General features: G+C 74.3%; 198 protein-coding genes, 1 tRNA gene, 2 pseudogenes and 1 riboswitch (2 of these 202 running past the window's edge). Of the genes and pseudogenes, 135 read left to right on the top strand and 66 right to left on the bottom strand.

Going from position 1 to position 229,769, the window contains the following annotated elements; all coding sequences use genetic code 11:
• Both D7294_RS12410 and nadA read right to left on the bottom strand, forming a co-directional pair.
• A protein-coding gene (locus D7294_RS12410) for a GNAT family N-acetyltransferase (RefSeq protein ID WP_120678814.1) crosses the window boundary here: on the bottom strand, nt 1-724 show its 5' portion. Its footprint begins 155 nt before the window's first position; 724 of the gene's 879 nt are visible here — the first part of the coding sequence; the start codon lies at nt 722-724; the stop codon falls past the left edge of the window.
• Nucleotides 725-808: 84 nt separating this feature from the next.
• Nucleotides 809-2,044, bottom strand: a complete 1,236-nt coding sequence (gene nadA / locus D7294_RS12415; RefSeq protein ID WP_241562309.1) for a quinolinate synthase NadA — start codon at nt 2,042-2,044, stop codon at nt 809-811.
• Nucleotides 2,045-2,284: 240 nt separating this feature from the next.
• Here nadA and D7294_RS12420 point away from each other — a divergent pair, with 240 nt between their 5' ends.
• Complete coding sequence (locus tag D7294_RS12420) at nt 2,285-2,635, top strand: HesB/IscA family protein (RefSeq protein ID WP_120678818.1); 351 nt, start codon at nt 2,285-2,287, stop codon at nt 2,633-2,635.
• Nucleotides 2,636-2,730: 95 nt separating this feature from the next.
• On the opposite strand, the gene D7294_RS12425 is transcribed toward D7294_RS12420, so the two are convergent.
• Nucleotides 2,731-4,431, bottom strand: a complete 1,701-nt coding sequence (locus D7294_RS12425) for a hypothetical protein (RefSeq protein ID WP_147450824.1) — start codon at nt 4,429-4,431, stop codon at nt 2,731-2,733.
• Nucleotides 4,432-4,605: 174 nt separating this feature from the next.
• On the opposite strand from D7294_RS12425, the gene D7294_RS12430 reads away from it, so the two are divergent.
• A complete protein-coding gene (locus D7294_RS12430; RefSeq protein ID WP_120678822.1) occupies nt 4,606-5,580 on the top strand; it encodes a carbohydrate kinase family protein in 975 nt (324 codons plus the stop codon).
• A 39-nt stretch (nt 5,581-5,619) separates the two neighbouring features.
• Here the strand turns inward: D7294_RS12430 and D7294_RS12435 are convergent, their stop codons facing one another.
• Nucleotides 5,620-7,014: a cysteine desulfurase/sulfurtransferase TusA family protein gene (locus tag D7294_RS12435; RefSeq protein WP_120678824.1), complete on the bottom strand. Its 1,395-nt coding sequence runs from the start codon at nt 7,012-7,014 to the stop codon at nt 5,620-5,622.
• Between the two features lie 301 nt (nt 7,015-7,315).
• Between D7294_RS12435 and ctaC the strand changes: the two genes are divergently transcribed.
• The 4 genes from ctaC (at nt 7,316) to D7294_RS12455 (ending at nt 11,820) form a co-directional block, all read left to right on the top strand.
• Nucleotides 7,316-8,281, top strand: a complete 966-nt coding sequence (gene ctaC, locus D7294_RS12440) for an aa3-type cytochrome oxidase subunit II (RefSeq protein WP_120678826.1) — start codon at nt 7,316-7,318, stop codon at nt 8,279-8,281.
• Nucleotides 8,278-10,005 carry an aa3-type cytochrome oxidase subunit I gene (gene ctaD, locus D7294_RS12445; RefSeq protein ID WP_120678828.1) on the top strand — a complete coding sequence of 576 codons (1,728 nt, stop codon included), beginning with the start codon at nt 8,278-8,280 and terminating at the stop codon, nt 10,003-10,005. The genes ctaC and ctaD overlap by 4 nt, the downstream gene beginning before the upstream one ends.
• Complete coding sequence (locus D7294_RS12450; RefSeq protein ID WP_120678830.1) at nt 10,002-10,400, top strand: cytochrome c oxidase subunit 4; 399 nt, start codon at nt 10,002-10,004, stop codon at nt 10,398-10,400. The genes ctaD and D7294_RS12450 overlap by 4 nt, the downstream gene beginning before the upstream one ends.
• 142 nt (nt 10,401-10,542) lie before the next feature.
• A complete protein-coding gene (locus D7294_RS12455; protein ID WP_120678832.1) occupies nt 10,543-11,820 on the top strand; it encodes a L,D-transpeptidase in 1,278 nt (425 codons plus the stop codon).
• A gap of 178 nt (nt 11,821-11,998) precedes the next feature.
• Here the strand turns inward: D7294_RS12455 and D7294_RS12460 are convergent, their stop codons facing one another.
• Complete coding sequence (locus tag D7294_RS12460) at nt 11,999-12,400, bottom strand: hypothetical protein (protein WP_120678834.1); 402 nt, start codon at nt 12,398-12,400, stop codon at nt 11,999-12,001.
• A gap of 145 nt (nt 12,401-12,545) precedes the next feature.
• Between D7294_RS12460 and ctaE the strand changes: the two genes are divergently transcribed.
• The 5 genes from ctaE (at nt 12,546) to trpD (ending at nt 18,030) form a co-directional block, all read left to right on the top strand.
• Nucleotides 12,546-13,166, top strand: coding sequence for an aa3-type cytochrome oxidase subunit III (gene ctaE, locus D7294_RS12465; RefSeq protein ID WP_120678836.1), 621 nt, complete (start codon nt 12,546-12,548; stop codon nt 13,164-13,166).
• Nucleotides 13,167-13,260: 94 nt separating this feature from the next.
• Nucleotides 13,261-14,067, top strand: a complete 807-nt coding sequence (gene qcrC, locus D7294_RS12470; protein ID WP_120678838.1) for a cytochrome bc1 complex diheme cytochrome c subunit — start codon at nt 13,261-13,263, stop codon at nt 14,065-14,067.
• The gene (gene qcrA, locus D7294_RS12475; RefSeq protein WP_120678840.1) at nt 14,064-15,131 is read left to right on the top strand and encodes a cytochrome bc1 complex Rieske iron-sulfur subunit; all 1,068 of its coding nucleotides are present in this window, start codon (nt 14,064-14,066) and stop codon (nt 15,129-15,131) included. The genes qcrC and qcrA overlap by 4 nt, the downstream gene beginning before the upstream one ends.
• Nucleotides 15,128-16,765: a cytochrome bc1 complex cytochrome b subunit gene (gene qcrB / locus D7294_RS12480; RefSeq protein WP_120678842.1), complete on the top strand. Its 1,638-nt coding sequence runs from the start codon at nt 15,128-15,130 to the stop codon at nt 16,763-16,765. The genes qcrA and qcrB overlap by 4 nt, the downstream gene beginning before the upstream one ends.
• 200 nt (nt 16,766-16,965) lie before the next feature.
• Complete coding sequence (trpD, locus tag D7294_RS12485) at nt 16,966-18,030, top strand: anthranilate phosphoribosyltransferase (protein WP_120678844.1); 1,065 nt, start codon at nt 16,966-16,968, stop codon at nt 18,028-18,030.
• Nucleotides 18,031-18,130: 100 nt separating this feature from the next.
• Here trpD and D7294_RS12490 read toward each other — a convergent pair whose 3' ends face one another.
• Nucleotides 18,131-18,412: an Lrp/AsnC family transcriptional regulator gene (locus tag D7294_RS12490; RefSeq protein WP_120678846.1), complete on the bottom strand. Its 282-nt coding sequence runs from the start codon at nt 18,410-18,412 to the stop codon at nt 18,131-18,133.
• Between the two features lie 296 nt (nt 18,413-18,708).
• Between D7294_RS12490 and D7294_RS12495 the strand changes: the two genes are divergently transcribed.
• From D7294_RS12495 to D7294_RS12535, 9 genes are all read left to right on the top strand, one after another.
• Nucleotides 18,709-20,088 carry an NYN domain-containing protein gene (locus D7294_RS12495; RefSeq protein WP_120678848.1) on the top strand — a complete coding sequence of 460 codons (1,380 nt, stop codon included), beginning with the start codon at nt 18,709-18,711 and terminating at the stop codon, nt 20,086-20,088.
• A gap of 541 nt (nt 20,089-20,629) precedes the next feature.
• Entirely contained in the window at nt 20,630-21,676 is a 1,047-nt protein-coding gene (locus D7294_RS12500) for a C40 family peptidase (protein ID WP_120678850.1), read from the top strand.
• 199 nt (nt 21,677-21,875) lie between these two features.
• The gene (locus tag D7294_RS12505; protein ID WP_241562310.1) at nt 21,876-22,922 is read left to right on the top strand and encodes a C40 family peptidase; all 1,047 of its coding nucleotides are present in this window, start codon (nt 21,876-21,878) and stop codon (nt 22,920-22,922) included.
• An 85-nt stretch (nt 22,923-23,007) separates the two neighbouring features.
• Entirely contained in the window at nt 23,008-24,165 is a 1,158-nt protein-coding gene (locus tag D7294_RS12510; RefSeq protein ID WP_120678852.1) for a glycosyltransferase family 4 protein, read from the top strand.
• A 133-nt stretch (nt 24,166-24,298) separates the two neighbouring features.
• On the top strand, nt 24,299-24,748 hold the full coding sequence (locus D7294_RS12515) for an SRPBCC family protein (protein WP_120678854.1): 450 nt from the start codon (nt 24,299-24,301) through the stop codon (nt 24,746-24,748).
• Nucleotides 24,745-25,953 carry an ArsA family ATPase gene (locus D7294_RS12520; protein WP_120678856.1) on the top strand — a complete coding sequence of 403 codons (1,209 nt, stop codon included), beginning with the start codon at nt 24,745-24,747 and terminating at the stop codon, nt 25,951-25,953. The genes D7294_RS12515 and D7294_RS12520 overlap by 4 nt, the downstream gene beginning before the upstream one ends.
• A 110-nt stretch (nt 25,954-26,063) precedes the next feature.
• Complete coding sequence (locus D7294_RS12525; protein ID WP_120678858.1) at nt 26,064-26,696, top strand: DUF5304 family protein; 633 nt, start codon at nt 26,064-26,066, stop codon at nt 26,694-26,696.
• Nucleotides 26,697-26,772: 76 nt separating this feature from the next.
• A complete protein-coding gene (locus D7294_RS12530; protein WP_120678860.1) occupies nt 26,773-27,714 on the top strand; it encodes an ROK family glucokinase in 942 nt (313 codons plus the stop codon).
• 20 nt (nt 27,715-27,734) lie between these two features.
• The gene (locus tag D7294_RS12535) at nt 27,735-28,508 is read left to right on the top strand and encodes an endonuclease/exonuclease/phosphatase family protein (RefSeq protein WP_241562311.1); all 774 of its coding nucleotides are present in this window, start codon (nt 27,735-27,737) and stop codon (nt 28,506-28,508) included.
• A 63-nt stretch (nt 28,509-28,571) separates the two neighbouring features.
• On the opposite strand, the gene D7294_RS12540 is transcribed toward D7294_RS12535, so the two are convergent.
• Both D7294_RS12540 and D7294_RS12545 read right to left on the bottom strand, forming a co-directional pair.
• Entirely contained in the window at nt 28,572-29,066 is a 495-nt protein-coding gene (locus tag D7294_RS12540) for a hypothetical protein (protein WP_120678864.1), read from the bottom strand.
• Nucleotides 29,053-29,823, bottom strand: a complete 771-nt coding sequence (locus D7294_RS12545) for an alpha/beta hydrolase (RefSeq protein ID WP_120679311.1) — start codon at nt 29,821-29,823, stop codon at nt 29,053-29,055. The genes D7294_RS12540 and D7294_RS12545 overlap by 14 nt, the downstream gene beginning before the upstream one ends.
• A 91-nt stretch (nt 29,824-29,914) precedes the next feature.
• On the opposite strand from D7294_RS12545, the gene D7294_RS12550 reads away from it, so the two are divergent.
• On the top strand, nt 29,915-30,697 hold the full coding sequence (locus D7294_RS12550) for a lysophospholipid acyltransferase family protein (protein WP_120678866.1): 783 nt from the start codon (nt 29,915-29,917) through the stop codon (nt 30,695-30,697).
• 240 nt (nt 30,698-30,937) lie between these two features.
• Here D7294_RS12550 and D7294_RS12555 read toward each other — a convergent pair whose 3' ends face one another.
• Both D7294_RS12555 and D7294_RS33940 read right to left on the bottom strand, forming a co-directional pair.
• The gene (locus D7294_RS12555) at nt 30,938-32,956 is read right to left on the bottom strand and encodes an anthranilate synthase family protein (protein WP_120678868.1); all 2,019 of its coding nucleotides are present in this window, start codon (nt 32,954-32,956) and stop codon (nt 30,938-30,940) included.
• Nucleotides 32,957-33,056: 100 nt separating this feature from the next.
• Complete coding sequence (locus D7294_RS33940; RefSeq protein WP_120679313.1) at nt 33,057-33,113, bottom strand: trp operon leader peptide; 57 nt, start codon at nt 33,111-33,113, stop codon at nt 33,057-33,059.
• Nucleotides 33,114-33,225: 112 nt separating this feature from the next.
• Between D7294_RS33940 and D7294_RS12565 the strand changes: the two genes are divergently transcribed.
• Complete coding sequence (locus D7294_RS12565) at nt 33,226-34,584, top strand: class II 3-deoxy-7-phosphoheptulonate synthase (RefSeq protein ID WP_241562312.1); 1,359 nt, start codon at nt 33,226-33,228, stop codon at nt 34,582-34,584.
• An 87-nt stretch (nt 34,585-34,671) separates the two neighbouring features.
• Complete coding sequence (locus D7294_RS12570) at nt 34,672-34,959, top strand: (2Fe-2S)-binding protein (protein ID WP_120678872.1); 288 nt, start codon at nt 34,672-34,674, stop codon at nt 34,957-34,959.
• A 10-nt stretch (nt 34,960-34,969) separates the two neighbouring features.
• Here the strand turns inward: D7294_RS12570 and bfr are convergent, their stop codons facing one another.
• Entirely contained in the window at nt 34,970-35,512 is a 543-nt protein-coding gene (gene bfr / locus D7294_RS12575; protein WP_120678874.1) for a bacterioferritin, read from the bottom strand.
• 230 nt (nt 35,513-35,742) lie between these two features.
• Between bfr and D7294_RS12580 the strand changes: the two genes are divergently transcribed.
• Complete coding sequence (locus tag D7294_RS12580; protein ID WP_120678876.1) at nt 35,743-36,381, top strand: sulfite oxidase-like oxidoreductase; 639 nt, start codon at nt 35,743-35,745, stop codon at nt 36,379-36,381.
• 190 nt (nt 36,382-36,571) lie between these two features.
• On the opposite strand, the gene D7294_RS12585 is transcribed toward D7294_RS12580, so the two are convergent.
• The 6 genes from D7294_RS12585 to thiO all read right to left on the bottom strand — a co-directional run bounded on the left by D7294_RS12585 (nt 36,572) and on the right by thiO (nt 43,219).
• Nucleotides 36,572-37,492: a transglycosylase SLT domain-containing protein gene (locus D7294_RS12585; protein ID WP_120678878.1), complete on the bottom strand. Its 921-nt coding sequence runs from the start codon at nt 37,490-37,492 to the stop codon at nt 36,572-36,574.
• A 328-nt stretch (nt 37,493-37,820) separates the two neighbouring features.
• Nucleotides 37,821-39,875: a Stk1 family PASTA domain-containing Ser/Thr kinase gene (pknB, locus tag D7294_RS12590; RefSeq protein WP_120678880.1), complete on the bottom strand. Its 2,055-nt coding sequence runs from the start codon at nt 39,873-39,875 to the stop codon at nt 37,821-37,823.
• 158 nt (nt 39,876-40,033) lie between these two features.
• The gene (locus D7294_RS12595; RefSeq protein ID WP_120678882.1) at nt 40,034-40,723 is read right to left on the bottom strand and encodes a hypothetical protein; all 690 of its coding nucleotides are present in this window, start codon (nt 40,721-40,723) and stop codon (nt 40,034-40,036) included.
• Between the two features lie 228 nt (nt 40,724-40,951).
• Nucleotides 40,952-41,809: a thiazole synthase gene (locus D7294_RS12600; protein WP_120678884.1), complete on the bottom strand. Its 858-nt coding sequence runs from the start codon at nt 41,807-41,809 to the stop codon at nt 40,952-40,954.
• A 1-nt stretch (nt 41,810) separates the two neighbouring features.
• Nucleotides 41,811-42,011, bottom strand: a complete 201-nt coding sequence (thiS, locus tag D7294_RS12605) for a sulfur carrier protein ThiS (protein WP_120678886.1) — start codon at nt 42,009-42,011, stop codon at nt 41,811-41,813.
• Nucleotides 42,008-43,219, bottom strand: a complete 1,212-nt coding sequence (gene thiO, locus D7294_RS12610) for a glycine oxidase ThiO (RefSeq protein WP_120678889.1) — start codon at nt 43,217-43,219, stop codon at nt 42,008-42,010. The genes thiS and thiO overlap by 4 nt, the downstream gene beginning before the upstream one ends.
• Nucleotides 43,217-43,327: riboswitch (TPP riboswitch) on the bottom strand. Its footprint overlaps the gene before it by 3 nt.
• A gap of 217 nt (nt 43,328-43,544) precedes the next feature.
• Between thiO and D7294_RS12615 the strand changes: the two genes are divergently transcribed.
• The 5 genes from D7294_RS12615 to D7294_RS33125 all read left to right on the top strand — a co-directional run bounded on the left by D7294_RS12615 (nt 43,545) and on the right by D7294_RS33125 (nt 48,372).
• The gene (locus D7294_RS12615) at nt 43,545-44,801 is read left to right on the top strand and encodes an NAD(P)/FAD-dependent oxidoreductase (RefSeq protein WP_422070686.1); all 1,257 of its coding nucleotides are present in this window, start codon (nt 43,545-43,547) and stop codon (nt 44,799-44,801) included.
• Between the two features lie 126 nt (nt 44,802-44,927).
• A complete protein-coding gene (locus D7294_RS12620) occupies nt 44,928-45,293 on the top strand; it encodes an Rv2175c family DNA-binding protein (protein WP_120678893.1) in 366 nt (121 codons plus the stop codon).
• Nucleotides 45,294-45,520: 227 nt separating this feature from the next.
• The gene (gene thiE, locus D7294_RS12625) at nt 45,521-46,156 is read left to right on the top strand and encodes a thiamine phosphate synthase (protein ID WP_120678895.1); all 636 of its coding nucleotides are present in this window, start codon (nt 45,521-45,523) and stop codon (nt 46,154-46,156) included.
• A gap of 127 nt (nt 46,157-46,283) precedes the next feature.
• The gene (gene metF, locus D7294_RS12630; RefSeq protein WP_120678897.1) at nt 46,284-47,210 is read left to right on the top strand and encodes a methylenetetrahydrofolate reductase [NAD(P)H]; all 927 of its coding nucleotides are present in this window, start codon (nt 46,284-46,286) and stop codon (nt 47,208-47,210) included.
• Between the two features lie 22 nt (nt 47,211-47,232).
• The gene (locus D7294_RS33125) at nt 47,233-48,372 is read left to right on the top strand and encodes a chromosomal replication initiator protein DnaA (RefSeq protein ID WP_241562313.1); all 1,140 of its coding nucleotides are present in this window, start codon (nt 47,233-47,235) and stop codon (nt 48,370-48,372) included.
• A 118-nt stretch (nt 48,373-48,490) separates the two neighbouring features.
• Here D7294_RS33125 and D7294_RS12640 read toward each other — a convergent pair whose 3' ends face one another.
• Both D7294_RS12640 and D7294_RS12645 read right to left on the bottom strand, forming a co-directional pair.
• Entirely contained in the window at nt 48,491-49,903 is a 1,413-nt protein-coding gene (locus tag D7294_RS12640) for a phytoene desaturase family protein (RefSeq protein WP_120678899.1), read from the bottom strand.
• 60 nt (nt 49,904-49,963) lie between these two features.
• Nucleotides 49,964-50,581, bottom strand: a complete 618-nt coding sequence (locus D7294_RS12645) for a TetR/AcrR family transcriptional regulator (RefSeq protein WP_120678901.1) — start codon at nt 50,579-50,581, stop codon at nt 49,964-49,966.
• A gap of 235 nt (nt 50,582-50,816) precedes the next feature.
• Between D7294_RS12645 and D7294_RS12650 the strand changes: the two genes are divergently transcribed.
• From D7294_RS12650 to D7294_RS12660, 3 genes are all read left to right on the top strand, one after another.
• The gene (locus D7294_RS12650; RefSeq protein ID WP_120678902.1) at nt 50,817-51,305 is read left to right on the top strand and encodes an SAV_6107 family HEPN domain-containing protein; all 489 of its coding nucleotides are present in this window, start codon (nt 50,817-50,819) and stop codon (nt 51,303-51,305) included.
• A gap of 413 nt (nt 51,306-51,718) precedes the next feature.
• Nucleotides 51,719-52,567, top strand: a complete 849-nt coding sequence (locus D7294_RS12655; protein WP_120678904.1) for a class I SAM-dependent methyltransferase — start codon at nt 51,719-51,721, stop codon at nt 52,565-52,567.
• A gap of 207 nt (nt 52,568-52,774) precedes the next feature.
• The gene (locus D7294_RS12660) at nt 52,775-53,176 is read left to right on the top strand and encodes a DUF3040 domain-containing protein (protein ID WP_120678906.1); all 402 of its coding nucleotides are present in this window, start codon (nt 52,775-52,777) and stop codon (nt 53,174-53,176) included.
• 520 nt (nt 53,177-53,696) lie between these two features.
• Here D7294_RS12660 and D7294_RS12665 read toward each other — a convergent pair.
• From D7294_RS12665 to D7294_RS33130, 4 genes and pseudogenes are all read right to left on the bottom strand, one after another.
• Nucleotides 53,697-56,105 (bottom strand): transglutaminase TgpA family protein, encoded by a 2,409-nt coding sequence (locus D7294_RS12665; RefSeq protein WP_241562314.1) that lies wholly within the window; start codon nt 56,103-56,105, stop codon nt 53,697-53,699.
• Nucleotides 56,102-57,400 (bottom strand): DUF58 domain-containing protein, encoded by a 1,299-nt coding sequence (locus tag D7294_RS12670; RefSeq protein WP_120678909.1) that lies wholly within the window; start codon nt 57,398-57,400, stop codon nt 56,102-56,104. The genes D7294_RS12665 and D7294_RS12670 overlap by 4 nt, the downstream gene beginning before the upstream one ends.
• Nucleotides 57,400-58,392 (bottom strand): AAA family ATPase, encoded by a 993-nt coding sequence (locus D7294_RS12675; protein WP_120678911.1) that lies wholly within the window; start codon nt 58,390-58,392, stop codon nt 57,400-57,402. The genes D7294_RS12670 and D7294_RS12675 overlap by 1 nt, the downstream gene beginning before the upstream one ends.
• Before the next feature lie 135 nt (nt 58,393-58,527).
• A pseudogene (locus D7294_RS33130) lies at nt 58,528-58,665 on the bottom strand (carbonic anhydrase); the annotation flags it as partial.
• Between the two features lie 542 nt (nt 58,666-59,207).
• On the opposite strand from D7294_RS33130, the gene rsmH reads away from it, so the two are divergent.
• From rsmH to D7294_RS12760, 16 genes are all read left to right on the top strand, one after another.
• A complete protein-coding gene (rsmH, locus tag D7294_RS12685; protein WP_120678914.1) occupies nt 59,208-60,242 on the top strand; it encodes a 16S rRNA (cytosine(1402)-N(4))-methyltransferase RsmH in 1,035 nt (344 codons plus the stop codon).
• A 1-nt stretch (nt 60,243) separates the two neighbouring features.
• The gene (gene ftsL, locus D7294_RS12690; RefSeq protein ID WP_120678916.1) at nt 60,244-60,951 is read left to right on the top strand and encodes a cell division protein FtsL; all 708 of its coding nucleotides are present in this window, start codon (nt 60,244-60,246) and stop codon (nt 60,949-60,951) included.
• Nucleotides 60,948-62,903 (top strand): peptidoglycan D,D-transpeptidase FtsI family protein, encoded by a 1,956-nt coding sequence (locus tag D7294_RS12695; RefSeq protein WP_120678918.1) that lies wholly within the window; start codon nt 60,948-60,950, stop codon nt 62,901-62,903. The genes ftsL and D7294_RS12695 overlap by 4 nt, the downstream gene beginning before the upstream one ends.
• 68 nt (nt 62,904-62,971) lie before the next feature.
• Nucleotides 62,972-64,654 (top strand): UDP-N-acetylmuramoyl-L-alanyl-D-glutamate--2,6-diaminopimelate ligase, encoded by a 1,683-nt coding sequence (locus D7294_RS12700; protein ID WP_120678920.1) that lies wholly within the window; start codon nt 62,972-62,974, stop codon nt 64,652-64,654.
• A gap of 1 nt (nt 64,655) precedes the next feature.
• Nucleotides 64,656-66,086, top strand: a complete 1,431-nt coding sequence (locus tag D7294_RS12705) for a UDP-N-acetylmuramoyl-tripeptide--D-alanyl-D-alanine ligase (protein WP_120678922.1) — start codon at nt 64,656-64,658, stop codon at nt 66,084-66,086.
• Nucleotides 66,083-67,147 carry a phospho-N-acetylmuramoyl-pentapeptide-transferase gene (gene mraY / locus D7294_RS12710; protein ID WP_120678924.1) on the top strand — a complete coding sequence of 355 codons (1,065 nt, stop codon included), beginning with the start codon at nt 66,083-66,085 and terminating at the stop codon, nt 67,145-67,147. Before D7294_RS12705 ends, mraY begins: the two co-directional genes overlap by 4 nt.
• Nucleotides 67,148-67,149: 2 nt before the next feature.
• Nucleotides 67,150-68,661, top strand: coding sequence for a UDP-N-acetylmuramoyl-L-alanine--D-glutamate ligase (gene murD / locus D7294_RS12715; RefSeq protein WP_120678926.1), 1,512 nt, complete (start codon nt 67,150-67,152; stop codon nt 68,659-68,661).
• Between the two features lie 402 nt (nt 68,662-69,063).
• Nucleotides 69,064-70,431 carry a putative lipid II flippase FtsW gene (gene ftsW, locus D7294_RS12720; RefSeq protein WP_174248346.1) on the top strand — a complete coding sequence of 456 codons (1,368 nt, stop codon included), beginning with the start codon at nt 69,064-69,066 and terminating at the stop codon, nt 70,429-70,431.
• Between the two features lie 6 nt (nt 70,432-70,437).
• Entirely contained in the window at nt 70,438-71,529 is a 1,092-nt protein-coding gene (gene murG / locus D7294_RS12725; protein ID WP_120678927.1) for an undecaprenyldiphospho-muramoylpentapeptide beta-N-acetylglucosaminyltransferase, read from the top strand.
• Nucleotides 71,530-71,641: 112 nt separating this feature from the next.
• Entirely contained in the window at nt 71,642-72,445 is an 804-nt protein-coding gene (locus tag D7294_RS12730; RefSeq protein ID WP_120678929.1) for a cell division protein FtsQ/DivIB, read from the top strand.
• 288 nt (nt 72,446-72,733) lie between these two features.
• Nucleotides 72,734-73,972, top strand: coding sequence for a cell division protein FtsZ (gene ftsZ / locus D7294_RS12735; RefSeq protein ID WP_120678931.1), 1,239 nt, complete (start codon nt 72,734-72,736; stop codon nt 73,970-73,972).
• 49 nt (nt 73,973-74,021) lie between these two features.
• Nucleotides 74,022-74,753, top strand: a complete 732-nt coding sequence (gene pgeF / locus D7294_RS12740; protein ID WP_120679317.1) for a peptidoglycan editing factor PgeF — start codon at nt 74,022-74,024, stop codon at nt 74,751-74,753.
• The gene (locus D7294_RS12745; protein ID WP_174248335.1) at nt 74,750-75,499 is read left to right on the top strand and encodes a YggS family pyridoxal phosphate-dependent enzyme; all 750 of its coding nucleotides are present in this window, start codon (nt 74,750-74,752) and stop codon (nt 75,497-75,499) included. Before pgeF ends, D7294_RS12745 begins: the two co-directional genes overlap by 4 nt.
• 125 nt (nt 75,500-75,624) lie before the next feature.
• A complete protein-coding gene (locus D7294_RS12750) occupies nt 75,625-76,260 on the top strand; it encodes a cell division protein SepF (protein WP_120679320.1) in 636 nt (211 codons plus the stop codon).
• A gap of 72 nt (nt 76,261-76,332) precedes the next feature.
• Entirely contained in the window at nt 76,333-76,617 is a 285-nt protein-coding gene (locus tag D7294_RS12755; protein ID WP_120678933.1) for a YggT family protein, read from the top strand.
• 49 nt (nt 76,618-76,666) lie between these two features.
• On the top strand, nt 76,667-77,869 hold the full coding sequence (locus D7294_RS12760; protein ID WP_120678935.1) for a DivIVA domain-containing protein: 1,203 nt from the start codon (nt 76,667-76,669) through the stop codon (nt 77,867-77,869).
• 134 nt (nt 77,870-78,003) lie between these two features.
• Here D7294_RS12760 and ileS read toward each other — a convergent pair whose 3' ends face one another.
• Nucleotides 78,004-81,144, bottom strand: a complete 3,141-nt coding sequence (ileS, locus tag D7294_RS12765; protein ID WP_120678938.1) for an isoleucine--tRNA ligase — start codon at nt 81,142-81,144, stop codon at nt 78,004-78,006.
• A 924-nt stretch (nt 81,145-82,068) separates the two neighbouring features.
• On the opposite strand from ileS, the gene D7294_RS12770 reads away from it, so the two are divergent.
• From D7294_RS12770 to D7294_RS12785, 4 genes are read left to right on the top strand one after another with little or no spacing between them, the layout of a single operon-like run.
• Nucleotides 82,069-82,536 carry a TraR/DksA family transcriptional regulator gene (locus D7294_RS12770; protein WP_241562316.1) on the top strand — a complete coding sequence of 156 codons (468 nt, stop codon included), beginning with the start codon at nt 82,069-82,071 and terminating at the stop codon, nt 82,534-82,536.
• A 42-nt stretch (nt 82,537-82,578) separates the two neighbouring features.
• On the top strand, nt 82,579-83,193 hold the full coding sequence (lspA, locus tag D7294_RS12775; protein ID WP_120679321.1) for a signal peptidase II: 615 nt from the start codon (nt 82,579-82,581) through the stop codon (nt 83,191-83,193).
• A 25-nt stretch (nt 83,194-83,218) separates the two neighbouring features.
• On the top strand, nt 83,219-84,169 hold the full coding sequence (locus D7294_RS12780) for an RluA family pseudouridine synthase (RefSeq protein WP_120678940.1): 951 nt from the start codon (nt 83,219-83,221) through the stop codon (nt 84,167-84,169).
• Nucleotides 84,170-84,185: 16 nt separating this feature from the next.
• Nucleotides 84,186-85,781: a Na+/H+ antiporter gene (locus tag D7294_RS12785; protein WP_120678942.1), complete on the top strand. Its 1,596-nt coding sequence runs from the start codon at nt 84,186-84,188 to the stop codon at nt 85,779-85,781.
• A gap of 67 nt (nt 85,782-85,848) precedes the next feature.
• Here the strand turns inward: D7294_RS12785 and D7294_RS12795 are convergent, their stop codons facing one another.
• Nucleotides 85,849-87,141, bottom strand: a complete 1,293-nt coding sequence (locus D7294_RS12795; RefSeq protein ID WP_194117745.1) for a mechanosensitive ion channel family protein — start codon at nt 87,139-87,141, stop codon at nt 85,849-85,851.
• 236 nt (nt 87,142-87,377) lie between these two features.
• Between D7294_RS12795 and D7294_RS12800 the strand changes: the two genes are divergently transcribed.
• Nucleotides 87,378-87,941 (top strand): dienelactone hydrolase family protein, encoded by a 564-nt coding sequence (locus tag D7294_RS12800; protein ID WP_120679323.1) that lies wholly within the window; start codon nt 87,378-87,380, stop codon nt 87,939-87,941.
• A 187-nt stretch (nt 87,942-88,128) separates the two neighbouring features.
• Here the strand turns inward: D7294_RS12800 and D7294_RS12805 are convergent, their stop codons facing one another.
• A complete protein-coding gene (locus D7294_RS12805) occupies nt 88,129-88,965 on the bottom strand; it encodes a DsbA family protein (protein ID WP_120678944.1) in 837 nt (278 codons plus the stop codon).
• A gap of 87 nt (nt 88,966-89,052) precedes the next feature.
• A complete protein-coding gene (locus D7294_RS12810; RefSeq protein ID WP_241562317.1) occupies nt 89,053-89,769 on the bottom strand; it encodes a hypothetical protein in 717 nt (238 codons plus the stop codon).
• 501 nt (nt 89,770-90,270) lie between these two features.
• Here D7294_RS12810 and dnaE point away from each other — a divergent pair.
• Together dnaE and D7294_RS12820 are read left to right on the top strand one after the other, a co-directional pair.
• Nucleotides 90,271-93,810 carry a DNA polymerase III subunit alpha gene (dnaE, locus tag D7294_RS12815; protein ID WP_120678948.1) on the top strand — a complete coding sequence of 1,180 codons (3,540 nt, stop codon included), beginning with the start codon at nt 90,271-90,273 and terminating at the stop codon, nt 93,808-93,810.
• An 81-nt stretch (nt 93,811-93,891) separates the two neighbouring features.
• Entirely contained in the window at nt 93,892-94,137 is a 246-nt protein-coding gene (locus tag D7294_RS12820) for a hypothetical protein (protein WP_120678950.1), read from the top strand.
• A gap of 232 nt (nt 94,138-94,369) precedes the next feature.
• On the opposite strand, the gene D7294_RS33710 is transcribed toward D7294_RS12820, so the two are convergent.
• Nucleotides 94,370-94,498 (bottom strand): hypothetical protein, encoded by a 129-nt coding sequence (locus tag D7294_RS33710; RefSeq protein WP_277751084.1) that lies wholly within the window; start codon nt 94,496-94,498, stop codon nt 94,370-94,372.
• Between the two features lie 209 nt (nt 94,499-94,707).
• On the opposite strand from D7294_RS33710, the gene D7294_RS12825 reads away from it, so the two are divergent.
• Nucleotides 94,708-95,925 carry an NYN domain-containing protein gene (locus D7294_RS12825; RefSeq protein ID WP_120678952.1) on the top strand — a complete coding sequence of 406 codons (1,218 nt, stop codon included), beginning with the start codon at nt 94,708-94,710 and terminating at the stop codon, nt 95,923-95,925.
• A gap of 141 nt (nt 95,926-96,066) precedes the next feature.
• Here D7294_RS12825 and D7294_RS12830 read toward each other — a convergent pair whose 3' ends face one another.
• Complete coding sequence (locus tag D7294_RS12830) at nt 96,067-96,651, bottom strand: hydrolase (protein WP_120678954.1); 585 nt, start codon at nt 96,649-96,651, stop codon at nt 96,067-96,069.
• A gap of 431 nt (nt 96,652-97,082) precedes the next feature.
• On the opposite strand from D7294_RS12830, the gene D7294_RS32465 reads away from it, so the two are divergent.
• The 3 genes from D7294_RS32465 to D7294_RS12845 all read left to right on the top strand — a co-directional run bounded on the left by D7294_RS32465 (nt 97,083) and on the right by D7294_RS12845 (nt 99,738).
• Entirely contained in the window at nt 97,083-98,135 is a 1,053-nt protein-coding gene (locus D7294_RS32465; protein WP_147450825.1) for an ABC transporter ATP-binding protein, read from the top strand.
• Nucleotides 98,132-98,899 (top strand): ABC transporter permease, encoded by a 768-nt coding sequence (locus D7294_RS12840; RefSeq protein ID WP_194117746.1) that lies wholly within the window; start codon nt 98,132-98,134, stop codon nt 98,897-98,899. Before D7294_RS32465 ends, D7294_RS12840 begins: the two co-directional genes overlap by 4 nt.
• Nucleotides 98,900-98,982: 83 nt before the next feature.
• Nucleotides 98,983-99,738 carry an ABC transporter permease gene (locus D7294_RS12845; protein ID WP_194117747.1) on the top strand — a complete coding sequence of 252 codons (756 nt, stop codon included), beginning with the start codon at nt 98,983-98,985 and terminating at the stop codon, nt 99,736-99,738.
• A gap of 33 nt (nt 99,739-99,771) precedes the next feature.
• Here D7294_RS12845 and ybaK read toward each other — a convergent pair whose 3' ends face one another.
• A complete protein-coding gene (ybaK, locus tag D7294_RS12850; protein WP_120678958.1) occupies nt 99,772-100,263 on the bottom strand; it encodes a Cys-tRNA(Pro) deacylase in 492 nt (163 codons plus the stop codon).
• A gap of 164 nt (nt 100,264-100,427) precedes the next feature.
• On the bottom strand, nt 100,428-101,171 hold the full coding sequence (locus tag D7294_RS12855; protein WP_120678960.1) for an LON peptidase substrate-binding domain-containing protein: 744 nt from the start codon (nt 101,169-101,171) through the stop codon (nt 100,428-100,430).
• Nucleotides 101,172-101,275: 104 nt separating this feature from the next.
• On the opposite strand from D7294_RS12855, the gene hisD reads away from it, so the two are divergent.
• The 8 genes from hisD to hisF are packed head-to-tail and all read left to right on the top strand — an operon-like array spanning nt 101,276 to nt 107,159.
• Entirely contained in the window at nt 101,276-102,667 is a 1,392-nt protein-coding gene (gene hisD / locus D7294_RS12860) for a histidinol dehydrogenase (RefSeq protein ID WP_120678962.1), read from the top strand.
• Entirely contained in the window at nt 102,664-103,779 is a 1,116-nt protein-coding gene (locus tag D7294_RS12865) for a histidinol-phosphate transaminase (protein WP_120678964.1), read from the top strand. Before hisD ends, D7294_RS12865 begins: the two co-directional genes overlap by 4 nt.
• Entirely contained in the window at nt 103,776-104,366 is a 591-nt protein-coding gene (hisB, locus tag D7294_RS12870; RefSeq protein WP_120678966.1) for an imidazoleglycerol-phosphate dehydratase HisB, read from the top strand. Before D7294_RS12865 ends, hisB begins: the two co-directional genes overlap by 4 nt.
• 13 nt (nt 104,367-104,379) lie before the next feature.
• Nucleotides 104,380-104,538, top strand: a complete 159-nt coding sequence (locus tag D7294_RS32235; protein ID WP_174248336.1) for a hypothetical protein — start codon at nt 104,380-104,382, stop codon at nt 104,536-104,538.
• A 2-nt stretch (nt 104,539-104,540) separates the two neighbouring features.
• A complete protein-coding gene (gene hisH, locus D7294_RS12875; RefSeq protein WP_120678968.1) occupies nt 104,541-105,251 on the top strand; it encodes an imidazole glycerol phosphate synthase subunit HisH in 711 nt (236 codons plus the stop codon).
• Nucleotides 105,251-106,009, top strand: coding sequence for a bifunctional 1-(5-phosphoribosyl)-5-((5-phosphoribosylamino)methylideneamino)imidazole-4-carboxamide isomerase/phosphoribosylanthranilate isomerase PriA (gene priA / locus D7294_RS12880; protein ID WP_120678970.1), 759 nt, complete (start codon nt 105,251-105,253; stop codon nt 106,007-106,009). The genes hisH and priA overlap by 1 nt, the downstream gene beginning before the upstream one ends.
• A complete protein-coding gene (locus D7294_RS12885; RefSeq protein ID WP_120678972.1) occupies nt 106,006-106,392 on the top strand; it encodes a Rid family hydrolase in 387 nt (128 codons plus the stop codon). Before priA ends, D7294_RS12885 begins: the two co-directional genes overlap by 4 nt.
• Nucleotides 106,389-107,159: an imidazole glycerol phosphate synthase subunit HisF gene (hisF, locus tag D7294_RS12890; RefSeq protein ID WP_120678974.1), complete on the top strand. Its 771-nt coding sequence runs from the start codon at nt 106,389-106,391 to the stop codon at nt 107,157-107,159. Before D7294_RS12885 ends, hisF begins: the two co-directional genes overlap by 4 nt.
• A gap of 104 nt (nt 107,160-107,263) precedes the next feature.
• Here hisF and D7294_RS12895 read toward each other — a convergent pair whose 3' ends face one another.
• Genes D7294_RS12895 through D7294_RS12905 form a run of 3 tightly spaced genes read right to left on the bottom strand, consistent with a single transcriptional unit; the run spans nt 107,264 to nt 110,726 of the window.
• Complete coding sequence (locus D7294_RS12895) at nt 107,264-108,010, bottom strand: succinate dehydrogenase/fumarate reductase iron-sulfur subunit (protein ID WP_120678976.1); 747 nt, start codon at nt 108,008-108,010, stop codon at nt 107,264-107,266.
• A complete protein-coding gene (locus D7294_RS12900; RefSeq protein ID WP_120678978.1) occupies nt 108,007-109,962 on the bottom strand; it encodes a fumarate reductase/succinate dehydrogenase flavoprotein subunit in 1,956 nt (651 codons plus the stop codon). Before D7294_RS12900 ends, D7294_RS12895 begins: the two co-directional genes overlap by 4 nt.
• Nucleotides 109,963-109,979: 17 nt before the next feature.
• Nucleotides 109,980-110,726 (bottom strand): succinate dehydrogenase cytochrome b subunit, encoded by a 747-nt coding sequence (locus D7294_RS12905; protein WP_120678979.1) that lies wholly within the window; start codon nt 110,724-110,726, stop codon nt 109,980-109,982.
• 72 nt (nt 110,727-110,798) lie between these two features.
• Between D7294_RS12905 and D7294_RS12910 the strand changes: the two genes are divergently transcribed.
• Nucleotides 110,799-111,740, top strand: a complete 942-nt coding sequence (locus D7294_RS12910) for a LysR family transcriptional regulator (RefSeq protein ID WP_120678981.1) — start codon at nt 110,799-110,801, stop codon at nt 111,738-111,740.
• A 50-nt stretch (nt 111,741-111,790) separates the two neighbouring features.
• Here the strand turns inward: D7294_RS12910 and D7294_RS12915 are convergent, their stop codons facing one another.
• The 6 genes from D7294_RS12915 to D7294_RS12940 form a co-directional block, all read right to left on the bottom strand.
• Complete coding sequence (locus D7294_RS12915; protein ID WP_120678983.1) at nt 111,791-112,438, bottom strand: hypothetical protein; 648 nt, start codon at nt 112,436-112,438, stop codon at nt 111,791-111,793.
• A gap of 6 nt (nt 112,439-112,444) precedes the next feature.
• Complete coding sequence (locus D7294_RS12920) at nt 112,445-113,362, bottom strand: carbohydrate ABC transporter permease (protein WP_120678985.1); 918 nt, start codon at nt 113,360-113,362, stop codon at nt 112,445-112,447.
• Nucleotides 113,359-114,318, bottom strand: a complete 960-nt coding sequence (locus D7294_RS12925) for a carbohydrate ABC transporter permease (protein ID WP_120678987.1) — start codon at nt 114,316-114,318, stop codon at nt 113,359-113,361. The genes D7294_RS12920 and D7294_RS12925 overlap by 4 nt, the downstream gene beginning before the upstream one ends.
• A gap of 47 nt (nt 114,319-114,365) precedes the next feature.
• Nucleotides 114,366-115,676 (bottom strand): ABC transporter substrate-binding protein, encoded by a 1,311-nt coding sequence (locus tag D7294_RS12930; protein WP_120678989.1) that lies wholly within the window; start codon nt 115,674-115,676, stop codon nt 114,366-114,368.
• A 325-nt stretch (nt 115,677-116,001) separates the two neighbouring features.
• Nucleotides 116,002-117,921: a rhamnogalacturonan lyase gene (locus D7294_RS12935; RefSeq protein ID WP_277751085.1), complete on the bottom strand. Its 1,920-nt coding sequence runs from the start codon at nt 117,919-117,921 to the stop codon at nt 116,002-116,004.
• A gap of 365 nt (nt 117,922-118,286) precedes the next feature.
• Entirely contained in the window at nt 118,287-119,843 is a 1,557-nt protein-coding gene (locus D7294_RS12940) for a GDSL-type esterase/lipase family protein (protein WP_120678991.1), read from the bottom strand.
• A gap of 532 nt (nt 119,844-120,375) precedes the next feature.
• Between D7294_RS12940 and D7294_RS12945 the strand changes: the two genes are divergently transcribed.
• Nucleotides 120,376-121,560, top strand: a complete 1,185-nt coding sequence (locus D7294_RS12945) for an aldose epimerase family protein (protein WP_120678993.1) — start codon at nt 120,376-120,378, stop codon at nt 121,558-121,560.
• Between the two features lie 29 nt (nt 121,561-121,589).
• Here the strand turns inward: D7294_RS12945 and D7294_RS12950 are convergent, their stop codons facing one another.
• A complete protein-coding gene (locus D7294_RS12950; RefSeq protein ID WP_120679329.1) occupies nt 121,590-122,483 on the bottom strand; it encodes an aminoglycoside phosphotransferase family protein in 894 nt (297 codons plus the stop codon).
• 386 nt (nt 122,484-122,869) lie between these two features.
• On the opposite strand from D7294_RS12950, the gene D7294_RS12955 reads away from it, so the two are divergent.
• Nucleotides 122,870-123,355 carry an NUDIX hydrolase gene (locus D7294_RS12955; RefSeq protein ID WP_120678995.1) on the top strand — a complete coding sequence of 162 codons (486 nt, stop codon included), beginning with the start codon at nt 122,870-122,872 and terminating at the stop codon, nt 123,353-123,355.
• A gap of 95 nt (nt 123,356-123,450) precedes the next feature.
• A complete protein-coding gene (locus D7294_RS12960; RefSeq protein ID WP_120679331.1) occupies nt 123,451-124,176 on the top strand; it encodes an aspartate/glutamate racemase family protein in 726 nt (241 codons plus the stop codon).
• 34 nt (nt 124,177-124,210) lie between these two features.
• Here the strand turns inward: D7294_RS12960 and D7294_RS12965 are convergent, their stop codons facing one another.
• Nucleotides 124,211-125,155 carry a DUF389 domain-containing protein gene (locus D7294_RS12965; protein WP_120678997.1) on the bottom strand — a complete coding sequence of 315 codons (945 nt, stop codon included), beginning with the start codon at nt 125,153-125,155 and terminating at the stop codon, nt 124,211-124,213.
• Between the two features lie 54 nt (nt 125,156-125,209).
• Entirely contained in the window at nt 125,210-125,845 is a 636-nt protein-coding gene (locus D7294_RS12970; RefSeq protein ID WP_120678999.1) for a TIGR03085 family metal-binding protein, read from the bottom strand.
• Between the two features lie 256 nt (nt 125,846-126,101).
• Between D7294_RS12970 and hisI the strand changes: the two genes are divergently transcribed.
• The 11 genes from hisI (at nt 126,102) to D7294_RS13020 (ending at nt 135,913) form a co-directional block, all read left to right on the top strand.
• A complete protein-coding gene (gene hisI / locus D7294_RS12975) occupies nt 126,102-126,554 on the top strand; it encodes a phosphoribosyl-AMP cyclohydrolase (RefSeq protein WP_120679001.1) in 453 nt (150 codons plus the stop codon).
• A gap of 11 nt (nt 126,555-126,565) precedes the next feature.
• On the top strand, nt 126,566-128,092 hold the full coding sequence (locus D7294_RS12980; RefSeq protein WP_174248338.1) for an anthranilate synthase component I: 1,527 nt from the start codon (nt 126,566-126,568) through the stop codon (nt 128,090-128,092).
• A complete protein-coding gene (locus tag D7294_RS12985) occupies nt 128,089-128,697 on the top strand; it encodes a TIGR02234 family membrane protein (protein ID WP_120679005.1) in 609 nt (202 codons plus the stop codon). Before D7294_RS12980 ends, D7294_RS12985 begins: the two co-directional genes overlap by 4 nt.
• 109 nt (nt 128,698-128,806) lie before the next feature.
• Nucleotides 128,807-129,127: an HGxxPAAW family protein gene (locus tag D7294_RS33135; RefSeq protein ID WP_241562318.1), complete on the top strand. Its 321-nt coding sequence runs from the start codon at nt 128,807-128,809 to the stop codon at nt 129,125-129,127.
• A gap of 206 nt (nt 129,128-129,333) precedes the next feature.
• Complete coding sequence (locus D7294_RS12995) at nt 129,334-129,861, top strand: DUF2752 domain-containing protein (protein WP_120679007.1); 528 nt, start codon at nt 129,334-129,336, stop codon at nt 129,859-129,861.
• Nucleotides 129,862-130,006: 145 nt separating this feature from the next.
• Nucleotides 130,007-130,813, top strand: a complete 807-nt coding sequence (gene trpC / locus D7294_RS13000; RefSeq protein WP_120679009.1) for an indole-3-glycerol phosphate synthase TrpC — start codon at nt 130,007-130,009, stop codon at nt 130,811-130,813.
• A 1-nt stretch (nt 130,814) separates the two neighbouring features.
• Complete coding sequence (gene trpM / locus D7294_RS32240) at nt 130,815-130,982, top strand: tryptophan biosynthesis modulator TrpM (protein WP_174248339.1); 168 nt, start codon at nt 130,815-130,817, stop codon at nt 130,980-130,982.
• Nucleotides 130,983-131,225: 243 nt separating this feature from the next.
• On the top strand, nt 131,226-132,473 hold the full coding sequence (gene trpB, locus D7294_RS13005) for a tryptophan synthase subunit beta (RefSeq protein ID WP_120679011.1): 1,248 nt from the start codon (nt 131,226-131,228) through the stop codon (nt 132,471-132,473).
• Nucleotides 132,474-132,559: 86 nt separating this feature from the next.
• Nucleotides 132,560-133,378, top strand: a complete 819-nt coding sequence (gene trpA, locus D7294_RS13010) for a tryptophan synthase subunit alpha (RefSeq protein WP_120679333.1) — start codon at nt 132,560-132,562, stop codon at nt 133,376-133,378.
• Between the two features lie 124 nt (nt 133,379-133,502).
• Nucleotides 133,503-134,732, top strand: a complete 1,230-nt coding sequence (locus tag D7294_RS13015) for a DUF1266 domain-containing protein (RefSeq protein ID WP_120679013.1) — start codon at nt 133,503-133,505, stop codon at nt 134,730-134,732.
• Between the two features lie 140 nt (nt 134,733-134,872).
• Nucleotides 134,873-135,913: an NAD-dependent epimerase/dehydratase family protein gene (locus D7294_RS13020; RefSeq protein WP_120679015.1), complete on the top strand. Its 1,041-nt coding sequence runs from the start codon at nt 134,873-134,875 to the stop codon at nt 135,911-135,913.
• A gap of 53 nt (nt 135,914-135,966) precedes the next feature.
• Here D7294_RS13020 and D7294_RS13025 read toward each other — a convergent pair whose 3' ends face one another.
• Together D7294_RS13025 and D7294_RS13030 are read right to left on the bottom strand one after the other, a co-directional pair.
• Nucleotides 135,967-137,088 carry a sensor histidine kinase gene (locus D7294_RS13025; protein WP_241562319.1) on the bottom strand — a complete coding sequence of 374 codons (1,122 nt, stop codon included), beginning with the start codon at nt 137,086-137,088 and terminating at the stop codon, nt 135,967-135,969.
• On the bottom strand, nt 137,088-137,819 hold the full coding sequence (locus tag D7294_RS13030; protein WP_174248340.1) for a response regulator transcription factor: 732 nt from the start codon (nt 137,817-137,819) through the stop codon (nt 137,088-137,090). The genes D7294_RS13025 and D7294_RS13030 overlap by 1 nt, the downstream gene beginning before the upstream one ends.
• Before the next feature lie 113 nt (nt 137,820-137,932).
• Between D7294_RS13030 and D7294_RS13035 the strand changes: the two genes are divergently transcribed.
• From D7294_RS13035 to D7294_RS13045, 3 genes are read left to right on the top strand one after another with little or no spacing between them, the layout of a single operon-like run.
• Nucleotides 137,933-138,598 (top strand): glycosyltransferase family 2 protein, encoded by a 666-nt coding sequence (locus tag D7294_RS13035; protein WP_120679017.1) that lies wholly within the window; start codon nt 137,933-137,935, stop codon nt 138,596-138,598.
• A complete protein-coding gene (locus tag D7294_RS13040) occupies nt 138,595-139,251 on the top strand; it encodes a TIGR04282 family arsenosugar biosynthesis glycosyltransferase (protein ID WP_241562320.1) in 657 nt (218 codons plus the stop codon). Before D7294_RS13035 ends, D7294_RS13040 begins: the two co-directional genes overlap by 4 nt.
• Entirely contained in the window at nt 139,248-139,919 is a 672-nt protein-coding gene (locus D7294_RS13045; RefSeq protein ID WP_120679018.1) for a methyltransferase domain-containing protein, read from the top strand. The genes D7294_RS13040 and D7294_RS13045 overlap by 4 nt, the downstream gene beginning before the upstream one ends.
• Before the next feature lie 28 nt (nt 139,920-139,947).
• On the opposite strand, the gene D7294_RS13050 is transcribed toward D7294_RS13045, so the two are convergent.
• From D7294_RS13050 to D7294_RS13065, 4 genes are all read right to left on the bottom strand, one after another.
• Nucleotides 139,948-141,126 carry an NAD(P)/FAD-dependent oxidoreductase gene (locus D7294_RS13050; protein ID WP_120679020.1) on the bottom strand — a complete coding sequence of 393 codons (1,179 nt, stop codon included), beginning with the start codon at nt 141,124-141,126 and terminating at the stop codon, nt 139,948-139,950.
• 339 nt (nt 141,127-141,465) lie between these two features.
• Nucleotides 141,466-142,101 carry a hypothetical protein gene (locus D7294_RS13055; protein ID WP_120679023.1) on the bottom strand — a complete coding sequence of 212 codons (636 nt, stop codon included), beginning with the start codon at nt 142,099-142,101 and terminating at the stop codon, nt 141,466-141,468.
• A 40-nt stretch (nt 142,102-142,141) separates the two neighbouring features.
• Entirely contained in the window at nt 142,142-143,425 is a 1,284-nt protein-coding gene (locus D7294_RS13060; protein WP_120679025.1) for a molybdopterin-dependent oxidoreductase, read from the bottom strand.
• 34 nt (nt 143,426-143,459) lie between these two features.
• The gene (locus D7294_RS13065) at nt 143,460-144,887 is read right to left on the bottom strand and encodes a hypothetical protein (RefSeq protein WP_241562321.1); all 1,428 of its coding nucleotides are present in this window, start codon (nt 144,885-144,887) and stop codon (nt 143,460-143,462) included.
• A gap of 145 nt (nt 144,888-145,032) precedes the next feature.
• On the opposite strand from D7294_RS13065, the gene D7294_RS13070 reads away from it, so the two are divergent.
• The 8 genes from D7294_RS13070 to D7294_RS13105 all read left to right on the top strand — a co-directional run bounded on the left by D7294_RS13070 (nt 145,033) and on the right by D7294_RS13105 (nt 157,971).
• A complete protein-coding gene (locus D7294_RS13070) occupies nt 145,033-145,818 on the top strand; it encodes a DsbA family protein (protein WP_422070687.1) in 786 nt (261 codons plus the stop codon).
• A gap of 161 nt (nt 145,819-145,979) precedes the next feature.
• The gene (lgt, locus tag D7294_RS13075) at nt 145,980-147,194 is read left to right on the top strand and encodes a prolipoprotein diacylglyceryl transferase (protein ID WP_120679029.1); all 1,215 of its coding nucleotides are present in this window, start codon (nt 145,980-145,982) and stop codon (nt 147,192-147,194) included.
• Between the two features lie 228 nt (nt 147,195-147,422).
• Nucleotides 147,423-148,121 carry a VIT1/CCC1 transporter family protein gene (locus tag D7294_RS13080; protein ID WP_120679031.1) on the top strand — a complete coding sequence of 233 codons (699 nt, stop codon included), beginning with the start codon at nt 147,423-147,425 and terminating at the stop codon, nt 148,119-148,121.
• A 406-nt stretch (nt 148,122-148,527) separates the two neighbouring features.
• The gene (gene gltB / locus D7294_RS13085) at nt 148,528-153,081 is read left to right on the top strand and encodes a glutamate synthase large subunit (RefSeq protein WP_241562322.1); all 4,554 of its coding nucleotides are present in this window, start codon (nt 148,528-148,530) and stop codon (nt 153,079-153,081) included.
• Complete coding sequence (locus D7294_RS13090) at nt 153,074-154,534, top strand: glutamate synthase subunit beta (RefSeq protein ID WP_120679035.1); 1,461 nt, start codon at nt 153,074-153,076, stop codon at nt 154,532-154,534. The genes gltB and D7294_RS13090 overlap by 8 nt, the downstream gene beginning before the upstream one ends.
• Nucleotides 154,535-154,779: 245 nt before the next feature.
• The gene (locus D7294_RS13095; protein ID WP_241562323.1) at nt 154,780-156,078 is read left to right on the top strand and encodes a sugar ABC transporter substrate-binding protein; all 1,299 of its coding nucleotides are present in this window, start codon (nt 154,780-154,782) and stop codon (nt 156,076-156,078) included.
• A gap of 13 nt (nt 156,079-156,091) precedes the next feature.
• Nucleotides 156,092-157,108: a carbohydrate ABC transporter permease gene (locus tag D7294_RS13100; RefSeq protein WP_120679345.1), complete on the top strand. Its 1,017-nt coding sequence runs from the start codon at nt 156,092-156,094 to the stop codon at nt 157,106-157,108.
• The gene (locus D7294_RS13105; RefSeq protein ID WP_120679037.1) at nt 157,105-157,971 is read left to right on the top strand and encodes a carbohydrate ABC transporter permease; all 867 of its coding nucleotides are present in this window, start codon (nt 157,105-157,107) and stop codon (nt 157,969-157,971) included. The genes D7294_RS13100 and D7294_RS13105 overlap by 4 nt, the downstream gene beginning before the upstream one ends.
• A 147-nt stretch (nt 157,972-158,118) precedes the next feature.
• Here the strand turns inward: D7294_RS13105 and D7294_RS33140 are convergent.
• Nucleotides 158,119-158,448: pseudogene (locus tag D7294_RS33140) on the bottom strand (helix-turn-helix domain-containing protein); the annotation flags it as partial.
• Nucleotides 158,449-158,635: 187 nt separating this feature from the next.
• Between D7294_RS33140 and D7294_RS13115 the strand changes: the two are divergent.
• On the top strand, nt 158,636-158,974 hold the full coding sequence (locus D7294_RS13115) for a chorismate mutase (RefSeq protein ID WP_120679039.1): 339 nt from the start codon (nt 158,636-158,638) through the stop codon (nt 158,972-158,974).
• Nucleotides 158,975-159,017: 43 nt separating this feature from the next.
• On the opposite strand, the gene D7294_RS13120 is transcribed toward D7294_RS13115, so the two are convergent.
• Nucleotides 159,018-159,245 (bottom strand): hypothetical protein, encoded by a 228-nt coding sequence (locus D7294_RS13120; RefSeq protein ID WP_174248341.1) that lies wholly within the window; start codon nt 159,243-159,245, stop codon nt 159,018-159,020.
• Between the two features lie 172 nt (nt 159,246-159,417).
• Between D7294_RS13120 and pepN the strand changes: the two genes are divergently transcribed.
• Both pepN and D7294_RS13130 read left to right on the top strand, forming a co-directional pair.
• Nucleotides 159,418-162,018: an aminopeptidase N gene (pepN, locus tag D7294_RS13125; protein ID WP_120679041.1), complete on the top strand. Its 2,601-nt coding sequence runs from the start codon at nt 159,418-159,420 to the stop codon at nt 162,016-162,018.
• A gap of 78 nt (nt 162,019-162,096) precedes the next feature.
• Nucleotides 162,097-162,726 carry a TetR/AcrR family transcriptional regulator gene (locus D7294_RS13130; RefSeq protein ID WP_120679349.1) on the top strand — a complete coding sequence of 210 codons (630 nt, stop codon included), beginning with the start codon at nt 162,097-162,099 and terminating at the stop codon, nt 162,724-162,726.
• Nucleotides 162,727-162,754: 28 nt separating this feature from the next.
• On the opposite strand, the gene D7294_RS13135 is transcribed toward D7294_RS13130, so the two are convergent.
• A complete protein-coding gene (locus D7294_RS13135) occupies nt 162,755-163,471 on the bottom strand; it encodes an NAD(P)-dependent oxidoreductase (RefSeq protein ID WP_120679043.1) in 717 nt (238 codons plus the stop codon).
• A gap of 132 nt (nt 163,472-163,603) precedes the next feature.
• Here D7294_RS13135 and D7294_RS13140 point away from each other — a divergent pair, with 132 nt between their 5' ends.
• The 6 genes from D7294_RS13140 to D7294_RS13165 all read left to right on the top strand — a co-directional run bounded on the left by D7294_RS13140 (nt 163,604) and on the right by D7294_RS13165 (nt 171,160).
• A complete protein-coding gene (locus D7294_RS13140) occupies nt 163,604-164,020 on the top strand; it encodes a winged helix-turn-helix transcriptional regulator (protein ID WP_120679045.1) in 417 nt (138 codons plus the stop codon).
• A gap of 200 nt (nt 164,021-164,220) precedes the next feature.
• Nucleotides 164,221-165,885 (top strand): pyridoxal phosphate-dependent decarboxylase family protein, encoded by a 1,665-nt coding sequence (locus tag D7294_RS13145; protein ID WP_174248342.1) that lies wholly within the window; start codon nt 164,221-164,223, stop codon nt 165,883-165,885.
• Nucleotides 165,872-167,284, top strand: a complete 1,413-nt coding sequence (locus tag D7294_RS13150) for a lysine N(6)-hydroxylase/L-ornithine N(5)-oxygenase family protein (RefSeq protein WP_120679047.1) — start codon at nt 165,872-165,874, stop codon at nt 167,282-167,284. Before D7294_RS13145 ends, D7294_RS13150 begins: the two co-directional genes overlap by 14 nt.
• Nucleotides 167,285-167,446: 162 nt before the next feature.
• On the top strand, nt 167,447-168,880 hold the full coding sequence (pyk, locus tag D7294_RS13155) for a pyruvate kinase (protein ID WP_120679049.1): 1,434 nt from the start codon (nt 167,447-167,449) through the stop codon (nt 168,878-168,880).
• 181 nt (nt 168,881-169,061) lie between these two features.
• The gene (locus D7294_RS13160) at nt 169,062-170,228 is read left to right on the top strand and encodes a Gfo/Idh/MocA family protein (protein ID WP_120679051.1); all 1,167 of its coding nucleotides are present in this window, start codon (nt 169,062-169,064) and stop codon (nt 170,226-170,228) included.
• Entirely contained in the window at nt 170,225-171,160 is a 936-nt protein-coding gene (locus tag D7294_RS13165) for a DUF6807 domain-containing protein (RefSeq protein ID WP_120679053.1), read from the top strand. Before D7294_RS13160 ends, D7294_RS13165 begins: the two co-directional genes overlap by 4 nt.
• Before the next feature lie 230 nt (nt 171,161-171,390).
• Here the strand turns inward: D7294_RS13165 and D7294_RS13170 are convergent.
• Nucleotides 171,391-171,464, bottom strand: a tRNA-Leu gene (locus tag D7294_RS13170).
• A 108-nt stretch (nt 171,465-171,572) separates the two neighbouring features.
• Here D7294_RS13170 and D7294_RS13175 point away from each other — a divergent pair.
• The 6 genes from D7294_RS13175 (at nt 171,573) to D7294_RS13200 (ending at nt 177,854) form a co-directional block, all read left to right on the top strand.
• Nucleotides 171,573-172,265, top strand: a complete 693-nt coding sequence (locus D7294_RS13175) for an ANTAR domain-containing response regulator (protein WP_120679055.1) — start codon at nt 171,573-171,575, stop codon at nt 172,263-172,265.
• Nucleotides 172,266-172,532: 267 nt separating this feature from the next.
• A complete protein-coding gene (locus D7294_RS13180) occupies nt 172,533-173,753 on the top strand; it encodes a branched-chain amino acid ABC transporter substrate-binding protein (RefSeq protein WP_120679057.1) in 1,221 nt (406 codons plus the stop codon).
• Between the two features lie 90 nt (nt 173,754-173,843).
• Nucleotides 173,844-174,767 carry a branched-chain amino acid ABC transporter permease gene (locus D7294_RS13185; RefSeq protein ID WP_120679059.1) on the top strand — a complete coding sequence of 308 codons (924 nt, stop codon included), beginning with the start codon at nt 173,844-173,846 and terminating at the stop codon, nt 174,765-174,767.
• The gene (locus D7294_RS13190; protein ID WP_120679061.1) at nt 174,764-176,134 is read left to right on the top strand and encodes a branched-chain amino acid ABC transporter permease; all 1,371 of its coding nucleotides are present in this window, start codon (nt 174,764-174,766) and stop codon (nt 176,132-176,134) included. Before D7294_RS13185 ends, D7294_RS13190 begins: the two co-directional genes overlap by 4 nt.
• Nucleotides 176,131-177,081, top strand: coding sequence for an ABC transporter ATP-binding protein (locus D7294_RS13195; protein ID WP_120679063.1), 951 nt, complete (start codon nt 176,131-176,133; stop codon nt 177,079-177,081). Before D7294_RS13190 ends, D7294_RS13195 begins: the two co-directional genes overlap by 4 nt.
• Before the next feature lie 23 nt (nt 177,082-177,104).
• Entirely contained in the window at nt 177,105-177,854 is a 750-nt protein-coding gene (locus tag D7294_RS13200) for an ABC transporter ATP-binding protein (RefSeq protein WP_206619503.1), read from the top strand.
• A 39-nt stretch (nt 177,855-177,893) separates the two neighbouring features.
• Here the strand turns inward: D7294_RS13200 and D7294_RS32625 are convergent, their stop codons facing one another.
• Together D7294_RS32625 and D7294_RS13210 are read right to left on the bottom strand one after the other, a co-directional pair.
• Nucleotides 177,894-178,379: a PaaI family thioesterase gene (locus D7294_RS32625; RefSeq protein ID WP_241562325.1), complete on the bottom strand. Its 486-nt coding sequence runs from the start codon at nt 178,377-178,379 to the stop codon at nt 177,894-177,896.
• Between the two features lie 162 nt (nt 178,380-178,541).
• Nucleotides 178,542-180,848, bottom strand: coding sequence for an FdhF/YdeP family oxidoreductase (locus D7294_RS13210; RefSeq protein ID WP_120679067.1), 2,307 nt, complete (start codon nt 180,846-180,848; stop codon nt 178,542-178,544).
• Nucleotides 180,849-181,125: 277 nt separating this feature from the next.
• Between D7294_RS13210 and polA the strand changes: the two genes are divergently transcribed.
• The 6 genes from polA to D7294_RS13240 all read left to right on the top strand — a co-directional run bounded on the left by polA (nt 181,126) and on the right by D7294_RS13240 (nt 190,558).
• Nucleotides 181,126-183,852 carry a DNA polymerase I gene (gene polA / locus D7294_RS13215; protein WP_120679353.1) on the top strand — a complete coding sequence of 909 codons (2,727 nt, stop codon included), beginning with the start codon at nt 181,126-181,128 and terminating at the stop codon, nt 183,850-183,852.
• Nucleotides 183,853-184,459: 607 nt separating this feature from the next.
• Nucleotides 184,460-185,971, top strand: a complete 1,512-nt coding sequence (locus tag D7294_RS13220; protein ID WP_241562326.1) for a lytic transglycosylase domain-containing protein — start codon at nt 184,460-184,462, stop codon at nt 185,969-185,971.
• 532 nt (nt 185,972-186,503) lie between these two features.
• Nucleotides 186,504-188,003: a 30S ribosomal protein S1 gene (gene rpsA, locus D7294_RS13225; RefSeq protein WP_120679069.1), complete on the top strand. Its 1,500-nt coding sequence runs from the start codon at nt 186,504-186,506 to the stop codon at nt 188,001-188,003.
• Between the two features lie 255 nt (nt 188,004-188,258).
• Nucleotides 188,259-189,209, top strand: a complete 951-nt coding sequence (locus D7294_RS13230; RefSeq protein ID WP_120679071.1) for a PAC2 family protein — start codon at nt 188,259-188,261, stop codon at nt 189,207-189,209.
• 28 nt (nt 189,210-189,237) lie between these two features.
• Nucleotides 189,238-189,846, top strand: a complete 609-nt coding sequence (gene coaE, locus D7294_RS13235) for a dephospho-CoA kinase (protein WP_120679073.1) — start codon at nt 189,238-189,240, stop codon at nt 189,844-189,846.
• A 127-nt stretch (nt 189,847-189,973) separates the two neighbouring features.
• A complete protein-coding gene (locus D7294_RS13240; RefSeq protein ID WP_147450826.1) occupies nt 189,974-190,558 on the top strand; it encodes a hypothetical protein in 585 nt (194 codons plus the stop codon).
• 74 nt (nt 190,559-190,632) lie between these two features.
• On the opposite strand, the gene D7294_RS13245 is transcribed toward D7294_RS13240, so the two are convergent.
• Nucleotides 190,633-191,877, bottom strand: coding sequence for an FUSC family protein (locus tag D7294_RS13245; RefSeq protein ID WP_422070688.1), 1,245 nt, complete (start codon nt 191,875-191,877; stop codon nt 190,633-190,635).
• 138 nt (nt 191,878-192,015) lie between these two features.
• On the opposite strand from D7294_RS13245, the gene D7294_RS13250 reads away from it, so the two are divergent.
• On the top strand, nt 192,016-192,657 hold the full coding sequence (locus tag D7294_RS13250) for a nucleoside/nucleotide kinase family protein (protein ID WP_120679079.1): 642 nt from the start codon (nt 192,016-192,018) through the stop codon (nt 192,655-192,657).
• A 101-nt stretch (nt 192,658-192,758) separates the two neighbouring features.
• Here the strand turns inward: D7294_RS13250 and D7294_RS13255 are convergent, their stop codons facing one another.
• A complete protein-coding gene (locus D7294_RS13255) occupies nt 192,759-193,796 on the bottom strand; it encodes a zinc-dependent alcohol dehydrogenase family protein (RefSeq protein ID WP_120679081.1) in 1,038 nt (345 codons plus the stop codon).
• A gap of 88 nt (nt 193,797-193,884) precedes the next feature.
• Here D7294_RS13255 and D7294_RS13260 point away from each other — a divergent pair, with 88 nt between their 5' ends.
• A complete protein-coding gene (locus tag D7294_RS13260) occupies nt 193,885-195,228 on the top strand; it encodes a VWA domain-containing protein (protein WP_120679083.1) in 1,344 nt (447 codons plus the stop codon).
• Entirely contained in the window at nt 195,225-196,073 is an 849-nt protein-coding gene (locus D7294_RS13265; protein ID WP_120679085.1) for a hypothetical protein, read from the top strand. Before D7294_RS13260 ends, D7294_RS13265 begins: the two co-directional genes overlap by 4 nt.
• 70 nt (nt 196,074-196,143) lie before the next feature.
• Here D7294_RS13265 and D7294_RS13270 read toward each other — a convergent pair whose 3' ends face one another.
• Nucleotides 196,144-197,580 carry a WGR domain-containing protein gene (locus D7294_RS13270; protein WP_120679087.1) on the bottom strand — a complete coding sequence of 479 codons (1,437 nt, stop codon included), beginning with the start codon at nt 197,578-197,580 and terminating at the stop codon, nt 196,144-196,146.
• A 116-nt stretch (nt 197,581-197,696) separates the two neighbouring features.
• Here D7294_RS13270 and D7294_RS13275 point away from each other — a divergent pair, with 116 nt between their 5' ends.
• The 4 genes from D7294_RS13275 (at nt 197,697) to D7294_RS13295 (ending at nt 201,310) form a co-directional block, all read left to right on the top strand.
• A complete protein-coding gene (locus D7294_RS13275) occupies nt 197,697-198,164 on the top strand; it encodes a type II toxin-antitoxin system PemK/MazF family toxin (RefSeq protein ID WP_174248344.1) in 468 nt (155 codons plus the stop codon).
• Between the two features lie 94 nt (nt 198,165-198,258).
• Nucleotides 198,259-199,116: an exonuclease domain-containing protein gene (locus D7294_RS13280; protein WP_422070689.1), complete on the top strand. Its 858-nt coding sequence runs from the start codon at nt 198,259-198,261 to the stop codon at nt 199,114-199,116.
• Nucleotides 199,117-199,426: 310 nt separating this feature from the next.
• Nucleotides 199,427-200,143, top strand: a complete 717-nt coding sequence (locus D7294_RS13290; protein ID WP_120679358.1) for a PIG-L deacetylase family protein — start codon at nt 199,427-199,429, stop codon at nt 200,141-200,143.
• A 420-nt stretch (nt 200,144-200,563) separates the two neighbouring features.
• A complete protein-coding gene (locus tag D7294_RS13295; RefSeq protein WP_120679360.1) occupies nt 200,564-201,310 on the top strand; it encodes a M23 family metallopeptidase in 747 nt (248 codons plus the stop codon).
• 132 nt (nt 201,311-201,442) lie between these two features.
• Here D7294_RS13295 and D7294_RS13300 read toward each other — a convergent pair whose 3' ends face one another.
• Together D7294_RS13300 and D7294_RS13305 are read right to left on the bottom strand one after the other, a co-directional pair.
• Entirely contained in the window at nt 201,443-201,985 is a 543-nt protein-coding gene (locus D7294_RS13300) for a methylated-DNA--[protein]-cysteine S-methyltransferase (protein WP_120679091.1), read from the bottom strand.
• Between the two features lie 57 nt (nt 201,986-202,042).
• Entirely contained in the window at nt 202,043-203,029 is a 987-nt protein-coding gene (locus tag D7294_RS13305) for a glycerophosphodiester phosphodiesterase (RefSeq protein ID WP_120679093.1), read from the bottom strand.
• Between the two features lie 276 nt (nt 203,030-203,305).
• Between D7294_RS13305 and uvrB the strand changes: the two genes are divergently transcribed.
• Both uvrB and D7294_RS13315 read left to right on the top strand, forming a co-directional pair.
• Entirely contained in the window at nt 203,306-205,411 is a 2,106-nt protein-coding gene (gene uvrB, locus D7294_RS13310; RefSeq protein ID WP_120679095.1) for an excinuclease ABC subunit UvrB, read from the top strand.
• 126 nt (nt 205,412-205,537) lie between these two features.
• On the top strand, nt 205,538-206,122 hold the full coding sequence (locus tag D7294_RS13315; RefSeq protein ID WP_120679098.1) for a TerD family protein: 585 nt from the start codon (nt 205,538-205,540) through the stop codon (nt 206,120-206,122).
• 57 nt (nt 206,123-206,179) lie between these two features.
• Here the strand turns inward: D7294_RS13315 and D7294_RS13320 are convergent, their stop codons facing one another.
• Together D7294_RS13320 and uvrA are read right to left on the bottom strand one after the other, a co-directional pair.
• Complete coding sequence (locus D7294_RS13320) at nt 206,180-209,464, bottom strand: phosphodiester glycosidase family protein (RefSeq protein ID WP_120679362.1); 3,285 nt, start codon at nt 209,462-209,464, stop codon at nt 206,180-206,182.
• Nucleotides 209,465-209,871: 407 nt separating this feature from the next.
• Entirely contained in the window at nt 209,872-212,802 is a 2,931-nt protein-coding gene (gene uvrA / locus D7294_RS13325; RefSeq protein ID WP_120679100.1) for an excinuclease ABC subunit UvrA, read from the bottom strand.
• Between the two features lie 214 nt (nt 212,803-213,016).
• Between uvrA and D7294_RS13330 the strand changes: the two genes are divergently transcribed.
• From D7294_RS13330 to pgi, 12 genes are all read left to right on the top strand, one after another.
• Entirely contained in the window at nt 213,017-213,739 is a 723-nt protein-coding gene (locus D7294_RS13330) for a maleylpyruvate isomerase family mycothiol-dependent enzyme (protein WP_120679102.1), read from the top strand.
• A gap of 165 nt (nt 213,740-213,904) precedes the next feature.
• Nucleotides 213,905-214,561, top strand: coding sequence for an MBL fold metallo-hydrolase (locus D7294_RS13335; protein WP_120679104.1), 657 nt, complete (start codon nt 213,905-213,907; stop codon nt 214,559-214,561).
• A gap of 90 nt (nt 214,562-214,651) precedes the next feature.
• Nucleotides 214,652-216,646 carry an excinuclease ABC subunit UvrC gene (gene uvrC / locus D7294_RS13340; RefSeq protein ID WP_120679106.1) on the top strand — a complete coding sequence of 665 codons (1,995 nt, stop codon included), beginning with the start codon at nt 214,652-214,654 and terminating at the stop codon, nt 216,644-216,646.
• Between the two features lie 68 nt (nt 216,647-216,714).
• On the top strand, nt 216,715-217,650 hold the full coding sequence (gene rapZ, locus D7294_RS13345) for an RNase adapter RapZ (RefSeq protein WP_422070690.1): 936 nt from the start codon (nt 216,715-216,717) through the stop codon (nt 217,648-217,650).
• Between the two features lie 2 nt (nt 217,651-217,652).
• Nucleotides 217,653-218,738: a gluconeogenesis factor YvcK family protein gene (locus tag D7294_RS13350; RefSeq protein WP_120679108.1), complete on the top strand. Its 1,086-nt coding sequence runs from the start codon at nt 217,653-217,655 to the stop codon at nt 218,736-218,738.
• Nucleotides 218,729-219,706, top strand: coding sequence for a DNA-binding protein WhiA (gene whiA / locus D7294_RS13355; RefSeq protein WP_120679110.1), 978 nt, complete (start codon nt 218,729-218,731; stop codon nt 219,704-219,706). The genes D7294_RS13350 and whiA overlap by 10 nt, the downstream gene beginning before the upstream one ends.
• A 203-nt stretch (nt 219,707-219,909) precedes the next feature.
• Complete coding sequence (gene gap, locus D7294_RS13360) at nt 219,910-220,914, top strand: type I glyceraldehyde-3-phosphate dehydrogenase (RefSeq protein ID WP_120679112.1); 1,005 nt, start codon at nt 219,910-219,912, stop codon at nt 220,912-220,914.
• Nucleotides 220,915-221,028: 114 nt separating this feature from the next.
• Nucleotides 221,029-222,243 (top strand): phosphoglycerate kinase, encoded by a 1,215-nt coding sequence (locus D7294_RS13365; protein ID WP_120679366.1) that lies wholly within the window; start codon nt 221,029-221,031, stop codon nt 222,241-222,243.
• The gene (gene tpiA, locus D7294_RS13370; RefSeq protein WP_120679114.1) at nt 222,240-223,019 is read left to right on the top strand and encodes a triose-phosphate isomerase; all 780 of its coding nucleotides are present in this window, start codon (nt 222,240-222,242) and stop codon (nt 223,017-223,019) included. The genes D7294_RS13365 and tpiA overlap by 4 nt, the downstream gene beginning before the upstream one ends.
• A gap of 144 nt (nt 223,020-223,163) precedes the next feature.
• Nucleotides 223,164-223,394, top strand: coding sequence for a preprotein translocase subunit SecG (gene secG, locus D7294_RS13375; protein ID WP_120679116.1), 231 nt, complete (start codon nt 223,164-223,166; stop codon nt 223,392-223,394).
• 106 nt (nt 223,395-223,500) lie between these two features.
• Nucleotides 223,501-223,836, top strand: a complete 336-nt coding sequence (locus tag D7294_RS13380; protein ID WP_120679118.1) for an RNA polymerase-binding protein RbpA — start codon at nt 223,501-223,503, stop codon at nt 223,834-223,836.
• A gap of 187 nt (nt 223,837-224,023) precedes the next feature.
• Complete coding sequence (gene pgi / locus D7294_RS13385; protein WP_120679368.1) at nt 224,024-225,685, top strand: glucose-6-phosphate isomerase; 1,662 nt, start codon at nt 224,024-224,026, stop codon at nt 225,683-225,685.
• A 37-nt stretch (nt 225,686-225,722) separates the two neighbouring features.
• Here pgi and pgl read toward each other — a convergent pair whose 3' ends face one another.
• The 4 genes in view from pgl to tal are tightly spaced (at most 38 nt apart) and all read right to left on the bottom strand, a layout consistent with a single transcriptional unit that may run on beyond the window.
• Entirely contained in the window at nt 225,723-226,439 is a 717-nt protein-coding gene (gene pgl / locus D7294_RS13390; protein ID WP_241562347.1) for a 6-phosphogluconolactonase, read from the bottom strand.
• A 38-nt stretch (nt 226,440-226,477) separates the two neighbouring features.
• The gene (gene opcA, locus D7294_RS13395; RefSeq protein WP_120679122.1) at nt 226,478-227,491 is read right to left on the bottom strand and encodes a glucose-6-phosphate dehydrogenase assembly protein OpcA; all 1,014 of its coding nucleotides are present in this window, start codon (nt 227,489-227,491) and stop codon (nt 226,478-226,480) included.
• A complete protein-coding gene (zwf, locus tag D7294_RS13400) occupies nt 227,488-229,059 on the bottom strand; it encodes a glucose-6-phosphate dehydrogenase (protein WP_120679125.1) in 1,572 nt (523 codons plus the stop codon). The genes opcA and zwf overlap by 4 nt, the downstream gene beginning before the upstream one ends.
• A gap of 7 nt (nt 229,060-229,066) precedes the next feature.
• Nucleotides 229,067-229,769 carry the 3' portion of a transaldolase gene (gene tal, locus D7294_RS13405; RefSeq protein ID WP_120679127.1) on the bottom strand. Its footprint extends 416 nt past the window's final position, so the window shows 703 of its 1,119 coding nt (coding positions 417-1,119); its start codon lies off the right edge, out of view — the gene reads right to left on this strand; it ends in the stop codon at nt 229,067-229,069.

Raw genomic sequence — 229,769 nt, forward strand, 5'->3', positions numbered from 1 at the left:
CGGGCGGCAGGCTCAGCAGCGCGGAGGTCAGCAGCCTGGCCGCGATCCGCCGCGAGGTGGCGGCCAGCAGCTCCACGCCGCCCGACTCGTCCAGGTAGCAGTAGCCGCTGCCCGCCAGGTCGTCGGCCACCACCACCCGGCAGTGCCGCAGCAGCTCCTCGTGGTCGCGGCCGTGCGCGCCGCCGCGCAGCCTGCGGTCCACGGAGTCCATCAGGTCGCGGTGCGCCCGGCCGCCCTCGATCGCCGGGCCGTCGGGCGTGGCCAGGCGCGAGGCGTCGACGGTGCCGTGCATCCGCATCAGCGGGTGGAGGGTGAAGCCGGCGGCCCTGAGCACCCGGGCCGCCATCGGGTCGGGCGGGGCGCAGACCATGCCGCGCAGGGTGCCCCTGGCGTACGCCATCGCGCGCCGCAGCAGCGTCGTGCCCACGCCCTTGCCGCGGGCCTGCGGGACGACCGCGAGCAGGGCGAGACCCCACAGGCCCTCCCGGCGCGCGGCGAGCGCGGCCCCCACCGGGCGGCCCGCGGCGTCCTCCGCCAGCCAGCAGCCGCCCGGGTCGGTGGCGGCCAGGTGCCGCGTCGTGCGCTGGAAGAGGATGCCGCGCGGCCCGGCCCACTCGCCTTCCCCGCCCGCCGGACCGCCCTCCGCGGCCCCGCCCCCGGCGGCCGCCACCGCCCGCACCGCCTCGGCGTCCGCCCTGGTGTCACGTACCTGACGCAGCAGCATGCCCCCATCGTGGCCGCCGGGCGGCGTCCGGGCCAGCGGCCCGGACCGCGGCGGGGCGGGATTCCGCCGCCCGGCGGCTGGCCCTCAGGGCAGGGCCAGCATCCGGTCGAGCGCGAGGGAGGCGTAGTGGGCGGTCTCCTCCTCCACGTGGATGCGGTTGACGACGGTGCCGCGCACCAGGGATTCCAGCGACCACACCAGGTGCGGCAGGTCGATCCGGTTCATGGTGGAGCAGAAGCACACCGTGCGGTCGAGGAAGACGATCTCCTTGCTCTGCTCGCCCTGGTTCGCGTACCTGCGGGCCAGCCGCCGCACCAGGTTGAGCTCGGTGCCCACGGCCCACTTGCTGCCCGCGGGGGCGGCGTCGAGCAGCTTGATGATGTGCTCCGTGGAGCCGACGTGGTCCGCGGCGGCGACGACCTCGTGCCGGCACTCGGGGTGCACCAGCACGTTGACGCCGGGTATGCGGGCGCGGACCTCCGCCACCGAGTCGAGCGAGAAGCGGCCGTGCACCGAGCAGTGGCCGCGCCACAGGATCATCCGCGCCCGGCGCAGCTGCTCCTCGCTCAGGCCGCCGCCCGGCCGGTGCGGGTTGTAGACGACGCAGTCCTCCAGGGAGAGGCCGAGTTCGCGGACCGCGGTGTTGCGGCCCAGGTGCTGGTCGGGCAGGAAGAGGACCTTGCCGCGGCCCTCCTCGCGCTGCCCGAAGGCCCATTCGAGGGCGCGCCTGGCGTTGGAGGAGGTGCAGACCGTTCCGCCGTGGCGGCCGGTGAACGCCTTGATGTCGGCCGAGGAGTTCATGTACGTGACGGGCACGGTGTCCTGCGCCACCCCGGCGTCCTTCAGCACGTCCCAGGCCTCGGCGACCTGCTCCGCGCTCGCCATGTCCGCCATCGAGCAGCCGGCCGCGAGGTCGGGCAGGATCACCTGCTGGGCGTCGGAGGTGAGGATGTCCGCGGACTCGGCCATGAAGTGGACCCCGCAGAAGACGATGAACTCCGCCTGCGGCCTGGCGGCGGCGTCCCTGGCCAGCTTGAAGGAGTCCCCGGTGACGTCCGCGAACTGGATGATCTCGTCGCGCTGGTAGTGGTGCCCGAGCACGAACGCGCGGTCGCCCAGCTCGGCCAGGGCGGCGCGGGCGCGTTCCACCAGGTCGGGGTCCGAGGGGGCGGGCAGGTCGCCCGGACAGTCGACGCCGCGCTCGCTGGCGGGGTCTGCCTCGCGGCCGAGCAGCAGCAGGGCGAGCGGGGTGGGGCTGACCTGGAGGTCACCGGCGGCGCCGGGGGATGGGGCACCGAGGGATCGGGCGGTGGTCGTCACGGCACGCACCCTTCTTTCTGTTGCAGGTCCGACGCCTTTTCGTCGAACTGACGCAATGGATCATAACGCCTTCGTGTCACTTTGACGATGTCCCTTGCGTCACTGTGACGCATTCCGCGAACCCCCGCGGTGTGCGAGCATGAGGGTGGAAAGAGGGGCGCCGGCGCGGGGAATAAATTCCGGCGGGCGTCAGTTGGAGCTCGCTGCCAGAGCATTCCGTACTACCCGGGAGATACGCAGATGTCCGTAACGGAAAAGACCGTCGAAGACGGCATCATCCTTTCCGACGCGGCGGTGGCGAAGGTCAGGAGCCTGCTCGAGCAGGAAGGGCGAGACGACCTCGCACTCCGCGTGGCGGTCCAGCCCGGCGGGTGCTCCGGTCTGCGCTACCAGCTCTTCTTCGACGAGCGCTCGCTGGACGGCGACGTGGTGAAGGACTACGACGGCGTGCGAGTGGTCACCGACCGGATGAGCGCCCCCTACCTGGGCGGCGCCTCCATCGACTTCGTCGACACCATCGAGAAGCAGGGCTTCACGATCGACAACCCGAACGCCACCGGCTCCTGCGCCTGTGGCGACTCCTTCAGCTGAGCCCTCGGGCCGGGGGCGAAGGCCCCCGGCCGGCGGCAGAAGAACGAAGGCGGCGGCCCCGCGGGACCGCCGCCTTCGCCGTGCTCCGGCGCCCGTCACCGCACCGGAAGCTCCTGGCCGCGCTCGTCGGTCACCGTCCGGCCACCCACCGGACTCTCCAGGGCGACCTCGGCCGTCTGCTCCTCGGCGAGCATGATGCACGCCTCGTCCCGCTCCTGCCCCGCCGACTCGATCCCCACCTCGATCGCATCCCCGGCCTCCTCCGCGGTGGCCGTGTACGTGCTGCACACGCCGCCCCAGAAGTGCACCGTGAGGGTCAGGTCCTCCTCGTCGTAGGGCTCCACGGACATCGCGGCCTCGGCCGGATCGGTGCCCTCGCCGGGATCGGCGGGCTCGGCGGGGCCCACCGCGCCCGGCTCCTCGCCCCGGCCGGGGCCGGCCGGCTCCGCGCCCCCGTCGGCGGGCCCGCCGCCCTCGCCCTGCTCGCGCCCCCGGTCCTCGCCCGAGGCGAACGCGTAGGCCACCGCCGGCTCGGTCACCGTCCAGGAGCCCCCGTCCGCGGTGGCCACGTGGAACAGCCAGGAGGGCACCAGCAGCGGCTCCTCCGCAGAGGAGCCGAACGCGAGCCCGAACTCCGCGGTGGCCGCCGCCGGCGCGCCGGCCTGGCCGCCGGGGGAGCCGCAGGGCCCCTCCTGCGCCGGGGCGTCCCCGGCACCCGCGCCCTCCCGGGCCTGCGCCGCCCCCGCGTCCGGCTCCGCATCCGGTCCCTCCTGCGGCTCGGCAGGCCCCGGCTCGATCGTCGCGCAGGTCACGCTCGCCGCCGCGTCCGAGGCGGCGCGGTCGTTGTACGCGTCCATCGCCTCGCGGGCACCCACCGTCTCCCGCTCCTCGGCCGCGGCCGGCTCGGCGAGCATGCCGTGCGCCGCGGTCAGCCGGCCGTCCCCGGCCACGGAGAACTCCGTCTCGAAACCGAAGGCCGGCAGGCCGCCGAGCAGCGGCGTGGCCCGGACGGTCCGGGTGGCGCCGGCCACCTCGGAGGCGTCCACCTCCGCCGACTCCCCGTCCTCAAGGCCCAGTTCCTCCAGCACGCCGGCCACCGCCGCCAGCGCCTCCGCCTCGCCGGGCGCGCCCGCCTCCACGGGCTCGGGGCCCCCGGTCGTATGGTCGGGCGACGCCCCATCGCCCGACTGCGGTCCGTCCGGGCCGTCCGCGTGCGAGGTGCTCGTGGAGCCGTCCGCGCGCGCCGCGTCGTCCGCGCGCACGGCGGCGTCCGGGCTCTCCGGGTCCGAGGCCCCCTCCTCCAGCGGCTCGGCGTAGAGGCCGCCGCCGTACGACCAGGCGCCCGGCGCCTCCCGCTGCACCGTCAGCAGCGGCGCCTGCGGGTCGCTGCCCCGCACCGTCCAGTACGCGCCGCCGTCCCCGGCCTCGCCGTCGAGGCCGAGCGCCGCGGCCAGCCGGGCCGCGTCCTCCTCGGCGGGCCCCTCGCCGAACCGGTACACCTCCTCGGGCCCCGGCGCGCCGGGCAGCTCGCCCTCGGGCTCCAGCTCGGGGCCTGCCGCCGGGAGCGCCGGGCCGCTCGCGGCGGCCTCGTCGCCGCCCGGCTCGGCCGGCCGCAGCGCGGCGCGGTCCAGCACCAGCGGCTGCTCGCCGCCCTCTCCGGGAGACGCGTCCCCGCCGCCGGTCCACGCGCTCGTCGCGTACGCGCCGCCCGCGATCACCGCGACGGCGGCCACCGCGGCCACCACCACCGTCCGCCTCCTACGGCCCTCGGCCGCCGGGGCCTCGTTGTCAGCCATGGCCAGTCACGCCCTCGTTCCTCGCATGTGCCGGATGGTCGTCCCACGACGTGTGCGATTGCCCTGCACGATGGTCGTCCGGTGTATGCGAGTTGGACGGCGCGCCGGGGCCACCGGTTCCACGGCCGGTAGCCTTGTGCGGCCAGCAGCCCCCTGCCCCAGGAGCAAACCGCCGTGCGTATCGCCGTCTCCGGCTCCATCGCCCACGACCATCTGATGACCTTCCCCGGCCGGTTCGCCGACCAGCTCGTGGGCGACCAGCTGCACACCGTCTCGCTGTCCTTCCTCGTCGACTCCCTGGAGGTCAGGCGCGGCGGCGTCGCCGCCAACATCTGCTTCGGCATGGGCCAGCTCGGCGCCTCGCCGATCCTGGTCGGCGCGGCCGGCGCCGACTTCGAGGAGTACCGCGCCTGGCTGGACCGGCACGGCGTCGACACCGGCTCGGTGCGCATCTCCGAGGTGCTGCACACCGCCCGCTTCGTGTGCACCACCGACGCCGACCACAACCAGATCGGCTCCTTCTACACCGGCGCCATGAGCGAGGCCAGGCTCATCGAGCTCCAGTCGGTCGCCGACCGGGTGGGCGGCCTCGACCTCGTCCACATCGGCGCCGACGACCCCGAGGGGATGCTCAGGCACACCGAGGAGTGCCGCACCAGGAACATCCCGTTCGCCGCCGACTTCTCCCAGCAGCTCGCCCGGATGGGCGGCGAGGAGATCAAGCTGCTGACCGAGGGCGCCGCCTACCTGTTCAGCAACGAGTACGAGAAGGCCCTCATCGAGAGCAAGACCGGCTGGACGGCCGCGCAGGTGCTGGAGCGGGTCGGCATCAGGGTCACCACCCTCGGCCCGCGCGGGGTCCTCATCGAGCAGGCGGGACAGGCCCCGATCGAGGTCCGCTGCCCGGAGGAAGAGCGGAAGGCCGACCCCACCGGCGTCGGCGACGGCTTCCGCGCCGGCTTCCTGGCCGGCCTCGCCTGGGGCGCCTCGCTGGAACGCTCGGCGCAGGTCGGCTGCATGGTGGCCACCCTGGTCATCGAGACCGTCGGCACCCAGGAGTACACCCTCAGCCGCGGCCCGTTCATGGAGCGCTTCCGCAAGACCTACGGGCCCGAGGCGGCCGACGAGGTCATGGCCCACCTGCAGTGAGGGGCGGGCCGGGGGCCGGCGGACCGGCCCCCGGCCGGCTCAGGCCAGGCGCCTGACCCGGTAGGTGTTCCGCTCCGGCTCGCCCAGGTACTCCTGCCCGCGCATGGCGCACCAGGCCGGGATGTCGAGGCGGGCCGCCCCGTCGTCGGCGAGCACGGTCACCACCCCGCCCACCGGCACCCGGCCGATCGCCTTGGCCAGCTCGATCACCGGCAGCGGGCACAGGGTCCCCAGCGCGTCCACCGTCACCTCCTCCTCGCCACTTCCCGCACCCCCCGCGCTCCCGGCCGCCCCGGCGCGCGGGGCGAGCCGCCCGCGCACCGCGTTCACCGCGCCCGGCAGCAGGCCGAGGAAGCGCTCCACCTCCTCGCCCGGCGTCCCCGGCGGCAGCGACACCCGGACGTTGCCCTCGGACAGCACCCCCATCGCCCGCAGCACGTGACTCGGCGTCAGCGTGCTCGACGTGCACGAGGAGCCCGAGGACACCGAGAACCCCGCCTCGTCCAGCCCCTGCAGCAGCGCCTCCCCGTCCACGTACAGGCAGGAGAAGGTGACGATGTGCGGCAGCCGGTGCACCGGGTCCCCGGCCACCTCCACGTCCCGCACCAGCCTGGGCACCCGGTCCCTGATCCGCTCCACCAGCGCCCGCAGCCGCACCGCCTCGCGGGCCGCGTCCTGCCGGAACGCCCGCAGCGAGGCCGCGGCGGCCACCACGGCCGGGATGTTCTCGAAGCCCGCCGCCCGGCCCGACTCCCGCTCGTCCACCGGCGGCCGCGGCGCGAACCGCACGCCCTTGCGCACCGCAAGCAGCCCCACCCCGCCGGGCCCGCCCCACTTGTGCGCGCTCGCCGCCAGCAGCGACCAGCCCTCGGGCGGGGCCTCCCAGCCGAGCGACTGCGCCGCGTCCACCAGCAGCGGAACCCCCGCGGAGCGGCAGACCCCGGCGATCTCCGCCACCGGCTGCACCGTGCCCACCTCGTGGTTGGCCGACTGCACGCACACCAGCGCGGTGCGGCCCGGCGCCGCGCGCAGCGCCTCCCCGACCGCGTCGGCGCTCACCCGGCCGCCGCGGTCCACCCCGATCTCCGCCGAGGTGCCGCCCGCGTCCCGGTGCGCCTCGGCGGCGTGCAGCACCGCCGAGTGCTCCACCGCGGACACCAGCAGGTGCCGCCCCGCCCTGGCGCGGCCCGCGAGCGCGCCGGCGATGCCGGAGTGCAGCGCCCGGGTGCCCGAGGAGGTGAACGTCAACTCGTCGGGGCGGCAGCCGATCGCCTCGGCCGCCGTCTCCCTGGCGGCGTCCAGCAGCATTCTGGCCCGGCGCCCCTCCCGGTGCAGCCGCGCCGGGTCGGCCCAGCCGTCCTCGAAGGCGGCGAGCAGCGCCTGACGGGCGACGGGATGCAGCGGAAGCGAGGAGGCGGCGTCGAAGTAGGACACTGGAGAACGCTAATACCTGGCGGCGACCGCCCCGCCCGGGCCCGGCGCGGCCCCGCCCGGCACTCCCGCCCCGCGCCCCGCGCGCGGCCCGGGCGGCGCGGGCGCCACCCGGGCACCACCCGCGCCCCGCCCGGCCCCGCCACGCCCCCCGGGCGCGTTAGGCACCCTCCCCGCGTGCCGCCCGGGGGCGTCCAGTAGGGTTTGCTCCGCATAAACATCCAAACCCTGCCCGTGTCAGGGCCGGCCCCCGCTCCGTGCGAAGGCAGCCCGGACAGGGGCGAGACTCTCGGGAAGGCGCTACGTGAGTCCCAACGGCTCCGACCGCTCGTCGCGGCGCCCGATGCGGCGGGTCCTGCCGCAGGCGCTGATCGCGGGCCTGGTCCTGGCAACCGCGACAGGTTGCACATCCGAGGACTTTCCCCGCCTCGGCATGCCCACTCCCGTGACGGAGGAGGCGCCGCGGATTCTGTCCCTGTGGCAGGGCTCCTGGGCCGCCGCGTTCGTCACGGGTGCGCTGGTGTGGGGCCTGATCCTGTGGAGTGTGTTCTTCCACCGCAGGTCGCGGACGAAGGTCGAGGTCCCGCCGCAGAACCGGTACAACCTCCCCATCGAGGCCCTGTACACGCTCGTTCCGCTGATCGTCGTCTCGGTCCTCTTCTACTTCACCGCGCGGGACCAGAACGAGCTGCTGAAGACCTCCGACGAGCCCGACCACATCATCAACGTGGTCGGCTACCAGTGGAGCTGGGGCTTCAACTACATCGAGTCCGTGGGCGCCTCGGACAACGACGCGCGCACCGCGCCCGAACTCGACTCGATCCCCGACCGGTACAAGGACCGCTTCCCGGAGAACGCGGACGGCGTCTACGAGGTCGGCACGCCGGGCGAGCGCAACCCGGACACCGGCGACCCGGGCCCGACCCTGTGGCTGCCGGTGGGGGAGACGGTCCAGTTCGTCATCACTTCCCGTGACGTCAACCACTCCTTCTGGGTCGTCCCCTTCCTGATGAAGCAGGACGCCATTCCCGGGCACACCAACTCCTTCGAGGTGACCCCGACCCGCGAGGGCACCTTCCGCGGCAAGTGCGCCGAGCTCTGCGGCGTCGACCACTCCCGCATGCTCTTCAACGTCAAGGTGGTCTCGCCCGAGGAGTACGAGGAGCACCTGCAAGACCTGGCGGAGCAGGGCCAGACCGGCTTCATCCCGGCGGGCATCGAGCAGACCCACGCCGCCACGAACGCCGAGACCAACGAGGGGCACTCGTGAGTATCCTCGAAGAGACCAAGGCGGCCGACGCCGCCGTGACGCCGCCCCCCGTGGCCCGGCGGCGGTCGCCAGGCAGCCAGCTGATCAAGTGGCTGACCACCACGGACCACAAGACGATCGGTTCCCTCTACCTCATCACCTCCTTCGCTTTCTTCATCTTCGGCGGCATCATGGCGCTGATCATGCGGGCGGAGCTGGCGAGGCCGGGCAGCCAGATCGTCTCCAACGAGCAGTACAACCAGCTGTTCACCATGCACGGCACGGTGATGCTGCTGATGTTCGCGACCCCCCTGTTCGCCGGGTTCACGAACTGGATCATGCCGCTGCAGATCGGCGCCCCCGACGTGGCGTTCCCGCGGCTGAACATGTTCGCCTACTGGCTCTACCTCTTCGGCAGCCTGCTTGCGGTCGGCGGCTTCCTCACCCCGCAGGGCGCCGCGGGCTTCGGCTGGTTCGCCTACTCGCCGCTGTCCGACGCGATCCGCTCGCCCGGCATGGGCTCGGACATGTGGATCATGGGCCTGGCCTTCTCCGGCTTCGGCACGATCCTCGGCTCGGTCAACTTCATCACGACGGTCATCTGCATGCGCGCCCCCGGCATGACGATGTTCCGGATGCCGATCTTCACCTGGAACGTGCTGCTGACGGCCGTCCTGGTGCTGCTCGCCTTCCCGGTGCTCGCCGCGGCGCTCTTCGCCCTGGAGGCCGACCGCACCTTCGGCGCACACATCTTCGACGCGGCCAACGGCGGCGCCATCCTGTGGCAGCACCTCTTCTGGTTCTTCGGCCATCCCGAGGTGTACATCATCGCCCTGCCGTTCTTCGGCATCATCTCCGAGATCATCCCGGTCTTCAGCCGCAAGCCGATCTTCGGCTACATCGGCCTGGTGGCCGCCACGATCACGATCGCGGGCCTCTCGGTGACGGTCTGGGCGCACCACATGTACGTCACCGGCGCGGTGCTGCTGCCGTTCTTCTCCTTCATGACCTTCCTCATCGCGGTGCCGACCGGCGTGAAGTTCTTCAACTGGATCGGCACGATGTGGAAGGGATCGCTCAGCTTCGAGACCCCGATGCTGTGGTCGATCGGCTTCCTGGTCACCTTCCTCTTCGGTGGCCTCACCGGCGTCATCCTGGCCTCGCCGCCGCTGGACTTCGCCGTCTCCGACAGCTACTTCGTCGTTGCCCACTTCCACTACGTGGTGTTCGGCACCGTCGTCTTCGCGATGTTCGCCGGCTTCCACTTCTGGTGGCCCAAGTGGACGGGCAAGATGCTCGACGAGCGGCTCGGGAAGATCACCTTCTGGACGCTGTTCATCGGCTTCCACGGCACCTTCCTGGTCCAGCACTGGCTGGGCGCGGAGGGCATGGTGCGCCGCTACGCGGACTACCTGGACGCCGACGGCCTGACCACGCTGAACACCATCTCGACCATCAGCTCCTTCCTGCTCGGCCTGTCGATCCTGCCGTTCTTCTACAACATCTGGAAGACCTGGAAGTACGGCGAGCCGGTCAACGAGGACGACCCCTGGGGCTACGGCCGCTCGCTGGAGTGGGCGACCTCCTCCCCGCCGCCGCGGCACAACTTCCTCAGCCTGCCCAAGATCCGTTCCGAGTCGCCGGCCTTCGACCTGCACCACCCCGAGCTGTCGGCCCTCGACCAGCTCGAGAACGAGGCGCGCCACGAGCTGGCGCACCTGACCGGAAAGGAGGCGGGCGAGTGAGGATTCAGGGCGTTCTCTTCGCCTGGGTGGCGGTCTTCATGCTGGCCGTCGCCATCGTCTACGGCGTCTGGTCGAAGGAACCGGTCGGCACCACGGCCCTCTTCCTCTCCTTCGCGCTGACCGGCATGATCGGCTTCTACCTGGTCTTCACCTCCAGCCGGGTGGACACCGGGGCGCAGGACAACAAGCAGGCGGACGTCGCCGACGACGCCGGCGAGGTCGGGTTCTTCAGCCCGCACAGCTGGGCGCCGCTGGTGCTCGCGCTGGGCGGCCTGGCGGCGTTCTGCGGCCCGGTCTTCGGCTGGTGGCTGCTCTACTTCACGGCCCCGCTGCTCGTGGTCGGCCTGTGGCTGTGGATCTACGAGTACTACCGGGGCGAGAACCAGAACCAGTAGCCCCCCGGGCGCCCCGGCGCCCCCGGACGCCCGGCGGAGGACTCCGCCGGCCCTGGCCCCCGCCCGGCACCGCCGGGCGGGGGCCCACTCGTTCGCACGCGCACCACGCGCCTTTTTTCTGCCTTGTCCATATTTTGTGGCTATGAGTCACACACCTCGGATACGGCTCCGCCTCGCGGCGGCACTGGCGATAGTGACCCCGCTGCTGGCCGGGCTGAGCGCGTGCGAGAGCGGCTCCAAGCCGCTCGCGGGCGGCGAGCCCTACGACGCCGTCGGACAGCTGTCCTTCGGCGCGGCGGGCGAGCAGGACGGCGCGGAGGTCGACCCGGACGCCCCCCTGAAGATCACCACCAGGGGTTCCGGCTCCCGCATCACCGACGTCGTCGCCACCGACTCCGGCGGCCGGCCCCTCGCGGGGGAGCTCGCGGCCGACGGACGCGGCTGGCGCAGCACGGCCCCGCTGGCAGCGGGCACCTCCTACACCGTCCGCGTCAGCACGGAGAACGACAGCGGCTCTCCCGGGCGCGGCGTCCACTCCTTCACGACGCGGGACTCGGGGGGCGAGCGCCTGGACGTCACCTTCGGCCCCGAGGCCGGCACCTACGGGGTCGGCCAGCCGGTGACGGCCAAGCTCAGCCGCAAGATCAGCGATCCCCACGAGCGCTCCCTGGTGGAGGGCGCGCTCTCCGTCGAGTCCGAGCCGGGCGTCGAGGGCTCCTGGTACTGGGTGGACGACGAGGAACTGCACTACCGCCCGCGCGATTACTGGCCGGCGAACGCCACCATCACCGTGACCTCACACCTGTCGGGGCTGCCCATCAGGGACGGGCTGCGCGGCGGCGAGGGCAAGCCGCTCACGCTGCAGACCGGCGACCGCATCGAGGCGATCGCCGACATCGGCTCCCATCAGATGACCGTCCTGCGCAACGGCGAAGAGCTGCGCACCCTCCCCATCACCACCGGCAAGGAGGGCTTCGCCACCAGGAGCGGAAAGAAGGTCATCCTCAGCCGGGAGTCGTATGTGCGGATGACAGGCACGAGCATCGGCATCCCCGCGGGCAGCGCCGACTCCTACGACCTGCCGGTCTACTGGGCGACGCGGCTGACCCTCAGCGGCGAGTACGTGCACGGCGCCCCCTGGTCGGTCGGCTCCCAGGGCTCGGCCAACGTCAGCCACGGCTGCACCGGCCTCAGCACGGAGAACGCCCGCTGGTTCTACGAGCTGGTCAAGCCGGGCGACGTCGTCGAGCACATCAACGGCTTCGGCGAGGAGATGGCCCCGTTCGGCAACGGATACGGCGACTGGAACCTCTCCTGGGACGAGTGGCTCACCGGCAGCGCCGTGCACGGCGGTCAGGACGCCGGGACCGGGGACACGGCGGGCGACGCGCGCGACGCCAGGCTGCGCCCCCTGGTCTGAACCGGGCCGGCCCGGCCGGGCGGCCGGGCCGGTCACGAGGCGGCGGGGGCGAGGAGACCCGGGAGCCGGGGGGATGTGGGGGATGGCGAGGCGAGCGGGGGGGAGGGGCGCGCAAGGCCCCCCGCGGGCGGGCCCGGGAGAGAGCCGGAGAGACCGGAGAGACCGGAAAAGAGGGGCCTCAGGCGAGGGAGGGGAGGCGCTTGCGCAGCAGGGAGGCCAGGGCGGCGGCCAGCTCCGCGGGGTCCACGGGGTGGGCCACGGCGGCCTCCGCCCGGCTCCAGGTGGCCAGCCAGGCGTCGTGCGGGCGGCCGATCAGCAGCAGCACCGGCGGGCAGTCGAAGATCTCGTCCTTGATCTGCCGGCACACGCCCATCCCGCCCACCGGCACGGCCTCGCCGTCCAGCACGCAGAGGTCAACGCCGCCCTCTTCCAGGGTCTTCAGCACCGCGGGCAGCGTGGCGCACTCCAGGTACTCCACGGGGGGAAGGTCGGCCGCCGGGCGCCGGCCGGCGGCGAGCCGCACCTGCTCGCGGGTGTTTGCATCGTCGCTGTAAACCAGCACCGTGGCGGCGCGCTGCATCGTTCCTCCGGATGTCCAGGTGGTTCCGTAGCGGGGATGCTACTCCGTCCCGCACGCCCCCGGCAGGGGCGGAATACCCCCCTCCACCCGAGCTGACACACCGAACCCCACCCCCGGGACAAGCGCCGGAAAAGGGCCCGACATAATGACGGGCGTGGCGACAGCAACAGCAACAGCACCCGGGCACGCGATCCCGTCGGTCAACCGGCCGAACGTCACCAGCGTGGGAACCGTCATCTGGCTGAGTTCCGAGCTGATGTTCTTCGCGGCTCTCTTCGCGATGTACTTCACCCTGCGGTCGGTGATGGGAGCCGACTTCTGGTCGGAGAAGGCAGACGCGCTCAACGTGCCCTTCTCCGCCGGGAACACCACGATCCTGGTGCTCTCCTCGCTGACCTGCCAGCTCGGTGTGTTCGCCGCCGAGCGCGGCGACGTCAAGCGGCTCCGCGGCTGGTTCATCCTCACCTTCATCATGGGCGCCATCTTCATCGGCGGCCAGGTGACGGAGTACACGCAGCTGGTGAAGAAGGACGGCATCTCGCTCTCGTCCGACCCCTACGGCTCCGCGTTCTACCTCACCACCGGGTTCCACGGCCTGCACGTGCTCGGTGGCCTGATGGCCTTCCTCGCGGTGCTGGGCCGGACCTACGCCGCCAAGCGCTTCACGCACGAACAGGCCACCACGGCCATCGTCGTGTCGTACTACTGGCACTTCGTCGACGTCGTGTGGATCGGCCTCTTCGCCACCATCTACCTGATCCAGTAGCCGTCGGTCGCGGCTGTCCGGCACACGCACCCACGCATGCTCGTCATGCCCGTCCCAACGCACCGACGCAGAAGATCCTGACACCGGGGTAACCGTGAAAAAGCTCTCCGCACGACGGCGCCATCCGCTGGCGGCGTTCGTCGTCCTCCTCCTCGCGCTGGCGGCCACAGGGGGGCTGTACGCCACACTTGCTCCCGGCGAGGCCAAGGCCGACAACTCGGCCCAGTCCCTTGCCATCGAGGAGGGCAAGCGGCTCTACGACGTCGGCTGCGCGACCTGCCACGGCAACGGCGGGCAGGGCAGCAGCGACGGGCCCAGCCTGGTGGGCGTGGGCGCCGCCGCCGTCGACTTCCAGGTGGGCACCGGCCGCATGCCGCTCCAGCAGCCGGGCCCGCAGGCGGAGGAGAAGCCCGAGGTCTACTCCCAGGAGGAGATCGACCAGCTCGCGGCGTACATCGCCTCCCTCGGCCCCGGGGCGAGCGTGCCCGAGGAGTCCCTGTACGACCCGGCGGGCGGCGACCCGGCCCAGGGCGGGGAGCTCTTCCGCACCAACTGCTCCCAGTGCCACAACTTCAGCGGCCAGGGTGGCGCCCTCACCCACGGCAAGGAGGCGCCCAACCTCCACGACGTGGACCCCCGGTACATCTACGAGGCGATGCTCACCGGTCCGCAGAACATGCCCTCCTTCCCGAACACCGTGCTGACGGAGGAGGACAAGCAAGACATCATCGCCTATCTGAACGAGGTCAACACCTCAAGCTCCGCGCACCAGGGCGGGCTCTCGCTCGGCGGCTACGGGCCGGTCGGCGAGGGGCTCTTCGCCTGGGTCGCCGGCATCGGCGCCCTCGTCGCCTGCGCCGTGTGGATCGGTGCCCGGAGCACTAAGGCCAGGAAGTCATGAGTAGCCACACCGACGAACCAGAACCGAGCCCGCACGAGGGAGAGCACCTCCCGAGCCAGCGGGACGAGCACTCGGCCGTCCCGGCGGACGACCCCTTCGCCAACCCGGGTCTGCCGCCGCACGAGCCGCGCCGGCAGGACATCGACGAGCAGGCGGCCAAGCGCTCGGAGCGCAGCGTCTCCCTGCTGTTCGCGCTGTCCACCCTGGCCACCGTGGGCTTCATCGCCTGCTACGTCGCCATCCCGATCGACAAGATCGTCTACATCTGGCCCTTCGGGCACGTCAGTGGGCTCAACTTCGGCCTCGGCCTGACCCTGGGCCTGGCGCTCTTCTGCATCGGCGCCGGCGCCATCCACTGGGCCAGGACCCTGATGTCCGACGAGGAGATCGTCGAGGAGCGGCACGCGATCCAGGCCCCGCCCGAGGTCAAGGCGCACGTGCTGGCCGAGTTCCGCAAGGGCGCCGCCGAGTCGCAGATCGGCCGCCGCAGGCTGCTGCGGAACTCGATGCTCGGCGCGCTCTCCGTGGTGCCGCTGGCCGGCCTCGTCCTGCTGCGCGACCTCGGCCCGCTGCCGCACGAGAAGCTGCGCCACACGCGGTGGAAGAAGGGGACGCTCATCGTCAACGAGTCCACCGCCCAGCCGCTGCGGCCCGAGGACATCGTGGTCGGCTCGCTGACCCAGGCCAGGCCGGACGGGCTCGACCCGCACGACGAGAACTTCGCCAACGAGATCGCCAAGGCCGCGGTCATGCTGGTGCGGCTCCAGCCCGAGGACATCAAGGACCAGCGGTCGGCCGAGTGGGGCCACGAGGGCATCCTCTGCTTCTCGAAGATCTGCACCCACATCGGCTGCCCCGCCACGCTCTACGAGCAGCAGACCCACCACGCGCTGTGCCCCTGCCACCAGTCGACCTTCGACCTCTCGGACGGGGCCCGGGTGCTCTTCGGCCCGGCAGGCCACCCCCTGCCGCAGCTGCGTATCACGGTGAACGACGACGGCTACCTCGAGGCGCTCGGCGACTTCGAAGAACCGCCAGGACCGAGCTTCTGGGAGCGCGGATGAGTACGGCAAACGACGCCCCGCAGCGGCGGGGCAAGGCACCCGCCGGCGAGCGACTCGCCGACTGGGCCGACGGCAGGGTGGGCCTCTACGCGCTCGCCAAGGCCAACATGCGGAAGGTGTTCCCCGACCACTGGTCGTTCCTGCTCGGGGAGATCGCCCTCTACAGCTTCATCATCATCATCCTCACCGGCGTGTACCTGACGCTCTTCTTCGAGCCGAGCATGTCGGAGGTCGAGTACGCGGGCTCCTACAAGCCGCTGCAGGGCGTGATGATGAGCGAGGCCTACGCCTCGGCGCTGCACATCACCTTCGACGTCCGCGGTGGCCTGCTGGTGCGGCAGATCCACCACTGGGCGGCGCTGATCTTCGTGGCCGGCATCTTCATCCACATGCTGCGGGTGTTCTTCACCGGCGCCTTCCGCAAGCCGCGCGAGGTCAACTGGCTGTTCGGCTTCCTGCTGCTGGTGCTGGCGATCTTCACCGGCCTCACCGGCTACTCGCTGCCCGACGACCTGATGTCCGGCATCGGCGTCCGCTTCATGGAGGGCGCGATCCTGGCGGTGCCCGTCGTCGGCACCTATCTGCAGATGTTCATCTTCGGCGGCGAGTTCCCCGGGCACGACATCATCCCCAGGTTCTTCGTGGTCCACATCCTGCTCTTGCCCGGCATCATGCTGGGCCTGGTGGTGGCCCACCTGATCCTGATCGTCTACCACAAGCACACCCAGTACGCGGCCCCGGGACGCAGCAACAACGTCGTGGTCGGCCCGCCGCTGCTGCCGGTGTACATGGCCAAGGCCGGCGGCTTCTTCTTCCTGGTGTTCGGCGTGATCACGGCGATCGCCGCCACGGTGACGATCAACCCGATCTGGGCCCTCGGCCCCTATCGCCCGGACAAGGTGTCCACCGACGCCCAGCCCGACTGGTATCTCGGCTTCTCCGAGGGACTGGTGCGCATGATGCCCGGCTGGGAGTGGGTGCTGCCAGGCGGCTACACGCTGAACTTCGGCCTGCTGATCCCGGTGATCGTCTTCCCGCTGCTGCTCGTGGTGATCGGCGTCTACCCCTTCTTCGAGGGCTGGGTCACCGGCGACAAGCGCGAGCACCACGTGGCGGAGCGGCCGCGGAACAACCCGACGCGCACCGCGTTCGGCATGGCCTGGCTCTCCGAGTTCGCCGTGACGATGCTCGCCGGCGGCAACGACGTCTGGGCGGTCAACTTCAACCTGTCCATCAACGCCATCACCTGGTTCTGCCGGATCGGCTTCTTCGTGGTGCCGCCGATCGTCTTCATCATCACGCGGCGGTGGTGCCTCGGCCTCCAGCGCCGGGACCGCGAGAAGGTCCTGCACGGCCGGGAGAGCGGCATCATCAAGCGGCTCCCGCACGGCGAGTTCATCGAGGTGCACGAGCCGCTGCCGCCGGAGAAGCTGTACCAGCTGGTCTCCCACGACCAGAGCGAGCCGTACGAGGTCGGCCCCGAGGTCGACGAGAACGGCGTGCGGCGCAGGATCAGCCCGCTGGAGCGCGCGCGGGCCAGGATCTCCCGCGGCTACTTCGGCGAGAACGCGCAGATCCCGAAGCCGACCAGGGAGGAGTACCAGGAGCTCACCAGCGGCCACGGCCACCACTGACTCCGGTACCCCGCGCCTGAGCGAGGCCCCCGCCCGGAAGACACCGGGCGGGGGCCTCGCCGCGTTCTCCGGCGGGTTCCGGCGGGTTCCGGGGTTTCCGGCGGGCGCGGTGCGCTTCCGGGAAACCCGCCCGGTCACCGCACTAGTAGGCTCGGGCCGACCATCGGCGTAAGCGCCGACCGACGCCAGGAGTGATGCCCATGAGCGCTGTGACCCCCGCCGGAGGCGACCGACTGGCGGCGCACTCCTGGCCCGACGTGCTCGGCGATCTGCTCGCCGGCCGCGACCTGACCGAGGAGCAGGCCGCCTGGGCGATGGACCGGATCATGAGCGGCGAGGCCACGGACGTGCAGATCGCCGGCTTCGCGGTGGCGTTGCGGGCCAAGGGCGAGACGGTCCGCGAGGTCAGCGGCCTGGTCCGCGCGATGTACGCCCACGCGCACCTGATCGAGGTCCCGGGCGAGGCCGTCGACATCGTCGGCACCGGCGGCGACCGGGCGAGGACGGTCAACATCTCGACGATGGCCGCGATCGTCGTGGCCGGCACCGGCGCGAAGGTCGTCAAGCACGGCAACCGCGCCGCGTCCAGCGCCAGCGGGGCAACGGACGTGCTGGAGCACCTCGGGGTCAACCTCGACCTCTCCCCGCAGCGGGTCGCCGAGGTCGCCGAGGAGGCCGGGATCAGCTACTGCGCGGCCCCCCGCTTCCACCCGGCGCTGCGCCACGCCGGCGTGGCCCGCGGCGAGCTCGGCGTGCCCACGACGTTCAACTTCCTCGGCCCGCTGACCAATCCGGCCCGGGTGCGGGCCCAGGCCACCGGCGTGGCCGACGCCAGGATGGCCCCGATCCTCGCCGGGGTGCTCGCCGAACGGGGCAGTTCCGCGCTGGTGTTCCGCGGCGACGACGGCCTGGACGAGCTGACCGTCACGGCCACCTCGACGGTGTGGGTGGTGCGGGGCGGCGAGGTGCGGCAGGAGTCCTTCGACCCGCGCAAGATCGGCTTCGAGCTGGCCCCGGTGGAGTCCCTGCGGGGCGGGGACCCGGCCCACAACGCCGAGGTCGCCAGGCGGGTGCTCGCGGGCGAGGGCGGGCCGGTGCGCGAGGCGGTGCTGCTGAACGCGGCCGCCGCGCTGGCCGCGCTTGAGCCGCGGGAGGTGCCGCTGGCCGACCAGATCGCCTCCGGGGTGGCGCGGGCCGCCGAGTCCATCGACAGCGGGGCGGCCAGGACCGCCCTCGACCGGTGGGTGGCGGCCAGCCGGCTGTAGCGGCGGGGGCGCGGGGCGGCGGTTTTGGCGCGGGGCGGCGGCCTCGCGCCCCCGCCCCGCGGCCGGGAGCCGGGGGCGGGCTCGGACTTCGGGGAGCGGCTCAGGATTCCAGGCCGATGGAGAAGGCCGCCTCCAGGTCGTGGCGCGAGTAGGTGCGGTACGCGATGTGGGTCTCGGTCGACTCGACGCCCGGCACCTTGCTGAGCCGGCCGGGGATGACCTCGGCCAGGTCGTCGTGGTGCGGCACCCGGACGATGGCGATGAGGTCGTGGGGGCCCGTCACCGAGTAGACCTCGCTGACCCCGTCCAGGGCCGCGATCTCCTCCGCGACCTCGGGGACGCGGTCCACGCTGGTCTTGATGAGCACGATCGATGTGATCACGCTGGGGACCCCTCTTCGCCAACTCGCTGCCGTTGTGCCGCCGCGCCCGCCCGCGGACGGTCCGCCGCCCGCCCGCTCCACGCGGGAGCCGGGCGGCGTCGCGGGCCGGGTGCCGGAGGGCGCGCCGTGCCGGGGCGGCCCCGGTGTGGGCCGCGTTCCGGCGCGGTACGCAGACCTCACCTTAGCCCGCGAGGCCCCCGCGACATCAGGCGCGACGACGCGCGGCGGAAGACGGGGCGGCTACCAGGCCGTAGGGTGACAGTGGATGACCGACAGGCAGACGGACGGTGTGAACGGTGGAGGAACACGCGGGCGGCGAGGAGGCGACGGGGCGGCCCGGGGCAGGGGAGGAGTCCCCGGAGCCGGCCGAGACCCTGGACCGCCCGCTGCCCGAACGGGTCCGCCACCGGGTCATCGCGCTCGCGGGGGAGGCGTTCGACGGGCTGACCTTCGCGGAGTTGCCCCTCTCGCTGCGGCAGTACGCCAGGTTCACCGCCTCGCGCCGGGTGCGGTTCGGGGGCAGCGCCATGGCCGCGGCCCTGGAGAGCGACGCGCTGTTCCGCCAGCGGGTGGGCGAGCGGCTGCGCGAGGTGCAGCCCGAGCTGGGGCAGGCGGTGCTGAACGGCAGCCCGCCGCCGGCCGCCGACCCGGTGGAGGTGGCCGCGGCGGCCTTCCTGCTGCGCCCGCCCGGCTGGCCGAAACTGGTCGCCGCGGCCGGCGAGGAGGCGCAGCGCGCCCAGGAGGAGCGCGCGGGTCTTGAGCGGGAGCGGGAGCTCGGCCGGCTGCGCGAGGAGCTGGCGCAGGTGCGGTCCGCCGCCCGGGCGGACGTGGAGCGGCTGCGCGCCGAACTGGAGGCGGCCCGCAAGGAGTCGGACGCCGTGCACCGCAAGCTGCGCAGCGCCCAGAGCGACGTGCGGCGCGGGGAGGCGGCGCTGCGCAAGGCGCGGGCGGAGCTGGAGGAGGCACGGGCCGAGGCCGCCGCGGCCAGGGCGGCGGCGGAGGGCGAGGCGCGGCGGCTGCGCACGCGGCTCGCGGAGGCCGAGGCGGCCCTGGAGGCGGGCCGGAAGGCGGTGCGCGAGGAGCGCGGGATCGAGGAGATGCGGCTGCGGCTGCTGCTGGACACGGTGCTCGACGCGGCCCAGGGCCTGCGCCGCGAACTGGCCCTGCCGCCCGCGGAGTTCAGGCCGGCGCAGACCGTGGACGCGGTGGCGCCCGGGGAGCTGAGCCCGCGGGACGTGGCCCAGCGCGCGTTCGCGGCCGACGATCCCGCGCTGCTCGACCAGCTGCTCGCGCTGCCGCAGGCGCACCTGGTCGTGGACGGGTACAACGTGACCAAGACCGGCTATCCGACGATGCCCCTGGAGAAGCAGCGGCTGCGGCTCCTCGGCGGGCTCGCGGTGCTCGCGGCCCAGACGGGCGCCGAGATGACGTGTGTCTTCGACGGGGCGGAGCTGTCCGCGCCGGTGCCGGTGCCTCAGCCGCGTGGCGTGCGGGTGCTGTTCAGCAGGCCGGGGAAGACGGCAGACGAGCTGATCCGCGAGCTGGTGCGGGCCGAGCCGCCCGGCCGCCCGCTCGTCGTGGTCTCCTCTGACCGCGAGGTGGCCGAGGGGGTGGCGAGGTCGGGGGCCAGGCCCGTCGCCTCGGCGCTGCTGCTGCGGCGGCTGCGGCGTACCTGAACGCGGGGCCGCCACCCGGCGATTGGCCTGACCCGGGAGCGGGGGACAGGGGGCCCGGGGGATCGGGCGGGAACGTGCCGGAAGTGTGCAGAGAACCCGCCGGTTTCCCCCGCGTGCCCGCACACGCGACCGAGTCGCCCCGGGGTCCCCTCGGCTTCCCCCCGGCTTCTCCCGCGTTCCCGCCGATTCGCTCGGTTCTGCTCGTTTTCGATCCGGCCCGATCCGTTTCTCGCGGTTTCCCCGCGGTTCTCTCTGGTTCTCTCTGGTTCATTCGGAATCACTCGGGTTCGCTTGGTATCCGTCGAACTGTGTCGCACTCTCTGTGTGCCGGCGACCGCGCGCGGTGTGAGGTAAGTAAAAAATGCCCGCGAGGATTTGAACCGGGGAACGGCCACTGGCTAGGGTCTGGCGTCGAACCTTCGCGCGGTAGCTCACCCCACCCGGGGTGGCCGTGAGGGACCGCCTACACCGCGGCAGTGCCGCGGGCCGGGGACGAGCCCACACACCCGGTTGGCGGCTGAGGAAGAAGGAGCTCGCCCCAGTGGCGTCCCACCGTCGTCCCAAACAGCCGAGCCGGGCCCGTGTCACCCTCTTCGGCGCCGCAGCTACCGCCGCAGCCACCGTCGGCATCACGGCCGCCTCCGCCTCCACCGCCTCCGCGGACCCCACCCCCACCAAGGACGAGGTCCAGGAGCGGGTTGACGAGCTGTACGAGGAGGCCGAGGAGGTCACCGAGCAGTACAACGGCACCCGCGAGCAGGAGGAGCAGCTCCAGGAGCAGGTGGACGAGATCCAGGACTCCACCGCGCGGGCCCAGGAAGAGCTGAACGAACTGCGCGCCACGCTCGGCTCCTTCGCCTCCGCCCAGTACCGCAACGGCGGGCTCGACCCGTCCGTGCAGCTCTTCCTCGCGAGCGACCCCGACGCCTACCTGGACCAGGCCTCCACGCTGGACCAGGTCAGCGGGCGGCAGGCCGAGACGCTGCGGCTGATCGAGGACAGGCAGCGCACCCTCGACCAGCAGCGCGAGGAGGCCACCGAGATGCTGGCCGAGCTGGAGGACCTGCGCGCGGACCTGTCCGAGCAGAAGGACACCGTCCAGGGCAAGCTGGCCGAGGCCCAGGCCCTCCTCAACCAGCTGACCGAGGAGGAGCAGGCCGCGCTCGCCGCCGAGCAGGCCCAGCAGGCCTCGGAGTCGGCCCGCGCCAGCCGCGGCTCCGGCCACGACGCCACCGGCTCCAGCCGGGGCATCGACGCCCTCAACTACGCGATAGGCAAGCTCGGCTCCCCCTACGTGTGGGGCGCCACCGGGCCCAGCTCCTTCGACTGCTCCGGGCTCACCTCCTGGGCGTACGCCCAGGCCGGGGTCTCGCTGCCCCGCACCTCCCAGGCCCAGGCCTCCGCGGGCACCCAGGTCGGCCGTGACCAACTCGCCCCCGGCGACCTGGTGTTCTACTACAGCGGCCTCACCCACGTCGGGATCTACGCCGGCAACGGGCAGATCATCCACGCCCCCAGGACCGGCTCCGTGGTCAGCTACGCGCCCCTGGACGAGATGCCCTTCCAGTTCGGCGTGCACATCGGCTGAACCGGCGCGCGCCCTGGGCCCGATGGGCTCGTCCGTCCAGGTGATTCGCCCCGGCGGCCGGCCCGCGCCTCCCTCGGCGTGACCTGCGCTTGCGCACCCGGGCGCCGGGGCGCCGGGTGTCGGCCTACGCCAACGGCCGCTTCCCCGAGGCTACATTCTGCTCCGCTTTGGTAACCCACCGAAGGGAGCGCGGCCTCAAGTGGTCTCCCACCCACGACACCGTTCCATCCGCCACCTCCTGGCGGCCCGTGTCACCGTGCTGTCGGCCGCGGCCACCGCGGCGGCCGCGATGACCGCAGTCCCCGTGCTGGCCGAGCCGGGCCAGCCGCCCGCCGACAGCGCGGAGGCGGGCCGCAGGGTGGACCGGCTGCTCGCCGACGCGGAGCGGGCCGTCGAGGCGTACAACGCCACGGCCGAGCGGGTCGAGCGGCTCACGGCGGAACTCGACCGGCAGCGCGACCTGGTGGCCCACGGGCAGCAGCGGGTCAACGAGATGCGGCGGGGCCTCGGGGCGGCCGCCGCCGCCCACTACCGGGCGGGCGGGCTCGACCCGGTGCTCACCCTCATGCTCTCCGGCGACCCCGACACCTACCTGGCCAGGGTCGCCGCCTACGACCGGGCGACCAGCAGGCGCACCGGCGAACTGCACGACCTGCTGGCCGCCCAGCGGGCCCTGGAGCAGCGCCGCGAGGAGGCCGCGGGGAAGCTGGAGCGCCTCACCGGGCAACAGGCCAGGCTGCAGCGGCAGAAACGCACCGCCCAGCGCAAACTCGCCGCCGCGCGCCGGGAGTACGAACGGCTCTCGGAACGGGAGCGCGCCGAACGGGAGCGCGCCTCGCGCTCCGCCCCGCGGCACGGCGCGGCACGCGCGCAACCGGCCGCCGAGGCGCCCCCGGCCTCGGGCCGCGCCGCCCTGGCGGTGGCCGCCGCCCGCGGCGTGGTGGGACGCCCCTACGCCTGGGGACAGGCGGGACCTGACGCGTTCGACTGCTCGGGCCTGGTCCAGTGGGCCTGGGCCCAGGCCGGGGTCTCCCTCCCGCGCACCTCGCAGGCCCAGGCCGGGGCCGGGCGCCGGGTCCCCCTCGGCCAGGCCCGCCCGGGCGACATCGTCGTCTACCGGGCGGACGCCAGCCACGTCGGGATCTACGCGGGCAACGGGCAGGTCGTCCACTCCCCGCACCCCGGGGCCACGGTGCGCTACGACCCGGTCGGCATGATGCCCGTCTCCGCGGTCGTCCGGCCCTGAGGGGAACCCGCGCGGCACCGGTGCCGGCCGGGTCGCCCGCCGCCGGTTGCCCCGGCCGCCGCCCGGGTCGGTATCGTCTCGTCCGATGCGCAAGACCCTGATCGTCACCAACGACTTCCCGCCGCGCCCCGGCGGCATCCAGGCCTTCCTGCACAGCATGGCCCTGCGCCTGCCGCCGGACCGGGTCGTGGTCTACGCCTCCACCTGGCGGCGGGACGAGGAAGCCCGCCGCGCCACCGCGGAGTTCGACGCCGCCCAGCCCTACCCGGTGATCCGCGACCGCACCACCATGCTGCTGCCCAGCCGCCGCGTCACCGCCAGGGCCGCCGGGCTGCTGCGCGAACACGGCTGCTCCGCCGTCTGGTTCGGGGCCGCGGCCCCGCTCGGCCTGATGGCGCCTGCGCTGCGCGCCGCGGGCGCCGAGCGCCTGGTGGCCACCACCCACGGGCACGAGGCGGCCTGGGCCCAGCTGCCGGGGGCGCGGGGGCTGCTGCGGCGCGTGGGGCGGGCCACCGACACCGTCACCTACCTCGGCGAGTACACCAGGACCCGGATCGCCGCCGCGCTCGGCCCGGACGCCGCGGCCCGCATGGTCCACCTGCCGCCCGGGGTCGACGAGAAGACCTTCCACCCGGACTCCGGCGGCGCCGCCGTCAGGCAGGCCCTGGGCCTGGCCGACCGGCCGGTCGTCGTCTGCGTCTCCAGGCTGGTGCCGCGCAAGGGCCAGGACACGCTGATCCGGGCCATGCCCCGCATCCTGGCGGCGGAGCCGGACGCCGTGCTGCTGATCGTGGGCGGCGGCCCCTACCGCGCCGACCTCGGCCGGCTGGCGGAGCGGGAGGGCGTGGCGGCCTCGGTGCGGTTCACCGGCGCCGTGCCCTGGGAGGAACTGCCCGCCCACTACGGGGCCGGCGACGTCTTCGCGATGCCGTGCCGCACCAGGCGCGGGGGGCTGGACGTCGAGGGCCTCGGCATCGTCTACCTGGAGGCATCCGCCACCGGCCTCCCGGTCGTCGCCGGGGACTCGGGGGGCGCGCCCGACGCCGTCCTGGAGGGCGAGACCGGCTGGGTGGTGCGCGGCGGCTCCGAGGGCGCCCCGGCCGAGACCGCCGAGCGGGTCGTCGCCCTGCTGCGGGACCCGGAACTGCGCCGCAGGATGGGGCGGCGCGGCCGGGAGTGGGTGGAGGAGCGCTGGCGCTGGGACCTGCTGGTGGAGCGCCTGCGGGACCAGCTGTCCGCCTGAGCGCCCCCGGCCGCCGGGACCGGCGCCCGCCGGGGACGCGGGCGGGAGGGGCCGCCGCGCGCGATAGCCTTCCCGGTAAGGCGGCGCGCAAGCGGTCGAGGACAGCCGGGAGAAGAGCGAGGAGCCACGGGCGATGGCCGAACACACCAGGTCGAGCATCACCATCGAAGCCACGCCGACCGAGGTCATGGCGGTCATCGCCGACTTCGCGCGCTACCCGGAGTGGACCGGGGAGGTCAAGGAGTCCGAGGTGCTCGCCTCCGACGCGCAGGGCCGCGCCGAGCAGGTCAGGCTGCTGCTCGACGCCGGGGCCATCAAGGACGAGCACACCCTGGCCTACCAGTGGCAGGGGGAGGACGAGGTGCGCTGGTCGCTGGTGAAGTCGAAGATGCTGCGCTCCCTCGACGGCTCCTACCGCCTCGTGCCGGCCGAGGGCGGCAAGCACACCGAGGTCACCTACCAGTTGACGGTCGACGTCAAGATCCCGATGCTCGGCAGCATCAAGCGCAAGGCCGAGAAGGTCATCATCGACCGGGCCCTCACCGGGCTGAAGAAGCGCGTGGAGAACCTGAGCCGGCCGTGACCGAGGGCCGCATCCTGTTCGTCACGGGACCCGGCGGCGACGGCACGAGCACCGTCGCCGCGGCCACCGCGCTGGCCGCCGCCCGCGGCGGGGACGCCGTGGCCACGCTGCTGCTCAGCACCGAGTCCCCCACCCGCCTCGCCGCCCTGCTCGGCGCCGCCCCGCCGGCCTGGCCCGGGCCGCCGGCCGACGTGGTGCCCGGGCTCCAGGCCGCGCGGATCGACTCGGGGCGGGCGTTCCGCGGCGGGATGCTGGCCGCGCAGCGCTGGGCGGGTCCCGCCCTGGACGCGCTGGGCGCGACCGCCCTCGACGACGACGAGCTGACCGAACTGCCGGGCGCCGCCGAACTGGCCGTGCTGCGGGCCCTGCGGGAGGCCGGCCAGGCCGGGCACTGGGACCTGATCGTCGCCGACCTGCCCCCGGCCACCGAGGCGATCCGGCTGCTCGCGCTGCCCGAACAGCTGCGGCGCTACCTGCGCCGGCTCCTGCCGCGGGAACGGCAGACGGCCCGCGCGCTGCGGCCGATGCTCGCCCAGCTGATCGGCGTGCCGCTGCCCGCCCAGAGCCTCTTCGAGGCGGCGGACCGCTGGGACGGCGCGCTCGGCGTGCTCCAGGAGCTGGTGCAGGGGCCAGGGGCCGCGGTCAGGCTGGTGGCGGAGCCGACCGCGCGCGCGGCCGCGATGCTGCGCGCCTCCCTGGCCGGCCTCGCCCTGCACGGCCTCGCCGTGGAGGGCCTGGTCGCCAACCGGCTGCTCCCGGCCGAGGGGGCGGGCCCGTGGGCGGCGGGCCTCGCCGAGCGGCAGCGGGCCGTCCTGGGGGACCTCGCCGCCGCGCGGGAAGAGCTGCCGCCGCTCGCCGAACTGCCCCACCTGGGCCGGGACGTGGACGCGGCCGGGGTGCCGCGGCTGGCCGCCCTGCTGCCGCCGCCTGCCCCGCCCCGCCGGGCCGCGCCCGAGCTGGAGGACCGGCTGCGGGCCGAGGGGCTGCTGCTGTGGCACCTGCCGCTGCCCGGCGCCGTCAGGGAGGAGCTCGGCCTGGTCAGGCGCGGCGACGAACTCCTCGTCACCACGGGCCCGTTCCGCCGGGCCCTGGCCCTGCCCGCGGCCCTGCGCCGCTGCGATGTGACCGGGGCGCGGCTGGACGAGGGCGGCAGGCTCACCGTCCGGTTCACGCCGGACGAGGCACGCTGGCCGGCGCGCTCCTGACCCGGGCCCCCGCGGCACCCGCGCTGCCGCCTCCCCCGTCCCGGCCCCGCGGCCGGATCGCGCGGCGTTCCGGTACCGTCGGTGGGGACGGTCACGTGGAGGAGGCCGCGATGAGCGACAGCAGTTCCCAGGACCAGGCGGACCGCGAGGAGCGGGGGCAGGGCGGCGCCCCGTCCGGCGCGGGCGGGCCCGACCCCGACGCCTGGGCGACGGCCACCGAGGAGGACCTGCGGGCCGAACGCGCCCGCCGCCGCGAGCGCTACGGGCCGCAGCCGGGCGACGCGGCGGAGGAGCTGCGCAGACTCGCCGACACCATCGCGGAACGGCTCGCCGGCCTCGGCCTCGGCCTGGCCACCGGCCCGTTCGCCGCCCAGGCGCGCGCCGCCCTCGAACCGGTGATCGAGCGGAATGCCGAGACCCTGCGGCACCTGGCCAACGCCGGGCAGGAACTGCTCGCCGCCTACCGCTCGGCCGTCCTCTCCCACGAGGAGCGCTGGACCAGGGGCGAGCCGGGCGGCGCCGAGCGGACCACGGGCCCCTCGGCCGCCGCCGCGCGGGAGGCCGGCGCCGGGGAGCCGGGGCCGGACGCCGGCCGGCCGGGGCCTGGCGGCGGCGCCGCAGCCGGGCCGGAAACGGAGCCGAAGGAGCCCGGTGGGGAGGCCGCCGGGGCAGAACCGGGTGAACGGCGTGAACAGGGGGATAGCGGAGGCCCGGGAGGTTCCCAGCGCATCGACCTCGACTGATGCGGGGCAGTGCCCTCTTCCGGCCTCCGGTACCGTGTTGCGGAGGCGGGGATTCACTACATCACTTGAGGGACACATGGCACTGACCATCGGCGTCGACATCGGCGGAACGAAGATCGCGGCCGGCGTGGTCGACGAGGACGGCACGATCCTCGACACCAGCCAGGTGGCGACGCCGCCGACCCCCGAGGGCGTTGTGGAGGCCATCGCCGGCGCGATCAAGGCCGTCGGCGGCGGCACCTCCGTCGAGGCCGTGGGCATCGGCGCGGCCGGGTACGTGGACGACAAGCGGGCCACCGTCCTCTTCGCGCCGAACATCTACTGGCGCCGCGAGGCGCTCAAGGACAAGATCGAGCAGCGGGTCGGCCTCTCCGTGGTCGTGGAGAACGACGCCAACGCCGCGGCCTGGGGCGAGTACCGGTTCGGCGCCGGGGCCGGGCACGACGACGTGGTCTGCGTGACGCTGGGCACCGGCATCGGCGGCGGCATCATCATCGGCGGCAGGCTGCACCGCGGCAGGTTCGGCGTGGCGGGCGAGTTCGGCCACGTCAGGGTGGTGCCCGACGGCCTGCTCTGCGGCTGCGGCAGCCAGGGCTGCTGGGAGCAGTACGCCTCGGGGCGGGCCCTGGTGCGGTACGCCAGGCAGCGGGCCACGGCCACGCCCGAGGCCGCCACCCTCCTGCTCGGCATGGGCGACGGCACCCCCGAGGGCATCGAGGGCAGGCACATCAGCGCGGCGGCACGGCAGGGCGACCCGGTGGCCAGGGACTCCTTCCGGGAGCTGGCCCGCTGGGCGGGCGCGGGCCTGGCGGACCTCGCCTCGCTCTTCGACCCCTCGGCGTTCATCGTCGGCGGCGGCGTCTCCGACGAGGGCGACCTGGTCCTCGACCCGATCCGCAAGTCCTTCAGGCGCTGGCTGGTGGGCGGCAGGTACCGGCCGCACGCCCAGGTCCTGGCGGCCCAGCTCGGCGGCCGGGCCGGGCTGGTGGGCGCGGCCGACCTCGCCCGCCAGGGCTGAAACCCGCGGGGGCGCGGCCGGTGAGCGTGGAGCTGCGCCTCCTCGCCTACAACGTCCGCTCGCTGCGCGACGACCGGGCGGCGCTGGCCGGGGTGATCCGGGCCTGCGCCCCCGACGTCCTCTGCGTGCAGGAGGCCCCCCGCTTCCCCGGCTGGCGCCTGCGCGCCGCCCGGCTCGCCCGGGCCACGGGCCTGGCGTACGTCACCGGGGGCGCGCCGGCCTGCGGCACGATGATCCTGGCCGCCCCGCGGGCCACGGTCGAACGGGCGCAGGACGTGAGGCTGCCGGTCACCCCAGGGCTGCACCGGCGCGGCCTGGCCGGTGCGGTGCTGCGCTTCCCCGGAGCCGCGGGCGGGGCCGGGCTCGCGGTGCTCAGCTGTCACCTCGGGCTGCGGGCCGGGGAACGCCTGCGGCACGCCCCGCTCCTGCGGGAGCGGCTGGCCGCGCTGGCCCGGGAGCCGGACGGGCGGGCGCTGCCCGGGATCGTCGCCGGGGACCTCAACGAGCCGCTGCCCGGGCCCGTCCTCCGGCTGCTGACCGGCGCGGCCGCCCGGGAGCCCGCCGCCGGGGGGCCGGACGGCCCGTTGCGCGACGCCTGGGCCGCCGCCCCCGAGGGCGGCGCGTTCACCTTCCCGGCCGCGGCGCCCGCCCGCCGCATCGACGCCGTCCTGTGCACGCCGGGGATCGAGGTGCTCGGCTGCGGGGTGCCCGAGGGGCTGCCCGGGCTGCGCGCCGCGGACCTGCCCCGCGCCAGCGACCACCTGCCGGTGCTCGCCAGGCTCCGGGTCGGCTGAGCGCCCGCCCCGGCCGCCGCCCCCCGGAAGGGGCCGCCCCGGGACCCCGCGCCGGGACCGGCTTCAGACCACGGCCCCGCTGCCCGGATCGGTCCAGTCGTCGTCCCTGCCGTCCCGCAGCCTGGTGACGAGCGTGGCGAAGCCGCCGAGGAAGCCACCCACGCCCAGGGTGACGATCCACCAGGTCATCTCCCGTTGCAGCAGCACCGCGACGATCAGCAGCAACGGCCCGCCGAGCACCGCGACCCAGGCCAGCTTGGTGGACAGGTCGGTCTCCGGCAGCGGCGGCGGCTCGGGCGGGATGAAGTGGTCCTCCTCCTCGTCCTCCGCGGGCTCCCAGTCACGCGGCCCGGAGTCGAAGGGGAGCGCCGGCTCGGGAGTGGAGACCACGGGCGCCACGCGGTCGACGGTGTCGGTCAGGTCGAGTTCCTCCGCCTTCGGCCAGACCCCGGGCGGGTCCGCCGGCTCCTCGCCGTATCCGGCCACGATCTCGGCCCATGCGGCTTCCTCGTCGATCGGATCGCGGCCGTCGCCGCGCTCCTGGTCACGTTCCGTCACGAGCAGTCTTCCTTGTCGCGAGCCGGGTCATGAAGGCGTCCGTCTCCTGAAAGATACGCTGCGCGTCGTTGTCCAGGGTGGCCACGTGAAAGCTTGCCTCCAGCACGAGCTCCCGCACCTCGGCCGAGCCGACGACGGCGCGCACCAGCGCCGAGTCCCGCGGTGGCACCACGTGATCCACCCGGCTGTGCATCAGCAGCAACGGCTGGGTGACGCGCGGCAGTTCCTCGCGGACCAGGGCGAGCAGGGCCCGCAGCGAGTGGGCCGCGCGCAGCGGCACGCGCGGATAGCCGACCTCTTCGCGCCCCGGCATGGCGATGTCGGAGACCAGGCCCCGGGTGCTGGGCACCAGGTGGCGCAGCACCGAAAGGGCGTACCCCTGGAGCCTGGGGAAGGTGAGCGCGGGGTTGACCAGGGCCAGGCCGACCACCGCCTCGCCGTGTCTCGCGGCGAGCCGCAGGGCCAGGGCCCCGCCCATGGACAGGCCGCAGACGAAGACCCGCTCGCAGCGCCGCCGCAGCGCGCGCAGCTCGCGGTCCACCTCCGCGTACCAGTCCTGCCAGCCGGTGTGCTGCATGTCCTGCCAGCGGGTGCCGTGTCCTGGCAGCAGCGGCAGCCGCACGGTGTGCCCCGCCGCGGCGAGGTGTTCCGCCCAGGGGCGGAGGGACTGCGGGCTGCCGGTGAAACCGTGGCAGAGCAGCACGCCGGTCGCCGAACCGTCGTGCGTGAAGGGGTCGGCCCCGGGAAGTAGCTGCACGTGCACAACCCTACGCGCGGCGTTCTGCGGGGCGCCACGGGTGCGAATCGCCAGTAGGGTCGGACGACGGGGACTCACAGGAGGTCACGGGGTGCTGTACGGCGCGCTGAAGGTGTCACTCGGGGCGGGGCTCAAGCTGGTGTTCCGGCCCTGGGTGGAAGGGCTCGAACACGTGCCGGCCGAGGGGCCGGCGATTCTGGCGAGCAATCACCTCTCCTTCTCCGACTCGTTCTTCCTGCCCGCGGTGCTGGACCGCAAGGTGACGTTCATCGCCAAGGCCGAGTACTTCACCTCGCCCGGGATCAAGGGACGGCTGACCGCCGCCTTCTTCCGCGGGGTCGGTCAGCTGCCGGTGGACAGGTCGGGCGCGAAGGGGGCGGGGGAGGCCGCGATACAGAGCGGGATCGAGGTGATCAGACGGGGCGAGCTCTTCGGGATATACCCCGAGGGCACCCGCTCGCCCGACGGCCGTCTCTACCGCGGCAAGCCGGGCGGCCTGGCCAGGGTGGCGCTGGCCACCGGGGCGCCGGTGCTGCCGGTGGCCATGATCGACACGGAGAAGATCCAGCCGCCGGGCAAGGTGGTGCCCAGGCTGATGCGGCCCGGCATCAGGATCGGGGCGCCGCTGGACTTCAGGCGGTACATGGGCCTGGAGAGCGACCGGTACATCCTGCGCTCGGTGACGGACGAGGTGATGTACGCGATCATGCGGCTCTCCGGTCAGGAGTACGTCGACGTCTACGCCACCGTCGCCAAGCGGCAGCTGGCGGAACAGGCGGCGGGCGGGCCGGCGGGCGGGCCTGGCGGGGGTGCACCGGGCGAGCCCGAAGGCGGCGCGGGCGGCGCGGCGGGCGAGGCGCGGACCGGGGGCTGAGAACCGGGGCGGGCCCGGGGCGGGAGCAGGACCGAGGGCCGGGGGCGGGGCGCGGCGGCGCGCCCCACAGCGTTCGGGAGCGTCCGAGGCGCCCGGGGGCGCGAGGCCCCGGGGCGAGCGACGCCGACTCCGGCCCGCGCCCCACCGGGCGCGGGCCGGGCGGCTTCCCCGGCTTTCCCGCTTCCCCCCGGCGCTCACCGCCGCGTCCGCCGCGTCCGCCGGGTCCCGGCCCTCAGCCGGTCACTCCGGGCGGCCGCCCCCCGGCGCGGGCGCGGCGGCCCCTGCCGCCCCGGCGGCCGTCCGGCGCAGGTGGCCGAGCAGCCCGCCGAGCAGCCGCGGGGCGTCGAGGGTCAGGACGGACTCGGGGTGGAACTGCACCCCGGCGAACCCGGGCCCGCGCAGGGCGTGCACCTCGCCGGTGGCCGCGTCCAGGCTGAGTTCGACGCCCCGCGCGGCCAGGGCGCGCCGCGCGGCGGCGTCGCAACGCGCCGCGTAGGAGCTGTAGAAGCCCACGGTCTCCGTCCCGCCGAAGAAGTCGATCCGTTCCTGGGCCCCCTGCCGCGGCTGCTCCCTGCGGACCACGGGCAGGTCGAGCTCCGCGGCGAGGAGCTCGTGCCCGAGGCAGACGCCGAGCACCCCGTGCGGGTGCCCGCCGAGCAGCGCGGCGGCCAGGGAGCGCAGCGCGCGCATCCTCGGGTCGGCCGCGTCGTTCGGGTCGCCCGGCCCGGGGCCGAGCACCACGGGCCCGGCGTGCGCCAGGGCGCGTTCCGCGGTGCCCGGGGCGTCGTAGCGCGCCACCGTCACGCCGGAGCCGGTGGCCCGCAGCACGTGGGCGAGCATCGCCGTGAACGTGTCCTCGCCGTCGACCACGAGGATGCCGGGGCCCGCCTCGCCAGCCGGGCCCGTCGCCCCCTCCCGGGCGGTGCGCATCCGCAGCCAGAACGGCGCCAGCAGGGCCCGGCGCCCGGCCAGCGCGGCGGCGACCCGCGGGTCGCCGGCGAGCCGGGGGCGGGGACCCGCGCCTCCCGCGGGGCCGTTCCGCACGCCGAGGGCCGTCAGCACGGCCGCCGCCTTGGCGTGCGTCTCGGCCGTCTCGCCCGCCGGGTCGGAGCCGCGGACCAGGGTGGCGCCCACGGGCACCCGCAGGCGCCCGTCCGCCGTCCTGATGTCGGCGGTCCTGATCAGGATCGGCGAGTCCAGGGTCTGCGCCCCGCCGGCGTCCCGGCCGAGCAGGGCCAGCGCGCCGCCGTAGTAGCCCCGGCCGCCGTGCTCGCGGCGGGCGATCACCCGGCAGGCGTTCTCCACGGGGCTGCCGGTGACCGTCGCGGCGAACATCGTCTCGCGCAGCACCTCCCGCACGTCGAGCGAGCTGCGCCCGCGCAACTCGTACTCGATGTGCGCCAGATGGGCCATCTCGCGCAGCCGCGGCCCGACCACGACGCCGCCCTGGTCGCCGACGGCGCACATCATCTTGAGCTCCTCGTCGACGACCATCGACAGCTCCTCGGCCTCCTTCCGGTCGGCGAGGAAGGAGAGCAGCCCGGCCACGCTCGGGCCCCCGGGCGGGTAGCGGTAGGTGCCGCTGATGGGGTTCATCACGACGGTGCCGCCGCTCATCCGCACGTGGACCTCGGGGCTCGCGCCGACCAGCACGCGCCGCCCGGTGTGCACCACGAACGTCCAGTACGCCCCGCGCTCGGCGAGCAGCAGGCGCCGGAACAGGGCCAGGGCCTCGGCCCGGCCGAAGCCCGGGATGTGCCCGGTGAAGGTGCGCTTGATCACGAAGTTGGCGCCCTGACCGGCGCCGATCTCCCGCTCGACCACCTCGGCGACGATCCGCCGGTAGCCCTCGTCGTCCACGTCGAACCCGCCGCCGTGCACGGTGATCTCCCGCTCGGGCAGCGCCGCGGCGACCTCGCCGAGCGGCAGCTCCCACGTCTCGTCCGGCACGAGCACCGACAGGGGCGTGGCGTCGTCGGTGACCTCGAAGCCCCGCTCCCGCAGCTGCCGGAAGGGCACCAGCGCCAGGGCGCGTTCCGGCACCGGGAGGTCGGCCAGGCGCGCCACCTCGGTCACCGGGCCGGTCAGCAGCTCCACCACCCCCTGGTCGTGGCCCGGGGTGCGGCGGCGCAGCAGGGCGAAGGGCGTGGTGCCGGTCAGCAGCTCCCGCAGCAGGCGGCGGGTGGGCGCGCCGGGCCCGGGCGAGCCGGGCTTGGGGGAGTGGCCGGGCGGGTCGTGCCGTTCTTCCTCGCGGTCCATCGGCGGGGTCCCTTCCTGGGAGTCGGAGGGGACGGCCGCCCGCACACGCGCCGAAGGCCGCCCCTCGGGCGGCCTTCGCGAAATCCTGGGGAACGCGCAGTCAGTGGGCCGCCGGGAAAGCGGTCCACCACCAGGAGCTGAGGTGCTGCGCGAACATGGCCCGGACTGTACCCCAGCCCGCACCCGGCCGGCCACCCCGCGTCGGCAGGGCGTCTCACCCACCGGCCGGGGACTGCTGCCGCCGGACGGCACCCCGTAATCTGGAGCGCGTGACCGAGAACGCCCAGCAAGCCGACAGCATCAGCAACGGCAGCGCCGTCTGGGAGAGCCTGCCCGCGGCGCAGCAGCCCGACTACCCGGACCCGGAGGCGCTGCGCGCCGTGACCGAGGACCTCAAGGGCTATCCGCCGCTGGTCTTCGCCGGCGAGTGCGACCAGCTGCGGGAGCGGATGGCCGCGGTGGCCAGGGGCGAGGCGTTCGTGCTCCAGGGCGGCGACTGCGCCGAGGCGTTCGACCAGGTCGGCGCGGACCAGATCAGGGCCAAGCTGAAGACGCTGCTCCAGATGAGCGCGGTGCTGACCTACGCCGCCGCGGTGCCCGTGGTGAAGATCGGCCGGATCGCGGGGCAGTACTCCAAGCCCCGCTCGAAGCCCACCGAGACGCGCAACGGCGTGACGCTGCCCAGCTACCGGGGGGACTCGGTCAACGGCGCGGAGTTCACCGCCGAGGCCAGGGTGCCCGACCCGGAGCGGCTGCGGCGCATGTACCACGCCTCCGCCGCCACGCTGAACCTGGTGCGCGGCTTCACCACCGGCGGCTACGCCGACCTGCACCAGGTCCACGCCTGGAACCAGGACTTCGTGCGCAGCTCCGCCTCCGGGCAGCGCTACGAGGCGCTCGCCCGCGAGATCGACAACGCGCTGCGCTTCATGAAGGCCTGCGGCGCCGATCCGGCCGAGTTCCACGCCGTGGAGTTCTACGCCTCGCACGAGGCGCTGCTGCTCGCCTACGAGAGCGCCCTGACCAGGACCGACTCGCGCAGCGGAAAGCTGTACGACGTCTCGGGGCACATGGTGTGGATCGGGGAGCGCACGCGGCAGCTCGACGGCGCGCACGTCGCCTTTGCCGCCGGCATCCAGAACCCGCTCGGGGTCAAGCTCGGCCCGGCCACCACCCCGGAGGAGGCCCTGGCGCTGATCGAGCGCCTGGACCCGGAACGGCAGCCGGGGCGGCTGACGTTCATCACGCGGATGGGAGCGGACAAGATCCGCGACCGGCTGCCCACGCTGGTGGAGAAGGTCACGGCCTCGGGCGCCCAGGTGGCCTGGGTCTGCGACCCGATGCACGGGAACACCTTCGAGGCCGCCTCGGGGCACAAGACCCGGCGCTTCGACGACGTGCTCGACGAGGTGAAGGGCTTCTTCGAGGTCCACAAGCAGCTGGGCACGCACCCGGGCGGCATCCACGTGGAGCTGACCGGGGACGACGTCACCGAGTGCGTCGGCGGCGGCGACGAGATCTTCGTGGACGACCTGCACCAGCGCTACGAGACGGCCTGCGACCCGCGGCTCAACCGCAGCCAGTCCCTGGACCTGGCCTTCCTGGTGGCGGAGATGTACCGGGCGTGACCCCGGCGCGTGCGTACCCGGTGTGACCCCGACGCGGGAGGCGGGGTAAGGTAAGCCTTACCTTAGTCTGACCGCGGAGGGGTCCACGTGTACGTCTGCTCGTGCTTCGGCATCACGGAGCAGGAGGTGCGCGCGCACGCCGCGGCCGGGGCCTGCACCCCGCGGCAGATCGCGCGGCGGTGCAGCGCGGGCACCGACTGCGGCTCGTGCGTGCGCCGCATCCAGGGCCTGCTCGGCCGCGGCGCGCTGCCGCGCCGCGCGTCCGCGCTGCCCGCGGGCGCCCCCGCCGCCGCGCCCGCCGGGGTTTCCGGCGCCGTGTCCGCGCCGCCCGCTCCCTCGGCCGTCGCCGCGCCGCCCGCCGCCGTGGAGGCGTGAGGCCCGGCGCTCAGTGCCGGCCCTCGCCGTGCTCGCCGCCCTCGTGGTGGCCGCCGTCGGGGCCGTGGTGCCCTTCCGTGGCCGGCTGCCGGATCTGCTGGGCGAGATAGAGCGGCTCGCCCAGCTTCTCGACCAGGTCCAGCTGGGTCTCCAGGTAGTCGATGTGGTGCTCCTCGTCCCTGAGGATCGCCTCGAAGAGCCTGGCCGAGGTGATGTCGTGCTTCGCGCGCATCACCTCGATGCCGCGCCGCAGGCGGTCGATGGCCTCGACCTCCACCTGCCGGTCGGCCTGGAACATCTCGGTCACCGTCTGGCCCACCCGAACGTGGAACAGCCGCTGGTAGTTGGGCAGCCCCTCCAGGAAGAGGAGCCGGTCGGTGAGGATCTCCGCGTGCCGCATCTCGTCGAAGGACTCGGCGCGCGTGTACGCCGCCAGCCGGGACCAGCCGAAGTTCTCCTGCATCTTGGCGTGCAGGAAGTACTGGTTGATGGCGGTCAGCTCGGCGGTCAGCTGCTCGTTCAGCAACTCGATGACCTCGGGGTCGCCCTGCATGGCGCTGCGTTCCTTCCCTGGTGCGGCGGACTCGTCCGCGCATGGTGGCAGGGCGTGCGGCGATTCGTCCAGTAAGTGCACACTTACCCCGAAGGAGGGGAAGAGGGGGGAGAGGGGAGGCGTCGTCCGCTTTCCCGGGAAGTGTTCCCGAAGGTGCGGATGATCCGCCCGCGGGGTGTCGCCCGGTGGCCTGGCGCGAAGCAGTCCCCCGGGTCTGTCACCATGGAGACATGGGTCAGCCGGAAAGCCGCGCAGGGGAAGTGCCCGAGCGGGTGGGCGACCGGCTCCCTCCGGGACAGCGGCTGCAACGCGGCTGGCCGGTGACGCACTACGGCCCGGTCCCGAAGTTCCGTCCCGAACGCTGGGAGTTCCGGGTCTTCGGCGCGACCGCCGACGGGGACAAGCGCTGCTGGAGCCACGAGGAGTTCTCCGCGCTCCCCTACGAGACGGTGGTCGCCGACCTGCACTGCGTCACCAAGTTCAGCATGCTGGACGCCGAGTGGGGCGGGGTGCGGGCCGCGACGCTCCTCTCCCTGGCGCCGCCCGCCCCCGAGGCCACCCACGTCATGGTCTGGGCCGAGTACGGCTACAGCGCCAATCTGCGGCTCGCCGACTTCGCGGACCCGCAGACCCTCTTCGCCACCCACCGCGACGGCGAGCTGCTGACCGCGGAGCACGGCTTCCCGCTGCGCCTGGTCGTTCCCCGGCTGTACGCCTGGAAGGGCCCCAAGTGGGTGCGCGGGGTGGAGTACATGGAGGCCGACCGCCGCGGCTTCTGGGAGGAGCGCGGCTACCACAACATCGGCGACCCCTGGCGCGAGCAGCGCTACTCCTACCAGGAGGAGCCGGACGAGGGCCCGGCGCTGTAGCCGGCCCGCCGGCCGGCGAGCGGGGCCGCCGGCCGGCAACGGGCCGCGGTCCGACGCGGGCCCCGGCCGCGCCTCCTGACGACGCGTCGGTGGCCGCGTCCCCGGCTGGGGGGACGCGGCCACCGCTGCTTCTTTGCCACCGCGACGGGCTTTTCCGGCCCGGTGCGCGGCGCGCCTCAGGCGGCGCCGATCAGTACGGGCCGTTCACGTTGTCGATCGAACCGTACCGGTGCCAGGCGTAGTTGGCCGCCGCGGTGATGTTCGCCACCGGGTCGTAGATGTCCCAGGAGGTGCCCTCGACGTGATAGGTGTCGAAGGTCGGCTGGATCACCTGGAGCAGGCCCTTGGACGGGGTGCCGTTGATCGCGTTGATGTCCCAGTTGTTGATGGCCCAAGGATTGCCGCTGGATTCACGGATGATGTTCCGGTAAAGGCCGTTGTAGCTGCCGGGAATTCCGTGATCCGCCATGACGGCGAGCGATTCCCTGATCCAGCCGTCGAGGTTGTCCGGGTACTCGGGCTCCGCGGCCTCGGCGGGGGCGGACTCGGTCTGGGCGGCCGGCGCGGGGGCGGCCTCCTCCGCGGCGGGCTCCGAGGAGGGCTGTGCCTGGGGCTCCGCGGCGGGCTCGGGGGCGGAGCCGGCCGGCGCGGACTCGGGCGCGGCCTCCTCGGCGGGCGCCGACTCGGGCGCGGCGGCCTGCGCCTGCTCCTCCTCGGCCTCCTCGGGCTGCGCGTCCGCGGTGCCCTCGGTCTCGTCGGTGTCCTCGGTGCCCTCGGTGTCCTGCGTGTCCTCGTCCTGCCGGCCGGACTCGGCGCCGTGGTGCCGGCAGTGGTGGCGGTGCTCGCGCGCCCCGGCCTCCACGGTGCCCTCGTCGGCCTCCTCGGCTCCGGTCGTGGCGTTCTCGGTCAGGCGCTGGGCGGTGACGTCGGCGGCCTTGACGTCCCAGCTGACGGCCCGCGCGTTGGCGGCGCGCACCGCGGGCTCGGCCGCGCCCGCAGAGGCGGGGGCGGCGGTGAGGGCGAGCGCGGCGATTCCGGTCGCCGTCAGCACGGCCGTTGCGGTCTTCCGCAATCGGATCTGGCGCTGGGTGTGGGCAGGGGAGGCAGGCATGACGGGGGTCCTCTTCCTCGCGTGGATTGCGAGGGACCTTGTTAACAGCCCCTAAAAAGACCGCGCAATGAGGCCGGGTACTACGGCGGATAGTGCGCCGGGGGTAATTGCCGGGGGAATGCGCGGGGAATTCCTTTTGTTTCCCGGGAGATGTCCACCGCCGCGGAACACTACCTTTTTTCGTATGTGACCGCGCTCCTATGACGCGCATCACAGGGCTCCGGACTTCGCGAGAGCAAACAAGCGAAGGATGGGCGGGAGTTCCGATTCGGGCGTTTGTGGCCCCGGTGGGCGTTTTCGCCCTCCCGCGGGGCGGCCCGCCCGCGGCTCAGCGCACCCAGATGGTGATCGTGGAGCCGCGCGGGGCCCGGTCGCCGGGGTCCACGGACTGGTTGAAGACCGTGCCGGTGAAGAACAGCCGCCGCACGGTGACCTCGAACCCGGCCTCCTCCAGCGCGTCCCTGGCCTCGTCCTCGTCCATGCCCTCGACATCGGGCACCACGACCTGCTCCGGCCCCCTGGAGAGGGTGAGGGTGATCCGGTCGCCCTCGGCCGCCGAACCCCCGGCCCCCGGGGACTGCGCGGCGACGTGGCCCGCGTCCTCCTCGGAGTACACCCGCTCCTCGTTCACCTTCGGCTCGAAGCCCGCCTCGCGCAGCCGGTCGACGGCCTCCTGGCGCGAGAGCCCGACGACGTCCGGGACCCGGACCTCGCGGCCCTTGCTCACCACCAGGTTCACCTCGGAGTCCGGGCGGCGCTCGGCCCCGGCCTCCGGGTCGGTGCGGAGCACCGAGCCGCGTGGCACCTCGCCGGAGAACTCCCAGTCCACCTCGCCCGCGCTCAGCCCGGCCTCGGCCAGCTGCTCCTCGGCCTCCTCCAGGGGAATCCCCCGCAGGTTGGGCACCTCGGCCACGCGTGGGCCCTGCGAGACGGTGATGGTGACGGTGGCGTTCCTGCGCACCCGGGCGCCGCGCTCCGGGTCGGTGGAGATGACGTGGCCCGGGTCGACCGTGTCCGAGAACTCCTCCGCCACCCGCACCTTCAGCCCGGCGTCTCGCAGCTCCTGCTCGGCCTCCTCCTGGGCGAGGCCGTAGACCCCGGGAGTGCGAAGGAACTGGCCCGAGTTGATGTACCAGATGCCCACCCCGACCCCGAGGGCGAGCAGGGCGCCGAGCACCAGGCTCAGCACCCCGCGCCGCGGCAGCCGCCGTCCCCGGCCCGCGCCGGGCGCGTGGCCCGGCGGCTCGTCGGGCGGCGGCAGCGGCGGCAGCTCGATCCTGGCGGTGCGGCTCACGCCCTCCGTGACCCCGGGGACCCCCGGGGCCCCGGGACCACCTGTGATGCCCCTTGGCGCCTCCTCGCGCGCCGGCGCGCCGGCGTACGCCCTGCCGAACGGCGGTTCCTCGGCCACCGCTCGCGCCGGGCGCACGCCGGGCGGCAGCGGCACGATCCTCGTGCTGTCCTCCGCGCCCGCCGGCGCCCCGGCGCCGGCCCCGGCCTGGCGGGCGGCGGGCGGCACGGCGTCCAGCTGCGCCGGGGAGAGCCCGGCCCGCGCGCCCCGCAGCAGCGAGAGCATCGCGGCGGCGTCCGCGGGCCTGGTCCCGGGCTCCCGGGCGGCCGACCGCGTCACCAGGGCGTCGAGCGCCGCGGGCAGCCCGGGCACGGCCAGCGAGGGCGGGGGCACGTCCTCGTTGACGTGGGCGAAGAGCACCTGGGCCGCCGAGTCCCCGGCGCGCGGCTTGGCGCCGGTCAGCATCTCGTACAGCAGCAGGCCGCAGGCGTAGATGTCGGTGCGGGCGTCGACCTCCCGGCCCTCGATCTGCTCGGGGGCCAGGTAGGACACGGTGCCGAGCAGGGAGCCCGTGGTGGCCGAGGTCTGGCCGTCGGCCCCCCGCACCAGCCCGAAGTCGGCCACCTTCACCCGGCCGTCGTCGCCTATCAGCACGTTCTCCGGCTTGATGTCGCGGTGCACCAGGCCCGCCCGGTGCGCGGCGGCGAGGCCGGCGAGCAGCGGCTCCGCGATGTCGAGCGCGGCGCGCGGCTGGAGCGCCCCGCGGTCCCGCAGCAGGTCGCGCAGCGTGCAGCCCGCCACGTACTCCATGGCGAGGTACACGTAGGGACCGTCGGTGCCCTGGTCGAGCACGCCCACGATGTTCGGGTGGTCGAGACGCGCCACGGACTTGGCCTCGCGGATGAACCTGGCGACGAACGCGGCGTCCTGGGCCAGCGAGGTGTGCATCACCTTCAGCGCGAGCACGCGGTCGAGCCGGGTGTCGAGCCCCCGGTAGACCGTCGCCATGCCGCCGACCGCGATCAGCTCCTCCACGCGGTAACGCCCGTCGAGGAGTTGGCCGATCAGCGGGTCCTGAAGGGTGCCGTCCACAGGGCCAGAGTCTACGAGCCGGGGCGCACGCCTCGGCCGCTCACTACCAGGTCGCGGCAAGACTGCATCAGAACAGTGACGCAAGCCCGGCGCGCCCCGGCGCGCCCGGCTTCACCCGCCCGCGCGCCCCGGCCCGGCGCGCGCCTGGGCCCCCGGCCTCAGCGCGCGGGGTGGGCGCCGCCGGGGGCCGGGGCGGCCATCGCGCGCTCGTGAACCTGGGAGCTGCCGGGCGCCGCGGTCTTGGAGTGGCCGTCGTCCTCGTCGTCCGCGTGCATCACGGCGATCGGGAAGACGACGGACAGCACGACGATCCAGGCCGAGGCGATCGCGACGGCGGCGATCGCCAGGCCCCTGCCCCGCTCGGTCCTCGGGTCGATCCGCACCAGCGAGAGCAGGCCGAGGGCCAGCCCCGCCGGGAAGAGGAAGAAGGAGAGGATCAGACCGGCCACCGCCATGCCGTTCACCGGCGGCGCCGGCTGCGGCCAGGCCGCGGGGAAGCCCTGGCCGTAGGTCTGCCGGGGCGCGCCGGCCGGCCAGCCGCCCTGGGCGGGCTGCGGCGCGGGCTGCGGCCAGGGCGCCGCGGGGAGCGCGGCGGCGGGCGCGGCAGCCGGGGAAGCGCCGGGGGAGGAGCCAGGGGAAGGGAGGGCCCCCGGGGCCTTGTGCAGGTCGACGCCCTGCGGCGGGGCGGCCGGCGAGGCCCCCGCGGACCCGGGGCCGGGGAGCGAGCCCAGAAGAGTGGAGGGCGGCGGCGGGGTGCGCGGCGCCTCGGCCCGCTCCTCCTCGGCCCCTTCCTCCTCTTCGGGCGACGGCCACTCCTCGAGACCGTCGGGCGGCTGCGGTGTCGACATGTGACCCCCAAGGCTGCTGCGGGGTGGGGCTGGTGGCCCCCCGCCGGATGCGTGGATCGTATCTCAGCGGGTGAACGCACCGGCCCCCGGCGGCGGCCGGGCCCCGGCCCGGCCGCCGCCCCCGCGACGTGCCGGCCCGCGGACCGCGAATCGGGACCCGCAGCCCGCAGCCCGCAGCCCGCAGCCCGCAGCCCGCGGACCGCAGCCCGCAGCCCGCGGACCGCGGACCTACGGCGTGGAGAACGCCGGGAGTTCGGGGCCAAGGCGGGCCAGTCCCTCGGCCGGGGAGGAGGCCGTGGCGAAGCGCCGCGGGGGAATCCGGCCGGCGAGGCGGGCGAGGCGCCCGGCCTCCACGGCGCCCCGCATCGCCACGGCCATCGCCTCGGGGCGCGCGGCCCGCGTCACCGCGGAGGCCAGCAGGACGCCGGCACAGCCGAGTTCCATGGCGAGCGCGGCGTCCGAGGCCGTGCCCACGCCCGCGTCCAGGATCACCGGCACCCCGGCCCGCTCGACGATCAGCTCGAAGTTGTGCGGGTTGCGGATGCCGAGCCCCGAGCCGATCGGGGCGCCCAGCGGCATCACGGCCGCGCAGCCCGCGTCCTCCAGGCGGCGGGCGAGCACCGGGTCGTCGTTGGTGTAGGGCAGCACGGTGAAGCCGTCGTCCACCAGCACCTCGGCCGCCTCCAGGGTGGCCACCGGGTCCGGCAGCAGGGTGCGTTCGTCGGCGATGACCTCCAGCTTCACCAGGCCGGTGCCGAGTGCCTCCCTGGCCAGCCGGGCCGTGAGCACCGCCTCGCCCGCGGTGTGGCAGCCCGCGGTGTTCGGCAGCGGCCTGATGCCGAGCTCGTCCAGCACCGAGAGCACCGAGCCGCGGACGCCCGGGTCGAGGCGGCGCATCGCCACCGTCGTCAGCTCGGTGCCCGAGGCCGTCAGCGCCCGGCGCAGCACGGTCAGGCTCGGCGCCCCGCCGGTGCCCATGATCAGCCGGGAGGACAGCCGCAGGTCCCCCAGGACCAGCGGGGAGCCGGCGCCTGGGCCGGCCTCTTCGGCGCGCGTCCCCGCGGGCGTGTCGGTCGTGTCAGCCATCTCAGCCTCCCTGAACGGCGGTCAGCACCTCGACGCGGTCGCCCTCGGCGAGCGCGGTGGCGGGCCACTGCCCGCGCGGGACCACGGTCTCGTTGAGCGCCGCGGCCACCCCGGCGGGGGCGGCGGTCAGCCGGGCGACGAGCAGGTCGAGGGTGAGGCCGGCCGGCACCTGGCACCGCTCGCCGTTGAGCCAGACGTTCATACCGCGGCCTCCCGGTGCGCGTGCTCGAAGCGCCGCGCGTGGAACTCTCGTGCGTATGTGGGCAGTTCGCCGCCGGTCAGCGACTCGGCGAGGGCCTCGCCGGTGAGCGGGGCGAGCAGCACCCCGTTGCGGTGGTGGCCGGTGGCGAGCTGGAGCCCGGGCAGCGCGCTCGGGCCGAGCAGCGGGCCGTTGTCCGGCGTCGCGGGCCGCAGCCCCGAGCCCGTCTCCGCCAGCGGCAGCTCGGTCAGCCCGGGCAGCAGCTCGTGGGCGTCCCGCAGCAGCCGGTAGACGCCGCCCGCGGTGACCCCGGCGTCCCGGCCGTGCTCCTCCACGGTGGCACCCAGGACGAGCTCCCCGCTCGCCCGCGGCACCAGGTACACCTGGCCGCCGCGGACCACGGCGCGCACCGTCCTGGACAGGAAGGGCGCCTGCCCGGGCCGCGCCGCCGGCATCCGCAGCCGCAGGATCTGCCCCTTGACCGGGCGGACCGGGGGCACGGCCGCCGCCGGGATCCCGGCCAACTCGCCGCTGCGCCAGCCGGCCGCCAGCACGCACTGCCCCGCCGCCAGGGCCTCGCCCCCGTCGAGGAGCACCCCGGTGGCCCGGCCCCCCGCCACCGTCAGCGCGCGGGCCCAGGCCCGGTGGAAGAGCACCCCGGCGCGTTCGCAGGCGGCCAGCAGCGCCGCCACGAGCAGCCGCGGATCGGCCTGGTGGTCGCCCTCGACGCGCAGCCCGCCCTGCACGGCCGGGGCCAGCATCGGCTCCAGGGAGCGGCACTCGCGCCCGGTCAGCCACTCGGCGGCCAGGCCGCAGCGCCGCTGCAGGGCGTGCAACTCCCGCAGCTGCGCCCGGTCGTCGGCGTCGAGCGCCACCTGGAGCGTGCCGCACTCCCGGTAGCCGATCCCCAGGCCCGTCGCCTCGGCCAGCTCAGCGGCGAACTCCGGATAGCGCGCGGCCGAGGCCAGGTTGAGCCGCAGCAGCGCCTCCTCGCCGTGGTGCAGCTCGGTGACCGGGGCCAGCATCCCCGCGGCCACCCGGGCGGCGCCGCCTCCGGGATCGGGGTCGACGACCGCGACGCGCAGGCCGCGCCCGGCCGCCCGCCAGGCCGTGACGAGGCCGATCACGCCGCCGCCGACGACCAGCACGTCCGGGGCCCGGCCGCCCGGCGGCGGCCCGGAACCCGAGGGGGAAACGGATGCGGTGCGCATGAGTGTGCGACTCCTCCCTTCGCCGGCATGACCCGGATCAGGTGCGTACGGTCGGAGGCCGCCAGCCTCCCTCTCAGCCCGGTCGTCCGGGCTCCCGTGGGTGTCCTACCGCGCTCAGCCTAGTACCCCGCCGCCCGTCCCTCCCGGCCGCCGGCGGCGTCATGGCGGCGCGGCCGGGCGGCCCCGGCCCCGGCCCGCGTCGTGCGGCGGCGTGCACGGCGGCCGGGGCGCCCGGGGGTGGCCACAGGCGGCCGGGGGGCGCGTCGTCCTAGGCTGGCGCCCGGCCGGCGGGGCGGACCGCGGGCCGCGGAGCCTGGAGTTGCCAGTGAGGGAAACGAAGCGCGAACGCGCCCTGATCGTCGGGGCCGGGCTTGCGGGCGTGCAGACGGCCGCCGAGCTGCGGGCACAGGGCTGGGACGGCCGGGTGACGCTGCTGGGCGCCGAGCCGCACCCGCCCTACGACCGCCCGCCGCTGTCCAAGGAACTGCTCGCGGGCGAGCCGGCCGAGGGCGCGGAACGGGGCGGCGCGCACCTCCTCGACGTGGACTACGCCGCCCTCGGCGTCGAGCTGCTGCTCGGCCGCACGGCCACCGGGCTGGACACCGCCGGGCGCCGGCTGGACACCGACGGCGGCCCGCTGCCCTACGACCACCTGGTGCTCGCCACCGGGGCCGAGGCGGTGCGGCTGCCCGGCACCGGCCGGACGCCGGGCGTGCACGTCCTGCGCACCCTGGACGACGCGCGCGCCCTGCGCGCGGTGCTCGCCGCCCGCGGCAGCCTGGTCGTGATCGGCGCCGGCTGGATCGGCGCCGAGGTGGCCACCGCCGCCGCGGCGGCCGGCTGCCGGGTCACCGTGGTGGAGGCGGCGCCCCGGCCGCTGCCCGGCGCCCTGCCCGCCGAGGTGACGGAGCCGATGCGCCGCTGGTACGCCGAGGCCGGGGTGGAGCTGCGCCTGGGCCTGCGGGTGACCGCGGTCGGCACGGGCCGGGTCGAACTCGCCGACGGCACCGCGCTCGCGGCCGACGCGGTGCTGGCCGGCGTCGGCTCGCGCCCGGCCACCGGCTGGCTGGCCGGCTCCGGCATCGCGCTGGGCGCCGACGGCTCGGTGCGCGCCGACGAGCGGCTGCGCGCCTCGGCGCCCGGCGTGTACGCGGTCGGCGACTGCGCCTCCTACCCCTCGGCGCGCTACGGCGTGCGGCTGCTGATCCACCACTGGGACAACGCGCTCGGCGGGCCGCGCACGGTCGCCGCGGGCATCAGGGGCGAGCGGGCCGTCCACGATCCCGTGCCGTACTTCTGGTCGGAGCAGTTCGGGCGCTACGTCCAGTTCCTGGGGCGCCGGGGCCCGGCCGACCGCCTGGTGTGGCGTGGCGACCCGGAGGCGCCCGAGGCCGAGGGGCCCGGCTGGACGGCCTGCTGGCTGGGGCCGGGTGGGGAGCTGACGGCGCTGCTCGCCGTGGACCGGCCGCGCGACCTGGCGCAGGGGCGCCGCCTGGCCGAGCGCGGCACCCCGCTGGACGAGGCCAGGGTCGCCGACCCGGCGGTGCCGCTGCGGGCCGCCGCCGCGCCGGGGCGGCCCTGAGGCGGGTCGGCGACCCCGGCGGCCCGGCGGCGCCACGGCCCCGGCGGCGGGCGGCCTGGCGGGCCCCCTCCCACGAAAGGCCGCCGCCCCATGACGGCTGTCGGCGGGAGGTGGCACGCTGGACGCGTGACCGAGATTGATGCGAAGACCGACGCTCTCGTCCCCGCCTGGCTCACCGTCCCCGACATCGCGGAAGCGCTCGACGTGGAGGTGACCCGGGTCCGGCAGCTGATCAAGGAAGGCCAGCTGATCGCCGTCCGCCGGGGAGAGAACAGGGTCCTCCAGGTGCCCGCCGCGTTCATCGACGGCGACCGGATCGTGAAGGGGCTGGTCGGCACCCTCACGCTGCTCCGCGACGACGGCTTCACCGACGAGGAGATGCTGGAGTGGCTGTTCACCCCCGATGACACCCTGCCGGGCACCCCGGCCCAGGCGCTGCGGGAGAACCGCGGCACGGAGGTGAAGCGCCGGGCCCAGGCGCTCGCCGTCTGAGCCCGCGCCCCCGGGGCGGCCGCGCGCCTCGGCCGGCCGCCCCGGGGCCGAGCCCGGCGCAGCCCTGCCGAAGAATGACCGCACGCCCGCCGAAGCCGTACGGAAGACACACGAGCCGTGCGGAAGGGGCTGTGCGGAAGCCCTACGAACCGTACGAGCCGTACGAACCATACGAACCGTACGAACCACAGGAATCCACAGGAAAGAGAGAAGGGGGGCGGCCCGGCATGCTCGCCGACGCGCGGCTGTACCTGTGCACCGACGCCAGGAAGCGGCAGGGCGACCTGCCGGAGTTCCTCGACGCCGTCCTGGCCGGCGGGGTCGACATCGTGCAGCTGCGGGAGAAGGGGCTTGAGGCCGGGGAGGAGCTGGAGCTCCTGTCCGTCTTCGCCGCGGCCTGCCGCCGCCACCACAGGCTCCTCGCGGTCAACGACCGGGCCGACGTCGCCCACGCCGCCGACTGTGACGTGCTGCACCTGGGGCAGGGCGACCTGCCGGTGCCCGCGGCCCGGGCCATCCTGGGCCGGAAGGTGCTGATCGGGCGCTCGACCCACGCCGAGGAGCAGGTGGACGCCGCCCTCGGCGACCCGGCGGTGGACTACTTCTGCGTCGGCCCCTGCTGGCCCACCCCGACGAAGCCGGGGCGCCCCGCCCCCGGCCTGCCCCTGGTGCGGTACGCCGCCGAGCGGGCGGGGGACCGGCCCTGGTTCGCCATCGGCGGCATCGACGCGGGCACCCTGGACCGGGTGCTGGACGCCGGCGCCCGCCGGGTGGTCGTGGTCCGCGCCCTCACCGAGGCGGCTGACCCGGGCGCCGCGGCGGCCGAGCTGGCCACGCGGCTGCGCGAGCGGGCCGGCTCCTGAGGCCCCGGCCGAGCGCGGTACCGGGGCCCGGCGCGCACCCGCCGGGCCCGGTGCGCGGCGGGGCCCGCGGGCGTCCGCCGATCGGACGGGTTCCCTGCCCGCGCCGCGAGGTGGGTAGCCTGCGGTCATGGCCCTAGGCACGCCGAGCACCAGGAAGGACCGGGCCCACACGGTGCGCGAGCTGCTCGCCGCCGGTGAGTGCTCCTTCTCCTTCGAGTTCACCCCGCCCAAGACCGAGCAGGGCGAGCGCACGCTGTGGAATGCGATCCGCCGCGTCGAGGCGGTTGGCCCGACCTTCGTCTCCGTGACCTACGGGGCGGGCGGCTCCTCGCGCGAGCGCACCGTGCGGGCCACCGAGCAGATCGCCACCGAGACCACGCTGACCCCGGTCGCCCACCTGACCGCGGTCAACCACTCGGTCGCCGAACTGCGCAACATCGTCGGCCAGTACGCCGCCGCCGGCATCAGGAACATGCTGGCCCTGCGCGGCGACCCGCCCGGCGACCCGATGGGGGAGTGGACCAGGCACCCGGAGGGCGTGACGTACGCGGCGGAGCTGGTTTCGCTGATCAAGGAGGCGGGCGACTTCTGCGTCGGCGTCGCCGCCTTCCCCGAGATGCACCCCAGGTCCACCGACTGGGAGACCGATCTCAGGCACTTCGTGGCCAAGTGCCGGGCCGGGGCCGACTTCGCGATCACGCAGATGTTCTTCGACCCGGCCGACTACCTGCGCCTGCGGGACCGGGTCGCGGCGGCCGGGTGCGAGACGCCGATCATCCCCGAGATCATGCCGATCGCGAACGTCAGGCAGATCGAGCGGTTCAAACAGCTCAGCAACTCGACCTTCCCGCCCGAGCTGGAAAGGCGCATCCTCGCCGTCAAAGACGACCCGTTGGCTGTACGCTCGGTCGGGATCGATTTCGCCACGGAGCTGTGTGCGAGGCTGATGGACGAGGACATCCCCGGGCTGCACTTCGTCACGCTGAACACCACGCTGCACTCCACGGCGACGCTGGACGTCTACAAGAATCTGGGTCTGCATCAGCGGACTTAGATCCCTGCCGAGAGGGGCGTACATGGGCTGGGCGGTCCTCTACATCGCATTCGGATTCGTCGCCCTCTGGCTGCTCGGCGAGGTCCTCCTCCAGTACAAGGCCCGGCTGCGCTGGCGTTTGGTGGCGTTCTGCGGGTTCCTCGGCGTCGTGGCGGGCGTGGTGATGCCCTCGGTGCCGCTGATCGCCGTCGGAGCCGTCGCGTTCGCGACCGGCCAGACCTTCGTGACCCTCTCCTTCCGGCGCGGCTTCTCCACCGGCTGGGCGCTCGGCGGGCGCCCGGGCACCAGCCGCCGCAGGCGCGCCGAGCGGGGCGCCATGCAGCCGCTGGAGCCGCTGCCCGAGGGACGGGAGCAGCCGGGCGGAGCCGCCGACGCCCCGCCGCCGCCCGGCCACCCGCCGGTGGACGGCGTCCCCGCGGCCGCCGAGGGGGACTACCCCACCGGCCGGATCGACCCCTTCGCGGCCGAGGCGGCCCAGCGCGGCGAGGGCGGCGAGGGCGGCCAGGGCGAGGAGATATACGGCAACGCCCCCCCGGACGGCGCCCCCGAGCCGGGCGACTCCTACCGGGACCCCTACCAGGAGCTGTACGGCGGCACGGAGGGCGGCGGCTTCGAGCGGTCCTACGCCGGGAGTCACACGGGCCCCGAGGCCGGCGGCGAGGGCTACGGCTACGGCTCCTACGCCGAGGGGCAGGAGGGTCGGCCGGAAGCGGCGCCCTACGCCGCCCCGTACGCCGGGCAGTACTCCGAGCAGCCCGCCGGCCCGTACGCAGACCCCTACGCCGACCGGTACGCAGACCCCTACGCCGACCAATACGCCGACCAGTACGCCGACCACGGCTCCGGGATGTACCGGCCGGACGTGCCGCCCGAGCACCAGTCCTACCCCGGGGGCTACGGCACCGGCCCGGACTCCGGCCCGCAGACCGGCGGTTACCCGCAGGACTCCGGCTCGGGCGAGTGGCCCGCCGCGGTCCCCTCCTACCAGGAAACCCCGCCCGGCGGCGTCTGGATGCCCCAGCAGCGCGACCCCTCCCCGGCCCCGGTGCCCGGCGAACCCGGCTACGGATACCCCGGGCAGGACCAGGACCCGTACGCGCAGCAGGAGGGCTACGACCCCCAGGGCCAGGGCTACTACTACAACAACGACCAGCGGTACTGAGCCGCCCGCTCCGGCCCGCCCGGGCCGCGCGCCCCAAACCCCTTGCGGAGCCGGCCCGTTCACCGGCCCCGCCCGGCCCCGGGCAGCCGCGGCCGGCGAACGCCGGCCGGCGAGCCGCTCAGGAGGAGCCGCGCCATTCGGGGCCCTCGACGATCAGCCCCGCCGCCAGCGCGCCCGACATCCCCACGGCCGCCAGCCCCCCGCCCGGGTGCGCGAGCGCGCCCACCCGGTAAAGGCCGGTCAGGCGGCCGGTGTTGGGGGCGGCCAGCAGCGCGCCATCCGCCCCGGCGAGCGCCGGGGGCGCCACCACGCCCCCCGGCACCCCGGTGTCCCCCGCCACGTCCGCAGGGGTGCGGGCCTCGTGCCACAACAGCCGTTCCCGCAGGCCGAGACCGGCCGCCTCCGTGGCCGCGAGCAGCCGCTGCGTCCACTCCCGCACCGGGCCGGGCGCCGTCCAGTCCACCTCGCCCTGGGCGGGGGCGGGGGCGGAGACGACCACGGCCTCGTGCCCGGGGCCGGGGACCAGCGTGGGGTCGTCCGGGCGCAGCACCCGCACGGCCGCGCCGGCCTCGGCGCCGTGCAGCAGGGTGCGGTGCGCGGTCCCGGGCGGGCGCGGGCCGCGCAGCGCGAGCAGCAGCGTGAAGCGGCTCAGGCCCCGCGGCGTGGGCGCGCCGGGCGGCGGGGCGCCCCAGACCACCGAGTCGGCCTCGAACGCCTCGCCCCCGGCGAGTTCCACCCCCGCGGCCCTCCCCTCGCGGGAGAGCACGCCGGTGGCCCGCACCCCGAAGCGGAACTCGACCCGGCGCTCGCGGCAGCGCGCGTACACCGCCTCCGCCAGCGCCCGCATCCCGCCCCTCGGGTACCACAGGCCGAAGGACTGCTCCAGGTACGCGAACAGCGCGGCGCCCGGCGGCAGCGCCCCGGGCGGGCAGCCGTACTCCTGCGCCGTGGCGACCAGCAGCGCCGACAGCCGCGGGTCGCGCAGCTCGGCCTCGGCCACCTCGGCCAGCGTCCCCGGCGGGCGGCGGCGCAGCAGGCCGCGGGGGCGGGCCGGGTACGGGTCCCGGGCGAGCGCCGGGGGCGGCGGGCCGGTCAGCGGCTCCTCGACGAGCGGGCGGCGCACGGCCTCCCACACCGCCCCGGCCCGGCCGAGCAGCCCGGCCCACCGTTCCCCCGCGCCCGCCCCGAGGGCCTGGTCCAGGGCCTGCCGCACGCCGCCGAGCGCCGCGGGCAGCCGCACGGCCACGCCGTCCGCGAACCGGTGTTCCGCGGCCGGGTCGACCCGGGCCAGCGGCACCCGCTCGGCGAGTTCCTCGCGGCCGGTCTTGACGAACAGATCCCGCCACACGGCGGGCAGGTACAGCAGCCCGGGACCGGTGTCGAAGGCGAAGCCCTCCCGCGCGAAACGGCCCAGCGCACCCCCCGGCCCTTCGCCGCGCTCCACCACCGTCACCCGGTGCCCGGCCGTCGCCAGCCGGGCCGCCGCCGCCATGGCGCCCATTCCCGCGCCGACCACCACGATTCGAGCCATGGGCCGAGATCCTATGCGGGCCCGCGCGGCCGGAGGCGGCCGGCGAGGAGCCGGGCGGGCTCAGGCCGCGCCGCCTCCGCCGAGCCGCCCGCGCAGCAGGACCGAGAGCGCGGCGTGCACCTCATCCAGGCTGCGCGCGGGGTGGAAGGCGAGCCATTCGAGTGCGCCGAGCGCCACCATGCCCACCAGCGCGCCCCCCGTCAGCTCGATGTCCAGGGCCGGGTCCAACTCGCCGCTCTTGACGCCCTGCTGGAGCACCTCCTCGACCAGGCCGGTCAGCTGGTGCCTGACCTCGGTCAGGGTGGGGTGCCAGGCGCGGTTGGTGCGCCACTGCTCCGCGACGAGCAACCGCGTGAAGTCCGGGTTCGCCGCGATGAAGACCAGGGCGGCACGGGTCATGCCGTCCAGGGCGTCGACCGCCCCGCCGCTGCCGGCGAGGGCCCCCTGCGCCGCCGCCCGCAGCCCCGCGGTCAGCGGCGCCACCCCCTGGCGCAGCAGTTCCTGGAAGAGTTCCGTCTTGCCGCCGAAGTTGTAGTAGACGGTGCCCTTCGCGACGCCGGCACGTTCGGCGATCTGCTCCATGGTGGTTGCGGAGAAACCCTGTTCGGCGATGAGCGTGATCGCCGCCTCGTAGAGCCGCTGCCTGGTCGCACCGCGGCGGGTGCTCGTGCTTGTCATGGGGGTGATTCTGCACCTCACGGGGGCCCTGCCAGGACTCGCCCGCCCGGCGCCCCGGGGCCGGGCGCCAAGGGTGCTCCGCCGCCGTCCGCGCCGCGCGGCCCGCCGCGCGGGCCCGCCGCCGGGCGCCCCGTCGCGATCGGGAACGCCCGCGCGGCGGGGCGGGACCGCGCGTTCCGTCCGTTGTCAGTGCCATGGGTCACCATGTGCGCAGATGGACCGTATGGACCGTTGAATGACGACTGACTGGAGGCTCGTCATGACCGGACTCCCGACCGACGTGCATCCCGTGCCGCGCCGGGCGCCCGCACCGCCCGCCGCGCTCGACCTCCTCGCCCAGGCGCGCCGCGGCCTCGACGAGGCGTCCACGCTCACCGACCCCGGCGAGGCGTACGTCGCCGCCCATCTGGCCGCGCTCCGGGTCGCCGCGGCGGTGCTCGCGGTCCGGGGGCGTCCTGAGACCACCGCCCGCGGCCGCAGCCGTATCCGCCCCGCCTGGGAGGTGCTGCCCGAGACCGCACCCGAACTGGCCGAGTGGGCGGCGCTCTTCGCGGCCAGCGCCACGCGGCGGGCCAGGATAGAGGCGGGCGTCAGGGGCGTGGTCGGGCGCGCCGAGGCCGAGGAGCTGGGCCACGCGGCGGGCTTCTTCCTGCGCCTGGTGGAGGAGATGCTGGTGCGGCAGCCCTCGCTCCCCTTACTTCCCACCGACCGTGCGGCAGGGTAGGCCGCATCGTCCGCGTCGTTCGGATCCTCGCGGGGCCCGCGGCGCCGGCCGGCGGCCCGCCGGGGCGTGCGCGCCGCGGCGGCCGAAGTAGGGTGGTGCCGCCGGCCCGGGGCCTGGCCACGGCCGGTGCCCCGACAGCCGCCGACCCCGCACCGACCACAGCTCTTCCGCGCACCCGCGCACCGCGTCACCCTCGTCGCCCACTTCGGATTTCCCGGTCGCTTTCCCGCCCTTCGGGGCCGGGCGGAAGCCGGGCGGGGGGCGGGATCGGCGCGCACGGGGCGCGCGGCGGCGCCGTGCCACCGGAGGCGGGTCCGCGGCGGCCCCGGCGCCCGTCCGGCACGTCCTCGTGGAGCCACCGCGGGGACGGGACGGCACCACACCGCACCACAGCAGCAAGGGAGCCACCCGCAATGCCGCCAGAGCCGAGGGTCCGCGACGCCGGAGAGCCGACGACGCCAAGGCCGCACGCCGCCCTGCGGACGGGGGTGGTGTGGGACGTACTGCGCGAGGCGCTGGCGCGTCAGGCGCGGGCCGCGGGACGGCAGGTGCTCGACGTGCTCGACACCGGTGGGGGCAGCGGGAGCCTCGCCGTCCCGGTGGCCGGGCTCGGGCACCGCGTCACCGTCGTCGATCCCAGCCCGAACGCCCTGTTCGCGCTGGAGCGCAGGGCCGCCGAGCAGGGCGTGGCCTGGGCCGCGGAGGCCGCCAAAGAGGCCGGGGCCGCCGGGCAGGGCGGCGGCCGGGTGGTGCGCGGCGTGCAGGGCGACACCCAGGACCTGCTCGAGGTGGCCGGGCGCGCCGCCTACGACCTGGTGCTGTGCCACGGGGTGCTGGAGTACGTGGAGGACGCGGCGGCCGGGCTCGGCGCCGTCGTCGGCACCCTGCGCCCGGGGGGCACGCTCAGCCTGCTGGCCGCCGGGGTCGGCGGCGCGGTCCTCTCCCGGGCCCTGGCCGGGCGGTTCGCGGAGGCGCGGCAGGCCCTCGCCGACCCCGGGGGGCGCTGGGGAGAGGCCGACCCGGTGCCGCACCGGTTCACCGTGGCGCAGCTCACGTCCCTGGTCGCCGACGCCGGCCTGAACGCCCGGGAGGTGCACGGCATCCGGGTGTTCGCGGACCTGGTGCCGGGCGCCCTGGTGGACACCGCCCCTGACGCGGTCGCGGAGTTGACCCGGCTGGAGGCGGAGGCGGCGCGGCTGCCCGCCTTCCAGGCCATCGCGGGTCAGCTGCACGTTCTGGCGGAGCTGCCGGGCCGGGAATAGTCCCACTCCTCGTATCATCGACATCAGCTCTCCGGCATGACCCCGGCCCCCAGGGGGAATGAGATTTCCGCCCCCACACCCGGCCTGGCGAGCAGGCCGTCGTGGGCGAAATTGGCGTACAGGGGTGGGTTTCACAGGGAGGCGTCCCTGCCTATCCTTGAAGGGTCGGAACCGGTCGCCACCGCGACCGACGAGTAGGAGGACTCCGTGCCGCTCTCGGACCACGAGCAGCGCATGCTCGAACAAATGGAGCGAGCGCTGTACGCCGAAGATCCCAAATTTGCGACAGCGCTTGAGGGAAACGAGCTGCGCACGCACCCCCGTCGGCGGATCTACCAGGCGGTAGCCGGATTCGTGCTGGGAATCGCCCTCCTCATGGGGGGCATGGTTGCCCACGATCAATGGATCTGGCTGAGCGTGGTGGGGTTCCTGATCATGCTTGGCTGCGCCGTCGTGGTCGTCACCGGCTGGCGCAAGACGCCCTCGCAGGGCGGCGGCCAGCAGGGGCGGGCCCGCGGAGGGCGGGCACGCGGCCAGCGGCAGCGGCGGTCGATGATGACCCGCATCGAAGAGCGCTGGCAGCGACGCCGTGAGGAACGCGACGACTGATCCGGACCGACACAGGTCTTCCTCGGGTCTTCCCCGAGATCCCCCAAGGGGTCCTTCCGGAAGAGCCACCCGAGACCTTGCAAGGGGCCGCCCGGCAGCCGGGCGGCCCCTTTCTCTGCTTCCCCGGGGTTCCCCGGGGTTCCCCGGGCTTCCCCGGCTTTCCCGCCCTTCCCCGGGCTCTCGCCTTATCCGGTTTCCCGGTTTCCCCGGTTTCCGGCTTCGGCGGGTTCCGGCGGCGGACTCCCGCCTATTTCGCCGCCCCCGCTTCCGGCGCCCGGCAACGCCCCGGCGCGCGGCAGTGCCCCGGCACCCGGCCCACCCCGCCGGAGCCTCGGGCCCGCGCCCCCGGGCCCACGCCCCGGGGCCCTCGCGGGGCCCCGGGCCCGCGCGTCTTCGGGGCCCGGCCCCCGGCGGCCCAGGGGAGCCCGCCGCCGCGGGCCCGCCGGGCGGCCCGGAACCGGCGCCGGGCGGGGGACCGAGGGGCCCGCGAGGCCCGCAGCGGCGGGGCCGGAGCGTCCGCTCAGCTCCGGCGCCCCAGGCGCCGCCTGCCGAGCCGCGCCAGCGCGGCGGCGAGCGCGAGGCGGCGCTCCGTCAGCCGGAGCATCACCCGATTGGCGGAACGCGGCAGCAGCAATGCCCGCAGCCTCGCCCACCGCCCGGCTCCGCTGCGCAGTCCCTCGCTCACGGCCCTGACGTCCGCGGCGAGCGGTCCGCGCGGCTCCCGGCCGCCGCCGGCCCCAGGCGGCGCGTACAGCTCGGTCTCCAGCGCGTCCGCGATCCGGTGCGCCGCCGCCGCGGGCCCGGCCGGGAGCGCCCCCACCCGCACGATCCGTTCCGCGGCCTGCCGCGGCGTCTCCGAGGCCGCCGGCGTGATCCCGAAGTCCCACGCGGAGTCCGTCAGTTCGCACCAGGCGCCGAGTGGCCCCGCCCCCTCGGCCAGCCGCCGGGCCCGCATCTGTCTGCGCCACAGCAGCGGCGAGACCAGCAGGCCCGCGGCGAGCAGCAGCCCCACTCCCGCCCAGACCAGCGGCCACAGCGGGAATCCCGGCCCGTCCTCCCCCGCCTCGTGCGTTCCTGCCGGGGCCGGGCAGGCGCCCGGCTCCCGCGCGCAGTCGGAGGGGCTGCTCGGCTGCGGGTCCGGCGTGGGCTCGGCCGAGGGCCGCTCCTGCGGCACGGGCTGGTGCTGCCCGTCGTCCCCGGGGGCCGAGGGCTCGGGGAGGGTGTACGAGGGGCTGCTGCCCTGCCCGGGCGTGGGCTCGAACCGCACCCAGCCCACGCCCTCGAAGTACAGCTCGGGCCAGGCATGCGCGTTGTGGCTGCTCACCTCGTAGTACCCGCCGGGCTTCCGCTCGCCCGGCGTGAAGCCCACCGCCACCTGCGCCGGGATGCCCAGGGTGCGGGCCATCGCCGCCATCGTGAAGGCGAAGTGGACGCAGAAGCCCTCGCGCTGGTCGAGGAAGTTGACGATCGCGTCCGTGCCGCTGCCGGCCTGGACCGAGGTGTCGTAGCGGAAGCCGCCGTCCTGGGTGAACCACTCCTGAAGGGCCACGGCGCGCTCGTAGTCGTTCCGCGCGCCCTCCGTGATCGACAGCGCCGTCCCGTAGACCTCGGCCGGCAGGTTGTCCGGCACGCTCGTGTAGCGCTCGGCGATCTCCCGGGACGGCGGCGGCGCCGAGGCCAGCTGCTCCGCCGTCGGCTCCACCAGCAGGTGGTCCACCTGGTAGGAGAGGGCCTGGCTGGTCAGCTCGCTGTCCCCGGACACCAGCGTCTGGGAGTTCCGGTCGTACCTCCAGCCGCCCGCGGCCTCGATCCACTGCGCCGGGTAGGGCACGGGAAGCGAGAACTGCGCGTAGGACTCGTCGGCCCTGATGACCGTCCGGGCCTGCCGGGCCGGCACCGCCCCGGACAGGCCGGGGACGGGCCAGGGCGCGTCGGGCAGGTCCTCGAGGAACTCGCCGGAGGAACGCCACTCGTCGCCGTCGAACTGGTCGAGCGCGATGAACTGCAGGTACAGGTCGGAGGGCCGGTCGCTGTTCGTCTCGTAGGTGAGGAGCGTCCGGTCCTGCGGCTGGTTCAGCTGGTCCTGCAGGCTGACCACCGGGTTGACCGAGGTGATCGAGCCGCTGCCGCCCCCGCCGGAACCGTGGGGGTCGAGCTCCACCAGGCGCCCGCCGAGCGTCGGCAGCAGCGTCGGCGCCAGCACCGCCGCCCCCATGGCCAGGACGCCGATCCGCCGCCCGCTGCGCACCCGGGGCCCGGCGAGCTGCGCGTGGTCCTGGGCGGTCATCCGGCGCCCGGCCCCGGGCCCGGTCAGGAACCGGCCCCACTTCGTCATCCGGTCCCTGCCCTCGGCCAGGAGCAGCAGCAGGTACCCGGCGGCCGAGACCAGGAAGTACGGCCAGCTGGGGCCGTCCTCGGTGACCCCGGCCGCCACCGAGTACAGGGCGAGCAGCGGCAGCCCCGCGGCCGCCGCGCTGCTCGCGCTCACGGCCAGGAGGTCGACCAGCAGGCCGATCAGCAGCACCCCGCCGAAGACGAGGAGCCTGATGCCGTCGGTCGCGGGCGCGGGCGCCACGTACCTGCCGATGTCGTCCGCGCCCGCCGTGAGCAGCCGGCCGAACTCCTCAAGGGTGCCCGCCGTCGGCAGCGCGCGGGCCATCGCGGTCTCCGGCGCCGTCACCGCGGTCAGCAGCATCAGCCCGAACAGCGCCTGCACGGCGACCGTCACCGGGGCCGGCACCCCGCGCCAGCGGACCAGCATCCCGGCGAGCGTCTGCGCGGCGAGCAGCAGGCCCGCCTGCACCAGCCATTCCGAACCGTCCAGCAGGGGCAGCAGCGTCGCGGCCGAGGCCATGGTGGCCAGCCAGGCCGCGCACGCGATCCGCACCCTGCCGTCTATCAGCCCGGCGAACTCCCCGCCGGCACTCACCACGCCCTCCTGCCATGGGCCGCGAGGTCCTGCGCGGCCTCCTCCCAGGCCCGGGGCAGCCCGGCCCCGGGCCGCAGCCCGCGCGCCACCCAGCCCGCCGCCCGCAGGCCGCGCCGCTGGTACGACTCGAGCCCGGGGTCGGCCTGCCCCGCGGCCGGGAACGCCACGGCGGCGCCCGCCCGCTGCCGCAGCGGCGCGAGGGCCGCCGCCTGCGTGGCGTCCACGGCGCCGAGGAAGGCCAGCAGCAGCGCGCCCTCCACCGCGCGCAGCGCCCGGGGCGAGGGGGCGAGCGTGGTGACCGAGGAGTGGTCGATCACCGCGAGGGCGTCCATGATCAGCGCGACCACCTCGGTCCCGTCCGTGATCTCGGCCTCCGAGCCGGGCACCAGCAGGCCGGTGTCGGTCAGCAGGGTCACCTGGTAGCCGCGCTGCGCCAGGTGCAGGACGGCCGAGGCGGCGCCCGACACCGCGCGCTCGAAGGCCGACTCGGGGCCCGCGCCGAGGTAGCCGGTGCGCCTGGTGTCCAGCAGCACGGTGCAGCGGGCCCGCAGCGGCTGCTCCTCCCGGCGGACCATCAGCGCCCCGCGGTGCGCCGTGGCCCGCCAGTGGACGCGCCGCAGGTCGTCGCCGTGCCGGTACTCGCGGGGGATGACGTCGTCCTCCCCGGCCAGCGCGACCGTGCGCTGCCCGCCCTCCCCGTGCCCGCCGGCCTCGCCGCCGAGGCCCACCGGCGGCAGCGTCTCGATCCTCGGCAGCACGGTCAGCAGGTCCTGGCCGCCGAACGAGCGGCTGATCTCGACCATCCCGAAGGGGTCGGCCAGCCGCACCTGAAGGGGACCCATCGGATAGCGCCCGCGCAGCTCGGAGCGCACCCGGTAGCTCACCTCGCGGCGCCCGCCGGGCTCCACCCGGTCCAGCATGAAGCGGGGGCGCGAGCCGAGCACGTACGGCACCCGGTCCTGGAGCAGCAGCAGGCCGCTGGGCAGCCGGGTGACGTTCTCCACCAGGAGCGTCACCCGTGCCTCCGTGCCCGCCGCGATCGTGGCCGGCGTCAGCCGGCGCCAGGCGGCGACCCGGCTGTGGGTGCGGTGCAGCACCAGCACGCAGGCCACGGGGAGCACCATGAGCAGGACGCCCACCCGCAGCAGGTCGGGCTGGCCGAGCGCATAGGCGCAGCCGCCGGCCGCCGCGCCCGCGGCCACGAAGGACCTGCCCCGGGTGGTCAGCCCGCCGAACGCCGCACGCAGCGGCCCGCGATCGTCCCCGGCGGTGCCCCCCGCCTCGGGCACCGCCATCACAGCCCTCGCAGCCGCTGCGCCGCGTACGGGTCGGGCACCGGGGTGCGGCGCACGATGTCCTGGACGAGCTGCTCGGGGGTGCGGCGGTTCAGCTGGGCCTGCGCGGTCGGCAGCAGCCGGTGGGCGAGCACGGGCACCGCGAGCTGCTGGACGTCGTCGGGCAGCACGAAGGCCCGCCCCGCCAGGGCCGCGGCGGCCTTCGCCGCCCGCAGCAGGTGCAGCGTGGCCCGCGGGGAGGCCCCGAGCCGCAGCTCGGGATGGGTGCGGGTGGCCGCGGACAGGTCCACCGCGTAACGCCGCACCACCTCCGAGACGTGCACCCCGCGCACCGCCTCCACGAGCCGGACGATGTCGGAGGCGTGCGCCGCCGGACGCAGCGTGTCCAGGGGCGAGCCCCCGCCGTGCGACTCCAGCATCCGCAACTCGGCCTCCGCGCTGGGGTAGCCGACCGAGACCCGGGCCATGAAGCGGTCGCGCTGCGCCTCGGGCAGCGGATACGTGCCCTCCATCTCCACCGGGTTCTGCGTGGCGATGACCATGAAGGGGCTCGGCAGCTCGTACGTCCTGCCGTCCGCGGTGACCTGCCGCTCCTCCATGGACTCGAGCAGCGCCGACTGGGTCTTGGGCGAGGCGCGGTTGATCTCGTCGCCGATCACGATCTGCGCGAAGACCGCGCCTGGCTTGAACTCGAACTCCTTGCGCTGCTGGTCGTAGACGCTGACCCCGGTGATGTCGGACGGCAGCAGGTCCGGCGTGAACTGAATCCGCCGCACCGAACAGTCGATCGACTTCGCCAGGGCCTTGGCCAGCATCGTCTTGCCCACTCCCGGCACGTCCTCGAGCAACAGGTGCCCGCCCGCCAGCAGAACGGTCAAGGAGAGCCGCACGACCTCCGGCTTGCCCTCGATCACGCTCTCCACGGCGCGGCGCACCCCCTCCGCCGTGGCGCTCAGATCGGTGGGTGTCGTCTGCTCCTCATAGGTCGTCACCGGCCCTCCTTGACCCCTTCTCCTAGCCCCGGGCCCGGCCGTCGTGCCGCCAGGCCGCCCCGATCACCAGACTCCCGATCCGAGCGGCGCGGTTGCCTCGCCCCCGAACATTCTTCACACAGCGGGGGCGGGACGTCACCGGGCGGTGGGTCCGGCGGGGTCAACCTCTCGGAGCAGGCCGGTTTTCACATCGAACACGAAGCCGCGTACCTCATCAGTGTGCGGGAGAAAAGGCGAGGTGCGCACGCGCTCCATCGACTGCCGGACATCCCGGCCGGGGCGGGGGCCGCCACTCCGCCTCGGGAAGGCCGCAAACCGGGTTGACCGACCGTCAACGACCTGATGACGTCCCGGTGACGGCGGCACGGCGGTGCGTGCCGGCCGGTGTGGTGCGTGAGCGCCCCGGACATGGCGGGACGGCAGCACGCGTGCCCGGCGGCCGGGGCAGGCGCAGGTGAGCCGGCCCGCCCCTGGCGCCGCGCCCGCGTTCGCCCGCCTTCTGCCGAAACGCCGCACGGGACCAACCTCAATGATTGACCGCGGAAACAGGTGGGCTAATGTGACGCGCACCGGCAGGCGCGGGCCCGGGGCCGCCGACGCGCTCTGCCGCCTCGCTCCCGGCGGGCACCCCTCACGGCCCCGTTCTTCGCATGTCCCCATGGTCCTTCACAGTTCTTCCATAGCTCTTCACAGTCCCCCCTCCGTTCCGCGGGGTTCGGTGGCGTCCCAATGTCCCGGCCCCCCGTCCCGATGACCGTCCCGACCCGGCACACGACCCGTTCCCGTCCCCACCGCGAGGCTCCTTCGGAAGGCGCATGACGACCAGCAACGACCGGCCGCCGGAAGCCCGGCACCGCCCCGTCATGCTCAGGCGCTGCCTCGACCTGCTCGCCCCGGCGCTGGGCGGCGGGCAGGCCGAGGACGGGCCCGGGCCCCGGGTCCCGCCCCCCGGCGGCCGCGCGGCGGGCGCGGGCCCCGTCGTCGTCGACTGCACCCTGGGGCTCGGCGGCCACAGCCAGGCCCTGCTCGACGCCTTCCCCGCCGCGCGCCTGGTCGCCCTCGACCGCGACCCGGAGGCGCTGCGCCTGGCCGGCCGGCGGCTGGCGGCCTACGGCGACCGGGCGACCCTGGTGCACGCCGTCTACGACGAACTCCCCGACGCGCTCGCCCGCCTCCGCCTCTCCAAGGTCGCCGCCGTCCTCTTCGACCTCGGCGTCTCCAGCATGCAACTCGACGAGGCCGACCGCGGCTTCGCCTACGCCCAGGACGCGCCCCTCGACATGAGGATGGACCAGTCCACCGGGCCCAGCGCCGCCGACGTCCTCAACACCTACCCGCCGGAGCGCCTGGCCGGCGTGCTGCGCACCTTCGGCGAGGAGCGGTTCGCCCGCCGGATCGCCGAGGCCGTGGTCCGCGAGCGCGCCAGGGCCCCGATCACCGGCAGCGCCCGGCTGGTGGAGCTGATCAGGCAGGCCCTGCCGCAGGCCGCGATGCGCACCGGGGGCAATCCCGCCAAGCGCACCTTCCAGGCCCTGCGCATCGAGGTCAACGGCGAACTCGCCGCGCTCGAACGCGCCCTGCCCGCCGCCCTGGACGCCCTGGAGGTCGGCGGCCGGATCGTCGTCCTCTCCTACCACTCGCTGGAGGACCGGCTGGTCAAGCGGGCCCTGGCCGCGGGCGCGGCGAGCACCGCCCCGCCCGGCCTGCCGGTGGTGCCCGAGCGCTACCAGCCCAGGTTCCGGCTGCTCACCCGCGGGGCGGAGCAGCCGGACGAGGCGGAGCTCGCCGCCAACAGGCGGGCCGCACCCGCCAGGCTGCGCGCGGCCGAACGCATCCGGGAGGCGGTCTGAGGTGCCCCAGGAACGCGAGAGCCCCACGCCCCAGCAGCGGCTGGCCCGGCTGGCCGGCCTCATCCCGCGCGGCTCCTCCACCGCGGCCCGCACCCCCTTCGTCGTGCTCGTGGTGCTGCTCCTCGGCTCCGGCATGCTCGGGCTGCTGCTGCTCAACGCGGCGCTGAACGAGGGCTCCTTCGAGCTGAGCGAACTCCGCAAGGAGACCCAGGAGCTGACCGACGAGCAGCAGGAACTCCAGGCCGAGGTGGACGCGTACGCCGACCCGGAGACCCTCGCCGAGCGCGCCCGGGAACTCGGCATGGTGCCCGCGGGACCGCCCGCGTTCCTCGGCGAGGACGGCGCCCTGCTCGGCGAGACCGACCCCACCCCCGCGCCCAGCCCCACCGGCTCGGGGAACCCGGGGGACGCGGGGGAGTCCGCCGGCTCCGGCGGGCAGAGCGGGGGCGGCACCCCGGGGTCCGGGGCCACCAGCCTGCCGCCGGTGGCCCCCGAGGCGGGGCGCGCCTCGCCCGGCACGGCCCCCACCCCGCCCGGCGCGAGCCCGGCGCCCGCCGCCCCCTCCGCGCGGGACACGCGGTCCCCGCGGCCCTCGCAGTCCGCGGCGCCCCCGCCCGCCTTCGCGCCGCCGGCGGCCGAGGGGCAGGCCGCCGCGTCCCCGTCCCCCGCCCGAACCCCGACCAGCTCCGCCGGAGGGGAGAGCCGATGAGCAGCGACCCGCGCCCACCGCGCCCCCGGCGCCCGGCCAGAAACGGCGGCGAGGCGCCCGAGCCCCCGCGCGCCCGGTGGTCCCGCGCGCCGGGCGGCCCCCGCGCGCAGGGCCCGCGCCCGGGCGAGGGCACGCTGCGGCTCGGCAGCCCCCGGCCCCGGCTGCGCCTCGTCGGCCTCGGCCTGACCCTCGTCATGCTCGCCTTCGGCGTGCGCCTGATCCAGGTGCAGGCCGTCGGCGCCGACTCCTACGCCGCCCAGGCCGCGGTCAACCGCTACGTCACCGTGCCGCTTGCCGCGGAACGCGGCGACATCACCGACCGCAACGGCAACGCCCTGGCCACCACGGTCGACGCCTACGACATCACCGCCGACCCCTCCCTCTTCACGGCCGAGGTGACCGGGGTGGACGACGCCCCGGCCCAGGCGGCGGCCCTGCTCGCCCCGGTGCTCGACCGGGACGAGGAGGAGCTGCGCGACCTGCTGGACGACCCGCAGTCCCGCTACGCCGTCCTCGCCCGCCAGCAGACCCCGCAGACCTGGCGGCAGATCAAGGACCTGCGCGCCAACCTCGCCGAGCAGGCCGAGAAGGGCACCGGCGCCCAGGTGCTCGCCGGCGTCTTCGCCGAGGACCACCCCAAGCGGCTCTACCCGAACGACGACCTCGCCGCGGCCGTGCTCGGCTTCGTCAACAGCGAGGGCCACGGCGGCGCCGGCCTTGAGGCCCAGCTCGACGGGCAACTCTCCGGCGAGGACGGCACGGTCACCTACGCCCAGTCCGGCGGGCGCCGCGTGCCCACCGCCGGCGAGCGCGAGGACCCGGCCGTCCCCGGCATGGACATGGAGCTGACCCTCGACCGCGACATCCAGTGGGCCGCGCAACGCGCCATCGAGGAGCAGGTCGAGCGCTCGGCCGCCGACGGCGGCTACGTCGTGGTGCAGGACACCCGCACCGGCGAGTTGCTCGCCCTGGCGAGCGCCCCCGGCTACGACCCCAACGACATCGCCCACGCCGACCCGGGCAACCTCGGCGAGCCCGCCCTGCAGGACGCGTTCGAGCCCGGCTCCACCAGCAAGGTCATGACGATGGCCGCGATCCTGGAGGAGGGGGCGGCCACCCCCGGGACCCACGTGACCGTGCCCAACCGGCTGCCGCGCGCCGACCGGAACTTCGCCGACCACGTCGAACACGAGACCCTCTACCTCACCCTCGCCGGCGTGCTGGCCGAATCGAGCAACATCGGCACCATCCTCGCCGCGGGCGAACTGGGCGACACCCAGGAAGAGGCCAATCAGGTGCTCTACCGCTACCTGCGGGCGTTCGGCCTCGGGCAGCCCACCGGACTCGGCTTCCCGGGCGAGACCCCGGGCATCCTCGCCGAGCCCGGCGACTGGGACAGCGCGCAGCAGTACACGATCCCCTTCGGCCAGGGCCTGTCCATCAACGCCGTGCAGGCCGCCTCCGTCTACTCGACCATCGCCAACGGCGGCGAGCGCATCACCCCGACCCTGGTCCGCGGCACCACGGGCCCCGACGGCGACTACGAGCCCGCGCCGCCACCCGAACGGACGCGCGTCGTCGGCGAGGACACCGCCCGGCAGCTCACCGAGATGCTGGAGACCGTCGTCGCCAGCGACCAGGGCACCGGCCACTCCGCGCGGATTCCCGGCTACCGCGTCGCCGGCAAGACGGGCACCGCGAACCGGGTGGACCCGGAGACCGGCACGTACCGTGGCTACACACCCTCCTTCGCCGGGTTCGCCCCCGCGGACGAGCCCAGGGTGACCGTGTACTGCGCCCTGCAGAACCCGACGGTGGGCGGGTACACCGGCACCGAGACCTGCGGGCCGGTGTTCAACGAGGTCATGCAGTTCGCCCTGGCGGCCCTGCACGTCGCTCCCACCGGCGAGGAGTTCGCGGGGCTCCCGGTGACCTTCGACCCGGGCGAGTGACGGCCGGGTGACCGAAGCAGACCGAAGAACGACCTGACCGACGAACCGAACGAGCGGAGCACAGGCACGTGAGAACGATCACCGACGGGTCCACCTCGTTTAGCTCCACCCCGGGCACGCCGGGTACGCTCACCGCCGTGCCACACGATCAGACTCCGTCGGCGCCCCGCCCGCGCGAGGTGCGGCCGGTGGCCCTGGCCGAGCTGGCCGCACTGCTCGGCACGCGTCCCGCGGGCCCCGGTGGCACGGCCGGGGGCCAGGACGGGCGGTTGCAGGTCACCGGCATCACCCACGACTCGCGGGCGGTGGTTCCCGGCGACGTGTACGCCGCCCTCCCCGGCGCCCGCTTCCACGGCGCCGACTTCGCGGCCCAGGCCGCGACCCTGGGCGCCGTGGCCGTCCTCACCGACCCGGCCGGGGCCGAGCGCGCGGCGGCCACCGGGCTGCCCGTGTTCACGGTGCCAGAGCCGCGCCGCCGGATGGGCGCCCTCGCCGCCGCGATCTACGGGGAGCCGGGCCGCGACCTGCTGCAGATCGGCGTCACCGGCACCTCGGGCAAGACCTCGACGACCTACCTCGTCGAGGGCGGCCTGCGCCGCTCCGCCGAGACGGCCCCCGCCTCCGGCGCCACCGGCCTGATCGGCGGGGTGGAGACCAGGATCGGCGACGAGCGCCTCGCGTCGCAGCACACCACCCCCGAGGCCACCGACCTGCAGGCGCTGTTCGCCGTCATGCGCGAGCGCGGGGTGCGGGCGGTCGCCATGGAGGTCTCCAGCCACGCCCTCGCCCTCGGCCGCGTCGACGGCTGCGTCTTCGACGTCGCCGTCTTCACCAACCTCAGCCCGGAACACCTGGACTTCCACCCGGACATGGAGGACTACTACCGGACCAAGGCCCAGCTGTTCACCCCGGCCCGCTCCCTGGCCGGGGTGGTCAACCTGGACGACGAGTACGGCCGCCGGCTGGCCCGCGAGGCGACGGTCCCCGTCACCACGTACTCCGCCGAGGGCCACCCCGACGCCCACTGGCGCGCCGAGGACGTCGAGATCGGCAGCCTCGGCTCGACGTTCACCGCCGTGGGCCCCGAGGGCGTGCGGGTCCCTGCCGCCGCCCCGCTGCCCGGCCCCTTCAACGTGGCCAACGCCCTGGCCGCGCTGGTCGCCCTCACCGTGGCCGGGGTCGACCCCAAGACCGCGGCCGAGGGCATCGCGGCCGTGCCCGGGGTGCCCGGCCGCCTGGAGCGCGTCGACGCGGGACAGCCCTACCTGGCGGTCGTGGACTACGCCCACAAGCCGCACGCCGTGGAGTCCGTGCTCCACGCCCTGCGCAAGGTGACCGAGGGACGCCTGCACGCCGTCCTCGGCTGCGGCGGCGACCGCGACCCGCACAAGCGCCCCGCGATGGGCGCCGCGCTCGCCAGGCTGGCCGACACCGCCGTGCTCACCTCGGACAACCCGCGTTCCGAGGACCCGCTCGCCATCCTCGCCGCGATGCTCGCCGGCGCCGCCGAGGTGCCCGCGCACGAGCGCGGAACCGTGCTCGTCGAAGAGGAACGCGCCGCCGCCATCGAGGCCGCCGTGGCGCGCGCGCGGCCGGGGGACACCGTTCTGATCGCGGGCAAGGGGCACGAGCAGGGACAGGACATCGCCGGAGTGATCCGGCCCTTCGACGACCGCGTGGAGCTGCGCGCCGCCATCGAGCGGCACGGCTCGTATGACCCCAAGACCCCAACGCCAGGCGAGGCCCGCTGAAGTGATCCCCCTTCCCGTTGCTGAGCTCATCTCTGTCGTGCGGGGAGAGCCGCACGACATACCGGAGCCGCCACCCCGCGTCACCGGGCCCGTGGTCATCGACTCCAGGCTGGTCGAGGCCGGGTCCCTCTTCGCCGCCCTGCCGGGCGAGCGCGTCGACGGGCACGACTTCGCCGCGCGCGCCGTCGAGGCGGGCGCCGCCGTCGTGCTGGCCACCAGGCCCGTCGGCGTGCCCGCCGTCGTGGTCCCCGACGTCACCGCGGCCCTGGGCGCCCTCGCCCGGCACGTGGTGGGGCTTCTCGGCACCACCGTCGTCGCCCTGACCGGCTCGGCGGGCAAGACGAGCACCAAGGACCTGATCGCCCAGCTGCTGCGCCGCAGCGGCCCCACCGTGTGGACGCCCGACTCGTTCAACAACGAGATCGGCCTGCCGCTGACCGCGCTGCGCGGCGAGGCCGGCACCCGTTACCTCGTGCTGGAGATGGGCGCACGTGGCATCGGCCACATCCGCTACCTCACCTCGCTCACCCCGCCGCGCATCGGCGTCGTCCTGAACGTCGGCACCGCCCACATCGGCGAGTTCGGCGGGAAGGAGGCCATCGCCACCGCCAAGGGCGAGCTGGTGGAGGCCCTGCCGCCGGCGGAGGAGGGCGGCGTGGCCGTGCTGAACGCCGACGATCCGCTGGTGCGGGCCATGGCGGCCCGCACCCGGGCCAGGGTGCTGCTGTTCGGCGAGAGCCCCACCTCGACGGACGCCGCGATCCGCGCCGAGGACGTCCGGCTGTCCCCGCAGGGCACCCCCGCGTTCCGCTTGATCACCCCCACCGGGTGCGCCGATGTGACGATGCGGTTGTACGGTGAGCACCACGTGTCGAACGCGCTTGCCGCTGCGGCCGTTGCGCATGAGGCAGGCATGTCCGCCGAGGCGATCGCCGAAACGCTCGCCACCGCGGGCCCGCTCTCGAAGTGGCGGATGGAGGTCACCGAGCGAGCGGACGGCGTGACGATCGTCAACGACGCCTACAACGCCAATCCCGACTCCATGCGGGCGGCACTGCGCGCTCTCGTGGCCATGGGGCGAGGGCGCCGCACGTGGGCGGTGCTCGGCCCGATGGCCGAGCTCGGCGACGACGCGCTCGCCGAGCACGACGCGGTCGGACGGCTCGCCGTCCGGCTCAACGTCAGCAGGCTCGTGTCCGTCGGCGGCCAGGAGGCCGCCTGGCTGGACATGGGCGCCAAGAACGAGGGTTCGTGGGGTGAGGAGTCGGTGCACGTGTCCGACGCTCAGGCAGCGGTGGAGCTGCTGCGTGGTGAGCTGCGGCCGGGAGATGTGGTGCTGGTGAAGGCGTCCAGGGCGGTGGGCCTGGAGCAGGTCGCCATCGCCCTGGCAAGCGACGCCGACGGCGTCGAGGGCGAGGTCGCCGCCCGATGAGGCAGATCCTCTTCTCCGGCGCGATCGGGCTTTTCCTTACGCTGGTGGGCACGCCGCTGCTCATCAAGCTCCTGGCCCGCAAGGGATACGGGCAGTACATCCGCGACGACGGGCCGCGCGACCACCACAGCAAGCGCGGCACGCCCACCATGGGCGGCATCGCCTTCATCCTCGCCACGCTGATCGCCTACGCGGCCACCAAGATCGCCACCAGCGAGCAGCCGAGCATCACCGGCCTGCTCGTCCTCTTCCTCATGGCGGGCATGGGCCTGGTCGGCTTCCTCGACGACTACATCAAGATCGTGCGGCGGCGCAGCCTGGGCCTGCGGGCGGGCGCCAAGATGCTGGGGCAGTTCATCGTCGGCGTCGCCTTCGCGATCCTCTCGCTCAACTTCGCCGACAAGCGCGACCTGACCCCGGCCTCCACGCACCTGTCCTTCACCCAGGACTTCGCCTGGAGCATCGGCCCCGTGCTCTTCGTGCTCTGGGCCCTGTTCATGGTGCTCGCCATGTCCAACGGCGTGAACCTGACCGACGGCCTCGACGGCCTGGCCACCGGCGCCTCCGTGATGGTCTTCGGCGCCTACGTCTTCATCGGCGTCTGGCAGTACGGCCAGACCTGCGCCGACCGCGCCACCGCGGGCGCCTCCTGCTACGAGGTGCGCGACCCGCTCGAAGGGGCCATCGTGGCCGCCGCGCTGATGGGGGCCCTCTTCGGCTTCCTGTGGTGGAACACCTCGCCCGCCAAGATCTTCATGGGGGACACCGGCTCGCTCGCGCTCGGCGGCGCGCTCGCCGGCCTGGCGATCGTCTCCCGTACCGAACTGCTGCTGGCCATCCTGGGCGGCCTGTTCGTCATCATCACCATGTCCGTGGTGATCCAGGTCGGTTCCTTCCGGCTCACCGGGCGCCGCGTGTTCAAAATGGCCCCGCTCCAGCACCACTTCGAGCTGAAGGGCTGGAGCGAGGTCCTCGTCGTCGTCAGATTCTGGATCATCCAGGGCATCTGCGTCATCGTCGGCATCGGCATCTTCTACGGCACCTGGGTGGCAGACTGGTGACCATGACACCCGGACGAAACGGGCAGAGCGGGCAGGCCGTGCCGGGGGCCCGGCGGCAGGGCACCGGGGAGCGCGCGGGCGCCGAGGCGTTCGCGGGCCTGCGGGTGACCGTGGCCGGGCTCGGCGTCAGCGGCGTCAGCACGGCCCGCGCGCTCGCCCGGCTCGGCGCCCTGGTCACCGTCGTCGACGGCGGCGAGGGCGCACGCCAGCGCTCCGCCGCCGCCGAACTCGCCGCGGAGGGCATCGAGAGCCGGCTGGGCGACGGCGCGACGCTGCCCGAGGGCACCCAATGCGTGGTCACCTCCCCCGGCTGGCGGCCGGACAGCCCGCTGTTCGCCGCCGCCGGGGCCGTGGGCGCCGAGGTGATCGGCGACGTCGAACTCGCCTGGCGGCTGCGCGACCTGGACGGCCGCGCGCCCGCCCCCTGGCTCGCCGTCACCGGGACCAACGGCAAGACCACCACCGTACGCATGCTCGCCGCCATCCTCGGCGCGGCGGGCCTGCGCACCGCCGCGGTGGGCAACATCGGCTCCCCGCTCCTGGACGCCGTGCTCGCCGACCCGCCCTACGACGTGCTCGCCGTCGAGCTCTCCAGCTACCAGCTGCACTGGGCCCCCTCGGTGCGCCCGCACTCCGCCGCGGTGCTCAACCTGGCCCCCGACCACCTCGACTGGCACGGCTCGATGGCCGCCTACGCGGCCGACAAGGGCCGCATCTACGAGGGGAACGAGGTGGCCTGCGTCTACAACGCCGCGGACCCGGCCACCGAGGACCTGGTGCGCAAGGCGGACGTCGTCGAGGGCTGCCGGGCGATCGGCTTCACCCTCGGCCTGCCGCGGCCCTCGGAACTCGGCGTGGTGGACGGCGTCCTGGCCGACCGCGCCTTCGTCGCGGACCGGCGCAACCAGGCCCAGGAGCTGGCCGAGGTCTCCGACATCGACCCGCCCGCCCCGCACAACGTGGCCAACGCCCTGGCCGCCGCCGCCCTGGCCCGCGCCTTCGGCGTGCCGCCGCACGCGGTCCGCGACGGGCTGCGCGCGTTCACCCCCGACGCCCACCGCATCCAGCACGTCGCGCAGGTGGCGGGCGTGGCCTACGTGGACGACTCCAAGGCCACCAACACCCACGCCGCCGAGGCCTCCCTGGCCGCGTACGGGTCGGTGGTCTGGATCGCGGGGGGCCTGGCCAAGGGGGCCTCCTTCGACGACCTGGTGCGCGCGGCCGCCCCGCGGCTGCGCGGCGCCGTCCTCATCGGCGCCGACCGCGCCCTGGTCGCGGCGGCGCTGGCGCGACACGCCCCCGATGTGCCGGTCGTCGACCTCGACCGGACCGACACTGGTGCGATGGCGGCGGCGGTCCACGAGGCGACGCGGCTGGCCCGCCAGGGCGACACCGTTCTGCTGGCCCCGGCCTGCGCCTCGATGGATATGTTCACCAACTACAACGAGCGCGGCGACGCCTTCGCCGCCGCCGTCAGGGCCCTGGCCGCAGACCGGGCCGAGACGAAGCAGTAGCGCCGACGGCCCCGCACCCGGCCGCCGGCCCGGGGCTGAGGAGGGGCACGGCATGACGGCAGCCGCCCGGGCGACGCGACCGCCCGCGCATCGACCGCTCGCACCACCGGCCCCGGCCCAGGCCGGCCCCCCCTCGGCCGCCGCCGGGCCGGCGCGGGCGATCATGGGGGCACCGCCGGGCGCCCGCCGCGCCGCGCCGCCCGCGGGCGCGGGCCCGGCACGGCCGGCGGGCCGGGAGGGGCACAGCGGCGGCGAGGGCCGAAGGGACCGGGCAGGGGGGCAGGAATGAGAGCCGAAGACGGCCGGGCGGCGACCCGGCGCGTGGGGACGTTCCCGTGGGCGCTCCGCGGGCCGATCACCAGCGGGCGGGCCGCGGTGCCCGCCGGAGCGGGAGCCGGAGCGTTGCCCGCCGGCGCGGGGTTCGCGGCGCGCGGGGCGCAACGCGAGCAGGCGCCCCGCCGTTCCGAGCCACGCGCCCCCCGGCGCGGGCCCCTGGCGCGCGGCCCCCTCTCCCGCGACCCGCGCGCGCCGCGCCCGCCCCGGGCCCCGCGGTTCGTCGCCCGCGCCCGCCGCGCCTGGGACCGCCCGCTGACGGCCTATTACGTCATCATGGGCACCACCCTGCTCATCACCCTGCTCGGCCTGGTGATGGTCTTCTCCGCCTCCCAGATCCAGGCCTTGCGCTACGACCTGCCCGCCACGTTCTACTTCAGGAAGCAGCTGCTCGCCGCGGCCATGGGCGCCGTCCTGCTGTTCCTCGCCTCCCGGATGTCGCTGCGGCTGCTGCGCGCCCTCACCTATCCCTTCCTGGCCTGTTCCGTCGTCCTGCTGCTCCTCGTCCAGGTGCCCGGCATCGGCGTCCAGGTCAACGGCAGCACCAACTGGATCTCCCTGGGCGGCTCCTTCCAGCTCCAGCCGAGCGAGTTCGGCAAGCTCGCCCTGCTGCTGTGGGGCGGCGACCTGCTCGCCCGCAAGAGCGAGAAGCGGCTGCTGACCCAGTGGCGGCACCTGCTGATCCCGCTGGTCCCCGGCGCGTTGCTGGTCTGCGGCCTGGTGATGATCGGCGGCGACATGGGCACGGTGGTGATCCTGGTGGCCATCCTCTTCAGCCTGCTGTGGCTGGCCGGGGCGCCCACCCGGCTGTTCGCCACGGTGCTCGGCGCGGGCGCCCTGCTCGGCGCCCTCTTCATCGCCACCAGCCCCCACCGCATGGATCGCCTCGCCTGTGTCGGCGCCACCGACCCGGGCCCCGACGACATCTGCTGGCAGGGCGTGCACGGCATCTACGCCCTCGCCTCGGGCGGCTGGTTCGGCTCCGGGCTCGGGGCGAGCGTGGAGAAATGGGGCGAACTCCCCGAACCCCACACGGACTTCATCTTCGCCATCACCGGGGAGGAGCTCGGCCTGGCGGGGACGCTGTCGGTCCTCGGTCTCTTCGCGGCTCTAGGCTATGCGGGTATCCGCGTGGCCGGACGCACGGAGGACCCCTTCGTGAGGTATGCCGCGGGAGGGGTGACGGCCTGGCTGATGACCCAGACCGTGATCAACATCGGCGCGGTGCTGGGCCTGCTGCCCATCGCCGGTGTGCCCCTGCCGCTGTTCTCCTACGGGGGCTCCGCCCTGCTGCCCACCATGTTCGCCGTCGGGCTGCTCATCGCCTTCGCCCGCAGCGATCCTGCGGCCAGGGCCGCCCTGGCCATGCGGGGACCTCGGCTGAGATGGAAGACGATGAGACGGCGTGCGAAGAAGACGCCGTCCGGAGAGCGGTGAAATTCGGTGCATGTTGTCCTCGCCGGCGGGGGGACCGCCGGCCACATCGAGCCCGCGCTCGCCCTCGCGGACGCCCTGCGCAGGCACGACCCGACCGTGGGCATCACCGCGCTCGGCACGGAACGCGGCCTGGAGACGCGCCTGGTGCCGGAACGCGGCTACGAGCTGGGCCTGATCCCCGCCGTCCCGCTGCCGCGGAAGCCGACGCCCGAACTCTTCACCGTTCCCGGGCGCCTGCGCGGCACCGTGAAGGCCGCCGAGGAGATCATCGAACGCACCAAGGCGGACTGCGTCGTCGGCTTCGGCGGCTACGTCGCGCTGCCCGGCTACTTCGCCGCCCGCCGCCAGCGGATTCCGATCGTCGTCCACGAGGCCAACGCCCGCCCCGGGCTCGCCAACCGCATCGGCGCCCGCTACACGCGCTTCGTGGCCGTCTCGACCCCGGACAGCAAGCTGCGGCACGCCCGTTACGTCGGCATTCCGCTGCGCCGCTCGATCGCGACCCTCGACCGGGCGGCGGTCCGCTACGAGGCGCGCGCCGCCTTCGGGCTCGACGCCAACCTGCCCACGCTCCTGGTCTCCGGCGGCTCCCAGGGGGCGCGGCGGCTGAACGAGGTCATCGCCGCCGTCGTTCCCCTGCTGCAGCGCTCGGGCGTCCAGGTGCTGCACGCCGTCGGCCCGAAAAACGAACTGCCGCAGATCGACACCATGCCGGGCATGCCGCCCTATCTGCCGCTACCGTATGTGGACCGGATGGACCTCGCGTACGCCGCGGCCGACATGATGCTCTGCCGGGCCGGCGCGATGACCGTCGCCGAGCTCTCCGCCGTCGGCCTGCCCGCCGCCTACGTCCCCCTGCCCATCGGCAACGGCGAACAGCGCCTCAACGCCCAGCCGGTGGTGAAGGCCGGGGGCGGCCTGCTGATCGACGACGCGGAGCTCACGCCGGAGTGGGTCAGGGCCAACGTCCTGCCGGTGCTGACCGACCCGGCCCGGCTGCTGGCGATGTCCCGCGCCGCCGCCGAGTTCGGCCGCAGGGACGCCGACGAGCTGCTGCTCGGCATGGTCTACGAGGCGATCTCGGCCCGCCGCGGCTGAGCCCGCCGGGGCGCGGCCCCGGGCCCGGCCCGGGGAAGCCCGGGCCGGCCGCGGGGGGCAGGCGGGAACGAACGGTCCCAGGGACGTCGAAGAACGCGGGAAGTGAGGGAGCGTGGCCGGAGCGACGACCGCACAGCGCGGCACGAGCGACCGCCGGCCGGCCGCCCGGTCCAGGCTCCGCCTGCGGCGCCGGGGCGGCGGCCGGCCGCGGCGGCGGCTGCTGGCCCTGCTGCTGGTGTCGGCCGTGGCCCTGGGCGGATTCGGCGCCTGGGCGCTCTACGGGTCGAGCTGGCTGCGCATCGAGCGGGTCTCGGTCCACTGGACCGGCGGGCCGCACGAGCTGACGGCGGACCAGATCCTCGGCGCGGCCGACGTGCCGCTGAACTCCCCGATGGCCTCGCTGGACAAGGACGCAGTGCGCGACCGGCTGCTGGAGCGGCTGCCGCGCCTGGAGTCGGTCCGGGTGGTCCGGGCCTGGCCGCACGGCGTCTCCCTGAAGGTCACCGAGCGCGAGGCGCAGGCGCTGATCCCGATTCCCGGGGGCTACCGCGAGGTCGACGCGCACGGGGTGGTCTTCGCGGAGGCCGCCGAGGCCCTGCCGGGGGTGCCGCTGCTCGACCTCGACCTGGAGCCGAGTCCCAGCCTGCGCCGATTCGGCGAGGACCGCATTCGCCGCGCGGCCGTGTCCGTGGCCGTCGCGCTGCCCGAAGAGCTCCGCGGCGAGCTGCGCGCCATCAGGGTGGCCTCCTACGACTCCATCACGCTGGAGTTGTCGGGAGACCGCACGGTGCGCTGGGGGAGCGCGGAACGGCCGGAGGCGAAGGTGGCCGCCCTCCTGGCGGTCATGAAAGTGGCCGGGGACGCACGGTACTTCGACGTCAGCGCGCCCACCGCCCCGGCGTCCGCGGAGGGTTGACGGATGAAACCGGGACGCATCGCCGCAGGCCAGGCCCCTGGTTGGCTTCCGCAGGGCGTGATCACATAGGGTGAAAAGAAAAACAGGAGGTTCGGCGTGTTCGTTGAACGCGTACCACTTGTCGACTTAGTGTCCGTTCCGAGGAATCCAAAGAACACGACGCACAGGTAACCCTAAACTGAAGCGTTAGGGTTCGGGGCGGCCTATCACGCGCCCCATCGGCATCAGTCGGCGCACTGCGGCTCACGCGGAGCGGCGACACGTAAATCGAGGCGAGAGGCCTTCGACGTGGCAGCACCGCAGAACTACCTCGCAGTCATCAAGGTCGTCGGTATCGGCGGCGGTGGCGTCAACGCCATCAACCGGATGATCGAGGTCGGTCTCAAGGGCGTCGAGTTCATCGCGATCAACACCGATGCGCAGGCGCTGCTGATGAGCGATGCCGACGTCAAGCTCGATGTCGGCCGCGAGCTCACCCGGGGACTCGGGGCGGGCGCCGACCCCGACGTGGGGCGCAAGGCTGCCGAGGATCACCGGGAGGAGATCGAGGAGGTCCTCAAGGGGGCCGACATGGTCTTCGTCACCGCGGGGGAGGGCGGCGGCACGGGCACCGGCGGCGCCCCGGTCGTCGCGAACATCGCCCGCTCGCTCGGCGCGCTGACCATCGGCGTGGTCACCCGCCCCTTCACCTTCGAGGGCCGCCGGCGGGCCAACCAGGCCGAGGACGGCATCGCCAGGCTCCGCGACGAGGTCGACACCCTCATCGTCATCCCCAACGACCGGCTGCTGTCCATCTCGGACCGCCAGGTCAGCGTGCTCGACGCCTTCAAGTCCGCGGACCAGGTGCTGCTGTCCGGTGTCCAGGGCATCACCGACCTGATCACCACCCCCGGCCTCATCAACCTCGACTTCGCCGACGTCAAGTCCGTGATGTCCGAGGCGGGTTCCGCGCTGATGGGCATCGGCTCCGCCCGCGGCGACGACCGCGCGGTGGCCGCGGCCGAGATGGCGATCTCCTCCCCGCTGCTCGAGGCGTCCATCGACGGCGCCCGCGGCGTGCTGCTCTCCATCTCCGGCGGCTCCGACCTCGGCCTCTTCGAGATCAACGAGGCGGCCCAGCTGGTCAGCGAGGCCGCCCACCCCGAGGCCAACATCATCTTCGGCGCGGTCATCGACGACGCCCTCGGCGACGAGGTGCGGGTCACCGTGATCGCCGCCGGCTTCGACGGCGGCCAGCCGCCCGCCCGCAGCAGGGACAAGGTGCTCGGCGCGTACGGCGCCAAGGAGGAGACCTCCTCCTTCGGGGACCGCGGCGCCCCCGAGCCGGAGCCGGAGCGGAGTTCGTTCGGCGGCCTCGGCACGCTGCCCAGCCGCGACCCGGGTCCGCTCGGGGACCGCGAGGGCGAGGGCGCGCCGGCCGACCCGGCCCGGGAGCCGCTGAAGGGCTCGGGCCCGCAGGTGCCGGGGGCCAGGCCCTACGACGGCGGGCAGATCGAGGAGCTGGACGTCCCCGATTTCCTCAAGTGACCCGGGCCGAGCCCGGGGAACTCCGCGAGACCATTTCCACGTGAGCCACGTGATAGAGCAGCAGCACACCGCAGGCGGCGCGCACTTCGCCTTCACCGACAGGTGGGGCGGGGTGAGCGCCGCTCCTTACGAGACGCTCAACCTGGGGGGCGCGGTCGGCGACCGTTCCGCGGCCGTCCGCGCGAACCGCGAGCTGGCGGCCAAGGAACTGGGCCTCGACCCCACCGACGTGCGCTGGATGCGCCAGGTCCACGGGCGCGAGGTCGTGACCGCCGACGCGCCCTGGACCGGGGACGGCCCGCCCGAGGCGGACGGGGTGGTGACCGCGCGCCCCGGGCTCGCGCTCGCCGTGCTGACCGCCGACTGCACGCCGGTGCTGCTCGCCGACCCGGGGGCCGGGGTCGTGGGCGCGGCCCACGCCGGGCGCCCCGGGCTGCTGGCCGGGGTGGTGCCCGCGACCGTCGAGGCGATGTGCGCCCTGGGGGCGCGCCCCGAGCGCATCCTCGCGCGCACCGGGCCCGCGGTCTGCGGCCGGTGTTACGAGGTGCCGGAGGAGATGCGCGCGGAGGCCGAGCGGACGGTGCCCGGCAGCGGCGCCACCACCGGGCGGGGCACCCCCGCCATCGACATTCCCGCCGGGGTGGCCCGGCAACTCGCCGCGTGCGGCGTGCGGGAGGTGCGGCTCTCCCCGGTGTGCACCCTGGAGTCCGCCGACCACTTCTCCTACCGCAGGGAGCGGGTCACGGGGCGTCAGGCCAGCTACGTCTGGATCGCGCGGTGAGCGGGACGCGCGCCGGGCGCGTGACCGAACTGGCCGCGAATCTCGCCCGGGTGGAGGAGCGCATCTCCCGCGCGTGTGACACGGCGGGGCGCGCGCGCTCCGAGGTCGCGCTGGTGGTGGTCAGCAAGACGTATCCGGCCGAGGACGTGCGGGAACTGGCCGGATTCGGCCTCACGCAGTTCGCGGAGAACCGGGACCAGGAGGCGGGACCGAAGGCCGCGGCCTGCGCGGATCTTCCCCTGAACTGGCACTTTGTGGGGCAGTTGCAAACCAACAAGGTGCGTTCCGTGGTGAGTTACGCGGACTATGTGCACTCCGTCGACCGGCTCAGGCTGGTGTCGGCGCTGTCCTCCGCGGCGACGAGACGGGGGCGCGGGCCCCTGCACTGCCTGATCCAGGTGGCCCTGGAGAAGGAGGGGCGAGCCCCGGGCGCGGCCGGGGATTCCGGCCGGGGCGGCGTGGCCCCCGAGGGGGTCGCGGAGTTGGCCGACGCGGTGGCCGCGGCCCCCGGCCTGCGGCTGGCCGGATTGATGACGGTCGCACCCCTGTCCGGCGCGTACGCCGGTGCGCCGGCCGCCGCTTTCGAACGAATCGGGGAAATCTCAAGGAGCCTGCGCGAGCGGCATCCTGCTGCGAACATGGTGTCGGCGGGTATGAGCGCGGACCTGGAGGAGGCGATCATTGCGGGAGCGACACACGTAAGGGTTGGAAGCGCGGTACTCGGCGTGCGCCCCACGCTCGGGTAACGTCGCCAGGCGGGGGACCACCAGCCGAAAATATGGTCATTCCCGAGGGATTCGGGCAGGTTACGTGGATCATCCGGGGCCGCGACGGCCGGAGCCGATCCACCACAGAGCGGAGGACGCAGTCGATGGCTGGCGCGATGCGCAAGATGGCGGTCTACCTCGGCCTCGTGGAGGACGACGGCTACGACCGCCCGGGGTACGGCCCCGATGACGAGTTCGAACCCGAGCCGGAGCCCGAGCGGGGGCGGCGCCAGCAGGCGCTGGACACCCAGGGGCGGGACCGGCCGGAGGAGCCGGTGCGCGTGGCGCACCCCCCGGCGCAGCGGGAGACGGAGCCCACGCCGGCCCCGATCCTGGCGGAAAGCAGACGGCCGGGGAGGATCGCTCCCGTGTCTTCCATCACATCCGAACGACAGCACGACCGACACAACATGGAGAAGAGCGCGCCCGTGATCATGCCCAAGGTCGTCTCGGAGCGGGAGCCCTACCGGATCACGACGCTGCACCCCAGGACCTACAACGAGGCCCGTACCATCGGGGAACACTTCCGCGAGGGGACCCCGGTGATCATGAATCTGACCGAGATGGATGACACGGATGCAAAGCGACTTGTCGACTTTGCTGCTGGTCTCGTCTTCGGTCTCCATGGCAGCATCGAGCGGGTGACGCAGAAGGTCTTCCTCCTGTCGCCTGCTAACGTCGACGTAACGGCGGAGGACAAGGCCCGCATCGCAGAGGGTGGGTTCTTCAACCAGAGCTGACGGAAACAACAGGACCACGAGGTCCCGGTCCGAGGTCCGGGACGGAGAGCACAGGGGAGAGGGACAGGCAGGATGGGCATCGTTCAGCAGGTGATCCTGATTGCCTTGTACTGTCTGCTGGCCCTGCTGCTCTTCCGGTTGGTGATGGACTACGTCTTCATGTTCGCGAGGTCATGGCAGCCGGGCAAGGCGATGGTCGTGGCCCTGGAGGCGACCTACACTGTCACCGATCCGCCGCTGAAGGCGCTGCGGAGGGTCATCCCTCCCCTGCGTTTCGGGGGTGTGGCGCTTGATCTGTCGTTCTTCGTACTGATGATCATCGTCTACATCCTGATCAACGTCGTGGCCTGGCTGTGAACGAGTACGGTCTTGCCGATATGCCGACGAATTACGTTGAGGTGAAGAGATGCCGTTGACCCCCGAGGACGTGCGGAACAAGCAGTTCACGACCGTCCGTCTCCGAGAAGGCTACGACGAGGACGAGGTCGATGCCTTCCTCGACGAGGTCGAGGCAGAGCTGACCCGGTTGCTCAGGGAGAACGAGGACCTGCGCGCCAAGCTGGCCGCCGCCACCCGGGCCGCTGCCCAGAATCAGCAGAACCTGCGCAAGCCTCCCGAGCAGCAGGAACGCCAGGGCGGACCCATGCCGGCCATATCCGGACCGCAGGGCGGCCCGCAGCAGCAGATGGGCGGCCCGCCGCAGCTGCCCGCAGGCCCCGGCGGACAGCAGGGGCACCCCGGGGGTCCCGGCCCGATGGGCCAGGGCATGGGCCCGGGCGGTCCCGGCCCGATGGGGCAGATGGGCCCCGGCGGCCCCGGGCCCATGGGACAGATGGGGCCGATGGGGCAGGGCCCGATGGGCCAGGGCGGCCCGATGGGTCAGGGGGGTCCGCAGGGTCACCCCGGCGCCCCGGTGCCGATGGGCAACCACGGCCCCGGTCTCGGCGGCCCGCCGCAGATGCAGCAGCCCGGCGGCAACGAGAGCGCCGCGCGCGTGCTGTCGCTGGCGCAGCAGACCGCCGACCAGGCGATCGCGGAGGCCCGTTCCGAGGCGAACAAGATCGTGGGCGAGGCGCGCAGCCGGGCCGAGGGCCTGGAGCGGGACGCCCGTGCCAAGGCCGACGCCCTGGAGCGGGACGCGCAGGAGAAGCACCGCGTGGCGATGGGCTCGCTGGAGTCCGCCCGCGCGACGCTGGAGCGCAAGGTCGAGGACCTGCGCGGCTTCGAGCGCGAGTACCGCACGCGGCTGAAGTCCTACCTGGAGAGCCAGCTGCGTCAGCTGGAGAGCCAGTCCGACGACTCGCTCGCCCCGCCGCGTTCCCCCTCCGCCCCCTCGCTGCCGCCGTCCCCCTCGCCCTCGCTGGCCTCGGCGGGCGCGCCGGCCGGCCCGGGCGGTGGTCACCAGACGATGGGCGGCAACCAGCCCATGGGTGGGCAGCCGATGGGCGGGCACGGCGGCCCGAGCGGCCCGCCCTCCTACGGTGGGCAGCAGCAGATGTCGCCGGCGATGACCCAGCCGATGGCTCCGGTGCGGCCGCAGGGTCCGCAGCCGATGCAGCAGGCGCCCTCCCCGATGCGCGGTTTCCTCATCGACGAGGACGACAACTGAGCGGCGGGGCATAGGCTCCACGGCATATCGAGGGGCGGGGCCCGGACCACCTGGTCCGGGCCCCGCCCCTTTTCCTTGGCCGTTCCGGCCGTTCCTCGTGCCGTTTCCGCTCGCCGCGTTCGGCCGCGGGGGCCTCAGGCCTTGCGGAGCCGGAAGACGGCGCCCAGGGACTCGTCGCCGAAGGGCTCGCCGAACTCGCCCTCGCCCTCTCCCTCGGCGAAGTCGGTGGCCAGCACCTCCGAGCTGATCAGGGCCTGGTGCTCGGCGAGCGCGCGGCCCATCTCCTCGTCCAGCACCCGCCAGCGCACCACGATCCGGTCGACGACCTCCAGGCCGCTGTTCTTGCGGGCGTCCTGGATCAGCCGGATCGCCTCCCGCGCCAGGCCGGCCCGGCGCAGCTCCGGCGTGATCTCCAGGTCGAGCGCCACCGTGGCGCCGGCGTCGGAGGCCACGGACCAGCCCTCGCGCGGGGTCTCGGTGATGACGACCTCCTCCGGGCTCAGCTCCACCCGCTCGCCCTCCACCTCGACGGCGGCGGTGCCGGCCCGCAGCGCGGCGGAGAGCTCGGCGGCGTCCGCCTCGGCGATGGCCTTCGCGACCGGCTGGGTGCGCTTGCCGAAACGGCGGCCCAGGGCGCGGAAGTTGGCCTTGGCCGAGGTGTCGACCAGCGAGCCGCCCATGTCGGAGAGCGACGCCAGGGCCGTCACGTTCAGCTCCTCGGCGATCTGCTCGCGCAGATCGTCGCCGAGCAGCTCGAAGCCCTGGGCGGCGACCAGGGCCCGGGAGAGCGGCTGCCGCGTCTTCACGCCGGACTCGGCGCGGGTGGCGCGGCCCAGCTCCACCAGGCGCCGCACCAGCAGCATGTCCCGGGACAGGTCGGCGTCGACCAGGCTCGGGTCGGCCTCGGGCCAGGCGGCCAGGTGCACCGAGTCCGGCGCCTCGGGGGTCACCGGCACCACGAGGTCCTGCCAGACCCGCTCCGTGATGAACGGGACCAGCGGGGCCATCAGCCGCGTCACCGTCTCCAGCGCCTCGTGCAGGGTGCGCAGCGCCGCCGCGTCGCCCTGCCAGAAACGGCGGCGCGAACGGCGGACGTACCAGTTGGAGAGGTCCTCGACGAAGGTGGAGATCAGCTTCCCCGTGCGCTGGGTGTCGTAGTCCTCCATGGCCTTGGTGACCGTCTCCACCAGGGCGTTCAGCTCGCTGAGCAGCCAGCGGTCGAGCAGCGGCCGGTCGGCCGGCGCCGGATCGTCCGGGCCGGGCGCCCAGCCCGCGGTGCGGGCGTACAGCGCCTGGAAGGCGACCGTGTTCCAGTAGGTGAGGAGGGTCTTGCGGACCACCTCCTGGATGGTGCCGTGCCCCACGCGGCGGGCGGACCAGGGGGAGCCGCCTGCGGCCATGAACCAGCGGACCGCGTCGGCGCCGTGCCGCTCCATCAGCGGGATGGGCTCCAGGATGTTGCCCAGGTGCTTGGACATCTTGCGGCCGTCCTCGGCGAGGATGTGGCCGAGGCAGACCACGTTCTCGTAGGAGGAGCGGCCGAAGACGAGGGTGCCCACGGCCATCAGCGTGTAGAACCAGCCGCGGGTCTGGTCGATCGCCTCGCAGATGTACTGCGCCGGGTAGCGCTTCTCGAACTCCTCGCGGTTGCGGTGCGGGTAGCCCCACTGCGCGAAGGGCATCGCGCCCGAGTCGTACCAGCCGTCGATGACCTCGGGCACGCGGCTCGCCCGGTGCGCACAGCCCTCGGCGGGGCAGGGGAAGACCACCTCGTCGATGTAGGGGCGGTGCGGGTCGAGCCCGGACTGGTCGGCGCCGGTCAGCTCGCTCAGCTCGGCCAGCGAGCCGACGCAGGTGAGGTGGCCGTCCTGGCAGCGCCAGATCGGCAGCGGGGTGCCCCAGTAGCGGTTGCGCGACAGGGCCCAGTCCACGTTGTTGTTCAGCCAGTCGCCGTACCTGCCGTGCTTGACCGAGTCCGGGTGCCAGGTGGTCGCCTCGTTCTCCCGCAGCAGGGCCTCCTTGACCCGGGTGGTGCGGATGTACCAGGAGGGCTGTGCGTAGTAGAGCAGCGGGGTGTGGCAGCGCCAGCAGTGCGGGTAGCTGTGCTCGTAGGCGACGTGGCGCAGCAGCAGGCCGCGCTCGCGCAGGTCCGCGACCAGGGCCTCGTCGGCCTTCTTGAAGAACTGGCCGCCGACCAGCGGCAGCCCCTCCTCGAAGGAGCCGTTGGGGCGGACCGGGTTCACCACGGGCAGGCCGTAGCGACGGCAGGTCTGCAGGTCGTCCTCGCCGAAGGCCGGGGACTGGTGCACCAGGCCGGTGCCGTCCTCCGTGGTGACGTAGTCGGCGGTCACCACGAAGTGCGCGTCGGCGCCGCCGAAGTCGACCAGCTCGAAGGGGCGCCGGTAGGCCCAGCGCTCCATCTCGGCGCCCGTGAAGGACCGGCCGGTTGCCGTCCAGCCCTCGCCGAGGGCCTTGCCGAGGAGCGGCTCGGCGACGACCAGGCGCTCGTGGCCGTCGGTCGCCTCCACGTAGGTCACCTCGGGGTGGGCGGCCACCGCGGTGTTGGAGGGCAGCGTCCAGGGCGTGGTCGTCCACACCAGCAGGGCCGCCTCGCCCGCGAGCGGGCCCGAGGTCAGCGGGAGGCGGACGTATACCGAGGGGTCGACGACGGTCTCGTAGCCCTGGGCCAGCTCGTGGTCGGACAGGCCCGTGCCGCAGCGCGGGCACCAGGGGGCCACCCGGTCGTCCTGGCCGAGCAGGCCGGCCTCGAAGATCTGCTTCAGCGACCACCACACGGACTCGATGTAGTCCGGGCTCATGGTCCAGTAGGCGTTGTCCAGGTCGGTCCAGTAGCCCATGCGGTGGGTCAGGGTGGCGAAGGCGTCGGTGTGCCGGGTGACCGACTCGCGGCACTTCGCGTTGAACTCCGCGATGCCGTACGCCTCGATGTCCTGCTTGCCGGTGAAGCCGAGCTCCTTCTCCACGGCCAGCTCGACCGGCAGGCCGTGGCAGTCCCAGCCGGCCTTGCGCAGCACGTGGTAGCCGCGCATGGTCCGGTAGCGGGGAAAGATGTCCTTGAAGACCCTGGCCTCGATGTGGTGGGCCCCCGGCATTCCGTTGGCCGTGGGCGGGCCCTCGTAGAAGACCCACTCGGGGCGGCCCTCGGTCTGCTCCACGCTGCGCGCGAAGGTCTTGTTCTCCTGCCAGAGGTCGAGCACCGCGTGTTCGAGCGCGGGCAGGTCGACCTGGGCGGGGACGTGGCGGTACTGCGGCATCGGATCGTCCTCCGGCGGACACCAGCTTGTGTTCTCCGACGGAGGGACGAGAGCTCGGCGCTCCCGCGGTACCACCCTCCTTGGCCGGGGACCTGGCTGCGCACAGCCCTGCCCCCCACCCGCTCATTGGGCCGCGAAGCCGGGTCTACTCGCCCGGGCGGCCCGGGGCCCGGCTCCCGGAGGCGCGCGGGGCGAGTCCGGGGGCGGGTGGCCTTGGGTACCGCTGGGCTTTCTTCCGGCGGCTCCGGGGTGATCCTCACGTCGCGCGCGCCCCTGGGCTCACACCAACCCCAGGTCGCTCACGGCCGCCGACGACGCTACCTGTCCCCATCAACGCCTTTCGCTGCCCCACCAGTGTAAGGGGCCCCCGCGGGGGCGGCGACCGGCTTATTCCGGGGCCGGGTGGGGCACAACGCAGGGGTACCGGCGCGTTGTCGTTGCTGCGCGCCCCGAGTCGACTTATCGTTCCGGACACGATTCGCCCGCAAGATCACCACAGGGGAGGGGGCCGTTGCCCGGGGCGGGAGGCAGGGAGCGGCGGGCGCCGGGACGCCTCCGCACCCGCAGGGACCGGCGCCGCGACGGCCCGCCCGCGGTCCTCCGCGGTCCCGCCCGCGGTCCCTGCCGGGCCCCAGCGCCGCGGCGGGCCGTGGCGGGGGCGGCGGAAGGCGGCGCGGAGGCGGCGCGGAGGCGGCGCGGAGGGCAGCACCCGAGCACCACCGAGCAGGACCGGGGCACCACCCGGACAGTACCGGCGCACCATCCGATCGGCCCGCGACGGCAGCGGGCACAACCGAAGACGCACCCGGGCGCGACCGGGGCGGTACCCGGGCACGACCCGGGGCAGCAGGACCGGCCCCCGCGACCACCGCGGGGGCGCAGCACACGGCGGAGCACGTCGGCCGGAAGACAGGAGCCAAGAAGGTGGCAACGAAGAAGAGCGCGACGGGCCAGTCGGCCACCGCGGCCCCGCCGGCCCGGGTGCCGGTCGAACCAGGCGAACTCGCGGTGCGGTCGGGCGAGGACCCGTGGACGCCGGAGGAGGTGGCCCAGGCGCGGGGCGAGCTCACGGCGGAGGCCGACATGCTCCGCGCGGAGATCTCCGCCGCCGAGGAGGCCCTCACCGGCCTCATGCGCGACTCGGGCGACGGCGCAGGCGACGACCAGGCCGACACCGGCACCAAGAACGTCACCAGGGAACACGAGCTGGCCCTGGCCACCAACGCCAGGGAGCGGCTCTACCAGACGGAGCGGGCCCTGGGACGCATCGACGCGGGCACCTACGGCCTGTGCGAGAACTGCGGCAACCCCATCGGCAAGGCCAGGATGCAGGCCTTCCCGCGGGCCACCCTGTGCGTGGACTGCAAGCAGAAGCAGGAGCGGAGGCCGTGACGGGCCGCAGCCCCGCGCACGCCCGTGTCGTACCCTCAACCCGTGAGCGAGGCGGAGCGGATCATCGAGACACCCGACGAGCCCAGGGCCGCCGCTGAGGCGGCCGCGGACGAGCTGCCAGGGCGGGCGGACGAGGGCGGCACCACCGAGGCGGAGCCGCCCGCGCCGCGGGGCCGGCGGCGGATCGCCGTCCTCGTCTGCGTCGCCGCCGTCGCCTACCTGCTCGACCTGGTCAGCAAGATCATGGTGGTCGAGTGGCTGGAGCACGAGGAGCCCGTGGACCTCCTCGGCCGGTGGCTGCGCCTGGAGGCGATCCGCAACGGCGGTGCCGCCTTCGGCATCGGCTCCGCCCTCACCATCGTCTTCACCTGCATCGCCGCCACCGTCATCGTGGTGATCATCCGGCTGGCCAGGCGGCTGCGCAGCCTGCCCTGGGCGATCGCGCTCGGGCTGCTGCTCGGCGGGGCCTTCGGCAACCTGACCGACCGCGTCTTCCGCGCGCCCGGCGCGCTGGAGGGGCACGTGGTGGACTTCATCGCGCCCCGCTACTTCGCGGTCTTCAACCTGGCCGACTCGGCGATCGTCTGCGGCGGAATCCTCATCGTCCTGCTGTCCTTCCGCGGCCTCGACCCCGACGGGACCGTGCACCAGGACTGACGCTCCGTCCGGCATACTCGGTCAGGTGAGCACGCTTCCCGAGACTCCGCAGACCCGCGCACTGCCCGTACCGGAGGGACTTGAGGGGGAGCGGGTGGACGCCGCGCTCGCCCGTCTGCTCGGCTTCTCCAGGACCAAGGCCGCCGAGCTCGCCGCCGCGGGCAAGGTCAGGATCGACGGCGCCGAGGTCGGCAAGTCGGAACGGGTCAGCGGCGGCTCCTGGCTTGAGGTGGAGCTGCCGCCGCCGCCCGTCCCGGTGCAGGTCGAGGCCGAGCCGGTCGAGGGCATGCGGATCGTCCACGACGACGAGGACCTGGTGGTGGTCGACAAGCCGGTCGGCGTGGCCGCCCACCCCAGCCCCGGCTGGAGCGGGCCCACCGTGATCGGCGGCCTGGCCGCCGCCGGCTTCCGAATCGCCACCTCGGGCGCCGCGGAGCGGCAGGGCATCGTGCACCGGCTCGACGTCGGCACCTCGGGCCTGATGGTGGTGGCCAAGTCGGAACTCGCCTACTCGCGGCTGAAGCAGCAGTTCCGCGACCGGACGGTCGACAAGCGGTACCACGCGCTGGTGCAGGGCCACCCCGACCCGCTCAGCGGCACCATCGACGCGCCGGTCGGCCGCCATCCGCAGCACGACTACAAGTGGGCCGTGACCGCCGACGGCAAGCCCGCGGTCACCCACTACGACCTCATCGAGGCGTTCCGGGCCGCCAGCCTGCTCGACATCAAGCTGGAGACGGGGCGCACGCACCAGATCCGGGTGCACATGTCCGCCCACCGGCACCCCTGCGCCGGGGACCTCACCTACGGGGCCGATCCCACGATGGCCAGGCGTCTGGGGCTGAACCGGCAGTGGCTGCACGCGGTCCGCCTCGGCTTCGCCCATCCCGCCGACGGCCGCCGGGTGGAGTTCGTCAGCGAGTATCCGGCCGATCTGGCGGCCGCGCTGGACACGCTCAGGGCCGAGAGCTCCTGAGACCGGCCGGCCCGCCGTGGACCAGCTGACCCTGCTTCTCATCCTGCTGCTCGGCGCCCTGGTCACGGTGCCGCTGGGCGAACGGCTCACGCTGCCGCCGCCGGTGCTGACGACCGTGCTCGGCGGGCTGCTGGCGTTCCTGCCCTTCGTGCCGCGGCTGGAGCTTGACCCCGAGCTGATCCTGCCGCTGGTGCTGCCGCCCGTGCTGTTCGCCGCGGCGCGGCGCACCTCCTGGCGGCAGTTCACGGCGAACCTGCGCCCCATCCTGCTGCTGGCCGTGGCGCTCGTCTTCGTCACCACGGCCGCCGTCGCGGCGGTGACCTGGGCGGCCCTGCCCGGCCTGCCGGTGGCCGCGGCGATCGCGCTCGGCGCGCTGGTCGCGCCGCCCGACCCCATCGCCGCGACCGCGGTGGCCGGGCAGCTGGGGCTGCCGCGGCGGATGGTCTCGGTGCTGGCCGGGGAGGGCCTGTTCAACGACGTCGCCGCGATCACCATGTACAACGTGGCGGTGGAGGCGGTGGTCTCCGGCTCCTTCTCGCTCGGCGAGGCCCTGCTCGACCTGCTGCTCTCGGCGGTCGTGGCGATCGCGGTGGGCCTGGCGCTCGGCTGGGTGACCGCCCGGCTGCGCCCGCTGTTCGGCGAGGTCACCCTGCGCGTCGGCTTCACGCTGGTGCTGCCCTTCGTCGCCTGGACGGTGGCGGAGCAGCTGCACGGCTCCGCGGTGCTCGCGGTCCTCGTCATGGCCCTCTACCTCGGCGAGCAGGCCACCGACCCCGACGACGTGGCCGGCCGGCTGACCGGCGCCAGCTTCTGGGAGGTCGTCGACACCCTGGTGACGGGCGTCGCCTTCGGCCTGATCGGCCTGGAGCTGCACAGCGTGCTCGACACCACGGGGCACCGCTGGGACCGGCTGCTGCCCACCGCGACGCTCGTGCTGGTGGTGGTGCTCGGGGTGCGGCTGCTGTGGCTGCTGCCCGCGGCCTGGCTCACCCAGTGGGTGCGCAAGCGGGCGCACTCCACCGACGACGTGCCGCTGAGCCGGCGCGAGACGGTGGTGATGTGGTGGTCGGGGATGCGGGGGGTGGCCACGGTGGCGCTCGCCCTCGCGCTGCCGCTGCGGGTGGACGACGGGGGCGCGTTCCCCCAGCGGGACGCCCTCATCTTCGTCGCCTTCGTGATCGTCCTGGTCACCCTCGTGGCCCAGGGGCTCACCCTGCCCAGGCTCACGGTCAGGCTCGGGGTGCGGGCGGACCGCGACGTGGAGGAGGCGTTCGGCAACGAGCTGGCGCTGCGGGCCTCCCGGGCGGCCAAGCGGCGGCTCGCCGAGATCGAGCGGCGCCAGGACCTGCCGGAGGAGGTCTCCGAGGCGCTGGTGCGGCGGGCCTACGACATCGGCGTGCGGATCTCCCCCGGGGTGGCGGAGGACCGGATGCGGCAGAGCACCGTCGAACGCACCAGGCGGGTGCGGGAGATCGACGCCCTGTACGCCGAGCTGCTCGCCGCCGCCAGGCGCGAGGTGCTCGAGGTGCGCAGCGAGCCGGGCGCGGACCCGGAACTCGTGGACCGCGCCCTGCGGGAGCTGGACCGCACGAGCCTGCCGCACGGCATCTGAGCGGGCCCTGGGCGGGCCGGGCGGGGCCTGGGCGCGGCCCGGGCGGGCGGCGTGCGCGGGGGCGGGCTCAGGGCCGGTGGCCGCTGCTCTCGCCGGGGCCGGCGGCCTCGCCCGGGTCGCCGGGGTGGCGGGCGGCGCCGTTGCTGTGGGCGGGCTGGTGGCTCTGGTGGGGCGCGTAGGGCTGGTGCCTCTGGTGCGGCGGGGGACCCTGGCGCGCCGGGGCCTGGGGCCGGTCCCCGGGGTCCCGGTGCTCCCGGTACTCCCCGTGCTCCCGGCGCTCCCCGTGCTCGGCGCGGTCCCGGTGGTCCGCGGGGTCCTGGCGGGGGAGCACGGCGGCGGGGGAGGTGGCGACGCGGGGCAGGGCGTAGGGGTGGTGGTCGCGCAGCCAGGCGATCAGCTCCTCGCGCACCGCGCAGCGCAGCGACCAGGCGTCGTCGGCGTTCCGGCAGGACATGGCGGCGCGCAGCTCGATCGTGGTGGGGGTGGTGTCGGTGACCACCAGGTTCCAGCTCCGGCCGTCCCAGTCCTCGCGGCCGAGCAGGAACTCCCGCAGGTGCTCGCGCAGCGCGCCGACCGGGGTCGCGTGGTCGAGGTGGAGGAAGACGGTGCCGGTGATCTGGTGGCCGCCGCGCGACCAGTTCTCGTACGGCTTGCTGTTGAAGTACGACACCGGCATCGTCAGCCGGCGGTCATCCCAGGCGCGGACGGTGAGGAAGGCGAGGGAGAGTTCCTCCACGGTGCCCCACTCGCCGTCCACCACTATCGTGTCGCCGATCTTGACCGAGTCGCCGAAGGCGATCTGCAGGCCCGCGAAGAGGTTGCCGAGCATCGACTGGGCGGCGACACCGGCGATGATGCCGATGACGCCGGCGGAGGCCAGCATGGAGGCGCCGAGCGCCCTCAGGTCGGGGAAGAGCAGCAGGATGGTGACGGCCGTGGCCACGATGGCGAGCACGGTGGTGACCACCCGGCGCAGCATCGTCAGCTGGGTCCTGAACTGCCGTACCCGGGCGAGATCCTGGGTGCGGCGCTCGTACTCGGTCAGCTGGTTCTCGGCGACCGCCCCGGCGGCCCTGATGGTCAGCCAGACCGCCGCGGCGATGGCGACGGTGGCCAGCAGGCTCCGGAAGACGTCGCCGCGCCGCAGCTCCAGGTCGAACACCGCGTAGGCGATCCGCACCGCGGAGGCGGCGAGCAGCAGCTGGAGCGGCAGCTGGCAGCGCCGCAGCAGGGCCCACACCCGGGTGTCGGGGCGCCGCCGGTCCGCGGCGCACAGCGCCCGGTCGATCAGCCAGCCGATGAGCACGGTGAGCACGAGCGTGCCGCCGATCACCAGCAGCGGACGCAGCACGTGTTCCATGGTGCGCTCAGCTCCTCCCTGGCGGCTTCCGCCCCGCGCGGGCCTTCCCGACCGGCCTTTGGTCCTCGCGGACCTCGTCAGGCCAGGCTAACCGGACGCCCCGCTTCCGCGTGGGGCCCGTAGGGCGCGGGGCGAGGGGGGGATGGGCGGGGCAAGACGGGCGCGCTGGCAGGATGGGCCGGGCGGGACGCGGGTTCCCGCGGTACGGAAGGTGACCCCCGACTGTGACCGACGTCATGCTTCTCCACTCCGCCTACGGCCTCAGGCCCGCCGTGCGGGCGGCGGCCGACCTGCTGCGGTCCGCGGGACACCGGGTGCTGCTGCCGGACCTGTACGGGGGACGCACCGCCGACTCGGTGGAGGAGGGCCTCGCGATCCGCGACGAGATCGGCCGCGACGAGCTGCTGCGCCGGGCGATCGCGGCCGCCGCGGAACGCGCCGACGCGGGGCTGGTGTACGCCGGCTTCTCGCTGGGCGGCTCGCTGGCGCAGCGCATCGCCCTCGGCGACGAGCGCGCCAGGGGGCTGCTGTTGCTGCACGGCACCGCGGACCTCGAGGACGACGCCACGGCCCCCGGCCTGCCGGTGCAGCTGCACGTGGCGGACCCCGACCCGTTCGAGACCCACGACTGGCTGACCGCCTGGTACCTGCGGATGCGGCGGGCGGGCGCGGACGTGGAGGTCTTCAGGTACCCGGGCGCCGGGCACCTCTACACCGACCCGGAGCTGCCCGACCACGACGCCGAGGCGGCCCGCCGCACCTGGGAGGCGGCGCTCGGCTTCCTGGCGGAGCTGGACTGATTCCCGGCGGCCCGGCGGCCCGGCGGCACCGGCTGATCCCGGCGAAGCCGGCGGGAGCGGCGATGCGGGCAGGGCCCGCCCGGGGCGGCCGGCCCCGGGCGGGGCCCGGGCGGCCGGGAACGGACGCGGCGGGCGCCGGGGTCCCGGCCGCCGCACGGCCGCCGGGGCGCCCGGCCCGCCCGCCGGGTCACTCGGCCTGGGCGTGCTCCTGGACCATCGCCTGGAAGTCGTCCGCGGTCTGCGGGGTGTCCACGACCTCGCCGTTGAACTTCAGCGTCGGGGTGCCCGTCACGTCGGGATCGGCGTCGAACTTGTCCGACATCTGCAGGGCCCAGACCGCGAAGGTGCTGTCGGTGACCGCGTCGTTGAACTCCTGGTTGTTCTTGAGCTCGGGCACGGACTGGGCGATGTCGATCAGGGTCTGGTCGTCGGCGAAGTCGTCGTTCTGCTCGTCCGGGTGGTACTTCGCCGAGTACAGCGCGTCGTGGTAGGCGACGAACGCCTCGGGGCTGACGTCGAGCGCGGCGCCGAGGGCGTTCAGCGCGTTCTTGGAGCCGGTGCCGCCCAGGTTGCCGTCGAGGAAGGTGCCGAAGACGTACTCGACGTTGTAGGTGCCGTCCGCGACGCCCTGCTGCACCGCCTCGCCCGAGGCCTGCTCGAAGGCCGCGCAGGCCGGGCAGCGCGGGTCCTCGAACAGGGTGAGGGTGTTGGGGGCGTCCTCCTCGCCGATGCGGACCGTGAGGTGGTCGTCGCCGGTGGTGTTGGCCGGTGCGGTGGCCGGGAACTCGCCCTCCCCGCCGCTGTCCACTTGGTCGCGGATGGCGCTCCAGTCGGTGTTGTCCTTGCCGTCGTCCTGGTTGGCGATGAGGACGCCGACGCCGGCCGCGACGGCGAGGACGAGGACGGCGCTGCCGCCGACGAGGAACTGCCGGCGGAGCCTGTTCCTGCGTTCCTCGCGGGCGCGCTCGGCCCGCAGCCTCTCGCGGGCGGCCATCTTCGCCTGGGAGGAGTTGCGCTTGCTCATGGTCTTGGGTCTCCGTGTCCTGGGGGCGCGGCCTGGGCCGCGAGGGTGGGCGCGGCCTGGGCCGCGGTGCTGCCGTGGGCGGGGCGCTCAGTGGGCGAGCGCGGGCACCGGCGGAGGACCGCGCCGCGGCACGGAGTGCGGCAGCAGGAGGAGCGCGAAGGAGGGTTCGCGGCGCCCGGGGCGCGGCGTGGGCGCCGGGGCCGGGCGCCGGAGGGTGCGGGCGGCGCCCAGGGCGCGCAGCAGCGGCCCGAGGGCGACGGCGCCCGCGGTGCGCAGCAGCCGCGCGAGCGCGGCCTCGCCGCCGCGCAGCCAGGCGGCGGCGGCCAGGCCCACCGCCAGGTGGACGGCGAGCAGCAGCCAGGGGCTGGCCTGGGCAGGGCCGTGGACGGCGAGGGCGGACTGGCCCTCGGTGGCCAGCCGCGCCAGCGGGGTGGCGAAGTCGCCGCCGCCGCAGACGAGATCGACGCCGAGCAGCCGCAGCGGGCCGGTGACCGGGCCGCCGCCGGGGCCGTAACAGGCGTCCTGGCCGGTGGTGAAGACGGTGTCGGCGCCGAGCTGGAGGGGCAGCAGCAGGCCGGCGATGGCCCAGTAGCCGCGCTCGTGGCGGCCGGCCAGGCCCAGCGCGAGCAGGAAGACGGAGCCGAGCACCAGGGCGACGGCGGGCAGCGGCACGGGGGTGCCGGACAGCAGCACGTGAGCGCCCGCGGACAGCGTGACGCACAGCGCGGCGAAAACGCCGGCGCGCGCGAGCCGTACCGCGAAGGCCCCCATGGGTCCCGTGGTCCCCGAAGTCGATATGCCCATCGCTGCCGAGTGTGCCACGCGGAGATAAAAGCACGGTATGGACGTGCGATCGTCGGGTCCCGTACGTCGGGAAAGGCGAGGGAAGTCGGGGGAGGCCGGGGAAGCCGGGGAAGCCGGGGAAGGCGAGAAATGCCGGGGAAGCGAAGGAAGGCGGGAAAAGGGGGAAGGCGGCAGGCGCGTAAGGCGCATAAGGCGCGTAAGGCGGAAAGTGTGGGACAGGGCCGGGACGAGACGCGGAAAGGGGAGACGAGGCCGGGCGGCGGGCGGGGAAGGGGGCAAGGCGGGCGGGGGAAGCCGCGGGGGCGGGGCGGGACGGGGACCTGGGGCGGGGGCTCTCCGGCCACCGCGCTGACCTTGGGCGTTGTCCGCCACACCGGCCGTGACCTGGGAAAACGCCGAGCGGACGGCTCGTCGCGGCCGTCGGTCCTGGCGGGGGGCGCGGCGCGGAGTGGGGGTAGGGTGCTGAGCCTGACCCCGACCCCGCTGCGGAAGGCCCGTGGAGTGAGCAAGCCCTTCACACACCTGCATGTTCACACTCAGTATTCGCTTCTTGACGGTGCGGCACGGCTGAAGGACATGTTCAAGGCGTGCCAGGACATGGGCATGTCCCACATCGCGATCACCGACCACGGGAACCTGCACGGCGCCTACGACTTCTTCCAGCAGGCGCGGGCGGCCGACGTGACGCCGATCATCGGCATCGAGGCCTACGTGGCGCCCGAGTCGCGGCGGCACAAGCGACGGGTGCAGTGGGGCCAGCCGCACCAGAAGAAGGACGACGTCTCCGGCTCCGGCGGCTACACGCACAAGACCATCTGGGCGGCGAACAAGACCGGCCTGCACAACCTCTTCCGGCTGTCCTCGGACGCCTACACCGAGGGCTACTTCGTCAAGTGGCCCAGGATGGACAAGGAGACGCTCTCCCAGTACTCCGAGGGCCTCATCGCCTCCACCGGCTGCCCCTCGGGCGAGGTGCAGACCAGGCTGCGGCTCGGCCAGTTCGACCAGGCGCTGAAGGCGGCGGGGGAGTACCAGGACATCTTCGGCAGGGAGCGTTACTTCCTGGAGCTGATGGACCACGGCCTGGAGATCGAGACCAAGGTCAGGGAAGGGCTCCTGGAGATCGGCCGCAAACTCGGCATCCCCCCGCTGGTCACCAACGACAGCCACTACACGCACGCCGAGGAGGCCGGGGCGCACGACGCGCTGCTGTGCGTGCAGACCGGCAAGAACCTCTCCGACCCCGACCGCTTCCGCTTCGACGGCACCGGCTACTACCTGAAGTCGCCCGAGGAGATGTACGCGATCGACTCCTCGGACGCCTGGCAGCAGGGCTGCGCCAACACCCGCCTGGTGGCCGAGCAGGTCGACATCGAGGGCTGGTTCCAGCCGCGCGACCTGATGCCGCGGTTCGACGTGCCCGAGGGGTACACGGAGGTCACCTGGTTCCGCGAGGAGGTGGCCCGCGGCATGGCCCGCCGCTACCCGGGCGGGGTGCCCGAGGACCGGCAGCGGCAGGTCGAGTACGAGATGGACGTCATCGTCCAGATGGGCTTCCCCGGCTACTTCCTCGTGGTCGCCGACTTCATCATGTGGGCCAAGTCCCAGGGCATCGCGGTCGGCCCGGGCCGCGGCTCCGCGGCCGGCTCGATCGTCTCCTACGCGCTGGGCATCACCGACCTCGATCCGCTCGACCACGGCCTGATCTTCGAGCGGTTCCTGAACCCCGAGCGCATCTCGATGCCGGACGTCGACATCGACTTCGACGAGCGCAGGCGCGGCGAGGTCATCAGGTACGTCACGGAGAAGTACGGCGCGGACAAGGTGTCGATGATCGGCACCTACGGCACCATCAAGGCCAAGGCCGCGATCAAGGACGCCTCCCGCGTCCTGGGCTACCCGTACGCGATGGGCGACCGGATCACCAAGGCGATGCCCGCCGACGTGCTGGGCAAGGGCATCCCGCTCTCCGGCATCACCGACAAGGACCACCCCCGCTACAGCGAGGCGGCCGAGGTCCGGGGGATGTACGAGAACGAGCCGGACGTCAGGAAGGTCATCGACACCGCCCGCGGCCTGGAGGGCCTGGTCCGGCAGATGGGCATGCACGCGGCGGGCGTGATCATGTCCAGCGAGCGGCTCGTGGACCACGTGCCGCTGTTCGCCCCGAAGAACGACGGCGTCATCGTCACGCAGTGGGACTACCCCACCTGCGAGTCGCTCGGCCTGCTGAAGATGGACTTCCTCGGGCTGCGCAACCTGACGATCATGGACGACGCCGTCAAGCTCATCAAGCAGAACAAGAACATCGAGGTGAAGCTCCTCGAACTGCCGCTTGACGACCCGAAGACCTTCGAACTCCTCGGCCGCGGCGACACGCTGGGCGTCTTCCAGTTCGACGGCGGGCCGATGCGGTCGCTGCTGCGGATGATGAAGCCCGACGGATTCGAGGACATCTCCGCCGTCGGCGCCCTGTACCGGCCGGGCCCGATGGGCATGAACTCGCACATCAACTACGCCCTGCGCAAGAACGGCCAGCAGGAGATCATCCCGATCCACCCGGAGCTCGAGGAGCCGCTGAAGGAGATCCTCGACATCACCTACGGCCTGATCGTCTACCAGGAGCAGGTGCAGAAGGCCGCCCAGGTGCTCGCCGGGTACTCGCTCGGACAGGCGGACCTGCTCCGCCGGGCCATGGGCAAGAAGAAGAAGGAGATCCTGGAGAAGGAGTTCGTCCCCTTCCAGAAGGGCATGCGGGACAACGGCTATTCGGACGAGGCGATCCAGGCCGTGTGGGACGTGCTGGTCCCGTTCTCCGGATACGCCTTCAACAAGGCCCACTCCTCGGCGTACGGACTCGTCACCTACTGGACGGCCTATCTCAAGGCCAATTACCCGGCCGAGTACATGGCGGCGCTGCTCACCTCGGTGCGGGACGACAAGGACAAGTCGGCCGTCTATCTCAACGAGTGCCGCCGCATGGGCATCAGAGTGCTGCCGCCGGACGTCAACGAGTCGCAGGCGTTCTTCACGCCGCGCGGCGACGACGTCATCGTCTTCGGGCTCACCGCGGTCCGCAACGTCGGGCAGAACGTCGTGGATTCGATCGTGGCCACCAGAAAGGCCAAGGGCACGTACACCTCTTTCCCCGACTTCCTGGACAAGGTCGAGGCCGTGGTCTGCAACAAGCGGACCGTGGAATCACTGATCAAGGCCGGCGCCTTCGACACCCTGAAGCACACCCGCAAGGGCCTCACCGCCCATTTCGAGACGATGATCGACAATGTCGTCCAGGTCAAGCGCAAGGAGGCCGAGGGGCAGTTCGACCTCTTCGGCGGCATGGGGGACGACAACGCGGAGGACGGCCCCGGATTCGGCATGGACGTCGAGTTCTCCGAGGAGGAGTGGGAGAAGTCCTACCTGCTCGCGCAGGAGCGGGAGATGCTCGGGCTCTACGTTTCCGATCACCCCCTCTTCGGCATCGAGCACGTGCTGGACGAGAAGGCGGACGCGGCCATCTCCGCGCTCAACGGCGGGGAATACCCCGACGGGGCCACGGTCACCATCGGCGGCATCATCTCCGGCCTCCAGCGCAAGATGACCAAGCAGGGGAATCCCTGGGCGATCGCGACCGTGGAGGACCTCGGCGGCTCCCTCGACTGCATGTTCTTCCCCGCCACCTACCAGCTGGTCTCCACCCAGCTCGTGGAGGACGCGGTGGTCTTCGTCAAGGGCCGCCTGGACAAGCGGGAGGACGTGCCGCGGCTGGTCGCCATGGAACTCCAGGTGCCCGACCTGTCCGAGGCCGCGGCCGACGCCCCGGTGACCATCACCATTCCCTCGGTCCGGGTGACGCCGCCGCTCGTCGAGCGCCTCGGCGAGGTGCTCGGGCAGCACCGCGGGCCGACGGAGGTCCGGGTGAAACTCCAGGACGCCAGGACCACCAGGGTGCTGAGGCTGGACCGCCACCGGGTGCAGGCCGATCCCGCGCTCTTCGGCGATCTCAAGGCGCTTCTGGGGCCCTCCTGCTTGGCGGGATAATGGCGAGCGCTTTACCCGAATGGGGCATTCCGAGGTCTACCTTCGGTATCGAGCAAATCGCCGCATGAAAGGTGGGTTGCCGTGGATGCCCGGATGGTAGAGAAAGCTGCGTTCTTGCTTCGCGAGGCGCACGTCTCCCGGCAGGAAGCCGTGCACGCCTTGCTGGAGTATTTCCCGGGAACCGCTTTCGAGGATCGCTTGCGCTGCGTGCACGAGGCATACGACATCGTGCATCTCGGTGCGGTGCCCACGTATTCCGTGTCGTCCCAGGTGTCCGACGCGCGCTATTTCGCGGCGGCCCACGAGCGGCACGCGTTCGGTTACTGAGCCGGCCGGGCCCGCCCGCCGACGCGAAAGAGGGGCACCCCGCGTGGGGTGCCCCTCTTTCTTTCCGCCGGTGACGGCTCGCCTCGGGACCGCCGCGCCGGGCCCGCGCCGCCGTGGCGAACGGCCGGTTGCCGGATCGCGGCTCGCACGCGGCCGTACTCGCGCGATCCGGCAACGCCGCCGGCTGCCGCCTCCGGCGGCCCGGGCCCCGCGAAGATCCGAACGGCGCGGCCTAGTTGTGGCCGAAGCGCCGTTCGCGTTTGTTGCGGTTCTTCGGCTGTTCCGCCGGGGCGTCCGCGCGCGGTTCCTCGGGCGGGGGCGCGGGCCGCTGCTGCCGGTTCTGGTTCTTGTTCTTCGCCATGATCGCCTCCTCGACGTCCGCGTTCCGCGGAAGGACGGGACCGCGACCAGATTCGCACGGGGCAACATAGTTCGCATTCCGGGCGCGACGTGCGGTGGATTCGCCACGCCGAAGATCGAGTTGGCGCAGATAACGGGCGTCCGGTCGGGCAGACTCAGGGAAAGGCTCGGGGGGAAGGCTGAGGAACGCCTGAGGAAAGAGGGTGCAACGTGGACCGGTGCGTCGTCCTGGTGGACGCCGGGTATCTGCTGGGCGCCGCCGCCAGCCTGCTGGCCGGGGAGCCGTCCCGGCCGCGCATCACCGTCGATCACGCGGCCCTCATCCAGGCCCTGCGCCAGCGGGCCGAGGCCGACACCGGCCGTCATCTGCTGCGGATCTACTGGTTCGACGGCGCCCCCGACCGCGTGCCGCAGCCCGAGCACCGCAGGTTGCGCGTCATGCCGAGGGTCACCGTCAGGCTCGGCGCGCTGACGCGGAGCGACGGGCGCTGGGCGCAGAAGGGCGTGGACGCCGCGATGCACGCCGAACTCACCGAACTCGCCCGCAACCGCGCCTGCGCCGACATCGTGCTGGTCACCGGCGACGGCGACCTGCTGCCCGGCCTGATGTCGGCCAAGGAGCACGGCGTCGCGGTGCACCTGTGGGCGGTGCAGGCCGCCGACGGCGACTACAACCAGTCCGAGGACCTGGTCGCCGAGGCGGACGAGCGCCGGGTCCTCGACCGGGCGTGGATCACCCGCGCCGTGCGGGTCAACGACGCCCCGGCCGCCGGTGCCCCGCCCGCCGTCACCCGGCCCGAGATCGCCGCGATCCTCTCCGCCCCGCTGCCCGAGGCGCCGGCCGCCGCCGAGCCCGGCCCGCGAGCGCGGGCCGTGGCCGCCAAGAACGGCGCGGCCCCCGCCGACGCCGGCTGCGCCGCCGAGCGCAACGGCGCCCCCGCGGTCAAGGGCGTGCCCACCCCCAAGGACCTGGCCTCCCTGGGGCGTCAGGTGGCCTCGGCCGCGCCCGCGGCGCCCGCCACCGCCACCCTGCGCTGGTCCTCCGACCGGGGCTGGGTCGACCGCGGGCCCGAGGAGTCCACCGAGGCCGCGGCGCTGCCGATGCTCTCGCAGCTGACCACGGCCGAGCAGCGCTGGGCGGACCGGGAGGAGGACATCACGGCCGTCGGCGGGGACCCGTTCGAGGTCGGCCAGGTCTTCGCCAGGCGCTGGGCGGAACGGCTCACCGACCAGGGGCTCCTGCGGCAGCTCTCCGCCGAGTACCCCCGCATCCCGCACCGCATCGACGGTGAACTCCTGCGCTACGCCGCCAGGTTCGGGCTGCTGGCGCACAAGGACGACCAGATCGACGAGCGGGATCGCTACGCGATCCGCGCGGGCTTCTGGCGCGAGGTGGACGGGCGGACGGGCGAGGACCGGGCCTCCTGACGGATCGTTTCCCCAGCGGCCCGGCCACCCGCTCGCCGCCCGGGCGGACTTCCGCCCCGGCCGTGGCGCGCGGCTCCCCGGGCGCGGGTGCCCGCGCCCGGCGTGCCGGGCGGGCCCGTGCTGGGCGGGCCCGTGCCGGGCTCAGGGCCGGGTGCGGGCGAGCAGGTCGAGGATCTCCGCGGTGCCGCCGCTCTCGCCGAGGCGGGGGAAGATCCGGTCCAGGCTGTTGTGGTGCGCCTCGGCGTTCATGTCGGCCATCGCGTCGGTGGCCAGCGTGACGTGGTAGCCGTGGGCGTAGGCGGCCCGCGCGGTGGACTCGACGCCGATGCTGGTGGCGATGCCGCCGAGGACGACCTGGGTGACGCCGCGGCGCCGCAGCTGCACGTCCAGGTCGGTGCCGTGGAAGGCGCCCCAGTTGTGCTTGGTCACCAGGATGTCCCCGGCGTGGCCCGCCAGTTCCTCCACGAGGGTGTCCCAGCCCTCGGGCCTGGCCCCGGCGGCGCCCGCCGCCTCCGTGCGCCCCGGCAGCGCGTCCGAGCCGTCGGCGGCGAAGCTGACCCGCACCAGGACCACCGGCAGGCCGTGCGCGCGGAAGGCGCCGGCCAGTTCCACGGCCCTGGCCACCACCTCGGAGCCGGAGTGGGGGACGGTGGGGGCGGCGGCGATGCCCTTCTGCAGGTCGATGAGGACCAGGGCGGTGCGGGGGTCGAGCGTGGTGAGGGCCATGGGGGTGCGTGCCTTCCTCGGATTGCCGGGACTTCCGGGGGCGGGGCCGGACGGGTTCTGCGGGGCTCTGCGGGGTTCTGCGGGGTTCTTCCGGCCCGGCGGCCGCGCCCCGGCTCGGCTCCTCCGCCACCGGCGACCCACCGTAGATTTTTGCAGGCTGGACTGTCCAGTTCGACTGCTCAGTTTTGCCTGTATTTTCCCTGGGTCTTCCGTGGGCTCCGCCGGCCGCCCCCGGTCCCGGCGGCCCCCGCCCCGCGGCACCTTGCGGCTTCCCGGATTTCCGCGGGAGTGGTTGCGCGGCGCCGCGCGCGTCGGCGTGCGCGCCTCCCGGCATCTCCCCGCGCGCCCCCCGGCGTTCCCGCGCGCCGGGACATGTCGGGTACGTGACCCGGTGTCCTCGCGCGCGGGGGCGCCGCGTAGGCTCGGGAGCCGTGGCCTCTTCCATCGCGCGGGCCGAGCCTGCGACCGCGGCGCCGCGGCGCGCGCCTGCCCAGGCCGCGCTCAGCGTTCGCGGGCTGGTCAAGTCCTACCCGGCACGCCGCGCCCCCCGGCGCCGCGGCCGGGCCACGGCGGCCGGGGCCCGCCCGGTCCTGGCCAACGACGGGATCAGCCTGGAGGTGGCCCGCGGCGAGATCTTCGGCCTGCTCGGGCCGAACGGCGCCGGCAAGTCGACGCTGGTCAGGCAGCTCACCGGCCTGCTGCGGCCGGACGCGGGCGGCATCACGCTGCTCGGCCACGACCTCGTGCGCCACCCGCGGCGGGCCCCGCGGCTGCTGGCCTACCTCGGCCAGGAGTCGACCGCGCTCGACGAGCTGACGGTCGCCCTCGCCGCCGAGACCACCGCGCGGCTGCGGGGCCTGGACACCGCGGCCGCCCGCCGCGAACGCGACGCCGTCCTGGAGGAGCTCGGCCTCACCGCGCTCGCCGGGCGTCCGCTGAAGAAGCTCTCCGGCGGCCAGCGCAGGCTGGCCTGCGTCGCCGCCGCGCTCGCCGGCCGCCGCCAGGTGCTCGTGCTGGACGAGCCCACCACCGGCATGGACCCGGTGGCCAGGCGCGCGGTGTGGGCGGCGATAGACCGCCGCCGCGCCCAGGAGGGCACCACCGTCCTGCTGGTCACCCACAACGTCATCGAGGCCGAGACCGTGCTCGACCGGGTGGCCGTGCTCGACGCGGGCCGCGTCATCGCCTGCGACACCCCGGGCGGGCTGAAGGCCACCGTCGGCTCCGAGGTCCGGGTCGAACTCGTCTGGCGCGGGGAGCCGCCGCGGGACGTCCCCGACATCGAGGCCGCGCGCCGCCTCGCCAGCATCGCCGGGCGGCGCTGGACGCTGCGCCTGCCGCCCGACCTGGCCCGCGCCCTGGTCAGCACCGTGACCCAGGGCCCGGCCTTCGCCGCGCTCGACGACTTCACGCTGGCCACCCCGAGCCTGGAGGACGTCTACCTCGCCCTCGGCGGCCGCGGAGACGGGCTGGTGAGGGCGTGAACCCCGCCCCGCTGGCGCCCGCCGCCCGCCCGTGGCCCGCGCTGCGCACCGTGTACCTGGCCCAGCTCTCCCGCGCGCGGGTCGCCCGGATACCGCTGCTGTTCGTGGCCACCTTCCAGTCCGTCGGGATCATGATCCTCATGCGCGGGGTCGTGGACGGGGGCGACGGGGAGGAGGCGCGGGCCGTGGTCGCCGGGTCGGCGGTGCTGGTGGTCGCCTTCGTGGCCCTGAACCTGCTCGCCCAGTACTTCGGCCAGCTCCGGGCCACCGGCGGCCTCGACCACTACGCGACCCTGCCGGTGCCCGCCGCGGCCGTCGCGCTCGGCACGGCTGCGGCCTACGCCTCGTTCACCGTCCCCGGCGTGCTCGCCACCGCCGTGGCCGGCGGCCTCCTCTACCAGCTGCCGCTGGGCGGCCTGTGGGTGCTGGCGGCCGTGGTGCCGCTGGCCGGGGCGGCGCTCGCCGGGCTCGGCGCCGCCCTGGGGCTGCTCGCGCCGCGCGCCGAACTCGCCACCCTCTGCGGCCAGCTCGGTATGTCGGCCGCCCTGCTGCTCGGGGTGCTGCCGGCCGGGCACCTCCCCGGGCCCGCGCGCCTGCTGCGCGACCTGCTGCCCTCCTCCTACGGGGTGGACGCGCTCGCCGCCGCGCTCGGCCCGGCCCCCGACTGGGGCTCGGTGACCGCCGACCTGGCGGTCTGCGCGGCGGTCGGCGCCGCCGCGCTCGGCCTGGCGACCTGGGCCTACCGCAGAGCCGCCCTCAGGTGAGCCGCGTGGACCCCGGGGCACCGGGGCACCGCACGGGTGTACCCCGGGCCCGAACAGGCGGCCGGACCTGGCAGGATGGCCGGGTGACCGAACCCGAGCCCGCACCGGAAGACCGCCCTGACCGCGAAGGCCGGCACGACCCCTGGGCGGCGCCCCCGGCCGCCGGGCCCGGCCCACGCGCCAGGATCCACTGGTGGCGGGAGATACGCGAGGCCCTCCTCGTGGCGGTGCCCGTGGCCGCGGTCACCGGCGTGGCGCTCGGCCTGCTGTGGCTGTGGCGCGCGCCCCGCATCCCCCTGGTCTCCAACGGCGAGGCGGTGCTGCTCGCCGAGCCGGAGGCCGAGCAGGCCGTGGGCGCGGACGGCTGGTTCCTGCTGCTGGCCCTGGCCATCGGCGCGGTGACCGGCGTCCTGGTCTTCCTGCTGCGCCGGCGCGGGGCGGTGGCCGTCGTCCTTGGCCTGGCGGTGGGCGCGCTGGCCGGCGCGCTGCTCGCCTGGCGGTTCGGGGTCTGGTTCGGCCCGAGCGGCGACATCAGGGCGCACGCCAGGGCGGTCGGCGAGGACGTGGTCTTCGACGCGCCGCTCGACCTCGGCGGCCGGGGGGTGCTGCTCGGGCTGCCCTTCGGCGCCCTCGCCGCGCACCTGCTGTGCACCGCGGGCTGGGGGCCGCGCGAGCCCGCCCCGCCCGCGCCGGAGTACCCGGGCTGGTCCGAGGGGAACGGCGCGAACGGCGGGCCCCGGGAGGACGGCGCGAACGGCGGGCCCGGCGGAAACGGCGGGCCCGGGGAGGGCGGCGAGGAGCGTCCCCCGGACGGCGAGGGGCCGGGGGAACGCGGCTGACCGCCCCTCGCGCCGCGCCGGTGCCCCGCCGCGCTACCGCCTGGCCAGGGGAGCGGTGACCGCGCCGGTCAGGGCCAGCAGGTCGGCGGGGGCGAGTTCGATCTCCAGGCCGCGGCGGCCGGCGGAGACGAACACCGACCCGTGGCCGAGAGCCGACTCGTCCACGACCGTCGGCAGGCGCTTGCGCTGCCCCAGCGGGGAGATCCCCCCGCGCACATAGCCCGTGGTCCGCTCCGCCGCGGCGGGATCGGCCATCGCGGCGCGTTTGCCGCCCACCGCCGCGGCCAGCGCCTTGAGCCCGAGCGAGGCCGTCACCGGCACCAGGGCCACCACCAGGGCCCCGTCCACCTCGGCCACCAGCGTCTTGAACACCCGGCCCGGCTCGGCGCCCAGCGCCTCGGCCGCCTCGGCGCCGTACGAGGGGGCGGCCGGGTCGTGCGCGTACGAGTGGAGCGTGAACGCCACTCCCGCGCGGGTCGCCGCCGCCGTGGCCGGGGTGCCGCCCCCGCCCTGCTTCCTGCCCATCGAGTCCCCTCAACCGTCCGCCCGGCCGACCGCGCGCCGGGGCCGCCGCGCCGGGACGGCGGGCGGTGTGCCGAATCCAGTCCAGCGGCCGGAGGCCGCGCTCCCGGCCCCGGTCCCCGGCCGGCACCCAGGCCCGTGCCGCTCCCGGCGCCGTACGAACACGCCTAGTTGAGGCTCGTGGGGCTGGTGGTGAAGTCGGTGCCGGGCACCGAGGGCAGGCGGCTGATCACGGCGGTCTCCTGCCGGAGTATCCGCAGCTCCTCGGCGAGCCTGCTCGCGGTGTCCCGGGCCTCCAGCAGCCGTTGCTTGTCCGCCACGCACAGCATCGTCGCCGCGGCCACCAGGTAGGAGACCACGGAGGGGTCGTCCGGCAGGTCCTGGCCCGGCGCCAGGGTCCGCTCGTTGGCCCCCGCGAGCACCTTCTGGTAGGAGCGGAACGCCCGCAGCACCCCGGCGGCCAGCGCGCCCGCGCCCTCCCCGGCCACCTCGTCGAGCGGCTCCACCTCGGCCGTCAGGTAGGGGCCCGCCGCGTCCACCGACAGGAGCCGGAACCTGGTGGTGCCGGTCGCCAGCACCTCGTAGCCCTCCTGGGCCGAGCGCGGCCTGATCGTCGAGGCGTCGGCCACGCAGCCCACCCCGTGGAAGGAACGCATCGGGTCGTCCGCCGCGAACCCCGCGCCGGCCTCCGCCTCGGGCCGCTCGGCCTCGGGCAGCCCGACGGCGCTCGGCGCCACCTCGTGCCCGTCCCTGATCGCGACGACGCCGAAGGGCCGCGGGCCGTCCTCCGGCAGCTTCAGCAGGTCGCGCACCAGCGCCCGGTAGCGTGCCTCGAAGACGGTGAGCGGCAGCACCAGACCGGGGAACAGCACGGTATTCAGCGGAAAGAGCGGCAGGCGCGTCGTCGTCACGACCGGCCAGCCTATCGGCTGAGCCAGGGCCTGTGGGCCGGTCCCGCGGCCCGCATGGTGAAACGCGTCACCGGCCGCCACGGGCGGTCTGCGAGACTGGAGCCGTGCTGAACCGAATCGATCTGCGCGAATCTCCGCCCGTGCCGGGCGGGATCGACCGCGACCTGCTGCCCCGCGCCGAGTTCGACGTCGAGGCCGCCCTGGAGAAGGTGCGGCCCATCTGCGAGCACGTGCGGCATCACGGCACCGCGGCGCTGATCGAGTACGCCGAGCGCTTCGAGCAGGTCGCCATCGAGCGCACCAGGGTCCCGGCCGAGGCGCTGCGGCGCGCCCTTGCGGAGCTGGACCCGGCGGTCAGGGCCGGACTCGAGGAGTCGATCAGGCGGGCCCGCCTCGTCCACCGCGACCAGCGGCGCACCGACTCCACGGTGCGCGTCGTGCCCGGCGGCACGGTCACCGAGCGCTGGGTGCCGGTGGAGCGGGTCGGCCTGTACGTGCCGGGCGGCCGGGCCGTCTACCCGTCCTCCGTGGTGATGAACGTGGTGCCGGCCCAGGAGGCCGGCGTCGGCTCGCTCGCCGTGGCCTCGCCCCCGCAGCGGGAGCCGGGCAACGACTGGGGCGCCGGCCTGCCGCACCCCACCATCCTGGCCGCCTGCGCCCTCCTCGGCGTCGAGGAGGTCCACGCGGCCGGCGGCGCCCAGGCCATCGCCATGTTCGCGTACGGCACCGGGGAGTGCGCGCCCGTCAGCCTGGTCACCGGCCCGGGCAACGTCTACGTCGCCGCCGCCAAGCGGCTGCTCAAGGGCCGCGTCGGCATCGACGCGGAGGCGGGCCCCACCGAGATCGCGGTGCTCGCCGACGACAGCGCAGAACCCGGGCTGGTCGCCGCCGACCTGATCAGCCAGGCCGAGCACGACGTGCTGGCCGCCGCCGTGCTGGTCACCCCCTCCGTGGCGCTCGCCGACGCGGTGGACGCCGAGCTGCGCGCCAGGGTGCCCGCCGCCAGGCACCACGGGCGCATCGCCGAGGCCCTCGGCGGGCGGCAGTCGGGGACCGTGCTGGTCAGGGACCTGGAGCACGGGCTGGCCGTCGTCGACGCCTACGCCGCCGAGCACCTGGAGATCATGACCGAGGACGCGGCCCGGGTCGCCGCCCGGGTGCGCAACGCGGGCGCCGTCTTCGTCGGCCCCTACGCCCCGGTCTCGCTCGGCGACTACTGCGCCGGCTCCAACCACGTCCTGCCCACCGGCGGGTGCGCCTGCCACTCCTCGGGCCTGTCCGTGCAGTCCTTCCTGCGCGGCATCCACGTCGTGGACTACGACCGCCAGGCCCTGGCCCAGGTCGCCCACCATGTGACCGCCCTCGCCGAGGCGGAGGACCTGCCCGCCCACGGCGCGGCGGTGCGCGCCCGCTTCGAGGCCACCGCCACCCCCGCCGCCGTGCCCGCGGGCGCGGCCGGGGAGAAGGACGACTGGAAGGTTCCGCAGAGCAAGTGACCCGCATCGACGACCTGCCCCTCAGGGACGAGCTGCGCGGCATGTCCCCCTACGGGGCGCCCCAGCTCGACGTCCCGGTGAGGCTGAACACCAACGAGAACCCCTTCCCGGTGCCCGAGGCCCTGGTCAGGCTCATCGCCGACCGGGTCTCCGACGCCGCCCGCACCCTCAACCGGTACCCGGACCGGGATGCGGTGGTGCTGCGCACCCAGCTGGCCGGCTACCTGACCAGGACCACCGGGTACCAGGTGGGGCCGCACCAGGTCTGGGCGGCCAACGGCTCCAACGAGATCATCCAGCAGCTGCTCCAGGCGTTCGGCGGCCCGGGCCGCACCGCCATCGGCTTCGACCCCTCGTACTCGATGCACAGCCTGATCTCCCGGGGGACCGGCACCGGCTGGATCTCGGGGCCGCGCAACGAGCACTTCGGCATCGACCGGGAGGCCGCGGTCGCCGCCATCCACGAGCACCGGCCCGAGGTGGTCTTCGTCTGCTCGCCCAACAACCCGACGGGCACCGCGGTGGAGGCCGAGACGGTCCTCGCCCTGTACGAGGCGGCGCAGGCCGCCAGGCCGGAGCGCGGCGCCCTGGTCGTCGTGGACGAGGCGTACGCCGAGTTCAGCCACCGGCCCTCGCTGCTGCCGCTGATCGAGGGCCGCCCGACGCTGGTCCTCACCAGGACCATGTCCAAGGCGTTCGGCGCCGCCGGGCTCAGGCTCGGCTACCTCGCCGCCGACCCGGCCGTCGTCGAGGCCGTCCTGCTGGTGCGGCTGCCCTACCACCTGTCCGCGGTCACCCAGGCCACCGCGCACGCCGCCCTGGAGTTCGCCGATACGCTGCTGGGGTACGTGGACGAGCTGAAGGCGGAGCGGGACCGGCTGGTCACCGAGCTGCGGGAGATCGGCTGCGAGGTCACCGAGTCCGACGCGAACTTCGTGCAGTTCGGGCGCTTCGAGGACCCCAAGGACGTCTGGCGGCGCCTGCTCGACCACGGCGTGCTGGTACGGGACAACGGCGTGCCCGGCCGCCTGCGGGTGTCCTGTGGGACCCGGGAGGAGAACGACACCTTCCTCGACGCGGTCCGTGCCGTCATGAAGGAGATCAGCGAATGAGCCGCGTGGGCCGCGTGGAACGCACCACCAAGGAGACCTCGGTGACCGTCGAGATCGATCTCGACGGCACCGGCCGGGTCGACGTGTCGACGGGGGTCGGCTTCTTCGACCACATGCTGGACCAGCTGGGCAGGCACGGCCTGTTCGACCTCAGCGTCAAGACCGAGGGCGACCTGCACATCGACAGCCACCACACGATCGAGGACACCGCGCTCGCCCTCGGCGCCGCCTTCCGGCAGGCCCTGGGCGACAAGCGGGGGATCAGCAGGTTCGGCGACGCCTCGGTCCCGCTGGACGAGTCGCTCGCGCAGGTGACGGTGGACCTGTCGGGGCGCCCCTACCTCGTGCACCGCGAGCCGGAGGGCATGGCCCCGATGATCGGCTCCTACGACACGACGATGACCCGGCACATCCTGGAGTCCTTCGTGGCCCAGGCGCAGATCGCGCTCCACGTGCACGTGCCCTACGGGCGCAACGCGCACCACATCGTGGAGTGCCAGTTCAAGGCCCTGGCCAGGGCGCTGCGCGCGGCGAGCGAGCCGGACCCCAGGCAGCGGGACATCCCCTCCACCAAGGGCGCGCTGTGAGCGGAGACATGCGGTGAACGGAACCTCGACAGTCCTGATCGTCGCCGGGCTCTTCCTGCTCGGCGGCGTCTACTCCTTCGTCAAGCAGGGGCTGCCCAGGGGCGTGGTGGTGCTGCTCGGCCTCAGCAGCGCCCTGTGCCTGGCCACCGGCCTGCTCTCGCTGGGGAGTTGACCGTGGACGCCAAGGACACGAGCCGCGGCGGGACCACCGGCGGGACCACCGACGGGACCACCAAGGGAAAGCGCCCGAGGAAGACCGTCGTCGTCTTCGACTACGGCTTCGGCAACATCAGGTCGGCGGAGCGGGCCGTGGCCAGGGCCGGGGCCCGGGTGGAGGTCACCCGCGACTACGACACCGCGCTGAACGCCGACGGGCTGCTGGTCCCGGGCGTCGGCGCGTTCGCCGCCTGCATGAACGGGCTCAGGCAGGCCAGGGGTGACTGGGTCATCGGCCGCAGGCTGGCCGGGGGGCGGCCGGTGCTCGGCATCTGCGTCGGCATGCAGATCCTCTTCGCCCGCGGCATCGAGCACGGCCACACCAGCGAGGGCCTGGACGAGTGGCCGGGAACGGTCGGCCCGCTGAAGGCCGAGATCGTGCCCCACATGGGGTGGAACACGGTGCGCGCCCCGGCCGGCTCGGCGCTCTTCGCGGGCCTGGGCCCCGAGGAGCGCTACTACTTCGTCCACTCCTACGCGGTCCACGACTGGGAGCTGCCGCCCGGCGGCCCGGCCGGCACCGCACCGCCCCAGGTCACCTGGGCCACCCACGGCGAGCCCTTCGTCGCCGCCGTGGAGAACGGCCCGCTGTGGGCCACCCAGTTCCACCCGGAGAAATCGGGCGACGCCGGGGCGCGCCTCCTCACCAACTGGATCGAGACCCTGTGATGACGAACCCGCCGCGGGTGACGCCCGCCACCCTCGAACTGCTGCCCGCCGTCGACGTGCGCGGGGGGCAGGCCGTCCGCCTGGTGCACGGCGAGTCCGGCACCGAGACCGCCTACGGCGACCCCCTGCAGGCCGCGCTCGCCTGGCAGCGGGCCGGCGCCGGCTGGCTGCACCTGGTCGACCTGGACGCCGCCTTCGGCACCGGGGACAACCGGGAGCAGATCGCGGAGGTGGTGCGCGCCATGGACATCCGCGTCGAGCTCTCCGGCGGCATCCGCGACGACGAGACCCTCGCCGCCGCGCTCGCCACCGGCTGCACCCGGGTCAACCTGGGCACGGCGGCCCTGGAGTCGCCCGACTGGGTGGCCCGGGTCATCGCCGAGCACGGGGACCGGGTCGCCGTCGGGCTCGACGTCCGCGGCACCACGCTGCGCGGCCGCGGCTGGACCAGGGACGGCGGCGACCTCTTCGAGACGCTGGCCCGGCTGAACGCCGAGGGCTGCGCCCGCTACGTCGTCACCGACATCAACAAGGACGGGACGCTGCGCGGCCCGAACCTCGACCTGCTGCGCAGCGTGTGCGCCGCGACCGACCGCCCGGTCGTCGCCTCGGGCGGCGTCTCCTCCCTCGACGACCTGCGGGCGCTGGCGGGCCTGGTGCCGGAAGGTGTGGAGGGGGCCATCGTCGGCAAGGCGCTCTACGCCGGGGCCTTCACCCTGGAAGAGGCGCTGCGGGCGACGGAGGCGGAGACGACGTGAGCATAGAACGGGTGCGGACGGGCGGCGCGTGGGAGCGGGCGCTGGGCTCCTCGCGGGCGGTGGCGGCGGGGGACCTCGTGCTGGTGGCCGGGTCGGCGCCGCCGGCCGCGGGGGCGGACGCCGGGGACCCCTACGAGCAGGCCAGGGCCGCGCTCGCCGGGGCGGTGGCGGCCCTGGAACCCTTCGGCCTGGGCGCCGAGTCCGTGATCCGCACCCGCCTCTACCTCAGCCACGCGCGCGACGCGGAGGACGTGCAGCGCGCGCACCGGGAGGTGTTCGCCTCCGTGGGGCCGGTGGTGACCATGGTCGTGGTCTCCGGCTTCGCGGACTCCCGGGTGCTGGTCGAGGTGGAACTCGAAGCCTACCGAGGAGCCGTGACGTGAGCCTTGCCGTACGAGTGATCCCCTGCCTGGACGTGGACGGGGGCCGGGTCGTGAAGGGCGTCAACTTCCGGAACCTGCGGGATGCGGGCGACCCGGTCGAGATGGCGCGGGTCTACGACGCGGAGGGCGCGGACGAGCTGACGTTCCTCGACATCACCGCCTCCTCGGGCAACCGGGAGACCACCTACGACGTGGTGCGCAGGACCGCGGAGCAGGTGTTCATCCCGCTGACGGTGGGCGGCGGCGTGCGCACCGCCGAGGACGTGGACCGGCTGCTGCGGGCCGGCGCCGACAAGGTCGGCGTCAACACGGCGGCCATCGCGAGGCCCGAGCTGCTGCGGGAGATCGCGGAGCGGTTCGGCCGGCAGGTGCTGGTGCTCTCGGTGGACGCCCGCCGCTGCCCCGAGGGGACGGGCACGCCCTCCGGGTTCGAGGTGACCACGCACGGGGGGCGGCGCGGCACCGGGATCGACGCCGTGGAGTGGGCCCACCGGGCGGCCGAGCTGGGGGCGGGGGAGATCCTGCTCAACTCCATGGACGCCGACGGGACGAAGGACGGCTACGACACGGAGATGATCGCGGCGGTCCGCGCCTGCGTGAGCGTGCCGGTGATCGCCTCGGGCGGGGCGGGGCGCCTCGGGCACTTCGCGCCCGCCATCGCGGCGGGGGCCGACGCGGTGCTGGCCGCCTCGGTGTTCCACTTCGGCGACCTGCGCGTCGGCGCGGTCAAGGAGGCCCTGCGGGAGGCCGGGCACCCCGTGCGGTAGCCGGGGGCCGGGCGGGCGGACGAACGGGGGTGCCCCCCAGCGCGCCGGCCGCGGGCGCGCTGCCGTTCCGGGGGCCGCCCCCGCCGCCGGTCCGCGGCTGTGGCCTACGCGGCGCCCTTGCGCGTGGCGCGCAGGTACTCGCGGTTCAGGGTGGCGATCGAGGCCAGCGGGATGCCCTTGGGGCAGACCGTGGTGCACACGCCGGTGTGGGTGCAGCCGCCGAAGCCCTCCGCGTCCATGGCGTCCACCATGTCGAGCACCCGGCGCTCCCGCTCGGGCCCGCCCTGCGGCAGGGAGTTGAGGTGGACGACCTTGGCGGCGGTGAACAGCATCGCCGAGCCGTTGGGGCAGGCCGCGACGCAGGCGCCGCAGCCGATGCACTCGGCGTTCTCGAAGGCGGTGTCGGCGGCGGCCTTGGGCACCGGCGTGGCGTGCGCCTCGGGGGCGCTGCCCGTCGGGGCCGTGATGTAGCCGCCGGAGCCGATCACCCGGTCGAAGGCGGAGCGGTCCACGACCAGGTCCTTGACGACGGGGAAGGCGGCCGAGCGCCAGGGCTCGACGTCGATCGTGTCGCCGTCCCGGAAGTGCCGCATGTGCAGCTGGCAGGTGGTGGTGCGCTCCGGGCCGTGCGCCTCGCCGTTGATGACCACGCCGCAGGCGCCGCAGATGCCCTCGCGGCAGTCGTGGTCGAAGGCCACCGGCTCCTCGCCGCGCAGGATCAGCTCCTCGTTGAGGGTGTCGAGCATTTCGAGGAAGGACATGTCGGGGGAGACGTCCGCGACCTCGTAGGTGGTCATGGCGCCCGGCTCCTCGGGGCCGCGCTGCCGCCAGATGCGCAGGGTGAGGTTCACGTGTAGCTCCGCTGGGTGGGGTGGACGTATGCGAAGGTCAGCTGCTCCTTGTGCAGCACGGGGGCCTCGCCCGGGGCGGTGAACTCCCAGGCAGCCGCGTAGGAGAACTCCTCGTCGCGGCGCTCCGCCTCGCCCTCGGGGGTCTGGCTCTCCTCCCGGAAGTGGCCGCCGCAGGACTCGGTGCGGTGCAGCGCGTCCAGGCACATCAGCTCGGCCAGCTCCAGGTAGTCGCCGACCCGGTTGGCCTTCTCCAGGGACTGGTTGAGCTCCTGTCCGCTGCCCGGCACCCTGACCCGGCGCCAGAACTCCTCGCGCAGCTCGGGTATCCGCCCCAGGGCCTTGCGCAGGCCGGCCTCGTTGCGGGCCATGCCGCACTCGTCCCACAGCAGTTCGCCGAGCTCGCGGTGGAAGGACTCCGGGGTGCGGTCCCCGTCGGCCGCGAGCAGCCGGCCGAGGCGTTCGGTCACCGCGGAGGTGGCCTCGGCGATGGCCGGGTGGCCGGCGGGCACCTCCTCGTGCGGGTGCCGGGCGAGGTAGTCGGCCAGGGTGGCGGGGAGGATGAAGTAGCCGTCGGCCAGGCCCTGCATCAGCGCGGAGGCGCCCAGCCGGTTGGCGCCGTGGTCGGAGAAGTTGGCCTCCCCGATGGCGAACAGGCCGGGAATGGTGGTCTGCAGGTCGTAGTCGACCCACAGGCCGCCCATCGTGTAGTGGATCGCCGGGTAGATCCGCATCGGGACGCGGTAGGGGTCCTCGGCGGTGATCCGCTCGTACATCTCGAAGAGGTTCCCGTAGCGGGCGGCCACGGCCTCGCGGCCGAGCCGGGCGATGGCGTCGGCGAAGTCGAGGTAGACGCCCTGCCCGCCGGGGCCGACGCCCCGGCCCTCGTCGCAGACGTTCTTCGCGGCCCGGGAGGCGATGTCCCGCGGCACCAGGTTGCCGAACGAGGGGTAGATCCGCTCCAGGTAGTAGTCGCGGTCCTCCTCGGGGATCTCGGCCGGGGGCCGGGTGTCCCCGGGCCGCTTCGGCACCCAGATCCGGCCGTCGTTGCGCAGCGACTCGCTCATCAGCGTCAGCTTCGACTGGTGGTCGCCCGAGCGCGGGATGCAGGTGGGGTGGATCTGCGTGAAGCAGGGGTTGGCGAAGTAGGCGCCGCGCCGGTGGGCGCGCCAGATGGCGGTGGCGTTGGAGTTCTTCGCGTTGGTCGACAGGTGGAAGACGTTGCCGTAGCCGCCGGTGGCCAGCACCACCGCGTCGGCCAGGTAGGTGCCGACGCGCCCGGTGATCAGGTCGCGGGCGACGATGCCGCGGGCCCTGCCGTCGATCACGATCAGGTCGAGCATCTCGGTGCGCGGGTGCATCTCCACGTTGCCCGCGGCGATCTGCCGGGAGAGCGCCTGGTAGGCGCCGAGCAGCAGCTGCTGCCCGGTCTGGCCGCGGGCGTAGAAGGTGCGGGAGACCTGGACCCCGCCGAAGGAGCGGGTGTCGAGCAGGCCGCCGTACTCGCGGGCGAAGGGGACGCCCTGGGCGACGCACTGGTCGATGATCTCCACCGAGACCTCGGCGAGCCGGTGCACGTTGGACTCGCGGGCCCGGAAGTCGCCGCCCTTGACGGTGTCGTAGAACAGCCGCTGCACGGAGTCGCCGTCGTTGCGGTAGTTCTTCGCGGCGTTGATGCCGCCCTGGGCGGCGATGGAGTGGGCGCGGCGCGGGGAGTCCTGGTAGCAGAACTGGACGACGTGGTAGCCCTGTTCGGCCAGGGTGGCGCCGGCGGAGCCGCCGGCCAGGCCGGTGCCCACGACGATGACGGTGTGCTTGCGGCGGTTGGCCGGGTTGACGAGCTTCGCCTCGAAACGGCGGCGCGACCAGCGTTCCGCGATCGGCCCCGTGGGCGCCTTGGTGTCGGCGAGCGGCTCGCCGACGCGGTAGTCGGCGAAGGAGTTCGGGGAGGTCATGGTCGGTCGATCACTCCTTAGTCCACGAGCCCGGTCATGACGCCCACGGGGACGGAGAGGAAGCCGCAGGTGAGGATGAGGGCGAGGCCGTTGGCCGCGAGGGTCCAGGCGCGCTCGCGGCCGCGGCCGCCGGCGCCGAGGGTCCTGGCCGCGCCGGCGAAGCCGTGCCTGAGGTGCAGGCCGACGGCGAGCATGGCGACGATGTAGATCACGTTGCCGTACCAGGTCTGGAAGCTCGCGACGATGTTCTCGTAGGGGTGGCCCGCCTGGCCGCGCGGGTTCACGGTGCCCGTGGTCAGGTCCAGGATGTGCCAGATCACGAACAGGCCGATGATCACGCCGCCCCAGCGCATGGTGTGGGTGGCGTAGCTGCTGCGCCGCCCGCGGTGGGCGTACCCGACCGGGCGGGCCGCGAGGTCGCGGCGGCTGAGCTGGTAGGCGGCGACGGCGTGCGCGACCAGGGCGAGCAGCAGCACCGGGCGCATGATCCACAGGAACCAGCCGTGGTGCAGCGCGGGCTCGCCTATGGTGCGCAGCCAGTGGGCGTACCCGTTCATCTCGTCGGGGCCGAAGAAGACCTTCAGGTTGCCGATCATGTGCGCCACCAGGTACAGCAGCATGATCAGCCCGCTGACGGCCATGACCGCCTTCTTGCCGACCGTCGAGTGCCACAGCCGCCCCGCGGCCGTGGTGGGCCGCCGGCGCGGCGGCCCGGGCGCGGGTGGGGTGGGGGCCTTCGTCGGCGTTCGCGTCGCCAGTGCCATGGCACCGAAGGTAGGGTCGGGCCTCCCGATCAGTCCAAGACATAGAAACGCTGCTTTTGATAGCCTGTTCCTATGCAACTGCAGCAGCTCCGCTACTTCGCGGCGGTCGCCGAGACCCGGCACTTCACGCGGGCCGCCCAGCAGGAACACGTCGCCCAGCCCTCGCTCTCCCAGCAGATCCGGGCGCTGGAAAGGGAGCTGGGCGCCGAGCTGTTCCACCGGGCCCGTGGCCACATCTCGCTGACCGACGCCGGGGCCGCGCTGCTGCCGCTGGCCCGCCGCATCCTGGCCGACACCGAGACGGCCCGCCGGGAGGTGCAGGAGGTGGCCCAGCTGCGCGGGGGCCGGGTCAGGCTCGGGGCGACGCCCAGCCTGTGCGCCGGCCTGGTGCCCGGCGTGCTGCGGACGTTCCGGGACAGCTACCCGGGGGTGGAGCTCTTCGTGCACGAGGACGGCTCGCAGGACCTGGTGCGCATCCTGGCCGACGGCGAACTCGACCTGGCGCTGATCATCACGCCGCTGCCGGGGCAGGCCCCGGCGCTGGCCACCGAGGAGCTGCTGCGCGAGGAGCTGGTCGTCGTCTCCTCGCCCCTGGAGCCGGCGCCGGTCGCGAGCGGGCCCGGCGGGCGGATCAGGATCGAGGACCTGCGCGAGCAGCCGATGGTGATGTTCCGGCACGGCTACGACCTGCGGGAGCTGACCCTCGCCGCCTGTCAGGGGGCCGGATTCCAGCCCGCGTTCAGCGTGGAGGGCGGGGAGATGGACGCCGTGCTGGGCTTCGTGCGGGCGGGGCTCGGCGTGGCGGTGGTGCCCAGCATGGTGGCGGAGCGCTCCGGGCTGCGGGCCACCGCCTTCGCCGCGCCCGGCCTGCAGCGCACCATCTCGGTGGCGCACCGCGGCGACGTCTCGCCCCCGCGGGCGGCGCGGGAGCTGCGGCGCATCCTCATCGAGCGCGGCGGCAGGGCCCGGGGCGGGACCCGCGGGCCGGGGGGCGGCGGGCGGGCCGGAGCCTGAGCGGCCGCCCCTTCGGCGGGGCGAGGCCCCCTCGGCGGGGCGGGCCCCCGTCAGTGATGCGGGAGGGGGCCGGGGGTCCCGGCGTCCTCGGCCGGCTCCGCCAACTCCCCGGTGCGCACCCGGTGGCGCAGGTCGACGGCGACGGCGGCCAGGGCGAGCAGGCCGCCGCCGACCAGCGCCAGCGGCAGCAGCATCCACACGAAGACCCCGCACATCACGCAGGCGGCGGCCAGCAGCGCCGAGCCCGCCGGGTCACGCAGCCCGCGCTCCGCCGCCTCGGCCACCACCTCCCTGGGCCCGCGGTCCGGCCGCCAGACCGCCGCGGTGCGCAGCAGCAGCGCCGCCCAGGCGGCGAGCAGCAGCATCATCACCGCGAGCACGCCGCCCGCGCCCGGCAGCACCCCGGCCTGGGCGAGCGAGAGGTTCCACAGCAGCAGCAGCGCCACCCCGAAGAAGCCGAGCGCGGCCGGCCACTGGGTGCGGCAGGCGGTGGCGAAGTCCCGCAGCAGGTCCCAGGACCTGACGCTCTCGCCGTCGAGGTGGCGCCGCAGGTGCGCGGCTCCCGCCGCGAGCGCGGGCAGCGCGGTGACCAGCGGCAGACAGAGCACCGCAATCAGCACGCCGGTGATGAGGACCTCGCCGAACAGGGCGAAGCCGGTGTTCCACCGCCTGCCCAGCTGGTCGTGCTCCCGCGCCATCGCCGCTCAGCCCCTCAGCCCCTGTGTCGACACGCCCTCGACGATATAGCGCTGGAAGAGGACGAAGAAGACGATGACGGGCGCCAGGGCCAGCAGCGCCGCCGCCATCTGCGCCCCGTAGTCGGAGGTGCTGGTCTGGTCGGCGTACTGCCGCAGCATCATCGGCAGCGGGTACTTGTCCGGGCTGCGCAGGTAGATCAGCGGGCCCATGAAGTCGTTCCAGCTCCAGATGAACGCGAAGATCGACGCGGTGGCCAGCACGGGCCGCATGAGCGGCAGCATGATCGACCAGTAGATCCGCAGGTGACCGGCGCCGTCGATCCTGGCCGACTCGTCGAGGGACTTCGGCACCGTCCGCATGAACTGCGTCATGAGGAAGACGAAGAACGCGTCCGCGGCGAGGAATTTCCCGATGAGCAGCGGCCAGTAGGTGTCCGTCCAGCCGATCTCGTTGAACATGATGAACTGCGGGATGATCAGCACGTGGAACGGCAGCATCAGCGTGCCGATCATGATGGTGAAGAAGAGCCCGCGGCCCGGGAATTCGATGCGCGAGAACGCATAGGCCGTCACCGAACACGAAAGGCAGATGCCGACCGCGGAACCGACCCCCAGATAGACGGAGTTCATGAAGAACGTCCAGAAGGAGACGCCGCCGATTCCCTCGAACACCGTCTTGAAGTTGTCCAGCGTGGTGTCGTCCGGAATGAGGCCGGTCTCGCCGACGATCTGGTTCGAGGGCCGGAAGGCCGAGAGCAGCAGCCACAGACCCGGGTAGAGCATGATGATGCCGAGCACCCAGATCGCGAGGTGGTAGGCGGCGGTGCGGCCGGCCCGGCGCCGCCCGGCGCGGCGGCGGCTCGTGCCGTCCGGCACGCGGGGTGCGGCGGCCGTGGGCGCGGCGCCCTGGCTGATCGTGGTCATCGTCCCTCCCCGTAGAAGACCCAGTAGCGGGACGTCCTGAAGAAGACCAGCGTGATGAGGGCGACGGCGATGACCAGCAGCCAGGCCATCGCGGCGGCGAAGCCGAGCTGGCCCTGCCCGAAGCCGCGCTGGTAGAGGTACACGGTGTAGAAGAGCGTGGAGTTGGCGGGCCCGCCGGTGCCGTTGGAGATGATGAACGCCGAGGCGAAGATCTGGAAGGAGTGGATCGTCTCCAGCACCAGGTTGAAGAACAGCACGGGCGAGAGCATCGGCAGCGTGATCCGCAGGAACCTGCGCACGGCCCCGGCGCCGTCCATCTGGGCCGCCTCGTACAGCTCGTCGGGGATCTGCTTGAGGCCGGCCAGGAAGATCACCATCGGCGCGCCGAACTGCCAGACGGCGAGCATGATCATCATGGGCAGGCTGCGGTCGGGGTTGCCGATCCAGCCGCCCTCGTCCATGCCGAAGATCTGACCGGTCTTGTCCACGATGCCGTCGTCGTTGAACATCGCCCGCCAGACGATGGCGATCGAGACGCTCGCGCCGATCAGCGAGGGGGCGTAGAAGACGGAGCGGTAGGTGCCCTGCCCGCGGCGCCTGTTGTTGAGCAGCATCGCCACCCCGAGGGCCGCGGCGAGCTTGATCGGGGTGCCGATCACGGCGTACTCGAGGGTGAGCTTGACCGAGTCGGCGAACCGCGGGTCGTCGAAGATCCGCGTGTAGTTGTCGAAGCCGATCCAGTCGCCGCCGCGGATCGGGTGGTAGTCGGTGAAGGAGAGGTAGGCGGAGGCCACCATCGGCCCTGCCGTCAGGGCGATGAAGCCGAGCAGCCAGGGGGCGAGGAAGGCGTAACCGGCACGGGTCTCGGCGCCCCGCCGCGACGGCCGCTTGTTCAGCGGCCGTCGCGCGGGGCTGCCGGCCCGCGAGGCCCGGGACGCCGCGTGCGTCACGGTCATGGGGAGCTTCCGTTCGGTGCGGGAGGAGAGTCGTCTCGTGCCGTGGCTCAGTCCGTGACCAGCAGGTTCTCGGACTCACTGAACCACTGGTCGACGAAGTCGTCCACGCTGAGGTCCCCGTAGCCGAACTCGTTGCCCAGCACCTCGACGTACTCGTTCTCCAGGTCGCCGAAGCCCTGCGGCTCCACCGGCAGCGGGTCGCTGACCGCGCCCTGCTCACGGGCCTGGTTCTCGAAGTCGATGACGACCTGGTCGAGGCTGCCCTCCTCGGGCTGGAAGGCGTCGAGCCGGCCCTGCGAGGCGGGAACGCCCAGGTCGGTGCCGATGATCTGGCCCGCCTCCGGGTCGTTGATGAGGAAGTCGATCAGCTCGGCGGCCTCCTCGGGGTGCCCGGTGTTGGCGCCCATGGACAGCAGCATCGTCGGCTTGAAGAACATGTGCTTCTGGCCGTCGGAGCCGGTGGGCACCGGAAGCATCCGGATGTTCTCGTTGTTCAGGTCGTGCGCGTAGCTGTTGATGAAGTTGTCCCAGTTGAACTCCGTGGCGGACTCGCCCGCGCCGAAGCCGGAGACCGGGTCGAGCTGGTCGGCGCGCGCCGTCGGGAACAGCATGCCGTCCTGGCTCCTGAGGTCCTCGGTGGTGTTGAGGAACTCGCGCATGTCGTCCTCGGTGAAGTTCATCTCGCCGTTCTCCGCGAACGGCTCGATGCCCTGCTGGACGAGCCACTGCATGAACATCCACCAGACGGTGGTGTAGTCCCCGTTGCCGTAGACCGCCGGGTCCTGGCCCGCGCCGGCCTCGCTGACCTCGGCGATGAACTGGTTGAGGTCGTCCCAGGTGTAGTCCCAGTCGGGAACCGCTATGCCGAGCTGTTCGAGCAGGTCGGGGTTGTAGTAGAGGGCGAGGGTGTTGGTGCCCGTGGGGATCGCGACCAGCTGGTCGTCGACCTTGCCCGACGCGAGGAGGTTCTCGTCGATCTGGGAGGTGTCCAGCTGATTGCCCTCGAACTCGCTCATGTCGTAGAGCAGGCCCGTCTTGCCGAACTCCTGGATCTGCGACATGTCCATCTGCAGGACGTCGGGGAGGTCGCCCGAGGTGCCGTCGGTGTTGCGCTGCGTCCAGTAGTCGGCGAAGTCGGTGAAGCTCGTCTCCACCTTGATGTCGGGGTGGTCCTGCTCGAAGAGATCGATCGCCTGCTGGTAGCGCTCGGCGCGTTCGTCGGCGCCCCACCAGGTGAACCTGAGCGTGACCTTCCCGTCGCCGCCTCCGTCGCTGTCGGACGAACAGGCGCTGAGTGCCAGCGAACCGACGAGGGCAAGGGCGAGGCCACCGATCGTGGTGGCCTTCTTGATTGACATAAGAGCCTCCCTGCTCTGCCAATGCGTAACGACACTTCAGGGCTTGATCAGCGCGATGAGCTTGGGGGCGGCACCCGAAGTGAATCGTTACAATACCGTCGGGCCCGGTGGGGGCAACCGGACGGCTGGTAACTTTTCGGAAACGCCGCAGGCCCGGACTGGGCCGCGCGTGCGGCGGGACATGCGGCGGATAAAGGCAAAAGTGTCCTGACAAAATGCCGCGGCCGAGGGCCACTCCGGAGTGCGCCGGGTGAGCGGCCGGCCGCGTGGCGCCCGGCCCCCGGCGGCCGTGGGTGGGCCGCCGGGAGCCGCGCGCGGTCAGCGGTCAGCGGTGTGCGGCGTGGGTGTAGCGGATGCGCGGCTGCGGGGGTTCCTGCATGCCGGCGCCGATGAAGTAACCGGTCTGCGGCGGCTGGTTGTAGGCCACGTTCTGCCAGGCGACCGAGAGCCGGTACTGCGGGTCGGACATCAGGGTCCGCAGCCGCAGATCGGTGTCCTCGGTGGTGGTGAACACGCGCAGGGCCGAGTCGTCCTGGGTCCGCAGGACGACCTCCTCCCGCCAGTCCCCGTACAGGTCGGCCTGGAGAACCGGGTTGCCCTTCGTGTAGTTGTCTGAATACGTGCCCTCCGGCTGGAAGATCACGTTCTGCTGCTGCGCCTCGGGGTCCCACTCGGCGATGAAGGGGGTGCCCGCCGGGTCCACGCCCTCGGTGAAGTCGTGGTCGAGGATCTCGCGCAGCGGATCGCCGTCCCACCAGATGGTGAAGTTGGCCGAGGGGATCGAGGTGCTCAGCAGGGTGCCGTCGGCGGCGCGCAGTTGGCCCTCACGCGAGTTCCACGCGCCGGTGGCGGTCACCGCCCAGCCCTCCGCGCCCTCGTGGTTCGGGTCGATGTCGGCGGCGGCCCCGCGCCCGATGTCGCGGCTGCCCGGCATGTCGTACAGGATCTCGCCCGTCGCGGCGTCCCGGAAGGTGGCTCCGCGGTTGCCCGAGGCGCTCATGGACTCGTGCACCGCGAACACCTCCTCGCCGGGGCGGCTCGGGTCCAGGTCGCTCACGTGCAGGGCGTCGCCGTGCCCGAGGCCCGTGTTGTAGAGGGGAGAGCCGTCGTCGTCGATGGCCATGGAGCCGTAGACGATCTCGTCCTTGGCGTCCCCGTCCACGTCGGCGACCGCGAGGTTGTGGTTGCCCTGCCCCTCGTACTCCCCGCCCAGCCGATCGGAGTCGAACATCCAGCGCTGCCGCAGCTGCCCGCCCCGGAAGTCCCAGGCCACGACGGTGGCCCTGGTGTAGTAGCCGCGCGCGAAGAGCACCGAGGGGTGCACCCCGTCGAGGTAGGCCACCCCGGCCAGGAAGCGGTCGGCGCGGTTGCCGTAGCAGTCGCCCCAGTCGCAGACGTTCCCGCGGCCGGGCACGTAGTCCACGGTGTCCACCGCGGCGCCGGTCTCGCCGTCGAAGACGGTGAGGAACTCCGGCCCTTCCAGCACGTAGCCGCTGGAGTTGCGGTAGTCGGCGTCCGCGTCACCGATGACCCGGCCCGTGCCGTCCACCGTGCCGTCGGCGGTCTTCATCGCCACCTCGGCCCTGCCGTCGCCGTCGAGGTCGTAGACCATCAGCTGGGTGTAGTGGGCGCCCGCCCTGATGTTGCGGCCCAGGTCGATGCGCCACAGCTGCTCGCCGTCCAGCGTGTAGGCGTCGACGTAGACGTTTCCGGTGTAGCCCGACTGGGAGTTGTCCTTCGAGTTGGTCGGGTCCCACTTCTCGATGATCTCGTACCGGCCGTCGCCGTCGAGGTCGCCGACGCTCGCGTCGTTGAGGCGGTAGGAGTACGACTGCCCGTCGGGCGTGACCCCGTCCGCCGGCCGGTTCACCGGAATGTCGTGGTACTGCTGCGACCAGACGCCGAACTCGTCGGTCCGCTCGGTGACCCGGCCGTGCCTGACCGCGGCGATGCGGTAGACGGAGTCCTCGGTGCCGTCCGGGTCGGTGTAGGTGGTGGCGCCCGTGAGCGGGCTGCCGGTGATCTTGTGGCCGTCCCGGTAGACGTCGAAGGCGAGGTCCTCGGGGTCGAGGCCGAGCAGGCGCCAGCTGAGGAAGACGCCGTCCTCGGTGCTGACGGCGACCGGGGCCCGGTCGAGGTCCTCCATCTGACGGCGCGGCCCCTGCTCGTCCGCCGCGCCGGCGCCCGCGCTCTCCTGGGCGGCGGCCGTGGCGGCGGGGGCCGCCAGGGTGGCCAGCGAGGCCACGGCGGCGGCGAGCAGCGAGAGGCGGGACGCGCGGCCCCGGGGCCTGCGCGCGGCCGTGGCCCCGCGCGTGCCCCTGCGTGCCCCGGCCCTGCTCCTGGCTCCCGTCCTGTCTCCGAATTCTTCGTGGGGATCTCCGGCTTTCCCCGCGGGGGGAACGGCGGCTCTCCTGCCCATCCGGTGCTCCTTTGCTTGTCGGACCGGGGCTTTTCCGTCGATGACTGATGAGACGGCGGTGCGGTGGACGGCGGCCGCCGCGGGCGTGCGGCGCGCTTATGAATCGATTCATCCGCGGCGGCCGGTCGAGTCTGACAACGTCTGATCGGTTAAGTCAAGATGTGTGTGGAGATGTTGAGTCGGTCGCCCCGTCAGGCCACGCGGCTGAGTTCGAGCCCGTTGAGGTGCCCGGTCTCGGCGTACACCGTGACGTTCAGCTGCCCGTCGGACACCTGCACCAGTGGGAACGTCTGCTCGGTGATCAGGCCGGTGTGGCCGATGACCTGGCCGCGGTCGCTCGCCTCCAGGACGAAGCCGGAACGGGAGTAGCCCGCCGCGTCCCCGACGTAGGCCGTCACGGCGTAGGTGCCGTCCGGCAGGTCGGCCCGGAACTCGTACCTGCAGCCGGCGCAGGCCACGAAGTCCCGGCCGAGGTCGCCGGCGCCCTCGCCCCGGTCGGCCGCGGTCAGGCCGGCCGGGTCGGCGAAGCCGTAGCCGAGTTCCGGCGTGTAGACGGTCTCCGGGCTCACCCCGGTGTAGCCCGCGGCCACCGGGCCGGCGGCCGGGCCGAAGTCGAAGCGCGCGTCGGCCGTCCGCGTGGTGAGCGGGATCGCCCGCGAAGGCGCCGCCTCCCCGCGTCCGTTGACCGCGACCACCCGCACCTCGTACGCCGTGTCCTCGGCCAGCCCGGCGACGTCGGCCAGCGGGATGGCCGAGGCGGCGGCGAGCCGCCAGTGCGCGTGCCGCTCGCCCCGCGGCCGCACCTGGACCCGGTAGTGGTCGGCGCCCGGGACCGCCTCCCAGGTCAGCCGGGCGCCGTCGTGCGAGACGTAGGCGGCCCGGAGGCCCTCGGCCCGCCCCGGCCGGTGGCGCGGGGGAGCGGTGCCGGCGACCTCCGCGGCCAGCGGGACATCCAGCCGCGCCACGTCCTCGGCGATCAGCCGGGCCATCTCGGTGGCGCCGTACTCCTGGAAGTGCGTCTCGTCGATGGTGCCGTCCGGGCGGTTCTCGTAGACGCCGACCGGGACGTGCAGGAACACCGACTCGGCCTCAAGCGGGCCGACGGCGTCGAGGAAGGCCCGGCTGGAGGCGGACAGGTCGACCAGCGGGACGTTCTCCTGCCGCGCCACCTCGATCGCCTTGTCGACATATTCGGGGAACGAGACGTTGAACTTCCCGGTCGTCGGCTCGAAGTCGCGCCGGGACACCGGCGTCACGATGACCGGAATCGCGCCGCGGGCGCGGGCGCCGGCGATGTAGTCCTCGCGCAGGTACTCCTGGTACTGCTCGGGGGTGGTGTAGCGCTCGGGGCGGCTGACGGTGGCGTCGTTGTGGCCGAACTGGACGAAGAGGTAGTCGCCCGGCTGGATCTCGTCGAGGATGTCGTCCAGCCGGCCCTCCTCCACGAAGGAACGCGAACTCCGGCCGCCGATCGCCCGGTTGTCGATCGTCACCTCCTCGGAGAAGAACCGCCCGAGCACCTGGCCCCAGCCGGTCTGCGGCGCGTAGTACGGGTCGTAGGTCTGGGCGGTGGAGTCGCTGGCGATGTAGACGGTGGGGCCGTCCGCCGGGGTTTCGGCGGCGGCGGCCTGGACGGCGCCGGGCAGGGCGAGCGCGGCGGCGGCCGTCGCGGCGCCGAGGAGGGCGGCGAGCCGGGCCCTGCGGCGGCCGGGGCCGCGTGCGGGGGCGGGCGGGCGGGTGTGGTCCATCCCTTGCTCCTTGGTTCTGGGGGGTTCTGCGGTGTGCCGGGAGTGGTTCTGCCGTCGGGGGGCCTGCCGCGTGCGGGCGCCGCCGCATGGCCGACGCATGTAGTGAATCGATTCATCCGACGGCCGAACGGGGTGGGTGAGGGAGGGGTGAGGTGGGTGACGGCGAACGCCGCGATGCGGCAAGCGCTTTCTCTGGTCGGGGAGTTTCCCAACGGGGCGCGTGGGGGTCAAGGGTGTGAACGAGACGTGACGCCCCTTCACCTCTCCGCGGGCTGCGGGGCGGTGGGGTGGTGGCGTGGTGGGGTGGGGGCGTGTCCGGCGGGCGTCCGCCGCGCGGGGCCGGGGGTGGTCGGCCCTCGCGCGTGCGGGCGCCTGCCCCGCGCGCGAGGCATTGACGGGGAGGGGGCGCCGCACTAGGTTCGCGCTGAATTCCGAACAGCGTGCGGTATTTCGAACGTCTCGGGCCCGGGGCCGCCTGCGCAGGTCCCGGGTCGCACAGGTACTCAGGTCACCTTCGAGAAGGAGCCGCCAGATGACCCCTGACAGGCGCACCGTCCTCGGCTCGGCCGCCTCGCTCGCGGCCCTCGCCGCCGGAGCGGCCCACGCCCCCGCCGCCTCCGCCGCCCCGGGAACCGCCTCCGCCGGGCACGAAGCCGGGGAGCGCGGCGGGGAGCCACGCAGCGAGTCCTTCGGGCGGCTGCCCGACGGCACTCAGGTGCAGCGCTGGACCCTGTCCCGCGGCGGGACCCGGCTGGCCGTGCTCAGCTACGGCGGGATCGTGCAGTCCCTTGAGGTGCCCGACCGGCGGGGCAGGACGGCCAACGTCTCGCTCGGCTTCGACGCCCTCGACCCCTATCTGACCGCGACCACCTACTTCGGCGCGCTGATCGGCAGATACGGCAACCGCATAGCCGGCGGCCGCTTCACCCTGGACGGACGGGACTACCAACTGCCCGTCAACGACGGCCCCAACAGCCTGCACGGCGGCGACGCCGGCTTCGACAAGCGCGTGTGGGAGGTCACCCCCTCGGGTCGGGCCGGGCTGACCCTGCGCCGGGTCAGCCCCGACGGGGAGATGGGCTACCCGGGCACGCTCGACGTGCGCGTGGACTACACGCTGACCGCCGACGGCGACCTGCGCCTCGACTACACGGCCACCACCGACGCCCCCACGGTCGTCAACCTCACCAACCACACGTACTTCAACCTCGCCGGGGAGGGCAGCGGCGGCATCCTCGACCACCGCCTGGAGATCGCGGCCTCCCGCTACACGCCCGTGGACGACACCCTCATCCCCACCGGCGAGCTGGCCGCCGTCTCCGGCACGCCCTTCGACTTCCGCCGCGCCAAGCCCGTCGGCGAGGACATCCGCCGCGGCCATCCCCAGCTCCACCACGGACAGGGCTTCGACCACAACTTCGTGCTCGACAAGGGCATCACCGCGGGGCCCCGCCACGCCGCCACCCTGTACGACCCGGCCTCGGGGCGGGTGCTTGAGGTGGCGACCACCGAGCCAGGACTGCAGTTCTACAGCGGCAACTTCCTCGACGGCTCGCTCAACGGCACCACGGGGCGCGCCTACCGGCAGAGCGACGGGCTGTGCCTGGAGACCCAGCACTTCCCCGACTCGCCCAACCGGCCGGACTTCCCCAGCACCGTGCTGCGCCCCGGGCAGACCTACCGCTCCACCACCGTCTACGCCTTCGCCACGCGCTGACGCGAACGCGCCCGCGCCCGCGCCCCGCCTCAGCGGGCGGTGGGCGCGGCGTGTTCGGCGAGGACCTCGGAGATCTGCCGGTGGGTCGCGGCCGCGATGTGCGGGTGGGTGGCCGCGTAGGCGACGTGGGCGCTCAGGCCGGAGCCGAGCGCCCAGCCGAGGCCCCGCGCCCAGGTGGCGTCGTCCACGCCGAGCGCGGCCCGGAACAGGCGCCTGGTCCCGGCGGTGAGCAGGGTGTACGCGATCATCAGGTCCGGGGCCGGGTCGCCCATGCCGAGGCCGCCGAAGTCGATGACCGCGCTCAGGCGGCCGTCGCGGACCAGGAGGTTGCCGGTGTGGAAGTCGCCGTGGTACCACACCGGTTCGCCCGCCCAGGCGGGTGCCGCGAGGGCGGCCTCCCAGATCTCGGTCAGCGCGGCGGCGTCGAAGACGCCGGCCAGCGCGGCGATCGCCTCCCTGGTGCCCGGGTACCGCTCGGCCAGGGGGACCGGGGCGAGTTCGGGGTGCGGCCCGGGCGCCAGCGCGTGCGCCGGGGGCATGGCGCGCAGGCGGCGCAGGAAGTGCGCGAGTTCGATCGCCGTGCGCTCCGGCTCGGCGAAGCCCTCCGGCGTCGCGGCCGATCCCTCCAGCCAGCGGGCGACCGACCAGTGCCAGGGGTAGCCGAAGGCCGGGCGGCCCAGACCCAGCGGCGCCGGGGTGGGCAGCGGCAGTCCGGCCGCGAGCCGCGGCAGCCAGGCGTGTTCCTTCCGCGCCTGCCCCGCCGCCCAGTCGCCCCTGGGCAGCCGCACCGCCATCGTGTCGCCGAGGCGGAAGACGACGTTGTCGGAGCCGGCGGGTTCGAACCGGACCAGCGGCAGTCCGGCCCAGTGCGGGAACTGAGCCTCGATCAGCCGGGCGGCGAGCCCGGCGTCGATCTCCGGCATGGCACCGGTCTCGTGGACAACGGCGTGCTCCACGTACGGACTTCCCTTCCCCCGGCCCGCGGGCGCGGGCGGCAGGCGCACCATCAGACCAGGCGGGGCACGGCTTGTCGACGGAGTTTGCCCTCAGGCGAGGCGGGTTGTGTGCAAGCGCTTGCGTCCGGCAGCCTTCTGCCTTTTAATGAATCGATTCACGCCGCGACTTCGCCGCCCGGCGAGTCGGGCGCGCCACCGCAGGCCGGTCCGGGCGCCCGCGGCCCCCAACACCCAGGGGCGTCCGGACCTCAACTCCCGCCCGGGCCAAGGCGCCTGGACGCCGGGCCCCGCGGGCCCCGCCCGGCCGGGCCGCCGCCCGGGACCACCCGCGGGCGGCTGGTTAGGGTGGGGGCATGGCGGTGGCGGTCGAGGTGGACGACGGGGTGGAGTTCCCCGAGCCGGGGCGCGGGGAGACCTGGGCCGTCGGGGCGGTGATCCTCAACGCGCGCGGCGAGGCGTTCGCGCAGTACCGGGCGCCTGGCCGGCGGCTGTTCCCCGACTGCTGGGACCTGGTCGGCGGCCATGTCGAGGCGGGCGAGACCCTGCTGGACACGCTGGTGCGCGAGGTGGCGGAGGAGACCGGCTGGCGGGTGCGCCGGGTGCGCCGCTTCCTCGGCGTCCTCACCTGGGTCGGCGACGACGGGCGCGGCACCCGGCACGAGGCCGACTACGTCGTCGAGGTCGAGGGCGACCTCGACCGGCCCGCCCTGGAGTGGGACAAGCACCCGCGCTACGCCTGGTTCGGCGCGGCCGACCTCGACCGGCTGCGGGAGAACCGCGCCCCCGAGGACCAGCTCGTCCACGCCGTCGTCGCGCGGGCCCTCGGCGTCGGCGCCTGAGGACGCCCGGGCCGCACGGCACGCGGGAGGCCGCGGGCACCGCACCGGGCGCGGGAAGAGACCACGAGGGAACACCGGGAGGACACGTGGACGGCATGCGGCATCTGGGCATACTCGCGCACAGCTCCGAGGGGGCGGCCCTGTGCTTCCGGGCCTTCTGCCAGGAGGGCTTCCGCGAGCTGGGACCCTACGAACACCCGGACGTCACCCTGGACTTCATCGCGCTCGCCCGCAGCATGCCCTCCTGGGACTCCGGGGCGTACGGCACCGTGCGCGGGACGCTCGCCGAGAGCGTGCGGCGGCTCGCCGCGGCGGGCGCCGAGTTCTTCGTCTGCCCCGACAACACCGCCCACCTCGCCCTGGAACTGCCCGGGGAGGAACTCGCCCTGCCGGGGCTGCACATCGCCGAGGTGGTCGCCGACCGGGCCGCCGCCGACGGCCGCAGGCGGGTCGGCGTGCTCGGCACCTCTTACACGATGGAGGGACAGGTCTACCCCGGTGCGCTCGGCCGCCGCGGGATCGAGGCGGTGGTGCCCGAGGCGGAGGACCGCCGCCTGGTCGACCGGATCATCTTCGAGGAACTGCTCGACGGCGTGTTCACCGAGGAGTCCCGCCGCCGCTACGCCGAGGTGATCGAACGGCTCGCCGCCCGCGGCTGCGACGCGGTCGCCCTGGTCTGCACCGAGATCCCGCTCCTGGTGACCCCGGGCGTCTCCCCGCTGCCCACGCTGGACTCCACCCGCCTGCTCGCCGCGGCCGCCTTCGAGACCGCCGTCGGTCGCCGCCCCTGGCCGGCGTGGCGGGGCGGCCCCGTGGGCTGAGCCGGGCGCCGGGCCGCCCGCGCCGCCCTCGCGTTCAGCCCGCCGCGGCGCGCCGCCGGTGGCCCACCCTGGCCCAGAACAGCCGCTGGGCGAGCAGGGTGAGCGTTCCGGAGAGCAGGATGCCCGCGAGGTTCACGCCGAGCTGGAGCATCGAGCCGGCCGAGTCGGAGACGTGCCCGTAGCTGAGGGCGAGCGCGGCGTGGCCCGCGGCGGGCACGGTGGTCACCGAGATCGCCACCCCCACCAGCGCCGCGGACTTGGCCGAGGTGAGGGAGACCACCCCGGCCACGCCCGCGAGCAGCGCCACCACCAGCGACATGGCGTCCGGCTGCCAGACGAACTCCACCATCGGGTGCGGCCTGGAGAACTTCTCCTCGGAGAAGAGCCCGCACGCGTTCATCAGCAGCGCGAAGGCGCAGGTGGCCAGCATCGCCACGGGGAAGCCGACGAGCAGCGCGAGCAGGGAGCGCAGGCCGAGCCTCGGCGTGCGCCGCACCACGCTCGCGCAGATCCCCGCCAGGGGCCCGAACTCCGGGCCCACCACCATCGCGCCCACGATCAGGATCTCGCTGTCGAGCAGCACCCCACAGGCCGCCAGCATGGTGGCCGCCGTCAGGAAGACCAGGTAGGTGGCGGTCAGCCGCGACTCCTCCTGCGTGACGTCGATCAGCGACTCCCACAGCACGGCGTCCACCCCGGCGCCCGGCGCCTCCCGCTCCGCCTGGGTGGCCCGCCGCGACAGGGAGAGGTGCACGTCGTCGACCGCGATCGAGCCGTCCTCGGCCAGGCCGAGGTCCTTCAGCTCCCGCAGCAGCCCGTCCGCCGCCTCCCGCGCCACGTCGCACAGCACCAGGTCCCCCGGCGGGTCCACCGCCGCCCCCGGCAGCACCGCGAGGTGCGCGGTGCCCACGGTCTCCCGCAGCAGCGACACGACCGCCTCGGTCCGGTCGGCGGGGCTCGTCAGGCGCAGATGCAGCACCCGGGCAGCGTAGCCACCCCCGCCGGGGCGGGGACGGGGAGGGCGGCCGACGGCTCAGCCGATGCCGAGCCGCGCCCGGCCGACCTTGGCCACGGCCGCCTCGTCCCCCTCGGTCTGCACCCGGGCGGCCCGCTGGCGCCCCGAGGCGTAGACGAGCAGCTCGCCCGCGTCGGCCGTCACCGTCACCACGGGCGCGCCCTTGTGCGCCACCACCGTCTGCCCGTTGGGGCGCCGCAGGACCAGGCCCGCGGGGCTGCGCCGGGCCATCATCCGCGCGGCCGTCTCGAGCCGCCGCCACAGCGCGTCCTCGAAGACCGGGTCGAGCGGGCGCGGCGACCAGTCGGGCTGCGCGCGCCTGACGTCCTCGGTGTGCAGGAAGAACTCCACCGTGTTCGCCGCCTCGTCGACCTGCTTCAGCGCGAAGGGCGACACCCGCGGCGGGCCCGTCCTGATCAGGGAGATCAGCTCCTCGTAGGGCCGGGCGGCGAACTCGGCGCGCACCCGCTCACCCCGGGCCGCCAGCTGCTTGATGAGGATGCCGCCCGCCGCGTCGGCGCGCCGTTCCCGCACCACGACGTGCGCGGCCAGATCCCGCGTCGTCCAGCCCTCGCACAGGGTGGGTGCCTCGGGGCCCGCGCTCTCCAACAGGTCGGCCAGGAGCAGACGTTCGCGCTTGGCATGCGTAGACATGCCTCCACCCTAGGTCGTTCCGGCCGTCTCGTCCGGATACTCGCGGAGGGGGACGCGAAGATCCGGACGCCCGCGGCCCGGGCCGGGCCGGCCGTCTCGTCCGCCCCCGGCCCGGCCGCGGCCTCGCCGCCCTCGCGGGTGATCCGGGCGCACGGGCGCGCGGACGGGCGCCCGCGGCGCGGGCGTGAGACGGCGAGGCGGAGGGGCGGGCGGAAAGGGCGGCCGGGCACCGCGGGCGAGACGGCAGAATGGAGCCATGTCCCGCGCCCCCGCACTCGACCCGGCCATCGCCGCCCGCCTCAAGCGCACGCCCGACGGCCTCGTCGCCGCCATCGCCCAGCAGTACGACACGGGCGAGGTGCTGATGCTCGGCTGGATGGACGACGAGGCGCTGCGCCGCACCCTCACCACGGGGCGCTGCACCTACTGGAGCCGCAGCCGCCGCGAGTACTGGGTGAAGGGCGACACCTCCGGCCACGTCCAGTACGTCAAGTCCGTCGCCCTCGACTGCGACGGGGACACCCTGCTGGTCCGGGTCGACCAGGTCGGCGGCGCCTGCCACACCGGGGACCGCACCTGCTTCGACGCCGGGAGCCTGCCGGTGACGGGCGCGGCCGGCCGCCCGGGCGCGGCGGAGCCCGCGTCCCGGCCGGCCGCGGGGCCCGGGGCCGCCGCCGGGCGGGCCGGGGCGGCGGACGGCGGGCACTAGGCTGCCCCGGCATGACGACTGGCATGACGACTGGCATGACGACTGAGGACCTCGACCGCTTCCGGGCGCTGGCCAAGGACCGCCGGGTCATCCCGGTCACCCGTCGCCTGCTCGCCGACGGGGACACGCCCATCGCCCTGTACCGCAAGCTCACCCGCGAGCGGCCCGGCACCTTCCTGCTGGAGTCCGCGGAGAACGGCCGCACCTGGTCGCGCTACTCCTTCATCGGCGTCCGCAGCTCGGCCACCCTCACCGTGCGCGAGGGCCGGGCGCACTGGCTGGGCGCCCCGCCGGTCAGCGTGCCCACCGAGGGCGAGCCGCTGTCCGTGCTGCGCGAGACGCTGCGCGCGCTGCACACCCCGCGCGACCCCGGCCTGCCGCCGTTCACCGGCGGGATGGTGGGCTACCTCGGCTACGACATCGTCCGCCGCCTGGAGTCGGTGGGGGACAGCGCCGAGGACGACCTGCGGCTGCCCGAGCTGACGATGCTGCTCGCCTCCGACCTGGCCGTGGTCGACCACCGCGACGGCACCGTGCTGCTCATCGCCAACGCCATCAACCACAACGACCTGGCCACCGGCGTGGACGAGGCGTACGCCGACGCCGTGGCCAGGCTCGACGCGATGGCCGCCGACCTGAGCCGCCCGGCCGAGGCCATCCCGCCCCAGGCGCTGCCCCCCTCGGAGCTGCCGGCGTTCACCGCCCGCTTCGGCGGGGAGGCGTACCAGGGGGCCGTCGAGCGGGTCAAGGAGTACATCAGGGCGGGGGACGCCTTCCAGGTCGTGCCCTCCCAGCGCTTCGAGACCCCCTGCCGGGCCCGGGCCCTCGACGTCTACCGGGTGCTGCGCGCCACGAACCCGAGCCCGTACATGTACCTGTTCCGCTTCGGCGAGTTCGACGTGGTCGGTTCGAGCCCCGAGGCGCTGGTGAAGGTGGAGGACGGGCGGGCGCTGCTGCATCCGATCGCCGGCACCAGGCCCCGCGGGGCCACCCCGCAGGAGGACGCCGCCCTCGGCGAGGAGCTGCTCGCCGACCCCAAGGAGCGCGCCGAGCACCTGATGCTCGTCGACCTCGGCCGCAACGACCTGGGCCGGGTCTGCGCGCCGGGCAGCGTCGAGGTGGTCGACTTCATGTCCGTCGAGCGCTACAGCCACGTCATGCACATCGTGTCCACCGTCACCGGGCGGCTGGCCGAGGGCAGCACCGCCTTCGACGCGCTGACCGCCTGCTTCCCGGCCGGCACCCTCTCCGGGGCGCCCAAGCCGCGGGCGCTGCAGATCATCGAGGAGCTCGAACCCACCAGGCGCGGCGTCTACGGCGGCTGCGTGGGCTACCTCGACTTCGCGGGCGACGCCGACACCGCCATCGCCATCCGCACCGCCGTGCTGCGCGACGGCGTCGCCTATGTGCAGGCCGGGGCCGGGGTGGTCGCCGACTCCGACCCGGTGGCCGAGGACACCGAGTGCCGGAACAAGGCGGCGGCCGTGCTCAGGGCGGTGGCCGCGGCCGAAAGGCTGCGAGGTAGCGTGGAGGGGTGAAGCGTGACCCCACCACCGGCGGCAGCACCAGCGCGCCGCGCCGTGCGCTCGCCGGCGCACTGCTCAGCGGCGCCGTCGGCGCCGCCGCCGTGCTGATCGCCGCCGGGCAGACCTGGGGCGAGGGCGAGGCGACGGTCGGCGGCTCCCAGCTGCCGGTCAGCGCGAGCGGCAGCTCCGTGTCCGGGCTGCCGAGCGCGCTCGCCCTCGTCGGACTCGCCTCGCTGGTCGCGGTCTTCGCGGTCCGCAGGGCGGGCCGCACGATCGTGGCGGCGGTGCTCGCGCTGAGCGGGGCGGGGGCCGTGGGCGCCGCCCTCCTCGGTTCCGGCGACACCGACGCCCTGGAACGGAACGCGGCGGACGTGATGGGCATCACCCAGGCCGCCGTCACCGGGGTCAGCCACAGCGGCTGGCCCTGGGTCTCCGCGCTCGGCGGCCTGCTGCTGCTGTGTGCCGGGCTCCTGGCGCTCAGCTACGGCCGCCAGTGGCCCGCCATGTCAGGCCGCTACGAGCGCGTCGGGCGGCGCGCCCCCCGGCAGGCGCCGGCCGGCACCGAACGGCCCGAGGACATCTGGCGGGCCCTCGACCGGGGCGAGGACCCGACCTAGCCCCTCACCGCCGGGCCCGGCGGGCCGGCACACCCCGACTGACACAATGGGTTGCGGGCGCAGGAGGCAACGCGCTCACGATTCCTGACCTTTCCGAGGAGCACATCTGATGGCGGAGAAGTACCACCACGGAAACAGCCCGGCCGCCTGGACCGCTGTCGTCATCGTCTTCGTCGGCGTCGCCATCGGCAGCGCGTTCACGGTGCAGGCGCAGCCGCTGGGCGTGCTCGCCGGCGCGGTCGTCGCCCTCCTCGGCGGGGTCGTCGGCCTGCTGATGCGTGCGATGGGCCTCGGCCAGCAGGAGGTGCCCGACCCCCGGCACGAGGAGGCCGCCGAGCCGGCCGGGTCCGCCGAGCCGGTCGTGGCCGTCGCCCGGGCGGCCGAGGACGAGGCGGGCCCCGAGCCGCGGCAGGCCGCGGTCGGCGGCTGACCCCGCGCCTCCCCGCGCCCCTGGCCCCGGGCCCGCCTGGCCCGGGGCTTTCCGCGCCCCGGCCCGGCCCCGTCCGCCACGCGGCCCCTCCGCGCCCGCCCCGGCTCCTGCGAACCGGCCCCCGCGTACGGCCTGCCCGCCGTGGGCCGACCCGCCCGGCCGCCCGCGGGATGCGGGCCTACGGGCGGCCCGGGAGCCTGGGGGACATGCGCACCCTGCCCACGCGCCCTCCCGCACGCCTCCCCGCGCGGCTGTCCGCCCCCGCGCGGGGGCCGCACGCCCGGGGGCGCCCGGCCCGCGCGGACCGCAGCCGCCCCCGCCGCCAGGCGGCGCCGTTCGCCGCCGTGGCCCTCCTCGCCGCCGCGGCCCTGTACGGTCTCGGTGGCGCGGCCGCCCTGGCCGATCTCCCGCTCGCCCCCTGGGCCCCCGGCCGCTGTCCGCCCTGCCCGCTGCGCGCCCTGACCGGGCTGAACTGCCCCGGCTGCGGCGGGCTGCGCTGCGTCCGGGCCCTGCTCGGCGGCGATCCGGCCGCCGCCTTCTGCGCCAACGCCCCGGCCGCCCTCGCCCTGTGCGCCGGTCCGCCCGCCGCGGCGCTCGCCGCGTGCGGGGCGCTGCCGCGTGCCCTCGCCGCCCCGTTGCGGCGTCCTCGGCTGCTCGTGACCGCCCTGGCGGCGGGCACGCTGGCATTCACGCTGGTCAGGAACCTGCCGCTCGGCGCGGCGCTCGCCGTCTGACCGGCTGGTGGCCGCGTCTGTCCGGCATGTGGGACCGGCCCCGGGCGGATGCGCAAGCTCTCCCCACCGCCCGATACCATCGGTGTGTTTGATCCCGCTCTTATCCGACGGGACGAGGGGACCACAGGAGGAAGGGGCCGGTCGCGTGAGTGTGCTCGACGAGATCATCGACGGAGTCCGCGCCGACCTGGCCGAGCGGCAGGCCCGCGTCAGCCTCGACGACCTGAAGGAGGCCGCCGCCCGGGCCCCCCAGGCCAAGGACGGGGTCGCCGCCCTGAAGGGCGAGAGCGTCACGGTCATCTGCGAGGTCAAGCGGTCCAGCCCCTCCAAGGGGGCGCTCGCCGCGATCGCCGACCCGGCGGCGCTGGCCGCCGACTACGAGGCGGGCGGCGCGGCGGCCATCTCCGTGCTGACCGAGCGGCGCCGCTTCGGCGGCTCCCTCGCGGACCTGGCCGCGGTGCGCGCCAGGGTCGACGTGCCGCTGCTGCGCAAGGACTTCGTCGTCACCTCCTACCAGCTCTGGGAGGCCAGGGCGCACGGCGCCGACCTGGTGCTGCTGATCGTGGCCGCCCTGGAGCAGCCGGCCCTGGTCTCGCTGGTGGAGCGCGCGGTGTCCATCGGGCTGACCCCGCTGGTCGAGGCGCACGACGAGGAGGAGGTGCGGCGGGCCGTGGACGCCGGGGCGCGGATCATCGGCGTCAACGCGCGCAACCTCAAGACGCTCCAGGTGGACCGCGGGACCTTCGCCCGCGTCGCCCCGGAGATCCCCGACGGCATCGTCAGGGTGGCCGAGTCCGGCGTGCGTGGCCCGCACGACCTGATCGCCTACGCGAACGACGGCGCCGACGCGGTGCTCGTCGGCGAGTCCCTGGTCACCGGCCGGAACCCGCGGGCGGCCGTGGCCGACCTGGTGGCGGCGGGCGCCCACCCCGCGCTGCGGCAGGGCCGCTGAGATGCGGCCGGGCCAGGGCGACCCGCAGCGCGGCACCAGGCCGCGCGGCTGCCGTGCCCCGGCCAGGCGTGTCCTCGGCCGCCGCGTCCGCTACCACATCGGCTGCGAGCCCGGCCAGATCAACGGCCGCCGATGGCCCACGGCCCCGGCCGCCCGGCCGGCCGTCTGACCGCCCGGCCGCCCCGCCCGGCCGCCCGCCCGGCCGTCCATCCGCGTACCGCCGCCCTCGCCGCATCGGGTGAGACTCGCCGCATCGGGTGAGCATGGCGCCGCTCACGGTGCGCGGCCTGGCGTGCCCGGTCACCACCGGCCCCGCCCGCCCCCGCGGGCCTGGGCCCGGCCGCCGGGCGCTCCGGGGACCCGGCCCGGGATTTCCCGCACCAACGCCGTACTTCTGCTGGAGGGCACACGCATGTCCGAGTACTTCATCCCCGACGTCGCGGGACGCGTTCCCGACGCCGCCGGGTACTTCGGCGCCTACGGGGGCACCTTCGTGCCCGAGGCGCTGCGCGGGGCGCTGGAGGAGGTCGCCGCCGAGTACGAGAAGGCCAAGAACGACCCCGCCTTCGTGGCCGAGCTCGAGGACCTGCTGGTCCACTACGCCGGCCGGCCAAGCCCGCTCACCGAGGCCGCCCGCTTCGCGGAGCACGCCGGCGGCGCCCGGGTGTTCCTCAAGCGCGAGGACCTCAACCACACCGGCTCCCACAAGATCAACAACGTGCTGGGCCAGGCCCTGCTGACCCGCCGCATGGGCAAGACCCGGGTCATCGCCGAGACCGGCGCCGGCCAGCACGGGGTGGCCACGGCCACCGCCTGCGCCCTCTTCGGCCTGGAGTGCGTCATCTACATGGGCGAGCTGGACACCGAACGCCAGGCGCTCAACGTGGCCAGGATGCGGATGCTCGGCGCCGAGGTGATCCCGGTCCGCTCGGGCAGCAGGACCCTGAAGGACGCGATCAACGAGGCGTTCCGCAACTGGGTGGCCACCGTGGACACCACGCACTACCTCTTCGGCACCGCCGCCGGGCCGCACCCCTTTCCCGCCCTGGTGCGCGACTTCCACCGCGTCATCGGCGTCGAGGCGCGCCGCCAGGTGCGGGAGCGGGCCGGGCGGCTGCCCGACGCCGCCGTGGCCTGCGTCGGCGGCGGCTCCAACGCCATCGGCCTCTTCCACGCCTTCCTCGGCGACCCCGGGGTGCGGCTGGTCGGCTGCGAGGCGGCCGGGCACGGCGTCGCCTCGGGCGAGCACGCCGCCACCCTCACCGCGGGGGAGCCGGGCGTGCTGCACGGCTCCCGCAGCTACGTGCTCCAGGACGACGAGGGCCAGGTCACCGAGCCCTACTCGATCTCGGCCGGCCTCGACTACCCGGGCATCGGCCCCGAGCACGCCTACCTCAAGGACAGCGGGCGGGGCGAGTACATGCCGATCACCGACGCGGAGGCCATGGCGGCGCTGCGCCTGCTCTCCCGCACCGAGGGCATCATCCCGGCCATCGAGAGCGCCCACGCCCTGGCCGGCGCCCTCGCGGTCGGCCGCGAACTCGGCCCCGAGGGGCTGCTGGTGGTGAACGTCTCCGGGCGCGGCGACAAGGACATGGACACCGCGGCCCGCTACTTCGGGCTCCTGGACGGCGAGCAGGGCGAGGGGGAGGACCGGTGAGCGAATCGGAGCGGCAGGCGGGAGCGGCGGCGGGCGCGCACCAGGACGCCGGCCAAGCGGCGGGCGGACGCGGCGGCGCGGAGGGCCTGGCGGCCCGGCTGGCCGCGGCGCGGGCGGCGGGAAGGGCGGCGCTCATCGGCTACTTCCCGGCCGGTTTCCCCACCCTGGAACGCGGCATCGAGAGCGCCAGGGCCATGGTCGAGGGCGGCTGCGACGTCCTCGAAATCGGCCTGCCGCACAGCGACCCGGTGCTGGACGGCCCGGTCATCCAGACCGCGGACGACATCGCGCTGCGCGGCGGCATCCGGATCGCCGGGGTGCTGCGCACGGTCCGCGAGGTCGCCGCGGCCACCGGCGCGCCGGTGCTGGTGATGACGTACTGGAACCCGGTGGACCGCTACGGGGCCGAGCGGTTCGCCGCCGAGCTCGCCGCGGCAGGCGGCGCGGGCTGCATCCTGCCCGACCTGCCGGTGGAGGAGTCGGAGGGCTGGCGCAAGGCGGCGGAACAGCACGGCCTGGCCACGGTGTTCGTGGTGGCGCCGAGCAGCCGCGACGCCAGGATCGCCGCCATCACCGCGGCCGGCAGCGGCTTCGTCTACGCCGCCTCGCTGATGGGCGTCACCGGCACCCGCGAGTCCGTGGGCCGGGACGCCGCCGACCTGGTGCGCCGCACCAAGGCCACCACCGCGCTGCCGGTGTGCGTGGGCCTCGGGGTGTCCAACCGGGAGCAGGCGGCCGAGGTGGCCGGCTTCGCCGACGGCGTCATCGTCGGCTCGGCCTTCGTCCGCCGGATGCTCGACCACGCGGGCCGGGAGGCCGAGGGCGTCGCCGCGCTGCGCGAGCTGGCCGGCGAGCTGGCCGCGGGCGTCAGGCAGCCGAAGGCCCCCGGGGCCCCGGCGGCGTAGCGTTCGCGGCGTTCGTGGCCTTCGCGGCGGGAAACGGTGGCCAGGGGACGGGGGAGCGCGCCCCGGGCCACCGCTTCGCCGGTCTCGCCCGGCCCGTTCGCGCAGGTCCGGTAAAGTCGGGCTCATGGGCAGCGAGGGGGCCACCGAGGGCATAGCAGAGGGCGTCGCCTGGCAGCCGCCGACCGCGGTCGAGCAGGGGCTTTACGAGGCGGGGCTGCGGGGGGACTGGCAGGCGTTCTTCTCCGTGCTCGCCGCCACCGATCTGTTCTTCCCCATGTCGCGCGAGCTCGCCGACGCCGTGCCGCACAGCCTGAGGTTCAGCCCCTTCCGCGACCCGCACGTGGAGGGCCTGTGCCTGCCCGTGTTCACACGCGGAATGCTGCCGCCGCCCTCCGGGGCACAGGTTTTCGAGCGCGGGGACCTCGGCGGGCTGGCCAAGGCCTGGCCGCGCCCGGTGCGCTGGCTGGCCATCAACCCCGGCACCCCCCTGGAGACCTTCCTGCCCGCCGAGCCCAAGCGCTGGCGGCGGCACGCCAGGAACGCCCCCGCGGAGAGCCCGCTGAAGACGCTGTGGACCGGGGACCGGCACGGGCCCCTGGCGCACGGCATGGCCTGCGGCGCGTTGCTGCTGGTCAACAACGGCTCGATCTGGAACCACCTGGGCTGGCAGAACGGCGGCTACACCGAGGAGAAGGAACTCCTCGCCTCCTGGTGGGGCGTGAGCGGCAGGGACGACTGGCTGGCCATCCAGGAGCGCCTGCTGAACGGCGACGTCATCTCGCCCGCCTGGGAGTTCGTGCTCCGGGTGCGGCAGGCGATGATCAAGGAGTACGGGGCGGTGCCCGGCGCGGTGCAGTGGCGCGAGACCGCGGAACGCGTGCTGCTCTCGCGCACCGCGGAACTCGTCGACCAGACCGGCAGGCCCCCGGACTTCGACCTGGACGCCGACATCGCGCTCGTCCAGGACCTCATCGGCCGCATCCTGCGCTACGAGGCCCGCTTCCGCGCCGACGGCCTGCTCGACGCCGACGCCGGCGTGCGCTCGGTGCTGGCCTGGGACTTCGGCCGCGCCTCCTGCATGGCCAGGTGGGGGCTCGGCGCCCGCTACTGCGACCTGGCGGAGACCGAGCGCGCGGTGCTGCGGGCCGGGGCGGGGGCCAGGCGCGTGTACCGCTCCTGGCCCGACTTCGCCACCGGCTACATCCTCGGCCGCTGCCTGCACTTCGACGGCGAGGAGTTCGGCGAGTGGTACGCGGAGATGGTGGCCGCGTTCCGCATCCTGGCCACCGACCCGGAGAGCCCCTGGCTGAGCGTGCCCTGGGAGCAGCCCGCGGCGGACCGCACGGAGCTCTGAGCCCGCGGCGCCCGCCCGGCGGGGGAGGCCCGGGGACGGGCTGCCCGGGAACCCCGGGAAACCCCGGGAAACAATGACGGAATGCTGACGGCTCCCCGCGGGGCGGCCGGCGGCGCCGTGGGCCTGGCTACGGTGGGCGCATGCGGGTACTCGTCACCGGAGGAGCCGGCTTCATCGGCTCGCACGTCGTGGAAGAACTGCTGGCCCAGGGGCACGAGCCGGTGGTGCTCGACCTGCGGCGGCCCGAGCGGGAGGACGTCCCCTGGATCGGGGCCGACCTCAGGGACCGCGTGGCGCTGGCCGGGGCGCTGCGCGGGGTCGCCGCGGTGTGCCACCAGGCGGCGATGGTCGGGCTCGGCAAGGACTTCGCGGACGCCCCCGGCTACGTGAGCGTCAACGACCACGGGACCGCGCTGCTGCTGGCGGAGATGGCCGAGGCGGGCGTCGGGCGGCTGGTCCTGGCCGGCTCGATGGTGGTCTACGGCGAGGGCAGGTACGACTGCCCCGCGCACGGGCGGGTCAGGCCGGGCCCGCGGGCGCCCGGGAACCTGGCGCGCGGCAGGTTCGAGCCCGCCTGCCCCGAGTGCGGGGCCGAGCTGCTGCCGGGTCTGGTGGGGGAGGACGCGCCGGCCGACCCGCGCAACGTCTACGCCACGACGAAGCTGGCCCAGGAGCACCTGGCCGCCGCCTGGGCGCGGGCGACCGGCGGGCGGGCGATCAGCCTGCGCTACCACAACGTCTACGGGGACCGCATGCCGCGCGACACCCCCTACGCGGGGGTGGCGGCGTTCTTCCGCTCGGCCCTGGCCGCGGGCCGGCCGCCGCGGGTCTTCGAGGACGGCGCGCAGCGGCGGGACTTCGTGCACGTGACGGACGTGGCGGCGGCGAACGTGGCGGCGCTCGGCGCCGTGGGCGAGCGGCCGGCCGGCACCCTGCGCGCGTACAACACCGGGAGCGGCGAGCCGCACACGGTCGGCGAGATGGCCGCCGCGCTCGCCGCGGCCTGCGGCGGCCCGGCCCCCGAGGTCACCGGCGAGTACCGGCTCGGGGACGTCCGCCACATCACCGCCTCCTCGGCGCGGCTGCGCGCGGAACTCGGCTGGCGCCCCCGCGTCGGCTTCGCCGAGGGCATGACGGCCTTCGCCACCTCCCCGCTCCGCGAGCCGGCGGCGGCCTCCTGACGTGCCGCCCGCCGGGCGGGCCCCGCCGCGGGGGCGCGCGGGGGAAGGGGGAATCAGGAGGCGGCCGGGAGGATGACCTCGAAACGGCAGCCGCCGGGCACGTTGCTCACCCCGGTGCGGCCCGCGTGCGCCTCGACGATGCCGCGGACGATCGCGAGGCCGAGCCCCGCGCCCGCCGGCGGGGTCCTGGCGTCGGTGCCGCGCCAGCCGGTGTCGAAGACCCGCGGCAGGTCCTGCTCGGCGATGCCCCCGCAGCCGTCGGTGACCGAGACCACCACCGAGTCCGCGCGGCGGCTGGCCGCCACCGCGACCGTGCCGTCGGCCGGGGTGTGGCGGATCGCGTTGAGCAGCAGGTTGGCCAGCACCCGGCTCATCTCCTTGCCGTCCACCTCCACCGGCACCGGGTCCACGCCCCGGTCGGCGAGCAGCACGCCGCACTCCCTGGCCAGCGGGTCGGCGCCGGCGATGGCGTCGCTGATCAGGTCGTAGACCGACATCCTGGTCGGGGCCAGGCTCAGCGAGCCCGCCTGAATCCTGGAGAGCTCGAACAGGTCGCCCACCATGGAGCTGAGCCGCTCCACCTCGCCGCGTATCTGCCGGTGGTAGCGGTCGGGGTCCTCGGCGATGCCGTCCTCCAGGGCCTCGGCCATCGCCCGCAGCCCGGCCAGCGGGGAACGCAGGTCGTGCGAGATCCAGGCGACCAGCTCCCGGCGGGAGGACTCAAGCGCCCGCTCCCGCTCCCGCGAGGCGGCGAGCCGTTCGCTGGTGTCGGCCAGCCGGCGGGCCAGCGAGGCGAGTTCCGCGGGCATCGGCACGGCGGGCGGCGTGAACTGCCCGCCCTCGCCGAGCGCGGTGGCGGAACGCTCAAGCGCCCGGTGCGCGCGGATCACCCAGCGCCCCAGCAGCAGGGCCGTGACGGTCGCGGTCAGCGCGCCCATGGCGCCCACCGTGACGACCACGGCCAGGTCGTGCGGGGACAGGAACATCGCCCAGGCCACCGAGAGGGTCCCGGCGAGCATCGTGCCCACCGCCACGGCGCTCAGCACGGCGAGGGAGACGGCGACCGAGCGGCGCCTGGCCGCGGCCAGCGCCCAGGCGCCCACCGCCCCGGCCAGCGCCGCCCCCAGCGCGGCGTGCAGTGCGATCTGCGGCAGCGCGCTCAGCCTGAACTCCACTACCCCTCCTCCCCCGCCTCCGGCGCGCGGCCTTCGGCGTCGAAGCGGTAGCCGACGCCCCAGACCGTCCTGATCAGCCGGGGGCTGGCCGGGTCGCGCTCCACCTTGTGCCGCAGCCGCCGCACGTGCACGGTGACCGTGGACAGGTCGCCGAAGTCCCAGCCCCACACGGTGGCCATCAGCTCCTCGCGGCTGAACGCCCGCCCCGGGTGCCGCAGGAAGTGCGCGAGGAGGTCGAACTCCCGCAGGGTCAGCCGCAGCGGGCCGCGGGCGTCGCCCGCGGTGCGGGCCGCCGTGTCCACGGTGATGCCGCCGCCGCGCAGCACCGTCTCGCCGCGGCCTGCCTCGGGTCCCGTGCCCGCCACCCGGCGCAGCACGGAGGTCACCCGCAGCACCAGCTCCCTGGGGCTGAAGGGCTTGGTCACGTAGTCGTCGGCGCCTATCTCCAGGCCGAGGATGCGGTCCTCCTCGTCCCCGCGCGCGGTCAGCATCACCACCGGCACCGGCCCCGACTCGCGCAGCCTGCGGCACACCTGGAGGCCGTCGAGGCCCGGCAGCATCAGGTCGAGCACGACCAGGTCGGGCGGGTTGGCGGCGGCCCTGGCCAGCGCGCCGGGACCGTCGGCCGCCCGGTCGACCGTGAAGCCCGCCCGGTCGAGATAGCCGGAGACGACCTCGGTGACGGTCGGGTCGTCGTCGACCACGAGGATGCGCTGTGGCTGCTGGTGCATGTCACCGAGTCTCACACCGCTCGCTCCGCGCCGGTCGCGGCCGGGGCGGACGTCACGGTTCCGTAAGGAGCCATGTCCGGGAATGCCCGCTTTGTCTTCGTAGGGTAAGGGGGGTGACCAACTCACTGTCCGCGCGGGGCGACCTGGTGCTGCCCTGCCTGAACGAGGCCGAAGCGCTGCCCTGGGTGCTGGGCAGGATTCCGGACGGCTGGCGGGCCGTCGTCGTGGACAACGGCTCCACCGACGGCTCCGCCGCCCTGGCCGAGCGCCTGGGCGCGCGCGTCGTCCACGAGCCGCGCCGCGGCTTCGGCGCCGCCTGCCACGCCGGGCTGCTCGCCGCGGAGGCGGAACTGGTCGCGTTCTGCGACTGCGACGCCTCCCTCGACCCGGCCGAGCTGCCGCGCGTCGCCGAGCCCGTCCGCGGCGGGGCCGCCGACCTGGTGCTCGCCAGGCGGCTGCCCACGGCGCGCGGCGCCTGGCCGCTGCACGCCAGGCTCGGCAACCGCGCCCTGGCCCGCATGCTCAGGCGCCGCACCGGGGTGCGGCTGCGCGACCTCGGGCCGATGCGGGTGGGCCGCCGCGAGGCCCTGCTCGCGCTCGGCCTCACCGACCGGCGCAGCGGCTACCCGCTCCAGATGGTGGTGCGGGCCGCGGACGCGGGCTGGCGGATCGCCGAGACCGAGGTCGCCTACCGGCCGCGCGCGGGGAAGTCGAAGGTGACGGGCACCTGGCGCGGCACCTGGCAGGCCGTGCACGACATGCGGCAGGTCCTCGCGTGAGCGGGCGGGCGGCGCCGACGCTGCTGGTCCTGGCGAAGGAGCCGGTGCCCGGGCGGGTGAAGACCCGGCTGACCCCGCCGTTCAGCCCGGGGCAGGCCGCCAGGCTCGCGGCGGCGGCGCTCGCCGACACCCTGCACACCCTGCTGCACGTCCCGGCCGCCCGCCGGGTGCTCGTGCTCGACGGGCACCCGGGGCCCTGGCTGCCGGCCGGCTGGGAGGTGGTGCCACAGGCGGGCGGCGGCCTCGACCGGCGCATCGCCGCCGCGTTCGCCGGCTGCACCGGGCCCGCCCTGCTGGTCGGCATGGACACCCCGCAGCTCACCCCGGAACTGCTCGCCCCGGCGACCGCCCCCGGCGCCTGGCCGCCCGGGCGCGCCTGGTTCGGGCCCGCGGCCGACGGCGGGTTCTGGGCACTCGGCATGGACACCCCGCGCCCGGCCCTCGTCCTCGGCGTGCCCATGTCGACCTCGGGCACCGGCCGGGCACAGCGCGCGCGGCTGGTCGCCGCCGGGCTCGACGTCGCCGACCTGCCCGTGCTGCGCGACCTGGACACGGCGGCCGACGCCGGGGAGATCCTGGCCGCCGCCCCCGAGGGCCGGTTCGCCGCCGCCTACCGGGCCGTGGCGGGCCAGGCGCGGGCGGGCCGCGGATGACGGCCCCCGCCTGGCCCGCGACCGCGGCCGACCCCTACAGCCTGGCGCTGCGCTCCGGGCGCGGGCCGCTGTTCCTGCGCCGCGCGGACGGCCGCAGGCTGCCACTCGACATCGAACGCTGGTGCGCGGTGCCCGACGCGGCCGACCGCACCGTCCTCGGCCGCTGCACCGGCAGCGTCCTCGACATCGGCTGCGGGCCCGGCCGGATGGTCGCCGCCCTGGCCCGCGGCGCCAGGCCCGCGCTCGGCATCGACACGGCGCCGGCGGCGGTGGAACGCACCAGGAGCACGGGCGGCAAGGCCCTGCTGCGCTCGGTCTTCCAGCGGCTGCCGCAGGAGGGCTGGTGGGGGAGCGTGCTGCTGATCGACGGGAACATAGGCATCGGCGGCAACCCCGCGGCCCTGCTCCGCCGCATCCGCCAACTCGTCACCCCCGGCGGCCTGTTGCTGGCCGAGGCCGCCCCGGTCGAGGTCGCGGAGCGCTTCGAGGTGCGGCTGGAGGACGACCGCGGCGCGACCGGCCCCGCCTTCCCCTGGGCGCGCCTGGGCCAGCGGGCGCTGCGGGCGACGGCGGAGTACGTGGGCTGGACGACGGCAGGCCAGTGGACCGTCGCCGACCGGCACTTCCTCGCCCTGCGCGCCCCGGGCCCCGGCGGGGAGGGCCGCTGAGCCCCGCCCGGCCGGGGCCGGCCGGAGCTCAGGCCGGTTCCGGCAGCGCGTCCTCGGCGGCCCGGTTCGCGATCATGCGGCGGTAACGCGCCAGCCGCCCGGCCCGGTTGACGCACAGCGCCCCGCGGACCACGCCCTCCCCGGTCCAGACCGCGACGAAGCGCCGCTCGGCGGGGGAGCCCTCCACGATCCGCGGCCGGCCGGTGGCGCGGCCCACGAAGTGGATCTTCGAGTCGTACTGGTCGGACCAGAAGTAGGGGACGGGCGCGAAGGGTTCGGCCTCGCCCCCGGGCCCGGCGAGCAGCGTGCGGGCCGCCGCGTCGGCCTGCTCGAAGGCGTTGGTCCAGTGCTCGATCCGCATCGTCTCGCCGAAGAGCCGGTTGGGCCACCTGGCGACGTCGCCCGCGGCCACCACCCCCTCGGCGCCCACGGCGGCGCAGCGCTCGTCGAGCAGGACCCCGTCGGCGACGTCGAGGCCGCTGCCGCGCAGCCAGGCGGTGGCCGGCGCGCAGCCGATCGCCACCACGACCACGTCGGCCGGCACCGTGGTGCCGTCGGCCAGCAGCACCTCCCCCGGGCGCAGCCCCGCGACCGGCGTGCCGGTGCGCAGCGCGGTGCCGTGGTCGCGGTGCAGGGCCGCCAGCTCCCGGCCGAGCTCCGGGCCGAGCACTCGTTCCATCGGCTGCCCTTCCGCCTCCACGAGGGTGACCTCAAGGCCGAGCGCCCGGCAGGCGGCGGCGATCTCGCAGCCGATGAACCCGCCGCCGACCACCGCGACCCGCGGGCCGCGCAGCAGGGCGGCCCGCAGCGCCAGGGAGTCCTCCAGCGTGCGCAGCACGAACACCTCGGGCGGCTCGCCGCGCAGCGCGGGCGGCTGCCGCGGGCTGCCCCCGGTGGCGATCACCAGCCCGTCGAACCCCAGGCGTTCGCCGTCCGCGAGGCGTACCTCCCGGGCGGCCAGGTCGAGGCCGACCGCCGCGACGCCGAGCCGCAGCTTCGCGCCGAGGTCCTCGTCGACCCGCAGCCTGACCTCCTCGGGGTCGGCGCCGGTGAGCACCGACTTGGACAGCGGCGGCCGGTCGTAGGGCGGGAAGTGGGGCTCGGCGCCGACGAGCGTGAGCTCCCCCTGGTAGCCCCGGCGGCGCAGCGCCTCCGCGGTGCGCACCCCGGCGAGCGAGGCGCCGACGACGGCGATGTGGCCGAGCACCCCCTCACCTCCCCCGGGGCGCGGACGGCACGCGCCCGTGCGCGCTGGGGCGCGGTATGGGGCCGACGTCGTTCCTCATGGCTCGCTCCGATCCCGCGGTCGCGATTCCCGGCAGGCCGTTCCCTTGCGCACGGGCCTCCGGCGGACGTTCGCAGATGCTAGCCCCGACTCCTTGTGCGGCGGCTGCGGTTCGCTTAGGTCACCGCGTCGCCGGCCGGGTCGCCGCGGCACCGGCCGGGCGCCCGCGGAGCGCGTCGCCGCCTCGCCGCGGCACGGCCGGGGTGGCCGCGGCATCGTCCCCGGCCGCCGCCAGGGCCGTGCACCGCGTCGCCGCCGGGGTCAGCGCTCGCCGGGCGCGCCCGCGCGCCCCTGCCCCGGCTCCTCGCCCCCGCCGGGCGCGGTGGCCGCCCGCCCGGCCCTCCGCCGCGCCCCGTCCCCGCCGCGGCGCACCCGGCGCGGCGCGGGCAGGAGGGCCGCCGCCGCGGTGGCCAGGGCGACCGCGGCGGCGAGGAGCGCCAGATTGCGCGGGTAGTCGAGCGAGAGCACCGTCGGGTTGCGCGGCGCCCCGGGGCGCAGCAGCGGGGGCAGGGCGACCAGGAGGGCGCTGCCGCACACCAGCAGGCCGCCGCGGAGGGCGCGGCGCCCCGGCAGGCGGCGCAGCACGAGGCCCGCGGCCAGCACCAGCGGCACGAACAGCAGGTCGTGCACCGCCCACAGGGCCGCCAGCCAGGTCAGCGTCTGCCGGGCGGTTTCGGCGCCCTCGTCGTGGAGCAGCAGCCACAGCCCGGCGCCCAGCGCGGCCGCCCCCAGCCCGCCGAGCACCCACCGCAGCACCCACATCCCGGCGCCGTGCTCCCCGCGGGGCGCGGCGCCGGGCGCGGCACCCGCTTCCGCACCGGTCGCGGCGCCGGCCTGGGTGCCGGTCGCGGGGCGCGCCCCCGCGCCCGGTCCGCCTGCCGCAGAGCGTTCGTTCAACGGGCTCCTCCCTGGCCTCTCTCGCCCACGCGGGGCGGGGTCACCGCAGCACCTCGATGCGCGCGACCCACTTCGTCTGCCACACCCCCGGCCGGTTCGGCGCGATGATCCGCGCCGGGTAGCCGTGGTCGGGGGACAGCTCCGCGCCGTTCAGCCGCAGCGCCAGCAGCGTGGCCGGATCGCTCGCGTAGTGCGGCCCCATCTCCATCACGCGGTAGCCGCCGTGCCGTTGCAGCGAGACGACCCGCAGGAAGGAGGCGGCGGGGGCGCCGGCCCGCTCGACCAGATCGCGCAGCCGGACCCCGGTCCACTCGGCCGAGACGCTCCAGCCCTCCACGCAGGCGATCGGCAGCCGCGCCGTGTACTGCGGCAGCGCCCGCAGTTCGGCCAGGGAGAGCTCGAACGGCCGCGGCCCGGCCACGTGCAGCCGCCAGCTCTCCGCCGCGACGTCCAGCACCCCGGCCTCGGCCGCGGTCCGGTTGACCGGCACGCCCTGGGCCCTGCCGTCCGGGCGGCGCGGCGCGAGCAGCGTGAGGGGCCGCAGCGGGCCGAAGGACTGTCCCGCCGTCACCAGCGTCAGCGTGCCCACCGCCGCGCCCACCCCCCGCAGCAGCGACCTGCGCTCCGCGGCCTGCGCGTCGGCCCCCGTGCGGTCGCGCCGCCAGTGCCGTGCGATGTCGGGGGCCTTCACCGCCACGTGCAGCAGCAGCGAGCCGATCAGCACCCAGGCCAGCGCCCAGTGCACGGGCACGAAGGGGAAGGGCCAGGGGTACCACTGGGCGATGTTCACCAGCCCGAGGAACAGTTCGAGCAGCGCCGAGCCGACGAGCGCCCCGATCGACAGCCGCTCCAGCGCGTGCCGCACCGACCGCGCGGGGGGCCAGGCGAACAGCCGCGGGTACACCGTCCACAGCTTCACCAGCAGCAGCGGGATCGCCGCGATGCCCGAGGCGACGTGCAGCCCCTGGGTGAGGCGGTAGCCGGAGACCGGCCGGGAGGGCAGGTGCGGGGCGAGCCAGCCCTGCGGCGACTGGAGCTCGTGGCTGACCAGGCCGGTGAGGAAGCACACCGCCATGGCCAGGCCCAGCCAGCGGCCGACGGCGGTCGCCGTGCGGGCGTCGTGCAGCGGGCCCCGGAACCGCGGCAACGGGGGCACCGGCGCCCGGCGCACCAGGGCCGGGGCGGCGCCTTCGGGACGGGCGGGCCGGGAGGCCGCGGATATGGACCCCGCCGCGGGCTCCCGTTCCGCGGGCGCCCTCTCCCCGCTCGCCTCCCCGTGTGCGTTCGCCTCCCCGCCCGGGTTCCCGTTCGCGTTCCCGTTCATGTCTTCCCTCCCGTTCCCCCGCATCGGTTCCGCCCTACCAGCGCGTGGTCAGCAGGTGGTTGACCGCGAGCGCGAGCACGGCCTGCGCGGCCAGCCACCCGCGGGTGCCGCGCCGGTCGAGCAGCGCGGTGGCGGGCAGCAGCCACAGCGCGAACGGCAGCCAGATCCGCTCGGTCTCCGCCTTGCTCATCCCGGAGAGGTCGGCGAGCAGCATGGCGCAGGCCGCCGCCCCCACCAGCACGGCCGGCGGCGTACGCGGGCGCCGCGCCGCCCGGGCCAGCCCGGCCGCGGTGGCCAGTCCCACCGAGAGCACCTGCACCGCCAGGTTGGCCCACACGAAGTACCCGTAGGGCCGCACGCCGCCCACGCCCTGGTAGTAGCGCTCGTGCAGGGTGGAGTAGCCGTCGAACCACCAGAAGCCGGCCGCCGTGAAGGCCACCACCCAGGGCAGGATGCCCAGCACCACCCAGGGCAGCGGCCTGGCGTCCCGGGCGAGCAGCAGGACGGCCAGGGCCACCAGGCCCATCAGCACCAGTCCGTAGGAGAGGTAGAGCAGCAGCCCGAACAGCAGCCCGGAGCCGAGGGCCGCCGCGATCCGCCTGGCCCTCCCGGCGTCCCGGCCGGTGGCCAGGGCGAGCAGCGCGACGGCCCAGGCGGCGACCGCCGCGAAGTAGGCGTCGGCCGAGGCCCCCAGCCACACCGCGCCGGGCGCCAGGGCCAGGAAGGGCGCCGCCCGCCGCGCGGTCTCCTCGCCCGCCACCACGCGCAGCGTGAGCAGCACGGCCGCCGCGGCGCTTGCCGCCGCCGTGATCACGAAGGCCGAGGCCCAGGCGCCGCCGCCCAGGCCGATCCGGTCCAGCAGGACGAAGGTCAGGGTGGCGCCCGGCGGGTGGCCCGCCACATGCGCGGGCCAGTTGTCCGGGGAGTGCAGGAGGATGTGGTCGGTGAACGTGCGCAGGAAGCCGCCCGTGCCGTGGATCTCGTCCACGACCGTGAGGTACTCCTCGCCGGTGGCGAGCCGGTCGACGACGCCGTCCCGCCAGCCGTCCACCAGGGCCAGCGACCACACCCAGGCCAGCGAGGCGCAGGCGGTGGCGAGCGGCAGCCCGCGCCACGGCAGCCGCCGGGCCGACCGCGGTCCCGCGGCCACCAGCAGCGCGGCCACGAGCAGCGCGGCCGGGGTGCCCGGGCCCGCGTGCGGCTCCCAGTTGCCGAAGACCGGGGGCCAGCTCATGTGCAGGACGTCGTCGTCGTTGATCGCGGCGCCCACCAGCGCGGCCGCCGCGAACAGCGCCGCCGCGGCCCCGGCCGCGGCCAGCTCGGCGCCCCGGCCGCCCGGCCGCCTCCCCGCGGCCTCCCGGCCGGCCGCGGGCCCGGGCGGGCGCTGCTGACCGGACGTCTGCGCGGACGTCTGCGCGGACGCCTCGTCGGACGTCTTCCTGGACGGGGGGGAAACGCTCACCCGCCTCACGCTAGGCGCTTGGCCAGGGGTTTCCCCGGCCGTCGCGGGGGATGTCATCGCTTCGTCAGATCCGCGGGCGCCCGCCGCGGCGCGCTCCGGGGGCCGCGGGCGTGTCCTGGCCAGGCCGGGTTCGTTGGCTCAGGGCGTGAGCGACAAGATTCATCCGGGAAAGCCGGGAAAGCCGCAGGGACAGGGACGGCGCGGCCCGCGGAACGCCAGGGAGCGGCTGCGCCGGGAGCGGGCGCGCGAGCAGGCGGTGGCGCGGCGGCTGCGTTCGGTCAAGGTGGGCGGGCTCTCCCTGGGCGTGCTCGCGGTGGCCGGGCTCGTCGGGGTGCTGGCGGCCAACCGCGGCGGCGACTCCGCCGAGGGCCCCGCGGCCCGGCCCATCGTGGTCGGCGAGGCCGGGGCCCCGGCCACCCTCACCGTCTACGAGGACTTCCGCTGCCCGGCCTGCGGCCAGTTCGAGAACGCCTTCCGGGACACCGTCCACCGGCTGACCGAGGAGGGGAAGCTGCGGGCGGAGTACCACCTGGTGACCATCATCGACGGCAACATGGGCGGCCACGGCTCGCTGTCCGCCGCCAACGCGGCCGCCTGCGCCCGCGACGCCGGGAAGTTCCCCGGCTACCACGACGTGCTCTACCGCAACCAGCCGCCGGAGACGGACGACGCCTTCGCCGAGCCCTCCCGGCTGATCGAGCTGGCGGGCGAGGTGAGGGGCCTGGACACCCCGGCCTTCCGCGACTGCGTCCGCTCCGGGAGGCACGAGAACTGGGTGAGCCGCTCGAACGCCGGCTTCCTCGACTCCGAGTACAACGCCACCCCGACCGTCCTGCTGAACGGGGACAGCGTCTACGGCACCTCCGCCGAGCCGCTCACCCCCGAGGGCCTGGCCGAGCGGGTCGAGGAGATCGCGGGGGACGGCTCGTGAGCGCCGGGGTCCCCACGACGTGAACGACCCCTGACCGCCCGGGTCCTGCCGCCGTCCCGTCCCGGCAGGACCCGCCGCAGGACCCGCCTCCTGACACGGCGGCCCGAGCGGGGGCCACGGATTCCCACTCCGCGGGCGGGCACGGTAGCGTCGGGGGCACCATGGACATCCTTGCCTCGATTCCCAGCCCGAGCGAAAGCGAGATCCACCTCGGTCCGCTGCCGCTGCGCGGCTACGCGCTGTGCATCATCATCGGCGTCTTCCTCGCCATCTGGCTCAGCGGGCGCCGCTGGGTGGCGCGGGGCGGGCAGCCGGGCACCGTCGCCGACATCGCCGTGTGGGCGGTGCCCTTCGGGCTGGTCGGGGCGCGGGTCTACCACGTCGTGACCGACTACGAGCTGTACTTCGGCGAGGGCCGCGACTGGGTCGACTCCTTCAAGATCTGGGACGGCGGGATCGGGATCTGGGGCGCCGTCGCGGGCGGCGCCCTGGGCACGTGGATCGCCTGCCGCCGCCGGGGCATCGCGCTGCCGCCGCTCGCGGACGCGATCGCGCCGGGTCTCGCGTTCGCGCAGGCGGTCGGCCGCTGGGGGAACTGGTTCAACCAGGAGCTCTACGGCCGGGCCACCGACCTGCCCTGGGGCCTGGAGATCGACAACGGCATCCACCACGGCACCTACCACCCGACCTTCCTCTACGAGTCGCTGTGGTGCCTGGGCGTCGGGTTCCTCGTCCTGTGGGCCGACCGCCGCTTCCGGCTCGGCCACGGGCGGGCGTTCGCCGTGTACGTCATCGCCTACACGACTGGCCGGTTCTGGACCGAGTACCTGCGCATCGACGAGGCCCACACGTTCTTCGGCCTGCGCCTGAACGACTGGACCTCGCTGCTGGTCTTCACCGCGGCCGTTCTCTACCTGGTGTTCTCCGCCCGGCTGCGGCCCGGCCGCGAGGAGGCCGTCGAGCCCGTGGCCGAGCCGGAGGGCGCGGCCGTGGAGGCCGGGGGCGCCGAGGCCGCGGGGGCGCCCGCAAAGGACCCGGAGGGCGCCGCCGCGAGCGAGACCGCGACCGACGGGGACGCCTCCGCCGGGGACGGAGAGGCAGAAGAGGCCGGGGAGGCGGAAGAGGCCGGCGAGGCAGAAGAGGCCGGGGAGCAGCGGGCCGGCGAGGCGGAGGCGGAGCAGGCGGCGGAGCGCGCCGGTGCGCCGGAGGCCGCCGGGGCCGCGGAGGCGGGCGAAGCCGCGGAGAGCGGCGAGGCGGCCGGGACCGCGCCCGCCGCGGAGGCCGCGGAAACCCCGAGCGCGGAGGAGGCGGACCGGACGCCCGAGGGCGCCGGGGCCGCGCGGGAGCCGGAGGCAGCGGAGGGCCCCAGGGCCTGAGCCCGCCCGGGAGCGCGCCGCAGCCCCGCTCCAGGACCCGGGCCGAAACCCCAGGTCAGCGAGGTTAGTATGGCCTGCCTTGCTAGCCCCGGTGCGAAATGAGTGCCACCCTTTCTCCCGTCCGCACCGTCCCGGCCGCGCGTTCGCCCGAGCCGCGCGGCCGGCGGCGGGACCCGCCGTCCGGAACCGCCGGGCGGTCCGGGCGGCCGGGAAAGACAGGGGAGGGCCATGTCGGCAGAAGCGCACCACAGCCACCGCGACGTCACCGGCGGCTGGCTGCGTCCCTCCGTCTTCGGCGCCATGGACGGACTGGTCTCGAACCTGGGCCTCATCACCGGGGTCGCCGGCAGCTCCGCCTCCTCCCACACGATCGTCGTGGCCGGAATGGCCGGGCTGATGGCCGGGGCCTTCTCCATGGCCGCGGGCGAATACACCTCCGTCGCCTCGCAGCGCGAGCTGGTGCTCGCCGAGATCGAGGTGGAGCGGCGCGAGCTCGCCCGGCACCCGGCCGACGAGCTGGAGGAGCTCACCGCGGTCTACGTGGGCCGCGGCGTGGAGCCCGAGCTGGCCCGCGAGGTGGCGCGGCAGCTGTCGGCCGACCCCGAGCAGGCCCTGGAGATACACACCCGTGAGGAGCTGGGCGTGGCCCCGGGGGACCTGCCCTCGCCCACCGTGGCCGCCGTCTCCTCCTTCGGCTCCTTCGCCGTCGGGGCCCTGCTGCCGGTGCTGCCGTACCTGGTGGGCGTCGGCACGCTGTGGATCGCGGTGACCCTGGCGCTGCTCGGGCTCTTCCTGTGCGGCGCGGTGGTCTCCCGGGTCACCGCGCGGAGCTGGTGGTACAGCGGGCTGCGGCAGCTGCTCCTCGGCGCCGCCGCGGCCGGGATCACCTATGCGCTCGGCTCTTTGTTCGGGACATCGCTCGGGTAATCTGGGATTCATCCGAAGACAACACCACGGCAACCGGCGCCCCCGCCGGCCGGCCTCCCCCGAGGGGGCGAACCGTGGGAATACACCCGCCTGCCGGACACGTTGGGTGGCGTGGGCGTCCTTCGGGGTGAGCTTTGTTTCCCTCGGGTTTCAGCGCGCGGCGGCCGGGCATGTGTTCGGAGATTCGCGTGCGGCAGACCCCCGCCGAGACCCTCGGCGCCGCCCGGGCCATGGCCGGTCAAACACCGCCATCTCCGGCGCGCCACCTGATGCTTAGTCCGTATCGCGGACAGAAGTATCCGCTTCCCGGGAATCGGGACATCGTGTAATCTGCACGAAAATTTAACGCCAGGGCCAGCGTCGTCCCTCGGAACCAGCACTGCCCAAGACGACGACGGGAGAGCCGATGCGTTCTGCGTCCCATCCGGTTGCCCAGGGGATGTACGACCCGCGCCATGAGCACGACGCCTGTGGCGTCGGCTTCGTCGCCACTCTCACCGGTGAGCCCAGCCACGAGCTGGTCGACCAGGCGCTGACCGTCCTCCGCAATCTCGAACACCGGGGGGCCACCGGCTCCGACCCGGACACCGGCGACGGCGCCGGCATCCTCCTGCAGGTCCCGGACGCCTTCCTGCGCGAGAGCGTCTCCTTCGCCCTGCCCGTGACCGGGGCCTACGCCGTCGGCACCGCCTTCCTGCCCACCGCGGCCGACGAGGCCGCCGCGGCCGTGGCCAGGATCGAGGAGCTGGCGGGCGAGGAGGGGCTGAAGGTGCTCGGCTGGCGCGAGGTGCCGGTCGCCCCCGGGCTGCTCGGTGCCGCCGCGCGCGCCACCATGCCCGCCTTCCGGCAGCTCTTCGTCGCCGACGCGCGGGGGGAGCGCACGGGGCTCGACCTCGACCGGATCGTCTTCGTGCTGCGCAAGCGCGCCGAGCGCGAGGCGGGTGTCTACTTCCCCTCGCTGTCCTCGCGCACCCTCGTATACAAGGGGATGCTCACCACCGGCCAGCTGGAGCCGTTCTTCCCCGACCTCTCCGACCGCCGTCTCACCAGCGCGATCGCCCTGGTCCACTCCCGCTTCTCCACCAACACCTTCCCGAGCTGGCCGCTGGCCCACCCCTACCGCTTCGTCGCGCACAACGGCGAGATCAACACCGTCCAGGGCAACCGCAACTGGATGCGGGCCAGGGAGTCCCAGCTGGCCACCGACCTCTTCGGGACCGGCCCGCTGGAGCGGATCTTCCCCGTCTGCACCCCCGGCGCCTCCGACTCGGCCACCTTCGACGAGGTGCTCGAACTGCTGCACCTGGGCGGGCGCAGCCTGCCGCACGCGGTGCTGATGATGGTCCCCGAGGCGTGGGAGAACCACGAGTCGATGGACCCCGACCGGCGCGCCTTCTACCGGTACCACTCCACGATCATGGAGCCCTGGGACGGGCCGGCCTGCGTCACCTTCACCGACGGCACCCAGGTCGGCGCGGTCCTGGACCGCAACGGACTGCGCCCGGGCCGTTACTGGGTCACCGAGGACGGCCTCGTCGTGCTGTCCTCCGAGGTCGGCGTCCTGGACATCGCGCCAGGCCGCGTGGTCCGCAAGGGCCGCCTCCAGCCCGGCCGGATGTTCCTCGTGGACACCGCGGAGGGCCGCATCATCGAGGACGACGAGATCAAGCGGCAGCTCGCCGGCGAGCACCCGTACGCCGACTGGCTGGAGGCCGGGCTCATCGACCTGCCCGACCTGCCCGAGCGCGAGCACGTCGTGCACACCCACGCCTCCGTCACCCGCCGCCAGCAGACCTTCGGCTACACCGAGGAGGAGCTGCGGGTGCTGCTCGCCCCCATGGCGAAGACCGGGGCCGAGCCGATCGGCTCGATGGGCACCGACAGCCCCATCGCCGCGCTCTCCGACCGGCCGCGGCTGATCTTCGACTACTTCACCCAGCTGTTCGCGCAGGTCACCAACCCGCCGCTGGACGCCATCCGCGAGGAGCTCGTCACCTCGCTGCTCTCCTCGCTCGGCCCGCAGGGCAACCTGCTGGAGCCGGCCCCGGCCTCCTGCCGCAGCGTGACCCTGCCCTTCCCCGTGCTCGACAACGACGAGCTGGCCAAGCTCATCCACATCAACGCGGACGGCGACCTGCCCGGGTTCGCCGCCACCACCCTCTCCGGCCTCTACCGGGTGAGCGGCGGCGGCGAGGCGCTCGCCCGGCGGCTGGCCGAGATCTGCGCCGAGGCCGACGCGGCGATCGCCGAGGGCGCCCGGGTCATCGTGCTCTCCGACCGGCACTCCGACGCCGAGCACGCCCCGATCCCCTCCCTCTTGCTCACCTCGGCCGTGCACCACCACCTCATCCGCACCAAGCAGCGCACCCAGGTGGGCCTGCTGGTCGAGGCGGGCGACGTGCGCGAGGTCCACCACGTGGCGCTGCTGATCGGCTACGGCGCCGCCGCGGTCAACCCGTACCTGGCCATGGAGTCCGTCGAGGACCTGGCCGCCCGCGGCACCTACCTGCCGGACACCGACGCGCCCACCGCGATCCGCAACCTGATCAAGGCGCTCGGCAAGGGCGTGCTCAAGGTGATGTCCAAGATGGGCATCTCCACCGTCGCCTCCTACCGCGGCGCGCAGGTCTTCGAGGCGGTCGGCCTCGACCAGGAGTTCGTCGACACCTACTTCCACGGCACCGCCACCAAGATCGGCGGCGCCGGCCTCGACGTCATCGCCAGGGAGGTCGCCGCCAGGCACGCCAAGGCGTACCCGGCCTCGGGCGTCGCCCCCGCGCACCGCGACCTGGAGATCGGCGGCGAGTACCAGTGGCGCCGCGAGGGCGAGCCGCACCTGTTCGACCCCGAGACCGTCTTCCGGCTCCAGCACGCCACCCGCGAGCGGCGGTTCGACATCTTCCGCAGCTACACCCGGCGCGTGAACGAGCAGGCCGAGCGGCTGATGACCCTGCGCGGGCTGTTCCGGCTGCGCGAGGGGGAGCGGGAGCCGGTGCCGCTGGAGGAGGTCGAGCCGGTCAGCGAGATCGTCAAGCGCTTCTCCACCGGCGCGATGAGCTACGGCTCCATCTCCCAGGAGGCGCACGAGACCCTGGCCATCGCCATGAACCGGCTCGGCGGCAAGTCGAACACCGGCGAGGGCGGCGAGGACCCGGAGCGGCTGGTCGACCCGCGGCGCCGCAGCGCCATCAAGCAGGTCGCCTCGGGACGCTTCGGCGTCACCAGCGAGTACCTGGTCAACGCCGACGACATCCAGATCAAGATGGCCCAGGGCGCCAAGCCGGGCGAGGGCGGCCAGCTGCCGGGGCACAAGGTGTACCCCTGGGTGGCCAGGACCCGGCACTCGACGCCCGGCGTCGGCCTGATCTCCCCGCCGCCGCACCACGACATCTACTCCATCGAGGACCTGGCCCAGCTGATCCACGACCTGAAGAACGCCAACCCCGCGGCCCGGATCCACGTCAAGCTGGTCTCCGAGGTCGGCGTGGGCACCGTCGCCGCCGGCGTCTCCAAGGCGCACGCCGACGTGGTGCTGATCTCGGGCCACGACGGCGGCACCGGCGCCTCGCCGCTGACCTCGCTGAAGCACGCCGGCGGCCCCTGGGAGCTCGGCCTGGCCGAGACCCAGCAGACGCTGCTGCTCAACGGCCTGCGCGACCGGATCGTCGTGCAGACCGACGGGCAGCTGAAGACCGGGCGCGACGTGCTGATCGCCGCGCTGCTCGGCGCGGAGGAGTTCGGCTTCGCCACCGCGCCGCTGGTCGTCTCCGGCTGCGTCCTGATGCGGGTCTGCCACCTGGACACCTGCCCGGTCGGCATCGCCACCCAGAACCCGGTGCTGCGCGAACGCTTCGCCGGCAAGCCCGAGTTCGTGGTCAACTTCTTCGAGTTCATCGCCGAGGAGGTGCGCGAGCTGCTGGCCGCGCTCGGCTTCCGCACCCTGGAAGAGGCCGTCGGCCACGCCGAGCTCCTCGACGTCGGCCGGGCCGTCGACCACTGGAAGGCCCAGGGCCTCGACCTGGGCCCGCTGCTCCACGTCCCCGAGCTGCCCGAGGGCGCCGCGCGGCACCGCACCACCGCCCAGGACCACGGCCTGGCCAAGGCCCTGGACAACGAGCTGATCCGGCTCTCGGCCGACGCGCTCGCCGCCGAGACGCCCGAGGCCGCCCAGCCGGTCCGCGCCCAGCTCGCGATCCGCAACATCAACCGCACCGTGGGCACCATGCTGGGCCACGCCGTCACCAAGAAGTTCGGCGGCCAGGGCCTGCCCGACGACACGATCGACATCACGTTCACCGGCTCCGCGGGCCAGTCGTTCGGCGCCTTCCTGCCGCGCGGCATCACGCTGCGCCTGGAGGGCGACGCCAACGACTACGTCGGCAAGGGCCTCTCCGGCGGCCGGCTGATCGTGCGCCCCGACCGGGCGGCCGACCACCTGCCCGAGTTCTCCACCATCGCGGGCAACACCCTCGCCTACGGCGCGACCGGCGGCGAGCTGTTCCTGCGCGGGCGGGTCGGCGAGCGGTTCTGCGTGCGCAACTCCGGCGCCACCGTGGTCGCCGAGGGCGTCGGCGACCACGGCTGCGAGTACATGACCGGCGGCCGGGCCGTGGTGCTCGGCGAGACCGGGCGCAACTTCGCGGCCGGCATGTCCGGCGGCATCGCCTACGTCCTCGACCTCGACCTGGACCGGGTGAACCCCGGGTTCGTCGAGGTGGAGGAGCCGGACCAGGCCGACCGCGACTGGCTGCACCAGCTGCTGCGCCGCCACGCCGAGGAGACCGGCTCCACCGTCGCCGAGGGGCTGCTGGCGGACTGGGCGGCGGGCGTGGCCCGGTTCAGCAAGATCATGCCCACCACGTACAAGGCCGTGCTCGCCGCCAAGGACGCCGCCGAGCGGGCCGGGCTTTCCGAGTCCGAGACCCACGAGAAGATGATGGAGGCGGCGACCCATGGCTGATCCGAAGGGCTTCCTCACGACCGAGCGCGAGGTCGCGCGCACCCGTCCCGTCGGCGAGCGGGTCAAGGACTGGCGCGAGGTCTACGTGCCGGGCTCCCTGCTGCCCGTCATCACCAAGCAGGCCGGCCGCTGCATGGACTGCGGCATCCCCTTCTGCCACAACGGCTGTCCGCTGGGCAACCTGATCCCCGAGTGGAACGACCTGGCCTGGCGCGGCGACTGGACCGCGGCGAGCGAGCGGCTGCACGCGACGAACAACTTCCCCGAGTTCACCGGGCGGCTGTGCCCGGCGCCGTGCGAGTCGGCCTGCGTGCTCGGCATCAACCAGCCGGCGGTCACCATCAAGAACGTCGAGGTCACCATCGTCGACAAGGCGTGGGAGGCGGGGGCGATCACCCCGCAGCCGCCGCAGCGCCTCTCCGGCAAGACGGTGGCCGTGATCGGCTCCGGGCCCTCGGGCCTGGCCGCCGCCCAGCAGCTCACCAGGGCCGGGCACACGGTCGCGGTCTACGAGCGGGCCGACCGGATCGGCGGCCTGCTGCGGTACGGCATCCCCGAGTTCAAGATGGAGAAGCGCCACCTGAACCGCCGCATCGAGCAGATGCGCGCCGAGGGCACCAAGTTCCGCACCGGCGTGGAGGTCGGGCGGGACCTCGACGCCGAGCAGCTGCGCAAGCGCTACGACGCGGTGGTCATCGCGGCCGGGGCCACCACCCCGCGCGACCTGCCGGTGCCGGGGCGCGAACTCAAGGGCGTGCACCAGGCGATGGAGTACCTGCCGCTGGCGAACAAGGTGCAGGAGGGCGACCTGATCAGCTCGCCGATCTCCGCGGAGGGCAAGCACGTCGTGGTGATCGGCGGCGGCGACACCGGCGCCGACTGCGTGGGCACCGCCCACCGGCAGGGCGCGGCCTCCGTCACCCAGCTGGAGATCATGCCGCGGCCGGGCGAGGACCGCCCGGCGCACCAGCCCTGGCCGACGTACCCGATGACCTTCAAGGTCACCTCCGCGCACGAGGAGGGGGGCGAGCGGCTGTACTCCGTCTCGACCACCCACTTCGAGGGCGACGAGGACGGCAACGTGCAGTGGCTGCACATGGTCGGCGTGGAGTTCAAGGACGGCAAGCTGGTGCAGCTGCCCGGCACCGAGCGGCGGATTCCGGCGCAACTGGTCACCCTCGCCATGGGCTTCACCGGCACCGACCAGGAGAACGGCCTGCTGCGGCAGTTCGGCGTCGAGCTCGACGCCCGCGGCAACATCGCGCGCGACGCCTCGTACGCCACCAACGTCGAGGGCGTGTTCGTGGCCGGCGACGCGGGCCGCGGGCAGTCGCTCATCGTCTGGGCCATCGCCGAGGGCAGGGCCGCGGCCCGCGGCGTGGACCGCTACCTGACGGGCGAGTCCACCCTTCCCTACCCGATCCGGCCCACCGACCGCCCGCTGGCGGTCTGACCCGTCGGGCCGCCCGGCTCCGGCCGGCCCCCCGCAGAAGGCCCCCGGACCGCCGGCCACGGCATCCGGCCCGGCGCCCGCCCCCTACCCGACCGGGGGGCGGGCGCCGCACCGTTTCCAGTGGTGTGGACCACAATCGGTGCCGTTCCGTGATGTCGCAAGACCTGGCTCGTGTGAACTCCGCGCTGTCACAATCGACGCTCAGTCCGGCCGGATGATCCACGCACTTCAGAAGGGGCCTGGTCATGCTGCACACCCCCATGGGGAGACCCCCGCTCAGGCGCGCTCGGCGCCTGGTCGCCGGCGCGGCCGCCGTGCTGAGCCTCGGTGCGCTCACGGCCTGCGGGGACGACGGAGGGGACGGAGGGGACAGCCTCCAGCTGTGGATCATGGAGGGCACCAACCCCGACGCCGAGCCCTACGTGGAGTCGCTCAAGGAGGCGTTCGAGGAGCAGACGGGCGCCACGCTCGACGTCCAGTTCATCCAGTGGGCCGACGCCCACGACAAGATCACCACGGCGATGGCCGGGGACGAACTGCCCGACGTCGCGGAGATCGGCACCACCTGGGCGCCGGAGTTCGGCGCGGCCGGGGCGCTCACCGACCTCTCCGAGACCATCGAATCCGAGGGCCTGGCCGACGACCTGGTCCCCGCCCTGCGGGAGGCGGCGACCGTGGACGGCGCCGTCTACGGGATGCCCTGGTACGCCGGCACCCGCTCGCTGATGTACCGCAAGGACATCTTCGAGGAGCACGGCCTCCAGGCGCCCACCACCTGGGACGAGCTGCGGGACGTCGCGCTGCAGCTGAAGGAACTCGAACCGGACATGATCCCCTTCCCGGTGATCGGCGGCGGCGAGTACAGCGTGGACGCGTTCATCTGGGGCGCCGGCGGCCAGATAGCCGAGCAGGACGGCGACCAGTGGCACTCCACCATCAACTCCCCCGAGGCCGTGGAGGGCATCGACTTCTACACCTCGCTCGCCACCGAGGACGACGTGTCGGTGGCCGCGGCGAGCACCTGGCTGGAGACCGACCAGCTGGAGAGCTTCCAGAACGGCCAGTCCGCCATGGTCATCAACGGCAACTGGACCGTGAACACGCTGCTGGCCGACGACCCGTCCTGGGCCGACAAGATCGGCGTGGTGCCGATCCCGGGACCCGAGGGCGGCTTCAGCCCCTCCTTCGTGGGCGGCTCGCTGCTCGGCGAGTTCAACAGCGACCAGCCCGACCTGGCCTGGGACCTCATCGAGCTGATGTCCACCGGCGACTTCGCCTCCCAGTGGGCCGAGTCCTCCGGCTACTTCCCCGGCCAGCAGTCCCTGCTCGACGCGGTGGTCGCGGAGAACGACCCGCTGGTGGCGCCGTTCGCCCAGCAGATGAGCGAGGCCGGCGCCAGCGTCCCGGTCACCGAGGCGTACGGCACCATCCAGGGCGACCAGGTGGTGACGCGGATGGTGCAGGAGATCCTGAGCGGCGACGCGTCCGTGCAGGAGGCGGCCGACGAGGCCGCGGCGAGCATGGACGAGACCTTTGGCGGGTGAGTCGGGGTCCGGCCTGACCGGGGCCGCCGCCCCCGAGGAGGCGGCGGCCCCGGCGGCGCTCGCCGCGACGGTCACCGGGCGAGGGCGCGGCGGCGAGCCGGCCGGCGGTGGCCCCCGGGAGGCCCGGGCGCGGCGCCTGCGCCGCGGGCTGCGGCCCTGGCTGCTGCTCGCCCCGGCGCTGCTGGTGCTCGCGGTCCTGCTGTTCTGGCCGCTGGTGCGGGTGCTGCAACTCTCCCTCCAGGACTACGGGCTGCGGGAGATCAACACAGGCGAGAGCAACTACATCGGCCTCGGCAACTACCGCGAGATCCTCGGCGACTCCTTCCTGTGGACGAAGGTGCTGCCGAACACCGTCGTCTTCGCGCTGGCCTGCGTCCTGCTCACCGTCGCCTTCGGCACCCTCGTGGCGCTGCTGCTGCAACGCCTGGGGCGGGTGTGGCGCACCATCTGCTCCAGCGTGATCATGATGGCCTGGGCGATGCCCGCGGTCACCGGAACCTACGTGTGGATCTGGGTCTTCGACCCGCTCGACGGCGTGGTCAGCGGCGGCCTGGACGCCCTCGGCCTGATCGACCCCGAGCAGACCAACTGGTTCACCGACCGCTGGGCCTTCTACGCCATCGCCGCGCTCAACGTCGTCCACCACGGCTTCCCCTTCGTGGCGGTCACCGTCTACGCGGCGCTGCTGACCATCCCGCGGGAGCTGCCCGAGGCGGCCCTGATGGACGGGGCGAACGCGTGGCAGCGGTTCTGGCGGATCACCGTGCCGGTGATCAGGCCGGTCTTCCTCGTGGTGACCATCCTGTCCACCATCTGGGACTTCAAGGTCTTCGCACAGGTCTACCTGATGCCGGGCGGCGCCGGCTCCAACGAGGACGTGCTGAACCTCGGCGTGTGGTCCTACATCCAGTCCTTCAGCAGGAACGAGTACGGCATGGGCTCGGCGATCGCCGTCCTGCTCACGCTGCTGCTGCTGGGCATCACCGTGCTGTACATCAGGCTGCTGTCCAGGGAGCGGGACGAACTGTGAGCACCGCACGCACCGCAGGCCCCGCCGTCGCGGGACCCGGCCGCCGGACCTCGCCCGCGCGGCGCCTCGGCCTGGGGGTGGCCGTCGCCGCGCTGCTGGCGTTCACCCTCTTCCCGGTGTACTGGATGCTGTCCTCGGCCTTCGACCCCAAGGCGGGCCACCGCGGCTCCTCGGTGCTGCCCTCCGGCTTCACCCTGGACCACTTCCGCTACGTCCTGGACACCGGGGACTTCAGCAGGTACCTCCTCAACTCCCTGGTGGTGGGCCTCGGCACGGTCCTGCTCTCCGGCCTGCTCGCCCTGTTCGCTGCCGTCGCGGTGGCGCGCTTCCAGTTCCGGATGCGCAGCAAGGTGCTGGTGATGATCCTCGTGGTGCAGATGGTGCCCATGGAGGCGCTGGTCATCCCGCTCTTCCTGCAGATGCGCGACCTGAAGATGCTCAACAGCCTCCTCGGCCTGACGATCGTCTACCTGGCCTTCTCGCTGCCCTTCGCCATCTGGACGCTGCGCGGCTTCGTCGCCGCGGTGCCCAAGGAGGTCGAGGAGGCCGCCTACCTGGACGGCTGCGGCTGGTGGCGGATGTTCCGCTCGGTGCTGCTGCCGCTGGTCGCGCCGGGGCTCGTGGCCACCAGCATCTTCGCGTTCATCGTGGCCTGGAACGAGTTCGTCTTCGCCTTCGTCTTCATGCAGGACGACGGCAAGTACACGGCGGCCGTCGGCCTGCACGCCTTCTTCGGCCAGTACAGCACCGACTGGGGCGCCGTGATGGCCGGTTCGACGCTGATCACGCTGCCGGTCCTGATCTTCTTCGTCCTCGTCCAGCGCCGCCTCGCCGGCGGCCTCGCGGCGGGCGCCATCCGCTGAATCCGGCCGGGGGCCGGGCGAGGTCAGCCCCCGGACCGCCCGCCGCCGGCCGCCGTGGCGAGGCCGGCCAGCCGGGTCAGCCTTGCGGACGTGGCCTCGTCCACCGGCGTCATCACGAAACGTCCCCGGCAGGGCGGAGTCGCTTCCGGCGGATTCGGCCGGCGGCACCCGCATGCCCGCGAGCAGTTGCAGATGCCGGCTCTCGGCGTCGTCCAGTCGCAGTGCCCGGCCGACGGCCCCCGGCACGTGCGTGCTGACGTTGATCGGCCTGCCCTGTTCGAGCCACGTGTACCAGGTGACACCCACCCCGGCGGGCACCGCCACCTCCTCGCGCCTGAGGCCCGGCGTCCTGCGGCGCCCGGTGGGAGGAAGGCCCACCTGCTCGGGGCTCAGCCGCTCGCGCCGGGTGCGCAGAAAGTCCCCGAGCTCGCGGCGGGCGGCGGCCTGCGTGCAGACCGGACTCGGCTGGTCCCCGATGCACGCCGCACTGGTCCTGCTCCCCTTCGCCTCCTGCTTCTTCCTCGTGTCGGCCTGGTCGGGAAGGCCGGCTCCCCGCTTCGGGTTCCGACCCGGCGCACCGGGAGGTGCCCGGTGGGCGGCGGTGCGGCACGGGGCCCTTCGCCGCCGCGCCGGGGCAGTCGCCGCCGCAGCATAGGGTGGGAGCATGAATCCCAGCGCCGAGCTCGACGAAGGCGTGCGCGCGGAGCTGACCGCGCTGCGCGACAGCATCGACAACATCGACGCCGCGGTCGTGCACATGCTCGCCGAACGTTTCAAGTGCACCCAGCGGGTAGGCCGCCTCAAGGCCGACCACCACCTCCCGGCCGCCGACCCGGCGCGGGAGGCCCGGCAGATCGCCCGCCTGCGCAGGCTCGCGGAGGAGGCCAAACTCGATCCGGCCTTCGCCGAGAAGCTGCTCAACTTCATCATCGCCGAGGTCATCCGGCACCACGAGACGATCGCGGGACGGCGGCTGAACGGCGAGCGGGCCGCGGCCGACTAGCGTGCCCCGGCCGGGGGCGCCGGGACGCGGCGCCCCCGGCCCTTCACTTTTCCGCGAACTCGTAATTGGCCAGGGCGAGGCCGAGGGCGAAGAAGGTGGGGGCCCACTCGCCCACGAAGATCCCCCACCGGTCCGCGCGCGACAGGTCCCCGCCCGGCTCCGCCTTCAGCGACCCGGCCCAGCTGAGGATGGAGAGTCCGATGGAGGCGGCGCCGGCGCAGTACGCGTGCTCGCTGCGCAGCCCCTTCTCGTGGAGCATCTTGACGATCACAGTGGCCTCCCGGGTTCGTGCCTTTTCCACCACAGTGCGGGCTTTGCGGGGATTTCGCCACCGAGGCGGCGGCGACCGTGGCTCCCTCCCGCGGCGGCCCCTTCCCTGACCTGACCTCGTGAAGTGGGGAATCGGCTGTGCGCGGAGGGCCGGGTGAGGCAGCATTTCCCGCATGGCCACACTCACCCGCAGCGAAGCCGAGGCCCGGGCCCGGCTTCTCGACGTCCACCGTTACGAGATCGACCTGGACTTCGGCCGGGCGCTGGAGAACGCCGAGTCGTTCGGCTCCGTCACCACCATCAGGTTCACGGCGCGCGAGGCGGGTGACACCTTCGTCGAGGTGCGGCCGCTCGCGCTGCGCCGGGCGACCCTCGACGGGCGGGACCTCGACCCGGCCTCGCTCGCCGGGGGCAGGCTGCCGCTCCGGGGGCTCACGGCCGGGGAGCACGAACTGCGGGTGGCCGCCGAGATGCCGTACTCGCGCACCGGCGAGGGCATGCACCGCTTCACCGACCCCGAGGACGGGCTCACCTACCTCTACAGCATGTGCTGCATGACCGAGGGCCCCCTCGTCTTCGCCTCCTTCGACCAGCCCGACCTCAAGGCCGTGTTCGACCTCGCCGTCACCGCGCCCCGCGACTGGACCGTCCTCGGCAACGGCGTCGCCACCCGGCAGCAGACGGCGCAGGGCGAGCCCGGCCGCTGGCACTTCGCCTCGACGCCGCCGATCAGCACCTACCTGATGGCCGTGGCCGCCGGGCCCTACCACTCGGTGCGGACCGAACACGCCGGGCTGCCCTTCGGCATCCACGTGCGGCGCTCCCTCGCCGGGCACCTGGACCGGGACGCCGGGGAGATCCTCGGCATCACCACCCGCTGCTTCGACCGCTACCACGAGATCTTCGCCGAGCCCTACCCGTTCGACTCCTACGACCAGGCCTTCGTGCCCGAGTTCAACGCGGGCGCGATGGAGAACCCCGGCCTGGTCACCCTGCGGGACGAGTACGTGTTCCGCTCGGCCGTCACCCAGACCGAGCGCGAGGTCCGCGGCGTGGTCATCGCCCACGAGATGGCCCACATGTGGTTCGGCGACCTGGTGACGCTGCGCTGGTGGGACGACATCTGGCTGAACGAGTCCTTCGCCGAGTACATGGGGTACCAGGTGCTCGCCGAGGCCACGGAGTACGAGCCGTGGACCGAGTTCGCCGGCTCCCGCAAGCCCTGGGGCTACGACGCGGACCAGCGGCCCTCCACCCACCCGGTCGCCCCGGACCCGGACGGCGTGCCCGACACGGCCTCGGCCTGGCTCAACTTCGACGGCATCTCCTACGCCAAGGGCGCCTCGGCCCTGCGGCAGCTGGTGACCTGGCTCGGGGAGGAGACCTTCCTGGCCGGCATCAACGAGCACTTCGCCCGCCACCGCTTCGGCAACGCCACCCTGGCCGACTTCATCGACTCCATGGCCCACGCCTCGGGCCGCCCCGTCCCCGCCTGGGCGGACGCCTGGCTGCGCACCAGCGGCCCCGACACCCTCACGCCCACCGTGACCGAGGAGCCGGGCGGGGGCTGGCGGCTGGAGCTGAGGCACGAGGGCGGGCGCCCGCACCGGCTGCGCCTGGGGGCCTACGACCTCAGGGCCGAGCAGGCGGGGGCGGCGGACACGGGGGAAGCGGACGCGGGGGAGGCGGCAGCCGCCGCGGCCACCGGCGGCGCGGCCCGGCGGCCGGTGCGGCGCGAGGCGCGGGACGTGGAACTCGGCGCCGAGGAGGGCTCGGCCGCCTTCACCTTCCCCGGCAGCCGCCCCGACCTCCTGGTGGTCAACGACGGCGACCTCACCTACGCCAAGGTCAGGCTGGACGCGCGCTCCTGGGAGACGGCGCAGGAGGTGCTCTCCGCGCTGCCTGACCCGCTGACCAGGACCGTGGTGTGGAACGCGGCCCGCGACATGGTCCGCGACGCCGAACTCGACCCGCGCTCCTACCTGGCCGCGGCCCGCCGCCACCTGCCGGGAGAGCCCGCCCCGGCGCTGCTCGAAGGCGTGCTCGGCTTCGCCCGCGCCCAGATCGCCGACCGCTACCTCGGCGCCCCGGCGCGCCGGGAGGCCCTGGAGACGCTGACGGAGCTGGCCGGGGAGCTGCTGGCGCGGACCGCGGACGACGCCGCCCCGGGCCGCCGGCTGATCGCCGTCCGCGGCCTGATCGACGCGGCCACCGAGCCGGGCACCCTGCGTTCCTGGCTGCGGGCCGGCACGGTGCCCGGGGGGCCCGCACTCGACCCGGAGCTGCGCTGGCGGCTGCTGCACCGGCTCGCCGTGCTCGGCGCCACCGACGAGGCGGAGATCAAGGCGGAGGCCGAGCGCGACCCCAGCGCCGCGGGGGAGGAGGGCGCGGCCCGCTGCCGCGCCGCGCTGCCGGAGCCGCGGGCCAAGGAGGCGGCCTGGGAGGCGATGTTCGACCCGGCGGACCGGCTGTCGAACTACCTGTTCACCGCCACCGCCGAGGGCTTCTGGCAGCCGGAGCAGCGCGAGCTGCTCGCCCCCTACGTGCCGCGCTACTACCGGGACGCCACCGGGCTGGCCGCCCGCCGCGGCCACGCCCTGGCCCAGGCCGCCACCAGGTACGCCTTCCCGCGCGGCCTCACCGAGCCGGAGACGCTGCGCCTGGGCGAGGAGTGCCTGGCGGGCGAGGACCTCACCCCGGCGCTGCGCCGGGGCCTGACCGACCAGCTCGACGACCTGCGGCGCGCCCTGCGCGTCCTCGCGCGCTGGTCCTGATCGCCGCGCGCGCCCCCTGGAAAGTCTGCCGGAAAGGTAACTTTGCACGTTAGGCAAGGTGTCGCTACGGTGACCGGCATGCACCCCCAGGGCGGCGCGCGCGTCGGACTGCGCGAGCGCAAGAAGCAGGAGACCCGCCTCGCGCTCAGCTGGGCGGCGATCAAGCTCGGCATCGAGCGTGGCGTGGACAACGTCAGGGTCGAGGACATCGCGGCCGAGGCGGGCGTCTCCCTGCGCACCTTCCGCAACTACTTCTCCGGCAAGGCCGAGGCCATCGCCGCCAGGCACCTCGACCGGGCCCAGCGGGTCGCCGCCGCGCTGCGCGCACGCCCCGGGGAGGAGCCGCTGTGGGAGGCCATCGGCCGGGCGGTCGAGGAGCAGTTCGCCCTCGACGGGCAGCAGGCGGGCGCGCGGGTGCCCGACCGGCAGTGGATCGAGGGCGTCCGCCTGCTGCTCACCGAGCCGGCGCTCCAGGGCGAGATCTTCAAGGTCAACGCCCGCGCCCAGAGCGAACTCGCCGCCGTCGTCGCCGAACGCACCGGCACCGACGCCGCGCGGGACCTCTACCCCCGGCTGGTGGCCGCCGCCGTCGGCGCCGCCCTGGGCACGGCCATCGAGCACTGGCTGCGCGCCGACCCGCCGGTGCCCGTCGGGCCGCTGCTGCGGGAGGCCGTCGACCGGCTGGCGGCCGGGCTGCCCGTGCCCTGACCGCCGCACGCGCGGGCCTGCCGCCGCCTCAGGCGCCGGTGACCGCCAGGTGGACGCGGTGGTGGGCCGGCCGCTCCGCCTCGTCGAGCACCGCCGCGGCGAAGTCGCGTTGCGCTATCCGGGCCGACAGGTCGCCCCGTTCCGCCACCCGGTATCCGCCGCCCCCCGGCGCCTCGCGGTCGAAGTCCCCCGCCGGGCTGAGGTAGAGCCAGTCCACCCGCGCCCCCTCCTGCCGCAGCAGCGCCAAAGCCGCGCCGTGCGCCCGGCAGAACGGCAGGAACTCGGGCGGCACCGGGGCCGATTCCAGCAGCGGCCGGCCCGCGGCGTCCCGCAGCAGCGTCGCCAGGCCCACCACGATCAGCCGCACCCCCGGCTCCCGGGCCGTGGCGAGCAGGGCCCGCGTGGAGTCGGCGAAGAACGCCGCGGGGTCGGTGCCCGCGCCGTAGGCCGCCGCCGCCGAGATCACCGTCCGGTGCCCGGCCGCCGCAGCGGCCACCGCCGCCGCGTCCGTGACGTCGCCCGCCACCAGCCGCACCCCCTCCCCGGCCAGGTCCGCGTGCGCGGCCGGATCGCGCACCACCGCCGTCACCCGGTGCCCGCGCCGCCGCGCCTCCGCCACGGCCGCCCGCCCGGCGCGCCCGCCCGCGCCGAACACCACGATCCCGCCGGGCCGCCCGGCCCGCTCCCCTGGCCCCTCCACCCCTGCCGAGGTCCGCCCGTCCGTCCGTCCACCGGTCTCGCCCATGTGCCTGCCCTTCCGAGTGCCGCATGCCGTAGGCCGCATGCCGCTTGCCGCATGCTGCTTGCCGAATGCACCGGAAGGTAGCTCCCGCCCCGGTATCCACCCGGATACCTGGACGGCGGCTACCGTGGCCGCATGGGTGCTCAGGCAGGCGGGCGACTCGGCCCGGAGATGTTCGACGAGCTGTGCCCCTCCACGCTGGTGCCGGTCAGGTTCGCCGACAAGTGGGCCTGGCCGGTGCTGCGTTGCCTGGAGGACGGCCCGCGCCGCTTCTCGGAGCTGCGCGTCCCGCTGCGCCGCGCCACCGCCCGGGTGCTGACCCACTCGCTGCGCCGCCTGGAGCGCGACGGCCTGATCTCCAGGACCGCCCACGCCGGGCCGCCCGCCCGCGTGGAGTACGCCCTCACCCCGCTGGGCCGCAGCCTGCTGGAGCCGCTGGCCGTGCTCAGCGCCTGGACGGCGGAGCACTGGGAGGAGCTGGTCGAGGCGCGCGAGTCCTACGCCGCGCGCGAACGCCCCCGGGCGGCCGGCGCGCCGCGGCCGGGCGGCTGACCCGGCCCGGTCCCCGGCCCGGTCCCGGGCCCCGTCTCCGGCCCCGTCCCCGGCCCGGCGAGGAGGCCGCCTGGCGGCACGATCCGCCCACCTGTCCCTCCTTCGGGGGAACGGCGCGAATCGGCAGGACTCGGGCACCTCGTGCGGCGATACCTTGAGGCGGTCCCCGCACCGCGCCGCCACACCGAGAGAGACCCACGATGCCCGCCCCAGCCCTGCCGGAACCCGCCCCGCTGGCGGGCGGCAGCTCAGGGCCGCGAGCCCTGCGCCCCCTCGTCGAGACCGTGCTCACCGCCCTGGAAGAGGGCGCCACCGCGCGCTGCGGGCCCCTGCCCGCGGGCGGCCCAGGGGCCGTGCGCCGCCGGCTGGCCGAGCGGTACGGCGAGGTGCTGCCCGAGCACGGCACGGGCGCGGGGGAGGCGCTGCACACCCTGGTCCACGCCCTGGCCGAGGGCGCCGCCGACCCGGCACACCCGCACTGCGCCGCCCATCTGCACTGCCCGCCGCTCGGCGTCGCGGTCGCCGCCGACCTGGCCGCCTGCGCCCTCAACCCCTCCCTGGACTCCTGGGACCAGGCCCCGGCCGCCTCCGAGCTCGAACGCGTGGTGACCGCCCGCCTCGCCCGCCTCGTGCACCCCGTCGCCCCCGCCCCCGACGCCCTGGTCACCACCGGCGGCACCGAGTCCAACCTGCTGGGCGTCCTCCTCGCCCGCGAACACCACGGCCGCTCCCTGCGGGTGATCTGCGGGGCCAACGCCCACCACAGCATCCACCGCGCCGCCTGGCTCCTCGGCCTGCCCGAGCCCGCCGTCCTGCCCACCCCGCGCGGCGTGCTCGACCCGGCGGCGGTGCGCGCCGCGCTCGCCCTCGCCGCCGCGGCGCAGTCCCCGGCCCTGGTGGTCGCCACCGCGGGCACCACGGACAGCGGGGCGGTGGACCCGCTCCCCGAGCTCGCCGACGTCGTCGCCGCCCACCGCGGCCCGGCCCGGGCGCTGCTGCACGCCGACGCCGCCTACGGCGGCCCCCTGCTGCTCAGCGACCTCCACCGGCACAAGCTCAACGGCCTGCACCGCGCCGACTCGGTCGCCTTCGACCTGCACAAGCTCGGCTGGCAGCCGGTCGCCGCCGGGCTGCTCACCGTTCCGGACGCCGCCGCGCTCGCCCCCCTCGGGCAGCGCACCGAGTACCTCAACGCCGCCGACGACACCGAGGCCGGACTGCCCGACCTGCTCGACCGCTCGCTGCGCACCAGCCGCCGCCCCGACGTGCTGAAGATCGCCGTCACCCTGCGCGCCCTCGGCCGCGCCGGACTCGCCGCCCTGGTGGACCGCACCTGCGCCATCGCCGCGGAACTGGCCGCCCTGGTGGCGGCCGAGCCGGAGCTGACCCTGTACGGCGAACCCACCATCAGCACCGTCCTGTTCCGGCCCAGGGGGGCGAGCGACGCGGAGGTGGCCGCCATCCGCAGGCGGCTGCTCGCCGACGGCCGCGCCGTCCTCGGCCGGGCCCTGGCCGAGGACCGGCACGGGCGGCGCCTCCTGTGGCTCAAGGCCACCCTGCTCAACCCGGACACCGAACCCGGGGACCTCACCGCGCTGCTCAAACTCGTCCTCGACCAGCACGCCCGGGGCGAGCGGCGCCCGCCGGACACCCCGCGCCCCCAGGACCCCCGACGCGCCCCCCACGTTCCGCGCCCCGCGCCCGCCCGCGGCACACACCACCCGCCGCGCGAGCCCGGCGCACGCCAGGAGGCGCCGGCCTCCCCGCCGCCCCCGCCCTCGCTCTCCCCCTTCTCCCACCGGCCCACCCCGCACGACAGGCACCACGCACGCGACCGAAGGACGTCCGCCGATGACCACCGCTGACCCGAACCGCCCGCTCGACCTCGCCGGCGTCGGCATCGGCCCCGCCAATCTCTCCCTCGCCGCCCTGGCCTACCCGCTCCCCGGGCTGGAGTGCGCCTGGTTCGAGCAGCGCCCGGAGTTCCGCTGGCACCCCGGGCTGCTCGTCGAGGGCACCACGCTCCAAGTCCCCTTCCTGGCCGACCTGGTGACGCTGGTCGACCCCACCAGCCGCTGGAGCTTCCTCAACTACCTCAGACACCAGCGGCGGCTCTTCCCCTTCTACTTCTCCGAGCGTTTCCACGGCCTGCGCGCCGAGTACGACGCCTACTGCCGCTGGGTCAGCGGCCAGCTGCCCGGCATGCACTTCAGCCACCAGGTGGACGCCATCCGCTGGAATCACGAACACGCCCTGTTCGACATCGACTTCACCCGCCTCGGCCCGGCCGGCGAGGCCGAGGCGGTGGGGCGGGCCAGCGCCCGGAACATCGTGCTCGGCATCGGCACCGCCCCGCACGTCCCCGAGCCGCTGCGGCTGCTCGCCGAGGCGCGCACCATTCCCGTCGTGCACTCCGCCGACTACCTGGACCACCGCGAGCGGCTGCTGGCCGCCGGGCACGTCACGGTCATCGGCTCGGGCCAGTCGGGCGCCGAGGTCTTCCTCGACCTGCTGCGCAGGCGCCCCGAGGGCCGGGAGCGGCTCGCCTGGGTGAGCCGCACGCCCGCCTTTGCGCCGATGGAGTACAGCAAGCTCGGCCTCGAACACTTCACGCCGGACTACGCCGCCTACTTCCGGGCGCTGCCCGAGCCGATCCGCGAGCAACGCCTCGCGCAGCAGTGGCAGTTGCACAAGGGCATCGACCACGGCACGCTGGCCGCCATCCACGACGAGCTCTACCGGCGCAGCGTCGGCGGCGGCTGGCCGGACGCGGTGCTCACCCCGGGCGTCACGGTGCGCACCGCGGGCCGCCTCGGCAGCGACCAGGTCGAGCTGCACCTCGACCACCTGGAGCAGGGCGAGCGTTCGCGGCTGATCACCAACGCGCTGGTGCTGGCCACCGGCTACCGGGAACGGCCGCTCGACCCGCTGCTCACCGCCTTCGACCAGGCCGTGCTGCGGGACGAGGCGGGCCGGCCGTGCGTGGACGAGCACTGCCGCCTCCGGCTGGACCCGGACATCACCGGCGCCGTGTTCGTGCAGAACGCGGAACGGCACAGCCACGGCGTGGGCGCGCCCGACCTGGGGCTGTTCGCCCATCGCAGCGCGACCATCCTCAACTCGCTCTCCGGCGAGGAGCTCTACCCGCTGCCCGAGCGCACCGCCTTCACGACCTTCGGGCTGCGCCCCGCGCGCCCCCGCGTGGGCGCCCCGCGCACGCACGTGTTTGCGACGCAGGGGACGGGGAACATTTCCCCGCGATAAGCCGGAGCTTAAGTCACTCGGGTATTCGGCTCAAAAGAGCGGCGGTTCGCTCATTCTGCGAGTCGGGCCTGTGTCTCTTTGTTGGCGTCTCTTTAAATCGATGCCGCCGCGTGGTTACTTTCCGATAGCTCTCTACTCGCGGGTAACTCCTACAGTTGGCCTATGCGCCGAGCGAAAATTGTCTGCACACTTGGGCCAGCCACCGACTCATATGAGCGCATCGCCGCGCTCGTGGAGGCGGGCATGGACGTGGCGCGGCTCAACCTCAGCCATGGCGCCCACCGCGAGCACGAGCTCCGGTACCAGCGGGTCCGCCGGGCCGCCGCGGAAAAGGGGCGCAGCATCGGAATTCTGGCCGACTTGCAGGGGCCGAAGATCCGTCTCGGCAGCTTTCGGGAAGGCCCGGTCCTCCTGGAGGCGGGCGACGAATTCACCATCACGACCGACGACGTCCCCGGCGACCACAGCCGCTGCGGCACCACCTACGCCGGGCTGGCCGGCGACGTCGGCGTGGGCGAGCGCATTCTCGTCGACGACGGCCGCGTGGCGCTCGAGGTGGCCGCGGTCGAGGGGGCGAATGTCCACACGGTGGTGCGCGAGGGCGGCCTGGTCTCCGACCACAAGGGCCTCAACCTGCCCGGGGCCGCCGTCTCCGTCCCCGCCCTCTCCGGCAAGGACGTGGAGGACCTGCGCTGGGCCCTGCGCACCGGCGTGGACGTCATCGCGCTCTCCTTCGTCCGCAGCGGGGACGACATCAAGGACGTGCACCGGGTGATGGCCGAGGAGGGGCGCTTCCTCCCGGTCATCGCCAAGATCGAGAAGCCGCAGGCGGAGCGGAACCTGCGGGACATCGTCGACGCCTTCGACGGGATCATGGTCGCCCGCGGCGACCTGGGCGTCGAGATGCCGCTCGAGGCGGTGCCGCTGGTCCAGAAGCGCGCGGTCAAGCTCGCCAAGCGGAACGCCAAGCCGGTCATCGTCGCCACCCAGATGCTGGAGTCGATGATCGAGTCCTCCCGGCCCACCCGTGCCGAGGCCTCCGACGTGGCCAACGCGGTCGTGGACGGCACGGACGCGGTGATGCTCTCCGCCGAGACCAGCGTGGGCCGTTACCCGGTGGAGACGGTGCGCACGATGAGCCGCATCGTCGTCGCCGCCGAGGAGGAACTGCTCTCGCACGGCCTGGTGCCGCTGACCGAGAGCGGCAAGCCGCGCACCCAGGGCGGGGCCGTCGCCAGGGCCGCCGCCGAGGTGGGCGACTTCCTGGAGGCCAAGCTGCTCGTCGCCTTCACGCAGAGCGGCGACACCGCCCGGCGCCTGTCCCGCTACCGTTCGCCGATCCCGGTCGTCGCCTTCACGCCCGACCCGGCCACCCACGCCCAGCTGACGCTCACCTGGGGTGTGGAGAGCCACCTGGTTCCCACGGTGCAGACCACCGACGAGATGGTGGCGCAGATGGACGAGCAGCTGCTGCGCCTCGGCCGCTGCCGCAAGGGCGACGTCGTCGTGATGACCGCGGGCTCGCCGCCCGCCACCCCCGGCACGACCAACCTGGTGCGGGTGCACCACGTCGGCGAGGACGACGCCCCGCGCTGAGCCCCCGCGCGGCGCCCTGTGCGTCCCGCGAGCAGGCGGCCCCGCGAAGGGGCAGCACAGAGGCGCCGCCGCCTCTCACGGCAGGGCGGCGCCTCTTGTCACGCCCGTTGCCGGCGTGGTTGGCTACCTGGGTTTGAAAGCGCTTTCTACCCGCGCTGCCCGAAGCCAGGAGTCGCACCACATGGCTGAACCCGCGAAGCCGGCCGCCCGCACCCGTCTGCGCGCCGCCGTCGTCGGCACCGGCGGCATAGTCGTCGGGGCCCACCTGCCCGCCCTCTCCGCGCTGAGCGCGGAGGTGGAACTGGTGGCCGCGGTCGACATCGACCAGCAAGGCCTCGCCGACTTCCGCGAGCGCGCCGGAACCTTCGACGGCGTCGGCGAGGTCGCCGGCTACACCAACCTCTCCACCATGCTGGACGCCGAGCGCCCCGACCTGGTGCTCATCGGCACCCCGCCCTCCCTGCACCGCGAGCAGGCCGTCGCCGCGCTGCGGGCCGGCGCCTGGGTGTGGTGCGAGAAGCCGCTGTGCCTGTCCCTGGCCGAGTTCGACGAGATCGCCGCGGCCGAGCGCGAGGGCGGCCCGTACGCGGCGACGGTCGCCCAGCACCGCTACGGCTCGGGCGCGGTGCACGCCCGCGCCCTGCTGGAGTCCGGGGAACTCGGCGCCCCTTCGGTGGCCCACTGCCAGACCACCTGGTACCGGGACGCCGCCTACTACGCCGTCCCCTGGCGCGGCCGCTGGGCCACCGAGGGCGGCGGCCCGACCATGGGCCACGGCATCCACCAGACGGACCTGCTGCTGCACCTGCTCGGCGACTGGACCGAGATCCGGGCGATGGCGGCCCGGCTGGTGCACGAGGTGGAGAGCGAGGACGTGTCCACCGCGCTGGTCCGCTTCGCCAACGGGGCCGTGGCCACGGTGGTCAACAGCGTGCTCTCCCCGCAGGAGGTCAGCCGCATCCGCATCGACTGCACCGAGGCCACCGTCGAGCTCACCCACCTCTACGGGCACACCAACGAGGACTGGGTCTACACCCCGCGCCCCGGCCTTGAGGACGCGGAGCGCGTGAAGCGGTGGCGCACCCCGGCGGCCGACGTGCCCAGCTCGCACACGGCGCAGCTGAGGGGCGTGCTGGCCGCGCTGCGCGCCGGGACCAGGCCCGCGGGCAGCGGGGCCGACGCCCGGCGCACCATCGAGTTCAACGCCGCGCTGTACAAGGCGGCGTTCACCGGCGGTACCGTCCGCCCCGGCGAGATCGCCGAGGGCGACCCCTACTACGCCGCCATGCACGGAAACCATCCCGACTGGGCCCCTCAGGGAGCCGCTGGAAAGGCAGGGCAGCCGTGACCGCACAGCTCAGCGTCGTCCACGCCCACGGCGAGCGGATCGTGGTGAGCGCCGGGGACGTGGAGATCCTCTCCTACGTGTACCGGCCCGATCCGGAGCCGTTCGAGTCCCGCAAGCCGTACGCCCATCCGCTGCGCACCCTCTCCGGCCATCTGGTCTCCGGCTACCGGCCCAACGACCATCGCTGGCACAAGGGCCTGCAGATGACGGCGAGCCACCTGTCCGAGCAGAACTTCTGGGGCGGCAACTCCTACCTCCACGGGCAGGGCTACCAGCGGATTCCGGAGCGGGTCGGCTGGATGCGGCACGACGGCTTCACGCGGGTCGAGGCGGCGGGCGAGCGCGCCGAGTTCGCCGAGGAGCTCACCTGGATCAACCACGGCGGCCAGGAGTGGGCCCGCGAACTGCGCACCCTCGCCGTCCACTCCGCGGAGCCGGCCGAGGGGGCCTGGGCGCTCGACTGGTCGATCCGGCTGACCAACGTCCGCGGCGAGCCGCTGCACTTCGGCAGCCCGACCACGGCCGGCCGGGAGATGGCCGGCTACACCGGGCTGCAGTGGCGCGGCCCCCGGGACTTCACGGGCGGCCAGGTGCTGCTGCCGAGCGGGCCGATCGCCGACCAGGAGGCCATGGGCACCCCGGCCGCCGAGGCGCCCTGGCTCGGCTTCGTCGCCGAGCACGACGACGTGGACGCGCACTCCACGCTGCTCTTCGTCCACGCGCCGGAGAACGCGGGCGAGGCCGCCATCCACCCCTCGCACTGGTTCGTCCGCTCCTCGCCGATCCCGACGGTGGCCTTCTCCTGGGCGTTCTTCGAGGAGTTCGAGCTGGCGCCCGGGGAGTCCTTCGCGTACCGCTACCGGGTCGTCGTGGCCGACGGCGCCTGGGACGGGGCCCGGGTGGAGAGCTACCTGAAGAGCCACGCCTGGTAGGCCGCGCCCCCGGGAGCAGCCGTGCCCCCGGCGTATGCGACCGCGTACGCGCCGTCCGCGCGGCGCCCGTGTGCGCCGGGGGCTCATCGGCGTGCGGCCCTTCCCCGGCCCGCCCGGGCGGTTCCCCGCGCCCGGGCGGGCGCGGGGTCCGTACGCCGGGGAGGCGGCCGGGGGCCCTTTGCGACTCTTTCGCCGGAGTCGGGAAGTGAACCTTCGAAAGGAAGGTGAAGTGCCCCGGGTGGGATTCGAACCCACACTGAATACCTTTTGAGGGTATCGTCTCTGCCGATTGGACTACCGGAGCCCCTGCGATCCGAAGGGCAGTCTAGCCCCTCGATGCCTCAAACATACCTCAGATAGGTACCCTCGTTGATGCCCCATCTGGCAGGAAACCGGAGCCCCAAGGAGCAGCGTGAGCACCCCCGACGTCCCCGACGAGCCCACCACGGCGGCCGGCGCGCCCGGCCCGGCCGAAGACTCCGCAGCGGGGGACGGCGCGCATGTCCCCCCGAAGACCGCCCGCGTCGTCATCGCCGAGGACGAGGCCCTGATCCGGCTCGATCTGAAAGAGATGCTCGAGGAGGAGGGGTACCGGGTCGTCGGCGAGGCCGGGGACGGCGCGCGGGCCGTCGAGCTCGCCCGGGAGCTGGTCCCCGACCTGGTCATCCTCGACGTGAAGATGCCGGTCATGGACGGCATCTCGGCCGCCGAGAAGATCGCGGGCGAGAGCCTCGCGCCGGTGCTGATGCTGACCGCCTTCTCGCAGCGTGACCTGGTGGAACGGGCCAGGGACGCCGGCGCGATGGCCTACCTGGTGAAGCCCTTCACCAAGAGCGACGTCGTCCCGGCCATCGAGATCGCCGTCTCACGGTTCCAGCAGCTGAAGGCGCTCACCGAGGAGGTCGCCGACCTCGCGCAGCGGCTGGAGACCCGCAAGCTGGTGGACCGGGCCAAGAGCATCCTGCAGACCCAGTACGGGCTGACGGAGCCGGCGGCGTTCCGCTGGATCCAGAAGACCTCCATGGACCGCAGGCTGTCGATGCATCAGGTGGCCGAGGCGGTCATCCAGGACGCCGAGGAGAAGCGGCAGAAGCAACAGAAGTAGCGGTTCGTCAATTTCCGCTTCTTTTGCCCCATGTCCCATTTCGTCGCAGAGCGCGTTCGGCCAGGCCCGAACGCGCTCTTCGCATGTGTGAATTGACCGTCCCGGGATGCGGCTTCTTGGATGGATCGTCCGTTGACCGGTCAGTCGTGTTCAGTTTCCGGCGCGTGTCCTAGGTCACGAGGCGATCACATCTGTTGCGGCATGGTGTTCCGTCAGCTTGTCGGGCAATAGATTCCGCTGCACGCCGCGTAGGTGTGCGCTCTGCGCATGGAGTTGTGCGGCGACAACAGGTCTGGCTCGCTCCAGGGGGTTTTCGAAGTGCTCAACAAGACCATCGTGAGGCTCGCGATACCCATCGCGGCCAGCGCTCTGGTGCTCTCCGCTTGCGGTAGTGACGACGACGGAGGCGGCGGCGGGGACGGCCAGACTTACAAGATCGCCTATCAGGGCCCGATTTCGGGACAGAATGTCGCGTTGGGCGAGAATATGGCGAACGGCATCCAGCTCGCCATCGACGAGGCGAATGAATCGGGCGATTACGACTTCAAGCTGGAGTACTTCCCCGCCGACGACCAGGGCTCGGAGACCCAGGCCACGGCCGCCGCGCAGAGCGCCATCGACGACCCCGACGTGGTCGCCGTGATCGGCCCGGCCTTCTCCGGTCCCACCCAGGTCGCCGCCCCGCTCTACGGTCAGGCCGGGCTCGCCTCCGTCTCCTCGTCCGCGACCAACCCGACCCTGACCGACCAGGGCTTCGGCACCTTCCTGCAGGCCGTGCCGAACGACAACGCGCAGGGCGCCGCCATGGCCGAGTGGCTCGCGAGCCAGGACGGCGTGAGCAGCGTCATGGTCGTCGACGACAAGTCGCCCTACGGCGAGGGCCTGGCCGAGGTCGCGGTGAACGGCCTGGAGGAGGCCGGCCTCGACGTGGAGACGGCCAGCGTCCCCGCCGACACCGTGGACTACTCGAGCGCCGCGCACGACGTCGTGAGCTCCGGCGTGGACGCGCTGATCTACGCGGGTTACTACGAGGCCCTCGCGCCCTTCGCGATCCGCCTGAACGAGGCGGGCTACGACGGGATCGGGGTCTCGGGCGACGGCTCCAACGACGCGGAGCTGATCCACCTGGCCGGCGACGCCGCCGAGGGCTGGTACCTCACCTGCCCCTGCACCGACGCCACTCAGGAGGAGGCCACCCAGTCCTTCGCCGAGCGCTACCAGGCGGCCTACGACACCCCGCCGGGCACCTACTCCGCGGAGTCCTACGACGTGGCCAACATGATCATCCAGCAGATCGACGGCCTGCAGGGCAACGTGGACCGGCAGTCGCTCTACCAGGCCCTGGCCGGAGCCGAGTACGAGGGCCTGACCAAGACCTTCTCGTTCGACGAATCAGGCGCCTTCGCGGAGCAGAAGATCTACATGTACCAGGTGGACGGCGGCCAGATCGGCTACCTGGGTGCGGTAGACGAGCTGGCAGCCGGCTGACGGAGGACGAGTCCACGGCGGCGCGGGACCACCCCGGTGCCCGCGCCGCCGGGCGCGTTGCTCCGCCCGTTCCCACAAGGAAGTTTGCCCATGTCCGTTTCGGATATCTGGGACGTACTCGTCCTGGGGGTGGTGCTCGGCTCGCTCTACGCCGTCATCGCCATTGGTTACACGCTCGTGTACGGCGTCCTCCAGCTGCTGAACTTCGCGCACAGCGAGGTCTTCATGTCGGGCGGCTACGGGGGCGTTATCGCACTCACGCTCGTCGAGCCGGTCGCCGATCCCTCCGGCCTCCAGTCCTTCGGCTACGTCATTCTCGGCATTTGCGCCGGCGCACTTCTGGGCGGCCTTGTCGCCTTCGGCCTTGAAAAGGCCGCATATCTCCCGCTCCGCCGCCGCAACGCCCCGCGTCTGGTCTTCCTGATCACGGCGATCGGCGCCTCGTTCTTTCTGTACAACCTGGCGGGCAAGCTCTTCGGCCGGTACCCGATGCCGATGCCCACCATGTACGAGAACCGCAAACTGTTCGAAATATTCGGTACCAGCGTCAGCGTGACCCAGCTGATCATCGTCGTCACCGCGCTGGTGATGCTGCTCCTGGTCGACTTCGTCGTGAACCGCACCAAATTGGGCTCCGGCATCAGGGCCGTGGCGCAGGACCCGGAAGTGGCCTCGCTGATGGGGGTGAACATCGACCGCGTCGTCTCGCGCACCTTCGTGCTCGGCGGCCTCATGGGCGGCGTCGCGGGCTTCCTCTTCGGCACCAACCTCCAGGTCGAGTACACCATGGGCTTCCTGCCCGGGATCACGGCGTTCGCCGCCGCGGTGCTCGGCGGCATCGGCAACGTGCGCGGCGCCATGCTCGGCGGCCTGACCCTCGGCGTCGTCGAGGCCTTCACGGTCGAGCTGTGGGGCGACGCCTGGCGGTACGTCGGGGCGTTCGCGGTGCTGATCCTCGTCCTGATGTTCCGTCCTACAGGCATTCTCGGCGAGCGAGTGGGGAGGACGGCATGAGCGCCACGACCACGGCCAGGCCCGCGATGAGCGTGGCGGCCCGGCTTCGCCGGCGCCGGTGGTACCAGCAGCCGCGCTGGCAGCGGCTGTTCGCGATGGTGGTGCTCGCCCTCGTGATGACGCAGGTCACCGGCGCCCAGGGGGTGCGCGGCGACCTCTTCGCCGCCCTCCAGGACAACTTCACCGGCACCGGCCTGTGGATCTGGCTGGCCATCTTCGTCGGCATCTGGCTGGTGCGCGAGTTCCTCGGCGAGCCGCTGGGCCGTTACGCCTCCCTCGCCGGCCGCCAGGTGACCGGGCCCGCCCGGCGCGTCGGCGACCTGGTGCGGGGCAACCGCCTCTACCGCTGGGGCGGCCTCGCCCTCCTGCTGGCCTTCCTCATCGTGCTGCCGCTGATGGTCTCCACCTTCTGGCAGCAGGTGATGGTCGACCAGGTCGGCATGTACGTCATGGTGGCGCTCGGCCTCAACGTGGTGATCGGCTGGGCCGGCATGCTCGACCTCGGCTTCATCGCCTTCTTCGCCATCGGCGCCTACAGCGCGGCCTACTGGACCGGCGGGCTGCCCGTCGACCCGCCCTTCGAGGTCAACAACTTCCTGGCGATCCCGCTGGCCATGGTCACCTGCCTGATCGCCGGGGTGCTGCTGGGCGCCCCCACGCTGCGGCTGCGCGGCGACTACCTGGCCATCGTCACCCTCGGCTTCCACGAGATCGTCTACCTGCTGGCCAAGAACTGGAGCGAGTTCACCGGCGGCACCCGCGGCGCCCCCGGCCTGGACAGGTTCTCGGTCGACCTCGGCTTCTGGTCCTACAAGTGGGAACTCGACCCACAGCCCTACTACTGGCTGCAACTCGGCCTGGTCGTCGTGGTGCTGGCGCTGTTCCTGCGCCTGGAGCACTCCCGGGTGGGCCGGGCCTGGACCGCCATCAGGGAGGACGAGGTGGCCGCCGCGGCCACCGGGGTCAACACCGTCCGCTTCAAGCTGCTCGCCTTCGCGATCGGCGCCTCCACCTCGGGCATCGCGGGCGTCGCCTACGCGAGCAAGCAGGGCTTCATCAACCCCGAGCAGTTCGTGGTGCTGATGTCGGTGCTCGCCCTGTCCTACGTGGTGTTCGGCGGCATGGGCTCCATCCCCGGCGTCCTGCTGGGCACCGCGATCCTGGTGTGGCTGCCCGAGCGGCTGCGCGACACGGTCGACCCCCAGGACCGCTTCATGTACCTGGGCGGGCTCCTGGTGATCATGATGATCTACCGGCCGCAGGGCCTGTGGCCCTCCAAGCGCAGGCAACACGAGCTGAAGATGGCCGAGACCGGCACCGGCGGCGCCGACGCCCTGGGTGCCCAGCCGGGAGGTGGGCAGGCGTGACCAGCGACACGCGACAGGCGGCGGCAACGGCCGAGGACGCCCGGCGGGCCGGGGAAACCGGGAACGTGCTCGAAGCCTCGGGACTCACCCTGCGCTTCGGCGGGCTGACGAGCCTCAACGGCGTCGGCCTCACCGTGCGGCGCGGGCAGGTCCTCGCCGTCATCGGGCCCAACGGCGCGGGAAAGACCTCGCTGTTCAACTCGCTCACCGGCGCCTACGTTCCCCAGGAGGGCACGATCACCCTCCGGCCCAGGGCCGGGGGCGCCTACGAGCTGCGCGGCCGCAAACCGCACCGGGTCAGCCGGCTCGGGGTGGCGAGGACGTTCCAGAACATCCGCCTCTTCGGCGCGCTCACCGTGCTGGAGAACGTCAAGATCGCGGTCGAGACCCGGCAGCACACCGACCCGATCTCCATCATGCTCGGGCTGCCCAACGCGCGCCGCGACGAGCGCGAGAGCGACCGCAGGGCGCACGAGGTGCTGTCCTTCGTCGGCCTGGAACACCGGATCAACGAGCTGGCCTCCGCGCTCAGTTACGGCGAGCAGCGCCGCCTGGAGATCGCCAGGGCGCTGGGCACCTCGCCGGAACTGCTGCTCCTGGACGAGCCGGCCGCGGGCACCAACCCGACCGAGAAGCAGGACCTGGAGCAGCTGATCCGGCGGGTCAACACCGAACTCGACGTCAGCGTCCTGCTGATCGAGCACGACATGCGCCTGGTGATGTCGGTCGCCGACCATGTGGTGGTGCTCAACTTCGGGCAGAAGATCGCCGAGGGGAGCCCGTCCGAGGTGCAGCGCGACCCGGCGGTGATCGAGGCGTACCTCGGCTCGTCCGAGGGTGAGGACGCGGCGGTCGTGGAGGAACTGGTCGGGCACGCGGACCAGGCCGGCGAGCGGCCGGGCGAGCAGGCCGGCGGGGAAGAGAACGGCGAGGAGGAGCGTCCGTGAGCACACAGGTGGAGAGCGATCCGCTGCCCTCGGCGGAGCCTTCCGGCGCGGCGGCTCCGCCCGCCCTGCTCGAACTGCGGGACCTGCACGTCTTCTACGGCGCCATCGAGGCGCTCAAAGGCGTCAGCCTCACCGTCGGCGAGGGCGAGGTGGTCGCCCTGCTCGGGGCCAACGGCGCCGGCAAGTCGACCACGCTCAAGACCGCCTCGGGCATGCTCGCCCCCCGCGCCGGCGAGGTCCTGCTGCACGGCGAGCGGGTGGACGGGATCACGTCGCACGAGCTGGTCCAGCTCGGCATCGGCCACGTCCCCGAGGGGCGGCGGGTGTTCCCGCGGATGACGGTGCTGGAGAACCTCAGGATGGGGGCCTACCGGCTGCGCCGCCCCGACCCCGCCGACCTGGACCGGGTGTTCACCCTGTTCCCGGTGCTCGCCGAGCGCCGCAAGCAGATCGGCGGCACCCTCTCCGGCGGCGAGCAGCAGATGCTGGCCATCGGCAGGGCCCTGATGGGCAAGCCGGAGCTGCTGCTGCTCGACGAGCCCTCGATGGGCCTCGCGCCGCTGATCGTCCAGCAGATCTTCGAGATCCTGAAGGAGATCAACGCCCAGGGCACCACGCTGCTGCTCGTGGAGCAGAACGCCTCCAGGGCGCTCGCGCTCGCCGACCGCGGCTACGTCCTGGAGACCGGTTCCGTGGTGATGTCGGACGACGCGGATGCGTTGCTGGCCGACCCGAGGATCAGGGCCGCCTATCTCGGCGAGTCCGTGGAGTGACGCCGTCGTGGCGCCCGCCGGCGCGGGCGCCACGACGGTTCACGGCTGGGGAGGTGCCGTGGGCCCCGCCGCCTGGCCGGGCTGGGCGGCGGGGCGCAGCGCGCAGGTCAGCCGCGCCGTGCACACCCGCTTGCCGCGTTCGTCGGTGAGCACCACCTCGTACGTCGCCGAGGTGCGGCCCGTGTGCGCCGGGGTCGCCACCCCGGTCACCAGGCCGGAGCGCACCGGCCTGTGGTGCGAGCAGTTCAGGTCCACGCCCACCGCGATCTTGTTGGGGCCCGCGTGCAGCATGGCCCCGATGGAGCCCAGGGTCTCGGCGAGCACCGCGGAGGCGCCGCCGTGCAGCAGCCCGTAGGGCTGGGTGTTCCCCGCCACGGGCATCGTGCCGACCACCTGCTCCGGGCTCGCGCTCCTGATCTCGATTCCCATCCGCTCCCCGAGCCGCCCGGCCGAGAACAGCGCCGGCAGGTCGGTGCCGGCCGCGGTCCACTCCTCGATCACGCGGGCGGAAAACTCAGTGGGCACAGTGGGCGCAGCGGGCGCAGGGGGCTCCCCGGGCGCGGTCGGCGCCGCCGGGTCCGTGGGTTCCGCGGGCGCCGTGGGCGCCGGGGGCGTGGGTGGCACGGCCGGCCCCGGCGGCTCGGCGGAAGATCGTTCAACCATGCGCAGCGTTCTACCAGCTCCCCCTCACCCCGCGGAGGGGGCGGCGGGGGTGAGACGGATCACCAGGGATTTGCCGGCGGGAGTGTTGCTGGTGTCCGCCGTGGCGTCCAGCGGCACCAGAACGTTCGTCTCCGGGTAGTAGGCGGCGGCGCAGCCGCGGGCGGTGGGGTAGTGGACGACGCGGAACCCGGGCGCGATCCGCTCGCTGCCGTCCCGCCACTCGCTGATCAGGTCGGCGTAGGAGCCGTCGGCGAAGCCGAGTTCCCGCGCGTCCTCCGGGTTGACCAGCACCACCCGGCGCCCCCCGCTGATCCCGCGGTAGCGGTCGTCGAGGCCGTAGATCGTGGTGTTGTACTGGTCGTGGGAGCGCAGCGTCTGCAGCAGCAACCGCCCCTCGGGCAGCGCCGGGTACTCCACGGGCGCCGCCGTGAAATTGGCCTTGCCGGTCGCGGTGGGGAACGAGCGGGCGTCGCGCGGGGCGTGCGGCAGCGCGAAGCCGCCCGGCCGCGCCACCCGCTCCTCGAAGTCCTCGAAGCCCGGGATCACCCGCGCGATCCTGGCCCTGACCAGGCGGTAGTCCCCCTCGAACGCCGCCCAGGGGGTGGCGGAGCGCGCGCCGAGCACCCGCCGGGCCAGGCGGCAGACGATCGCGGGCTCGGACAGCAGCAGCTCGCCGGCCGGCTTCAGCCGCCCACGCGAGGCGTGCACCATGCCCATCGAGTCCTCCACGGTGACGAACTGCTCGCCCGCGGCCTGCACGTCGCGCTCGGTGCGGCCGAGCGTGGGCAGGATCAGCGCCCTGGCACCGGTGACGCAGTGGGAGCGGTTCAGCTTCGTCGAGACGTGTACGGTCAGCCGCGCCCGGCGCATCGCCCGCTCGGTCACCTCGGTGTCGGGGGAGGCCGCGACGAAGTTGCCGCCCATCGCGAAGAACACCTTGACCCGCCCGTCCCGCAGGGCCCGGATGGAGTCCACCACGTCGAGCCCGGGGCGGCGCGGCGGGGCGAAGCCGAACTCGCGCTCCAGCGCGTCCAGGAGCGCGGCGGGCGGCCGTTCCACGATGCCCATCGTGCGGTCGCCCTGCACGTTGCTGTGCCCGCGCACCGGGCAGACCCCGGCCCCCGGGCGGCCGATGTTGCCGCGCAGCAGCAGGAAGTTGACGACCTCCCTGATGGTGGGGACCGCGTGCTTGTGCTGCGTGAGGCCCATCGCCCAGCAGACGATCACGCTGCGCGAGGCCAGCACCATGTCGAGGGCCTGCTCGATCCCGGCCCGTTCGAGGCCGGTGGCGCGCAGGGTCTGCGCCCAGTCGGCGGCCCTGGCCGCCGCGGCGAACTCCTCGAAGCCGTGCGTGTGCTCCCGCACGAACTCCGCGTCGATCGCGCCGCAGCCGGGATCGGCCTCGGCGCGCTCCAGCAGCAGCTTGTTCAGCAGCCGGAACAGCGCCTGGTCGCCGCCCAGCCTGATCTGCAGGAACAGGTCCGTCAGCCGGGTGCCGCGGCCGGCGAGGCCGCGCGGCGTCTGCGGGTTGCGGAAACGCGCCAGGCCGGCCTCGGGCAGCGGGTTCACGGTGATGATCCGGGCGCCCCGGGCCTTGGCCCGCTCCAGGGCCGTCAGCATCCTGGGGTGGTTCGTGCCCGGGTTCTGGCCGGCGACGATGATCAGGTCCGCGCGGTGCAGGTCCTCAAGCAGCACGCTGCCCTTGCCGACGCCGAGGGTCTCGGTCAGCGCCCGGCCCGAGGACTCGTGGCACAGGTTGGAGCAGTCGGGCAGGTTGTTGGTGCCGAACTCCCGGGCGAACAGCTGGTAGAGGAACGCCGCCTCGTTGCCGGTGCGCCCCGAGGTGTAGAAGACGGCCTCGTCGGGAGAGCCGAGCGCCGTCAGCTCCTCCGCGATCAGGTCGAAGGCCCGCTCCCAGGACACCGGCTCGTAGTGGTCCGCGCCCTCGGGAAGGTACATGGGGTGGGTCAGCCGCCCCTGCTGGCCGAGCCAGTAGCCGGAGCGGGCGGCCAGCTCGGACACGGGGTGCGCGGCGAAGAAGGCGGGCGTGACCCGGCGCAGGGTGGCCTCCTCCGCCACCGCCTTCGCGCCGTTCTCGCAGAACTCCGCGGTGTGCGGCCTGCCCGGCTCCGGCCAGGCGCAGCCCGGGCAGTCGAACCCGTCCTGCTGGTTCACCCGCAGGAGGGTCAGCGCGGTGCGCCGCACGCCCATCTGGCGCCTGGCGGTGCTCAGTGCGTGCCCGATGGCCGGCAGCCCGGCCGCCGAGTCGCGCGGCGGGACCACCCTGGGGGCGTCCTGGACGGGGTCGGCCTGGGGCGGCTTGGCTGACATGGCGGCCCTCCTGGCTGCTCGGCTTCCTGTGGGCCCGGACCTTCCCCGGGTCCCCCCACCTTCCCATGCCTTCCGGCGCCTTCCCCCGTGCGCGCGTGCCAGGCCCCGCGCCCCCGTGCGGATTGCGCAGGCGCTGCGTGCGGCGCCCGGCCCCCGGCCCGGCGCGCGCCCGGGCGCAGCCGGCCCGGCCCCGATCGTCCCACGGGGGCGCGGGGGAGTGTCAGTGGTCCGTGGCAGGATCGGTGACGTGGCAGACAAGCAGCTGGAGGCCCAGACCATGACCGCGTCCCCGACCGCGACCGCGTCCCCGACCGCGTCGGATGCGGCGAGCGCGCCGCGCCTGCTCCTGCTGGACGGGCACTCGCTCGCCTACCGGGCCTTCTTCGCCCTGCCCGCGGAGAATTTCACCACCGCGGTCGGCCAGCCGACGAACGCGATCTACGGCTTCACCTCCATGCTGGCGAACACGCTGCGCGACGAGGAGCCCACGCACCTGGCGGTCGCCTTCGACGTCTCGCGGAAGACCTGGCGCTCGGAGCGCTACGCGGAGTACAAGGCCACCAGGTCCGCGACGCCCGACGAGTTCAAGGGCCAGGTCGAGCTGATCGGCGAGCTCCTGGACGCCATGCGCGTGCCCCGCTTCGCGGTCGAGGGGTACGAGGCGGACGACGTGATCGCCACGCTCGCCACCCGGGCCGCGGACGAGGGCTTCCAGGTCTCCATCGTCACCGGCGACCGGGACGCCTTCCAGCTGGTCGGCGACCGGGTCACCGTGCTCTACCCGACGAAGGGCGTCTCGGAGCTGACGCGCTTCACCCCCGAGAAGGTGCTGGAGAAGTACGGCCTGCCCCCCGCCCGCTACCCGGACTTCGCCGCCCTGCGCGGCGACCCCTCGGACAACCTCCCCGGCATCCCCGGCGTCGGCGAGAAGACGGCCGCCAAGTGGATCAACCAGTTCGGCTCCCTCGACGACCTGGCGGCCCGCGCCGACGAGGTCAAGGGCAAGGCCGGGCAGAATCTCCGCGAGCACCTGGAGTCCGTCCGGCTCAACCGCGTGCTGACCGAGCTGGTCCGCGACATCGACCTGGGCTGTGGCCCCGCCGACCTCGCCCGCGAGCCCTACGACCTGGCCGCGCTCACCGTCCTGCTCGACGCCCTCGAGTTCCGCAACCCGAGCCTGCGCGAGCGCCTGTTCGCCGTCGACCCCGGCGCGGCGGGCGAGCAGCCGGCCGCCGCGGCCGAGGTGGAGATCAGCGGCGAGATCCTCACCGGCGGCGGCCTGGCCGGCTGGCTGGCCGAGCACGGGACGGGCCCGCTCGGCCTTGCCACCCTGGACGACTGGAAGCTGGGCGCCGGCACGGTGCACGCCGTGGCCCTAGCCGCCGCCGAGGGCCCGGCCGCCTGGTTCGACCCCTCGGGGATCGGCGAGGAGGACGAGCGGGCGTTCGCCGCCTGGTCCGCGGACGCCGCCAGGCCCAAGGTCCTGCACAACGCCAAGGGCGTGCGGCGGGTCTTCGCCGAGCACGGCTGGGACGTGGCCGGGATCACCATGGACACCGCCCTGGCGGCCTACCTGGTGCAGCCGGGGCGCCGCTCCTTCGCCCTGGACGCGCTGAGCGTCGAGTTCCTGGCCAGGGAGCTGGCCCAGCCCGCCGACGCCGGCGGTCAACTCGCCTTCGGGACGGACGACTCCGCGGAGGCCGAGGCGCTGATGCGCCAGGCCCGCACCATCCTCGACCTCGGCGAGGCGTTCCGCGGCAGGCTCGGCGAGGTCGGCGCCGACCACCTGCTGACGGACCTGGAGCTGCCCACCTCCGCGCTGCTCGCCGACATGGAGCGGGCGGGCATCGCGGCCGACCGCGCCTGGCTGGAGCGCCTGGAGCAGCAGTTCGCCGCCGCCGTGCAGCAGGCCGTCACCGAGGCCCACGCCTCCGTGGGGCACGAGTTCAACCTCGGCTCGCCCAAGCAGCTCCAGGAGGTGCTCTTCGGCGAGCTCGGCCTCCCGAAGACGAAGAAGACGAAGACCGGGTACACCACCGACGCGGACGCGCTGACCTGGCTCGCCACCCAGACCGAGCACGAGCTGCCGGTGATCATGCTGCGCCACCGGGAGCAGGCCAGGCTGCGCACCACGGTCGAGGGCCTGATCAAGACCATCGCCTCGGACGGCCGCATCCACACGACCTTCCAGCAGACCGTGGCGGCCACGGGACGCCTGTCCTCCACCGATCCCAACCTGCAGAACATCCCGGTCCGCACCGACGAGGGCCGGGCCATCAGGCGCGGCTTCGTGGTGGGGGAGGGCTTCGAGTCCCTGCTGACCGCCGACTACAGCCAGATCGAGCTGCGGGTGATGGCCCACCTGTCCCAGGACGCGGGCCTGATCGAGGCGTTCACCACCGGCGAGGACCTGCACACCACCGTCGCCTCCCAGGTCTTCTCGGTGGGCAAGGAGCAGGTGGACGCGGAGATGCGGCGCCGGATCAAGGCCATGAGCTACGGCCTGGCCTACGGCCTCTCCGCCTTCGGCCTGTCCCAGCAGCTGAGCATCTCGCCCGACGAGGCCCGCGGGCTGATGGACACCTACTTCGAGCGCTTCGGCGGGGTGCGGGACTACCTGCACCACGTCGTGGAGGAGGCCAGGGCCGTGGGCTACACCCAGACCATGCTCGGCCGCCGCCGCTACCTGCCCGACCTGACCAGCTCCAACCGGCAGCGGCGCGAGATGGCCGAGCGCATGGCGCTCAACGCCCCGATCCAGGGCACCGCGGCCGACATCGTCAAGATCGCCATGCTCCGGGTGGCCGAGGCGCTCGCCCGCGAGGGGCTGCGCTCCCGGATGCTGCTCCAGGTGCACGACGAGATCGTGCTCGAAGTCGCCCCTGGCGAGCGGGAGCCGGTCGAGGAGCTGGTGCGGCGCGAGATGTCCGGGGCGGTGACCCTGCGGGCCCCGCTCGACGTCTCCGTCGGCCACGGCGACACCTGGGAGTCGGCGGCGCACTGACGACGCCGCCCCCACCGGCACCGGCCGGCCCGGCATCCGGCCCGGCTCGGCCTCCCCGGCACCGGCCCGGCGCTGCCCGGCGTTGCCCGGCATCCCGTCCGGGGCGGCCCCCCGCCGGGCCCGCCCGGCCGGACGGCGTGCCCCGGCGCCCGGGAGGCGCCCGGGCCCGGCGCATCGGCCGCCCGCCGCGCCCCGGGGCGGGCCCCACGGCGCGTGCCAGGCCGCCGTGAGGGCCGGGGATGTTCTGTGAGTTTCCGGTGGGCGATTCGGGGAAATCGCCCAGCTCGCCCGCGGCTTCCCACGCCGCCGCCGCCTCCGGCGCGCGCGCCGCGGCCCCCCGGGCCGCCGCCCCCGGGGCGCGTTCCGGCGCAGGGCCGGGCGTGGCCGTGGCCCCTGGCCTGCCCGAATCGGCCGCCCGGGGGCGCCCGCCGCGGGCCGGAGCGCGGCGGCCGGGACCGCCGCCGCCGCGGACACGGGCCGCGGGCGGCGCCGTGGAGCTTCCCCAACTGCCATGCGCGCGACGGCGGTAGGTACCTGGTCCGGGAGGCGGCAGGTGTCGTACTGTCGTCCCGGTCGCTGAACGACCCGCAGGCAAAGGGGGATGCGCGTGAGTTTGCGTATCGGCAGGTTCCGCAAGGGTGTTTCGGGTTCGGCCGTAGCCGCAGCCGCGATGGCCGCCCTGACCGCCTCGCAGGCCACCGAGGTGCTCACCGACCACACCGACCAGCCGGAGGCGCAGGACGAGGCCACCGCACCCGATTCCGCCGCCGACGGCGAGCAGCCCGAGTACGACCTCCCTTACCACACCGATCTCCCCCCGCTGGACACCCGCGAGCCCGGCCGGCACGAAGGGGGCGAGGGCGCCGGGGACATCCAGGTGGGAGACGCCGCCTCCGGCATACCCGCGACCGTGCTCGACGCCTACCGTCAGGCCGAGGCGAGCCTCGCGGGCAGCATCCCCGGCTGCAACCTGGAGTGGGAGGTCCTGGCCGCCATCGGCAAGGTCGAGTCGGGCCACGCCAGGGGCGGCGACGTCACCCCCGACGGCACCACCACCAGCCCCATCCTCGGCCCGGTCCTCAACGGCAACGGCTTCGCCGCGATATCCGACACCGACGGCGGCCGGTGGGACTCCGACTCCCTCTACGACCGCGCGGTCGGGCCCATGCAGTTCATCCCCTCGACCTGGGACCGCTGGGGCGCCGACGGAAACGGCGACGGCGTCGCCGACCCCAACAACGTGTACGACGCGGCGCTCGCCGCCGGCGAGTACCTCTGCGCCTCGGACCGCGACCTCTCCGTCGCCGCCGACCTCGACCGCGCCCTGCTGAGCTACAACCACTCCTGGGACTACGTCCACACGGTCCGCTCCTGGCTGGACTTCTACCACCGGGGCACCCACGAGGTCCCCGACGGCGAGGGCGAGCTCCCCACCAGCCCCGGCCCCGGCAATCCCTCGGGCGGGGACCGCACCGGCAACGACGAGCACCCCTCCGGCGGCCGGGACACCACCCGCCCGCCGGCCACCGCCGACGGCTCCCTCGACCCCGACCCCTCCGAGGACCCCGCGGACCCCGCCGACCCGGGGGATCCCTCGGACCCGTCAGACCCTTCTGACCCTTCTGATCCCTCTGACCCCTCCGACCCGGCCGACCCTTCGGATCCGTCCGACCCCTCGGACCCCTCGGATCCTTCGGACCCCGACAACCCCAAGGACCCCGCCGACCCCGCCGACCCGGACGGCAGCGACCCGGGCGACCCCTCGGACAGCGGCTCCCCCGAGTGCGGCGAGCCCACCGACCCGGCGGACCCGGGCGACGGCACCGACCCCGGCACCGGCGAGGAGACCGGGGACCCGGCCGAGGGGGAGGACCCCGAGGGCGCCGGCGACGCCGAGGGCACGGGCGAGGACCCGTCGGACGGCGAGGACACCACGGACCCCGGCGACCCGGAGGACCCGGAGGACCCGGACGAGGACTGCCAGGGCGCCGGCGAGGACCCGGACGAGGGCGAGGAGGGCTCCGGCGGCGAGGAGACCGAGAGCGACAGCGGCTCCGGCGGGCAGGAGCAGCCCGCCACCGCCACCACGGTGGCCCTGGTCGACCGCCGCGCCGTCTGAGGGCCCGCCGCACCCGATCGCGCGCCGGGCGGCCACGCCCGGCGCGCCACGGTCGGGCAGGGTGCCGCCACCCGGGGTGAGCCCCGGGGGCCACCCCGCGATTCCGCCGGCCGGGCCGAGCCACTAGGCTCGGCCACCACGGCCCACCGGGCCGCCCCGCCCCGGCAGGGCGCGAGCGCCGGTGACCGTCCCCGCACCTCCCGGCTTGGCGTGTCGCCGGAGGCGCGCGCGGGGCGCGTGTCACTCGCGTGGCGCCGGGAAGCGCCGCTTTTGGCCCGATAGCGCCCCTCGTGGGGCGAACCGCGCATTGACCCTGCTCCGAAGCCCCCGTATGCTATAAGGCGCGCTGCGGGCTTGCGCGCCTCGGACGGAGCAGGTCGCGCTCGCACCTGTTGTATGTCCCTCGGTTTCGGGGCGCTTCCGGTTTCAGGTCTCGGTTGGCGCTTCTCAGGCTGTCCGGCGTCGGCAGTGCGATACGGGCCTTCGGCGTAGCAGTGCCGACGAACATGTCCGTACCGGAGCCCTTTACCACATGACGAGCAGCACCGAGCCCACCGTGACCACCCCGCAGGTTGCGGTCAACGACATCGGTTCCGAGGAAGCCTTCCTCGCCGCGATCGACGAGACGATCAAGTACTTCAACGACGGCGACATCGTCGACGGCGTCATCGTGAAGGTCGACCGGGACGAGGTCCTGCTCGACATCGGTTACAAGACCGAGGGCGTCATCCCCTCGCGTGAGCTGTCGATCAAGCACGACGTCGACCCCAACGAGGTCGTCGCCGTCGGCGACGAGATCGAGGCGCTCGTCCTCCAGAAGGAGGACAAGGAAGGCCGCCTCATCCTCTCCAAGAAGCGCGCCCAGTACGAGCGCGCCTGGGGGACCATCGAGAAGATCAAGGACGAGGACGGCATCGTCACCGGCACCGTGATCGAGGTCGTCAAGGGCGGCCTGATCCTCGACATCGGGCTGCGCGGCTTCCTGCCGGCCTCCCTGGTCGAGATGCGCCGGGTCCGCGACCTCCAGCCGTACGTCGGCAAGGAGCTCGAGGCCAAGATCATCGAGCTCGACAAGAACCGCAACAACGTGGTTCTCTCCCGCCGCGCCTGGCTGGAGCAGACCCAGAGCGAGGTCCGCCAGACCTTCCTCACCACCCTGCAGAAGGGCCAGGTGCGCTCCGGCGTCGTCTCCTCGATCGTCAACTTCGGCGCCTTCGTCGACCTCGGCGGCGTCGACGGCCTGGTCCACGTGTCCGAGCTGTCCTGGAAGCACATCGACCACCCCTCCGAGGTCGTCGAGGTCGGCCAGGAGGTCACGGTCGAGGTGCTGGACGTCGACATGGACCGCGAGCGCGTCTCGCTGTCGCTGAAGGCGACCCAGGAAGACCCGTGGCAGCAGTTCGCCAGGACGCACCAGATCGGGCAGGTCGTCCCGGGCAAGGTCACCAAGCTGGTGCCGTTCGGCGCGTTCGTCCGGGTGGACGAGGGCATCGAGGGCCTGGTCCACATCTCCGAGCTGGCCGAGCGCCACGTGGAGATCCCGGAGCAGGTCGTCCAGGTCAACGACGAGATCTTCGTCAAGGTCATCGACATCGACCTGGAGCGCCGCCGGATCAGCCTCTCCCTCAAGCAGGCGAACGAGAACTTCGGCCCCGACCCGCTCGCGGTGGAGTTCGACCCGACCCTGTACGGCATGGCCGCCTCCTACGACGACCAGGGCAACTACATCTACCCCGAGGGCTTCGACCCGGAGGCGAACGACTGGCTGCCCGGGTACGAGAAGCAGCGCGAGGAGTGGGAGCGCCAGTACGCCGAGGCGCAGCAGCGCTTCGAGCAGCACCAGGCGCAGGTCATCAAGTCGCGCGAGGCGGACGCCCAGGCCGAGGCCGAGGCGGCGGGCGGCGGCGGCCAGGGTCAGTCCGGCGGCTCCGGCGGCTCGTACTCCTCGCCGCAGCCGGACGACTCCGGCGCGCTGGCCTCCGACGAGGCGCTTGCCGCGCTCCGCGAGAAGCTGGCCGGCGGCCAGAGCTGAGGCTCCGGGGCGGGCCCGAGCGGCCCGCCCGCCAGGCGCAGGTCGGCGCCCGCCCCGGCGGGCCGTCGGCCAGGGCGCCGCGATCGTGACCTCGGTCCCCGGGATCCCCTTCGGATCCCGGGGACCGAGGTCTTTCTGCCGCCGGATGGCCGACCGTGGCGGGTAAGGGAATTGGGCCGCGGGCGGAAGGAATGCCGTCACGGTACGGTGTGTTGACCTGTGCGTACGCCGAGGACCGGAAGGGGTGCGGAGACGGTGCGCGATCCGCAGGAGTTGTACGCGTGGGAGCCCGGCGGACTCGCCGCGGTCGACGAGGCGACCGGCGGTTCCGGCAGCGCGGGTCCCGTGCTGATCTACCACTTCGAGGGATTCATCGACGCCGGCGAGACCGGCGGCCAGCTGGTGGAGGAGCTGCTGGACGGCCGGCCCTCCACGGTGGTGGCCCGCTTCGACCACGACCGGCTGGTCGACTACCGCGCCAGGCGGCCCGTGATGACCTTCCGGCGCGACCGGTGGACCAGGTACGAGACGCCCGCCATCGAACTGCGGCTCCTCCACGACGCCACGCACCAGCCCTTCCTCGTGCTCTCCGGGCCTGAGCCCGACGTCGAGTGGGAGGGGTTCTGCGCCGCCGTCCGGCAGGTGGTGGAGCGGCTGCGGGTGCGCCTGGCCGTGTCCTTCCACGGCATCCCCATGGGCGTGCCGCACACCAGGCCCGTCGGGCTCACCCCGCACGGCAACCGCGCGGACCTGGTGCCGGGGCACCGCGGGGTGTTCGACGAGGCCCAGGTCCCGGGCAGCGCGGCGGCGTTGCTCGAACTGCGGCTCGCGGAGGCCGGGCACGACGTGCTCGGGGTCGCCGCGCACGTGCCGCACTACATCGCCAGGTCCCGCTACCCGGACGCGGCGCTCGTGGTGCTCGAGGCCGTCACGGCGGCCACCGGCCTCGTGCTGCCCGACGCCACGCACGCGCTGCGCAGCCGGGCGCTGAAGACGCAGGACGAGATCGAGCGCGAGCTGGCCGAGGGGGACTCGGAGCTGGTCGCGGTGGTCCGCGGCCTGGAGCAGCAGTACGACGCGATCGCCGGGGTGACGACGCGCGGCAGCCTGGTGGCCGAGCCGGTGGAACTGCCCTCGGCGGACGAACTCGGCGAGGTCTTCGAGCGGTTCCTCGCCGAGCGCGAGGACGGAGAGGGCGAGCAGTAGCGGCGCGGACCCCGGATAGCCTTCGGCCATGCTGACTGTGGGACTGACCGGCGGGATCGGCGCCGGCAAGAGCGAGGCCGGGCGGCTGCTCGCGAAGCGGGGCGCCGTGATCGTGGACGCGGACGCGCTGGCGCGCGAGGTGGTCGCCCCCGGCACGCCGGGACTGGCGTCCGTGGTCTCGGAGTTCGGCGAGGAGGTCCTCGCGCCGGACGGCAGCCTCGACCGGGCCAGGCTCGGCGCGATCGTCTTCGGCGACGAGGAGCGGCTGCGCGCGCTCAACGCGATCGTCCATCCCCTGGTCGCGGAGCGCTCCGCCGCCCTCCAGGCCGCCGCCCCGCCCGAGGCGGTGGTGGTGCACGACGTGCCGCTGATCGCCGAGCATCAACTCCAGCACCGCTACGACCTGGTGGTGGTCGTCGACGCCTCGGCCGAGACGCGGCTGGCCCGGCTGACGCGGCGGCGCGGCCTCGACGAGGCCGACGCCAGGGCGCGGATGGCCGCGCAGGCGAGCCGGGAGGAGCGGCTGAAGATCGCCGACTATGTGCTGCGCAACGACGGCACGGTCGGCGAACTGGAAGAGCAGGTCGAGGAGTTGTGGCAGACGCTCCGCGAGCGGGAGCGGGAGCGACGCGGCTGAGCCCGGCGCGCTCCGGCGTGCGCCCGAGGGCGGCCCCACGGGCGGGGGACCGGCGTCCGCCGCCGTGGAGGCCGGAACGCGTCCCCGCCGCTGGCCGGGCGAGCGCCGCTGCCCCTACCGTGCTGCCATGGATGTGGACGCCGCGCTCGCCCTGGTCTCGGTCGCCGCGGGCAGCGCCGCCACGGAGGCCGGGCGGCGCGCCTGGGACTCCCTGGTGGCGCTGTCCCGCAGGCTGCTGGGCCGGGCGGAGGCCGGGACGAACGAAGAGGCCGGGTCGCACGGCGGGCCCGGGACGAACGAGGCGGCCGGGGTGGGCGAAGGCGCCGGGCCCGGCGCGCCGGGCCCGGCCGCCGGGACGGCGGGGGCCTTCGGGTCCTTCGGGTCCGGGGAGACGGCCGGGGCCGCCGCGGGGGAGCCCGCGGCCCCGGCGAGCGCCGGCCCCGAACCCCCCGCCACCCCCCTCGCTCCCGTGGCGCCCCAGGACGAGCGGGCGGTGCGGGCCTTCGCCGCCCTGCTGGCCGAACGGGCGCGCGGGGACGCCGGGTTCGCGGCGGAGCTGATCCGGTGGGGCGAGGCGCATCGTGCGGCGCTCGGCGCGGCCGGGCGCGCCGGCTCCGTCACGGTGCACAACACGGTCTCGGGGAACGCCCGGATCGAAGGGGGGCTGATCCAGGCCGGGGACATCACCGGCGACATCACCTTCGGCTCCTAGCTGCCGCACCGGGCCGACCGCCGCACCGGGCCCGGCGCCACAAACGGGCCCGTGGGCCGCCGGGAAACGGCCCCTCAGCTCTGGATCTTGGTGACGAGCCGGCGCAGCCGCGGGAAGCGCCGGCGGAATCGCGCGGCCAGCCGCCGCAGCCGCGGGTGGCGGGCGCGGGTCTCCTGCGAGGCGCGGTCGAGTTCCTCGGCCAGGTGCATCGAGCGCTTCTCGGTGTCCAGTTCGTCGAGCAGCCGGTCGACGTCGGCGAGGAGCGAGCCGTGCAGCTGCCACTGCCTGGGGTGTTCCTTGACCCGGGCGAGCAGGAGCTGCGCCACGTGCTCGCGGGACAGCCTGGCCGCGTCCAGCTCGACCTCCAGGAAGCGTTCTGCCTCGTCGGCGTCGGTGCTCACCTGACTGGTGATCAGGACGGCGAAGCTGTCCACCGCCCCGGCCAGGTTGCTGAGCAACTCGCGGAGGGCGGGGGCCACGTCCGCCGGGAAGAGGGGCTCGTCGGTGCGGCGCGCGGCCAGGTCGGTGAGGGTGCGGGAGATCGTCCGGAGGATGACGGCGCAGACCTCCAGGGTGTCCAGGCCGGTGCGCAGCACGATGCGGGTGAGCAGCGGCTCCTTGACCCGGGGGTTCAGGCGCAGGCTCTCCTCCGCCTGGATCAGGGACTCGTCCACGTGCGCGATGGCCTGGTCCAGGCGCCGCGCCTCCTCCACGTTCTCGGCGACGGTGGCGACCGGGGTGCGCCCCTGGTCGGCCTCCTCGCTCAGGCGCATCAGGAGCTCGCGCATCCGGCGGGCCTGCTGCTCGATGTCCTCGCCGGCGGAACGCACCCAGATCGGCGGAATGATGACGAGGTTGAAGAGCAGCCCGACGACCGCGCCGATCACCGTCTCCTCCACCCGGTCCAGGGCGGTCGCGGTGTGTCCGGCGACGCCGAGCACCAGCATCGCGCTGATGGCCACCTCGGGGACGAACTCGCTGACCTTCGCGAGGTGCCCGACGGTCAGGGCGACGAGGATGAGCAGGCCGAGGCTCCACCAGCTGAGGCCGACGAGGCTGCTGAAGCCGGTGGCCACGAGCACCCCGACGACCACGGCGTTCACGCGGCGGATGCCGGTGGTGAGGGTGGCGTACAGGGTGACCTGGACGACGAGGAGCGCGGTCAGCGGGGCGAGCAGCGGCGCGGCGACGGGGGTGAGCCAGGTGGCGACGGCGTAGGCGATGGTCGCGGCGGCGGAGGAGCGGAGCGTCTGGGCCACGACCCGTTCGTTGCCGCGCTTGGCGATATCGATGATGTGATGTTCGGACTTCTCCGGCACGCCCGGACCCCTTCCGTCCCGTTCGCTCTCATCAGGATGAAACATGGCATTTCACCCGCGATCCAGGAACGCGGCAGGGCCACCGGCCGGCGGACCCGGCCGCCGCGGCGGCCGGGTCCGCCGGGGATGATGGGCCCCATGCGCGTGGAGGCGATCACCTGGGAGAGGCTGGCCGGCGCGCTCGCCGACCACATCGCCGGGCTGCCCACGGCCGACGGCGGGCCCTGGACGCGGGTCCTCCTCGACGGGGCGCCCCCGGCCGGGCCCGGTGAACTGGCGGAGGCGGTGCGCGAGGCGCTGCGCGTGCGCGGGCGCGCCGCCCTCACGGTGGGCGCGGAGGGCTTCTGGCGCGCCGCCTCCCTGCGCTTCGAGCAGGGGCGGCACGACCCGGACGCGTATTCCGACCTGTGGCTCGACACCGGGGCGCTGTGGCGGGAGGTGTTCACTCCCCTCGAACCCGGCGGCAACGGGCGGGTGCTGCCCGACCTGTGGGACCCGGAACGGGACCGCGCCACCCGCAGCCCCTACGTCGAACTGCCGCCGGGCGGGGTCCTGTTGCTGCACGGGAGCCTGCTGCTCGGGCGGTGGTTCCCGGCCGATCTTGCAGTGCACATCCGCCTGTCGCCCGGCGCGCTCGCCCGGCGCATGCCGCCGGAGTCGCGCTGGACGCTGCCCGCCTTCGCGCGGTACGAGGCCGAGGTGGACCCGGTGGCCTCGGCCGACGTGGTGGTGCGGGCCGACGACCCGCGGCGGCCGGCCTGGGGCGGCCTGCCCGGCTGACCCCCGCCCCGAGCCCCGCGGGCCGCCTCGCTCCCGCGGGGGAGCCGCCGGCCCGCGGACCGTCCGTGCTCCCGGCGGCGCCGGGGGCGGAGGGCCCGGGCTCAGCCCGTGGCGGCGCCCGGCAGGCGCAGCACCGCGGCCCCGCTGACCCGGCCGGCGGCCAGGTCGTCGAGCGCCCGGTCCGCCTCCTCGAAGGGGTAGGGGCTCACCGTGGTGCGAATCCCGTGGGCCGCCGCGGCGGCCAGGAACTCCCGCCCGTCCTCCCGGGTGTTGGCCGTGACGCTGCGCAGGCTGCGCTCCCGGAACAGGTGGCGTGCGTAGTCGAGCGGCGGAATGGCGGACAGGTGGATGCCCGCCACGCTCAGCGTCCCCCCGCCGTCCAGGGCCGCGAGCGCCACCGGCACCAGGTCGCCCGCCGGGGCGAAGAGGATCGCCGCGTCCAGCGGCTCGGGCGGCCGCTCGTCGGTGCCGCCCGCCCAGGCCGCGCCCAGTTCGAGGGCCAGCGCCCTGGCCGCGGGGGACCGGGTCACCACGTGCACCCGCGCGCCCTGCGCCACCGCCACCTGGGCCGTCAGGTGCGCGGAGCCGCCGAAACCGTAGATGCCGAGGGTGCCGCCCCGTGGGAGTTCGGCCCGGCGCAGGGCCCGGTAGCCGATGATGCCCGCGCACAGCAGGGGCGCCACCTCCTCGTCGGTGTACCCCGCGGGCAGCGCATAGGCGTAGGCGGCGGGGACGGTGACGTACTCCGCGTAGCCCCCGTCGTGGTCCCAGCCGGTGTACCGGGAGGAGGGGCACAGGTTTTCCCGGCCCCGCAGGCAGTACCGGCACCGGCCGCAGGTGTGCCGCAGCCACGGGATGCCCACGCGCGAGCCCACCGGGTGCCCGGCCGCCGCGGGCGCCGCCGGGCCGGCCGCCACCACCTGCCCCACCACCTCGTGGCCGGGGACCACGGGCGTCCGGTGCGGCGGCAGGTCCCCGTCACGCACGTGCAGGTCGGTGCGGCAGACGCCGCAGGTGCGCACCCGGACCAGCAGTTCGCCGGGCCCGGGGCGGGGCACGGGCAGCCGCACCGAGTCGAGCCGCCCCGGGGTGCGCACCACCCACGCGCGCATGGTCGTCGGAATCTCCTCCGCCTCCATGCCCCCACGCTACCGGCCCCGAGCGGCCCAACGGCCAGGCCACCTCGCCGTTTTGGGGCCCGGACGACTTGATCAATACTATCCACGGATGATCACAAGGAGATGGTCGGCGGCGCTGCTCTGCGGCCTGTTCGCCGCCTTCATGGCAGGCACCCTCACCACGGGAGCCGTCGCCGACGAGACCACCCCGGACAGTCAGGAGGGCCCGCCGCCCCGGGTCGACCTGGTCCTGGACGTCAGCGGCTCGATGCGCGAACGGGACATGAGCGACGGGCAGTCCCGGATGGCCGCGGCCCAGCAGGCGTTCAACGAGGTCATCGACGCGGTGCCCGACGAGGTGTACCTCGGCATCAGGACGCTGGGGGCCACCTACCCGGGTGACGACGTGGAGGTCGGCTGCCAGGACAGCGAGCAGCTGTACCCGGTCGGGCCCGTGGACCGGACCGAGGCCAAGACGGCGGTGGCCACCCTGCGGCCCACCGGCTGGACCCCGATCGGCCTGGCGCTGCGCGGGGCCAACGAGGACCTCGGCGACGAGGAGGGCACCCGCCGGGTCGTGCTGATCACCGACGGGGAGGACTCCTGCGGCGACCCCGACCCCTGCGTCGTGGCACGCGAGCTCGCCGCCAGCGGCACCAACCTCGTCGTGGACACCCTCGGGCTCACCCTGGACGACGCGGTGCGCGAGCAGCTGAGCTGCATCGCCGAGGCCACCGGCGGCACCTACACCGCGGTCCAGGACGCCGGCCAGCTCGGCGACCGGCTCAACCAGCTGGTGCGGCGCGCGGACCTGCCGGTGGAGGAGCCCACCGACGTGGCCGGCGCGGAGGAGTGCCAGGACGCCCCGCAGCTCGGCGTCGGGGTCTACAACGACCGCGCCGTGTTCGGCGAGCACCGCTGGTACCGGGTGGCCGTGCAGCCGGGGCAGGAACTGCGCGCCTCGGTGAGCGTCGCCGCCGACCGGGAGGTCAACCCCGACTACGGGGTGCTGCTCCGGGCCGTGGACGAACGCGGCCGGGAACTCACCCGCGGCACCGGCGCCGGCTCCGGGCGCACGGACGTCGTCTCCACCGGGCTGCGCTACCCGGTGCCCCAGGAGGAAGACGAGGACGGAGACGGCGAGTCCACCGCGGACGGCGCAAGCGGGGACTCCGGCGACGGCGAGGGGAACGGCGAGGCCGGGGTGCGTTACGTCTGCCTCGACGTCGGCGACTCCTTCTCCGCCCCCGACGCGGTGCAGCGCGAGCCCGGCCTGCCGGTCGAGCTGACCGTGGACGTGGTCTCGGCACCCGGGGAACCGGGCGACGTGGCCGCCTTCGGCCTGGCCCGCGGCTGGGTGCCGCTGGTGCTGCTGACCGGCGCCGGGCTCGTCGCCGGACTGGCCTGGGGCCTGCTGGCCCGCCTGGGAACCGCCATAGGGAGGGCGTCATGACGGCACGCACGCGCACGAGGAGGCTGTCGCGCGCCGGGCTGCTGGCGGCCGCGGCACTGCTGGCCCTGGCCGGCCCCGCCAGGGCCGACGGCGAGGGCGGCGACGGGGAGGAAAGCCCGGCCGAGGCCGGCACCACCTTCCGCACCGCCACCGTCCTCGACCAGGGACAGCACGGCACGGCCACGGCCTCCACGGGCGACTACCTGTACTGGGTCTTCCCCGTCGCCGCGGGGCAGACCGCCACCGCCGAGGCCACGGTCACCCTGCCGGACTCCGCGACCCGCAGCGGCCCCTCCACCTGGCGGATCGACGTCTACGACGGGCTGCGCCGCCGCCAGGCGTGCGTCTCGGGCGCGCAGACGGCCGTGGCCGCCCAGGAGGACGCCGAGATCAGCCTCGACTGCACCCTCAGGACCGTGCGTTCCTGGGCCGAGCCCTGGTCGAACGACCCGCTGCCCGGCGCCTACTACCTGCGGCTGACCGTGACCGACCTGCCCGACCGCGACCTCGGCCTGCCGATCGGCGCCGAGGCCTGGACCACCGTCGAGGACGAGGGCGGCGCCGGGGATTTCGGCGGGGAACTGGCGGCGCCGCTGCTCCCGGTCGGCAGCGCGGGCAGCGTGGACGAGAACGCCGGCAGCGGGGACGGCGCCGGGGACGGCACCGAGGAGGACGGCGACCAGGCGCGGTACCTGGCGGCCGTGCCCGAGCCCGAGGGCGGCTGGTCGGGCGGCTGGTGGACGGACCGCTGGCTGTGGACCGCGGGCGGTGGCGTGCTCGGCGCCGTCGCGGCCGTCGGCGGCTACCTCCTGGTGCGCGGCCCGCGCCGGCCCTCCGCGGGCTGAGGGCCCTGGGCGGGCCGGGCCGGCCGGGCGGGCCGGGGGCGGCCGGCGGCCGGCCGGGGCCGGGCCGGGGTCAGGCCAGGCGCCTGATCTCGCCGCGCACCCGGTAGAAGCCGCCGGCCGCCGGGTGCACGGCGTCGACCACGTACCGGGCGCCGGCCTGGCGTATGTGCCGGGGGAACTGGACGTTCCACGAGGGGTCGAAGCCCGCGCTGGCCACCCGCACCCGCAGCCGCCCGCCGTCCTGCACGCACTCCACCACCACCCCGGAGTCCGGCACCGTGGCGACCGTCGCCACCGCGGCGGCGGTCGCCGGGGTGTAGGTGGGCAGCGCGGCGGCCGACTTGACGTCCCGTGCGATGGGCACCTGGCCGTCCTTGGCGTTCTCGATGGCCGCCTCGCTCGCGTCCACGCAGGCCAGCGAGCCGTCCGTGGTGACCAGGTAGAGCCGCCCGTCCAGATACTGCATCGACAGCGCCGAGCCGCTGCCGGTGCCCAGCTTCCACAGCCGCCGGCCGTCCTGGGCGAAGCAGTACACCGAGGAGGCCCCGTCCCCGGCGAACACGTACTGGCCGCCGGGCGCCGTCGCGCAGGAGTACACCGCCGCGTCGCAGGCGTACGTCGCCTCTATCCGGCCGGTCGCCTTGGACAGCCGCTGCACGACCCGCCGGTCGGTGCCCGCGTACACCGCGTCCGCCTCCTGCCAGCCGAACAGCACCGCCCCCGTGGTCGGCGTGTGCCACAGCTCGCCCCGTCCGTCCGGCGCGTAGGCCGTCACCCCGCGCCCGTGGCCGTGGAACACCGCCCGCTCGTCCCGGCGCACCATCCAGGCGTGGTCGCCGGCGCCGGACCGCGACCACTGGAACTCGTCCTCGTGGTCGATGACCGTCAGGCCGCCGCTGCGGTCCGAGACGTGCAGCACCCCCTCGTGGATGTCCAGCCAGAAGATGTCCACGTCGGCCGCTATCTCGTAGGCGGCGAACGGCAGCTTGCTCGACAGGTCGTAGACGGTGCCGTCGTCGCAGCCGGCGTAGATCCAGAAGTCGTCGGCGACCAGGCACTTGACCCCGTCGGGCAGCCGGTACCTGGCCAGCACCTCGCCGCCGTGCGAGACCGTGTACACCTCGCCCGCCTGATTCCCCACCCAGCAGCGGTCCTCGTCCACGTGGATGCCGAAGGCGGCGGTGCCGGTCCTGAAGCGCCAGATCACGGGGGCCAGCGCGCGGGCCGTCGAGGGCGCCGAGGTCACCTGGCGGCGCGTCACCGACCGGGCGGCGCGCTGCCCCTGGACCGCCGGGGCGTATCCCTTCCTGACCTTCTCGCCTATCTTCCTGGCCGCGGCGGCCGCGGCCTTCTCCGCGGTCGCGAACGCCTGCGTCTTGAGCTGGCCGGCCGAGCCGATCCGGCCGTAACGGACCGAGACCTCCGTGCCGTTCACCGTCACCTCGTAGAACTTGTGCGCGCCCCCGCCCTCTTCCGACAGCTCCAGATAGGTCCTGGTCCCGGCCACGAAAACTCCTCTCCCCTGGGCGTCCCACGGCCGCCGTGACCGTCGATCACCACCTGTCACCCACGTTAGGGGCCGCCACTGACAACGGTCCGGGGCCGCGGCGATAGCGTGGGCCCATGGAGCCCACCGACCGCAGTGAGATAGCCGAGATCCCAGGGCGCCGCGGGCCGGCCGCCACCGTCGAGATCCAGCCGCGCGCCGTCGGCGCCGTGCGAACCGAGTACTCCCCGCGGCCGGACGGCGACCCGGACCCCGGCGAGATCGTCTGGACCTGGGTGCCCTACGAGGAGAACGACGGCCGCGGCAAGGACCGCCCCGTGCTCGTCGTCGCCAGGGAGCCGCGGGCCGGGGGCGTCGAGACGCTGCTCGCCGTGCAGCTCTCCAGCCAGGACAGGAGCCGGGACCCGGAGTGGATGCCCCTGGGCTCGGGCCCCTGGGACCGCTCGGCCCGCGACTCGTGGGTCCACCTGGAGCGGGTCCTGCGGGTGCACCCCGAGGGCATGCGGCGCGAGGCCTGCGCCCTGGACCGGGCGCGGTTCAACCGGGTGGTGCACAGCCTCCAGCTGCGGCACGGCTGGCGCTGATGACCCGGCCGACCCGGGGCGCGCGTGGCCCCGCCGCCCGCCGCCAGGCACCGCCCGCACGCCGCCAGGCCCCGCCCCCGGGGCGGGTGGCGCGTTGAGCGGCTGGGCCGGTGAGCCGCTGGCCGGCTTCGACCTGGAGACCACGGGCACCGACGTCGAGCGCGACCGCGTCGTGTCCGGCGCCTGGGTGCTGCTCGGCCCCGGCGGGCGGCTCCTCGCCCGCCGCTCCTGGCTGCTCGACCCCGGCGTGCCGGTCCCCGAGGCCGCCACCGCGGTGCACGGTCTCGACACCGCGCACGTGCGCCGGCACGGCGGCGAGGCGAGGGCCGGCATCGAGGAGATGACGGCCCACCTCGCGGCCTCGCTGGCCGCGGGAACCCCGCTCGTGGTGATGAACGCCAAATACGACCTCACGCTGCTCGACCGCGAATGCCGCAGGCACGGCCTGGCCACGCTGACCGCGCGGCTGGGCGGGCCGCCCGCGCCGGTGGTGGACCCCCTGGTCCTCGACCGGCACGCCGACCACTACCGCAGGGGCAAGCGGAACCTGGGCGTGCTGTGCGCGCTCTACGGCGTGGCCCTCGACCGTCCGCACGAGGCGGGGGCGGACGCGGTCGCGGCGGCCGGGGTGGCCAGGCGAATGGGCGGGCGGCACCCGGCGCTCGGCGCGCTGACCGCGCCCGAGCTGCACGCGCTCCAGGTGCGGGCCGCCGCCGAGCAGGGCAGGGCCCGGCTGCGGCGGCACGCCGCCGCCGGTGCGCCCGGGGCACCCGGCCCCACGGCGCGGCAGCCCGTGGCGGACGCCCCCTGGACGCCCTCCGCGCCCGGCGCGACGGCCTGGCCCGTCATCCCGCCCCCGGCGCTGCCCGCGCCGGCGCCGCCGCCCGGGGAGGGCGGCGCGGCGCCCGCCGCGGTCGGGGACGCGCCGGGCCGGGGCACCCCCGCGGGGTGACCCGGACGGGGCGCGCGCCGCGTCCCCCTGCGGTGCTCCCGGGCGGCGGAGCGTCGCGGCTCGTGCCGCGCCGTGCGCGCGGTGCGGCAGCGCCCCCGGGGTGCCCTGCGGGACGCCGAAGCCGGTGCGCCCTCCCGATCACCGCACCCGGTCACCGCACCCGGTCACCGCGCCGGGTCACCGCACCCGATCACCGCACCCGGTCACCGCGCCGGGTCACGACGCGGCCTAGGGTGAGCGGCGGGCAACGACCCCCGACGAGACCCGTGGAAGGAGACGCGCCGTGACCGGAGTGGACGCGCTGGCGCCCATGCCCCTCGACTGGCGGCGAGCCCTGGCCGTGGTCGCCCACCCGGACGACCTGGAGTACGGCGCCGCCGCGGCGATCGCCGAATGGACCGATGCGGGGCGTGAGATCACCTACCTGCTGGTGACCAGGGGAGAGGCCGGCATCGACGGGCTGGCGCCCGCGGAGTGCGCCCGCGTGCGCACCGCGGAGCAGCTCGCGAGCGCGGCGGTGGTCGGGGTGCACGCGGTGGAGTTCCTCGAACACCGGGACGGCGTGATCGAGGAAGGCCCGGCGCTGCGCCGCGACCTGGCCGTGGCGATCAGGCGGCACCGGCCGGAGCTGCTGATCACCCTCAACCACCGCGAGACCTGGGGCGGCCGGACCTGGAACACCCCCGACCACCGGGCCGTGGGCCGCGCGGTGCTGGACGCGGCGGGCGACGCGGGCAACCGCTGGATCTTCGCCGGGCAGCCCGGGGAGGAGGGGCCGGCGCCCTGGGGCGGGGTGCGCTGGGTGGCGGTGGCGGGCTCGCCCGAGGCCACCCACGCCCAGGCCGTGAGCGAGGGCTCACTGGAACGCGCCGTCGCCTCGCTCGCCGAGCACCGGGCCTACCTCACCGCGCTCGGCGCTCCGGAGCCGGCCGCCTACGCGCGGGAGTTCCTCACCCGCGTGGCCGGGGACGCGGCCGCCCGATTCGGCGGGCGCCGCTGCGTCGCTTTCGAGCTCTTTCCGCGCTGAGCGGGCGCCGCGGGCCGTCGGCGAACCGGCCGCCCGCGGCTTTGCCGGTGGCCTCTGTCACAGGGCCCCGGCGTCCTACGAAAACCGGTAGGAGGGAAATGTGACAAAGGGCCGGGACTTTCGGCCCAGGCCCCTGGGGAATTCGGGCCGGGAAGGCGCCGACCTCCGGCCCCGAGGCGAAAAGCGCAGGCCGGCGAGGCGCGGGCGGGCGGCGGACGGGCCGCTGGGCCGGGGAGACGGGCGATTCGGGCCCGTTCTCCGGGGCCGTCAAGGGCCCCTCGGCCGCCTTTTCCGTACGGGATCGCCTAGTAACAGGGTCCTTGAAATCGGGCGAATCGGTCGTTATCAATGGGATTCGTCCGGTCGCGTTCGGCCGGAATTCTCCCGAATCTTCGAGGTAATCCCCCCATGCCGAACACCATGCCGAACAGCACGCAGCAGCCCCCGCAGGGCCCCGGCAGCCGCGCGCCGCGCGCCGTCAAGGGCTCGCGCCTCCGCTACCGCGCCGTCGCCCTCCTGACGGCGGGCGCGGCCGCCTCCGCGGCCCTCACCGGCGTCGCGGCGGCCTCCGACGGCGGCCACGAGCAGCCCGAGGCCTTCTCCTCGCGCACCGTGGCCACCCAGCTCGCCAAGGAGACGCACGGCCAGGCGGCCGCCCTGCGCGCCGCGGCCGAGGCCGCCGAGCAGGACAAGTCGCAGGCCAAGGACGCCAAGGACGCGCAGAGCGCCCGCGAGAAGGCGGCCAAGCACTGGGTCAGCCCGATATCGGACGACTACGAGCTGACGGCATCCTTCGGGAACAGCGGCGACCGCTGGGCCCACAAGCACAGCGGCCAGGACTTCGCCGTGCCCGTCGGCACCCCGGTGCACGCCGTCCACGGCGGCACGGTCGTCAAGGCGGGCCCGAACGGCGCGGGCGACGGCCCTGCCTACGGCAACGCGGTCGTCATCAAGCACGCCGACGGCACCTACACGCAGTACGCCCACCTGTCCCGCATCGACGTGACCGTGGGGCAGCAGGTCTCCACCGACCAGAGGATCGCCCGCTCCGGCAACACCGGGAACACCTCGGGCCCGCACCTCCACTTCGAGGTGAGGACCACGCCGAACTACGGCTCGGCCGTGAACCCGATGGCCTTCCTGCACGAGAAGGGCGTCGACGACTGATCCGGGGCCGAAGACCCCCACCCCGCGCCCGGCGCGCGACCGGCGGCCCGTCCGCCGGCGCCGCCGGGCGCACGCCTGCCGGGGGCCCTGCCGCGCCGGCGCCCGGCCCAGGGCCGCCGGCCCGCGCCTCGCTCAGAAGAGCGGGGCGGGCAGCACGCCCTCAAGCGCCAGCAGGCTCCGCTTCGTCTCCAGGCCGCCGCCGAAGCCGCCTATGCCGCCGTCGGCCGCCACCACCCGGTGGCAGGGCACGATCACGGGCAGCGGATTGGCGCCCATCGCGGCCCCGACCGCGCGGGCGGCGTCCGGCTCCCCGACCCGCTCGGCGAGCTCCCGGTACCCCACCACGCTGCCGAAGGGCACCGAGGCCGCAAGCTCACGCAGCACCCGCTCGGTGAAGCCCGAGACCAGCGACCAGTCGAGCGGCAGCGCGAAGCGCCTGAGCTCGCCCGCGAAGTACGCGTCCAGGTCGCGGACGGCGCGGGCGAGCAGGGCGTCCTCCGCCGAGCGCCGCGGCCGCAGCCCGAGCCCGGCCTCCAGCCGCACCAGGGCCCGGCGCGTGACCCGGGCGTCCGCGTGGAAGACGACGCTGACCAGTCCGGCCGCGGTGGCGGCCAGCAGCAGCGGCCCGATGGGCGTCGGCCTGACCGTCCAGGCGCAGGAGGTGTCACGGCTCATGCGCCCAACCTAAGGGGCACCACCGACAACGGCCCCGCGCCTCCTGCCCGGGCCGCCTCAGCCCGCGAGCGCGTCCCGGACGACGTCGGGCACGTCGCTGATGATCCCGTCCACGCCGAGGCCCGCCGCCGCCACGGCGGCCGGCCCGTCGTCGATCGTCCAGGCGTACACCTTCAGCGGGCGGCCCTGCGGCCCCGTGTGCGCCTGGATGCCGGCCACGTACGCGGCCGTGAGGTCCCGGTACCTCGGGTTGATCTCGTCGGCGAACTCGGCGTACTCCGCGACGTCGGCCGGGTCGGGGGCGCCGATGAACCCGGTCTCCACGCCGGGTGCCAGCGCGTGCACGGTGCGCACCGCCTCCGCGTCGAAGCTCTGGATCACCAGCCGCTCGCCCGGCTCGCCGCCGAGCCAGCCGAGCCGCTCCAGCTCCGCCAGCACCTCCGCCTCGATGCCGGGGTAGAGCTCGGGCGACTTCAGCTCGAGCAGCAGGCTCTGGCCGCGCGAGCGGAGCCCCGCCAGCCAGTCGCCGAGCGTGGGCACCCGCTCCCCGGCGAACTCCGCGCCGAACCAGCTCCCGGCGTCCAGGGTGGCGATCTCGGCCGCCGTGAAGTCGGAGACGTTCCACGGGGCGCGGCCCGGATAGCGCTCCTCCACGTCCGTGGTGCGCTCCAGCGTCGTGTCGTGCATGAGGATCAGCGCGCCGTCCGCGGTGCGCTGCACGTCCGTCTCGACCCAGGCGATGCCCAGGTCGGCCGCGGCCTCCGCGGCGGCCAGGGTGTTCTCCGGGGCGTGGCCCGAGGCGCCGCGGTGGCCCACGACCAGCGGCCCCGCCGCGTCCCGCGCCCGGGGCCCGGCCGCCCCGGCGCGCCCGGGGGAGGCCGCGGGCGGGGCGGCGAACTCGGCCGCGGCGCTGCCCAGTTCGGGCGAGGCGTCCCGGGCGGGCGCCGCCTGGCCGCCGAGGGAGGGGGCGGCGAAGGGGGCGATCGCGAGCGCCGCGAGACCGAGGACCCAGCCCGCCCGGCGGGCGGCGGAGCGCTTCGGCATGGGGGGACTCCAAGCTTCGTGGGGGCGCGGCGCACTGCACGGACGCCACGGGACACCGGAAATCTCTCCCGCGCCCGGAACGGGAGGGGAGGTGGGCGGTTACCGCGGGCTGAACTCTTGGCGCCCCCGGCCCGGCAGCCCGCCCGGCGCCGCCCGACCGTTCTCCCTGGTCACCCGCCGTCCATCCCGGCTTCCGCGGGGCGTCACCCGGGCCCCGGCCGCTCCCGCGACGGCCGCCGGGGCCCGTTGTCAGTGGCGGGTCGTACGGTGGGGGACATGCGGCCCGTTTCTGACATCGAACGCACGGTGGCGCCCTTCAAGGTCGTCAGCGAGTACCAGCCGAGCGGCGACCAGCCGGCGGCCATCGACGAACTCGCCAGGCGCGTCTCGGGAGGGGAGAAGGACGTCGTCCTGCTCGGCGCCACAGGCACCGGCAAGTCGGCGACCACGGCGTGGATGGTCGAGCGCCTGCAGCGCCCCACGCTGGTCATCGCGCCGAACAAGACGCTGGCCGCCCAGCTGGCGAACGAGTTTCGCGAGCTCCTCCCGGACAACGCGGTGGAGTACTTCGTCTCGTACTACGACTACTACCAGCCCGAGGCGTACGTCCCGCAGACGGACACCTACATCGAGAAGGACTCCTCGATCAACGAGGAGGTCGAGCGCCTGCGGCACAGCGCGACCAACGCGCTGCTCACCCGGCGCGACGTGATCGTGGTGGCCTCCGTCTCCTGCATCTACGGCCTGGGCACCCCGCAGGAGTACGTCGACCGGATGGTGCCGCTCAAGGTCGGCCAGGAGATCGACCGGGACGCGCTGCTGCGGCGCTTCGTGGACATCCAGTACACGCGCAACGACCTGGCGTTCACCCGCGGCACCTTCCGGGTGCGCGGCGACACCATCGAGATCTTCCCGGTGTACGAGGAGCTCGCCGTCCGCATCGAGATGTTCGGGGACGAGATCGAGGCGCTGTCCACGCTGCACCCGCTGACCGGCGAGGTGATCAGCCAGGACGACCACCTCTACGTGTTCCCCGCCTCCCACTACGTGGCGGGCCCCGAGCGCATGGAGCGGGCCATCTCCGGCATCGAGACCGAGCTGTCCGAGCGCCTGGCGACGCTGGAGCGGCAGGGGAAGCTGCTGGAGGCGCAGCGGCTGCGCATGCGCACCACCTACGACATCGAGATGCTGCGCCAGATCGGCACCTGCTCCGGCATCGAGAACTACTCGCTCCACGTGGACGGCCGCGAGACCGGCAGCCCGCCCTACACCCTCCTCGACTACTTCCCCGAGGACTTCCTGCTGGTCATCGACGAGTCGCACAACACGGTCCCGCAGATCGGCGCCATGTACGAGGGCGACGCCTCGCGCAAGCGGACCCTGGTCGACCACGGCTTCCGGCTGCCGTCCGCGATGGACAACCGGCCGCTGAAGTGGGAGGAGTTCCTGGAGCGCGTCGGGCAGACGGTGTACCTCTCCGCCACGCCGGGGCCGTACGAGCTCTCCCGGTCCGACGGCGTGGTCGAGCAGATCATCCGGCCGACCGGCCTGGTGGACCCGGAGGTGGTCGTCAAGCCCACGGAGGGCCAGATCGACGACCTGGTGCACGAGATCCGCACCCGCGCCGAGCGGGACGAGCGGGTGCTGGTCACGACGCTGACCAAGAAGATGGCCGAGGACCTCACGGACTACTTCGTGGAGCTGGGCATCCGCGTCCGGTACCTGCACAGCGACGTGGACACCCTGCGCCGCGTGGAGCTCCTGCGCGAGCTGCGGGCCGGCGAGTACGACGTCCTGGTCGGGATCAACCTGCTGCGTGAGGGCCTCGACCTGCCCGAGGTCTCGCTGGTCGCCATCCTCGACGCCGACAAGGAGGGCTTCCTGCGCTCGGGGACGGCCCTGATCCAGACCATCGGCCGGGCCGCGCGGAACGTCTCGGGCCAGGTCCACATGTACGCCGACCGGGTGACGCCGGCCATGGAGCGGGCCATCGAGGAGACGAACCGGCGCCGCGTCAAGCAGATCGCCTACAACCAGGCGCACGGCATCGACCCCCAGCCGCTGCGCAAGAAGATCAACGACATCGTGGCCTCCATCGCGCGCGAGGACGTGGACACCAGGGAGCTGCTCGACACCGGCTACCGCCAGCCGGCCCAGGCGGGGACCAGGAAGACGCCGGTGCCCGCGAAGCCGGCCAGGCGCGGCGAGGGGGAGCTCACCGACCGGCCGGCCGCGGAGCTGGCCGACACCATCGAGGAGCTGACCGCCCGCATGCGGGCCGCCGCGGCCGAGCTGCAGTTCGAGGTCGCGGCCAGGCTGCGGGACCAGGTGTCCGACCTGAAGAAGGAGCTGCGGCAGATGCGGGAGGTGGGCCTGAGCTGAGCCGCCCCCCGCGGGCACCCGGCCGGAGAGTCCTCCGCGGCCCGGTGGGTACTCGCCTCTCCCCAGCGTCACCCGGCCGGGCCGGCCGGGGCGACCGGACGCGCGAGGACGCTAAGGAGAGCAGACATGGGCATCGACCTGTCCAAGGGCCAGGCCATCAGCCTGGAGAAGAGGGGCGGGGGCGGCTTGTCGAGAATCCGCATGGGCCTGGGCTGGCAGGCCGCGAAGCGCGGCGGGTTCCTCGGCAAGGTGTTCGGCGGGGGCGGCGAGATCGACCTCGACGCCTCGGCCGTGCTCTTCGCCGACGCGGAGGCCCAGGACGTGGTCTACTTCCGCAAGCTCACGAGCAGCGACGGCTCCGTCACCCACTCCGGGGACAACCTGACGGGCGGCGGGGGCCGGGAGGACGACGAGGCGATCACCGTGGACCTGGAGCGGGTTCCCGACCGCATCGACCAGATCGTCTTCACGGTGAACTCCTTCACCGGTCAGCGCTTCACCGAGGTCGAGCAGGCGTTCTGCCGCCTCGTGGACGAGGCGACGGGCGAGGAGCTGGCCCGGTACACCCTCGCCGGCGGCGGCGCGCACACCGGGCAGATCATGGCCAAGGTGCGCCGGGAGGGCCCGGGCTGGCAGATGACCGCCATCGGCGCCCCCGCGGACGGCCGCACCTTCCAGGACCTGCTCCCGGCCATCAAGCAGCACGTGTGAGCGGGCCGCGCGCCGCGGGCGGCCGGGGGCGCGGGCCGGCCGCGCCCCCGGCCCGGCTCAGCGGGTCACCAGGAGGCTCGCCCGCTGCCGTTCGCCGCTGACCGTCACCTCCAGCGTCACGGTGCCGGGACGCAGTCCGGTGAGCTCGCCGGTGGCGGGGTCGAAGGCCGCCACGTCGCCGCGGCGGGCGTCCTCCGCGGGCCCGAGGTGCAGCCCGCGCGAGCCCGACCAGTCGGCGCTGACCGGGAAGGCGGCCGGCACCTCGCGCGCCCCGGCCCCGGTGCCCTGCGCCAGGGTGGCCCCGGCCGTCGCGGTCTCCCCGGCTCGCAGCGAGGCGGGCGCCTGGATGCTCAGGCCGTCCACGTGCGGCCTGGTCTGCACCGAGATCCAGTCGGGACCTCCCGCGGCGGGCGTCCGCCTGGCCTGGTTCTGCTCCGCCCGCGAGACGTGGTCCACGCCGACCAGGGCCCAGCCGGTGAAGCCGCCCTCGTCCGGCGCCGCGGCCGGCGCCTTGCCGGCGTCGCCGCCGATGAAGTACGGCACCCCGTCCAGGTGGTAGGAGTCGAAGACGCCGACATGGGCGCCGAAGAAGGCGATGCCCTTGCCGGTCTCCTCCCGGAAGGCGGCGAGCCAGTCCTCGAGCAGCGCGGCCTCCAGCCGGTCCGTCAGCTGGCTGGCGGGCTGTGCCGTGGTGTCGCGCGGCGGCACGTGCTCCATCACCACCACCGACCGCACCGAGGGGTCGGCGGCGGCCTCGTCGAGCTGCCTGCGCAGTTCCCGGATCTGCTCGTACCCGCCGCCGCGCAGGGTGAGCGAGGAGGTGTCGAGGGTGAGGAACCGCGTGCCCTCCCGGTCGAAGCTCAGCCGCGCGGGGCCGAACTCCTGCTCGAATTGATCGATGTTCCCGCCCATCACCTCGTGGTTGCCCGGGATGTAGTACCAGGGGAGGTCGTCGCCCAGTTCCTCCTCGATGACCTGCCGGGAGAAGGCCAGGTCCTCGGGGGAGCCCTCGTCCACCCAGTCGCCGTTGATCACGACGAAGTCGGGGTCGGCGGCCCTCGCCTCGCGCAGGGTGCGGCGCGCCGCCGCCACGATCGCGCTGTCGGGGTCCCGCGCCACGAACTGGGCGTCGGAGACCACCGCGAACCGCCAGTCGCGGCCTGCGGTGTCCGCCGCCGAGTCGATCAGCCAGTCGGCCCCGGGCCGCGAGTCGGGAAGCTCCACCTCGGGTGGGGTCTGCGCCCGCAGCTCGTCGAGGGCGATCTCGTCCGCGTAGGAGGCGTCCGGCCTGGTCTCGGCGAGGTAGAAGCGGTGCACGGAGACCGGGTAGGCAATGCCCTCGGGCACCTCGAAGGTCACCTGCCGCCAGCCCTCCCAGGTGACGTGGTCGCCGCGCAGCACCTGGTCGGTGCCCTCCGCGTCGATCAGGTGCAGGGAGGGCCAGGCGCCCCGGCCGTCGCCCCTGATCCACAGCGTGAAGCTCTGCGGCTGCCCGGCGACGGGGAGGTCGGCGGGCGGGTTGGCGTAGGCGGCGCGGGTGGCGGTGCTCCGGGTGAAGTCGTAGGACAGGCCGAGCGCGGTGCCCTCCTGGCCCTCGGGCTCCGCGGAGAGCGAGCCGGCGGCGCGGGCCTGGGTGAACGTCCACCGGTCCGCGTCCTCGAAGTCCGCGACCACGGTGTCCTCCAGGCCCACGGTGACGGCCAGCCGGGTGGTGGCCTCGCCGACCCGGGCGGTGATCACCCCGGAGGCCGCGCCGGCGCCGGAGACGGCCCGCACGGTGAAGCCGCCGGTGGCCGGGTCGGGTTCGACCGTGAACCGCGAGGCGTCGAAGTCCAGGGCGACGTCGGCCGGCTCGATCGGGGCCGAGTCCCCCGCCGCGTCGTAGCCGAGGATGCCGAAGTGGCCGGTGGCCGCGGCGTCGGCGAGGCCGACCCGCTGCGTGGTGGGCTCGACCCGGTCCAGCGCGCCGAGCACCGTCAGCTCCACGGAGCCGCTCGCCCGGTGCCTGGAGGCGGTCACCTCGGTGGTCCCGGAGCGGCGGGCGGTGAACACGCCCGTGCCGTCCACGGTTCCCACCCGGCCGTTCGCGCTGCGCCAGCGCTGCGGCGCCGCCCCGGCCGGGCCGTAGGTCTCGTCGTAGCCCACCGCGGTCAGCCGCCGGGTGAGGCCGGGGAAGACCCGCTCGGGGTGGCCGCCGGCCACGGGGCCCGCGGTCGGGGCCTGCTCCGGGTCCGCCACGGTGCCCACCCGGTAGCCGGCCACCTCCCCGCTGCCGACGGGCGCGGTGAACGCCAGGCCGTTGGCCACCTCGCGCTGCCACCCGTCGGAGGGGTCGTTGATCAGGCTCGGGGCCGCGTCGCCTGCCACGCGGGCCAGCAGGGTGCTGGAGCCGCCGCCGTCCAGGTTGAGCGCGCTGTAGGCGCCGAGGTCGGCCATCATGACGCCGAGTTCGGTGAGCGTGACCCCGCCGGAGTCCGCCTGGCGGCCCTCCACGGTCATCACGTACATCTCCTGCCCGTCGCGCGAGAAGCCCACGGCGGTGCGGGCGGCGGCCGCGTTGTTCGGCTTGCCCTCCCAGTCGACCGGCTCGCCGTTCTGCACCAGGATGCCGCGTCCCCCGACGGCGGTGCGCGGCAGCGGGCCGCCGTCGCCGGTGCGCGGCGCGTACTCCACCTCCACCGTCTCGCCCACGGTCAGGGCGGCCAGCGTCTCGGCCCCGGCCTCGCGGCCGAGGAGCACGGAGGAGCCGGGGGGTATCGGGCCGCCGGCCGGCTCGTGGCGGACGGAGCCGACCCGGCCCTCGTCCGAGACGATCACCTCGGTGACCTCCTCGGCGCCCGCCACCGGCAGGGCCAGGTCGCCCTCGCCCCAGCGGGCGGTGTACAGGCCGATGCCGCCGGCGGGCACGGCGGGGGAGTTGTAGGAGTTCAGCGGCACCTCGCCGGAGGGCAGGGTGAGGGTGCCGTCGAAGTAGAGGTCGAGGATGCGCCCCGCGTCGTCCGGGCCGAAGCCGACGGCCTGGGAGGCCCCCGCGGGGGCCTGGAGCAGCTCGCCGTCGGCGAGGCCGGCGCCCTCGGGGGCGTAGGTGGCGTTGATGTCGAAGAAGTCGCCGTTGATCGCGGCCACGGTGGTGCGGCCCTCGCCCGCGTCGTGCGCGGCGGCGAGTTCGCCGACCGTCTCGGCGTGGCTGACCTCCCCTGAGGAGAGGTAGTCGACCTGCAGGTCGCTGCCGAGGTCGATGCTGAGGGCCTGGGCGCTCAGCCACTTGTCGGATTCGAGCCGGCGAAAGGTGGTCAGCTCGGCGCCCGGTGCGATCGGCTGCTCGGTGCGCGACAGCTCCATGCCGTCGTGCCCGGTGACCGAGGCAGCGGCGGCCGTGGCGGCCCCGGCCGGTGCCGCGGCCGCGGGCGCCGGGGTGCCCAGCGGTCCCAGGCCGGCCGTCAGCGCGCAGGCGGCCCCCACCGCGAGCAGTGAACGCGCGCAAAGTCCCTTGCGCGCCGTGGTTCCTGACACAGCAACTCCCTGAAAGGCGTGCCCCGGCCGCGCGTTTCGCACGGCCGGGGGCACAGCGTTCCAAGGGGGATGCGGTCTACACCAGAGGGCGCCCGGGAATTCTCGGCAAACAACTCGTCCTTCCCCCGGCCGGTTTCACGGCGGCTCAGGGACCGCGGCGAAACCGGCCGGGGGAGAGACGGGCCGGGAGGAACCGGAGAAGGCAGGAACCGGAGAAGGGAGGGCCCGGGGGGCGGTCAGGCCCGGCGCGCGGCGGCCTTCTTGCGCCCGCGCGCGCCGCCGCCCGGCGAGCGCCGCGCCGCGACCTGGGCGTCGGCGTCGTGCACCCGGTCTCCGAGCAGGTCCCGCAGGAACTTCCCCGTGTGGCTGGCGGGCACCGCGGCGACCTGCTCGGGCGTGCCCTCGGCGACGACGAGCCCGCCGCCGCTGCCGCCCTCGGGCCCCATGTCCACGATCCAGTCCGAGGTCTTGATCACGTCCAGGTTGTGCTCGATGACGATCACCGTGTTGCCCTTGTCGACCAGCCCGGACAAAACCGTGATCAGCTTCCTGATGTCCTCGAAGTGCAGCCCGGTCGTCGGCTCGTCCAGCACGTAGACCGTGGAGCCGGTGGCCCGCCGCTGGAGCTCGGAGGCCAGCTTCACCCGCTGGGCCTCGCCGCCGGAGAGGGTCGGCGCCGGCTGGCCGAGCCGCACGTACCCCAGGCCGACGTCGGTGAGGGTCCGCAGGTGCCTGGCGATGGCGGGCACGGCCTCGAAGAAGCCGAGGGCCTCCTCGATCGGCAGGTCGAGCACCTCGGCGATCGACTTGCCCTTGTAGTGCACCTCCAGCGTCTCCCGGTTGTACCGGGCGCCGTGGCAGACCTCGCAGGGCACGTACACGTCGGGCAGGAAGTTCATCTCGATCTTGATCGTGCCGTCGCCCGAGCAGTTCTCGCAGCGGCCGCCCTTGACGTTGAACGAGAAGCGGCCCGGCTGGTACCCCCGCACCTTCGCCTCGGTCGTCTCCGCGAACAGCCGGCGGATGTGGTCGAAGACGCCGGTGTAGGTGGCCGGGTTCGACCGCGGGGTGCGGCCGATGGGCGACTGGTCGACGTGCACCACCTTGTCCACCAGGTCGTCGCCCGTCACCCGGGTGTGGCGGCCGGGCACCGTCTTGGCCCCGTGCAGCTCGCGCGCCAGGTGGGTGTAGAGGATGTCGTTGACCAGCGTGGACTTGCCCGAGCCCGAGACGCCGGTGACCGAGGTCAGCACGCCGAGCGGGAAGCTGACGTCGATGTCCCGCAGGTTGTTCGCCCGGGCGCCGTGCACCGTCAGCCGGCGCTTCGGGTCCGTGGGGCGGCGCGCCTCGGGGATCGGGATGGACCGCGTGCCCGCGAGGTACTGCCCGGTCAGCGAGTCCTCGTTGGCCAGCAGTTCGGCCAGCGGGCCGCTGTGCACCACCTTGCCGCCGTGCTCGCCGGCGCCGGGGCCGATGTCCACCACCCAGTCCGAGGTCTTGATGGTGTCCTCGTCGTGCTCCACGACGATCAGCGTGTTGCCCAGGTCGCGCAGCCGGACCAGGGTCTCGATCAGCCGGTGGTTGTCCCGCTGGTGCAGGCCGATGGAGGGCTCGTCCAGCACGTACAGCACGCCGACCAGTCCCGAGCCGATCTGCGTGGCGAGCCGGATGCGCTGCGCCTCGCCGCCCGAGAGGGTGCCCGCGGCCCGGTCGAGCGACAGGTAGTCGAGGCCCACGTCGACGAGGAAGCGCAGCCGCTCGTTGACCTCCTTCAGGACCCGCTCGGCGATCGTCTTCTCGCGCGGGGTCAGCGTCATCCCGCGCAGGAACTCGGCGCACTCGCTGATCGACATGCCCGCCACGTCCGCGATCGACCTGCCCTGGACCGTCACCGCGAGGATCAGCGGCTTCAGCCTGGTGCCCCGGCAGGCCGGGCAGGGGGCCTCGCGCATGTACCCCTCGAAGCGCTCCCGGCTGGAGTCCGACTCGGCCTCGGCGTGCCGGCGCCTGATGAAGGGGATCGCGCCCTCGAAGGCCGTGGTGTACGCCCGCTCCTGGCCGTGGCGGTTCTCGTACCTGACCTCGATCTTGCTCTTGTGCCCGTACAGCAGGGCCTTGCGGGCGCGCTGGGGCAGCCCGTCCCAGGGGATGTCGGTCCTGAAGTTCAGCTCCTTGGCCAGGGCGCTGATCAGCAGGTGGAAGTACCCCTTGGTGTGGCCGTTGGACCAGGGGTGGATGGCGCCGTCGTCCAGCGTCCGCTCGGGATCCGGGACGATCAGCTCGGGGTCCACCTCCATCCTGCTGCCGATGCCGGTGCACTCGGGGCAGGCGCCGAAGGGGGAGTTGAAGGAGAAGGAGCGCGGCTCCAGCTCCTCGAAGGACAGGTCGTCGTACGGGCAGTACAGGTGCTCGGAGAACATCCGCTCGCGCTGCGGGTCGTCCTCGGGCAGGTCGACGAAGTCGAGGACCACCATGCCGCCCGACAGGCCGAGCGCCGTCTCCACCGAGTCGGTCAGCCGCCGCTTGGCGCTCTCCTTGACCGTCAGCCGGTCCACCACCACCTCGATGGTGTGCTTCTCCTGCTTCTTCAGCCTCGGCGGGTCGGCCAGCTGCACCGTCACCCCGTCCACCCGCGCCCGGCTGTAGCCCTTGGTCTGGAGGTCGGAGAAGAGGTCGGCGAACTCGCCCTTGCGCTGCCTGACCAGCGGGGAGAGCACCTGGAACCGGCTCCCCTCCTCCAGGCCGAGCACCCGGTCCACGATGGCCTGGGGCGACTGCCTGGCGATGGGGCGCCCGCACGCGGGGCAGTGCGGCTTGCCGATCCTCGCGAAGAGCAGCCGCAGGTAGTCGTAGACCTCGGTGATCGTGCCGACCGTGGAGCGCGGGTTGCGCGAGGTGGACTTCTGGTCGATGGACACGGCGGGGGACAGGCCCTCGATGAAGTCCACGTCCGGCTTGTCCATCTGCCCGAGGAACTGCCTGGCGTAGGCGGACAGCGACTCCACGTAGCGCCGCTGGCCCTCGGCGAAGATCGTGTCGAAGGCCAGCGAGGACTTGCCGGAACCCGACAGCCCGGTGAAGACGATGAGCGAGTCGCGGGGCAGGTCGAGCGAGACATTGCGCAGGTTGTGCTCGCGAGCGCCACGAACGATGAGTCGGTCGGCCACGCCGGATGGCACCTTTCGTGTATGGACCGGGGTCCGCGGATGCGGGCTCCCCCATCCAAGAGTAGGGGCGGTGTCTGACAGGCGGTTCCGGCAGCGGGCTGCCGGCCGCCCCCGGGGCGCCGCGGTCCCGGGCCACGCAGCCTATCGCACGCGAGTTCGATTCTCTGCCCCGGCGTGCCCGCCGCCCACCGGGAGGGGCCGGTAGCGTGAGGCCATGCCCGAGCCCACTGCCGAACCCACGCCCTCCCCCGCGGCCGAACTCGCCGGCCTCCGGGACGCGACGGAACGCCTCCTCGCCGCCGTGGCCACGCTGGACGACGCCGCCGTCGGCCGGCCGTCCAGACTCCCCGGCTGGACCAGGGGGCACCTCCTCGCCCACCTCGCGCACCACGCCGACGCCATGGTCAACGTCCTCGAGGGCCGCCCCATGTACCCCGGCGAGGAGGCGCGCGACGCGGCCATCGAGCGGGACGCCGGCCGCCCGGCCGCCGTCCACCACGCCGAGATCGAGGCGAGCGCCGCCCGGCTCGCCGCGGCCGCCGCCGCCCGCTCGGGCGCAGACTGGGCGGTGCCCGTCACCTTCCGGGGCGGAGTCAGGGGAGTGGCCGCCGACGTCCCCCTGCGCCGCTGGACCGAGGTCGAGCTCCACCACGTCGACCTGGACGTCGGCCACGGCATCGCCGACCTCTCCGGCGCCTTCCTCACCCCGGCGCCCGGCTACCTCGCCGCCCGCTTCGCCGGGCGCGGGGACGTGCCGCCGCTCCTGCTGCGCTCCGAGGACGGCCGCAGCTGGCGCACCGGCAGCACCGACCCGGACGCCGGCCCGCCGCGCACCGTGGCCGGCACCCCCGCCGCGCTCGTCGGCTGGCTCAGCGGGCGCACCTCGGGCAGCGGCCTGACCTCCGCCGGCCCCCTGCCCGTCCTCCCGCCTCTCTGACGCACCCCGCCCGGCCGCGCCGCGCCGGGCGGGGCGCACCCCGCCCGGCCGCCCGCGCCGGGCCACGGCCCGCCCGGAACCCGCCCCGCCCGGAACCCGCCCCGCCGCCCGGCGGCGGGCCCGGGCAGGGCGCCGGTCCCGGCCGCCTGGGGGAGACTGGCTGCCATGCCGTACACCGGAAACGTCACCGTCGGCGGCCCGGCCGACGCGCACGAGCTGGCCGAACTGATCATCTCCAAGGTCGCGGTCGGCCCCCACGACAACAACGCCTACCTGCTGCGCTGCCGGCGGACCGGCGAGCAGCTGCTGATCGACGCCGCCGCCGAGCCCGCCACCCTGCTGCGGCTGGCCGGCGAGGCCGGCCTGGCCGGCGTCGTCACCACGCACCGGCACGGGGACCACTGGCAGGCGCTCGCCGAGGTCGTGCGCGCCACCGGCGCGCGCACCTACGCGGGCCGCGAGGACGCCCCGGCCATCCCGGTGCCCACCGACGTGCCGGTGGCCGACGGGGACGAGATCCCCGTCGGCGCCTGCCGCCTCACCGTCCGTCACCTCGTCGGCCACACCCCGGGCTCCGTCGCGCTCGTCTACGACGATCCCGAGGGTCACCCCCACGTGTTCACCGGCGACTCCCTCTTCCCCGGCGGCGTCGGCAACACGCGGGGCGACGCCGCCGCGTTCGCGAGCCTGCTGCGCGACGTGGAGGCCAAGCTCTTCGGCGCGCTCCCCGACGAGACCTGGGTCTACCCCGGGCACGGCGCCGACACCACCCTGGGCGCCGAACGCCCGCACCTGCCCGAGTGGCGCGAACGCGGCTGGTAGCCCCGGGGAGGGGAGGCGGCGCCCCGGGGCGCGGGGGCGCCGCCGCGCGTGCGTCACTCACTGTCAGTTCCCGGCAGTAGGGTGGCGGTCATGGCCGACCCCTCCAGCTACCGACCGAAGCCCGGCGAGATCCCCGAGTCCCCGGGCGTCTACCGCTTCCGTGACCAGCACGGCCGGGTCATCTACGTCGGAAAGGCCAAGAGCCTGCGGCAGCGCCTCTCCTCGTACTTCCAGGACATCGGCGGGCTGCACCCGAGGACGGCCACGATGGTCACCACCGCAGCCTCGGTGGACTGGACCGTCGTCTCCACCGAGGTCGAGGCCCTCCAGCTCGAATACTCCTGGATCAAGGAGTTCGACCCCCGATTCAACGTCAAGTACCGCGACGACAAGAGCTATCCGTCGCTCGCGGTGACGATGAACGAGGAGTACCCGCGGGCCCAGGTGATGCGCGGCCCCAAGCGCAAGGGCGTGCGGTACTTCGGCCCCTACGGCCACGCCTGGGCGATCCGCGAGACGGTCGACCTGCTGCTGCGCGTCTTCCCGATCCGCACCTGCTCGGCGGGCGTGTTCAAGCGGGCCAACGCCATAGGCCGCCCCTGCCTCCTGGGCTACATCGACAAGTGCTCCGCCCCCTGCATCGGCCGCGTCACCCCCGAGGAGCACCGCGAGCTCGCCGAGGAGTTCTGCGACTTCATGGCCGGGCGCACCGGCACCTACCTGCGCCGCCTCGAGGAGCGGATGCACGAGGCGGCCGAGGAGCTGGAGTACGAGCGGGCCGGCCGGCTGCGCGACGACATCGAGGCGCTGCGCCGCGCCATGGAGAAGAACGCGGTCGTCCTCGCCGACGCCACCGACGCCGACCTGATCGCGGTGGCGGAGGACGAGCTGGAGGCCGCCGTGCAGATCTTCCACGTCCGCGGCGGCCGGGTCCGCGGCCAGCGCGGCTGGGTCACCGACAAGGTGGAGCACGTCGACCTGCCGCAGCTCGTCGAGAGCGCCCTGCAGCAGCTCTACGGCGAGGAGCGCGGCGAGGGCGTGCCGCGCGAGGTGCTGGTCCCCGCGCTCCCCGAGCCGGCCGAGCCCGTCGCGCAGTGGCTCGGCGAGCGCCGCGGCTCCCGGGTCAGCCTGCGCGTCCCGCAGCGCGGCGACAAGCGGGACCTGATGGCCACGGTGCAGCGCAACGCCCAGCAGGCGCTCGCCCTGCACAAGACCAAGCGGGCCTCCGACCTGACCACCCGCTCCCGGGCCCTGGAGGAGATCGCGGAGGCCCTCGCCCTGGACTCGGCGCCGCTGCGCATCGAGTGCTTCGACATCTCCCACTTCCAGGGCGACGACGTGGTCGCCTCCATGGTCGTCTTCGAGGACGGCCTGGCCCGCAAGAGCGAGTACCGCCGCTTCCAGATCAAGAGCTTCGCCGGGCAGGACGACGTCCGCGCCATGCACGAGGTGATCTCCCGCCGCTTCCGCCGCTACCTGCGCGAGCGCGAGCGCACCGGGGAGTGGGCCGTGGCCGAGGCCGCGGCAAACGGGGAGGAACCGGAGGACGAGGCGCCGGCGTCCTCCCGCACGGAGGACGGCCGCCCCAAGCGCTTCGCCTACCCCCCGCAGCTCGTGGTGGTGGACGGCGGGCAGCCGCAGGTGGCCGCCGCCCGCCGGGCCATGGACGAGCTCGGCGTCGAGGACGTCGCCGTGTGCGGGCTGGCCAAGCGGCTGGAGGAGGTCTGGCTGCCGGGCGAGGACGATCCCGTGATCCTCCCCCGCACCAGCGAGGGCCTCTACCTGCTGCAGCGGGTGCGTGACGAGGCCCACCGCTTCGCGATCCGCTACCAGCGCGGCAAGCGGTCACAATCGATGAGGAGGAGTCCGCTCGACGCCGTGCCCGGCCTCGGGGAGACCCGCAAGAAGGCCCTGCTCAAGCACTTCGGCTCGGTCAAGCGGCTGCGCGCCGCGACGGTCGAGGAGATCGCCGGGGTGCCCGGCATAGGCCCGAAGACCGCGGAGACGGTCGCCGCCGCCCTCGCCGAGGGCGGCAGGACCGCCCCCGCGGTCAACACCGCCACCGGGGAGATCGTCGAGGAATGAGCCGGCGGCGGACCGCACCCACGTGACGCACACACCGGAAGACGGATGAGGACAGGCGGGGGAACTGCATGATGAGCGAACAGACCAGACGCGAAGAACAGACCACCGCCCCGCCCCCCGCGGCAGGGGCCGAGGAGCAGGGCCCCACGCCCGAGCTGGTGATCATCACCGGCATGTCGGGCGCGGGCCGCAGCACCGCGGCCAAGTGCCTGGAGGACCTCGGCTGGTTCGTGGTGGACAACCTCCCCCCGGCCCTGATCCCCACCATGGTCGACCTCGGCGCCCGCTCCCAGGGGAACGTCGCCCGCATCGCGGTGGTCGTCGACGTGCGCGGGCGCAGCTTCTTCGACAGCCTCCGCGAGTCCCTGACCGACCTGGACGCCAAGGGGGTCACCCGCCGGGTCGTCTTCCTCGAGGCCTCGGACAACGCCCTGGTCCAGCGCTTCGAGTCGGTCCGCAGACCGCACCCGCTGCAGGGCGAGGGCCGCATCGTCGACGGCATCGCGGCCGAGCGCGACCTGCTGCGCGAGCTGCGCGGCGACGCCGACCTGGTGATCGACACCTCCCACCTGAACGTACACGAGCTGCGCGCCAAGATGGACGCCCAGTTCACCAGCGGCGACGAGCCCGAGCTGCGCGCCACGGTGATGTCCTTCGGGTACAAGTACGGCCTGCCCGTGGACGCCGACCACGTCGTCGACTGCCGCTTCCTGCCCAACCCGCACTGGGTCCCCGAGCTGCGCCCCTTCACCGGGACCAGCGAGGAGGTCGCCGGCTACGTGTTCAACCAGCCGGGCGCCAAGGAGTTCCTCGACCGCTACGCCGAGCTGCTCCAGCTGATCGCCGCCGGCTACCGCCGCGAGGGCAAGCGGTACGTCACCATCGCCGTCGGCTGCACCGGCGGCAAGCACCGCAGCGTCGCCATGTCCGAGCGGCTGGCCCGCCGCCTGGCCGCGGAGGGCGTCGAGACCGTCGTCGTCCACCGGGACATGGGGCGCGAATAGGCATGCCGCGCAAGGGGGTCCGGCAGCGCCGGACAGCGCAGGAAGGGGACCGGCTCGAGGGCGGCCCCAGGCCGCGGGCGGCCGCGCGCGGACGGCTCGGCCTCCGGCCGCGGCGCGGCGGACGCGGCGCCCAGCCCAAGGTCGTCGCCCTCGGCGGCGGCATGGGCCTGTCCGCCTCGCTGACGGCGCTGCGCCGGATCACCGGCGACCTGACCGCCGTCGTCACGGTCGCCGACGACGGCGGGTCGAGCGGCAGGCTGCGCGACGAGCTGGGCGTGCTGCCCCCGGGCGACCTGCGCAAGGCCCTGGCGGCGCTGTGCGGCGACGACGAGTGGGGCCGCACCTGGTCCGAGGTGATCCAGCACCGCTTCAAGAGCGAGGGCGCGCTGCACGACCACGCCGTGGGCAACCTGCTGATCGTCGCCCTCTGGGAGCAGCTCGGCGACCACGTGCTGGCCCTCGACCTGGTCGGGAAGCTGCTGGGCGCGCACGGCCGGGTGCTGCCGATGTCGGCCGTGCCGCTCGAACTGGAGGCGCTGGTGCGCGGGCACGACCCGGCCAGGCCGTCCGATCTCGGCCGGGTCCGCGGGCAGGCCGCCGTCGCCCTGACCCCGGGGGAGGTCCGCAAGGTGGAGCTGGTGCCGGGCGACCCGCCCGCCGTGCCCGAGGCGGTCGAGGCCGTCCTCGACGCGGACTGGGTGGTCCTCGGCCCCGGCTCCTGGTTCTCCTCGGTCATCCCGCACCTGCTGGTGCCGGCCCTGCGCGACGCCCTGGTGACCACCAGGGCGCGCCGCGTGCTCTCCCTCAACCTGGCGCCACAGCCGGGGGAAACTGATGGGTTCTCCCCGCAGCGTCATGTGGAGGTTTTGGTACAACACGCCCCTAAACTCGCCTTTGACGTGGTGCTGGCCGATCAGGCCGCCGTGCCTGACCTGGAGAGTCTGCGCCGGGCCGCGGAGCGCCTGGGGGCCGAGGTGGAGCTGGCGCCGGTGGCCGCGCCCGACGGCCCCCGGCACGATCCGGAGCTGCTGGCCGCCGCGTACGACCGTATTTTTCGGATGCATGGAAGGATCGGCCCATGGCGATGACGCCCGCGGTGAAGGACGAGATCTCCCGGCTTCCCGTGACCCGCACCTGCTGCCGCAAGTCGGAGGTGTCGTCGATCCTGCGCTTCGCGGGCGGGCTGCACCTGGTCAGCGGGCGGATCGTGATCGAGGCCGAGCTCGACACCGGGATCGCCGCCCGCAGGCTGCGCAGGGACATTCTGGAGATCTTCGGGCACAGCTCCGACCTCGTGGTCATGGCGCCCGCCGGCCTGCGCCGCGGCAGCAGGTACGTGGTCCGCGTGGTCGCGGGCGGCGACCAGCTGGCCCGGCAGACCGGCCTGGTGGACGGCAGGGGCCGTCCCATCCGCGGCCTGCCGCCGCAGGTCGTCTCCGGGGCCACCTGCGACGCCGAGGCCGCCTGGCGCGGGGCGTTCCTCGCCCACGGCTCGCTCACCGAGCCGGGCCGCTCCTCCTCGCTCGAGGTCACCTGCCCCGGGCCCGAGGCCGCCCTCGCCCTGGTCGGCGCCGCCAGGCGGCTGCAGATCAGCGCCAAGGCCCGCGAGGTGCGCAGCGTGGACCGCGTGGTCGTCCGTGACGGTGATGCCATCGGCGCGCTGCTGACCAGGCTCGGCGCCCACGAGTCCGTCCTGGCCTGGGAGGAGCGCAGGATGCGGCGCGAGGTGCGGGCCACCGCCAACCGGCTGGCCAACTTCGACGACGCCAATCTCCGGCGCTCCGCCAGGGCCGCCGTCGCGGCCGGCGCCCGCGTCCACCGGGCTTTGGAGATCCTGGGCGACGAGGTGCCCGACCACCTCGCGGCGGCCGGGCGGCTGCGCATGGAGCACAAGCAGGCCTCGCTGGAGGAACTCGGCGCCCTGGCCGACCCGCCGCTGACCAAGGACGCGGTCGCCGGGCGCATCAGGCGGCTGCTCGCGATGGCCGACAAGCGCGCCCAGGACCTGGGCATCCCCGGCACCGAGTCGAACCTCACCGAGGAGATGGTGGGCTGAGGAACCGTCGGCTCCCGCACCGCCCGCCCGGCCCCCGCCGGGCCCGCCGCCCCCGGGCGTGACGGGCCGGGACGGGGGCCCGAACACGCCTGGTCGATGTCACCCGGGAAAGCGCGGCGCGGTAGGGTCGAAGGTGGTCGGGGACATCCCATACAGCATCGCCGGTGTCCGTTTCACCGGCGTACCAACGAGGAGATCGGTTCGTGACGATCCGCGTAGGAATCAACGGCTTTGGCCGTATCGGTCGCAACTACTTCCGCGCGCTCCTTGAACAGGGAGCGGATGTCCAGATCGTCGGCGTCAACGACCTGACCGACAACGCGACCCTGGTGCATCTGCTGAAGTACGACAGTGTTCTCGGCCGCCTCAAGGAAGAGGTCAGCCACACCGAGGACACCATCACCGTCGGCAACCAGACCTTCAAGACCCTGGCCGAGCGAGACCCGGCCGCCCTGCCCTGGGGCGAGCTCGGCGCCGACATCGTGATCGAGTCGACCGGCATCTTCACCAAGCGCGACGACGCCGCCAAGCACCTGGCCGCGGGCGCCAAGAAGGTCCTCATCTCCGCGCCCGCGAAGAACGAGGACGTCACCATCGTCATGGGCGTCAACCAGGACAAGTACGACCCGGCCACCCACGACGTCATCTCCAACGCCTCCTGCACCACCAACTGCGTGGCGCCGATGGCCAAGGTGCTCGACGAGAGCTTCGGCATCGTCAAGGGCCTGATGACGACCGTGCACGCGTACACCAACGACCAGCGCATCCTGGACTTCCCGCACAAGGACCTGCGCCGGGCCAGGGCCGCCGCGCTGAACATCATCCCGACCACCACCGGCGCCGCCAAGGCGACCGCGCTGGTCCTGCCCCAGCTCAAGGGCAAGCTCGACGGCATCGCCATGCGCGTCCCGGTCCCGACCGGCTCGGTCACCGACCTGGTCGTCGAGCTGGACCGCGAGGTCACCAAGGACGAGGTCAACGCGGCCTTCCGCACCGCGGCCGAGACCCAGCTCAAGGGCATCGTCGAGTACACGGAGGACCAGATCGTCTCCTCCGACATCGTGAACTGGCCGGCCTCCTGCACCTTCGACTCCTCGCTGACCATGGCGCAGGGCAAGCAGGTCAAGGTCGTCGGCTGGTACGACAACGAGTGGGGCTACTCCAACCGCCTGGCCGACCTGACGGTCTACGTCGGCGAGCGGCTCTGACCCGGACGAACGACGCGGGGCTCGCGGCACGCACGGCGCGCCGCGGGCCCTCACGTCCGCACGGGCACGCGCCACACGGCCACCACCGGTAGGAGCCAGCAGACAGTCATGAGCATGAAGACGATTGACGACCTCGAGGTCGCCGGAGCGCGGGTGTTCGTCCGCGCCGACCTCAACGTCCCGCTCTCCGGCGGGACCATCACCGACGACGGCCGGATCAGGGCCGCCGTGCCGACCATCACCAGGCTCGCCGAGGCGGGCGCGAAGGTGATCGTCGCCTCCCACCTCGGCCGCCCCAAGGGCGCGCCGGACCCGCAGTACTCCCTCGCCCCCGTCGCCGAGCGGCTCGGCGAGCTGCTCGGCAGGCCCGTCGCCTTCGCCTCCGACACCGTGGGCGACTCCGCCCGCGCCACCGTCGCCGCACTCGCGGACGGGCAGGTGGCGCTGCTGGAGAACCTCCGCTTCAACGCCGGGGAGACCAGCAAGGACGCGGCCGAGCGCGGCGCCTTCGCCGACCGCCTCGCGGAACTCGCCGACCGCTACGTCGGCGACGGCTTCGGCGCGGTGCACCGCAGGCACGCCTCCGTCTTCGACCTGCCCGCCCGGCTGCCGCACGCGGCCGGCGGCCTGATCGCCACCGAGGTCGGCGTCCTGCGGCAGCTCACCGAGGACGTGGCCCGGCCGTACGCCGTCGTGCTCGGCGGCGCCAAGGTCTCCGACAAGCTCGGCGTGATCGACAACCTGCTGCAGAAGGCCGACCGCATCATCATCGGCGGCGGCATGCTCTTCACCTTCCTCAAGGCCCAGGGCCACGAGGTGGGCGCCTCCCTGCTCCAGGAGGACCAGATCCCGGCGGTGCAGGAGTACCTGCGCCGGGCGCAGGAGCGCGGCGTGGAGTTCGTGCTCCCCGTGGACGTGGTGGGCGCCACCGCGTTCCCCGACCTGAAGACCAAGGCCCCGGCCGACCCCGTGACGGTGCCGGCGGACGCCATCCCGGAGGGCCTGATCGGCCTGGACATCGGCCCGGAGAGCCGGAAGCTGTACGCCGCGAAGCTCGCCGACGCGGCCACCGTCTTCTGGAACGGCCCGATGGGCGTCTTCGAGCACCCGGACTTCGCCGAGGGCACCAGGGCCGTGGCCCAGGCGCTGCTCGACAGCCCGGCCTTCACGGTCGTCGGCGGCGGGGACTCGGCCGCGGCGGTCCGGCTCCTCGGCTTCGACGAGTCGGCTTTCGGACACATCTCGACCGGCGGCGGCGCCAGCCTCGAGTACCTGGAGGGCAAGGAGCTGCCAGGGCTCGCGGCGCTGAGTGACGAGGAGACGGCATGAGCCAGGCCCGTACCCCGCTGATGGCGGGCAACTGGAAGATGAACCTCAACCACCTGGAGGCCATCGCCCACGTCCAGAAGCTCGCCTTCGCGCTCTCCGACAAGGACCTGGACGCGGTCGAGGTCGCGGTCCTGCCGCCGTTCACCGACCTGCGCTCGGTGCAGACCCTGGTCGACGGCGACAAGCTGCGGATCAGGTACGGCGCCCAGGACATCTCCGCGCACGACGCGGGCGCCTACACCGGCGAGGTGTCGGGGCCGATGCTCGCCAAGCTGAACTGCGCCTACGCGGTCGTCGGCCACTCCGAGCGCCGCCAGTACCACGGCGAGGGCGACGAGCTGTGCAACGCCAAGGTCAAGGCCGCCTACCGGCACGGGCTGACGCCCATCCTGTGCGTGGGCGAGCCGCTCGAGGTCCGCAAGGCGGGGGAGCACATCGCGCACACCCTCGCCCAGCTCGACGGCGCGCTGAAGGACGTCCCGGCCGAGCAGGCCGCCTCCCTCGTCGTGGCCTACGAGCCGGTGTGGGCCATCGGCACCGGCGAGGTCGCCACCCCCGAGGACGCCCAGGAGGCCTGCGCGGCGATCCGGGGCAGGCTCGCCGAGCTCTACGACGGGGCGCTGGCGGACGGCGTGCGCATCCAGTACGGCGGCTCGGTCAAGTCGGGCAACGTGGCGGCGATCATGGCACAGGCGGACGTGGACGGCGCCCTGGTGGGCGGCGCCTCGCTGGACGCCGAGGAGTTCGTCAAGATCGTCCGGTTCCGCGACCAGTAGGTGGCGGTACCCTGTCGAGGGGCCGGGAGCGCGGCGCCGTGTCGTCCGCGCCCGGCCCCGAACGCAGAGTAGTCGGTGGTCGTCTTCGGTTCCTCGCAAGTCGTCCTCAGTTAACTGTCCGCTGTTGAGAGAGTTGGTCCAGTCGTGGAAACGGCGTTCCAGATCGCGCTGATCATCTTCAGCTTCCTGTTGGGGTTGCTCGTGCTCATGCACAAGGGCAAGGGCGGCGGCCTCTCCGACATGTTCGGCGGTGGCATGCAGTCCTCGGTCGGCGGCTCCTCGGTCGCCGAGCGCAACCTGGACCGGATCACCATCGTCGTGGGGCTCATCTGGTTCGGAATCGTGGTCGCGCTGGGTCTGCTGATGAAGTCCTAGCCGGCCTGGCCGCGCGCGGGTAAGTCAGTAACTCGAAGCACTGGACGTGCGTTGAGCCTTGCATAGACTGAGGACTTCGCAGGATGTCAGGCAGGGAGTAACGACCGTGGCAGGTGGCAACGCGATCCGGGGCAGCCGGGTCGGGGCGGGGCCCATGGGTGAGGCCGAGCGCGGCGAGTCCGCTCCTCGGCTGAGGGTCTCCTTCTGGTGCGCGAACGGGCACGAGACGCAGCCCAGCTTCGCCAGCGACGCACAGATTCCGGAAACCTGGGACTGTCCGCGCTGCGGCTTCCCGGCGGGCACCGAGCGGGACGCCCCACCGGCGCCGCCGCGCACGGAGCCCTACAAGACCCATCTCGCCTACGTCCGCGAGCGGCGCAGCGACGCCGACGGCGAGGCCATCCTCGCCGAGGCGCTGGCCAAGCTTCGCGGCGAGATCTGAGCCGGCCGGGGCGCCCGCCCGGCGGCCCGGCACCAGCGGCACCTTCGGCAGTCCCCGAGAGCCCGCGCACCGGCCCTGCGGCCCGTGAGCGGGCTCGCGCCTTTCCCCCGCCCGCCCGTCCGCGTGATCGACTAGCGTGGAGCCGGCGGGGGGAAGCGAAGACCGAAGAATGGGCTGGATGGCGAACATGAACGCGGCAGGCCGGGACAGGCTGGATCGGACGCCGGAGTGGGACGCGCTCGGCAGGCACCGCGCGGAGCTCGGGGAGGTGCGGCTGCGCGAGCTGTTCGCGGCCGACCCCGGCCGCGCGGAGCGGTACACGCTCCGGGTCGGCGACCTCACCCTCGACTACTCCAAGCACCTCGTCACGGACGAGACCCTGCGGCTGCTCCTCGGGCTCGCCGAGGCCCGCGGGGTCGCCGCGCTGCGCGAGGCGATGTTCCGCGGCGAGAAGATCAACGTCACCGAGCGCCGGGCCGTGCTGCACACCGCGCTGCGGGCGCCCGCAGGCGCCGTGGCCGAGGTGGACGGGGAGAACGTCGTCCCCGCCGTGCACGCGGTCCTCGACCGGATGTCCGCCTTCGCCGAGCGGGTGCGCTCGGGGGAGTGGACCGGGCACACCGGCGAGCGCATCACGACCGTCGTCAACATCGGCATCGGCGGCTCCGACCTCGGCCCCGCCATGGCCTACGAGGCGCTGCGGCCCTTCACCGCCCGCGGGCTCGGCTTCCGCTTCGTGAGCAACGTGGACGGCGCCGACCTGCACGAGGCGCTGCGGGACCTGAACCCGGAGCGGACGCTGTTCATCGTGTCCTCCAAGACCTTCACGACGGTCGAGACCCTCACCAACGCCACCTCGGCCAGGCAGTGGCTGCTCGCGGGCCTGGGCGGCGAGGAGGCGGCCGTGGCGCGGCACTTCGTGGCCGTCTCGACGAACGCGGAGAAGGTCGCCGCGTTCGGCATCGACACGGCCAACATGTTCGAGTTCTGGGACTGGGTCGGCGGCCGGTACTCCTACGACTCGGCGATCGGCCTGTCCCTGATGATCGCCATCGGCCCCGAGCGGTTCCGCGAGATGCTGGCCGGTTTCCGGCTGGTCGACGAGCACTTCCGCAGCGCCCCGCCCGAGGCGAACGCGCCGCTCCTGCTCGGCCTGCTCGGGGTGTGGTACGGCGCCTTCCACGGCGCGCAGTCCCACGCGGTGCTGCCCTACAGCCACTACCTGTCCCGGTTCACCGCCTACCTGCAGCAGCTGGACATGGAGTCCAACGGCAAGTACGTCGACCGGCAGGGCGAGCCGGTGAACTGGCAGACCGGGCCCGTGGTGTGGGGCACCCCGGGGACCAACGGGCAGCACGCGTACTACCAGTTGCTGCACCAGGGCACCAAGCTGATCCCCGCCGACCTCATCGGCTTCGCCAGGCCCGTGGCCGAGCTGGAGTCCCCGCTGCGCGAGCAGCACGACCTGCTGATGGCGAACCTCTTCGCCCAGGGGCAGGCGCTGGCCTTCGGCAAGACGGCCGAGGAGGTGCGGGCCGAGGGCGTCGCCGAGGACCTCGTGCCGCACCGGACCTTCCCCGGCAACCGGCCGACCACGACCATCCTGGCGAGCGAACTGACGCCCTCCGTGCTCGGCCAGCTGATCGCCCTGTACGAGCACAAGGTGTTCGTGCAGGGCGCCGTCTGGGACATCGACTCCTTCGACCAGTGGGGCGTCGAGCTCGGCAAGGTGCTGGCCAAGCGGGTGGAGCCGGCGCTGCGTGCGGACGGCGCGGGGGCCGAGGACACGGACCTCGACCCCTCCACCGCGGCCCTCGTGGCCCGCTACCGCGAGCTGCGCGGGCGCTGAGGCCCCGCCGGGCCGGGCGCCCGCCCCGGCGGCGGCCTCAGGCCGTCGCCGGGGGATACAGCTCGGGGGGAAGCGCGGAGGCCGCCGCCCGGTCCAGCAGCCACAGGGTGCGGGCCGTGCCGTACGCCCCGGCGGCCGGGGCCTGGAGTTCGCCCGCGCCGGACAGCGCGAGGGCGGCCGCCGCGGCCTTGTCCTCGCCGGCCGCGAGCAGCCACACCTCGTGGGCCGAGCGGATCGCGGGCAGCGTCAGCGTGAGCCGCGTCGGCGGCGGCTTCGGCGCGCCGTGCACCGCGACCACCGCCCGGTCCTGCTCGCGGACCGCGGGCAGCTCGGGGAACAGCGAGGCCACGTGGGTGTCGGGGCCCACGCCGAGCAGCACCACGTCGAACGGGTCGGGCGCCGCGGCCAGTTCCGCCTCGTACGCCTCGGCCGCCGCCTCCGGGTCCCCGGCGAAGGGGCCGTCGGAGGCGGGCATCGGATGCACCCGCGCGGGGTCGAGCGGCACCGCGTCCAGCAGGGCCTCGCGGGCCTGCGTGACGTTGCGCTCCGCGTCGCCCTCGGGCAGGAAGCGCTCGTCGCCCCACCACAGGTCGAGCCGCCGCCAGTCGATCGCGTCGCGGGCCGCCGAGGAGGCCAGCGCGGCCAGCAGGCCGTTGCCATTGCGCCCGCCGGTCAGCACCACGGAGGCCGAGCCGCGGGCGGCCTGGGCGTCCACGACCTTCGTGATCAGCCTGGCCGCCGCGGCCTGGGCCATCAGCTCCTTGTCGCGGTGCACCACCAGCTGCGGCACCGTCACGAGGGGGCTCCTGGCGCGCCCTCTTCCGGCCCGGGGGCCGGCCGGCTCCGCCTGCCGCCCGCGGCCACCGGCTCGGCCCGCGCCGCCTCCGCGCCGATCCGGCCGCGCCCGCGGCGCATCGCCACGGCGTACGCCTCGTCGGGGTCGAGGCGGCGCAGTTCCTCGGCGATCAGCTCGGCCGTGCTCCTGCGGTTCAGCGCCACGTGCCGGTCCGGCTGCCCCGGCACCGCCAGGGTCGCCAGCGCGCCGTCGGGCCGGTCCAGGCAGATCGCGCCCTCGGCCGTGCCCAGCCGCACCGCGCTGAGCCCCGGCCCCTCGGTGCGGACGCGGCTCACCGGGACCGAGAGCCGCTCGGCGAGCCACTGCACCATCAACTCGGTGCTGGGATTGCACTCCTCGCCCGCGACCTCGGCCGAGGTGATCTCGGGGTGCTTCTGGTCGAGGGCCGAGGCCAGCACGCTGCGCCAGGGCGTGAGCCGGGTCCACGCCAGGTCCGTGTCGCCCGGCTCGTACACCTCGGCCCGCGAGCCGAGCGCGGAGATCGGGTCCTCCTCGGCCGCCGCGTCGGTGATCCGGCGCTGCGCCAGCGTGCCCAGCAGGTCCCTGGCCGGATGGGCCGGGGCGTCGGCCGGCCACCACACGACGACCGGCGCGTCCGGCAGCAGCAGCGGCAGCACCACGCTGTAGGCGTGCTCGGCCAGCTCACCGTGCAGCCGCAGCAGCACCGTCTCCCCGTTGCCGATGTCCCCGCCGACCCGCACCTCGGCGTCCAGCCTGGCCGAGGCGCGCTGCCGCGGCGAGCGGCCGGGGCGCCTGATGACCACGAGGATGCGCGAGGGGTGCTCCTTGGAGGCCTCGCTGGCCGCCTTGAGCGCGTCGTAGTGGTTGCCCTCGTCGGTGACGATGACCAGGGTGAGCACCATGCCGACCGCCGCCCCCACCGCCCGGCGGCCCTGCACCAGGGCCGCGTTGATCCGGGCGGAGGTGGTGTCCGTCAGGTCGATGTTCATGGCCGGCGCCAGCTCCGTCCGTCTCGTGCGAGCATCTCGTCGGCCTCCGTGGGGCCCCAGGTGCCCGAGGCGTAGGGAGCGGGCTTGCCGTGGCTCGCCCAGTACTCCTCGATCGGGTCGAGGATCTCCCAGGAGCGCTCGACCTCCTGGTGGCGCGGGAAGAGGTTGGCGTCGCCGAGGAGGACGTCGAGCAGCAGCCGCTCGTACGCCTCGGGGCTGGACTCCGTGAAGGACTCGCCGTAGGCGAAGTCCATCGTGACGTCCCGGATCTCCATCTGGGTGCCCGGCACCTTGGAGCCGAACCTGACCGTGATGCCCTCGTCCGGCTGCACCCGGATCACCAGGGCGTTGTGCCCGAGCTCCTGGGTCTCCGTGGCGTCGAAGGGCGAGTAGGGCGCCCGCTGGAAGACCACCGCGATCTCGGTGACGCGGCGGCCGAGCCGCTTGCCGGTGCGCAGGTAGAACGGGACGCCGGCCCAGCGCCTGTTGTCCACCTCCAGCTTGATCGCGGCGTAGGTGTCGGTCACCGAGGCCGGGTCGATGCCCTCCTCCTCCAGGTAGCCCACGACCCGCTCGCCGCCCTGCCAGCCGGCCGCGTACTGGCCCCGGACGGTGTGCCGGCCGAGGTCGTCGGGCAGCCGCACCGCGTTGAGGACCTTCAGCTTCTCCGTCACCAGCGCGTCGGCGTCGAAGGAGGAGGGCTCCTCCATCGCGGTCAGCGCGAGGAGCTGGAGCAGGTGGTTCTGGATGACGTCGCGCGCCGAGCCGATGCCGTCGTAGTACCCGGCCCGGCCGCCGATGCCGATGTCCTCGGCCATCGTGATCTGCACGTGGTCCACGTAGCTGCGGTTCCAGATCGGCTCGAACATCGTGTTGGCGAAGCGCAGCGCCAGGATGTTCTGCACCGTCTCCTTGCCCAGGTAGTGGTCGATCCGGAAGACCTCGTTGGGCGGGAAGACCTCGTGGACGATCTGGTTGAGCTCCTGGGCCGTGCGCAGGTTGTGCCCGAAGGGCTTCTCGATGACCGCGCGGCGCCAGCTGTCGCCCGGGCCGTCGGACAGGCCGTGCTTCTTCAGCTGCCGCACCACCGTCGGGAAGAACTTCGGCGGCACGGAGAGGTAGAACGCGAAGTTGCCGCTGGTGCCGCGCTCCTTGTCGAGCTGCTCGACGGTGGAGCGCAGGGTGACGAAGGCGTTGTCGTCGTCGAAGACGCCGGGGACGAAGCGCATCCCCTCCGCCAGCTGGCGCCAGACCTCCTCGCGGAAGGGGGTGCGCGAGTACTGCTTGACCGAGTCGTGCACCACCTCGGCGAAGTCCTCGTGCTCCCAGTCGCGGCGGGCGAAGCCGACGAGCGAGAAGCCCGGGGGCAGCAGCCCCCGGTTGGCCAGGTCGTACACGGCGGGCATCAGCTTCTTGCGGGACAGGTCGCCGGTCACCCCGAAGATCACCAGGCCGGAGGGCCCGGCGATCCTCGGCAGCCGCCGGTCCTGGGCGTTCCGCAGCGGGTTGGCCGCAAACCGGCTCTCCGCGGCGGCCGTGGCGCGCTTGGTGTTCGCGCTGTCGCTCACGGGAGGCTCAGTCCTTCCCGCCGGCCAGGCGCTCCAGCTCGGCCTGGGTCGACTCCAGCAGGCCGTTCCAGGCGGCCTCGAACTTCTCCACGCCCTCGTCTTCGAGCAGCTGGACGACCTCGTCGTAGGAGATGCCCACCTTGTCCAGCGCGTCCAGGTCGGCGCGGGCCTGCTCGTAGGTGCCCTGGATGGTGTTGCCGCGCACCTCGCCGTGGTCCTCGGTGGCCCGCAGCGTGGCCTCGGGCATGGTGTTGACCGTGCCGGGGGCGACCAGCTCGGTGACGTAGAGGGTGTCCGGGTAGGCCGGGTCCTTCACGCCGGTGGAGGCCCACAGCGGGCGCTGCGGGTTGGCGCCGGCGCGGGAGAGCGCCTCCCAGCGCTCGCCGGCGATGACCTCCTCGTACGCCTGGTACGCCAGGCGGGCGTTGGCCACGGCCGCCTTGCCGCGCAGGGCGGTGGCCTCGGGGGTGCCGAGGGCGTCCAGGCGCTTGTCGATCTCCGTGTCCACGCGGGAGACGAAGAACGAGGCCACCGAGTAGATGTCCTTCAGGTCGAGGCCCCTGGCCTTGGCCTGCTCGAGCCCCGTCTGGTAGGCATCCATCACCTCGCGGTACCGGTCGAGGGAGAAGATCAGCGTGACGTTGACGCTGATGCCGCGGGCGATGGTCTCGGTGATGGCCGGCAGGCCGGCCTTGGTCGCCGGGATCTTG

Origin of the sequence: Streptomyces hoynatensis (assembly GCF_003626535.1) — a bacterium.
GTDB classification, from domain to species: domain Bacteria; phylum Actinomycetota; class Actinomycetes; order Streptomycetales; family Streptomycetaceae; genus Streptomyces; species Streptomyces hoynatensis.

Coding starts and splice junctions, on each gene's coding strand:
- D7294_RS12425 (WP_147450824.1), bottom strand. CDS start 4,431: ATGGCTGACAACGAGGCCCCGGCGGCCGAGGGCCGTAGGAGGCGGACG.
- uvrC (WP_120679106.1), top strand. CDS start 214,652: ATGGCCGACCCCTCCAGCTACCGACCGAAGCCCGGCGAGATCCCCGAG.
- D7294_RS13130 (WP_120679349.1), top strand. CDS start 162,097: ATGCACCCCCAGGGCGGCGCGCGCGTCGGACTGCGCGAGCGCAAGAAG.
- D7294_RS33135 (WP_241562318.1), top strand. CDS start 128,807: ATGGCGGAGAAGTACCACCACGGAAACAGCCCGGCCGCCTGGACCGCT.
- D7294_RS13210 (WP_120679067.1), bottom strand. CDS start 180,848: ATGTCAGCCAAGCCGCCCCAGGCCGACCCCGTCCAGGACGCCCCCAGG.
- opcA (WP_120679122.1), bottom strand. CDS start 227,491: ATGAACATCGACCTGACGGACACCACCTCCGCCCGGATCAACGCGGCC.
- D7294_RS12600 (WP_120678884.1), bottom strand. CDS start 41,809: ATGGCTGACACGACCGACACGCCCGCGGGGACGCGCGCCGAAGAGGCC.
- D7294_RS12515 (WP_120678854.1), top strand. CDS start 24,299: ATGGCCGAACACACCAGGTCGAGCATCACCATCGAAGCCACGCCGACC.
- tpiA (WP_120679114.1), top strand. CDS start 222,240: ATGAGCCAGGCCCGTACCCCGCTGATGGCGGGCAACTGGAAGATGAAC.
- D7294_RS13290 (WP_120679358.1), top strand. CDS start 199,427: ATGCCCCTCGACTGGCGGCGAGCCCTGGCCGTGGTCGCCCACCCGGAC.
- ileS (WP_120678938.1), bottom strand. CDS start 81,144: ATGCCGCAGTACCGCCACGTCCCCGCCCAGGTCGACCTGCCCGCGCTC.
- D7294_RS12830 (WP_120678954.1), bottom strand. CDS start 96,651: ATGGCCCTCACCACGCTCGACCCCCGCACCGCCCTGGTCCTCATCGAC.
- D7294_RS13265 (WP_120679085.1), top strand. CDS start 195,225: ATGACGGCACGCACGCGCACGAGGAGGCTGTCGCGCGCCGGGCTGCTG.
- D7294_RS12805 (WP_120678944.1), bottom strand. CDS start 88,965: ATGAGCAAGCGCAACTCCTCCCAGGCGAAGATGGCCGCCCGCGAGAGG.
- D7294_RS12760 (WP_120678935.1), top strand. CDS start 76,667: ATGCCGTTGACCCCCGAGGACGTGCGGAACAAGCAGTTCACGACCGTC.
- qcrB (WP_120678842.1), top strand. CDS start 15,128: ATGAGTACGGCAAACGACGCCCCGCAGCGGCGGGGCAAGGCACCCGCC.
- coaE (WP_120679073.1), top strand. CDS start 189,238: ATGCTGACTGTGGGACTGACCGGCGGGATCGGCGCCGGCAAGAGCGAG.
- D7294_RS12640 (WP_120678899.1), bottom strand. CDS start 49,903: ATGGCTCGAATCGTGGTGGTCGGCGCGGGAATGGGCGCCATGGCGGCG.
- mraY (WP_120678924.1), top strand. CDS start 66,083: ATGAGGCAGATCCTCTTCTCCGGCGCGATCGGGCTTTTCCTTACGCTG.
- D7294_RS13185 (WP_120679059.1), top strand. CDS start 173,844: ATGTCCGTTTCGGATATCTGGGACGTACTCGTCCTGGGGGTGGTGCTC.
- metF (WP_120678897.1), top strand. CDS start 46,284: ATGGCCCTAGGCACGCCGAGCACCAGGAAGGACCGGGCCCACACGGTG.
- thiS (WP_120678886.1), bottom strand. CDS start 42,011: ATGAACGTCTGGCTCAACGGCGAGCGGTGCCAGGTGCCGGCCGGCCTC.
- D7294_RS33125 (WP_241562313.1), top strand. CDS start 47,233: ATGGGCTGGGCGGTCCTCTACATCGCATTCGGATTCGTCGCCCTCTGG.
- qcrA (WP_120678840.1), top strand. CDS start 14,064: ATGAGTAGCCACACCGACGAACCAGAACCGAGCCCGCACGAGGGAGAG.
- D7294_RS12645 (WP_120678901.1), bottom strand. CDS start 50,581: ATGACAAGCACGAGCACCCGCCGCGGTGCGACCAGGCAGCGGCTCTAC.
- D7294_RS12530 (WP_120678860.1), top strand. CDS start 26,773: ATGGCACTGACCATCGGCGTCGACATCGGCGGAACGAAGATCGCGGCC.
- D7294_RS13330 (WP_120679102.1), top strand. CDS start 213,017: ATGCCCGAGCCCACTGCCGAACCCACGCCCTCCCCCGCGGCCGAACTC.
- D7294_RS12795 (WP_194117745.1), bottom strand. CDS start 87,141: ATGGAACACGTGCTGCGTCCGCTGCTGGTGATCGGCGGCACGCTCGTG.
- D7294_RS12460 (WP_120678834.1), bottom strand. CDS start 12,400: ATGCAGCGCGCCGCCACGGTGCTGGTTTACAGCGACGATGCAAACACC.
- D7294_RS13365 (WP_120679366.1), top strand. CDS start 221,029: ATGAAGACGATTGACGACCTCGAGGTCGCCGGAGCGCGGGTGTTCGTC.
- D7294_RS13305 (WP_120679093.1), bottom strand. CDS start 203,029: ATGCCGAAGCGCTCCGCCGCCCGCCGGGCGGGCTGGGTCCTCGGTCTC.
- pyk (WP_120679049.1), top strand. CDS start 167,447: ATGCGCCGAGCGAAAATTGTCTGCACACTTGGGCCAGCCACCGACTCA.
- D7294_RS12800 (WP_120679323.1), top strand. CDS start 87,378: ATGCTTCTCCACTCCGCCTACGGCCTCAGGCCCGCCGTGCGGGCGGCG.
- D7294_RS12650 (WP_120678902.1), top strand. CDS start 50,817: ATGACGACTGACTGGAGGCTCGTCATGACCGGACTCCCGACCGACGTG.
- D7294_RS13115 (WP_120679039.1), top strand. CDS start 158,636: ATGAATCCCAGCGCCGAGCTCGACGAAGGCGTGCGCGCGGAGCTGACC.
- ybaK (WP_120678958.1), bottom strand. CDS start 100,263: ATGGGCAGGAAGCAGGGCGGGGGCGGCACCCCGGCCACGGCGGCGGCG.
- rsmH (WP_120678914.1), top strand. CDS start 59,208: ATGACGACCAGCAACGACCGGCCGCCGGAAGCCCGGCACCGCCCCGTC.
- D7294_RS12580 (WP_120678876.1), top strand. CDS start 35,743: ATGGGTCAGCCGGAAAGCCGCGCAGGGGAAGTGCCCGAGCGGGTGGGC.
- D7294_RS12955 (WP_120678995.1), top strand. CDS start 122,870: ATGGCGGTGGCGGTCGAGGTGGACGACGGGGTGGAGTTCCCCGAGCCG.
- D7294_RS12915 (WP_120678983.1), bottom strand. CDS start 112,438: ATGGCGCGGGAGCACGACCAGCTGGGCAGGCGGTGGAACACCGGCTTC.
- D7294_RS13320 (WP_120679362.1), bottom strand. CDS start 209,464: ATGGAGCTGTCGCGCACCGAGCAGCCGATCGCACCGGGCGCCGAGCTG.
- D7294_RS13180 (WP_120679057.1), top strand. CDS start 172,533: ATGGAGTTGTGCGGCGACAACAGGTCTGGCTCGCTCCAGGGGGTTTTC.
- D7294_RS12670 (WP_120678909.1), bottom strand. CDS start 57,400: ATGGCGGTGCCCGAGGCGGGGGGCACCGCCGGGGACGATCGCGGGCCG.
- D7294_RS12655 (WP_120678904.1), top strand. CDS start 51,719: ATGCCGCCAGAGCCGAGGGTCCGCGACGCCGGAGAGCCGACGACGCCA.
- D7294_RS12930 (WP_120678989.1), bottom strand. CDS start 115,676: ATGTCAATCAAGAAGGCCACCACGATCGGTGGCCTCGCCCTTGCCCTC.
- gltB (WP_241562322.1), top strand. CDS start 148,528: ATGCGTTCTGCGTCCCATCCGGTTGCCCAGGGGATGTACGACCCGCGC.
- D7294_RS13350 (WP_120679108.1), top strand. CDS start 217,653: ATGCCGCGCAAGGGGGTCCGGCAGCGCCGGACAGCGCAGGAAGGGGAC.
- D7294_RS12910 (WP_120678981.1), top strand. CDS start 110,799: ATGCAACTGCAGCAGCTCCGCTACTTCGCGGCGGTCGCCGAGACCCGG.
- D7294_RS12555 (WP_120678868.1), bottom strand. CDS start 32,956: ATGGACCGCGAGGAAGAACGGCACGACCCGCCCGGCCACTCCCCCAAG.
- D7294_RS12695 (WP_120678918.1), top strand. CDS start 60,948: ATGAGCAGCGACCCGCGCCCACCGCGCCCCCGGCGCCCGGCCAGAAAC.
- D7294_RS12960 (WP_120679331.1), top strand. CDS start 123,451: ATGCGGCATCTGGGCATACTCGCGCACAGCTCCGAGGGGGCGGCCCTG.
- D7294_RS12510 (WP_120678852.1), top strand. CDS start 23,008: ATGCGCAAGACCCTGATCGTCACCAACGACTTCCCGCCGCGCCCCGGC.
- murD (WP_120678926.1), top strand. CDS start 67,150: ATGACACCCGGACGAAACGGGCAGAGCGGGCAGGCCGTGCCGGGGGCC.
- D7294_RS13090 (WP_120679035.1), top strand. CDS start 153,074: ATGGCTGATCCGAAGGGCTTCCTCACGACCGAGCGCGAGGTCGCGCGC.
- D7294_RS13335 (WP_120679104.1), top strand. CDS start 213,905: ATGCCGTACACCGGAAACGTCACCGTCGGCGGCCCGGCCGACGCGCAC.
- D7294_RS33710 (WP_277751084.1), bottom strand. CDS start 94,498: ATGGCGAAGAACAAGAACCAGAACCGGCAGCAGCGGCCCGCGCCCCCG.
- D7294_RS13240 (WP_147450826.1), top strand. CDS start 189,974: ATGGATGTGGACGCCGCGCTCGCCCTGGTCTCGGTCGCCGCGGGCAGC.
- D7294_RS12905 (WP_120678979.1), bottom strand. CDS start 110,726: ATGGCACTGGCGACGCGAACGCCGACGAAGGCCCCCACCCCACCCGCG.
- bfr (WP_120678874.1), bottom strand. CDS start 35,512: ATGCAGGGCGACCCCGAGGTCATCGAGTTGCTGAACGAGCAGCTGACC.
- D7294_RS12420 (WP_120678818.1), top strand. CDS start 2,285: ATGTCCGTAACGGAAAAGACCGTCGAAGACGGCATCATCCTTTCCGAC.
- trpM (WP_174248339.1), top strand. CDS start 130,815: ATGCGGCCGGGCCAGGGCGACCCGCAGCGCGGCACCAGGCCGCGCGGC.
- D7294_RS13145 (WP_174248342.1), top strand. CDS start 164,221: ATGCCCGCCCCAGCCCTGCCGGAACCCGCCCCGCTGGCGGGCGGCAGC.
- thiE (WP_120678895.1), top strand. CDS start 45,521: ATGCTCGCCGACGCGCGGCTGTACCTGTGCACCGACGCCAGGAAGCGG.
- D7294_RS13030 (WP_174248340.1), bottom strand. CDS start 137,819: ATGCACCAGCAGCCACAGCGCATCCTCGTGGTCGACGACGACCCGACC.
- D7294_RS13255 (WP_120679081.1), bottom strand. CDS start 193,796: ATGGAGGCGGAGGAGATTCCGACGACCATGCGCGCGTGGGTGGTGCGC.
- D7294_RS12920 (WP_120678985.1), bottom strand. CDS start 113,362: ATGACCACGATCAGCCAGGGCGCCGCGCCCACGGCCGCCGCACCCCGC.
- D7294_RS12980 (WP_174248338.1), top strand. CDS start 126,566: ATGACGACTGGCATGACGACTGGCATGACGACTGAGGACCTCGACCGC.
- polA (WP_120679353.1), top strand. CDS start 181,126: ATGACCGCGTCCCCGACCGCGACCGCGTCCCCGACCGCGTCGGATGCG.
- D7294_RS12750 (WP_120679320.1), top strand. CDS start 75,625: ATGGCTGGCGCGATGCGCAAGATGGCGGTCTACCTCGGCCTCGTGGAG.
- hisI (WP_120679001.1), top strand. CDS start 126,102: ATGTCCCGCGCCCCCGCACTCGACCCGGCCATCGCCGCCCGCCTCAAG.
- whiA (WP_120679110.1), top strand. CDS start 218,729: ATGGCGATGACGCCCGCGGTGAAGGACGAGATCTCCCGGCTTCCCGTG.
- D7294_RS12970 (WP_120678999.1), bottom strand. CDS start 125,845: ATGTCTACGCATGCCAAGCGCGAACGTCTGCTCCTGGCCGACCTGTTG.
- lgt (WP_120679029.1), top strand. CDS start 145,980: ATGGACATCCTTGCCTCGATTCCCAGCCCGAGCGAAAGCGAGATCCAC.
- D7294_RS13020 (WP_120679015.1), top strand. CDS start 134,873: ATGCGGGTACTCGTCACCGGAGGAGCCGGCTTCATCGGCTCGCACGTC.
- pepN (WP_120679041.1), top strand. CDS start 159,418: ATGGCCACACTCACCCGCAGCGAAGCCGAGGCCCGGGCCCGGCTTCTC.
- pgi (WP_120679368.1), top strand. CDS start 224,024: ATGAACGCGGCAGGCCGGGACAGGCTGGATCGGACGCCGGAGTGGGAC.
- priA (WP_120678970.1), top strand. CDS start 105,251: ATGACGAACCCGCCGCGGGTGACGCCCGCCACCCTCGAACTGCTGCCC.
- rpsA (WP_120679069.1), top strand. CDS start 186,504: ATGACGAGCAGCACCGAGCCCACCGTGACCACCCCGCAGGTTGCGGTC.
- D7294_RS13300 (WP_120679091.1), bottom strand. CDS start 201,985: ATGAGCCGTGACACCTCCTGCGCCTGGACGGTCAGGCCGACGCCCATC.
- D7294_RS12595 (WP_120678882.1), bottom strand. CDS start 40,723: ATGTCGACACCGCAGCCGCCCGACGGTCTCGAGGAGTGGCCGTCGCCC.
- D7294_RS13060 (WP_120679025.1), bottom strand. CDS start 143,425: ATGAACGGGAACGCGAACGGGAACCCGGGCGGGGAGGCGAACGCACAC.
- D7294_RS12950 (WP_120679329.1), bottom strand. CDS start 122,483: ATGCCGGAGATCGACGCCGGGCTCGCCGCCCGGCTGATCGAGGCTCAG.
- pgl (WP_241562347.1), bottom strand. CDS start 226,439: ATGGCCCAGGCCGCGGCGGCCAGGCTGATCACGAAGGTCGTGGACGCC.
- D7294_RS12945 (WP_120678993.1), top strand. CDS start 120,376: ATGACCCCTGACAGGCGCACCGTCCTCGGCTCGGCCGCCTCGCTCGCG.
- D7294_RS12900 (WP_120678978.1), bottom strand. CDS start 109,962: ATGACCTCCCCGAACTCCTTCGCCGACTACCGCGTCGGCGAGCCGCTC.
- D7294_RS12925 (WP_120678987.1), bottom strand. CDS start 114,318: ATGACCGTGACGCACGCGGCGTCCCGGGCCTCGCGGGCCGGCAGCCCC.
- D7294_RS13295 (WP_120679360.1), top strand. CDS start 200,564: ATGCCGAACAGCACGCAGCAGCCCCCGCAGGGCCCCGGCAGCCGCGCG.
- D7294_RS13015 (WP_120679013.1), top strand. CDS start 133,503: ATGGGCAGCGAGGGGGCCACCGAGGGCATAGCAGAGGGCGTCGCCTGG.
- D7294_RS13095 (WP_241562323.1), top strand. CDS start 154,780: ATGCTGCACACCCCCATGGGGAGACCCCCGCTCAGGCGCGCTCGGCGC.
- trpB (WP_120679011.1), top strand. CDS start 131,226: ATGTCCGAGTACTTCATCCCCGACGTCGCGGGACGCGTTCCCGACGCC.
- D7294_RS13160 (WP_120679051.1), top strand. CDS start 169,062: ATGGCTGAACCCGCGAAGCCGGCCGCCCGCACCCGTCTGCGCGCCGCC.
- hisB (WP_120678966.1), top strand. CDS start 103,776: ATGAGCCGCGTGGGCCGCGTGGAACGCACCACCAAGGAGACCTCGGTG.
- D7294_RS12940 (WP_120678991.1), bottom strand. CDS start 119,843: ATGGACCACACCCGCCCGCCCGCCCCCGCACGCGGCCCCGGCCGCCGC.
- D7294_RS13140 (WP_120679045.1), top strand. CDS start 163,604: ATGGGTGCTCAGGCAGGCGGGCGACTCGGCCCGGAGATGTTCGACGAG.
- D7294_RS13260 (WP_120679083.1), top strand. CDS start 193,885: ATGATCACAAGGAGATGGTCGGCGGCGCTGCTCTGCGGCCTGTTCGCC.
- D7294_RS13315 (WP_120679098.1), top strand. CDS start 205,538: ATGGGCATCGACCTGTCCAAGGGCCAGGCCATCAGCCTGGAGAAGAGG.
- D7294_RS12755 (WP_120678933.1), top strand. CDS start 76,333: ATGGGCATCGTTCAGCAGGTGATCCTGATTGCCTTGTACTGTCTGCTG.
- D7294_RS13250 (WP_120679079.1), top strand. CDS start 192,016: ATGCGCGTGGAGGCGATCACCTGGGAGAGGCTGGCCGGCGCGCTCGCC.
- D7294_RS12995 (WP_120679007.1), top strand. CDS start 129,334: ATGCGCACCCTGCCCACGCGCCCTCCCGCACGCCTCCCCGCGCGGCTG.
- D7294_RS13045 (WP_120679018.1), top strand. CDS start 139,248: ATGACGGCCCCCGCCTGGCCCGCGACCGCGGCCGACCCCTACAGCCTG.
- D7294_RS13135 (WP_120679043.1), bottom strand. CDS start 163,471: ATGGGCGAGACCGGTGGACGGACGGACGGGCGGACCTCGGCAGGGGTG.
- D7294_RS13150 (WP_120679047.1), top strand. CDS start 165,872: ATGACCACCGCTGACCCGAACCGCCCGCTCGACCTCGCCGGCGTCGGC.
- D7294_RS12810 (WP_241562317.1), bottom strand. CDS start 89,769: ATGGGCATATCGACTTCGGGGACCACGGGACCCATGGGGGCCTTCGCG.
- ctaE (WP_120678836.1), top strand. CDS start 12,546: ATGACGGGCGTGGCGACAGCAACAGCAACAGCACCCGGGCACGCGATC.
- D7294_RS12455 (WP_120678832.1), top strand. CDS start 10,543: ATGAGTCACACACCTCGGATACGGCTCCGCCTCGCGGCGGCACTGGCG.
- trpD (WP_120678844.1), top strand. CDS start 16,966: ATGAGCGCTGTGACCCCCGCCGGAGGCGACCGACTGGCGGCGCACTCC.
- uvrB (WP_120679095.1), top strand. CDS start 203,306: ATGCGGCCCGTTTCTGACATCGAACGCACGGTGGCGCCCTTCAAGGTC.
- D7294_RS13080 (WP_120679031.1), top strand. CDS start 147,423: ATGTCGGCAGAAGCGCACCACAGCCACCGCGACGTCACCGGCGGCTGG.
- D7294_RS13190 (WP_120679061.1), top strand. CDS start 174,764: ATGAGCGCCACGACCACGGCCAGGCCCGCGATGAGCGTGGCGGCCCGG.
- D7294_RS12585 (WP_120678878.1), bottom strand. CDS start 37,492: ATGCCTGCCTCCCCTGCCCACACCCAGCGCCAGATCCGATTGCGGAAG.
- thiO (WP_120678889.1), bottom strand. CDS start 43,219: ATGCGCACCGCATCCGTTTCCCCCTCGGGTTCCGGGCCGCCGCCGGGC.
- rapZ (WP_422070690.1), top strand. CDS start 216,715: ATGATGAGCGAACAGACCAGACGCGAAGAACAGACCACCGCCCCGCCC.
- D7294_RS12525 (WP_120678858.1), top strand. CDS start 26,064: ATGAGCGACAGCAGTTCCCAGGACCAGGCGGACCGCGAGGAGCGGGGG.
- D7294_RS13275 (WP_174248344.1), top strand. CDS start 197,697: ATGGAGCCCACCGACCGCAGTGAGATAGCCGAGATCCCAGGGCGCCGC.